211 protein-coding genes, 2 tRNA genes, 1 pseudogene and 1 riboswitch are annotated in these 203,327 nt (G+C 67.3%); of the genes and pseudogenes, 94 read left to right on the top strand and 120 right to left on the bottom strand.

Annotation, left to right across the window (positions count from 1 at the left end; translation table 11 throughout):
- Positions 1 to 123: 123 nt before the first annotated feature.
- The 3 genes from WC597_RS06570 to WC597_RS06560 all read right to left on the bottom strand — a co-directional run bounded on the left by WC597_RS06570 (position 124) and on the right by WC597_RS06560 (position 2,871).
- On the bottom strand, positions 124 to 1,257 hold the full coding sequence (locus WC597_RS06570; protein WP_372692511.1) for a hypothetical protein: 1,134 nt from the start codon (positions 1,255 to 1,257) through the stop codon (positions 124 to 126).
- A 27-nt stretch (positions 1,258 to 1,284) separates the two neighbouring features.
- Positions 1,285 to 2,088: a hypothetical protein gene (locus WC597_RS06565; protein WP_372692510.1), complete on the bottom strand. Its 804-nt coding sequence runs from the start codon at positions 2,086 to 2,088 to the stop codon at positions 1,285 to 1,287.
- A gap of 141 nt (positions 2,089 to 2,229) precedes the next feature.
- Positions 2,230 to 2,871 carry a hypothetical protein gene (locus WC597_RS06560; protein ID WP_372692509.1) on the bottom strand — a complete coding sequence of 214 codons (642 nt, stop codon included), beginning with the start codon at positions 2,869 to 2,871 and terminating at the stop codon, positions 2,230 to 2,232.
- Between the two features lie 320 nt (positions 2,872 to 3,191).
- Here WC597_RS06560 and WC597_RS06555 point away from each other — a divergent pair, with 320 nt between their 5' ends.
- Positions 3,192 to 3,458 carry a hypothetical protein gene (locus WC597_RS06555; protein WP_372692508.1) on the top strand — a complete coding sequence of 89 codons (267 nt, stop codon included), beginning with the start codon at positions 3,192 to 3,194 and terminating at the stop codon, positions 3,456 to 3,458.
- On the opposite strand, the gene WC597_RS06550 is transcribed toward WC597_RS06555, so the two are convergent.
- From WC597_RS06550 to radC, 7 genes and pseudogenes are all read right to left on the bottom strand, one after another.
- Complete coding sequence (locus WC597_RS06550; protein ID WP_372692506.1) at positions 3,455 to 3,862, bottom strand: helix-turn-helix transcriptional regulator; 408 nt, start codon at positions 3,860 to 3,862, stop codon at positions 3,455 to 3,457. The two genes, WC597_RS06555 and WC597_RS06550, sit on opposite strands and share 4 nt — an antisense overlap.
- Positions 3,850 to 4,056, bottom strand: a complete 207-nt coding sequence (locus WC597_RS06545) for a hypothetical protein (RefSeq protein ID WP_372692520.1) — start codon at positions 4,054 to 4,056, stop codon at positions 3,850 to 3,852. The genes WC597_RS06550 and WC597_RS06545 overlap by 13 nt, the downstream gene beginning before the upstream one ends.
- 396 nt (positions 4,057 to 4,452) lie before the next feature.
- Positions 4,453 to 5,714: pseudogene (locus WC597_RS06540) on the bottom strand (methylase); the annotation flags it as partial.
- A gap of 149 nt (positions 5,715 to 5,863) precedes the next feature.
- On the bottom strand, positions 5,864 to 7,924 hold the full coding sequence (locus tag WC597_RS06535) for a ParB/RepB/Spo0J family partition protein (protein ID WP_372692505.1): 2,061 nt from the start codon (positions 7,922 to 7,924) through the stop codon (positions 5,864 to 5,866).
- A gap of 4 nt (positions 7,925 to 7,928) precedes the next feature.
- Positions 7,929 to 8,636, bottom strand: coding sequence for a toprim domain-containing protein (locus WC597_RS06530; protein ID WP_372692504.1), 708 nt, complete (start codon positions 8,634 to 8,636; stop codon positions 7,929 to 7,931).
- On the bottom strand, positions 8,575 to 8,874 hold the full coding sequence (locus tag WC597_RS06525; RefSeq protein WP_372692503.1) for a hypothetical protein: 300 nt from the start codon (positions 8,872 to 8,874) through the stop codon (positions 8,575 to 8,577). Before WC597_RS06525 ends, WC597_RS06530 begins: the two co-directional genes overlap by 62 nt.
- 7 nt (positions 8,875 to 8,881) lie before the next feature.
- A complete protein-coding gene (gene radC / locus WC597_RS06520; RefSeq protein ID WP_372692502.1) occupies positions 8,882 to 9,574 on the bottom strand; it encodes a DNA repair protein RadC in 693 nt (230 codons plus the stop codon).
- A 469-nt stretch (positions 9,575 to 10,043) separates the two neighbouring features.
- Here radC and WC597_RS06515 point away from each other — a divergent pair, with 469 nt between their 5' ends.
- Positions 10,044 to 11,054, top strand: coding sequence for a YeeE/YedE thiosulfate transporter family protein (locus WC597_RS06515; protein WP_372692501.1), 1,011 nt, complete (start codon positions 10,044 to 10,046; stop codon positions 11,052 to 11,054).
- A gap of 105 nt (positions 11,055 to 11,159) precedes the next feature.
- Here the strand turns inward: WC597_RS06515 and WC597_RS06510 are convergent, their stop codons facing one another.
- A complete protein-coding gene (locus WC597_RS06510; protein WP_372692500.1) occupies positions 11,160 to 11,672 on the bottom strand; it encodes a MarR family winged helix-turn-helix transcriptional regulator in 513 nt (170 codons plus the stop codon).
- Positions 11,673 to 12,197: 525 nt separating this feature from the next.
- Between WC597_RS06510 and WC597_RS06505 the strand changes: the two genes are divergently transcribed.
- Positions 12,198 to 12,692, top strand: a complete 495-nt coding sequence (locus WC597_RS06505) for a MarR family winged helix-turn-helix transcriptional regulator (protein WP_372692499.1) — start codon at positions 12,198 to 12,200, stop codon at positions 12,690 to 12,692.
- A gap of 169 nt (positions 12,693 to 12,861) precedes the next feature.
- Here the strand turns inward: WC597_RS06505 and WC597_RS06500 are convergent, their stop codons facing one another.
- A complete protein-coding gene (locus tag WC597_RS06500; RefSeq protein WP_372692498.1) occupies positions 12,862 to 14,088 on the bottom strand; it encodes a bifunctional alpha/beta hydrolase/OsmC family protein in 1,227 nt (408 codons plus the stop codon).
- Positions 14,089 to 14,304: 216 nt separating this feature from the next.
- Between WC597_RS06500 and WC597_RS06495 the strand changes: the two genes are divergently transcribed.
- From WC597_RS06495 to WC597_RS06435, 13 genes are all read left to right on the top strand, one after another.
- Positions 14,305 to 15,180, top strand: coding sequence for a LysR family transcriptional regulator (locus WC597_RS06495; protein ID WP_372692497.1), 876 nt, complete (start codon positions 14,305 to 14,307; stop codon positions 15,178 to 15,180).
- A gap of 146 nt (positions 15,181 to 15,326) precedes the next feature.
- On the top strand, positions 15,327 to 15,770 hold the full coding sequence (gene msrB / locus WC597_RS06490) for a peptide-methionine (R)-S-oxide reductase MsrB (RefSeq protein ID WP_372692496.1): 444 nt from the start codon (positions 15,327 to 15,329) through the stop codon (positions 15,768 to 15,770).
- A 1-nt stretch (position 15,771) separates the two neighbouring features.
- Entirely contained in the window at positions 15,772 to 16,311 is a 540-nt protein-coding gene (msrA, locus tag WC597_RS06485; RefSeq protein ID WP_372692495.1) for a peptide-methionine (S)-S-oxide reductase MsrA, read from the top strand.
- Between the two features lie 121 nt (positions 16,312 to 16,432).
- Positions 16,433 to 17,137: a glutathione S-transferase N-terminal domain-containing protein gene (locus tag WC597_RS06480; RefSeq protein ID WP_372692494.1), complete on the top strand. Its 705-nt coding sequence runs from the start codon at positions 16,433 to 16,435 to the stop codon at positions 17,135 to 17,137.
- Positions 17,134 to 18,102 (top strand): magnesium and cobalt transport protein CorA, encoded by a 969-nt coding sequence (locus WC597_RS06475; RefSeq protein ID WP_372692493.1) that lies wholly within the window; start codon positions 17,134 to 17,136, stop codon positions 18,100 to 18,102. The genes WC597_RS06480 and WC597_RS06475 overlap by 4 nt, the downstream gene beginning before the upstream one ends.
- 94 nt (positions 18,103 to 18,196) lie before the next feature.
- Positions 18,197 to 18,769, top strand: a complete 573-nt coding sequence (locus WC597_RS06470; protein ID WP_372692492.1) for a hypothetical protein — start codon at positions 18,197 to 18,199, stop codon at positions 18,767 to 18,769.
- 68 nt (positions 18,770 to 18,837) lie between these two features.
- Positions 18,838 to 19,110, top strand: coding sequence for a glutaredoxin 3 (grxC, locus tag WC597_RS06465; protein WP_372692491.1), 273 nt, complete (start codon positions 18,838 to 18,840; stop codon positions 19,108 to 19,110).
- A gap of 58 nt (positions 19,111 to 19,168) precedes the next feature.
- Positions 19,169 to 19,450: a DUF427 domain-containing protein gene (locus tag WC597_RS06460; protein WP_372692489.1), complete on the top strand. Its 282-nt coding sequence runs from the start codon at positions 19,169 to 19,171 to the stop codon at positions 19,448 to 19,450.
- Between the two features lie 41 nt (positions 19,451 to 19,491).
- On the top strand, positions 19,492 to 19,758 hold the full coding sequence (locus WC597_RS06455; RefSeq protein WP_372692487.1) for a hypothetical protein: 267 nt from the start codon (positions 19,492 to 19,494) through the stop codon (positions 19,756 to 19,758).
- 272 nt (positions 19,759 to 20,030) lie between these two features.
- Positions 20,031 to 20,531, top strand: a complete 501-nt coding sequence (locus WC597_RS06450; protein WP_372692486.1) for a peptide-methionine (S)-S-oxide reductase — start codon at positions 20,031 to 20,033, stop codon at positions 20,529 to 20,531.
- A gap of 38 nt (positions 20,532 to 20,569) precedes the next feature.
- Complete coding sequence (locus tag WC597_RS06445) at positions 20,570 to 21,556, top strand: MBL fold metallo-hydrolase (protein WP_372692485.1); 987 nt, start codon at positions 20,570 to 20,572, stop codon at positions 21,554 to 21,556.
- 50 nt (positions 21,557 to 21,606) lie between these two features.
- A complete protein-coding gene (locus WC597_RS06440; protein ID WP_372692484.1) occupies positions 21,607 to 22,377 on the top strand; it encodes an epoxide hydrolase family protein in 771 nt (256 codons plus the stop codon).
- A 45-nt stretch (positions 22,378 to 22,422) separates the two neighbouring features.
- Complete coding sequence (locus WC597_RS06435; protein WP_372692482.1) at positions 22,423 to 22,719, top strand: alpha/beta fold hydrolase; 297 nt, start codon at positions 22,423 to 22,425, stop codon at positions 22,717 to 22,719.
- 168 nt (positions 22,720 to 22,887) lie between these two features.
- Here WC597_RS06435 and WC597_RS06430 read toward each other — a convergent pair whose 3' ends face one another.
- From WC597_RS06430 to WC597_RS06395, 8 genes are all read right to left on the bottom strand, one after another.
- A complete protein-coding gene (locus WC597_RS06430) occupies positions 22,888 to 23,280 on the bottom strand; it encodes a RidA family protein (RefSeq protein ID WP_372692481.1) in 393 nt (130 codons plus the stop codon).
- A 54-nt stretch (positions 23,281 to 23,334) separates the two neighbouring features.
- A complete protein-coding gene (locus WC597_RS06425) occupies positions 23,335 to 23,760 on the bottom strand; it encodes a DoxX family protein (protein WP_372692480.1) in 426 nt (141 codons plus the stop codon).
- A gap of 57 nt (positions 23,761 to 23,817) precedes the next feature.
- Positions 23,818 to 24,351: a DUF417 family protein gene (locus tag WC597_RS06420; RefSeq protein WP_372692478.1), complete on the bottom strand. Its 534-nt coding sequence runs from the start codon at positions 24,349 to 24,351 to the stop codon at positions 23,818 to 23,820.
- A gap of 72 nt (positions 24,352 to 24,423) precedes the next feature.
- Positions 24,424 to 25,056: a ZIP family metal transporter gene (locus WC597_RS06415; RefSeq protein ID WP_372692477.1), complete on the bottom strand. Its 633-nt coding sequence runs from the start codon at positions 25,054 to 25,056 to the stop codon at positions 24,424 to 24,426.
- Positions 25,057 to 25,175: 119 nt separating this feature from the next.
- Complete coding sequence (locus WC597_RS06410; protein ID WP_372692518.1) at positions 25,176 to 25,856, bottom strand: cation transporter; 681 nt, start codon at positions 25,854 to 25,856, stop codon at positions 25,176 to 25,178.
- 44 nt (positions 25,857 to 25,900) lie between these two features.
- Positions 25,901 to 26,047 carry a hypothetical protein gene (locus WC597_RS06405; protein ID WP_372692476.1) on the bottom strand — a complete coding sequence of 49 codons (147 nt, stop codon included), beginning with the start codon at positions 26,045 to 26,047 and terminating at the stop codon, positions 25,901 to 25,903.
- A gap of 83 nt (positions 26,048 to 26,130) precedes the next feature.
- Positions 26,131 to 26,826, bottom strand: coding sequence for an FMN-binding negative transcriptional regulator (locus WC597_RS06400; protein ID WP_372692474.1), 696 nt, complete (start codon positions 26,824 to 26,826; stop codon positions 26,131 to 26,133).
- Positions 26,827 to 26,843: 17 nt separating this feature from the next.
- Positions 26,844 to 27,569 carry a TorF family putative porin gene (locus WC597_RS06395; RefSeq protein ID WP_372692473.1) on the bottom strand — a complete coding sequence of 242 codons (726 nt, stop codon included), beginning with the start codon at positions 27,567 to 27,569 and terminating at the stop codon, positions 26,844 to 26,846.
- 222 nt (positions 27,570 to 27,791) lie between these two features.
- Here WC597_RS06395 and WC597_RS06390 point away from each other — a divergent pair, with 222 nt between their 5' ends.
- The gene (locus WC597_RS06390) at positions 27,792 to 28,322 is read left to right on the top strand and encodes a peroxiredoxin family protein (protein ID WP_372692471.1); all 531 of its coding nucleotides are present in this window, start codon (positions 27,792 to 27,794) and stop codon (positions 28,320 to 28,322) included.
- Between the two features lie 23 nt (positions 28,323 to 28,345).
- On the opposite strand, the gene WC597_RS06385 is transcribed toward WC597_RS06390, so the two are convergent.
- Positions 28,346 to 29,086 (bottom strand): TetR/AcrR family transcriptional regulator, encoded by a 741-nt coding sequence (locus WC597_RS06385; RefSeq protein ID WP_372692470.1) that lies wholly within the window; start codon positions 29,084 to 29,086, stop codon positions 28,346 to 28,348.
- 185 nt (positions 29,087 to 29,271) lie between these two features.
- Between WC597_RS06385 and WC597_RS06380 the strand changes: the two genes are divergently transcribed.
- Positions 29,272 to 30,153 (top strand): LysR family transcriptional regulator, encoded by an 882-nt coding sequence (locus WC597_RS06380; protein WP_372692469.1) that lies wholly within the window; start codon positions 29,272 to 29,274, stop codon positions 30,151 to 30,153.
- Positions 30,154 to 30,170: 17 nt separating this feature from the next.
- Here the strand turns inward: WC597_RS06380 and WC597_RS06375 are convergent, their stop codons facing one another.
- Positions 30,171 to 30,809, bottom strand: a complete 639-nt coding sequence (locus WC597_RS06375) for a peroxiredoxin-like family protein (RefSeq protein ID WP_372692468.1) — start codon at positions 30,807 to 30,809, stop codon at positions 30,171 to 30,173.
- 201 nt (positions 30,810 to 31,010) lie between these two features.
- Between WC597_RS06375 and WC597_RS06370 the strand changes: the two genes are divergently transcribed.
- The 4 genes from WC597_RS06370 to WC597_RS06355 all read left to right on the top strand — a co-directional run bounded on the left by WC597_RS06370 (position 31,011) and on the right by WC597_RS06355 (position 33,643).
- On the top strand, positions 31,011 to 31,661 hold the full coding sequence (locus WC597_RS06370) for an RraA family protein (RefSeq protein WP_372692467.1): 651 nt from the start codon (positions 31,011 to 31,013) through the stop codon (positions 31,659 to 31,661).
- Positions 31,662 to 31,695: 34 nt separating this feature from the next.
- A complete protein-coding gene (locus WC597_RS06365) occupies positions 31,696 to 32,103 on the top strand; it encodes a hypothetical protein (RefSeq protein ID WP_372692465.1) in 408 nt (135 codons plus the stop codon).
- Between the two features lie 180 nt (positions 32,104 to 32,283).
- Positions 32,284 to 32,973 (top strand): cytochrome P460 family protein, encoded by a 690-nt coding sequence (locus WC597_RS06360; RefSeq protein WP_372692464.1) that lies wholly within the window; start codon positions 32,284 to 32,286, stop codon positions 32,971 to 32,973.
- A gap of 139 nt (positions 32,974 to 33,112) precedes the next feature.
- Positions 33,113 to 33,643 carry an ester cyclase gene (locus WC597_RS06355; protein ID WP_372692462.1) on the top strand — a complete coding sequence of 177 codons (531 nt, stop codon included), beginning with the start codon at positions 33,113 to 33,115 and terminating at the stop codon, positions 33,641 to 33,643.
- A gap of 10 nt (positions 33,644 to 33,653) precedes the next feature.
- Here WC597_RS06355 and WC597_RS06350 read toward each other — a convergent pair whose 3' ends face one another.
- Together WC597_RS06350 and WC597_RS06345 are read right to left on the bottom strand one after the other, a co-directional pair.
- Complete coding sequence (locus WC597_RS06350; RefSeq protein ID WP_372692461.1) at positions 33,654 to 34,073, bottom strand: DUF3291 domain-containing protein; 420 nt, start codon at positions 34,071 to 34,073, stop codon at positions 33,654 to 33,656.
- A 27-nt stretch (positions 34,074 to 34,100) separates the two neighbouring features.
- The gene (locus WC597_RS06345; protein ID WP_372692459.1) at positions 34,101 to 35,063 is read right to left on the bottom strand and encodes a ketopantoate reductase family protein; all 963 of its coding nucleotides are present in this window, start codon (positions 35,061 to 35,063) and stop codon (positions 34,101 to 34,103) included.
- 101 nt (positions 35,064 to 35,164) lie between these two features.
- Between WC597_RS06345 and WC597_RS06340 the strand changes: the two genes are divergently transcribed.
- Positions 35,165 to 36,130, top strand: a complete 966-nt coding sequence (locus WC597_RS06340) for an AraC family transcriptional regulator (protein ID WP_372692458.1) — start codon at positions 35,165 to 35,167, stop codon at positions 36,128 to 36,130.
- 320 nt (positions 36,131 to 36,450) lie between these two features.
- On the opposite strand, the gene WC597_RS06335 is transcribed toward WC597_RS06340, so the two are convergent.
- A tRNA-Val gene (locus WC597_RS06335) sits at positions 36,451 to 36,525 on the bottom strand.
- 125 nt (positions 36,526 to 36,650) lie between these two features.
- Positions 36,651 to 37,007: a cell cycle two-component system response regulator CpdR gene (cpdR, locus tag WC597_RS06330; protein ID WP_017506825.1), complete on the bottom strand. Its 357-nt coding sequence runs from the start codon at positions 37,005 to 37,007 to the stop codon at positions 36,651 to 36,653.
- A gap of 112 nt (positions 37,008 to 37,119) precedes the next feature.
- Here cpdR and WC597_RS06325 point away from each other — a divergent pair, with 112 nt between their 5' ends.
- Positions 37,120 to 37,947 (top strand): N-formylglutamate amidohydrolase, encoded by an 828-nt coding sequence (locus WC597_RS06325; protein WP_372692457.1) that lies wholly within the window; start codon positions 37,120 to 37,122, stop codon positions 37,945 to 37,947.
- A gap of 258 nt (positions 37,948 to 38,205) precedes the next feature.
- Here the strand turns inward: WC597_RS06325 and WC597_RS06320 are convergent, their stop codons facing one another.
- The gene (locus WC597_RS06320; protein WP_372692456.1) at positions 38,206 to 38,889 is read right to left on the bottom strand and encodes a DUF599 domain-containing protein; all 684 of its coding nucleotides are present in this window, start codon (positions 38,887 to 38,889) and stop codon (positions 38,206 to 38,208) included.
- A gap of 128 nt (positions 38,890 to 39,017) precedes the next feature.
- On the opposite strand from WC597_RS06320, the gene ppa reads away from it, so the two are divergent.
- A complete protein-coding gene (gene ppa, locus WC597_RS06315; protein ID WP_372692455.1) occupies positions 39,018 to 39,578 on the top strand; it encodes an inorganic diphosphatase in 561 nt (186 codons plus the stop codon).
- A 304-nt stretch (positions 39,579 to 39,882) separates the two neighbouring features.
- Entirely contained in the window at positions 39,883 to 41,184 is a 1,302-nt protein-coding gene (gene hslU / locus WC597_RS06310; protein ID WP_372692454.1) for an ATP-dependent protease ATPase subunit HslU, read from the top strand.
- Here hslU and WC597_RS06305 read toward each other — a convergent pair.
- Complete coding sequence (locus WC597_RS06305) at positions 41,174 to 42,475, bottom strand: YihY/virulence factor BrkB family protein (protein WP_372692453.1); 1,302 nt, start codon at positions 42,473 to 42,475, stop codon at positions 41,174 to 41,176. The two genes, hslU and WC597_RS06305, sit on opposite strands and share 11 nt — an antisense overlap.
- 77 nt (positions 42,476 to 42,552) lie before the next feature.
- Here WC597_RS06305 and prmC point away from each other — a divergent pair, with 77 nt between their 5' ends.
- The 3 genes from prmC (at position 42,553) to WC597_RS06290 (ending at position 45,493) form a co-directional block, all read left to right on the top strand.
- A complete protein-coding gene (prmC, locus tag WC597_RS06300; RefSeq protein WP_372692452.1) occupies positions 42,553 to 43,476 on the top strand; it encodes a peptide chain release factor N(5)-glutamine methyltransferase in 924 nt (307 codons plus the stop codon).
- A gap of 266 nt (positions 43,477 to 43,742) precedes the next feature.
- Positions 43,743 to 44,099: an endonuclease domain-containing protein gene (locus WC597_RS06295; RefSeq protein ID WP_372692451.1), complete on the top strand. Its 357-nt coding sequence runs from the start codon at positions 43,743 to 43,745 to the stop codon at positions 44,097 to 44,099.
- Positions 44,100 to 44,356: 257 nt separating this feature from the next.
- A complete protein-coding gene (locus WC597_RS06290) occupies positions 44,357 to 45,493 on the top strand; it encodes a hypothetical protein (RefSeq protein WP_372692450.1) in 1,137 nt (378 codons plus the stop codon).
- Positions 45,494 to 45,505: 12 nt separating this feature from the next.
- Here the strand turns inward: WC597_RS06290 and clpB are convergent, their stop codons facing one another.
- The 4 genes from clpB to WC597_RS06270 form a co-directional block, all read right to left on the bottom strand.
- Positions 45,506 to 48,109 (bottom strand): ATP-dependent chaperone ClpB, encoded by a 2,604-nt coding sequence (gene clpB / locus WC597_RS06285; RefSeq protein WP_372692449.1) that lies wholly within the window; start codon positions 48,107 to 48,109, stop codon positions 45,506 to 45,508.
- Between the two features lie 169 nt (positions 48,110 to 48,278).
- Positions 48,279 to 50,585, bottom strand: a complete 2,307-nt coding sequence (locus tag WC597_RS06280) for a TonB-dependent receptor domain-containing protein (protein WP_372692447.1) — start codon at positions 50,583 to 50,585, stop codon at positions 48,279 to 48,281.
- A gap of 168 nt (positions 50,586 to 50,753) precedes the next feature.
- Positions 50,754 to 52,097: a S41 family peptidase gene (locus WC597_RS06275; protein WP_372692446.1), complete on the bottom strand. Its 1,344-nt coding sequence runs from the start codon at positions 52,095 to 52,097 to the stop codon at positions 50,754 to 50,756.
- A 27-nt stretch (positions 52,098 to 52,124) separates the two neighbouring features.
- A complete protein-coding gene (locus WC597_RS06270) occupies positions 52,125 to 52,568 on the bottom strand; it encodes a MarR family transcriptional regulator (protein WP_372692445.1) in 444 nt (147 codons plus the stop codon).
- Positions 52,569 to 52,714: 146 nt separating this feature from the next.
- Here WC597_RS06270 and WC597_RS06265 point away from each other — a divergent pair, with 146 nt between their 5' ends.
- On the top strand, positions 52,715 to 54,370 hold the full coding sequence (locus WC597_RS06265; RefSeq protein WP_372692444.1) for a serine hydrolase: 1,656 nt from the start codon (positions 52,715 to 52,717) through the stop codon (positions 54,368 to 54,370).
- Between the two features lie 140 nt (positions 54,371 to 54,510).
- On the opposite strand, the gene WC597_RS06260 is transcribed toward WC597_RS06265, so the two are convergent.
- From WC597_RS06260 to WC597_RS06250, 3 genes are all read right to left on the bottom strand, one after another.
- A complete protein-coding gene (locus WC597_RS06260; RefSeq protein WP_372692443.1) occupies positions 54,511 to 55,200 on the bottom strand; it encodes a DUF4893 domain-containing protein in 690 nt (229 codons plus the stop codon).
- Between the two features lie 43 nt (positions 55,201 to 55,243).
- Positions 55,244 to 56,554, bottom strand: coding sequence for a response regulator (locus WC597_RS06255; RefSeq protein WP_372692442.1), 1,311 nt, complete (start codon positions 56,552 to 56,554; stop codon positions 55,244 to 55,246).
- A 69-nt stretch (positions 56,555 to 56,623) separates the two neighbouring features.
- Positions 56,624 to 57,646, bottom strand: a complete 1,023-nt coding sequence (locus WC597_RS06250) for a DUF4167 domain-containing protein (protein ID WP_372692441.1) — start codon at positions 57,644 to 57,646, stop codon at positions 56,624 to 56,626.
- A 353-nt stretch (positions 57,647 to 57,999) separates the two neighbouring features.
- Between WC597_RS06250 and WC597_RS06245 the strand changes: the two genes are divergently transcribed.
- A complete protein-coding gene (locus WC597_RS06245) occupies positions 58,000 to 59,232 on the top strand; it encodes an NAD-dependent epimerase/dehydratase family protein (protein ID WP_372692440.1) in 1,233 nt (410 codons plus the stop codon).
- An 8-nt stretch (positions 59,233 to 59,240) separates the two neighbouring features.
- Positions 59,241 to 60,134 carry an SDR family oxidoreductase gene (locus WC597_RS06240; RefSeq protein ID WP_372692439.1) on the top strand — a complete coding sequence of 298 codons (894 nt, stop codon included), beginning with the start codon at positions 59,241 to 59,243 and terminating at the stop codon, positions 60,132 to 60,134.
- Between the two features lie 50 nt (positions 60,135 to 60,184).
- Here the strand turns inward: WC597_RS06240 and WC597_RS06235 are convergent, their stop codons facing one another.
- The 5 genes from WC597_RS06235 to pheS all read right to left on the bottom strand — a co-directional run bounded on the left by WC597_RS06235 (position 60,185) and on the right by pheS (position 65,381).
- Positions 60,185 to 60,796 carry a DUF1134 domain-containing protein gene (locus WC597_RS06235; protein ID WP_372692438.1) on the bottom strand — a complete coding sequence of 204 codons (612 nt, stop codon included), beginning with the start codon at positions 60,794 to 60,796 and terminating at the stop codon, positions 60,185 to 60,187.
- Positions 60,797 to 61,078: 282 nt separating this feature from the next.
- Complete coding sequence (gene pheT / locus WC597_RS06230; RefSeq protein WP_372692437.1) at positions 61,079 to 63,502, bottom strand: phenylalanine--tRNA ligase subunit beta; 2,424 nt, start codon at positions 63,500 to 63,502, stop codon at positions 61,079 to 61,081.
- Positions 63,499 to 63,894 (bottom strand): hypothetical protein, encoded by a 396-nt coding sequence (locus WC597_RS06225; protein WP_372692436.1) that lies wholly within the window; start codon positions 63,892 to 63,894, stop codon positions 63,499 to 63,501. Before WC597_RS06225 ends, pheT begins: the two co-directional genes overlap by 4 nt.
- Positions 63,895 to 63,899: 5 nt before the next feature.
- The gene (locus WC597_RS06220) at positions 63,900 to 64,301 is read right to left on the bottom strand and encodes a hypothetical protein (protein ID WP_372692435.1); all 402 of its coding nucleotides are present in this window, start codon (positions 64,299 to 64,301) and stop codon (positions 63,900 to 63,902) included.
- A gap of 3 nt (positions 64,302 to 64,304) precedes the next feature.
- Positions 64,305 to 65,381, bottom strand: coding sequence for a phenylalanine--tRNA ligase subunit alpha (pheS, locus tag WC597_RS06215; protein WP_372692433.1), 1,077 nt, complete (start codon positions 65,379 to 65,381; stop codon positions 64,305 to 64,307).
- A 201-nt stretch (positions 65,382 to 65,582) separates the two neighbouring features.
- On the opposite strand from pheS, the gene WC597_RS06210 reads away from it, so the two are divergent.
- The gene (locus WC597_RS06210) at positions 65,583 to 67,178 is read left to right on the top strand and encodes an ATP-binding protein (protein ID WP_372692432.1); all 1,596 of its coding nucleotides are present in this window, start codon (positions 65,583 to 65,585) and stop codon (positions 67,176 to 67,178) included.
- A gap of 106 nt (positions 67,179 to 67,284) precedes the next feature.
- Here the strand turns inward: WC597_RS06210 and rplT are convergent, their stop codons facing one another.
- The 6 genes from rplT to WC597_RS06180 form a co-directional block, all read right to left on the bottom strand.
- Positions 67,285 to 67,638, bottom strand: coding sequence for a 50S ribosomal protein L20 (gene rplT, locus WC597_RS06205; protein WP_159848990.1), 354 nt, complete (start codon positions 67,636 to 67,638; stop codon positions 67,285 to 67,287).
- A gap of 55 nt (positions 67,639 to 67,693) precedes the next feature.
- Complete coding sequence (rpmI, locus tag WC597_RS06200; RefSeq protein WP_135193772.1) at positions 67,694 to 67,891, bottom strand: 50S ribosomal protein L35; 198 nt, start codon at positions 67,889 to 67,891, stop codon at positions 67,694 to 67,696.
- 162 nt (positions 67,892 to 68,053) lie between these two features.
- Complete coding sequence (locus WC597_RS06195; protein ID WP_372692517.1) at positions 68,054 to 69,367, bottom strand: MFS transporter; 1,314 nt, start codon at positions 69,365 to 69,367, stop codon at positions 68,054 to 68,056.
- A 39-nt stretch (positions 69,368 to 69,406) separates the two neighbouring features.
- Positions 69,407 to 70,240, bottom strand: coding sequence for an NYN domain-containing protein (locus WC597_RS06190; protein WP_372692431.1), 834 nt, complete (start codon positions 70,238 to 70,240; stop codon positions 69,407 to 69,409).
- Between the two features lie 130 nt (positions 70,241 to 70,370).
- Entirely contained in the window at positions 70,371 to 70,892 is a 522-nt protein-coding gene (gene infC / locus WC597_RS06185; protein ID WP_372692430.1) for a translation initiation factor IF-3, read from the bottom strand.
- A 124-nt stretch (positions 70,893 to 71,016) separates the two neighbouring features.
- The gene (locus tag WC597_RS06180) at positions 71,017 to 71,979 is read right to left on the bottom strand and encodes a glycosyltransferase family 9 protein (RefSeq protein ID WP_372692429.1); all 963 of its coding nucleotides are present in this window, start codon (positions 71,977 to 71,979) and stop codon (positions 71,017 to 71,019) included.
- A 71-nt stretch (positions 71,980 to 72,050) separates the two neighbouring features.
- Here WC597_RS06180 and WC597_RS06175 point away from each other — a divergent pair, with 71 nt between their 5' ends.
- A complete protein-coding gene (locus WC597_RS06175; RefSeq protein ID WP_372692428.1) occupies positions 72,051 to 72,791 on the top strand; it encodes an alpha/beta fold hydrolase in 741 nt (246 codons plus the stop codon).
- 187 nt (positions 72,792 to 72,978) lie between these two features.
- On the opposite strand, the gene aguB is transcribed toward WC597_RS06175, so the two are convergent.
- The 6 genes from aguB to WC597_RS06145 all read right to left on the bottom strand — a co-directional run bounded on the left by aguB (position 72,979) and on the right by WC597_RS06145 (position 80,700).
- Complete coding sequence (gene aguB / locus WC597_RS06170) at positions 72,979 to 73,842, bottom strand: N-carbamoylputrescine amidase (RefSeq protein ID WP_372692427.1); 864 nt, start codon at positions 73,840 to 73,842, stop codon at positions 72,979 to 72,981.
- Positions 73,839 to 74,858 (bottom strand): agmatine deiminase family protein, encoded by a 1,020-nt coding sequence (locus WC597_RS06165; protein ID WP_372692426.1) that lies wholly within the window; start codon positions 74,856 to 74,858, stop codon positions 73,839 to 73,841. The genes aguB and WC597_RS06165 overlap by 4 nt, the downstream gene beginning before the upstream one ends.
- A gap of 161 nt (positions 74,859 to 75,019) precedes the next feature.
- Positions 75,020 to 77,698, bottom strand: a complete 2,679-nt coding sequence (locus WC597_RS06160) for a TonB-dependent receptor (protein ID WP_372692424.1) — start codon at positions 77,696 to 77,698, stop codon at positions 75,020 to 75,022.
- Positions 77,699 to 77,886: 188 nt separating this feature from the next.
- Complete coding sequence (locus WC597_RS06155) at positions 77,887 to 78,975, bottom strand: capsular biosynthesis protein (protein WP_372692423.1); 1,089 nt, start codon at positions 78,973 to 78,975, stop codon at positions 77,887 to 77,889.
- 272 nt (positions 78,976 to 79,247) lie between these two features.
- Positions 79,248 to 79,538, bottom strand: a complete 291-nt coding sequence (locus tag WC597_RS06150; RefSeq protein WP_372692422.1) for a hypothetical protein — start codon at positions 79,536 to 79,538, stop codon at positions 79,248 to 79,250.
- Between the two features lie 7 nt (positions 79,539 to 79,545).
- Positions 79,546 to 80,700 carry an outer membrane beta-barrel protein gene (locus WC597_RS06145; protein WP_372692421.1) on the bottom strand — a complete coding sequence of 385 codons (1,155 nt, stop codon included), beginning with the start codon at positions 80,698 to 80,700 and terminating at the stop codon, positions 79,546 to 79,548.
- A 154-nt stretch (positions 80,701 to 80,854) separates the two neighbouring features.
- On the opposite strand from WC597_RS06145, the gene WC597_RS06140 reads away from it, so the two are divergent.
- Both WC597_RS06140 and WC597_RS06135 read left to right on the top strand, forming a co-directional pair.
- The gene (locus WC597_RS06140) at positions 80,855 to 81,763 is read left to right on the top strand and encodes an SDR family NAD(P)-dependent oxidoreductase (protein ID WP_372692419.1); all 909 of its coding nucleotides are present in this window, start codon (positions 80,855 to 80,857) and stop codon (positions 81,761 to 81,763) included.
- A 295-nt stretch (positions 81,764 to 82,058) separates the two neighbouring features.
- A complete protein-coding gene (locus WC597_RS06135; protein ID WP_372692418.1) occupies positions 82,059 to 83,261 on the top strand; it encodes an acetyl-CoA C-acyltransferase in 1,203 nt (400 codons plus the stop codon).
- Between the two features lie 175 nt (positions 83,262 to 83,436).
- On the opposite strand, the gene WC597_RS06130 is transcribed toward WC597_RS06135, so the two are convergent.
- Genes WC597_RS06130 through WC597_RS06120 form a run of 3 tightly spaced genes read right to left on the bottom strand, consistent with a single transcriptional unit; the run spans position 83,437 to position 85,167 of the window.
- Positions 83,437 to 84,000: a demethoxyubiquinone hydroxylase family protein gene (locus WC597_RS06130; RefSeq protein WP_372692417.1), complete on the bottom strand. Its 564-nt coding sequence runs from the start codon at positions 83,998 to 84,000 to the stop codon at positions 83,437 to 83,439.
- Between the two features lie 6 nt (positions 84,001 to 84,006).
- Entirely contained in the window at positions 84,007 to 84,552 is a 546-nt protein-coding gene (locus WC597_RS06125; RefSeq protein WP_372692416.1) for a disulfide bond formation protein B, read from the bottom strand.
- A gap of 39 nt (positions 84,553 to 84,591) precedes the next feature.
- Positions 84,592 to 85,167 carry a YqaA family protein gene (locus WC597_RS06120; protein WP_372692414.1) on the bottom strand — a complete coding sequence of 192 codons (576 nt, stop codon included), beginning with the start codon at positions 85,165 to 85,167 and terminating at the stop codon, positions 84,592 to 84,594.
- Positions 85,168 to 85,360: 193 nt separating this feature from the next.
- On the opposite strand from WC597_RS06120, the gene WC597_RS06115 reads away from it, so the two are divergent.
- The 10 genes from WC597_RS06115 to WC597_RS06070 all read left to right on the top strand — a co-directional run bounded on the left by WC597_RS06115 (position 85,361) and on the right by WC597_RS06070 (position 93,207).
- Positions 85,361 to 85,996 carry an exopolysaccharide biosynthesis protein gene (locus WC597_RS06115; protein ID WP_372692413.1) on the top strand — a complete coding sequence of 212 codons (636 nt, stop codon included), beginning with the start codon at positions 85,361 to 85,363 and terminating at the stop codon, positions 85,994 to 85,996.
- 82 nt (positions 85,997 to 86,078) lie between these two features.
- Complete coding sequence (locus tag WC597_RS06110; protein WP_372692412.1) at positions 86,079 to 87,671, top strand: hypothetical protein; 1,593 nt, start codon at positions 86,079 to 86,081, stop codon at positions 87,669 to 87,671.
- 116 nt (positions 87,672 to 87,787) lie between these two features.
- Positions 87,788 to 88,903, top strand: a complete 1,116-nt coding sequence (locus tag WC597_RS06105; protein ID WP_372692411.1) for a DUF5694 domain-containing protein — start codon at positions 87,788 to 87,790, stop codon at positions 88,901 to 88,903.
- Between the two features lie 142 nt (positions 88,904 to 89,045).
- Positions 89,046 to 90,158, top strand: coding sequence for a 4-hydroxyphenylpyruvate dioxygenase (gene hppD / locus WC597_RS06100; RefSeq protein WP_372692409.1), 1,113 nt, complete (start codon positions 89,046 to 89,048; stop codon positions 90,156 to 90,158).
- On the top strand, positions 90,159 to 90,344 hold the full coding sequence (locus WC597_RS06095; protein ID WP_346497806.1) for a hypothetical protein: 186 nt from the start codon (positions 90,159 to 90,161) through the stop codon (positions 90,342 to 90,344).
- Positions 90,345 to 90,395: 51 nt separating this feature from the next.
- A complete protein-coding gene (locus WC597_RS06090) occupies positions 90,396 to 90,662 on the top strand; it encodes a hypothetical protein (protein ID WP_372692408.1) in 267 nt (88 codons plus the stop codon).
- 44 nt (positions 90,663 to 90,706) lie between these two features.
- Positions 90,707 to 91,726: a fumarylacetoacetate hydrolase family protein gene (locus tag WC597_RS06085; RefSeq protein WP_372692407.1), complete on the top strand. Its 1,020-nt coding sequence runs from the start codon at positions 90,707 to 90,709 to the stop codon at positions 91,724 to 91,726.
- Positions 91,727 to 91,786: 60 nt separating this feature from the next.
- Positions 91,787 to 92,323, top strand: coding sequence for a DUF1453 domain-containing protein (locus WC597_RS06080; protein WP_372692406.1), 537 nt, complete (start codon positions 91,787 to 91,789; stop codon positions 92,321 to 92,323).
- Positions 92,320 to 93,075 carry a hypothetical protein gene (locus WC597_RS06075; protein WP_372692405.1) on the top strand — a complete coding sequence of 252 codons (756 nt, stop codon included), beginning with the start codon at positions 92,320 to 92,322 and terminating at the stop codon, positions 93,073 to 93,075. Before WC597_RS06080 ends, WC597_RS06075 begins: the two co-directional genes overlap by 4 nt.
- Before the next feature lie 47 nt (positions 93,076 to 93,122).
- Positions 93,123 to 93,207 (top strand) — tRNA-Leu (locus WC597_RS06070).
- Between the two features lie 50 nt (positions 93,208 to 93,257).
- On the opposite strand, the gene WC597_RS06065 is transcribed toward WC597_RS06070, so the two are convergent.
- From WC597_RS06065 to WC597_RS06055, 3 genes are all read right to left on the bottom strand, one after another.
- On the bottom strand, positions 93,258 to 93,605 hold the full coding sequence (locus WC597_RS06065) for a hypothetical protein (RefSeq protein WP_372692404.1): 348 nt from the start codon (positions 93,603 to 93,605) through the stop codon (positions 93,258 to 93,260).
- Between the two features lie 83 nt (positions 93,606 to 93,688).
- Positions 93,689 to 94,540 carry an alpha/beta hydrolase gene (locus WC597_RS06060; protein WP_372692403.1) on the bottom strand — a complete coding sequence of 284 codons (852 nt, stop codon included), beginning with the start codon at positions 94,538 to 94,540 and terminating at the stop codon, positions 93,689 to 93,691.
- Positions 94,541 to 94,603: 63 nt separating this feature from the next.
- Positions 94,604 to 96,580 (bottom strand): AsmA family protein, encoded by a 1,977-nt coding sequence (locus WC597_RS06055; protein ID WP_372692402.1) that lies wholly within the window; start codon positions 96,578 to 96,580, stop codon positions 94,604 to 94,606.
- A 247-nt stretch (positions 96,581 to 96,827) separates the two neighbouring features.
- Between WC597_RS06055 and WC597_RS06050 the strand changes: the two genes are divergently transcribed.
- Entirely contained in the window at positions 96,828 to 97,136 is a 309-nt protein-coding gene (locus tag WC597_RS06050) for a hypothetical protein (protein ID WP_372692401.1), read from the top strand.
- A 75-nt stretch (positions 97,137 to 97,211) separates the two neighbouring features.
- Here the strand turns inward: WC597_RS06050 and WC597_RS06045 are convergent, their stop codons facing one another.
- Positions 97,212 to 99,323 (bottom strand): prolyl oligopeptidase family serine peptidase, encoded by a 2,112-nt coding sequence (locus WC597_RS06045; protein WP_372692400.1) that lies wholly within the window; start codon positions 99,321 to 99,323, stop codon positions 97,212 to 97,214.
- A 112-nt stretch (positions 99,324 to 99,435) separates the two neighbouring features.
- Here WC597_RS06045 and WC597_RS06040 point away from each other — a divergent pair, with 112 nt between their 5' ends.
- Both WC597_RS06040 and WC597_RS06035 read left to right on the top strand, forming a co-directional pair.
- The gene (locus WC597_RS06040) at positions 99,436 to 99,681 is read left to right on the top strand and encodes a type II toxin-antitoxin system Phd/YefM family antitoxin (protein WP_372692399.1); all 246 of its coding nucleotides are present in this window, start codon (positions 99,436 to 99,438) and stop codon (positions 99,679 to 99,681) included.
- Complete coding sequence (locus WC597_RS06035) at positions 99,678 to 100,061, top strand: type II toxin-antitoxin system VapC family toxin (protein WP_372692398.1); 384 nt, start codon at positions 99,678 to 99,680, stop codon at positions 100,059 to 100,061. The genes WC597_RS06040 and WC597_RS06035 overlap by 4 nt, the downstream gene beginning before the upstream one ends.
- A 13-nt stretch (positions 100,062 to 100,074) precedes the next feature.
- On the opposite strand, the gene WC597_RS06030 is transcribed toward WC597_RS06035, so the two are convergent.
- Positions 100,075 to 102,159 carry a prolyl oligopeptidase family serine peptidase gene (locus tag WC597_RS06030; protein WP_372692397.1) on the bottom strand — a complete coding sequence of 695 codons (2,085 nt, stop codon included), beginning with the start codon at positions 102,157 to 102,159 and terminating at the stop codon, positions 100,075 to 100,077.
- Positions 102,160 to 102,274: 115 nt separating this feature from the next.
- On the opposite strand from WC597_RS06030, the gene WC597_RS06025 reads away from it, so the two are divergent.
- The 8 genes from WC597_RS06025 to WC597_RS05990 all read left to right on the top strand — a co-directional run bounded on the left by WC597_RS06025 (position 102,275) and on the right by WC597_RS05990 (position 112,677).
- Positions 102,275 to 103,129, top strand: coding sequence for a GNAT family N-acetyltransferase (locus WC597_RS06025; protein ID WP_372692396.1), 855 nt, complete (start codon positions 102,275 to 102,277; stop codon positions 103,127 to 103,129).
- Entirely contained in the window at positions 103,126 to 103,584 is a 459-nt protein-coding gene (tsaE, locus tag WC597_RS06020) for a tRNA (adenosine(37)-N6)-threonylcarbamoyltransferase complex ATPase subunit type 1 TsaE (protein ID WP_372692395.1), read from the top strand. Before WC597_RS06025 ends, tsaE begins: the two co-directional genes overlap by 4 nt.
- Positions 103,571 to 104,668, top strand: coding sequence for an N-acetylmuramate/N-acetylglucosamine kinase AmgK (gene amgK, locus WC597_RS06015; RefSeq protein WP_372692394.1), 1,098 nt, complete (start codon positions 103,571 to 103,573; stop codon positions 104,666 to 104,668). The genes tsaE and amgK overlap by 14 nt, the downstream gene beginning before the upstream one ends.
- A gap of 26 nt (positions 104,669 to 104,694) precedes the next feature.
- Positions 104,695 to 105,405 carry an N-acetylmuramate alpha-1-phosphate uridylyltransferase MurU gene (gene murU, locus WC597_RS06010; RefSeq protein WP_372692516.1) on the top strand — a complete coding sequence of 237 codons (711 nt, stop codon included), beginning with the start codon at positions 104,695 to 104,697 and terminating at the stop codon, positions 105,403 to 105,405.
- A gap of 71 nt (positions 105,406 to 105,476) precedes the next feature.
- Entirely contained in the window at positions 105,477 to 108,515 is a 3,039-nt protein-coding gene (gene addB, locus WC597_RS06005; protein WP_372692393.1) for a double-strand break repair protein AddB, read from the top strand.
- Positions 108,512 to 111,946: a double-strand break repair helicase AddA gene (gene addA, locus WC597_RS06000; protein ID WP_372692392.1), complete on the top strand. Its 3,435-nt coding sequence runs from the start codon at positions 108,512 to 108,514 to the stop codon at positions 111,944 to 111,946. The genes addB and addA overlap by 4 nt, the downstream gene beginning before the upstream one ends.
- A gap of 125 nt (positions 111,947 to 112,071) precedes the next feature.
- The gene (gene trxA / locus WC597_RS05995) at positions 112,072 to 112,407 is read left to right on the top strand and encodes a thioredoxin (RefSeq protein WP_135193854.1); all 336 of its coding nucleotides are present in this window, start codon (positions 112,072 to 112,074) and stop codon (positions 112,405 to 112,407) included.
- Between the two features lie 72 nt (positions 112,408 to 112,479).
- Positions 112,480 to 112,677 (top strand): hypothetical protein, encoded by a 198-nt coding sequence (locus WC597_RS05990; RefSeq protein WP_372692391.1) that lies wholly within the window; start codon positions 112,480 to 112,482, stop codon positions 112,675 to 112,677.
- Between the two features lie 143 nt (positions 112,678 to 112,820).
- Here the strand turns inward: WC597_RS05990 and WC597_RS05985 are convergent, their stop codons facing one another.
- On the bottom strand, positions 112,821 to 114,107 hold the full coding sequence (locus WC597_RS05985; protein WP_372692390.1) for a folylpolyglutamate synthase/dihydrofolate synthase family protein: 1,287 nt from the start codon (positions 114,105 to 114,107) through the stop codon (positions 112,821 to 112,823).
- 36 nt (positions 114,108 to 114,143) lie between these two features.
- Here WC597_RS05985 and WC597_RS05980 point away from each other — a divergent pair, with 36 nt between their 5' ends.
- On the top strand, positions 114,144 to 114,587 hold the full coding sequence (locus WC597_RS05980) for a DoxX family protein (RefSeq protein WP_372692389.1): 444 nt from the start codon (positions 114,144 to 114,146) through the stop codon (positions 114,585 to 114,587).
- On the opposite strand, the gene accD is transcribed toward WC597_RS05980, so the two are convergent.
- The 10 genes from accD to WC597_RS05930 are packed head-to-tail and all read right to left on the bottom strand — an operon-like array spanning position 114,542 to position 121,897.
- A complete protein-coding gene (gene accD, locus WC597_RS05975) occupies positions 114,542 to 115,432 on the bottom strand; it encodes an acetyl-CoA carboxylase, carboxyltransferase subunit beta (protein WP_372692388.1) in 891 nt (296 codons plus the stop codon). The genes WC597_RS05980 and accD overlap by 46 nt on opposite strands.
- Before the next feature lie 10 nt (positions 115,433 to 115,442).
- On the bottom strand, positions 115,443 to 116,285 hold the full coding sequence (gene trpA / locus WC597_RS05970; protein WP_372692387.1) for a tryptophan synthase subunit alpha: 843 nt from the start codon (positions 116,283 to 116,285) through the stop codon (positions 115,443 to 115,445).
- A complete protein-coding gene (locus tag WC597_RS05965; protein ID WP_372692386.1) occupies positions 116,282 to 116,758 on the bottom strand; it encodes a hypothetical protein in 477 nt (158 codons plus the stop codon). Before WC597_RS05965 ends, trpA begins: the two co-directional genes overlap by 4 nt.
- Positions 116,755 to 117,984 carry a tryptophan synthase subunit beta gene (gene trpB, locus WC597_RS05960; RefSeq protein ID WP_372692514.1) on the bottom strand — a complete coding sequence of 410 codons (1,230 nt, stop codon included), beginning with the start codon at positions 117,982 to 117,984 and terminating at the stop codon, positions 116,755 to 116,757. The genes WC597_RS05965 and trpB overlap by 4 nt, the downstream gene beginning before the upstream one ends.
- Positions 117,985 to 118,034: 50 nt before the next feature.
- Positions 118,035 to 118,676 (bottom strand): phosphoribosylanthranilate isomerase, encoded by a 642-nt coding sequence (locus tag WC597_RS05955; protein ID WP_372692385.1) that lies wholly within the window; start codon positions 118,674 to 118,676, stop codon positions 118,035 to 118,037.
- A complete protein-coding gene (locus WC597_RS05950) occupies positions 118,673 to 119,086 on the bottom strand; it encodes a type II toxin-antitoxin system VapC family toxin (RefSeq protein WP_372692384.1) in 414 nt (137 codons plus the stop codon). The genes WC597_RS05955 and WC597_RS05950 overlap by 4 nt, the downstream gene beginning before the upstream one ends.
- Positions 119,083 to 119,346, bottom strand: coding sequence for a type II toxin-antitoxin system Phd/YefM family antitoxin (locus WC597_RS05945; protein WP_372692383.1), 264 nt, complete (start codon positions 119,344 to 119,346; stop codon positions 119,083 to 119,085). Before WC597_RS05945 ends, WC597_RS05950 begins: the two co-directional genes overlap by 4 nt.
- 18 nt (positions 119,347 to 119,364) lie before the next feature.
- Positions 119,365 to 120,114 (bottom strand): pseudouridine synthase, encoded by a 750-nt coding sequence (locus WC597_RS05940; protein ID WP_372692382.1) that lies wholly within the window; start codon positions 120,112 to 120,114, stop codon positions 119,365 to 119,367.
- A gap of 32 nt (positions 120,115 to 120,146) precedes the next feature.
- Entirely contained in the window at positions 120,147 to 121,058 is a 912-nt protein-coding gene (locus WC597_RS05935; RefSeq protein ID WP_372692381.1) for a class I SAM-dependent methyltransferase, read from the bottom strand.
- A gap of 38 nt (positions 121,059 to 121,096) precedes the next feature.
- Positions 121,097 to 121,897 (bottom strand): undecaprenyl-diphosphate phosphatase, encoded by an 801-nt coding sequence (locus tag WC597_RS05930; protein ID WP_372692380.1) that lies wholly within the window; start codon positions 121,895 to 121,897, stop codon positions 121,097 to 121,099.
- A 131-nt stretch (positions 121,898 to 122,028) separates the two neighbouring features.
- Here WC597_RS05930 and WC597_RS05925 point away from each other — a divergent pair, with 131 nt between their 5' ends.
- Positions 122,029 to 123,024 (top strand): cation diffusion facilitator family transporter, encoded by a 996-nt coding sequence (locus WC597_RS05925; RefSeq protein ID WP_372692379.1) that lies wholly within the window; start codon positions 122,029 to 122,031, stop codon positions 123,022 to 123,024.
- A gap of 61 nt (positions 123,025 to 123,085) precedes the next feature.
- A complete protein-coding gene (locus WC597_RS05920) occupies positions 123,086 to 123,772 on the top strand; it encodes a glutathione S-transferase family protein (protein WP_372692378.1) in 687 nt (228 codons plus the stop codon).
- On the opposite strand, the gene WC597_RS05915 is transcribed toward WC597_RS05920, so the two are convergent.
- Complete coding sequence (locus WC597_RS05915) at positions 123,769 to 124,101, bottom strand: GIY-YIG nuclease family protein (RefSeq protein WP_372692377.1); 333 nt, start codon at positions 124,099 to 124,101, stop codon at positions 123,769 to 123,771. The genes WC597_RS05920 and WC597_RS05915 overlap by 4 nt on opposite strands.
- A 59-nt stretch (positions 124,102 to 124,160) precedes the next feature.
- On the opposite strand from WC597_RS05915, the gene WC597_RS05910 reads away from it, so the two are divergent.
- Both WC597_RS05910 and queG read left to right on the top strand, forming a co-directional pair.
- Positions 124,161 to 124,679 (top strand): DUF2239 family protein, encoded by a 519-nt coding sequence (locus WC597_RS05910; RefSeq protein WP_372692376.1) that lies wholly within the window; start codon positions 124,161 to 124,163, stop codon positions 124,677 to 124,679.
- 167 nt (positions 124,680 to 124,846) lie between these two features.
- The gene (gene queG, locus WC597_RS05905) at positions 124,847 to 125,965 is read left to right on the top strand and encodes a tRNA epoxyqueuosine(34) reductase QueG (RefSeq protein ID WP_372692375.1); all 1,119 of its coding nucleotides are present in this window, start codon (positions 124,847 to 124,849) and stop codon (positions 125,963 to 125,965) included.
- 346 nt (positions 125,966 to 126,311) lie between these two features.
- On the opposite strand, the gene WC597_RS05900 is transcribed toward queG, so the two are convergent.
- Positions 126,312 to 126,827 carry an FKBP-type peptidyl-prolyl cis-trans isomerase gene (locus WC597_RS05900; RefSeq protein WP_372692374.1) on the bottom strand — a complete coding sequence of 172 codons (516 nt, stop codon included), beginning with the start codon at positions 126,825 to 126,827 and terminating at the stop codon, positions 126,312 to 126,314.
- A complete protein-coding gene (locus WC597_RS05895; RefSeq protein WP_372692373.1) occupies positions 126,808 to 128,010 on the bottom strand; it encodes a threonine ammonia-lyase in 1,203 nt (400 codons plus the stop codon). The genes WC597_RS05900 and WC597_RS05895 overlap by 20 nt, the downstream gene beginning before the upstream one ends.
- A gap of 177 nt (positions 128,011 to 128,187) precedes the next feature.
- Here WC597_RS05895 and WC597_RS05890 point away from each other — a divergent pair, with 177 nt between their 5' ends.
- Together WC597_RS05890 and WC597_RS05885 are read left to right on the top strand one after the other, a co-directional pair.
- Entirely contained in the window at positions 128,188 to 128,703 is a 516-nt protein-coding gene (locus tag WC597_RS05890; protein WP_372692372.1) for a hypothetical protein, read from the top strand.
- Between the two features lie 115 nt (positions 128,704 to 128,818).
- Entirely contained in the window at positions 128,819 to 129,016 is a 198-nt protein-coding gene (locus tag WC597_RS05885; protein ID WP_372692371.1) for a hypothetical protein, read from the top strand.
- A gap of 14 nt (positions 129,017 to 129,030) precedes the next feature.
- Here WC597_RS05885 and WC597_RS05880 read toward each other — a convergent pair whose 3' ends face one another.
- The 5 genes from WC597_RS05880 to WC597_RS05860 all read right to left on the bottom strand — a co-directional run bounded on the left by WC597_RS05880 (position 129,031) and on the right by WC597_RS05860 (position 132,328).
- Complete coding sequence (locus WC597_RS05880) at positions 129,031 to 129,564, bottom strand: GNAT family N-acetyltransferase (protein ID WP_372692370.1); 534 nt, start codon at positions 129,562 to 129,564, stop codon at positions 129,031 to 129,033.
- Positions 129,565 to 129,732: 168 nt separating this feature from the next.
- Positions 129,733 to 130,020 carry a 50S ribosomal protein L27 gene (gene rpmA / locus WC597_RS05875; RefSeq protein WP_159848772.1) on the bottom strand — a complete coding sequence of 96 codons (288 nt, stop codon included), beginning with the start codon at positions 130,018 to 130,020 and terminating at the stop codon, positions 129,733 to 129,735.
- A 97-nt stretch (positions 130,021 to 130,117) separates the two neighbouring features.
- A complete protein-coding gene (rplU, locus tag WC597_RS05870; protein ID WP_372692369.1) occupies positions 130,118 to 130,684 on the bottom strand; it encodes a 50S ribosomal protein L21 in 567 nt (188 codons plus the stop codon).
- Between the two features lie 176 nt (positions 130,685 to 130,860).
- Positions 130,861 to 131,394, bottom strand: coding sequence for a phosphoribosyltransferase (locus WC597_RS05865; RefSeq protein ID WP_372692368.1), 534 nt, complete (start codon positions 131,392 to 131,394; stop codon positions 130,861 to 130,863).
- Positions 131,387 to 132,328, bottom strand: a complete 942-nt coding sequence (locus tag WC597_RS05860) for an MJ0042-type zinc finger domain-containing protein (RefSeq protein ID WP_372692367.1) — start codon at positions 132,326 to 132,328, stop codon at positions 131,387 to 131,389. Before WC597_RS05860 ends, WC597_RS05865 begins: the two co-directional genes overlap by 8 nt.
- Before the next feature lie 71 nt (positions 132,329 to 132,399).
- Between WC597_RS05860 and WC597_RS05855 the strand changes: the two genes are divergently transcribed.
- From WC597_RS05855 to WC597_RS05835, 5 genes are read left to right on the top strand one after another with little or no spacing between them, the layout of a single operon-like run.
- Positions 132,400 to 133,110 carry a cell division ATP-binding protein FtsE gene (locus WC597_RS05855; RefSeq protein WP_372692366.1) on the top strand — a complete coding sequence of 237 codons (711 nt, stop codon included), beginning with the start codon at positions 132,400 to 132,402 and terminating at the stop codon, positions 133,108 to 133,110.
- Positions 133,107 to 134,036, top strand: a complete 930-nt coding sequence (locus WC597_RS05850) for a cell division protein FtsX (protein WP_372692365.1) — start codon at positions 133,107 to 133,109, stop codon at positions 134,034 to 134,036. The genes WC597_RS05855 and WC597_RS05850 overlap by 4 nt, the downstream gene beginning before the upstream one ends.
- On the top strand, positions 134,033 to 134,677 hold the full coding sequence (locus tag WC597_RS05845; RefSeq protein WP_372692364.1) for a YdcF family protein: 645 nt from the start codon (positions 134,033 to 134,035) through the stop codon (positions 134,675 to 134,677). Before WC597_RS05850 ends, WC597_RS05845 begins: the two co-directional genes overlap by 4 nt.
- Positions 134,678 to 135,391 carry a lysophospholipid acyltransferase family protein gene (locus WC597_RS05840; RefSeq protein ID WP_372692363.1) on the top strand — a complete coding sequence of 238 codons (714 nt, stop codon included), beginning with the start codon at positions 134,678 to 134,680 and terminating at the stop codon, positions 135,389 to 135,391.
- A 50-nt stretch (positions 135,392 to 135,441) separates the two neighbouring features.
- Positions 135,442 to 136,227, top strand: coding sequence for a MipA/OmpV family protein (locus tag WC597_RS05835; protein WP_372692361.1), 786 nt, complete (start codon positions 135,442 to 135,444; stop codon positions 136,225 to 136,227).
- A gap of 45 nt (positions 136,228 to 136,272) precedes the next feature.
- Here WC597_RS05835 and hisC read toward each other — a convergent pair whose 3' ends face one another.
- Genes hisC through WC597_RS05810 form a run of 5 tightly spaced genes read right to left on the bottom strand, consistent with a single transcriptional unit; the run spans position 136,273 to position 142,480 of the window.
- Positions 136,273 to 137,361 (bottom strand): histidinol-phosphate transaminase, encoded by a 1,089-nt coding sequence (hisC, locus tag WC597_RS05830; RefSeq protein ID WP_372692359.1) that lies wholly within the window; start codon positions 137,359 to 137,361, stop codon positions 136,273 to 136,275.
- A 13-nt stretch (positions 137,362 to 137,374) separates the two neighbouring features.
- Entirely contained in the window at positions 137,375 to 138,061 is a 687-nt protein-coding gene (locus WC597_RS05825; RefSeq protein ID WP_372692358.1) for a hypothetical protein, read from the bottom strand.
- Positions 138,061 to 139,116, bottom strand: a complete 1,056-nt coding sequence (locus WC597_RS05820) for a DUF2125 domain-containing protein (RefSeq protein WP_372692357.1) — start codon at positions 139,114 to 139,116, stop codon at positions 138,061 to 138,063. The genes WC597_RS05825 and WC597_RS05820 overlap by 1 nt, the downstream gene beginning before the upstream one ends.
- 33 nt (positions 139,117 to 139,149) lie before the next feature.
- Complete coding sequence (gene ybaK / locus WC597_RS05815; RefSeq protein WP_372692356.1) at positions 139,150 to 139,623, bottom strand: Cys-tRNA(Pro) deacylase; 474 nt, start codon at positions 139,621 to 139,623, stop codon at positions 139,150 to 139,152.
- A 1-nt stretch (position 139,624) separates the two neighbouring features.
- Complete coding sequence (locus tag WC597_RS05810) at positions 139,625 to 142,480, bottom strand: ATP-dependent DNA helicase (RefSeq protein WP_372692355.1); 2,856 nt, start codon at positions 142,478 to 142,480, stop codon at positions 139,625 to 139,627.
- 229 nt (positions 142,481 to 142,709) lie between these two features.
- Between WC597_RS05810 and WC597_RS05805 the strand changes: the two genes are divergently transcribed.
- The 3 genes from WC597_RS05805 to WC597_RS05795 all read left to right on the top strand — a co-directional run bounded on the left by WC597_RS05805 (position 142,710) and on the right by WC597_RS05795 (position 146,666).
- A complete protein-coding gene (locus WC597_RS05805; protein ID WP_372692354.1) occupies positions 142,710 to 145,358 on the top strand; it encodes a ligase-associated DNA damage response DEXH box helicase in 2,649 nt (882 codons plus the stop codon).
- Positions 145,355 to 146,107: a ligase-associated DNA damage response endonuclease PdeM gene (pdeM, locus tag WC597_RS05800; protein WP_372692352.1), complete on the top strand. Its 753-nt coding sequence runs from the start codon at positions 145,355 to 145,357 to the stop codon at positions 146,105 to 146,107. The genes WC597_RS05805 and pdeM overlap by 4 nt, the downstream gene beginning before the upstream one ends.
- Positions 146,108 to 146,201: 94 nt before the next feature.
- Positions 146,202 to 146,666 (top strand): hypothetical protein, encoded by a 465-nt coding sequence (locus WC597_RS05795; RefSeq protein ID WP_372692350.1) that lies wholly within the window; start codon positions 146,202 to 146,204, stop codon positions 146,664 to 146,666.
- On the opposite strand, the gene WC597_RS05790 is transcribed toward WC597_RS05795, so the two are convergent.
- The 4 genes from WC597_RS05790 to WC597_RS05775 all read right to left on the bottom strand — a co-directional run bounded on the left by WC597_RS05790 (position 146,663) and on the right by WC597_RS05775 (position 149,071).
- Positions 146,663 to 147,223 (bottom strand): HNH endonuclease, encoded by a 561-nt coding sequence (locus tag WC597_RS05790; RefSeq protein ID WP_372692349.1) that lies wholly within the window; start codon positions 147,221 to 147,223, stop codon positions 146,663 to 146,665. The genes WC597_RS05795 and WC597_RS05790 overlap by 4 nt on opposite strands.
- A gap of 139 nt (positions 147,224 to 147,362) precedes the next feature.
- Positions 147,363 to 147,761, bottom strand: a complete 399-nt coding sequence (locus WC597_RS05785; RefSeq protein ID WP_372692348.1) for an ASCH domain-containing protein — start codon at positions 147,759 to 147,761, stop codon at positions 147,363 to 147,365.
- A gap of 3 nt (positions 147,762 to 147,764) precedes the next feature.
- On the bottom strand, positions 147,765 to 148,424 hold the full coding sequence (locus WC597_RS05780; RefSeq protein ID WP_372692347.1) for a trimeric intracellular cation channel family protein: 660 nt from the start codon (positions 148,422 to 148,424) through the stop codon (positions 147,765 to 147,767).
- Positions 148,421 to 149,071, bottom strand: a complete 651-nt coding sequence (locus WC597_RS05775; RefSeq protein ID WP_372692346.1) for a DNA-3-methyladenine glycosylase — start codon at positions 149,069 to 149,071, stop codon at positions 148,421 to 148,423. Before WC597_RS05775 ends, WC597_RS05780 begins: the two co-directional genes overlap by 4 nt.
- A 112-nt stretch (positions 149,072 to 149,183) precedes the next feature.
- On the opposite strand from WC597_RS05775, the gene WC597_RS05770 reads away from it, so the two are divergent.
- From WC597_RS05770 to gluQRS, 3 genes are read left to right on the top strand one after another with little or no spacing between them, the layout of a single operon-like run.
- Complete coding sequence (locus WC597_RS05770; protein WP_372692345.1) at positions 149,184 to 149,432, top strand: type II toxin-antitoxin system ParD family antitoxin; 249 nt, start codon at positions 149,184 to 149,186, stop codon at positions 149,430 to 149,432.
- Positions 149,429 to 149,719, top strand: a complete 291-nt coding sequence (locus WC597_RS05765; protein ID WP_372692344.1) for a type II toxin-antitoxin system RelE/ParE family toxin — start codon at positions 149,429 to 149,431, stop codon at positions 149,717 to 149,719. Before WC597_RS05770 ends, WC597_RS05765 begins: the two co-directional genes overlap by 4 nt.
- Before the next feature lie 3 nt (positions 149,720 to 149,722).
- Positions 149,723 to 150,583: a tRNA glutamyl-Q(34) synthetase GluQRS gene (gluQRS, locus tag WC597_RS05760; protein ID WP_372692343.1), complete on the top strand. Its 861-nt coding sequence runs from the start codon at positions 149,723 to 149,725 to the stop codon at positions 150,581 to 150,583.
- On the opposite strand, the gene WC597_RS05755 is transcribed toward gluQRS, so the two are convergent.
- From WC597_RS05755 to WC597_RS05745, 3 genes are all read right to left on the bottom strand, one after another.
- On the bottom strand, positions 150,567 to 151,382 hold the full coding sequence (locus WC597_RS05755; protein ID WP_372692342.1) for a TIGR02186 family protein: 816 nt from the start codon (positions 151,380 to 151,382) through the stop codon (positions 150,567 to 150,569). The two genes, gluQRS and WC597_RS05755, sit on opposite strands and share 17 nt — an antisense overlap.
- Entirely contained in the window at positions 151,382 to 152,305 is a 924-nt protein-coding gene (locus WC597_RS05750) for a sulfite exporter TauE/SafE family protein (protein ID WP_372692341.1), read from the bottom strand. The genes WC597_RS05755 and WC597_RS05750 overlap by 1 nt, the downstream gene beginning before the upstream one ends.
- A gap of 98 nt (positions 152,306 to 152,403) precedes the next feature.
- On the bottom strand, positions 152,404 to 155,256 hold the full coding sequence (locus WC597_RS05745) for a hypothetical protein (RefSeq protein ID WP_372692339.1): 2,853 nt from the start codon (positions 155,254 to 155,256) through the stop codon (positions 152,404 to 152,406).
- Between the two features lie 216 nt (positions 155,257 to 155,472).
- Here WC597_RS05745 and WC597_RS05740 point away from each other — a divergent pair, with 216 nt between their 5' ends.
- Together WC597_RS05740 and WC597_RS05735 are read left to right on the top strand one after the other, a co-directional pair.
- Positions 155,473 to 155,691: a hypothetical protein gene (locus WC597_RS05740; RefSeq protein WP_372692338.1), complete on the top strand. Its 219-nt coding sequence runs from the start codon at positions 155,473 to 155,475 to the stop codon at positions 155,689 to 155,691.
- A 61-nt stretch (positions 155,692 to 155,752) separates the two neighbouring features.
- Positions 155,753 to 156,250, top strand: a complete 498-nt coding sequence (locus tag WC597_RS05735) for a pyridoxamine 5'-phosphate oxidase family protein (protein ID WP_372692337.1) — start codon at positions 155,753 to 155,755, stop codon at positions 156,248 to 156,250.
- A gap of 63 nt (positions 156,251 to 156,313) precedes the next feature.
- On the opposite strand, the gene WC597_RS05730 is transcribed toward WC597_RS05735, so the two are convergent.
- The 6 genes from WC597_RS05730 to WC597_RS05705 all read right to left on the bottom strand — a co-directional run bounded on the left by WC597_RS05730 (position 156,314) and on the right by WC597_RS05705 (position 161,399).
- The gene (locus tag WC597_RS05730) at positions 156,314 to 156,790 is read right to left on the bottom strand and encodes a hypothetical protein (protein WP_372692336.1); all 477 of its coding nucleotides are present in this window, start codon (positions 156,788 to 156,790) and stop codon (positions 156,314 to 156,316) included.
- Positions 156,787 to 157,701, bottom strand: coding sequence for an ornithine carbamoyltransferase (argF, locus tag WC597_RS05725; RefSeq protein WP_372692335.1), 915 nt, complete (start codon positions 157,699 to 157,701; stop codon positions 156,787 to 156,789). The genes WC597_RS05730 and argF overlap by 4 nt, the downstream gene beginning before the upstream one ends.
- Before the next feature lie 85 nt (positions 157,702 to 157,786).
- The gene (locus WC597_RS05720) at positions 157,787 to 158,194 is read right to left on the bottom strand and encodes a GxxExxY protein (protein ID WP_372692334.1); all 408 of its coding nucleotides are present in this window, start codon (positions 158,192 to 158,194) and stop codon (positions 157,787 to 157,789) included.
- Between the two features lie 27 nt (positions 158,195 to 158,221).
- On the bottom strand, positions 158,222 to 159,475 hold the full coding sequence (locus tag WC597_RS05715) for an aspartate aminotransferase family protein (RefSeq protein ID WP_372692513.1): 1,254 nt from the start codon (positions 159,473 to 159,475) through the stop codon (positions 158,222 to 158,224).
- Between the two features lie 60 nt (positions 159,476 to 159,535).
- Positions 159,536 to 160,528: a M28 family metallopeptidase gene (locus tag WC597_RS05710; RefSeq protein ID WP_372692333.1), complete on the bottom strand. Its 993-nt coding sequence runs from the start codon at positions 160,526 to 160,528 to the stop codon at positions 159,536 to 159,538.
- A gap of 40 nt (positions 160,529 to 160,568) precedes the next feature.
- On the bottom strand, positions 160,569 to 161,399 hold the full coding sequence (locus WC597_RS05705) for an ABC transporter permease (protein WP_372692512.1): 831 nt from the start codon (positions 161,397 to 161,399) through the stop codon (positions 160,569 to 160,571).
- A 279-nt stretch (positions 161,400 to 161,678) separates the two neighbouring features.
- Between WC597_RS05705 and WC597_RS05700 the strand changes: the two genes are divergently transcribed.
- Positions 161,679 to 162,218 (top strand): GcrA family cell cycle regulator, encoded by a 540-nt coding sequence (locus WC597_RS05700; RefSeq protein WP_372692331.1) that lies wholly within the window; start codon positions 161,679 to 161,681, stop codon positions 162,216 to 162,218.
- 610 nt (positions 162,219 to 162,828) lie between these two features.
- Here the strand turns inward: WC597_RS05700 and apaG are convergent.
- Positions 162,829 to 163,236: a Co2+/Mg2+ efflux protein ApaG gene (gene apaG / locus WC597_RS05695; RefSeq protein ID WP_372692330.1), complete on the bottom strand. Its 408-nt coding sequence runs from the start codon at positions 163,234 to 163,236 to the stop codon at positions 162,829 to 162,831.
- 81 nt (positions 163,237 to 163,317) lie between these two features.
- Here apaG and WC597_RS05690 point away from each other — a divergent pair, with 81 nt between their 5' ends.
- Entirely contained in the window at positions 163,318 to 164,343 is a 1,026-nt protein-coding gene (locus tag WC597_RS05690; protein WP_372692329.1) for a 2'-deoxycytidine 5'-triphosphate deaminase, read from the top strand.
- A gap of 67 nt (positions 164,344 to 164,410) precedes the next feature.
- On the opposite strand, the gene WC597_RS05685 is transcribed toward WC597_RS05690, so the two are convergent.
- On the bottom strand, positions 164,411 to 165,703 hold the full coding sequence (locus WC597_RS05685) for an MFS transporter (protein ID WP_372692328.1): 1,293 nt from the start codon (positions 165,701 to 165,703) through the stop codon (positions 164,411 to 164,413).
- Complete coding sequence (locus WC597_RS05680; RefSeq protein ID WP_372692327.1) at positions 165,700 to 166,176, bottom strand: cupin domain-containing protein; 477 nt, start codon at positions 166,174 to 166,176, stop codon at positions 165,700 to 165,702. The genes WC597_RS05685 and WC597_RS05680 overlap by 4 nt, the downstream gene beginning before the upstream one ends.
- Positions 166,177 to 166,218: 42 nt before the next feature.
- On the opposite strand from WC597_RS05680, the gene dapE reads away from it, so the two are divergent.
- Both dapE and WC597_RS05670 read left to right on the top strand, forming a co-directional pair.
- Positions 166,219 to 167,406: a succinyl-diaminopimelate desuccinylase gene (gene dapE / locus WC597_RS05675; protein WP_372692326.1), complete on the top strand. Its 1,188-nt coding sequence runs from the start codon at positions 166,219 to 166,221 to the stop codon at positions 167,404 to 167,406.
- A 142-nt stretch (positions 167,407 to 167,548) separates the two neighbouring features.
- Positions 167,549 to 168,088, top strand: a complete 540-nt coding sequence (locus WC597_RS05670) for a hypothetical protein (RefSeq protein WP_372692324.1) — start codon at positions 167,549 to 167,551, stop codon at positions 168,086 to 168,088.
- 137 nt (positions 168,089 to 168,225) lie between these two features.
- Here WC597_RS05670 and WC597_RS05665 read toward each other — a convergent pair whose 3' ends face one another.
- Positions 168,226 to 169,530 (bottom strand): amidohydrolase, encoded by a 1,305-nt coding sequence (locus tag WC597_RS05665; RefSeq protein ID WP_372692323.1) that lies wholly within the window; start codon positions 169,528 to 169,530, stop codon positions 168,226 to 168,228.
- Between the two features lie 90 nt (positions 169,531 to 169,620).
- Here WC597_RS05665 and WC597_RS05660 point away from each other — a divergent pair, with 90 nt between their 5' ends.
- Positions 169,621 to 169,974 (top strand): hypothetical protein, encoded by a 354-nt coding sequence (locus WC597_RS05660; protein WP_372692322.1) that lies wholly within the window; start codon positions 169,621 to 169,623, stop codon positions 169,972 to 169,974.
- Between the two features lie 55 nt (positions 169,975 to 170,029).
- Positions 170,030 to 170,464, top strand: coding sequence for an SRPBCC family protein (locus WC597_RS05655; protein ID WP_372692321.1), 435 nt, complete (start codon positions 170,030 to 170,032; stop codon positions 170,462 to 170,464).
- On the opposite strand, the gene WC597_RS05650 is transcribed toward WC597_RS05655, so the two are convergent.
- The 9 genes from WC597_RS05650 to WC597_RS05610 all read right to left on the bottom strand — a co-directional run bounded on the left by WC597_RS05650 (position 170,461) and on the right by WC597_RS05610 (position 179,772).
- A complete protein-coding gene (locus tag WC597_RS05650; RefSeq protein ID WP_372692319.1) occupies positions 170,461 to 171,441 on the bottom strand; it encodes a type II secretion system F family protein in 981 nt (326 codons plus the stop codon). The two genes, WC597_RS05655 and WC597_RS05650, sit on opposite strands and share 4 nt — an antisense overlap.
- A 10-nt stretch (positions 171,442 to 171,451) precedes the next feature.
- The gene (locus WC597_RS05645; RefSeq protein ID WP_372692318.1) at positions 171,452 to 172,429 is read right to left on the bottom strand and encodes a type II secretion system F family protein; all 978 of its coding nucleotides are present in this window, start codon (positions 172,427 to 172,429) and stop codon (positions 171,452 to 171,454) included.
- 4 nt (positions 172,430 to 172,433) lie between these two features.
- The gene (locus WC597_RS05640) at positions 172,434 to 174,095 is read right to left on the bottom strand and encodes a CpaF family protein (RefSeq protein ID WP_372692316.1); all 1,662 of its coding nucleotides are present in this window, start codon (positions 174,093 to 174,095) and stop codon (positions 172,434 to 172,436) included.
- Positions 174,096 to 174,098: 3 nt separating this feature from the next.
- Positions 174,099 to 175,700 carry a CpaE family protein gene (locus WC597_RS05635; RefSeq protein ID WP_372692315.1) on the bottom strand — a complete coding sequence of 534 codons (1,602 nt, stop codon included), beginning with the start codon at positions 175,698 to 175,700 and terminating at the stop codon, positions 174,099 to 174,101.
- A gap of 4 nt (positions 175,701 to 175,704) precedes the next feature.
- A complete protein-coding gene (locus WC597_RS05630) occupies positions 175,705 to 176,394 on the bottom strand; it encodes a CpaD family pilus assembly protein (RefSeq protein ID WP_372692314.1) in 690 nt (229 codons plus the stop codon).
- Between the two features lie 7 nt (positions 176,395 to 176,401).
- On the bottom strand, positions 176,402 to 177,916 hold the full coding sequence (locus WC597_RS05625) for a type II and III secretion system protein family protein (protein ID WP_372692313.1): 1,515 nt from the start codon (positions 177,914 to 177,916) through the stop codon (positions 176,402 to 176,404).
- A 26-nt stretch (positions 177,917 to 177,942) separates the two neighbouring features.
- Positions 177,943 to 178,860, bottom strand: coding sequence for a Flp pilus assembly protein CpaB (gene cpaB / locus WC597_RS05620; RefSeq protein ID WP_372692312.1), 918 nt, complete (start codon positions 178,858 to 178,860; stop codon positions 177,943 to 177,945).
- Between the two features lie 117 nt (positions 178,861 to 178,977).
- Positions 178,978 to 179,496, bottom strand: coding sequence for a prepilin peptidase (locus tag WC597_RS05615; protein ID WP_372692311.1), 519 nt, complete (start codon positions 179,494 to 179,496; stop codon positions 178,978 to 178,980).
- Positions 179,497 to 179,595: 99 nt separating this feature from the next.
- A complete protein-coding gene (locus WC597_RS05610) occupies positions 179,596 to 179,772 on the bottom strand; it encodes a Flp family type IVb pilin (RefSeq protein WP_372692310.1) in 177 nt (58 codons plus the stop codon).
- 237 nt (positions 179,773 to 180,009) lie between these two features.
- On the opposite strand from WC597_RS05610, the gene WC597_RS05605 reads away from it, so the two are divergent.
- The 3 genes from WC597_RS05605 to WC597_RS05595 are packed head-to-tail and all read left to right on the top strand — an operon-like array spanning position 180,010 to position 181,521.
- Positions 180,010 to 180,423, top strand: coding sequence for a pilus assembly protein N-terminal domain-containing protein (locus WC597_RS05605; RefSeq protein ID WP_372692309.1), 414 nt, complete (start codon positions 180,010 to 180,012; stop codon positions 180,421 to 180,423).
- 8 nt (positions 180,424 to 180,431) lie between these two features.
- Entirely contained in the window at positions 180,432 to 180,980 is a 549-nt protein-coding gene (locus WC597_RS05600; RefSeq protein ID WP_372692307.1) for a TadE/TadG family type IV pilus assembly protein, read from the top strand.
- Entirely contained in the window at positions 180,973 to 181,521 is a 549-nt protein-coding gene (locus tag WC597_RS05595) for a TadE/TadG family type IV pilus assembly protein (RefSeq protein WP_372692306.1), read from the top strand. Before WC597_RS05600 ends, WC597_RS05595 begins: the two co-directional genes overlap by 8 nt.
- A gap of 1 nt (position 181,522) precedes the next feature.
- On the opposite strand, the gene WC597_RS05590 is transcribed toward WC597_RS05595, so the two are convergent.
- The 7 genes from WC597_RS05590 to WC597_RS05560 all read right to left on the bottom strand — a co-directional run bounded on the left by WC597_RS05590 (position 181,523) and on the right by WC597_RS05560 (position 185,739).
- Positions 181,523 to 182,830: an anthranilate synthase component I family protein gene (locus WC597_RS05590; RefSeq protein ID WP_372692305.1), complete on the bottom strand. Its 1,308-nt coding sequence runs from the start codon at positions 182,828 to 182,830 to the stop codon at positions 181,523 to 181,525.
- Positions 182,827 to 183,606, bottom strand: a complete 780-nt coding sequence (locus tag WC597_RS05585) for a tyrosine-protein phosphatase (protein ID WP_372692304.1) — start codon at positions 183,604 to 183,606, stop codon at positions 182,827 to 182,829. Before WC597_RS05585 ends, WC597_RS05590 begins: the two co-directional genes overlap by 4 nt.
- Before the next feature lie 21 nt (positions 183,607 to 183,627).
- Positions 183,628 to 183,930 carry a transcriptional regulator gene (locus WC597_RS05580; RefSeq protein WP_159848628.1) on the bottom strand — a complete coding sequence of 101 codons (303 nt, stop codon included), beginning with the start codon at positions 183,928 to 183,930 and terminating at the stop codon, positions 183,628 to 183,630.
- A 2-nt stretch (positions 183,931 to 183,932) separates the two neighbouring features.
- Entirely contained in the window at positions 183,933 to 184,556 is a 624-nt protein-coding gene (locus tag WC597_RS05575) for a hypothetical protein (RefSeq protein ID WP_372692303.1), read from the bottom strand.
- Positions 184,557 to 184,695: 139 nt separating this feature from the next.
- Entirely contained in the window at positions 184,696 to 184,878 is a 183-nt protein-coding gene (locus WC597_RS05570; protein ID WP_291538791.1) for a DUF1328 domain-containing protein, read from the bottom strand.
- A gap of 106 nt (positions 184,879 to 184,984) precedes the next feature.
- Positions 184,985 to 185,395, bottom strand: a complete 411-nt coding sequence (locus WC597_RS05565) for a hypothetical protein (protein ID WP_372692301.1) — start codon at positions 185,393 to 185,395, stop codon at positions 184,985 to 184,987.
- Positions 185,395 to 185,739, bottom strand: a complete 345-nt coding sequence (locus tag WC597_RS05560; RefSeq protein WP_159848619.1) for a YqjD family protein — start codon at positions 185,737 to 185,739, stop codon at positions 185,395 to 185,397. Before WC597_RS05560 ends, WC597_RS05565 begins: the two co-directional genes overlap by 1 nt.
- Positions 185,740 to 185,875: 136 nt before the next feature.
- Here WC597_RS05560 and WC597_RS05555 point away from each other — a divergent pair, with 136 nt between their 5' ends.
- The 3 genes from WC597_RS05555 (at position 185,876) to WC597_RS05545 (ending at position 188,191) form a co-directional block, all read left to right on the top strand.
- Entirely contained in the window at positions 185,876 to 186,544 is a 669-nt protein-coding gene (locus WC597_RS05555) for a fumarylacetoacetate hydrolase family protein (protein ID WP_372692300.1), read from the top strand.
- Entirely contained in the window at positions 186,541 to 187,176 is a 636-nt protein-coding gene (gene maiA / locus WC597_RS05550) for a maleylacetoacetate isomerase (protein ID WP_372692299.1), read from the top strand. Before WC597_RS05555 ends, maiA begins: the two co-directional genes overlap by 4 nt.
- 94 nt (positions 187,177 to 187,270) lie before the next feature.
- Entirely contained in the window at positions 187,271 to 188,191 is a 921-nt protein-coding gene (locus WC597_RS05545; protein ID WP_372692297.1) for an aldo/keto reductase, read from the top strand.
- Here the strand turns inward: WC597_RS05545 and WC597_RS05540 are convergent.
- On the bottom strand, positions 188,175 to 189,998 hold the full coding sequence (locus WC597_RS05540) for a TonB-dependent receptor plug domain-containing protein (RefSeq protein WP_372692296.1): 1,824 nt from the start codon (positions 189,996 to 189,998) through the stop codon (positions 188,175 to 188,177). The two genes, WC597_RS05545 and WC597_RS05540, sit on opposite strands and share 17 nt — an antisense overlap.
- 144 nt (positions 189,999 to 190,142) lie before the next feature.
- A riboswitch (cobalamin riboswitch) is annotated at positions 190,143 to 190,353 on the bottom strand.
- A 50-nt stretch (positions 190,354 to 190,403) separates the two neighbouring features.
- Here WC597_RS05540 and mutS point away from each other — a divergent pair.
- The gene (gene mutS, locus WC597_RS05535; protein ID WP_372692295.1) at positions 190,404 to 193,097 is read left to right on the top strand and encodes a DNA mismatch repair protein MutS; all 2,694 of its coding nucleotides are present in this window, start codon (positions 190,404 to 190,406) and stop codon (positions 193,095 to 193,097) included.
- A 99-nt stretch (positions 193,098 to 193,196) separates the two neighbouring features.
- A complete protein-coding gene (locus WC597_RS05530; RefSeq protein ID WP_372692294.1) occupies positions 193,197 to 195,014 on the top strand; it encodes a methyl-accepting chemotaxis protein in 1,818 nt (605 codons plus the stop codon).
- 92 nt (positions 195,015 to 195,106) lie between these two features.
- On the opposite strand, the gene lpdA is transcribed toward WC597_RS05530, so the two are convergent.
- Both lpdA and WC597_RS05520 read right to left on the bottom strand, forming a co-directional pair.
- On the bottom strand, positions 195,107 to 196,528 hold the full coding sequence (lpdA, locus tag WC597_RS05525) for a dihydrolipoyl dehydrogenase (protein ID WP_372692292.1): 1,422 nt from the start codon (positions 196,526 to 196,528) through the stop codon (positions 195,107 to 195,109).
- Between the two features lie 262 nt (positions 196,529 to 196,790).
- Positions 196,791 to 199,679 (bottom strand): TonB-dependent receptor, encoded by a 2,889-nt coding sequence (locus tag WC597_RS05520; protein WP_372692291.1) that lies wholly within the window; start codon positions 199,677 to 199,679, stop codon positions 196,791 to 196,793.
- Positions 199,680 to 199,923: 244 nt separating this feature from the next.
- On the opposite strand from WC597_RS05520, the gene WC597_RS05515 reads away from it, so the two are divergent.
- The 3 genes from WC597_RS05515 (at position 199,924) to WC597_RS05505 (ending at position 203,076) form a co-directional block, all read left to right on the top strand.
- Positions 199,924 to 201,024 carry a phytase gene (locus WC597_RS05515; RefSeq protein WP_372692290.1) on the top strand — a complete coding sequence of 367 codons (1,101 nt, stop codon included), beginning with the start codon at positions 199,924 to 199,926 and terminating at the stop codon, positions 201,022 to 201,024.
- Between the two features lie 207 nt (positions 201,025 to 201,231).
- Positions 201,232 to 202,092: a helix-turn-helix domain-containing protein gene (locus tag WC597_RS05510; protein WP_372692288.1), complete on the top strand. Its 861-nt coding sequence runs from the start codon at positions 201,232 to 201,234 to the stop codon at positions 202,090 to 202,092.
- A 51-nt stretch (positions 202,093 to 202,143) separates the two neighbouring features.
- Complete coding sequence (locus WC597_RS05505; protein WP_372692286.1) at positions 202,144 to 203,076, top strand: CPBP family intramembrane glutamic endopeptidase; 933 nt, start codon at positions 202,144 to 202,146, stop codon at positions 203,074 to 203,076.
- Positions 203,077 to 203,327: the final 251 nt, after the last annotated feature.

Below are 203,327 nucleotides of genomic sequence, written 5' to 3'. Positions count from 1 at the left end.
GCTTTAACAAGCTCAAGCACTTCCGACGCTTCGCCACACGGTTCGACAGGCTGGCGCGTCACTACCTCTCCTTCGTCCACATCGCCGCCTCCATGCTCTGGATGCGGTGAATGTCGATTCGTCCTAGTCCTCGTCACCATCCTCGATGGAGGCGTGGAGCTTCTCGCCATCGGCGTGCCAAAGCGACCCCTTCCAGACGCCCTCATCGCGCCACCACAGGGCGCACCAGGTCTGGCGTTCGAATTGGCCGTAGCGTGCGCTGAAGCCCGGGCCGGACCCCATGCCCCCGTCCTTCTCACCCCAGTAGGTCCAGGCAGCCACATAGCCATGGGCCCGCAGGTAGGGCTCCAGCATCTCAGCGTTGATCATTGATGCCGCCTCGCCACGGTCGAGGCCCTCGGGATCGACGAGGCCCGGTCGGTCGGCGGCATCGACAAACCAGCATGCCCAGGGCCCGGCGGGCTTGAGGCCGAGCCCGTCGAGGATCCAAGCGCGGGGGATCTCGAAGGACGGATGCTCCTTCAGGCCACCGTGGTCGTATTCTCCCCGGTGAGGACTGAAGCGTCGCGAGACCCGACCGTCTTCGATCTCATCGGCATCGCTGTTCAGGCCGGGCCCGCCGTCGGCCAGTTCAGCCCGGTATTGGCCGAACATCCGGTCGTGAAACCAGCCACCGTCTCCCATCTCGACGTTGTTGACCCGCTCGGCGCTCTGGCGATCATGGAGGCGCTGGATGTCGTCGGCCCGCAGGATAACGAGTTGGATTGCGCCTTGGCTGGTCCGCAACGGTCCATCGCCCTGAAGCTTGTCCATGTAGCCATCGTCCTGGCGATAGGTGTGCACGACCCACCAACGCTCGCCGTTGTCGGCGAGGCCCTCGACCAGGTCCGGCACATGAGGAATATCCGACCGCTCGAAGGTCCAGGCCTGACCGGCCTCCACGGACGCAGGTGAGGCCATGTCTGTCCGCGGCAGCCCCAGCGACGGAAGGCCTTTCGGCCACCGGTCGGCATCAACGCCGGTGAAGGACAGGTCGATATCAAGTCCCCTGACCAGGAGAAGGTCCATCAGGACCTCCGGCGCCCGGTTGCGGCCTTCATGCCAATAGTGATCCTGCAGCACGCCGATCAACTCGTGGAAGGCGATCCACTGGTACTTCTTGCCGATGCGCTCGGTCTCGTGCTTGTCGCGGCCGCCCCAATAGCCTGTCAGTTCCTCGACCGCCCCGTGGAGGGCCTGGGTCCAGCCTAGCTGCACGGCCCGCAGGCCGACCCAGCGCTGGCCCTACCTTCGATCGAAACTCGGCCAGTTCTTGTCGCCATGGCCGGGATAGGAAAGCCTGTCATCGGGCCCCAGCCCCAGGGCAAGCTTTACCGCCCCATCGGCCGCATCCCTCAGCGCTTCCAGGGTCTCGATCTCCGCCTCATCCGCCGGTTTCGGCGCGTGAGAGGTCGCCGGGGTGTCTAGGAAGCCGAAATAGAGGTCAGTCACCCTTCGGGATTCGGCCTCGGCGTGGACGCGGTGGGCGTCAAGCGCCTGTTCGGCCAATCGAGCCACCTCGCCGCCCATGGCCCTCACACCCTCCCAATAGGCCCCAACGATCTGGCCCCGTGTTCTCGGCGGCGTCGGCCCGCGCGGCTCCCGGTAGAAATGGCTTAGGCCCGACATCGTCTTGCTGCCGAAGTCCCCCTGCATCGTGAAACGTCCTTCGGCCTCGCTGTAGAAGCCGACTGCCGAGGAGATGATGGCGCGCGCCTCATCGACCAAGGGGAGAAAGTCCGCCTCCGAAGGCCAACTCAGGACCGGGGTCGACGCATAGGGCGGACGGGCGCGGCCGATGTCCACCACGGGGTCGAGGACGCCCCGCGCGGCCGCTAGTTCAACGATGCCGCGCGCGTAGTGTCGAACGAAGGCGTGCCATTCGACCACGGGGCGGTCGAAGACCGCACGCCAGACCTCGACCGCGGCCTCCCGCAGCACGTCGGGCTCCGTATCGAGGTGCGTCGCCGCGGCGAGGACCGCTGCGAGCACCCGTTCTCGGACATAGGCGTCGTCCACCCCGGCGAACGTCCGGATCAAAATCGGCATGAAGCTGCATCGCGCCATCGAACTGGAGTTGTTCGGTCATCGGAACTGGAGGTCCCCGGCAGGTGCTGGAGGCCCACACTGATCGTTGCCGTTTTCCTTCTGGCGTTCATTCGAGCGAGAGCGACCGAGCGACAGAGCTCTTTAACCAAGCGCCGTCGCTCGGTCGCGGACCCGCGCCGCATCTCCTCGGATTTCGCAACTTCTGAGCGCTTCGGCGCATCGGCCAGATTGACGGCCGCCCGAGTTGCGATGATAGGCCGTGCCGCCCGACAGCACGCACGATCGGACCCAGGCAAGGATCTCCGCCTGCCCGGCCGCTGGGCGGGCGTTAAAGTCGTCGGGCAGGTGCCAGGCGAGCCGCCGTCGCTCGGCTGCGCCGATGTCGGGTAGGCTATGCCCGGATACGGCCCGGCCGTGCGTGATGCGGGACCTGAGGTATCCAGGTGAAAGGCGATACCGGGCTTCGATCAGATCGACGACCTTCAGGGTGTCGGGCGTCTGCGGCCCCTTGGTGCCGCGCTGCCAGGCGCCGAGCGTCGTCCGGTCGATTAGCCCGCCCTTCGCCTCCACCGCCTTGTGCAGGCCCCAGACGCTGTCGCCGTGCCGCCGGATCTCCTCGTCGAGCGCCGATGCGAAATCCTGGGCGGCCTGTGCCGGCTCCCAAAGCGCCTCGGGATACTCGACGATCGGTTTGGGCGGTCGGCCTGGCCCGCGCCGGCCGGGGCCATCCACCACATCGTCGGCGCCGATCTTGGGTGATCTCAGGGTGGGTGTTCGTGACATGCACTCTCCAGAAGCAAGCATCGCCATAACGACGACCGGAGAGAGACGACTGGGATATGGGATAACCCTGATCCCTCTCCCAAGAGACCTGTGGACATCCCGCCGGCGGCTCGACAAAGCGTGCGCGGCAGGGAGGCCGGCTCCCTACCGGTCGCGGTCCGAAAAATCGGCGGTCGCTGCTGTCCGCAAGTGGGTCGACGACGGGACCGGCGGCGCCACGAAGCCGAGCAGGACGCCGATCGCAGACGCGTCGCCAGTCCGGCGGCGTCGAGCGCAACCGCGCCTTTCAAGGCCAGCGCCCGCCGGATAGACTGTCAGGGATGGCCAAATACGATCCTCTCCGCGACTACCTGCGCAAACAGAAACTCGACGAGTTCGAACTCACCTTCGCCGAGATGGAGCGCAAGATCGGCTACATGCTGCCCAAGAGCGCGGGGCGCCCCCAGTGGTGGGCCAACACCGCCGATTCCGATACGACCCATGTGCAGCGCAGGGCCTGGGGCGACGCCGGCTTCGACGCCTTTCTGATCGTTGGCGCAGATCGCGTGCGCTTCCGACGCCTTCCGTCCAAAGAGGCGGTTTCCTAGCTCCCGAAGTCGAAGGCGATCTGACCAGGCGAGGTCTTGGAGCCCCGGCGTCCGACGGATGCCGCGCTCTCCTGCACCGGCTCACCGGCAGGGGTCGTCGTCGCAGGGGCCTTACTCGCGGGGGCGACGGGGCGGCTGCCGCCTTGCCGTTCCGGGTCGGCTGAGGCCTCAAACAGCCGGGGCTCGGCCGGACGGCGCGGGGCCCGCGCCAGCTTCCATGCGGCCAATTCGCTCTCCCACCATCCCACCCGTCCCCGCGACACCAGGACCGGCAAGGGGAAATCCCCCGCCTTCTGCATACGCCAGGCGGTGGTGCGGCTGAGGCCAGTCACGGCGTGAACAGCCGGCCAAGCGAGCAGGCGATCGTCAGCGCCGCCCGGGCGCCCGTCGGTCACGGCGCCCATGACACAGCCTCGTCCGCCCGGCGCTCGAGAAGATCGGCGAGGATGCGGGCGTCCAGCGCCGCGTCGACTGGATCGCGCATCTCCCAGGCCCTCAGCACGTCCTTCAGGGCGAAGCTGACCGCCGCATCCACCAGCAAGTCGGCCACCGTCGGCATGCTGCGATCGGACACCGGCTGTGATTGCGGATCAGCCATGGCGACGCCCCCGTGCTGCGGGCGGGGCTGATGCGCGCAGGTCGCTGACCTGGGCCAGGGCCCAGGTCCTGAGCACGCCCCTCGGATAGTAGGGCTTGTGCCGAACGTGCCGGCAGGGCGGACCATTGCCCCCGTCGACCACAGTCGGGCGAGCGTCTCCGGCTTCATGCGAATGCCGAACTGGACTAGGAAGGCTGAGGCTTCCTTGCGTGTCAGGAGGTCGTCATCGCCGGCCTCCGGTTGCGTGTGCCCGGCGTCCATCCCGGCGATCACAGCCCGCCCTCCGGCGGCCGGCAATCCCGGGAGTTCCGAGCCCCGCGCCCGGCGGAGAGCGCCAGGTAGCATTCGACAACACTGACGACATAGGCGCGGGTCTCGGCAATCTCGGGGATGCGGCCGAGCCGGGCGACGCATCGTCGGCGGCAAGACCGGACGATAGGTCGGCGCCGGGGGTGCGACCGACGCCATCGGCCCGGACTCCACCAGAGGGGACGGATGCGGCCTCGGGTCCGGCAGGTCGATCCGCGCCAGGGCGTGGGCCTGGTAGAGGCCGACGTCGCGGCCTTCCCCGCTCCACGCCTTGACCGCATAGGCGAGCGGAGCCGCGCCCGCTAGGAAGCCAAGCCGGCCGGAGGGCAAAGCCAGGCCACGGTCCCTGGGCGCGAGAAGCGAGGTCGCGGCGATCTCGACCCGAAGGCGCGGTCTGGCCGAAGAGCGCGGAGACAAGCTGCGGATCAAGCCCGTCATCGCGTCCCAGTCGTCCGGCTGGTGCAAGAGCCCATCCCAGGTCCGCGCCGGCGCGCGATCAACGACCAACAACCCGGTTTCGACGGAGGTGCCATGTTTGGCGAAGGCGCGGCCCGGAAAGGCGATCGTCCCGACGACGGCGCCATGCGCCTCGAACGCGCGGCGCATCGCCGTGTCCGCCAAGGCCGTCAGTGGCACGATGGCCGCCATCCTCCCCCGTCCGCCAGAGCCTTGAGACCGGCGACGAGGTGAGCCGCCAGGTCGGAGAAGGGCGGATTGACGAGAACAACATCGAACCCGCCGGCCTCGGGCAGCAGGTCGGCGAGGTGGCGACCATCGTGGCGCGTCCGCGCGGCCTGAGGAAACAGGCCGTCGAGAAGGCCGGCGCGGCCCAGCGCCCTCTCGTTCAAGGTCAGTGCGCCTCCGCAGACCTCGGCCACCACCGCGAGCAGCCCTATGCCCGCCGAGGGCTCCAACACACGGTCGCCGGGCCGCACCTGGGCGGCCAGGACCGCCATGGCCGCGAGCGGCGGCGGGGTCGAGAACTGGTCGAGCGCGACCTGTTCCTCGCTGCGACGGCTGTGGGTGAGGCCCAGGGCGGACACGCCGGCGAGGAGGGCCGCGATCTCGGCCGGCGCGTCTTCCAGCCTGGCAACCTGGGGCGCCAGGCGCCGAATCTGCATCACGGTCCCGGCCTCGATGGCGTCATAGGCGTCGCGCCAGGTCCAGGCCCCTTCCGCATCCGACGCGCCGAAGGCGGTTGTCATGACATCGGCGACGAGGCGCCGGTCGAGCGGCCTGGACCGCGCAAGGGCGATGGCGAGCGCCCGCGCCGCGGCGAGGACATTGGCCGATCGGTCGGACCGCGAAGGCGTGGCGAACAGGGACGGGGTGATCGAGGCGGCAGGCATGGCGGGCATCCGGATCACCTGGAGCGGAGGGCGCCTCCCTCACGGTCCTCCAGGCTCGCCTCGCCCCGCCCTTCCCCCGCCTTTCCGGGTCCGCACGACAACGCCGCCCCGACCGAGGTCGAGGCGGCGCGTCCGTCGTCGGCGAAGGTTCAGGCTGCGGCGGGGTCGAGCGCGGCTTCGCCCTCCGGAGTGACGGCGAAGGCTCCGACGCCATCGTCATCGGCCTCGTCGTTCAGCGCATCGGCAGGACCGTCCTCTGGGTCCTGACCATCCTCCGCAACCGCGCCTCCATCATCGACGGAGGACCGCCAGGACACGCTTGCGGGGGCCCAGGTCCGCGCGGCGGCCTGTTCGACCACCCAGTCGACCAGTTCCGTCTTCTTCAAGGTTCGGGCGCGCTCGTCCTCGGAGCCCATGGTCTCGAGCATGCCCAGCAGGAGGCCCTTGGAATGGGACTGCAGGAAGGGCGCATCGGGCGTCCAGTGCAGGCTGATGTCCGCATCGCTCAGCGCGGCGAGTTCCGTCGCCTCGGCCCGGGCAGCCCGGCGGATCTGAAAGGTCTTCTCCTCCCGGACGTCGAGGCTGACGGCGGTGAGTTCGGCCAGCAGTCCCATCTTTTCGCCATGCGGCAGTCCATGGATCCAGGCGATCACGGTCTCGCCCGAGGCCTGCCAGGCGGCGCGACGATCGTCGAGGCGCTGGCGGACGTCGCCGTCGAGGGTCTCGATGATCCTCCCGGCCGAAGGGTTGAACCCCGTGGCCAGGATCGCCAGGGCCGCCTCCGACCGGGCTACGCGGCTGCGCAGGACGATCACCGTGAACAGGCGCGAGATCAGCGCCGTCAGGGCGGCGGACGGATCATCGGCCAGGGCCCGGATCAGGCCTCGCGTGGCGACGTCGGTGCGCACCGCATGGAGGGCGTGGTTGACCCCTTCTGTCTCAGGTTCGGGCGCCTCGACCTCGGGCGAGATGTAGGCGGGTGGGGCGGCCGCACGCGGGACTGGATCGCCTACGCCTCTCTCATGGTCGTCGGTCTCAGGCTCCTCCGGCGTGTAGCAGCGCACCTCCACGCCCGTCTCCGCCGCCGGCCACATCACCATTGTCGTCACGACGCGACCGCCGCAGCCGGTCTGGTCGGAGGCGATCCGCGCGCGGATCATGTCCATGATGGCGAGATCGGCGACGTCCGGCCGGGCCGGGTCGGCCAAGGCCAGGCGCGCAGCCTCGACACGATCGTTGAAGACCTCGCGCTGGGCGCGATATCGCGCCATCTCCTCGGCCGGGAGGGAGCCGCCATAGACATAGCCGAGCGACTCCAGGTCCTCGGGCAGATCCGGCTCCGGGCCAGCCGTGACGTGGACGGCGACGCCTTCCGCCTCGAACACGGCTGCGATGCCACGGGCGCGCTTCAGCCAGAGATCGGTCAGGATGTCAGGGTCGAGCAGGACGGGGACGAGTTCGCCGAAGAGATCGGTCTCGGTGCGGCCCCCGGCCTCGCCGTAGGTAGTCGGGTCGACGAGGGCGCAACGACGGTCGCGTACGGTGACGCGGGCGTCGTCGAGCCGTTCTAGAACGCGCCAGTCCTGGAAGCCGTGACCGTCTAAGGCCGCCTCGGCGAGTTCCTCCTGCTCGGCCTTGTCCGGCAACCGCGCCAGCAGCCGCGCCTGCTTCAGGCTCATGCGTCCGCTCTTCAGGGCGACGAGCGCTGCGGACGGCAGGCCGGCGAGCGCCGCCAGACGCTTGATCTCGATCTCCGCATAGCCCAGCGCCCTGGCGATCACCGCGACCGTCAGCTTCGACTTCAGCATCCTGCCGATCGCCGCGATGATGTCGGCGACATGGACGGGAACGGCGGTGTTGGTGAGGAGCACCGCCGCGGCCTGACGGGCTGGCTCGGTCTCGACGAAGACATCGACGGGATGGTCCTCGCCGATCTCGCCGGCCTCGAGGAGGAGGCCGAGCGCGAGCCGGCGACGGCGCCCGTCGAGCGCCATCCACGGCTCTTCCTTCCTGCCGCGACCGGGGCGGACGGTCAGGGGCTGAAGCTGGCCGGCGGCCCGCATCGTCGCGGCGAGCGTGGGGATGTCGTCGTCCGGCGGCTCGTCGTGAAGAAGGTTTTCCCGGGCGATGCCCAGATCGCCGAGACGGACTGTGCGTCGGTCGCGCTCGACGACAACGACAGGGGTGATAACGGGAGCGAGGTCGGTCATGGGATCATCTCCGCAGGGCGACGGGGCCCATCCACGCCGCTCCGGCACCCCCGAGCGCCCTCGCTCCTCCTTTCGCGACGCCGCCTGCGATCGCGTTCCAGTCCTCAAACGGCGGGTTGGGGCAGCAGACCCGAACCTGGATTCCCAGCGTCCTGAGGCGATGGCCCAGGCGGGCGGCGGCGTCCTCGCCGACCGCGCCCCGGTCCGCGGCGACCAGCACGCGCCGGACGTCCGGCGGCGGGGTCCAGGCCGCGAGATTGTTCGCCGACATCAGGGCCCAGCCGGGAAGGCGGAAACGGTCGATAGCGGACAGGGTGGTGACCACCCCTTCGCCGACCAGCATCTCCTCGGCCGCCGCCGACAGGCGAACCGCCGCGCCAGGCGGCACGACGCCCACCGTTTTGCGCGGCACGGCGAGGCCGACGGCGCCCAGGCCGTTCGGCTCGAGATAGGTCACCTCGACGGCCGTCAGCCCCCCGTCCGCCGTGACAATTCGCGCGACGAGGGCCAGAAGCGTGCGCCCGCCGGGCCGATAGATGGAGACGGGGACGGCGGGATGGAAGCGCAGGTCGAGCGCCCCATCGCCGCCGTGGACGGCGCGGCGCCGCAGGTAGAGGGATGCGGGATCGGCGGGACTTAACGGTCGAGCGTCATGCCACAGACGCGAGGCGGTCTCGATGCGCCGCCGGCGGTCCGGCGCCGGGGCCGACACCGGGGGGCGCCCCGCCCCCGTGAGACGCCCGGTATCGTCGATAAAACCCGAGCGGCGCAGGTGGTCGCGGATGGCCCCAGTCCGCCGCGCCGAACCCGTGGATGATGACCCGACCCTGGGAAAGGAGGAGCGAGACCGATCGATCGGCCGGGCTGTGGCCCGGCGCGGGCACATTGGCGCGCAGCCCGCTCTGATAGAGGTCGCCGCCCAGGGCGGCGACGATGGCGTGAAGGGTCATGACGGCCTCAGAACAGGCCGAGATGCTTGAAGCTCGCCGTCCCCTGACGCCCCAGGACCAGATGGTCGTGGACCTGGATGCCGAACAGTCTCGCCGCGTCCACGATCTGGCGGGTGACGACGATGTCCGCCTGGGACGGGGTCGGATCGCCGGAAGGGTGGTTGTGGACCAAGATCAGGGACGAGGCGGACAGTTCGAGCGCCCGTCGGATGATTTCCCGTGGATAGACGGGCGCGTGATCGACCGTGCCGTCGGCGACCAGTTCGTCGCGCAAGAGATGATTGCGGCGGTCGAGAAAGAGGGTTCGGAACTGTTTCTGGGGCAGATGGGCCAGGGTCGTCCGGGCATAGGCTGTGAGCGCGTGCCAGGACGACAGGACCGGGCGGGCGCACGCCGCGGTCCGCGACAGCCGCACGCTCAGTTCTCGCAACAGCTTGAGATCCAGAATGGCCGCCGGACCCATCCCGGGCAGCCGGCCGAGTTCGGCGACCTCGGCCGCGGCGATATCGCCGAGCGACCCGAACCGATCGACGAGGGCCTCAGCGGCGGCGCCGACCATAGGCGCCGGCAGGCATCGCCCAAGCAGCAGGCCGAGCAGGGCCAAGTCGTCCATATTCGAGAGCGTTGACGGCTCGGCGGCGAAGGGGGGTGTAGCCGCAAGGGCCGGAGATGCCGGTGCGCGGTCGGGAAGCGATCTCATGGCGACCTCCTGGTCCGCGCTCCCTGATCGGAGCGCCCGCCGCCGCCCTCGCTTTCCCTTTCGATCGACGGCGTCTTGGCGAAGCGGCAGACGCGCTTCACCCTGCACCACATTCGATGTTCGCCGGTGAGGTGTAACAGCGGTCCCAACTATCGATCTGGCGCTCTGGTTTACCGGGTCGCTGGATCATATCCCTCCCAGTCAGCCATCCTTCTCAACATCATCTGAGAGCTACGGGATACGCGCGTCTGTGTCTTGACCGAGGAAGTAGTCTAGGATGTTGGCGCGGTGCGCGATCGCAAGACGACAACCACGCCCTTTCATCGCACGGTGAGACCTGCCTATTCAGTGAAAGTGCTGGCGCAGCATAAGACGCGGCCAGCCGCCCGTCTCCGGCAATGACCAGGAACGCTGAAGGCGGCCGGTGCTGTCCTACAAAGGCGTCAAGAACGCTGGTTTGGAGTTACGGATGTTCGATCCCCTCTTCGCCGTCGCGATCTGCGGGCTCGCCTTCTGGATGGGATACTCCGTCAACCAGGGCGGCACCTGCGCCGTCGCGACCGCACACGAGATCCTGCATCACCGACGGCCTCTAAGGTTCATCGGCCTCCTTGCCGCCTCCGCGACCGCCGCCCTGGTCGCGACCGCTCTCGTCTGGTCGGGTATCGCCGCCGCGATGCATGCGGGGACCGTCGGGGTGACGCCGACCCTGTTGTTGGGCGCGGTGGTGTTCGGCTGCGGAGCCCTGGTCAACGACGCCTGCCTGCTCGGGTCCCTGGGTCGTCTGGGAGACGGCGAGTTGCGCCTCATGCTCCTGCCGGCGGGCCTGGCGGCAGGCTTCCTTCTCGCCGGTCACATCCTCGGAGAGGCCACGGCTTCGGGATCGAGCCTTCTCTCGACACCGGGGCAGGCGGCGATCGTCGGCCTGACGGTCTGGGCCGTCGTCTTGGTTCTGTCGCTGGCCGTCATCGCCCGCAGGGGGGGCCGAAGGCAGGTCTCCGATCAGGGTCCGCTCCGGGGCCACGAGCGCTGGCCCCTCGCGTTGACCATGGTGGTGCTGGGCCTGACTGGGGGAGCCCTGTTCGTCACCGCGCCGGCCTGGACCTTCACGGATCTCGTCCGCGACTCTCTTCCGCTCGCCATGGCGATGGCCAGGCCCGACGGCATCGCGGCTCTGGCCGTCGCCGCGACGGTCTGCGGGGCCATCGCCTCCTCGCTGCGAAGACGCGCCTGGCGGGTCCGGCGCATCACGGCGCGGGGTGCGGCCAAGACACTTGCAGGCGGCGCTTTGATGGGGGTGGGCGTCGCGGCGATCCCGGGCGGAAACGACGGCTTGGTGCTGGCCGCCATTCCGGCCCTGTCTCCCGGCGGCATCGCCGCCTATCTGGTGATCACGATGACGATCATCGTCGGTCTCTGGTTCAAACGCCTGCGTTCGGCCCGGGACGGCCAGATCGAGGCGGACCGGCAGTTCGACTGAGCGTAGGGTCTTCCCCCGGCCGGTTCATCGGATCAGGCGCAGCCTGCATCCCAAAGACGTCGAACCAGGTCATCCAGGGGAGGGCGGCGGCCTGCGCTTTGAGCCTCACAGGGGACGATGTCTATCGACCGGGCAGTCGCGGCAGCGTGCGCGATCGCAGAGGCGGCATGTCGCCCAGCCGCCGTCGCGATCGCGGAACACGGACGACAGGACGGCGTCCGCAGCCCGCTCGAGGGCGACACGGTCGTCGGGGGAAACCTTGTCGAGCAGCGCCGCGATGGCCGTCCTGCGAAGGTCGAGAAGCTTGGTTCGCTCGTCCTGCCCCCGGAGCGTCAGGATGACGCGAACCACACGCCGGTCAGACGGCGACAGGGATTTTGCGACCAGGCCCTGATGGCCGAGCCGCTCGACGACCCGCACGGCGCCGGCGTGGGACAGCCGGAGAATCTGCCGGATCTGGCCGATCGACATGCCGGGCTCGTGGCCGATGGCGATCAGGGCGGCCGCTGTCTCACCTCCGGCGCCGAAGGCCTCCGCGATCGCCATCCGGACCCGGTCGGACACGGCCTGCGACAGTGCGCCGAAGGTGTTAATCAAGCGATCTGAAGGGTCGTCCATCCCGAGGACTCCGGAGTATATGCGTGATGCATATACCTCGCGTTGGAATACGTCGAGTAGCTGCCTGGTATCCGAGGCTGTCCGTGATGCGGATCACAACACGTCGCGAAGAACGCTGCGACTTTGCGCAGCCGACTTTTCCCGCCGCTGCAGTCTGGCCCGTGGCCCGCCTTGTCGGTTCCGCTGAACCACGCGCCGTTGCGAGAGCAGTTTCGGGACCCGCGCAAGCCCTCCCGCATCCGGCCGAGCGGCTCCGCGTGAAGGTCGGCGGATCGCAGAAGTGTCGCACGTCTGCGTCCATAGCAGCGAGGTATCGATACGAGCCGATACCTCGGACGGGGACAAACTTTTTCTCGCTCGCATGGCTGGAAGAGCGCCGGAAATATGCAGTGAAACTATAGACTTGATGCGAGCCCGCCGCGAGGGCTGAAACCCGGCCGTGACTTGCTGTCTATGCCCCGCGCACATATAGCTTCGGCCATGAATGGACCTCGAGAACGCAATGTCTTCGGGGCGTTCGCACTGATGATCAGCGACGATATCGTTCGCGCCAGTTCATCGCGAGCGCCGGAAGCCGGACCCACCGCCTCGGCGCTGGCCTTGCTCGCGCACGAGCCCGGGCTCTCGATCCGCATGCTGGCGATCGGCGTGGGTCTGTCCCATGCCGGCGCCGTTCGCCTCGTGGATCGACTGGCGGCCGACGGCCTGATCGAGCGCCGCGACCATCTCACGGACGGCCGTACACGGTCGCTGCACCTCACCCCGACGGGCGAGATCGCCAGCAACGAGGTCCTGGCCGCGCGCGACCAGGTGATCGCCGAAGGGCTTTCGATCCTCGATCCCGACGAGCTGAAGATCCTCAGCGGTATCGCGGAACGCGTGCTGCGCGACCGGCTGCAGAATCTGGGGCACGCCTACCGCATCTGCCGCCTGTGCTGCTATGCGGGCTGCACGGAATGCCCCATCGACGCCGAACTGCTCGAGCGCGGCGTGGATCCTCGACAGGCGGGTGACGTCTAGGCGGAGACGTCACGACCCCGTCGATAGATCGCGGAGTTCGGATCTGCGCTCTGTCGCTGCGGCGCCTCCAGAGCACTGGGAAGATGGGCGGAAGGGCATCCGGATCATGGGTCTGGCCCACGACCGGTCGTTCGCCGGTCCACGCGGCTATCGACGTCTGGCCCCGGCGTCAGACCGGAGGTTCGGAAGCCCCGACAGGTCCGCGCCCTAGGAGGTCCGTCTGCACGTCCGACCCGCGAACGAGCGTCAGGTCGACGGGGCATCGATCTGCGATCTCGAGAATCCGGGCCCTCTGCTCATCCGTCAACGGGCCCTCGATAATGACGGTGCGGGTGAAGCGGTCGGACGGCGTCATGTCCCTGATCTTCTCGTGCTGCACCTTCGTGCTCGCCCGTTCGAGCGGGAAGCCCTTGCGGTCCGCATAGAGCCGCATAGTCATCACCGTGCAGGCGGCCAGGCCTGCCGACACCAGTTCGAAAGGGGACAGGCCGGTGCCAAGACCGCCGACCGATTCCGCCTCGTCGGCCAGAAGGACGTGCTCGCCGCTGCGGATATTGAGCTGGAACTTTCCCGCCAGGGTCTCGGTGGCGACGACGCCGTCGGCGACCTCGACCTGCGGAAGATCGGCCATGAGCAGAGGAAGGAAGCGGCTGGCCCAGGCCGAAACCATGGCCGCAGCGTAGGTCGAATCCTCCATGTCCGTGAGGAGGTGATCCCCCATATCGAGCGAGATGAAGCTCTTGGGGTGACTGGATGCGACGAAGAGGCGCGAGGCGTGCTCGATGCCGACCACCTGATCGATCGGCGAATGGAGGATCAGAACCGGACGACGCAAGGACGCGATGCAGGTCTCGACGTCGAACCTCTCGACCGCCTCCAGGAAGCTTTGGCGAATGACGAAGGATCTGCCGGCAATCTCGACGGACGCCTCGCCCTCGCGTCTGACGGTGTCCAGATCGTCTGGCCGGAACTCGCGCAGGATATGCTGGAGGTCTGCCGGGGCGCCGATGGTCGCCACGGCTGCGACGTCGGGCAGGTCTGTCGCGGCGATGAGCGCGGCGGCGCCGCCCAGGCTGTGTCCGATAAGCAGGGACGGCGACATCCCGGCTTCCGCCATGGCTTTCGCGGCGGCGCGAATGTCCTCGACGTCCGCCGCGAAGTTCAGGGCTTCCTCCATCCCGCCGCTGAGCCCGGTTCCGGCGAAATCGAACCGAAGGACGCCGATGCCGGCCCGCGACAGCGCGCGAGAAATTCGGACGGCGGCGTGGCTGTCCTTCCCGCAGGTGAAGCAGTGGGCGAAGATCGCCCAGCCCCGCGGCGTTCCCTCAGGCCTCTCGAGGCGCCCGGAAAGCGGGACGCCGGCCCCATCGACAAACGTGAACACCGTTCCGGCCATATGCCTCAACCTTCAGCGTGCGGACAGCGGCAGCGCTTCCGGTCCTTTCGGACGAGACGCGCAGTCGCCGATGTGAACGTCTCTCGACGACCCTCTATTATATGCGGCGCGCATATAGACAAGCCCTCGTCTGCATATTATATGCGCCGCGCATACTTATATGTTTTGTACGGCGGCGTGGCGGTAGAGCGTCTGTCAGGGATGGGCCGAACGGCTATGGAACTCACTCAGGTCGGCTACTTCATCAACCTCGCCGAGACGCTAAACTTCACGGCGGCGGCCCGCTTGAGCGGCGTGTCTCAACCCAGCCTGACCCGCGCCATCCGCCGCCTGGAGGAGGAGCTCGGCGGACCGCTGATCCATCGCGACGGCAAGAACAGCCGCCTGACCGGCCTCGGCCAGGATGTCGAGGCGGAGTTCAGGCGCATGATGGCGGCGATGAAGAGCGTCCGCGATCACTCTGAGAACTGGGCGACGGGACGGCGTCGCGTGCTGGACGTCGCCGTAGCGCACAGCATCGGACCGGAGAGGTTTGCGGCCTTCTTCGACAGCATCCTGCTCGAGGCGCCCTCGATCGAGATCCGGCTGCATGCCCTGCAGTCGGGTGAGGACACCTCGGAAATCCTGTCGGGAAAGTACCACGCCTGCATCCTGGCGTGCGAGACGCGGCCGGACCGCAAGGTGGACCTCCACCCCCTATTTCGTGAGCGCTTCGTCCTCGGCTGCGCCGAGCGTCACCCCTTGGCGAGGATGGAGATCGTGCGCGGGGAGGATCTTCTGGCCTTTCCCTTCGTCGATCGGCTGAACTGCGAATTTCGCGACCGGATCCTCGATCACTTCCGGCGCGGAGACAGGCTCATGCGACCCCGGTTCCGGTCGGATCGGGAGGACTGGGTCCAGCGGGTCGTCACCGTCAGCGACGCCGTCTGCATCCTCCCGGAACGGTCCGCCACGGCGCGGGGCATGGTCACCCGACCGATCGAAGGCTTCGTCCTGGAGCGGGAGGTGGTGATGGCGACGGTGTCCGGCTCCACGGCGGCGGTCGAAATCCGAAAGATCGCCCAGTTGGCGTCGGGCTACGCATGGGGCTGAACGGGGCGGGTGCTTCACGGCTATGGAAACTATAGGCGCCGCGCATTGGCCATGCCCGTGAGGCGCTGCGATATTCAACTTCAAGACGGGCACCATCAGCTGATGGCTCAGTAAATCCGGACCTCTAACCAGTATTGGAGACGAGCGTGAAGTTCGAAAAGTCCCAGGACGCAATAGATCGACTGACGCCGGAGCAAAGGCGGGTCACGCAGCAGTCGGGCACCGAGAGGCCCTTCACCGGCGAATACAACGACAACAAGGCGCCGGGCATCTACGTCGACATCGTGTCCGGCGAGCCCCTGTTCGCCTCGACCGACAAGTTCGATTCCGGCACCGGCTGGCCGAGCTTCACCAAGCCCATCGTGCCGGCGAACGTAAACGAAGTGCGCGACGGCACGCACGGCATGGTCAGGACCGAGGTCAGGTCGGCGCACGCCGACAGCCACCTCGGCCATGTTTTCCCGGACGGACCGCCCGACAAGGGCGGCCTGCGCTACTGCATCAACTCAGCCTGCCTCCGCTTCATCCCCCGAGATGCACTCGAGGTCGAGGGGTACGGCGACTATCTCGACCAGGTGAAGGAGGCCTGACATGCACGAGCGCGCAGTTCTCGCGGGCGGCTGTTTCTGGGGCATGCAGGATCTGATCCGCAAGCAGCCCGGCATCGTCTCGACCCGCGTCGGCTACACCGGCGGCGATGTTTCGAACGCCACCTACCGCAATCACGGAACCCATGCCGAGGGTATCGAGATCGTCTTCGACCCGACGGTGACGAGCTACAGGAACGTCCTTGAATACTTCTTCAAGATCCACGACCCGACGACGATGAACCGCCAGGGCAATGATGTCGGGCTCTCCTACCGGTCGGGCATCTGGTACGTCGATGACGCCCAGAAGCGCATTGCCGAGGAGACGATCGCCGACGTCGACGCCTCGGGCCTGTGGGGCGCCAAGGTGGTTACCGAGGTCCAGCCGGTCGGCGATTTCTGGGAGGCCGAACCGGATCACCAGGACTATCTGGACAAGCGACCGGGCGGCTACACCTGTCACTTCCCCCGTCCCGACTGGGTGATCCCGAGGCGCCAGGCCGCAGACGCGGTCCCGTCCGCATCCGGAACCGCAGCGGACTAGGTCTTCCGGCCGCCGCCTCCGTTCCGATCCCTGATGGCCGCGTCGCCCGGCGATGCGGCCATCGTGCCGGCCTCGTGGAGGCAGGTCGTCTCCGTCAAACGCCGCATCAGGATCGCATACCATGCCGGACCTCTCGTCCTTTTCCGTCACGCAGCGCTGGCCGGCCGCTCATCCCGACCGTCTGCAGCTGTACGCCGCGCCCACGCCCAACGGCGTCAAGATCTCGGTCATGCTTGAGGAGACCGGCCTGGCGTACGAGTCCCACTTCATCGACATCGCGAACAACGAGTCCAGGGACCCCGCCTTCCTCTCGCTGAATCCGAATGGGCGCATCCCGGCCATCCTCGACCCGTCGGGCCCTGACGGCAGACCCGTCGCCGTCTGGGAATCCGGCGCGATCCTCGTCTATCTGGCCGAGAAGACGGGCCGGCTTATGCCGAGTGCGCCCGCCCTACGCTACGAGACCCTGGCTTGGGTGTTCTTCCAGGTCTCGGCTATCGGGCCGATGTTCGGTCAGCTCGGCGTCTACCTCCGGGGACCCGGGAAGGACTTCGAGGACAAGCGGCCCCTGCAGCGGTTCGTCGATGAATCGAAGCGGCTCCTGGGCATTCTCGATCGCCGGCTCGAAGGCCGGGACTGGATCGTCGATGACTATTCGATCGCGGACATCGCCACCCTCGGCTGGGTAAATGCGCTGGTCGAGCGATACGACGCCGGCGACATACTCGATCTCGGCGCACTCGCGAACGTGCAGGCCTGGCTGGACCGCGGCCACGCTCGACCCGCGGTCCAGCGTGGCCTGCGCATCCCCGAGAGACCGGCATGACTGTCCTCGCCGCCTACTACTACAACGAGGGGGAGCGGGTCCGCGAAGTGGCTCTCGACGAGATCGTCGAGCTGGACAAGGGGCGAACGGGCTTCTGCTGGATCGCGCTTCACGACCCCACCGCCGACGAACTTCGCGCGCTTCAGACGACCTATGGTCTTCATCCGCTGGCGGTCGACAACGCCATGCATCCGGTGTGTCCGCCTAAGCTGGAGGTCTATAACGACGAGCTCTACGTCGTCACTCAGACGGCCGAACTCGTCGACGACCGGATCGTCTACGGCAAGACCGCGATCTTCACCGGTCACAACCACCTGATCACCGTGAGGCATGGAGACGGCGGGGCGCTCGGGACGCTTCGAGCCCAACTCGAAGTGTCGCCCAAGCTCCTCGGCAAGGGGGTAGATTACGTCCTTCACGCCATCCTGCACCGGATCGTCGATCAGTACCTGCCGATCTTCGAGATGATCGAGGATGACGTCCTGGCGATGGAGAAACGGTCGCTGGACGACTTCCTCGGCCGAGACGAGATCGCCCGCATCTTCGCGCTGAGAGGCGAACTCACGCGTTTCCAGCGCACGCTCGGCGCCATGGCCGAGGTGGTCAGGAAACTCGTCCGCGGGCATTTCCCCTGCATCAGCGCTCAGGTGCAGCCCTACTTCAACGACGTCGCCGATCACGTTGATCGCGTGCAGTCGATGGTTGACGGCCTGCTGCAAAACCTGGCCTCGGTCTTCGAGTTCAGCAGCCTTCTGGAGGCGCAGAGGACGGGGATGAGCACCCGCCGGCTTGCGGCCTGGGCGGCGATCCTGGCGGTCCCGTCGGCGATCGCAGGCTTCTACGGCATGAACTTCGAGCACCTGCCGGGACTGAAGACGCCGTATGGCTACGTCGTCGTCTTCGGGCTGATGATGGCGATTTGCCTCTTCCTGTTCCTGCGCTTCAAGAAGGCCAGATGGCTGTGAGCGCAGCCACTCTCGACCTTCGCCGTCACTCGACGGGTCACAGCACGCCTTCTGCCGACGCGAGCTCGAACCAACGCCAGGCAGAGGATCCGTCATGACCAAACAGGCAACCGACGTTGTAAACGCCGTGAAGTCCTTCGTCGCCCGGGGATATGACCGCGAGTTCCGCGTCCGGGACGGTCACCTCGTCGATCTCGGACTTGGATCGACGCTGGATGCCTGCAGCGTGAGGGTCGATGCAGCCCTGCGCCTCGAAAGCGGGAATGACGCAGAGGACGTGTCCAACATCTATGCGATCACCGATCCCGCGACCGGTCACAAGGGCCTGCTGATCGATGCATTCGACGTGTTCGACACGCTCTGTCACTCGGACCTCTCCGAACGGCTCGTCGCGCAGCGGGAAACGGCGCAGGCCGGTGACCTCGACGTGCCGATGAAGTTCGGCCTGCGCAAGATCTACAAGGCCGAGTTCGAGCAGGACACCGCGCGATACGTGTTGCGAGAGGGTTTTCCAGACGTCCCCCCATGCCCGTGGGGCGAACACTTCAGCATCCTCGGCTTCGACACCACCGAACAGACCTATGTCTGGCTGGTCACGAGCATCATGCGGGACCCCCGGCTGATCCGGATTCCCTACCATGGCGAAGACGTCATCAGCGACGAATAGCCAAGCCGGCAGCGCCGTGGAGGCCCGCCGAGGCGGACCCTTTCCTCATCAACATCTGGAGACGAGACATGACCGCCGGCGTCCTGATGTACACCACGAGTTGGTGTCCGTTCTGCAGCCGGGCCAGGGCGCTCCTCAAGTCGAAGGGCGTGTCTTGGACCGAGCTCGACATCGAGGCTGACCCGCTGACCCGCCAGACCATGGTAGAGGCGTCGGGCCGGACCTCCGTACCGCAAATCTTCATCAACGGCGCGCTGGTCGGCGGCTCCGAGGAGCTGTTCGCTCTCCATGTCAGGGGCGAGCTCGACGCGCTTCTCGGGCGCACCCCGCGCGCCACCTGAAGGACAGGGGTCGGCGGTTCGCCCGCCGCTCCACGCCACAGAACCAAAGGAGGGACCGTTGGTCTCAGCGATCTGGAACGAAGCTGTCATCGCCACGAGCGACGAGACGATCGTCGTCGAGGGAAATCATTACTTTCCGCCCGCAGCGGTCGAGTTCGGCCTACTCGAGATGAGCCCGCACACGTCGGTCTGCCCGATCAAGGGATCCGCGCGTTATTACCACGTTCGCATGGGCGAGGCCATCAACGCCAATGCGGCCTGGACCTATCCCGAGCCCAGCGCGGGTTACGAAGGCATCCGGGATCATGTCGCCTTCTGGAAGGGCGTGGCGGTCGCATAGCGTCCCGGACGGGTCGGAGCGGACTGGAACGGAGGAAAGCCTTGGAACCTGCCGAGTTCGACGCCGCCTTCGCCAGACTTGCAAACGGGTATGGCGAAGGGGACTACGACGGCCGCCGGTTCGGCCTGACGGTCCGACGATCCGGTGACGGACGACGCAACAGCCTGTTCGCCAGAGAGCTGGCCGGGACCGACATCGTAAGCTTCAACCTCTATCGCACCGGATCGGACCGGACCCTGCTGAAGCCCTGCGAGATGTCGGTCGAGAAGGTCGTGGCGTTCGTGCTGGGCTTCCGAGCGGATCCCTGACGAGCGCTTAGCGACGCCGGCGCGATTACGCCTGCGAGGCCCGTCCCGGACGCTCCAACAGTCGCTCGAAGGTATCGAAACCATAGCTCCCGGTCATTGGACTTGGCCGGGCGACGAACCCATTCTCTGTCCGTCGCCTCCGTGCAGGACGCGGCGGGAGTCTCCGTACGAGCGAAGGTCGAAAGCCCGGGCGATGACGGACACCAGCGCGCCGATGCTTCCGTTTCATCCGACAGACCCGTGCGAGGACCGACGTGCAGACAGAAGAGGCGATGAGGGCCAGGGCCGGCTTTGGAGGCGGATGCCACTGGTGCACCGAAGGCGTGTTCCAGGCCCTGCGCGGCGTCGCCCAGGTCGACCAGGGGTTCGTCCGGTCGGATGCGCCGGCCGACACCTGGTCAGAAGGGGTGATCGTTACCTTCGACCCCTCGGTCATTCCGCTGGCCGCCCTCTCCGAAGTGCACCTGAGGACCCATTCCGCCACCCGGGCCCGATCCCCTCGCAGCAAGTACCGCAGCGCGATCTACCTCTTCGACGAGAGCCAGCGGCCCGAGGTCGAACAGGCGGTCGCCCGCTTCGCCGAGGCTTCCGACAAGGCCGTCCATACGCTGGTCCTCCCGTTCAGCGACTTTAGGGCGTCCGACGAACGCTACCGCAACTACTATCGAACCGACCCAAGCCGACCCTTCTGCCGCCGATACATCGATCCCAAGCTGGATCACATCCGACGGCATTTCTCGGACCTGGCGCTTCCCGAAGCGCGTCCGGCCTGACCCGTTTCTCACCACCAAAACCAACCAAGGACATCACCATGACCGCCTCGAAACGCGCCGCCTTCGTCCCTCTGGCCCTGGCTCTGCTGGGTCCGTTCTCCTTCTCGGCCGCGATGGCCGCCTCACCGCCGGCCGCAGCCCAGCAGGTCGTCTCGCAGGGCGCCGACGTCTACCGGCTGCGCATAGGCTCCGTCCCCGTCTTCGCCCTGTCCGACGGCTCGGTGCCCATGGATCTGCACCAGCTCCTGCAGCACACGACGCCCGCCCGGACGGACGCCCTGCTCCAGCGCAACTTCCAGGCCAATCCGGCCGAGGCGTCGATCAACGCCTATCTGGTCCAACTGCCCGGCAGGCTGGTGCTGATCGACACGGGCTCGGGCGAGTTGTTCGGCCCCGGAGCCGGTGGCGGCCTGATCGCCAGTCTCGAGCGGGCCGGCTTCGAGCCAGGTCAGGTGACGGACATCCTGATCACCCATGCCCACTCGGACCACTCGGGAGGTCTGGTCAGGGGCGGCCGGAGGGTCTTCGAGAACGCCATGGTCCACGTCGGAAAGCCGGATCTGGATTTCTTCTTCGACGCCACGGCCCAGCAACGGACCGGCTATGACCAGCAGTATTTCGACGTCGCGGCCACGACCCTCAAGCCCTATCTCGACGCGGGCAAGGTGAGCCCCATCGCAGCCGACGGCGAGGTGGTCCCGGGGATCTCCGCGACGCTCCACGCCGGCCACACGCCGGGCAGCGCCTTCTTCACCCTGAGCGACGGCGGCGAGAACCTCGTGTTCGTGGGCGACCTCGTCCACTCCACGGCCGTGCAGTTCCCGGAACCCGCTGTGACCATCGCCTATGACCAGGATTCGGCCGGCGCGGCGCGCGTTCGCGCCGAGGCCTTCGACGTCTTCGCGCGTGAGGGAACCCTGGTCGCGGTCCCCCACGCCGCCTTCCCGGGCATCGGACACGTACGTCGCGAAGCGGACGGATACGCCTGGGTTGGCGTCACCTACACCAATCGCGGTCCAAACTGATATCAAGGGGGGACGCTCGTCAGAGCGTCCCTCACATCCGCGGAGCAACGATGGCCCTGGAGCCCTTTTCCATCCCGTTCGCGCCTGAGATGGTCACCGACCTGCATCGCCGGCTGGACGCCACGCGCTGGAACGACGCCGTCACCGGCAACTGGATGATGGGGACCGAGCGGGGCTTTCTCGAACGGCTCGTCCGCTTCTGGCGGGAGAGCTACGACTGGAAGGCGCGGGTCGCCTCGCTCAATGCGCTGCCGCATTTCCGGGGGTCCTTCGACGGTCTCGGGGTGCATTTCCTACACTTCCGCAGCGGCGGAGGCGGTCTACCCCTTCTTCTTATGAACGGTTGGCCCTCCAGCTTCATCGAGTTCCAGCGACTGGCGCCTCTGCTGACGTCCGGCTCGCCCGGCTTCGACGTCGTGGTCCCGACCATGCCCGGCTTCGGCTTTTCCGATCGACCCTCCCGCCCCTACCAGGTCGAGCTCTCCGACCTCTATCCGGCGCTGATGTCGGACCTGGGATACGACCGCTTCATGGTCGCCGGGACCGACATCGGGTCCGGGGTGGCCACGCGCATCGCTCTGCGCCATCCCCACAGGGTGCTCGGCCTCCACGTCTCGTCGGTGGCCCCGAAGCCGGGAAACCCGGAGGGGGGACCGGTGACGCCTGCGGAGATCGACTACGAGGCGCGCGTGGCCCTCTGGAGCCGCGAGGAGGGAGCCTATCAGGCCCTTCAGTCCACCCGCCCCCAGACCCTGGCGTTCGGCCTCGCCGACAGCCCCGTCGGCCTGGCGTCCTGGATCATCGAGAAGATGCGCGGATAGTCGGACTGCGACGGCGACGTCCTGTCCGTCTGGCCGATGGAGACCTTGGTCGACAACCTGATGATCTACTGGTCGACCGAGACCATCGGATCATCGGTGCGCTTCTACTACGAGGCCGCCAACCTCAGGCCGCCCCTGAGGGTCGACGACTTCGTGGCGGCGCCGACGGCGATCGCGATGTGGCCTCACGATCTGCTCACGGCCCCGCGCGAGGCGGCCGATCGTCTCTACAACGTCGAACGCTACACCCTCTTTCCCAGGGGCGGGCATTTCCCGGCCTGGGAGGCGCCTGACCTCTATGCAGAGGACCTTCGACAGCTGGCGCGCGCAGTGCGGACCTGACGCCGGCGCCGAGCCCCGGCCCTCTGAAGGGGCGTCCGGCCGTTGGGCGCCGGTCCGGATCCGGTTCTTCGCGCCTGCTCACGGCCTGTCCTGCGGAGGGGCGGCTCCGCGCAGGCCAATGCGGGTGGCCTGCTAGTCTCACGGAGCCGCCACTCGCATGGCGATGACCTATCCCGCGTAGGCGACGACGCGGATCTCGAGGCGTTGCCCTGGGAAGGCCAGGCCGGCGACGCCGATCATGGTGACGGCGGGGCGATGATCTCCGACGTAGGCGCGCCACGACCGGGTCAGCCCCTCGAAGTCGTCGACGGAGTGGGTCATGTAGATGAGAGCCTCGGCGATGTTGTCGCGGCCCAGGCCGAACCCGGCCAGCACGACGTCCAGGTTCGCGGCCGTCTGGCTGAACTGGGCGTCGAAATCACCGACGCCGACGAGTTCGCCCTTCGCATCGTGTGCGAACTGCCCCGAGATGTGGACGCGGCCGTCGACGCTGTAGCCCTGGGACATGCCCAGTCCGTCTTCCCAGGGGACATTGTGAAAGAAGGTCTTGATCTCGGCCATGGGGGTCTTCCTCTGTGGGTAGTGGGTTGGTGGTTCCGGAATGCGGGGGGGGCGTCAGCGCCGTTCCCGGGCGCGCGACCAGAAGACGAAGGCAGTGAGCGCGAGGAGATTGAGGTTCACCGCTACGTGGCTCCAGTCCTGGCCCAGGAGGTGAACCAGCAGCATCACCATCTCGAGGACGGCCAGAGCAGCGGCCGCGACGAGCAGCAGGGGCCGGCCCAGTCTCCAGGAGATCAGGGGGGCGAGCAGCATCACGGCCAGCACGACCTCGGCCACGCCCAGGCCCTGGACCAGGGCCAGGGAGGCGTGGGCGGGCCATCCCAGCAGGATCACGAGCATGTCCAGCGGCTCGGTGAGCTTGGCGTATCCGGCGGCGATGAAGAACATCGCGATCCAGCCCTGCAGCGTCCAGAGCATCAGGTTGTGCTTGTGGGCGCAGAGGCCGGTGCAGGGCGTAGGGGGGGCGAAGATCGCGGACATGGTCATGTTCCTTCTTGTGGGAGCGACGCGTCCGCGCCGCATCCGGTGCGTGTCGGTTCAGCCGGCGGCGCGGGCGGCGCGCCAGCGCGTCAGGCTCTCCTGGAGAATTAGCAGGCTGACGCCGAGCAGGGCGACGTCCTTGATTAGGAACTGGCCGGTGGGGTTGAGCCATGGGAAGCCGCCGATATCGTCGAGCCAGATCGGCATGGCCAGAAGGGTGGAGACCGTCACCGTGAAGATGGCGGAGCCGAGCAGTCCGGCGAAGATCCCGGCGCGCGCCGACCACAGGGACGCGATGAAGAGCGCTGCGGTGATCAGTTCGGCGACGCCCAGCAGGTAGGAGGTCATCGCCGGCCCGAAGACCGGGTAGAGCCAGGCCAGCCAGGGCGTGCCGGAGATCAGAGGCTTGAGCGCCTCGATCTCGAACTGGGTGAACTTCAGCGCGCCGATCAGGGCGAGCGGCAGCACGACGCCGGCCAGAGCGATTGGGCGGCCGAGCGCAGCCGCCGTCTCCAGGGCGCTGTCGATGGCGGGGCCGAGCGCACGAGCGTCGTTGGCCGGGCGGGGTGCGGTCGGGGTCTTCATCTTCATGGGGATTTCCTCGAAACTCATGCTGACTGGATAGGCCCTGACCCCTGCGAAAACCTATTGCCGCAGGGCATGCTATCGATGCCCAACATGCATGCGGGCCCCACAGACCGTCGTCCGTCGTTTGGCCGGGCGAGGAGGAGACGCCTCGGCGAGCATGGCCAGAACGGCCCCGGCCGCGAAGGCGAGGATCGCCGCCGGTGCCTGGGCCGACACCGATCCGAGGATGAGGGCGCCCGTCGCCGCCGCGGCGGCGGTGATCACCGGGATGCCGATCCAGACCGCGAAGATGTAGCGCCTCGAGCGACCCGCCAGCTTCATGCCGGACGCGCTCGACAGCCCTTGGGGAATGTTGGCCAGGAAGAAGCCAGCGACCACGCCGGCGGCGAGCTTGCCCCCGCCGAGCAGCGACAGGCCGATGACGAGGGCCTCCGGGATGCCGTCGAGTACGGCCCCCACCGCGATCGCGAGACCGCTTCCCTCGCGCTCCGTCTCGCTCGGCTGGGCGACGCACTCTCCGCACCGGTTGCGGTTCTTCGCCCCGAGCCGGGAGAGACGCCAGTTGATGAAGCTGAAGACCCCGCCGCCGGCCAGAAGTCCGATCACGGCGGAGACGGGCTCGCCCCCCGAGTAGGCCTCCGTCATCAGTTCCACCGACACCACGGCGATCAGGACGCCTCCGCCGAACCCCATCACACCGGCGATCACGCGATGCGACAGGCTTTTGTAGGGAGTGACAGCGAGCAGGGCGCCGATCGTGAGGCCGCTGGACGCGAAAAGTCCCCAGAGGCCGGCCTCGATGAACAGGGGGATGGTTGTGTCTCGCTCTAGAGCCAGCGGGGATCGGCGGTGAAGTGGATGGTCAGCCAGGTCTCTGGCGCATCGCCTCCAAGAGCCTGTTCGACCTCCTCGCGGATCGTGTCCAGCGCTCCCAGGGTACGCGCCGGTCCGTCCGGCGACGCCACGAAACCGACCTCGACGACGCTGACCCGACCGATGCGGGTGACGTAGGACCTGTGATCGATGAAACTATGTCTTGCAGCCGCCGCAGCCGCGATGCGCCGGACCCGGGCGTCGAGCGCCGGCGGCGCGATCTGCAGGATCTGACGGCCGGCCGAAACCAGGGTCGCCAGCGGGAACGGCGCCATCCCCACCGACAGGATCACGAGCACCAGCGGGTCGACCAGGGCGGCGAAGCGGGCTGCCGGCGTGCCGGACAGGGCGGCCGCGGCGGCGAACGAGAGGCAGAGGCCGCCGCTGAGGGTCGCGCCGAGCAGCCAGGCCCGGGCGTCCAGGTCCAGCAGGGCCGAGCCGAGATGTCGGCCGCCGCGATGGATCCAGAGGCCGACCGCGCCACTGAGCAGGGCGACGGTCCCGGCATAGCCGACCCCTGCGCCGAAATGGACCGTCCGTCCCCCCTCGAGCAGGGCCCCGACCCCGTCGACGAGGCCGTAGAGGCAGGCGAACAGGAGAAGGGCGCCGTTCACGAAACCCAGCAGGGTCTCCAGATGCCAGTAGCCGAACTGGAAGCGTCGGTCCGCGCCGCGCGCGATCAGCCGGGCCGCCCGACGGCGGTCAGGGTCATGGCGGCGTCGACCACGTTGAACATGCCGTCGAAGACGATGGCCCGGGCGCCGGACCACAGGCCGACCGCCACGCCGGCGATCGCCAGGATCACGGTGGCGGCGGTCGACAGCAACAGAAGTCGTTGTTCGATCTTCGCCGCCGGAGGACCGCCGGCCGGCGTCCTGTCGCCCGAAGGAGGAGGCGGGCTGGAGCGGGTCACCAGGCGGGCGGGTAGCGCAGCGCCCGCAGCCGGGTCCTGAGCGCCTCGGCGCTCCCGTCGGCGCCGTCCATGAAATGGGCGACCATGACGTCATGGCGACTGGCGCGCCGGCGAAGACCCTCGACCACGCCCGGGCGGTCGGCGGGGATTTCGCCCGGGGTGAACTTCGCGGTGAGCTCGAAGTCGTCGATCTCGATCCGGTACAGCTGGATCACGCCGCGCCAGGCCGTCCACAGGTCGGGGGCCAACTCGTCCAGCGACCAGCCGTTGTCCTTCGGCTCGTTCGCCGTCACCAGATCGGCGATCTGGCTCTGCAGAGCGTCGTCCCCAAGCAACTGCAGGCGGCCGCGCAGCACCAGGCTGAGGTAGTTGTAGGTGGGCGCCGCGCGGCTGCGGTCCGGGGCCTCGCCCTGGAAGCTGCCGGTGAACCAGCTCGGCGACACCGCGGCGTCGGGGCCCCGGAACAGGAGGCTGACCGGTGCCCCTTCCGCCAGCGAGGCGCCGACGGGGTTGACGCGGGCCAGATGGAACTCGACCGCCCCGGCGGGTCGGGGGCCGGAGCGAAACGTGACCGGAGCTTCGGCGACCAGAGGGCCGTTCTCGCCATTGGCCAGGATGGCGGCGAAGGGAAACGTCTCGATCATCTCCCTGACGAGCGAGGGATCCCGCTGCTTGTATTCGGCGTAATGCATGGTCGGTCCCGGCGATCTCAGAAGGCGGTGCGGAGGCTGGCGACGAGCCGGTCTTCGTAGATCTCGCCGAGGGCGAGCGCGTCGGTGGCGTGATAGCGCAGGCCCAGGGCTAGCCTGTCGGTGAAGGCGTAGGCGGCCCCAACATTCCAGTTGCTGTAGTCGAGATCGGACGAGAGGACCTGGGTCCCGAAGGCCGTCGACACGGTCCAGCGTTCGCCGGCCGAGAGCGCGACCTGACCCTCGACATAGGTCGCCTCGTCCTCGGTCGCCCCGAGGAAATCCGGCGAATGGAGGACCACCGCGCCGATCGAGACCGGCCCGAACGCGCGACTGACCGCCGCCTTGAGCTCCACGAAGTCGTAGTCGAACCCGTCCGGGTCGTCATAGAGATAAGCAACGACGCCGACATCGATGTCGAAGCCGCCGACCGCGTGTCGAACGCCCGCGTAGACATCAACCTCGACGCGGGTGCCGGGATCGCCCGGGAAGGCCACATTGCCGGCGAAGGCGCCCGCATAGAGGCCGCCCGAAACGACATCGACGGTGGCCAGGACGGCGGCCCCTTCCTTGGTCTGGCTGACCCCGCGGACGAGGTAGTCGCTCGCCACCGTGAGACTGCCCGAGACCTTCGGGCCTTGGGCGTCCTGGGCCCTGGCCGATCCGGCGGTCAGCAGGATCGCGGCCGCCGCGACGCCGGTCGCGACCGGTGCGAGACGCGGGAGTTGCGGAAGGGGAATCCTCATGGCCTGTCCTCGAAGCGTGGGCCAGGATGTTCGACCCGCGACCATCCTGTGCGCGGCGGACGAGGAAGGGCAGTCAGGGCCGGCTATCGATTCGATGCGCGCCAGCTATTGGGAGACGGAGCCGGGCGAGCCCATTCTCATGGCTTCGGAAGACAGCGCTCGCACCCCTCCCGACCCCCGACGACCTGCGCGGCGGTCGGCCCGCACACTGGAGACCAGACCGTGAACCCTGGAAGATTGAACGCCGAGGCGCCCGAGTTGCGGACGGCGCTCTGGATCGATGAACGCGGCGATCCGATGGACCGACCGCTGCGGCTGGCCGATCTCGGATCAGGCGCCAAGGTTCTGTTCGCCTTCCAGCACTGGTGCCCAGGATGCCATTCGCGCGGGTTTCCGGCGCTTCGACGGCTTCACGACGCCCTGTCGCCGCATGGCGTCGGCTTCGCGGCCATCCAGACGGTCTTCGAGGGCGAGGATGTCAACACCTTCGACAAGCTTCGGCTCAATCAGTCGAGCTATGGCCTGCCGATCCCCTTCGGTCACGACGCCGCGACACCGTCCGATCCCCTGCCCACGTTCATGCGCGACTACCAGACGGGCGGAACGCCCTGGTTCACGATTATCGACACCGAGGGCCGCATCGTCTTCGCCGGCTTTCATATCGACGCCGACCGCGTGCTGGAGGCCCTTCTGCCGGCCGGAGCGAAGCCGCGCGTCGCGGATCTCGCCCTGCCGCCTCGCGTCGGCGGGTGACGGTCTCCACCAGCCGCGGCTCTTCAGAGGGCTGAAGGTTTAGCCGTGTCCGGCGCACGCAGAAAGCCGATGGCCTCGCCGCGCTCAGCGGCCGTGCGAACCCAGTCGCGGGGCTCCACGCGTTCGGGCAGGAAAAGGCGGCAGTAGACGCGATGAGCTTCCAGCGCGTCCTGTCGGCACTCTTCGGTGATCCGTCCGTCCTGGAGGTAAGCCTGGGTCCAGACCGCCTCCATCACGGCATGGGCGATGCCGAAGCGGCGCTGGGGATCCGCGACGTGAGGCATGTGGAACAGCCGGTCCAGCGCGTCGAAGACCCCCGTGGTCATCTCCGTGTTAAACCGGGCGCCGAAGTTCCGGACCGCCGCGCCGGCATAGCCCAGGAAAATCCTGAGGGCGGGCGGGCTGTCGTTGAAGGCCGCGCTGACGCGCGCCTGCTCGATCTCGAAATAATCCTGCCAGCTTTTCAGGCGGGACGCCTCGGCAGGCTGCTCGCCCAGACGTCGGAACTCAGCCAGATACCGCTGCGCCAGCGCGACGAAGGCGGCCTCCCGGGTCGGAAAGAAGTGATAGACCGAGGCCGGCGCGACCTTGGCCCGCTCGGCGATCTGGTAGATCCCCACGTCCTCCGGGTCGGCCGACCTCAGCAGGTCGTCCACCGCGTCAAGCAGCAGGGCCTGACGCTGGATTCCACGTTCACGGACCGGCTGTCTCGCCGCTCTGCGCGGTGATCTGCTGGCGTCAGTGTCGGGCCGAGCCGTCGTCATGTCCGTTCCTGTTCCGGACCCGCTAGGTAGGCGCTCCGGGGCGATGCCGCAAACGCCGCGGGGCGATCGGGCGCCCGCGCGCCCCCCTGAACCGGCTGCGGATCGGCGAGATAGACGATAAATATCGAAAACCTCTGATACTCGCTCTTGCCGGTGGCGCCCGCATCGTGACAGGAAACAGACAGATGGAAATGCATCAGGTCCGCTACTTCCTGGCCGTCGTTCGTGAACTGAACTTCACGCGCGCTGCGGACGAGTGCGACGTCACTCAGCCCTCGCTCACGCGCGCCATCCAGAAGCTTGAGGAGGAGTTAGGCGGGCCGCTCTTCCGGCGCGAACGGAGTCGCACCCACCTGACCGATCTGGGCCGACTGATGCTGCCTCATCTCGAGAGGACCTACGAGGCAGCGGAGGCGGCGAAGCACCTCGCCAGGGGCGTCGGACGCGCCGAGGTCGCGCCCCTGGCGCTCGGCGTGCAGTCGGCCATCGCGTCGGACACGCTGAACCTCATTCTGAAGGAGCTTGCGCAGGGACTGCCCGGCTTCGAGCTCACTCTGACGGCGGGTACCGGCGATGACCTGATGGAAAGGGCCATGAACGGCGGGCTGGATCTGCTCATCACCGAACGGCTCGACGATCCGCCGGAGCGAGTGGATCACTGGCCGCTCTACGAACATGCCTACGCCGTGATGACCCGAGCGGATCATCCTTTCGCGCTCGGCGACCATCCGTCTCTGTCGAGCCTTCGGGAGGAACACTGGATCGATCACGAGGGCGACGGTTGCGCACGACTCAGGGCGGCCGGAGCCGGGATGGCGTTCGAGCCCCTGGTCCGGCACCGGGTCAACGACATGCAGCAGATTCGCCAGATGGTGGCGTCGGGACTGGGAAGCGCCTTTGTGCCCGCCCCTCGGTCCGCCGACGGTCTGGCCGTGGTCTTCGCGCAGGATGCCCACGTGACGCGGGAGGTGGTGCTAGGCGCGGTGGCCGGTCGACGGCGCGGGCTGGCGGCCGAGGCCTTCATCCGGGCCTCGCGTGCACGCGACTGGTCCGAAGCGGTCGGCTGACCCTGCCGGATGCAACCTCAGCCCATCGCGCCCAGAAAGCGGACGACATCGTGCGGTGAGGCCCGGTAGCGGAAGTCCGGATCAACGAAGGCGTAGCGGATCACCCGGTCCTGATCGATGACAAAGGTCGCCGGGATCGGCAGGAAGGTCCCGCCCGACCCGTAGATCGTGGCGAGGTCCAGCCCGGCCTTCAGATAGAGGGCGTTGAGGTCGGCGCTTAGGTGGAACGCCAGGCCCGAGGCTAGCGCGACGCCGTGGTCGACGTCGCACAGCACCACGGCGTCATCGCCGGTCATGCCCTTGAGTGCGGAGGCGCGTTCGCCCAGTTCACCCGAGACGACCACCAGTCTGCCGCCGGCTGCTTTCAGGACGGACGCCTCCTCGCCCCAGGCGGCCAGTTCATGGGAGCAGTAGGGGCACCAGCCGCCTCGATTGAAGCTGAGCACCAGCGGCCCCTCGCTCACCAGGTCGCCGAGCGAGCGGTGGACCCCTCGCGGGTCGGGCAGCGAGAAGTCCGGGAAGGGATCGCCGATGCGGGGCGCGGACGCGCCCACATCCAGCGCCACCAGCCGCTTGACGAAGGCGTCGTAGACCGGTTCCCAGGCCAGTTCCTCGGGATCGGCCGCAGGACGTGAAACAGTTCGTACGAGGGTCATGCGACAGCAATACCCCGGAAGGCTCGGGAAGGAAGAGTTTCCAGCGGCTATCGATTCAATAGTCCCGGAACATTGGGAATACGGATCGCGCGACGCCACCTTATGGGCTCACTCCGCGGAGCCGGCCATGCAGCAAACATTCACACGGGGAGGGATCGTCGGCCTGGCGCCGGACGTCCGGCCAGGGACGAGGCGTCCATGATGAGCGATCTCAGACCGAGAGCGGCCGCGCTCAACTCTGCGGCGCTCAGTGACGCGGTCGGCCGGCTGTTCGGACACGTCTCGACCATTTCCGATCTCGTCTCCCCGACGCCCGGCCGCGTGCTGTTCGGGCGCGCCGCCACGGTGCGGTTCGCGGCCCTGCGCGAGGATGTCTTCGAGCCCCGGGCCCACAGTTTCGCGCGGTTCTTTCACGAGGCCGTAGGCCGGTCTCCGTCGGACAAGGTTCTCGTCCTTTCGACCGGCGGACGAAGCGACCTCTCCGTGGGCGGGGGCGTCAAGCTGTCCCGCCTGGACAACCACAGCCTCGCCGGATTGCTGACGGATGGTCGACTGCGCGACTTCCGCGAGCTGTCCGCGTACGCCCCCGCCTTCTACTGCCGGGGCGAGACCCATCGCGCCGGGACCGGCGACATCATGCCGGTGGAGGCCAACGGGCTCGTCACCCTGGGCGACGCCACGATAATTCCGGGCGACTATCTGTTCGCGGACGCCGCAGGAGCCGTCGTGGTGCCGGTGTCGGCCATCGAAGACGCCCTGACGCTGGCGCTGGAAATCCAGGCCGACGACGCCCGTTACCTTGAGGCCATCCGGCTGGAGGACCCCCACGCGCCGGGCGGGGCAGAGCCCTGAGACGACCCCGAGACCTTCCCGAGATGAGGCGGCCATGATCCTGAAGACCTATTCCAGACTCTTTTCCCACGACTGTGATGAGACGCTCGCAACGCTTGAGCGCCTGCACGGTCGAAAACCGCATCTGCGCTTCCGGTTCGGGGAGTGGGACCTGGCAGGAATAGGCGACATGTTCGTCGTCGCCGGGACGGATGAATCGCTGGCCCCGATCCGTGACAGCCATGGCCCTGTCATCGTCCGCGACATCGAGGCGGTCGAGGCCGAACTTCTGGCCAGCGGCGCCACGATCACCCAGGCCATCGTGACGGTCCCGACGGGACGGATGCTCTACGCCCGGTATGCCGACGGATTGCATATCGAATATGTCGAGTGGACTGACGAATTGGTCGAGATGTTCATCCGTGCGCCCCAGCGCGAAGGCCGTCTGGCTTCGGAGCTCTGACAGTGTGAGCGGCCGTTGAAGCGGGGGCGCCGAGCCGCCCGTCGCTCGAACCTGGAGATCAGGATGTGCAGACACCCGACAACTCGGCCTTGACGGACAGCATGTAGAGGGCCAGCGTAACCGATATATATCGGTTAGAACTTTCTGGTCTGTTATCGCTCGCCGACGGAAGGATCCTTGATGCGGTCACCACATTGCGTAATCGTCGTTGCCGCAGCCACCGCGATGGCGGCGTGCTCGCCCGTGAGCGGGCACGAGCGCCAGTCCGCCGATGCCGGACTTCCACCGCCGAAAATCCAGCTCGTCTTCAATGCGGAGGGGCAGGCCGCGCTTCCGAAGGGATACCGGAGCTGGGTGCACACCAACACGTCGTGGGAGACCATCGCCATCACGATCCTCGACGGCACGGTGACGAAGACGCCCGAGATGCACAGCGTCTACGTCGAGCCCAACACCTACCGGATCTTCATGCGGACGGGCCGGTGGCCCGAGGGGGCGCTGATGGTCAAGGAATTCAGCACGACAAGCACCGACCCGGCGGAATGCAGCGGGCCTCCGGCGTTCACATGCCGGTTCGGAACCACCACGGTCATCTTCCCGCAGGAGCGGACGGGCGTCGGCGTGATGCTGAAGGACACCCGGCGCTTTCCCGATGAGCCGGGCGGCTGGGCGTATTTCAGCTTCGGTCACCAGACGCCGCCCTATCAGGCCTTCTCTCCGGCACGCAGGCGCGAGCAGTGCGCCCAGTGTCATATCGACAACGTCGGGCCGGACCACGACTACGTCTGGTCGGTGAAGCTTAACCAGCCCGGCTTCCGCCGGGACGGCGACAACGCCAGGTTCAACCTAGAAGCCGCCCTTGGGGAGTGATCGGCCCAATGTCGCGGCGGGGAATGGCCTCGTTGTCTCACAGGCTGCAAGCTCATCCCTGTAGCCATCCCTTTGATCGTTCGACGACAGGTTTTCCGACCCACTGGGTCGATGCCTGAAACCCTGAATGGAGAAACCCATGCACACCCATCGTCGCGGCGTCCTCGGCGTCTTCGCAACGGCCGGCGCCGCTCCATGGCTCGGCGCTGTCCCAGCCATGGCCAGCGCTCGGCCGAGCGTCGATATCGCGTCGGTCATGCGGCAGTTTCACGAGAACTATAATCGCAACGAGATCGACAGGAGCGGCGAGCTGGTCGTCGACGACGTGGTGGCCGACATCAACGGCGGCGCCGGCAACGGATCGAACGGCGCCACGCACAGAGGGCGGGAAGCCTTCATCGCCTGGCTGAAGAACGACAAGGTGCTGTTCGGAGCCAACAGGCTCGTGCATCAGGATCTCATAACACAGGGCAACATGGGCGCCGTGCGCTTCTATATGGAGGGGACGCACGTGGGTCCGATCCCGACGCCCGACGGCGTCATCGAGCCGACTGGCCGTCGTGTCACTCTGGAGGTCACCGAGTTCGCGACCTTCAATGACGAAGGCAAGCTGGTCCACGTCCACACCCTCTACAACACCCTGGGCCTGCTCATGCAGCTCAAGGCCTGATGCAGGCGCTCTAGAGGCGCATGCCGAACACCTCGGAGGCATTCGGATAGGCCAAGGCGACGTGGTCCGGCCCGGGGCGTCTGAGCCTTGATGGCCGCCCCGCGGTGCGCATCCGCTTCACGGCTTCGGACCAGGCGGGGAGGACGGGACTGTCCGTGCTCCACCGGACCACGCTCGCCTCGACGGCCATGTCTGCGAGGCGGGGCATGGCCGCGCCGTGGGCGCCGCCGCTGACATAGGCGAGCATGCTTTCCTCGTCCTTCCAGACCGTCATCGTCCAGAAGGCATGGTCGGCGTCCCGCTTGACCGCGCCGTCGATCCATCCCTCGGCCCGACGGATCTGGTCTATCGCTCGTGACGCATGGAAGGCAAAACTCGGCAGTTGTAGAAGGGAGCGCGGCTTGAACCGGGTGACGCTGATGATGGGCATAGGACTCTCCTTGGGCCGTCGCTGAGGTCAGGCTGGAGGATGACGACCCGGCGCGCCCCGATCCCGGCCCTGGCTGCGGGGCGCCATGCGGGACGGGCTCATGGCCAGGATCCGGGACACGTCTACGAGCTGTCCGGCTGTTCGGCTGGAGGCGACAAGCTCTGCGACGAGCGCTTCGCACTCAGCTTCGCCTGTCGCCAGAACCTCGCGGAACCCCGCGATCCGCGATAGCGACCAGAGCATCCCGGCCATGACGAAGACCGGGCTGCGATCCAGCCAGCGTTTGGAGCCGGGATGGACTTTCTGTCCCAGGCTCCTGATCAGGCCGAAACCCGCCTTGACGCCGCGCGCCAGGATCATGGCCTCGTCCCACGAAGCGCCGCCGCCCCGTCTCATCGCCGCGATGGAGACGCTCTCGAAGGCAATACAGAGCGGCGCGTGACAGCGAAGCCAGAGCTTCATGTCGGGCTCGATGGCGGCGGGCAGTCCGGCTGTCTTGAAGACCTCGACCCAGCGACGGTCGCTCATAAGCGTCTTCTGACCACCCGCGCCAATCGTCACATCGAGCCGCCCGTCGGCGTCCAGTCGAGACTGGATGAAAGGCATGCCGAAGGCACAGCGGTCGATCCCGATCGCGGTCTCAACGTGCTCGGGATCGAAGGTGTTGAACATGAACTGGATGCACCTCGCCGCGCTCCGTTGCAGGGCCGGCAGGATCGCATCGGCCTGGTGAGCCAGCAGGGTGACGATCACGAGGTCATAGGGCGTGGCTTCATCGAGGACGTCGCAGACGGTGACCGACGCGCGCTCGCCGTGCACATTGATTATGGCCTGGTCGCGCCGGAGCGTCCGCAGACGATCCGACCCGGATCGGGCGACGACCGTGATCTCGTGACCGCCCGACTGCACGAGTTGGAAGGCGAAGGCGGATCCAATGCGTCCGGCGCCGACGACGGCGATGCGGAGACGGGCGGGCTTTATGTGGGTCATTGTTTGTTTCCGGCGATTTGTAGTCGGAAGACTATGCGCCGACCTCTGGACGGGCCATGCTCCAGGGTCCGCCGTCTCGTCGGGATCGTCCAGGATTGACCATGGATCCGCTGTCCGAAGTCCTCTCCCTCCTCAAACCCGCCAGCTACGGCTTTCGAGGACTGGACGCTGGCAGGGATTGGGCCCTGGCCTTCCCTTCAGGCGAAGGCCTCAAATGCTTCGCGATCCTCGAAGGGGAATGCCGGGTCTCTGTGGAGAGCGCGCCAGCCGTCAGGCTGGGTCCAGGCGATGTCGTCCTGCTCCCGACCGGCAAGGCCGTCCATCTCTCCGGCGCGGCGGACGTCGCGCCCGTGGACGCCATGGCGCTCTTTCTCTCGGTGCCCCCGGGCGAAAGCGTGATGTTGAACGGCGGGGGCGACTGCTGGGGGTTCGGGGGCTATTTTGGTTTTGGGGGTGCGAACGCGAGCCTGCTGCTGGCCAGGCTGCCCGCCATCGTCCACATCACGGGCGAAGGCGACAGGAGCGCGCTGCGCTTCGCCATGGAGCGGTTGATGCGGGAGCTCCGCGAGCCGGCGCCCGGGAGCGCCCTGCTGGCCGAGCATCTGGCGCAAGCGCTTTTGATCGAGGCCCTCCGACACCACCTCGCAGACCCGTCCGCGGACGGAAGAGGCTGGCTGTTCGCCTTATCGGACACGCGGTTGCATGCCGCGATCACCGCCCTCCACGGCGATCCCGCCCGAAGATGGACGCTGGAGGCTCTGGCGCGTGAGGCCGGAATGTCCAGGTCGAGCTTTGCAGCGAGTTTTCGGGAAACCGTTGGTGAGCCAGCAATGGAATATCTGACTCGCTGGCGGATGGTGATTGCTGCTGATCGTCTGGCAGGCGGTAGGCTATCGATCGCGGAGGTCGCGCCTTCAGTCGGCTATCTGTCCGAAAGCGCGTTCGGTGCGACTTTCAAACGGGTAATCGGGCGGCCGCCCCGTCAGTATGTCAGGGACGCTGGAGCAAACGCTCAGTTCGTTTCGAACTCAAATCGTCCGACCAGCGCCGAGGGGCCTCCGGGATAGTGTCGAAATAACAATCCTTCGCGAGATCTGAAAGATCTTCAGCTTCCCTGCAGGCTCTCAAGCGAAGGCTCCGTGATCCGAAGCGGCCGTGAGAATAAGGGGTGAGTGACAGTTATCGACGGCTGACCGTTCAGATCGCTGCGCCATTTTTCATCACAACGCGGATCTTGCGAATGGCCGCTGAGAGAAGGGGCCTCGGGGTCAATCGCTCTGGCAAGTTTCAGAGCGGCTTGATCTACAATCAGTATCCGACAGCAGAGTTTCTGGCCAGTTTCTGGCCACCGCCTGCCAGTCAAGATCGACTAAGCTATTGAAGAGAATGGTGGACGCGACAGGGATTGAACCTGTGACCCCCTCGATGTCAACGAGGTGCTCTCCCGCTGAGCTACGCATCCGCCGTAGGGCTCCGAAAAAGCTGTTCGGAGCGGGAAGAGCGGTCGTATAGCGGCGAGGTCGGCCCGCATCAAGCCGATTTCACGGCAAGATCAAGATTTCTCGCCAAACGCCGCTCGGCGTCTTCTTACGCGGCGACCATCCGCTCGACCTCATTGACCAGGTCGCGAAGGTGGACGGGCTTGGACAGGACCTTGGCGTCCGGCGTGGCCTGAGCGGCGGTCAGGGCCACAGCGGCGAAACCGGTGATGAACATGATGCGCAGGCCGGGCTGACGAGCGGCGGCGACGCGCGCCACCTCGATCCCGTCCGCGCCCGGCATGACGATGTCGGTCAGCAGCAGGTCGTAGGGGCCGTGTTCCAGGGCGTCGATGGCGTCGTCGCCGTTCTCGCAGTCGATGACCTGATGGCCCGCCCGCTCCAGCGCGCGCGTCAGAAATCCGCGCAACGAACCGTCGTCTTCGGCCAGGAGGATACGCGCCATTCGAGAAACACCTTTGAAACAGGGAGCCAGCCTAGGCCCGCAACGGTAAACCGCCGATGAAATTCACCGATCAGCCGACTTCCTTCCACAGCGAAACCCGCTATGCGGGGGCATGACCGACGGCGGGGCCAGTTTTTCGATCACCGCGCCGGCGGCGGATGCGCCCGCGACGGCGCTGGTCTTCGCCTCGCCCCACTCGGGCGACCGCTATCCCGACGACATGGACGCCGCGCCGGGCCTGCCGCTCGCCAGCCTGAAAAGCGCGGAGGACGCCCTGGTCGGGCGACTGGTCGCGGACGGCCCGCGACTGGGCGCCGCCCTGATCGAGGGGCGGATCGGCCGGGCCTATGTCGATCTGAACCGCGACCCCGGCGAACTGGATCCCGCCCTGATCGAGGGGCTGGACGGGCCGGTGGGGGCCAAGACCGCGGCCGGTTACGGCGTCGTGCCGCGCCTGGCCGGCGACGGGACGCCCCTCTATGCGCGCCGGCTGAGCCTGGCCGAGGCGCAGGGCCGCATCGACAGGGTTCACCGCCCCTATCACCAGGCGCTGGGCGACCTGATGGAGACGACGCGGGCGCGCCAGGGGCGGGCGGTGCTGATCGACTGGCATTCGATGCCGGCGCGGGCGGTGGGGGCCGAGGTGGTGCTGGGCGACCGTTACGGCTCGGCGTGCAATGCGCGGCTCAGCCGGCGACTGCGCGAGCTTTTCGAGGGGCTGGGCTGGCGGGTGGCGCAGAACCATCCCTATGCCGGGGGCTGGTCCACCCAGCGCTGGGGCCGACCGGACGACGGCTATGAGGCGATCCAGATCGAGCTGAGCCGGCGGCTATATCTGGACGAGGTGACACTTCAGCCTGGGGCGACCTACGCCACGACACAGAAGGCCCTTACCCGCGTGATCGCGGCCCTGTGCGCGGAACCGTGGTCCACCGCCTGACTAATCGCTGATCAGATCAAAAAAAGCCGCACCCGAGGGTGCGGCATTAAAGTCTATAGGGAGGAAACGCCCAGGAAGGGCAAGACGCCCGGAGGCGTCAGAGGTCAACTTAGGTTGCGATGCACAATGGGTCAAGGCCGATATGCGCTTTCACGGTCACGCCGTGTTACGCAAATGCGGCGATGTAACCGGTATATGGCCCGTATTCGACCAAAGTCTGACCTTCAGCCCCATCTCGCACTTGCGAAATAGCCGACCTCAATGCTCCAGCAGACGACGCGCATTGCGAATGGCGCGCGCGGCCGGCGACGCTTCCTGACGATAGATCAGCAGGCCGAACGACGAGGCCACACCCAGCGCCAGCCACAGCGGCCCGAACAGCCACGCCGCCGCCGCCAGGGCGAAATAATAGCCCCTCACCCCCTGGCTGAACGCACTGAGCGCGGGATTCAGAAGCTGCCCCGCCGCCTCGCTGAACGCCTTGCGGTCGGTGTTGGAATGCAGTTCGGGCGCCGAGCCGATCAGGGCCAGGGTGTAGTTCATCTGGCGCAACGCCCAGATGAAATCCAGGAAGCCCCGCGCCAGGCAGACCAGCACCAGGGCCAGCTTGGCCTCCAGGATCTTGAGCGGCACGTTCTCGGCGCCGACGGCCGCGAACCCCTGCAGCGCGCTCTCGCCGCCGAACAATATGCCCCCCACCGCCGCGATCAGCAGCAGGTTGGTCGAGGCGAAGAACGAGGCCGAATTGATCGAATGGCCCATCAACTGGCTGTCGATCAGCTTCATCTCGCGGTGAGTCATGGACTGCATCCACACCGCGCGGACATGCTCCATGTCCTTGTTCAGCGAGCCGCCCTTACGGCTGATGAAGGCCAGGATGGGGCTGTATCCCAGCCAGCAGATGAAAAAGAGCGCCAGGGCGGCCCAGTCGGTCAAGGTCATGCGCCAGATGTCCGCGATGACGCGCCCGGACGCAAGCCTGTCCGCCGCATGTCGCGCTTGCCGTTGCGGGCTGGTAGGCTTATCACGCCTCGCCTTTTCGAATTTCGCAGTCGCAGCAAAGATCCGCCATGAACCTTGACGCCATTCCGGTCGGTCCCAACGCCCCCTGGGACATCAACGTCATCATCGAGATCCCGCAGGGCGGCCTGCCGGTGAAATACGAGATGGACAAGGCCTCGGGCGCCCTGTTCGTCGACCGCTTCCTGCACACGGCCATGTACTATCCGGGCAACTACGGCTTCATCCCGCACACCCTGTCGGACGACGGCGACCCCTGCGACGTGATCGTGCTGAACCCAACGCCGGTCGTGCCCGGCTGCGTCATTCGCTCGCGCCCCATCGGCGTGCTGAAGATGACGGACGAAGCCGGCGGCGACGAGAAGATCCTGGCCGTGCCGGTCGACAAGCTGAACCCCTATTACACCGAGATCGCCAGCTATCGTCAGCTGCCGGCCATCCTGATCGAGCAGATCGAGCACTTCTTCACCCGCTACAAGGACCTGGAAAAGGGCAAGTCGGTCACGGTCCAGGGCTGGGGCGACGCCGGCGAAGCCGCCGACCTGATCGCGACAGGCATGAAGGCCCACCAGGACAAGCTGGCCAAGACCAAGGCCGCCAACGCCGCCTGATCGGGCGACATCGGCAGAGACATCAAAGGCGCCCTCCGGCTGGAGGGCGCCTTTTTGCCGCGCGATCTGCTGTCTCCTCCCCGCTTTGCGGGGAGGTGGCGCGGCGCGTCTTGCGCCGTGACGGAGGGGTTCTGCGCCGCATCACAGGCGCCTGTGGGACTTCAAGAGCCCCTCCACCGCTTCGCGGTCCCCTCCCCGCTTCGCAGGGAGGAGACGCGAGGTCGAAGCCTGACTTCAGGTCGTGCAGCGCGACATTGCGCGCGCCCCTCTCCCGCTCCGCTTCGCGACCTCCTATCTGCACCGCATGACTGAACTGACCCCCCGCGAGATCGTCTCCGAACTGGATCGCTATATCGTCGGCCAGAATGACGCCAAGCGCGCCGTGGCCGTGGCGTTGAGGAACCGCTGGCGCAGGAAGCGCGTGCCGGCGGATTTGCGCGACGAGGTGACGCCCAAGAACATCCTGATGATCGGCCCCACCGGCGTCGGCAAGACCGAGATCGCGCGGCGTCTGGCCAAGCTGGCGGGGTCGCCCTTCCTCAAGGTCGAGGCGACCAAGTTCACCGAGGTCGGCTATGTCGGCCGCGACGTGGACCAGATCGTGCGCGACCTGGTCGAGAGCGCCCTGATCATGGTGCGCGAGCGCAGGCGCGGCGATGTGCGGGCCAAGGCGGAAGCCGCCGCTGAGGACCGGATCCTGGACGCCCTGGTCGGACCGGGCGCGGGGCCGGCGACGCGTGACAGTTTCAGGAAGAAGCTGCGGGCCGGAGAGCTGGACGACAAGGAGATCGAGATCACGCTGGCGGATGCCGCCTCGCCGATCCAGGGCCTGGACATTCCGGGCGGCGGCAACGTCGGTCTGCTTAACCTGTCGGAGATGCTGGGCAAGATGGGCGGCGGGCGCACCAAGACCGTCAAGCTGACCGTGCGCGAAGCTGTCACGCCCCTGATCGCCGAAGAGGGCGACAAACTGCTGGATCAGGACAGCCTGACCCAGGAGGCGCTGATGCTGGCCGAGAACGAGGGCATCGTCTTCCTGGACGAGATCGACAAGGTCGCCGCGCGGCAAGGCGCCTCCGGCGCGGACGTGTCGCGCGAGGGGGTCCAGCGCGACCTGCTGCCGCTGATCGAGGGCACCACCGTCTCGACCAAATACGGGCCGGTGAAGACCGACCATGTGCTGTTCATCGCCTCGGGCGCCTTCCACGTCGCCAAGCCCAGCGACCTGCTGCCCGAGCTGCAGGGCCGGCTGCCGATCCGGGTCGAACTGAAGGCCCTGACGCGCGACGACTTCAAGCGCATCCTGACCGAGCCCGAGGCCAATCTGATCCGTCAGAACCAGGCCCTGCTGGCGACCGAAGACGTGACTTTGACCTTCACCGACGATGCGGTCGAGGCCATGGCCGATGCGGCGGTGGCGGCCAACACCGCCATCGAGAACATCGGCGCGCGCCGGCTTCAGACCGTGATGGAGCGGGTGCTGGAGGAGACCAGCTTCAAGGCCTCGGACCTGTCGGGCCAGACCGTGGCCTTCGACGGCGACGCGGTACGCGAGAAGATGGACGCCCTGACCAAGGACGTCGATCTGAGCCGCTTCATTCTCTAGAGGCGGCCTCGACGGCCTTGCGGTTCTGGCGGCCGCGCAACCGGTCCGCCACCCGCTCGGCCTGGCGTTGGGTGAAGGCCAGGGCAGCGGGGTTGCCGCGTCGGGCGCCGATGCTGTCGGCGACCTTGGCGCCCCGCTCGCCGATCGGCAGCGGCTTGCCGGTGGTGGTGTCGACGGCGGTTTGGTGCTCGATCTCGGCGTTCAGCTCGGCCCCCATCAGGATCACCTGCACCGACAGCCAGGTCCACAAGAGGAAGCCCATCATGGCCGCCAGCGGGCCATAGCTATCTGTCCGCACGAAGTTGTTCAGATACCAGCTGAACAGGAAGGACACCGTCAGGCTGAGCACCGCCGCGAAGATGGCCCCCGGCGTGACCCAGCGCCAGCGCGCCCTCTGACGGCAGGGACCGAAGCGGTAAATGATGGTCAGGGCGGCGATATAGCCCGCCAGCAGCAGCGGCCAGCGCAACGGCGCGAACAGGCCCCACTCCTCCTCCAGCCCGAACAGGCGCACCACCACCGGCACGCCGACGACCAGCACCGAGGTCAGCAGCACCGCGAAGATGGCCCCGACGGTGAAGGCCATGCACAACAGGTTGTAGCGAACGAGGCTGCGCCGCTCGACCTCGTGGTAGGCGACGTTCAGCCCATAGAACAGCACCTTGACCGCCCCGTTGGCGGTCCACAGCGACAGGGCCAGGGTCCACATCAGGGTGAACGTCAGCTGGCCATTCGAGTTCTGGGCCAGGCGCTGCATCTCGCCGCCCAGGAAGACGGCGATGCTGTCAGGCAGGACGGCGTAGAGGAAGTTCAGCCGCCCCCAGGCGTCGGACGGATCGGCGAACAGGCCGTATAGCGTCACGAACGTACCCAGCAGGGGGAACAGCGACAGCAGGGTGAAGAAGGTCACGCCCCCCGCCAGGAAGCCGACCCGGTCCCCGAAATAGGAGCCGCCGGTGCGCCAGACGATGTCGGACCAGCCCCTGTGCGGGATGTGCTCGGGCCGTTTCGCCATGCGGCCGCGGCCTGGTTCCTTGGCCTCATAGTCCTCGGGCGTCGGGGGCTTGGGCGGCAGGGGCTCGGGGCGTTCGGGACGCAGCTCGACCCCGACCTTGTGGCCCTGGCTGTAGAGCAGGTGGGCGGCGCCCGCCCCGGCCGTCAGGCCGCCGGCCACGGCCGCGACATAGCGCCAGATCCCGCCGCCGCCCTTGCCGCCCCGTCGTGCAGGACTGGGGGAGGACGACAGGCGTGACAGGACGGACGGGCGGCGGGGGGACTTGCGGTCGGACATGGTCTGGCGAACGGTATAGCTGCTCGCCCGTTCCGCAAATGCTTGAAATCGGCGCCCGCGCGGGCCAATCAACGCCCATGACCGACCCGATCACGCCCAAGCCCGCCCCCGACCAGGCCAACGACGCCACCACCCTGCTGACCGCCTGGAAGGCGGCGCAGGCCAAGCTGAAGACCGGCCGCATCGACAGCCCCGCCATCGACGCCCGCCTGCTGCTGGAGGCCGCATCGGGCGCCAGCCGCATGGACATCCTGACCGACCCCTACCGCGTCATCACCGACGACCAGCTGAGCGCCTATGAGGCGATGGTCGAGCGCCGGCTGAAGCGCGAGCCCGTCTCGCGCATCGTCGGCAAGAAGGGCTTCTGGAAGATCATGCTGAACGTCACCCCCGACGTCCTCAGCCCCCGCCCCGACACCGAGACCCTGATGGACGTGTCCATGTTGGCCTTTTCCCGGAACGAGGCGTTCGAGGCCATCGACCTGGGCACCGGCTCGGGCGCGATCCTGCTGGCGCTGCTGGCCGAGCGGCCGGCCGCCAAGGGCGTCGGCACCGACATCTCGTCAGAAGCGCTGGCCGTGGCCAAGGAGAATGCGGCCAACCTGGACCTGAATGACCGCGCCGTCTTCCTGCGCACCGAATGGGCGGCGGGCTTCGGCGACGCCAGCTTCGATCTGGTCCTGTCCAACCCGCCCTACATCCCCACCGACCATATCGCCACCCTGGACCCCGAGGTCCGCGACCACGACCCGCACCTGGCCCTGGACGGCGGCCCCGACGGCTTGCAGGCCTATCGCGACCTGGCGCCCGAGGTGAAACGCATCCTGAAGCCCCTGGGCGTCTTCGCCGTCGAGATCGGCTGGGACCAGGGCCCCCAGGTCAAGGCGCTGTTCGAGGCCGCCGGCTTCACCGACGTCAAGATCATCAAGGACTTGGGCGAACGCGACCGCGTCATCACCAACGGCCCCGACCCGAGGACCAATCCGATCCCCAAGGACTGAGGGATTTCAGACTGCCGGCTGCGAAAAACACCGTCTGAATAGTGCAATTCGTCTCAAATCCGCCCTCCCCGGCTGTGCGACGCGTCCAGTGCGGACGAGCGGAGACAGGATCGCACGGTTTTGAGGGATGGGCAGGAAGAAGACGCTGGTGGGCGGTAGGGGGTTGATATTGTTCGTCCCCTTGGTCGCAGATACGCGGGCTGGTCGGTTTCGCTTGCCGAAAGCCGGCGACGGATGTGGGATGGGCTTCTAACGGGGACCCGCGCATGACGACCAGCCGCCTGACGCCGCGCTCACGCGGGCTTCGCCAGAGTAGCGGCCTGGCCGAAGACCGCATCTGGGCGCGACTGCGCGGCGGCGCGGTCGATGGCTGGAAGGTGCGGCGCCAGCACCCGGTCGGCCGGTTCGTGGTCGATTTTGCCTGTGTGCCGCTGCGGCTTGTGATCGAGATCGACGGCGGGGTGCATGGGCGCGACGCGGTCGTGTTGAACGATCACTACCGCCAGCAGGAGATCGAGGCGCTGGGCTGGACCGTGATCCGCTTCACCAACGCCGAAGCCCTGACCGACCCCGCCCGCATCGACGCCGTCATCCGCGCCCACGCCAGGACGCTAGGCTTATAACCCTCTCCCATTGGGAGAGGGCTTGAGCGCACGACGGCGCAGCCGTCGTCCTTGCGCGAAAGGGTGAGGGTCGCCCGCCACCCGCCATCCGCTGTGGCCCGACCGCTGCGACGGCTCACGCCGACTTCGACACCCGACCCTCATCCGTCCGCTTCGCGGCCACCTTCTCCCAACGGGAGAAGGGTTAGGAGAGCAATCAGTCTTGAGTTGATTCCAGACCGATGCTGCGCAACCTGTAGGCACACAAAGGAAACGTTATGAAGATCACGCCAGAGCAGCGAAGCAACTGGGCTGAAAAAACGGCGCAAAGCCCGTTTAATCAATGGCTAGCGGACAAGACGCGGGGTGCAGACGGCCGATTCGATGTCGAGAAGATGCATGAGCTTGCAGCTGAGTATGGCCTCGACAAGCACGAGGAGTACGACGGACTCAATCCCGGCCAACAACGTATGAATCTTGGCAATCTTCTAAGAACGCGGGTGCCAGAGGAGCGTTACTCGTCCTACCAATTTGAAATCAGAAATCCGAAAATCTTCGGCACCTGGTTTTGGGGTTTCGATCCCTTCTTGCACCCCTTTGCGGGTTTCACTCACAAAGGCAGCCGTGACACGTTGCTGGCTCGGGCCAAACCTGGCGACCTAATTTTAGTGGTGGGAACACAGAGCGAGCCCACCACTGCGGAACAGCGTGGCCGTGCGTTGGGGCTAATCGAATTTCTTCATGCTCCGATGCAGGCAGAAGACCTAATCCCTCCGGGCGCGGTCTTGCCAGAGCGGCTTTTTGACAAAGGCCAGTTCAAGTGGCCCTACGCGGTCCCTGCTGCTCGTGCTTGGGTGTTCAACGAACCACCTCTTATCCGAGAAGCAATTGGTCGGCAGCTGACCAGCGCCGCGATTACTGGAACCGATCCTCTGTCTCCCGACGAATGCACCGCAATTCTCAACCTCGATATGGTGGAGGTCGAACTGCCTCCTTCGGCTGCTCAGTTAAAGACGCAACGATTGGGCGCGGCCTCTTCAAAGCTCGAAACCTCAAAGCCAGGTCAACCGGGACCGCCTCCACGGGAATGGTCCGCAGTTACGGCTAGATCCGATGGCCCAACGGCAACCTACCTGATGCGCTTTGGCGATGAGAACATCTGGAAGATCGGCATCAGCCAGAATGTGAAAGAGCGATGCGACAGCTTGAATTTCTCAGTGCCAAGCGAGGCGCTAGAGGGTCGGTGCTGGAAAGTTGTGCTCACCAAAGTCTGGCCGGACGGCGCTCCAGCTTACGCTATGGAGCAAGCGTTGCTTTCTCACCTCAAGGATTATGCAACTCGAAATGAGCGGGTACGCGTTGGAGAAGCGACAGTTAGTCGGGCGTGGCAGGACTATTTGCTAGGCCGTCTTTAGATGGAGCGGGTGCTAATGCACCCGCATCTTCCCGATCTCCAACCCGCCCTCGCCCGCGCTAACGCCGATCACCCCGCCGTCCTCGATCTCGCCGGCTAGCAGCTTTCTCGCGATCGGGTCGACCAGGTCCTTCTGAATGACCCGTTTCAGCGGCCGCGCCCCATAGGCCGGGTCGTAGCCGCGGTCGGCGAGCCAGTTCAGGGCCGCGTCGTCGAGGTCGAGGGACAGGCGGCGGTCGGCGAGCAGTTTCTCTAACCGTGACAGCTGGATGCGGACGATGCCGCCCATCTGGTCGCGGCCCAGGCGGTGGAACAGGATGATCTCGTCGATCCGGTTCAGAAACTCGGGCCGGAAGTGGGCGCGGACGGCGTCCATGACGAAGGGGCGCACGGCCTCGACGTCATCACCCTCGCCCTGATCGGCCAGATACTGGCTGCCCAGGTTGGAGGTCATGATGATCAGGGTGTTGCGGAAGTCGATGGTGCGGCCCTGGCCGTCGGTCAGGCGGCCGTCGTCGAGCACCTGGAGCAGCACGTTGAAGACGTCGGGGTGGGCCTTTTCGACCTCGTCGAACAGGACGACCTGATAGGGGCGTCGGCGCACGGCCTCGGTCAGGGCGCCGCCCTCGTCATAGCCGACATAGCCGGGAGGGGCGCCGATCAGGCGGGAGACGCTGTGTTTCTCCATATATTCCGACATATCCAGGCGGGTGATGGCCGCCTCGTCGGTGAACAGGAACTCGGCTAACGCCTTGGTCAGTTCGGTCTTGCCCACGCCGGTCGGGCCCAGGAACAGGAAGCTGCCCAGCGGACGGTTGGGGTCGTTCAGGCCGGCGCGGGCGCGGCGCACGGCGTCGGAGACGGCGGCCAGGGCCTCGTCCTGACCCACGACGCGGCCGCCCAGGGCGGTCTCCATCGACAGCAGTTTTTCGCGCTCGCCCTCCAGCATCTTGTCGACAGGGACGCCGGTCCAGCGGCTGACGACGGCGGCGATCTGTTCGGCGTCGACGACCTCGGGCGTCAGGGGGCCCTTGCCGGAGGTTTCCTCAGCCTCGGCCTCTTCAAGCTGTTTCTCGATCTGGGGGATCTGGCCGTAGGCGATCTCGGACGCACGGCCCAGGTCGCCGGCGCGCTGGGCGTTGGCCAGTTCCAGTCGCAGGCGATCCAGGGTTTCACGCAGTTGCGCGCCCTGGCCGACCTTGTCCTTTTCGGCCTTCCATTGGGCGGTCAGGTCGTCGGACTGGCCTTCCAGATCGGCGATCTCGTCCTCCAGCTTTTCCAGCCGGGCCTTGGACGCGGTGTCCGTCTCCTTCTTCAGGGCCTCGCGTTCGATCTTGAGCTGGACCAGGCGGCGGTCGATCTCGTCCAGGGCCTCGGGCTTGGAATCGACGGCCATGCGCACGCGGCTGGCGGCCTCGTCGATCAGGTCGATGGCCTTGTCCGGCAGGAAGCGGTCGGTGATGTAGCGGTTCGACAGGGTGGCGGCGGCGACGATGGCGCTGTCGGAAATGCGCACGCCGTGGTGGACCTCATACTTCTCCTTCAGGCCGCGCAGGATGGAGACGGTATCCTCCACCGTCGGTTCGGCGACGAAGACCGGCTGGAAGCGACGGGCCAGCGCGGCGTCCTTTTCGACATGCTTGCGATACTCGTCCAGCGTGGTCGCGCCGACGCAGTGCAGTTCGCCGCGCGCCAGGGCGGGTTTGAGCAGGTTGGAGGCGTCCATGGCGCCGTCGCCTTTGCCGGCGCCGACCAAGGTGTGCATCTCGTCGATGAACAGGACGATGCCGCCCTCGGCCGCAGAGACCTCGGACAGAACCGATTTCAGCCGCTCCTCGAACTCGCCGCGGTATTTGGCGCCGGCGATCAGACTGCCCATGTCCAGCGCCATGACGGTCTTGTCGCGCAGGCTCTCGGGCACGTCGCCGTTGACGATGCGCAGGGCCAGGCCTTCGACGATGGCGGTCTTGCCGACGCCGGGTTCGCCGATCAGGACCGGGTTGTTCTTGGTGCGGCGGGCCAGGACCTGGATGGTGCGACGGATCTCCTCGTCGCGGCCGATGACGGGGTCGATCTTGCCGTCGCGGGCGGCCAGGGTCAGGTCGCGGGCGTAGCGTTTCAGGGCGTCATAGCCGTCCTCGGCCCCGGCGCTGTCGGCGGTCTTGCCCTTCCTGACCTCGGCGATGGCGCTCTCCAGCTTGTCGGCCGTGACGCCCGAGGCCTTCAGCACCTCGGCGGCGACCCCGCCCTCCTTGGCCAGGGCGGCCAGCAGGCGTTCGGTGGTGACGAAGGCGTCGCCGGCCTTTTTCGAGGCGTCCTCGGCGGCGGCGAAGACGCGGGCGGTGTCGCCGTCCAGATAGAGCTGGCCCGAACCGCCCGAGACCTGGGCGCGCTTCTTCAGCGCCGTCTCAGTATCGGCCTCGGCGCGGCGGGCGTCGCCGCCTGCGGCCGTGATCAGATTGCGGGCCAATCCTGCTGAAGAATGGCCGTCGCGTTCCTCCAACAGCACCTTGAGCAGATGCTCGGGTGCGAACTGCTGGTGACGGCGGGCGAGCGCCAGCGACTGGGCCGACTGGACGGCCTGTTTGGCGCGGTCGGAATAGAGTTCGAGATTCATCGGTATCCCTTCGAGAAGCGGATGGACCGGGACACCCTCTGCTGAGCGATGTCCCGGACCGTCTGGAGCCTGATTCACGGCATCGGAAAATCGCGAAGCGATTCCTCCTCAGCCGATCAGGCTCTTGCCGTTTCAGGTGGGCGCGACCGAAAGCCTCTGCAAGGGCGGATCAGCCGCCCGTCGTCGGCCCCTGGAAGTCGAACTGTTCGGGACGCCGCTGACCGCCGCCGAAGTTCCAGGTCAGGCCGATATAGGCCGCCCGGCCGCCGAAGGTCTGGTCCGTGCGGTCGCGGAAGGTCGGGGTCGTCAGGGTGGTGGTCGAGCCGAAGTCGTCGAACACGTCGCGAATCGTCGCCTGCAACGACCACGCATCGTTCAGCTTGCGGCGATAGCCCAGGTTGACCAGGGTCGACTGCTCGCGCACGCCCTGGGCCAGCAACTGATCGCCGGCCCAGATGCCGGAGACCTGGACAAAGTCCTTGGGCGTCGGCTGCCAGTTCAGCGACAAACGACCCGAGACGGCGTCACCCGACCGATTCTGAGCCCCGACGATGCCGGCGGCGTCGATCTCTTGCCGATAGACGTTCAGGCTGGCGCTGTAGCGCAGGGTCGGGATCAGCGGCCCGTTGGCGACCAGTTCCAGCCCGGTCGAGGTGCTGGCGCCCAAGTTCTCGGGCCGGGTCAGGAAGATCCCATTGCCCAGGTCGCGGGTCGTCTGGGTGAAGGCCTTGTTCGTGTCGCGGTAATAGAGGGTGGCCTGATAGAAGGTCTGTTGCACCCGGCGTTGCCAGTTCAGCTCATACGAATCCGTTTCCTGCGGCTGCAGGTCCGGGTTGCCGGAACGGAAGTTCTGCGGGTCGCCATAGGTCAGGAAGGGGTTCAGGTCGGCCGGGCCGGGCCGCTGGATGCGGCGGCTGTAGCTGGCGCGCACCGTGTCCTTGTCGTTCAGCTTGTAGGACAGGTGGCCGGTCGGATAGGCGCGGAAATAGTCCTGGGACGTCTTCACGCCGCTGGTGACCTGATCCAGGTCCAGGTTCGCCTGTTCCAGACGGAGGCCGAACTGGGCCGACAGTTTCTCGCTGAACGGCTTCTCGTAGGTGACATAGAGGGCGTGGACGACCTGATCGACGTCGAAGCGGTTGGACACCAGCGGGTCGGGGGTCAGAGCCGCCTGCGACGGGCCGCGCGCGACGCCGTTGTTCAGCTCCAGCAGAGTGGCCTGCAGCTCATAGCCGAGGCGCAGCTTGCCGCCGTCCGACAGGGGACGGACATAGGCGCTGGTGACGCCCCACTGGTCCTGACGGTTCTCGTTGGCGGTCGTCTCGATGAAGTTCGACGCCGCCGGGATCTGCTGATCGACGAAGCTGTCAGAGCTGAAATTGAAGGTGTTGCGGTCGAAGCGGACCTCGTTGGTCCATTCGTGGCCCTGGTCGTCGAAGCGGCGCAGCACGCGGGCCGTGGCGCCCGAGAACTGGCCCTTGAAGCGACCGTCTCCGCTGCGGCGATAGGCCGAGCCGATGCCGCCGGCCGCATTGTCAGCCTCGTACAGGGTGACGCCGTCGCCGCCCGCATCGACCTCTGTGTGGCGCAGTTCGCCGACCAGCTGTGTCCTGGCGTCCAGATTGTATTCGGCGGACAGGCGGACGTAGGCGCTGTCGGACGACCCGTCGATGTCCTGGCTCTGGCGCGACTGGAGGAAGCGGCCCGAGCCGACATCCAGCCGATCGCGGACGCGACTGGCTTCGGACAGATAGCCGTCGTGGCGAACGCCGACATCGGCCGTCAGGGTCGTCTTGCCGTTCACATGGGCGACGCTGCCGCCGATGTTGTAGCGACCGCCGTCGCCGACATTGGCGCGGATCGAGCCGGTCGTGGTCTGGGTGGGGCGGACCGTCGTCGGCTTGGTGATCAGGTTGATGACGCCGCCCGAACCCTCGGGGCTGTAGGCCGCCGAGGGGTTGGTCATGACCTCGATGCGGGCATACTGGGCCGCCGGAATCTGCTGGACCATCTGGCCGCGGCTGGGGCCGTTGAACTGGGTCGAGGGACGGCCATCGACCAGGATGGTGACGTTGGAATCGCCGCGCAGGCTGACGTTGCCGTCAGGATCGACCTCGACCGAGGGCACATTGCGCAGGGCGTCGGCCAGGGTTCCGGTCGTGGCCTGAAGATCGTTGGCCAGGCTGTAGCTGGTGGAATCGATCGAGGTGCGCACATCGGCGGCGCGGGCATTGACCACCACGTCGGCGACGGCGGCGGCGGGCGGCTCTTGCGCGGCCTGACCCGATTGCGGCGCGGTCTGACCCTGGGTCTGGGCGGGCGGAGCAGCGGTCTGGTTCTGGGGCTGAGCCGAGGGGCGAGCCGCAGAGGCGGCGGGCGTGGTCGGTGTCGCGGGGGCTTGCGTTTGCGCCAGGGCGACGCCGGGCAGAACGGCCGCAGCCACGCCCAGCATGAGAACGAGTTTGGAGGAGGTCATGGCCCCGGAAATCCTGAGAACAGCGGAGGCATCCCCTGACACCCCATGAGGCCTGATTATCGATCCGACTTTGAAATGCAAAGTTACATCTTGGACAGGTGGATTACAGCTTCGTCATAAATCCCGAAGCGACGGCGGGCGGCTGAGAGTCCGCCGTCTTTCGCAGGATCAGGTCTTCGGAATGACGCGCGGCGCGATTTCGTCCTTCCACCAGAGCTGCATAGCGCCGTCCGTGAAGCCGATCCGCAGGATGTCCAGGCCCTCGACGGCGAACAGGCCGTCGGCGGTCAGGGGCTGGAGCTTGCGCGGCGCGGGCCACAGCGGGTGTCCGGGGCGGGCGACGACCAGGGCGCCGTCCTCCATCGTGACCACATAGTTGCGATAGGCGCCGGGTGCGGATTGCAGGATGTCGGCGTCGATTGCGGGTGGATTCAGCCGCGCCTCGACGGCGGTCAGCGCCCAGGCGTAGTCGGCCTTGGCGGCGTTCGAGGTCGCCTTCGACAGCAACGCACGCAGCGCCTCGGCATGGGCGGCGTCCAGCGCCTGGGCCGACGGGGTCGCGATGTCGGGTGCGACGCCGACGCCTTCCCAGTTGCCGCCGCTGACGGAGTGGACAGGGCGGCCGACCGACAGGCTGAGCATGAAGCCGGGGGCGATGGGGAAGAAGTCGTTGTTGTTGGCTGCGCCCGCCGTGCCGGCCCCGATCAGCCGACCCAGTTTGAACTGCTGCACGTCATAGGCGAAGGATTCCGCCGCCGACGCAGAGGCTTGGTCGATCAGGACATACAGGGGCGTGTTCGTCAGGCGTCCGGCGGGCAGGTAGTCCAGGGCCCGCGTCTGCACCGGCTCCTGCCCGGCCTTCAGGAAGGTGATCTCCAGCGTGCCGGCTTTCAGGAAATGGCTGACCAGATACTGGACCGCCTCGGGCGATCCGCCGCCGTTGCCGCGCAGGTCGATGATAACGGCGTCGCCGCCTTTCAGGAAGCGCATGGCGTCGTCATAAGCCTGGCCCGTCTCGTCGGAGACCCAGTGGAAGGCGCCGATCTTCAGATAACGGACATTGCCGGGCAGGATTTCTATGGCGGTCAGGCCGTGGTTGTCGCGACGGGCGGCGGCGGCGTCGATCCGGGACAGGGCCTGGGGCGCCGCAGACCCCGCCGAGGCGGCGGCGAAGCGGTCGGGCGCATATTCCAGATAGACGTGGCCGTCCTGACTGGACTCGCGCAGGTCGCCGCTGAGCAGGCCGGCCAGTTCGTTCGGCGAAGACACATCATAGCGACCAGCGGCCTGGGCGGTGTCAAGGCGGGCGAGGATCGCCGGCGCGCGGTCGGGGAAGACATAGGATGACTGAACCGCCTGGCGGATGGCGGTCAGGACCGCAGCCCGCTGGGTCGCGGACAGTTCGGGTTGGGCCGTGGCCGCGACGGGCGGACGGGCCTGGGCATAGGCTACGCCTTGGCCGCCCATAAGGGCGAGCGCCATCGCAGCGGCGGAAAGCAGCTTGGAACGCATGATAGACTCCGGGGAAGAGGTTTGGGGTTAGGGAGCGGACTGCGCCTTTGCAGCCGCCTGTATTCGCTGGCCGAACGGTTCGTCGGTCAGGGCGGCGATGGCCTCCCTGACCACGTCGGACAGGGGGGCCGACAGCTCCTGATCCAGCGCAGCGGCCGCCTGGTTCACGGCCGCCCACTGACGTTGCAGGCTCGGGATCATCCGCTCTGTCTTGTCGGTCAGGATCACGATCCGCTCGCGCGCGTCGGCGCCGGGTTTCAGCATGACCAGCTCGTCCTTGACCATCTGGGTCACGGTCTGGCTGACGGCCGAATGGCTGATGCCGATCTCGCCGGCGATGGCCTTGATCGATTGGGCGCCCCGGTTCATCAGGACACGGAGGACAGGCGTGTAGCGCGGCCGCCAGGCCAGGTCGGCGGCCTCGTAAGCGGCCTCGACCTCACCGTCCAGAAGATCGATGAGATGGCGCAAGAGCGTACCTAGGGTGGGAGATGCAGAAGACATGAGGGCTTATATATAAGTGCTTATATGTATCGTCAATGGCCTTTTTGGGTGGGCTCTTGGCCCGAGGCTTTCCGGGCGCTAGCGTCGCGGTGGTCGTTTCCCGGAGCCTGCCCATGTCCCTTCGTGTGTCGCGCCGTTCCCTGTTCGCATCCGGGGGCGCCGCGGCCTTGGCGGCCCAGCCGGTGTTTGCTCAGACGGGGGCCCAAACAGCGCCGACGAACGACGGTGCGTCGCTGGCCCAGGCGGTGGACGCCTATGTGGCGAAATGCATGGCGGCGTGGCCGGATCAGCCGGCGCTGGGCGTGGCGGTGGTCAAGGACGGGACGACCGTTCTGGCGCGCGGATACGGCGTCAAGGTTCAGGGCAAGCCGGCGCGGGCCGACGAGCACACCCTGTTCGCCATCGCGTCCAACACCAAGAACGTCACCGCCGCCGCCCTGGCCATCCTGGTCGACGAGGGCAAGGTGAAGTGGGACGCGCCGGTTCGGACCTACCTGCCCGGCTTCACCCTGTCGGACCCCTATATCGGCGAGCACATCACGGTGCGCGATACGCTGAGCCACCGGGCCGGGTTCGGCCTGGGCGCCGGCGACCTGCTGTTCTGGCCCAATTCGGACCGCACCCGGGCCGAGGTGCTGGCCCAGGCCGCCTTCGTGCCGATCGAGGACGGGTTCAGGGCGCGCTATCACTACTGCAACCTGATGTTCGTAGTCGCAGGCGCGGTGCTGGAGGCGGTGTCCGGCCTGACCTGGGAGGCCTTCATCCAGACCCGCATCCTGGACAAGGTCGGCATGACGGAGACCGTGCCGCTGGCGCGGCTGGCGGACCCTGCCAAATCCGCCCTGCCCCATGGCCGGGTCGGGCCGCCGCTGCGTTATCAGGGGGCGATGACGCCCATCGCCAAGTCCATCGTCGAGGTGTGGAACTGGGATTCGGCGGCCGCGGCGGGCGGCATCTGCACCACCCCGACCGACTGGGCCAAATGGATCGCCGTGCGGCTGAACGACGGCAAGCTGGCGGACGGGACGCGGCTCTATTCCGAGGATGCGGCGCGCGAGATGGTGCGCCCCAACATCATCGTCGGTTCGTCGTCGGGACCGACGGCGGAACTGCCCAACCGGGCCATCGCCTCGACCTATGCGATGGGGCTGCAGGTTCAGGACTATCGCGGCGAGCGGATCGCCAGCCACGGCGGGGGCTCGCCCGGCGGCATCTCGGCGACGGTGCTGATCCCCGGCCGCAAGACCGGCTTCTGCATCTTCTCCAACGCCGAGGAGAGCTTCCTGCTGCGCGCGCTTCGTTCGGGGATTTCGGACATCTGCATGGGCAAGGTGGATGTCGACTGGATCGCGGAGTCCAAGCGGATGGAGACCGAGGGCAATGCGAAATCCATCGCCGCCGCCGCCGAGATCGACGCCAAACAGGCGGCCGGCGCGGCGCCCTCCATGCCGCTGGAGTCCTATGCCGGAACCTGGCGCGACCCCTGGTACGGCGACATCGTCATCGCGCCCAAGACCGAGGGGCGCGGGCGCAACAGGAAGAGCGGACTGTGGCTGACCTTCACCCACACGCCCGCCCTGCAAGGCTGGCTGGAGCCGTATGACGGCGAGACCTTCCGCACCCGGTTCCCGGACAAGCGCGAGGAGGACGCTTTCGTCACCTTCGCCATCCTGACGGCCAAGCCTGCGACGGCGACGATGAAGGGGGTCAGCCCCGACATCGACTTCAGCTACGACTATCAGGATCTCAAACTGACGCGAGTGGACTAAACCGTCCGCCTGATCCCGGGCCTGTCCCTGGCGTCGCAGGCCGCGAGGGCCGTCGTGGTCATCAGGGCCAGAGAGGCCAGAGGGGTGCGGCGCATGGGCGTCTCCTTCAGTTACCGAGACGCAAACGGCTCAGCCTGACTTCAGCTTCGCGGCGCCGGGACCAGTTCGATCAGGTCGAGGTTGGACTCGTACTGGGGCCAGGGCAGGACCAGGCGCCACCGGGCCTCGCCGATGCGTTCCAGAACGGCGACCAGGTCGCGGTCGGCGTTGCGGCCGTAGGAGTTGGCGGCGGGTTCCTGGGCCAGAGCCATGGAGCCGAGCAGGACCATGTGGCGGTCGTCCTCGGGGAACAGCAGGCCCGAGGGGCGCTGGGAGCCAGTCAGTTTGGAGAACTTCAGCCCGCGCGGCGTCTGTTCGATGCGGCAGGCGAACCAGCCATAGACGACATAGCCCAGGCCGTCCTCGCCACCCTGGGAGCCCAGTTTGACGGTGCGGCAGCGATAGTCGCCGGGCGGCGGCGCGACGCCGGGGCGGGCGGCCTTGGGCGAGATCAGATCGCCCAGCCCGTTCAGGTCGCCCGAGCCGCGCTGGCGGTTCGCCTGCTGCAGGGCCAGGGTCCAGGCGGCGTCGACGCGGCGATAGCGGTCCCGGTCGCCCGAGGTGATGACGCCGCGCCAGTCCATCAGGGCGGCGCCCGTGCCCGCGCTGGAGGGCGGCGGAGGCGGGGGCGGCGGGGTCGCGGCGCAAGCGGCGACGGCGCAGAAGGCGACAAGGGGCGCCAGACGGCGGACGAGCAGACGGGACGAAACGAACCGGGCGAACTGACGCATCAACGCTTCCCTTGGGGGCGACCTTGCGGGCGAAGTGGCCCCCTTAGGCCCTCTGGCGCCGGTCGGCGTCAAGGCCGTCGGACGCGGGCGCGCTGCCCAGCACGTCGTTCAGCGCAGCCGCCAGGGCGGTCAGGTCCAGCGGCTTGGCCAGCCAGGCGTCGAAGCCGGCGGCGGCGCCGCGCGTGCGGTCCTGGGGCGAGACGGCGGCGGTCAGGGCCAGGACCGGCACGTGGCGCGTCATCGGATCGGCGTCCAGCCGCGCCTTGACCTCATAGCCGTCCATGTCCGGCAGGCCGATATCCAGCAGGATCACGTCGGGCTGAAGCGCGCGGGCCAGCTCCAGCCCCTCCGGCCCCGTGGTCGCGGCGTGCAGGGTCAGGCCCAAGCCCGCAGCCGCCTGGCGCATCAGGGCGATGTTGGCGGGGTTGTCCTCGACATAGAGCACCACCGCCTGTTTCGGGGTCGAGGCGGACCGCGCGCCGACGGCCGGCAGGCTGAGCGAAAAGATCGTCCCGCCCCAGGGCTCGCGTTGCTGGGTGATGGCGCCGCCCATCCGCTCGGCCAGCCGCTGGATCGAGGCGACGCCCAGGGCGGTGCCGCCGCGCGCGTCCTGGCCGTCCAGGGGGTGGAACAGGCGATCCGATCCCTCGCCCGTCGGCGCCGCGCCCGCGTCATGGATGGCGACGATGACCTGTGAATCGTCGCGCCTCATCTCCATGCGGACGGTCCCGCCGCCCGGCGAATGACGCAGGGCGTTCTCGACCAGGCGGCGCAGGATGCGGCGGACCTGGCCGGGGTCGGCCATGACGCACAGGCCCGACGCCGGCGGCGGACAGTCCAGGGTCACGCCCGCCTCGCGCGCCTGGGGCTCGATCCCGTCGCAGACCTGACGCAGGGCCAGGCGCAGATCGACGCGGTGGATGGAGGGCGAGGCGCCGGCGTCGCCGCAGGCCACGAAGGCGTCCGCCTCTTCGATCAAGGCCAGCAGCACCGCTCCCGCCGCCTCGATCTGGCGCACGGCCTGGGCCTGGCGGGCGGTCAAGGGATCGGCTTCGGCGTTGACGCGCAGCAGTTGAGAGAAGCCCATGACGGTGGTCAGGGGGGTGCGCAGTTCGCGGCCCAGGGCCTGCATCACCTCGCCACGGGTGCGATCTTCGGCTGTCAGGCGTTCGACTTCGCCCTCGGCGGTCGTCAGGGCGCGGCGCAGGGCCTGGGTCTGTTGCACGATGCGGGTTTCGAGCCGGTCGTTCTCACGCCGCAAACGCGCTGCGACCGCGTGCGCCTGAAGCCAGAGCCATATTCCGGCGCAGGTCCCGGCCAAAGCCAGGGACAAGACAAGCAAGACGATATCCATGACGCCCTCCTACGCGCCAGAATGGCACGCAGGAGTTGCGTTCAGGTAAACACACCCGCGTAAGTTGTTTTAGTCTTCGGAAGCTGCGGCGGCTTCCGGCTTACGGCGCGGGGCGCGACGACGCGGGGCCGCCTCGCCTTCGGCTTCTGGAGCAGCGGCCGCCGAAGCCGGCGCGCGGGTCAGGAAGCCCGGCAGGGCGGTCGGGGCGTCGCCGTCGTCCGCAGCGATGGCGGCGGCGGTGCGACGCGGACGGCGGGCGGGACGGTCCTCGACGGCGGGCGTTTCGGCTTGGCTCTGGACAACAGGCGTCTCGACGACGGGCGTCTCTGCGACGGTCTCGGCCTCGGCGTGAGCGGCGGTGTCGGCGCCTTCGCCTTCCTGGCCGTCGAAGCGGCGGTTGCGTTCCTCGCGGCGACGCTCCCAGCGTTCGCGACGGCTTTCGCGACGACCGCCCTCGCCCTCGGCGCGGACCTCGTCCCCCTCGCGCGGCTCGCGGAGTTCACGCGGTTCGCGAGGCGGTTGGGCGTCGCGGTTCTGGGCCTGGTCGCGGTTTTGATCGCGGTCGCGATTCTGGTCGCGGTCACGATCACGATCACGGTTTTGGGTCTGATCCCGATCGCGATTGTAGTCGCGGTCGCGGTCGCGGTCGCGATTTTGGTCGCGGTTCTGGTTCTGCTCGGTGCGGTCGGACGCTTCCTGCGCCTGGCGGTCGGCCGCCTGCTGGGCGGCGACGAAGGCGGCGGCCTGGGCGCCGGATTCATCCTCGAAATCGATGTCGAAGCCCTGGTTAGACTGTTCGCGCGCGGCGATGTCGGAGAAGGACCGCTGCGGCTGGAGCGCGCGCAGGACGCGGTAATAGTGTTCGGCGTGCTGCTGATAGTTTTCGGCCAGCACCCGGTCGCCGCCGGACGAGGCGTCGCGGGCGAGCTGCTGATAGCGCTCATACACGGTCTGGGCGTTGCCCCGGACCTTGATGTTCTCGGGGCCTTGCGAGTCCCACGAACGATTCGGATTGGCGCTGTTGGCGTTCGACGCGCCCGCCTTGTTCCGATTGCGTCCGCGCTGACGCTTCATGCCCTTGAAATCTCTCATTCGCGCTACCGTGTGCAGGGATGGAGCCCAGGCCGTCGGCCGGTTCCGTCCGTTTCGTGGTTCCGTTTCGCTCGGGGCCGATCCCCGATTGTCGAACTGTCGGAATGCCTTGTCGCCCGCATGGTGCGCCGGTCCTTTCGGGACCGACCGTCATGATCGGCTCAAGTCGCGAACAACCGGGTTGAGGCCCGTAAAGCTGCGTTTGAGTGGGAGACGAGCGAGACTTACCCCGTGCGCCGTCCCTTTCCAAGAGTTTTCGTCAAAGCGTCGCACGGGCTCGTTAACAGCCCCGCTTTGCCGATGGCAGCCTGCTGGGCTAGGCATGACCTTTGAGACGACGACGAGGCTATCCCATGCGTGTTCTGGTTCTGGGCGGCGACGGTTTCTGCGGCTGGCCCACGGCCCTGCATCTGTCGGCCGCAGGGTGGGACGTGACCATCGTCGACAATCTGAGCCGCCGAAACATCGACAACGAGCTGGAGGTCCAGTCGCTGACGCCGATCCGCACGATGGGCGAGCGGATCAATGCGTGGAAGGACGTCTCCGGCCGCGACATCGGCTTCGTCAACATGACGGTCGGCAAGGAATTCGACCGGCTGGTCGCCCTGATCCGCGACTACGCGCCCGACAGCGTGGTGCATTTCGCCGAACAGCGGGCCGCCCCCTATTCGATGAAGTCGGCGCGGCACAAACTCTACACCGTCGACAACAACATCAACGCCACCAACCACCTGCTGGCCGCCATCGTCGAGAGCGGACTGGACGTGCATCTGGCCCATCTGGGGACCATGGGGGTCTATGGCTACGGCACCGCCGGCCTGCGCATCCCCGAGGGCTATCTGAAGGTGACGGTGGACACCGACCATGGCCCCGCCGAGCAGGAAATCCTGTTCCCGCCCAATCCGGGCAGCATCTATCACATGACCAAGACGCAGGACGCCCTGCTGTTCCAGTTCTACGCCCGCAACGACGCCTTGCGGATCACCGACCTGCACCAGGGCATCGTCTGGGGCACTCAGACGACCGAGACCAAGCAAGACGAACGGCTGATCAACCGCTTCGACTATGACGGCGATTACGGCACGGTTCTGAACCGCTTCCTGATGCAGGCGGCGGTGGGCTATCCGTTGACGGTCCACGGATCGGGCGGTCAGACCCGGGCCTTCATCCATATCCAGGACACGGTGCGCTGCGTCGAGCTGGCGCTGAAGAACCCGCCCAGGCGTGGCGAGCGGGTCAAGATCCTGAACCAGATGACCGAGAGCCGGCGCGTGCGCGACCTGGCCGCCATGATCGCCGACAAGACCGGCGCCGAAATCCACAACGTCGCCAACCCCCGCCAGGAGGCCGACGAGAACGATCTGGTCGTCGCCAACGACCAGTTCCGCGATCTGGGGCTGAAGCCGATCACCCTGGCCCAGGGCCTGATGGACGAGGTGACCGAGATCGCCCGCCGCTATGCCGACCGGGCCGATTTGACGCGGGTGCCGTGCGTGTCCGCCTGGAACCAACGCCGGGCGGAGGCGCTGGAAAATGAGGCGCGCCCGCCAGTCGCCGCGCCGCTTTCCAAAGTTCTGACGGCCTGAGTAACGTGATGTCCGACGTCCCTTCTTCCCTCAACCTGCTGATCTTCGGCGGCGGCTATCTGGGACGGGCGGCGGCGCTGGAGGCGATCCGGCGCGGCGGACGGGCCAGCGCCACCTCGCGCAATCCCGAACGACGTCGCGCCCTGGCGGCCGAGGGCGTCACGGCCATCGACCCGACAGACACGGCCGCACTGAAAACGGCGCTGGAGGCGGCCACCGCCGTGCTGATCACCGCCGCGCCGGACGCCCATGGCTGCCCCGGTCTGCGCGCGCTGGGACCGCTGGCCGGCGACGCCTGGCCCGACTGGATCGGCTACGTCTCCTCCACCTCCGTCTATGGCGACCGGGCCGGCGGCTGGGTGTTCGAGACCGGCCCCCTGAACGCCGCCACCCTGGAGGGCGCGCGCCGGGTGCGGGCCGAACGCGACTGGCTGGACGGGGCGCAGGGGATGGGACTGACGGTGCAGATCTTCCGCCTGCCCGGCTTCTATGGGCCGGGGCGCAGCGTGGTCGAGCGGCTGCGGGACGGCACGGCGAAACTGGTGCGCAAGCCCGGTCAGGTCTTCAACCGCATCCATGTGGACGACATCGTCTCGGGCCTGTTCGCCTCAATGGCACGGCCGCGTCCGGGGGCGGCCTATAATCTGACCGACGACGAACCCTCGCCGGCCGATGTGGTGATGGAATGGGCCGCCGACCGGATGCGCCTGCCCCGCCCGCCCCAGGTCGACTGGACCGACGACAGCGTCAGCGAAGCGATGCGGCGCTTCTACCTGGATTCCAAACGCGTCTCGAACGCGCTGGCCAAGGCCGAGTTGAGCTGGCGACCCGCCTATCCGACCTGGCGCGAAGGGCTGGCGACGCTGCTGGATGCGCCGCCGCCGTTGCGACTTGTAAGCTGACTTTCGTCATCCTCCGGCGCGCAGCGACCGGGGGATGACGAAAGAGAAGATCAGAACGGCAGCAGATTCCGCTGACGGCTGTAGCTCATGGTCCCAACATTGGCGCCCAGGCGCAGGCCGACACCGGTGCGGATGGGGGCCAGGACGATGCCGTCGGCGCGCTGATAGTTCACGCCCAGGCCGGCGACCAGATAGGCCGATCCCTCGATGCCCGGATAGCGGCGATAGATCATGTCGGGGTGGTACAGGCCGTAGACCAGGGTGAAGACCCGGCTGGCGTTGCCGCCCCAGTCCCAACCCACGGACGCGCCCTGCCAGAACACCTCCTGCGAGGCCGACAGATCCTTCATGTGCAGGGCGCCGCGGCCATAACGCGCGCCGACGACCACGGCGCCGGAACCCTCTTCGCCCGCGATATAGGCGGTGGGACGGTCGCCCTGGTCGGCGAAGACGCGCTCGATGGCGCCGCCCACGACCTCGGCCGCGATGCCCAGTTCGCGCGAGCCGGCCGAGACCAGTTCGTCGAAGCTGTAGGCCTGGGCCGTCTGGTCCGAGCGGATCGGATAGTTGGGATCGCGCGCCGGGGCCGAGGCGCAGGCGCCCAGCGACGACGCGCCGGCGGCTGTGGCGAGGCCGGACAGGATCAGTTGGCGACGATGCATGGGGGACGCTCCGAGAGGCGGCGAGAGGACGGCCGGCTGGCGCGCCGGTCTTGGCCTCACCGTCCCCGACCTTTGCGGCAGCCTTGCGGCTTCAAGGTTAACGAGGGCTTACGGACGGTTGGGAAGTCGTCTCCTCACCACCTTGTGGGGAGGGGGACCGCGAAGCGGTGGAGGGCTCTTGAAGTCACGCGGTTGTCCGTGCGGCGTCGCAGAACCCCTCCGTCTCTCCGCTTCGCTTCGAGCCACCTCCCCATGAATGGGGAGGAGACTTTGATCGTAATCCTACCCCCGCAACCTACCGCCCTGCTTTTCCACCGCCGCCACGACCTTGGCGGTCAGGGCTTCGATTTCGGCTTCGGTCAGGGTGGCGTCGCGGGGTTGGATGACGACTTCCAGGGCGACGGACTTGAAGCCCTCGTCCACGCCCTTGCCGCGATAGATGTCGAAGACGCGGACCTCGGCGATCAGGGCCTTGTCGGCGCCGGTCGCGGCCCGGACCAGGTCGCCGACGGGCTTGGCGTCCTCGACCACGAAGGCGAAGTCGCGGGTCAGGGGCATGAAGGCCGACAGGTCGGCCGATCCGCGCGCCTTGCCGGATTTGCCGCGCGGCTCGGGAACGTTGTCGAGCACGATCTCGAAGGCCAGGATCGGGCCGTCGGCGTCCAGGCTTTTAAGCACACGCGGATGCAGTTCGCCGAACTCGACCATGACGTTCTTGGGGCCCAGTTGCAGCCGGGCCGAACGGCCGGGGCGCCACCAGTCGCGGTTCTGGCCTTGGACCAGTTGCAGCGAGGCGACCGGGGCGCCGATCTCTTCCAGCAGGGTGGTCAGGTCGGCCTTGAGCGCGAACAGGGCGTCCTCACCGGCGCCGGCCCAGTGACGGGCGGCGTGGGGGGCGACCAGGGCGGCGATGACCGTGCGCTGATCGCCTGGACCGTCGCCCAGATAGATGGGGCCGATCTCGAACAGGGCGGCGTCGGCGAAGCCGCGCGCGGCGTTCCTCGCCGCCGCCTGAATCAGGTTCGGCAGGGCCGAGGGTCGCATGCAATCCAGATCGGCCGCGATGGGGTTCTCCAGCACCAGCTTTTCGTCGCCGCCGCCGAACAGGACGGCCGTCGATTGCTTGGTGAAGGACCAGGTGACGGCCTCCGCATACCCCAGGGCGGCCAGGGCCCGGCGCGCCGTGCGGACGCGGGCCTGACGCGGGTTCAGCACGCCGCCGGCGGGGCGAGCGACTTCGGGCAGGGGCGTGTCGGGCAGGCTGTCGAAGCCCTCGATTCGCGCGACCTCTTCGACCAGATCGGCGCGGCCCTCGACGTCGCGACGCCACGACGGCGGGGTCACGGTCCAGGGCTCGGCCTGATCGGCGGGGCCGGCGGTGACCTTGAAGCCGAGCTGGCCCAGGATGGTGCCGATGCGGTCGTCGGCCAAGTCCATGCCGGTCAGGCGCTTCACATAGGCCGGGTCGAAGGCGAAGGGCGCCGGGCTGGCCGGCGGCTCGCCGACGAAGACGATCTCGGACGGCTCGCCGCCGCACAGGTCCAGGATCAGGCGGGTGGCCAGCTCCAGCCCCGGCGTGACCGAGACCGGATCGACGCCGCGCGCGAACCGATACTGGGCGTCGGAATGGATGCCCAGCGCACGGCCCGTCTGGGCGACGACCAGCGGATCGAACCAGGCGCTTTCAACGAAGACGTCGGTCGTGGTCTCGTCGCAGCCGGTCGACTCGCCGCCCATGACGCCGCCCAGGCCGATGGGGCGCTCACCTCCGGCATCGGCGATGATGCAGTCGGTCGCGGCCGACGCATAGGTCTTGCCGTCAAGCGCGATCAGATGTTCCGCCGCCCCTGTCTCGGCCGAGGTCAGGCCGCCGCGCACCACGATCTCGGTCCCCGACAGCTTGGCCACGTCATAGACGTGCAGCGGCCGGGCGCGGTCGTAGGCGATCAGATTGGTCACATCGACCAGCCGGTTTATCGAGCGCAGGCCGATGGCCGTCAGCCGTTTTTGCAACCAGGCTGGCGACGGGCCGTTCTTGACGCCGCGAATGACGCGACCGGCGAAGACCGGGCACATTTCGGGCACGTCCAGCCGCACCGTGATCGGCGAGGGGAAGGCCCCGCGCACCACCGCGATGTCGAAATGCTTCAGCTTGCCGACGCTGGCGGCGGCCAGATCGCGCGCGATGCCGGCGACGCCCAGCCAGTCGGGGCGGTTCGGCGTCACCTCGAAATCGATGACGGGTTCCGCGCCGAACAGGCCGGCGACGGGCGTCCCTACCGGAATCTCGGGCGGCAGTTCCTGGATGCCGTCGCTCTCGTCGGACAGCTCAAGCTCGGAGGCCGAACACAACATGCCGTTCGACACCACGCCGCGCACCGGCTTCTCGACCAGGGTCACGCCGAGACCCGGCACATAGGCGCCGATGGGGGCATAGATGGTGGTCAGGCCGGCCCGCGCGTTCGGGGCGCCGCAGACGATCTCTTTCAGCCCATCGACGGTCTCGACCTGGCAGACCTGCAGCCGGTCGGCGTTCGGGTGACGCTCGGCCGACAGGATTTTGGCCACGGTGAAGGGCGCCAGCTTGGCAGCGGGGTCGATGACCTCCTCGACCTCCAGCCCAGCCATCGTCATGGCCTCGGCGATCCGATGAACATCCGCCTCGGTCTCGAGGTGGTCCTTCAGCCAGGACAGGGTGAACTTCATTGTTGCGGCGCCGTGAGAGTGGGTATGGCGGCCAGTTGATCGAGAATGTCTCCCGAGCCCGTGAAGCCGATGTTGTAGAATTCGCAGCCGAAGAACCGGCAGTCGCGCATGGGAATCGTGCCGATGGCTTTATCTCCGACGGGACGCAGCAGCAGGTTCTGGATGCCGCCGCGGCTGTCGCCGAAGTTGGTGTCGTCGAAGGTGACGCCCTCCGACACCAGGATGATCGCCGGCCCCTGGAAGCGGCAGCCTGTGAAGGTGCGACCCTGAATCAGGCCGGCACCGTTCTTCGACGCCGCAACATATAGTTCGTAGAGGACGATATCCACGTCCTTGAACGCGGCGGCGTTCAGGTCGGGCGCGTCCGTCACGGCGCGGTTGATCGGCAGCATCGATGTCATCCGCCAGCCCTTCCGTCCAGCATGTCGACGAGACCGTTCAGGAAGGTCGCATCGCCGGTGAAGCCGACGCGCAGGAAGCGGCAGTTGACGAAGGTGCAGTCCTTGAACGGAACCGCCCCCGTGACCTTTTGCGGCCCCATCGGCGTCAGCATCAGATTGCGCGCGTCGCCCATGGTGTCGCCCATGTTGCACCCGTCGAAACTGCAGCCCGAGATCGGCAGGAACACCGCCGGGCCTTCAAAGAAGCAGTCGGTGAAGGTGCGGCCCTCGATCAGAGCCTCACCGCGCTGTGCGGCCTCGATGACCAGTTGCGGCAACCAGATGTGACGAGACACATACTGCGGTCCCGGCCCGATGATCGGCAGACCCAGCGTGTCGTCGGTGAAGGTCATGGTCATGGATCAGCTCAGGCCCGAGGCCGGATTGGGGGCCGCGAAGGCCGAGAAGCCGTAGTGCGACAGCCAGCGGGTGTCGGCGTCGAACATGGGGCGCAGGTCGGGCACGCCGTATTTCAGCATGGCCAGGCGGTCCACGCCCATGCCGAAGGCGAAGCCCTGATACTCGTCCGGGTCGATGCCGCAGTTCCGCAGCACATTGGGATGCACCATGCCGCAGCCCAGGATCTCCAGCCAGTCGTCGCCGGTGTTGAACACCAGTTTGCCGCCCGAACGGTCGCAGCGGATGTCCATCTCGGCCGAAGGCTCGGTGAAGGGGAAGTGGTGCGGACGGAACCGCGCCTGAACCGCATCCAGCTCGAAGAAGCGGGCGATGAAGGTCTGCAGCGTCGTCTTCAGATGGCCCATGTGGATGTCGCGATCGATCACCAGGCCTTCGATCTGGTGGAACATCGGCGTGTGGGTGGCGTCCGAATCCTTACGGAAGGTGCGGCCCGGCGCGATGATGCGGATCGGCGGCTTCTGGGACATCATGGTGCGGACCTGCACCGGCGAGGTGTGGGTCCGCAGCACCTTGCGCTCGCCCGTTTCGGGGTCCGGCTTCAGGAAGAAGGTGTCGTGCATTTCCCGCGCCGGGTGTTTGGGCGGGAAGTTCAGGGCGGTGAAGTTGTGGAAGTCGTCCTCAATGTCGGGACCCTCCGCCACGGCAAAACCCATCTCGGCGAACAGGGCGATCATCTCGTCCATCACCTGCATGGTAGGGTGAACGCCGCCCTTCCTGCGTGGCCGGGCCGGCAGGGTCAGGTCGATGCGCTCGGACAGCAGCCGTGCGTCCAGTTCTGCGGCCTCCAGTTCGGCCTTCCTGGCGGCGATGGCGGCAGACACCCTGTCACGGAGCCCGTTGATCATCGGCCCCTGTTCGCGGCGTTCGTCCGGGCTCATCGCGCCCATGCCCTTCAGCAGGCCGGAGACGGAGCCGGACTTGCCCAGGGCGGCGACACGCACCTCTTCCAGGGCGGCGACGGTTTCCGCGCCGCCGATGGCGTTGATCAGTTCGAGTTCGAGTGTGGCGAGATCGGTCATTTGACCCGTGCCTTAACGGGTGGAACGGCTTTCGTCACCCTTCAAGGCGATGCAGCGAACGTCCGACGGCTTGCGCGGGACCAGCCATTTTCATCCGTCAACGGATCGACTGTCGAAAACCCGCCGCGAAAGGTTCATGAACGGCAAAGCTGGCGTTAAATCTCATACTCTAAGCCGTGGGCCGAACGGGTGAGGATCTTGATGCCGCGTATCGGTGACTTCGTTGATTTGATCGCGCCGGTGGCTCCGTCGACGCCGGGCGCCGAGGTGTTCGAGCGGTTCCAGACCGAGCCCAACACCCTGGCCCTGGCCGTGGTGGACGACGACGGCCGCCCGGTAGGCATCATCGAGCGCAACGCCTTCACCCTGAGGATGGCGGCCGAGTTCGGACGCGCCCTCTATGCCCGTAAACCCGCCGAAAGCCTGATGGACCGCAACCCGCCTCTAGCGGAAGCGGCGACCAGCGCGCAGGCCTTCTTTCAGGCCTTTGGGACGGCGGAGTTGGGAGCCCTGCTTAGCGGCTTCGTCGTGGTGGCGGACGGTCGCTACGTCGGTGTCGGCACGGCGCTTCAGATCGTTCAGGCGGGCGCGGCGCTTCACCGCCAGCGCGCCGAGGAGATGGGCGCCCTGGCCCGTGACCTGGCCATCGCAGAGGCCGAGGCCGTCGCCTCCAGCCGCGCCAAGTCCGAGTTCCTGGCGGTGATGAGCCACGAGATCCGCACGCCCCTGAACGGGGTGCTGGGCGTCGCCGCCCTGATGGACAAGAAGCTGGAGCAGGAAGAGCTGCGCCCCTATGTCCGCACCGTCATCGATTCGGGCCAGAGCCTGCTGCGGCTGCTGACCGATGCGCTGGATATGTCGCGCGCCTCGGCGGGCATGCTGACGCTGGAAGAAGAGCCGCTGGACCTGTCGGCTGTCGCCTTCGACATCGACGCCCTGTGGCGCGCGCGGGCTGAGGAGAAGGCCCTGGCCCTGACGATCCGCACCGACCTGGCTGTCCCTTGGGTTCAGGCCGACGGCATGCGGTTGAAGCAACTGCTGAACAACCTGATCGGCAACGCCCTGAAATTCACCCTGACGGGCGAGGTCGTCGCCCTGATCGAAAGCCGCCCCGACGGCGAGGTGATCTTCACCGTGGACGACAGCGGCCCCGGCGTGCCCGAGGCGGCGGCGGCGACCATCTTCGACCCCTTCAACACCGGCAAGGCCGGGCGCGAGGGCGCGGGCGCGGGCCTGGGTCTGGCCATTTGTCGTCAGATCGCCGAGCGGATGGGCGGCGTCATCTCCCTGGCGACCTCGCCCCAGGGCGGCGCCCGGTTCCAGGTGCGGCTGCCGCTGCGCGTCGCGGTCGAACGGGCGGCGGCTGTCCCCGTCATGGCCGAGCCGACGCCGCACGACACCCTGCATGTGCTGGTGGTGGACGACAATGCGACCAACCGCTTCGTCGCCGGCAAGCTGCTGGAGCTGTTCGGCTGCACCTGCGAGATGGCCGAGAACGGACGCGAGGCGGTGGACGCCGTCAGCGCGCGTCCATTCGACCTGGCCCTGATGGACATCAAGATGCCGGTGATGGATGGGGTCGCTGCGACGCGAGCCATTCGCGCCCTGCCCGGCTCGGCCGGCGGCCTGCCGATCCTGGCCCTGACGGCCAACGCCGACGAACGCGACGAGCTGGACTACATCGCCGCGGGCATGAACGGGGTGGCCCAAAAGCCGATCCAGCCCGACGCCCTGCTGAACGCCATCCGCATGGTGCTGGCGCAAAGCCGTATGGCGGAGGTCGCCGAGGCGGCCTGAAACGAAGAACGCCCGCCCCGGAAAACCGGAGCGGGCGTCATTTTTCTTGCGCTACGCTCGCGACGCGGTCGCTCGCGTCTTGAGCGCGGCCGTTACGCCAAGGCCCTTAAGCCAGAGCGGCGCGGACCTTGTCGGCGACGGCCTTGAAACCGGTCGCGTCAGCGGCGATCGAGGCCAGAACCTTGCGGTCCAGTTCGATGCCGGCCTTGTTCAGGCCGTTGATGAACTGGCTGTAGGTGAAGCCTTCCAGACGAGCGGCAGCGTTGATGCGCTGGATCCACAGGGCGCGGAAGTTGCGCTTCTTGGTGCGACGGTCGCGATAGGCGTATTGCCCGGCGCGGTCGACGGCGGCCTTGGCCGTACGGATGGTGTTCTTGCGGCGGCCGGAGAAGCCCTTGGCCTGCTCCAGAACCTTCTTGTGCTTGGCGTGCGAGGTTACGCCACGTTTAACGCGAGCCATGTCGCTATTCCTTCAAATTCTTTGGGATGGAGATCAGTCGTACAGCGCGCGCCGATCAGGCGTACGGCATGTAGGATTTGATCTTCTTGGCGTCGGCGTCGGCCATGACCTTGGTGCCACGGTTTTGACGGATGTATTTCGAGTTGTGGCTGATCAAGCGGTGACGCTTGCCCGCAACGCCCGACTTCACCTTGCCCGTGGCCGTGAATTTGAAGCGCTTTTTGGCGCCCGACTTCGTCTTCAGTTTCGGCATTTCAATCTCCTATTTGAGGGGCTGCCGCCTTCGGGCTGCTTGAGCCGTGGGGTGGTGCTTCCTCAGAGTTTAAGAACCGCCCAGGCATGCCTGTTCGCCCGGCGGTTCGGTACGCGAAGGCGCGGCTTGTAGGCGAAGACGCCGACCGACGCAAGACGTGAGTCAGGTCAAGGACTTGGCGGGCGCTTCGGCCGCGACCTGACCCCGCCGGATGGCCCGCCCGGCGTTGATCGCCATGACCGCCGCCGGGATGGTCAGCAGCGCCCCGACCAGGAAGGGCCAGTCGTGCCCCAGGCCCGAGAACAGCGCGCCCGCGATCATCGGGCCGAAGATGCGCGCCACCGAACTGGAGGCCATGTTCAGCCCCAGCATGGCCCCCTGCCGATCAGGCGGCGAGGCGCGGCTGATCATGGCCGAGATATTGGGCATGGCCAGCGACATGCCGCACGCGCCCAGCGCCATGACGATGGGAATGCTCCACCCCTGCACCACCGGGATCGACAGGGCGCCCAGGTCCAGCCGCGTCGCCGGGAACCATTCGACGGGCGCCAGCACCTGCAGCACCAGCGAGCTTCCGAACAACAGCATGCCGACCGCCAGCACGCGTGATTCGCCGAACCGCCGCGCCAGCTTTCCGGCGAAGAACCCCTGGTTCAGCGTCGAGACGATGCCCACGATCATGAAGCTGAGGCCCACTTCGCGCGCATCCCATTGATAGCGGCTCTCGGCCCACAGGCCGAACACGCTCTCCATCGCCGAAAACCCGGCCATATAGATCAGGGTCACAATCAGCACCCGCGACACCACATCGTTGTCGCGTGCGTCTTTCAGCCCCGCCAAAAAGGCCGGGCGCGGCGCGGCGGGATCGGCCTTGGCCCGGCTCTCGCGCAGGAAGACCACCACGCCGACCGCCGCCAGGGCCGCCAGCGCCGCCGCAAGAAAGATCGGCAGCTGATAGCCGATGTGGCCCAGCTGCGGCTGGGTCAGCAGGCCGCCAAGCCCCGGCCCGACGATGAAGCCCAGGCCGAAGGCCGCCCCGATCAGCCCCATCCGCCCCGCCCTCTGCTCCGGCGGGGTGACGTCGGCGACATAGCCCTGGACCGTCGAGATATTGCCCGCGCCCAGGCCGGTGAACAGCCGCACCGCGATCGCCAGCCAGATGTTCGGCACGAAGGCCAGCATCAGATAGCCCAGCGCATTGGCGATCAGGGTGATCAGCAGCACGGGCTTGCGCCCGATCCGATCCGACAACCGCCCCCAGAAGGGTTCGGCGAAGAACTGGCCCAGCGAATAGGCCGAGAACATCAGGGTGATCTGCCACGCCTCGGCCTGCAGGCTCTGGGCGAAGAAGGGCAGCAGCGGCACCACCAGCCCGAACCCGACCAGATTGATGAACACCGTGGCAAACAACACGGCCAGCGCCGGGGTCTTCAGCTTGGGCGGGGGCGAAGCTCGCGGACCGTTGCTTTCATCGATCACTGCGCGAACCTTTGGTCCGACATCAACGGCACCACCCTATGCCTTCTGGATCATCTGCCGCACACGCACTTCAAAGGCATGTCGCGCCTGCCTTAACTCTGCTTTCTCCAACATACGGCCGGTCGCCTCCTTCAGTTTGCCCAAGAAGGGGCGATCAAACTCGCCCGGCAAGCCGACCTGCGCCGATCCCCAATAGGTTTCGAAGGCCGACAATGCGTCGCTGTCGAACGTCACGGTCATTTCTTTGATGACTGCATCAATCGCGGCATTCAGATTCATTGAAGTTGACGCATTCGGCGTCGAAACAACCGACGGCGCAGCTTGAATGGGCGCAGTCGCAGTCAAAAATCGCCCGACCGTCTCCTTGTCCCACTCCGTCGTAGTATCGGCCTCTTGACGTAAAGCCACCGACTGAGAACCGCGCGCCGGATGAATGCCGATCAAGTGGACGACTACGCCATAGTTTTGCGCAATCTGAACGCCGATCCGAACGTCCTCGTCACCCGACAGAAGCACAGCGTCGCAAATGGAGCGGTTACGCGCCAACTCGATCATGTCGGTGACGATCAGCGAATCGACGCCTTTCTGCTGACCTTGGCCATTCATCGCGCCCAGCCTCAGCTTTACGCGGTCCATATTCGCCAAACCGATATGCTGAGCTGTCAGACCGGAAGACGGCGCCGCATCGTACCAATAGGTCCGAAGAGCCCTCACGCCATCGCATTTTGATTTCGCGACATCCATCAACTCGGCGACGATGGCGGACTCGTTCAGCTTCAGCTCGGTTCGTCGACGCTGTTCACCTGTGAGCGCCATGCCGCCTTGTGCGAACAGGTATCCTGCATCCACAAAAAGGGCGACCCGCGACATGGCTTAACCCCAGATGTAGGAAAGGGCCCCCGCAGGGACCCTTTGTAGGCTGTTCGCTCAAATATGTAGGTCCGAGCGCTCAGCAGCGACGATAGATAGCTCAAAACGCCTGATTGTCAAGATGCCGCGATCAGCGCGGGGCCAGGATCATGATCATCTGGCGGCCTTCCATCTTGGGCGAGAACTCGACCTTGGCGACTTCCTCGAAGTCGGCCTGGACCTTGTTCAGCAGCTTCATGCCCAGTTCCGGGTGCGCCATTTCACGACCGCGGAAGCGCAGGGTGACCTTGACCTTGTCGCCCTCGTCGAAGAAGCGGTGCATGGCCTTGGCCTTCACCTCGTAGTCGTGGGTGTCGATGTTCGGACGGAGTTTGATCTCCTTCAGCTCGACGACCTTCTGGCGCTTGCGCTGCTCGGCCTTCTTCTTCTGTTCCTGGAAACGGTGCTTGCCGTAATCGAGGATCTTGACCACCGGCGGTTCGGAGGTGGAGACGATCTCGACCAGGTCCATCCCGGCTTCTTCGGCGGCTTCGAGCGCGGAAGAGGTGGGCATGACGCCCTGTTTCTCGCCGTTCTGGTCGATGAGCAGAACGCGAGGGGCGCGGATATCCTGGTTCATACGCGGCCCGTCTTTCACGGGTGGCGCTTGCATGGGACGGCGAATGGGCGTCGTTTCCTTATGTGGTCAGAGAAGGCGTGTGTCTTGATAAGCGGAATGGCGCAGCTTGCGCCACGTTCCCCTCAAGGCCGCAATATGCGCCCGGAAGGCCGGTTTTTCAAGGCTTCGCGGGCGGGGCGCTGATATAGGCGTCATGCAGCGCCAGCACCGCCTCAAAGACGTGATCCACGCTCAGATCCTCGATGGGCGCGAACTGGCCGCGCGTCTCGTTCGACGCCGCCGTGCGCGTCTTTGGACCCCAGGGACCATACAGCCACCACTCGGTCGGACCGAACAGACCCAGCGTCGGACGGCCCAGCGCCGCAGACACGTGCATCAGGCCTGAGTCGTTGCCGACGAACAGATCGGCCCGGTCGATGGCCGCGGCCGAGGCCAGGATGTCACCCTTGCCCACGAAGTCGATGCCACGCTGCCCTGCGGCCTTCAGCGCCGGCGCCGCCGGCGGCCGGTCACCCGGCCCGCCCACGGGCATGAAGCGCCAGCCGTCGAAGCGCGGCTCGGCCTTCAGCTTCTCGACCAGGGCGCCCCAGCGGTCGGCGGGCCAGCTCTTGCCCGGCTGGTGCGCGATGGGCGCCAGAGCGATGATCGGTCCCGGTCCGGCGCCGCCCGCCAGCTGGGGATTGATGACGGCGGCCGCCTCGTCGCGCGCCTGGTCGTCCAGGAAGATTTCGGGATCCAGCGGCGTCGGCGAACCCATCAGTCGCGACACCATCTCGACCTTGCGCAGGCCGGTCTCCCAAGACCGATTATAGACGATGCGGCGTTTGGCCGGGACCAGATAGCTGAGCGCCGAACCCCGGATGTCGATCACCAGATCCCAGCGCGTGCCGACCACCTGTTTCCACAGGTCGAGCCAGTGGCCGGACATCTTCTTCTTGTCGAGCACGATGGTGCGCACCACGCCCGGCGCATTGCGGAAGAAGGGCGCGGGCGGGCGGCCGCAGGCGACGGTGATCTGCGCCCCCGGAACCTGGCGCGCGATCTCGCGGATCACCCCCGACGAGATGACGCAGTCGCCGATGCGATTGGAGGTGACGAACAGGACTTGGGGTGCGGACATGGGTCTGTGTTCCGCCATCCCGCGTCGCGGTCAAGGGTGACGGAGCCTCAAAGTCGCGGCACAAAGGGACTATGACCGACATCCAGCACCTGTCCCGCCCCGACGGCGAAACCCTGGCCTTCCGCCACACTAAGGGCGACGGCCCGACCGTGATCTGGGTCGGCGGCTTCCGCTCGGACATGGAGGGGACCAAGGCCCTGGCGCTGGAGGCGGCCGCACGCGAGCGCGGCTGGAACTTCGTCCGCTACGACCATTTCGCCCACGGCCAGTCCTCCGGCGACTGGCGCCAGGCCACCATCGGCCGCTGGCGCGAGGACGCCATCGCCCTGATCGACAGCCTGTCCGGCCCGGTCATCCCGGTCGGCTCATCGATGGGCGGCTGGGTCTCGCTGCTGGCGACCCTGGCGCGGCCGGAACGGATCAAGGGGCTGGTCCTGATCAATCCGGCCCAGGATTTCACCGAACGCCTGATGTGGCCCGGCCTGGCCGACCACGAGCGCCAGGCTATCCTGCGCGAAGGCGAGACCCTGATCGTCGAGGACGGCCTGGGCGAATACGTCCTGACGCGGCGCATGTTCGAAGAGGCGCGCGACTGGCTGCTGCTGGACGGCGTGATCGACATCGCCGCGCCGGTCCATGTGCTCCAGGGCCGCGCCGACGACGTCGTGCCCTGGCGCCATCAGATCGAACTGGTCGAACGCCTGACCGGCGGCGACGCGCGCCTGGACCTGATCGAAGGCGGCGATCACCGGCTTTCGACCCCTGTCGACCTCGACCGGCTGGTCGCGGCGGTGGAGGCGATGCGCGCCTAACCAACCAACCCTTTCGTCATCCTCCGGCAAGCCGCGCCTTCACGGCGCAGACCGGAGGACCCAGCGGCGCCGAAGGCGATGCGTCCGCCGCACCACTGCAAAAACCTCGTTCGCGACAGGTTCGCGCTGTCGCGCGCCGCTGGGTTCCGCGGTCTCGCTACGCTCGCCGGAGAATGACAAAGGGGACCTATCTCCCGCCCGTCAGCGCCCCATACAGATCTGTCCGCCGATCCCGGAAGAACCCCCAGGCCGCGCGATACTTGTCCAGCGCATCCAGGTCGAAGCGGTGGACCAGCACCCCCTCCTCCTCGGCGCCCAGGCTCTCGACCAGATCGCCACGCTGATCGGCGATGAAGGAATGGCCGTAGAAAGTTTGGCCCACGTCCGTCACCGTCTCGTGCCCGATCCGGTTGGCGCCGACGACAGGCACGGCGTTGGACACGGCGTGTCCCTGCATCGCGCGCCGCCACGGTTCGGCGGTCTGCAGGTCCGCATCATGCGGCTCGGTGCCGATGGCGGTCGGATACATCAGGACGTCTGCGCCCATCAGCATCATCGCCCGCGCCGCTTCCGGGAACCACTGGTCCCAACAGATGCCGACCCCGACCTTTCCGAATCGGGTGTTCCAGACCTTGAAGCCCGTATCGCCCGGCCGGAAATAATACTTCTCCTGATAGCCGGGGCCGTCGGGGATGTGGCTCTTGCGATAGATCCCCAGCGCCTCGCCGTCCGCATCCAGCATGACCAGCGAGTTGTAATACTGCGGCCCGTCCTTCTCGAAGATCGAGACCGGAATGGCCACGCCCAGTTCCTTGGCCACCGGCGACAGGGCGGTGACGCACGGATGCTCGCGCCACGCATAGGCCTGGGTGAACCAGTGCTCTTCCTGCGAGACGCAGAAATACGGCCCCTGGAACAGTTCCGACGGCAGGATCACCTGCGCGCCCTTGCCCGCCGCCTCGCGCACGAAGTCGATGGTCTTCTTGATGTTGGCCTGCATGTCCTCGCCATACGAGGTCTGGATGCCGGCGACGGTGATGTTGCGGGTCATGCGGGCTCCTGCTGGGAGATGCAGTGGAACGAGCCGCCGCCGGTCAGGATGGCCATCGACGGCAGCGGGATGATCTCGCGATCGGGAAAGGCGGTCGCCAGGGCTTCACAGGCGAAACGCGCGGCCTCGTCGTCGCCATAGGTCGGCACCACGACGGCGCCGTTGGCGATCAGGAAGTTCATGTGGCTGGCCGGGATCGGCCGTTCGTCCTCGTCCAGGACCAGGCCCGGCGACGGGATCCTCAGCACACGGAGCGTTCGCCCAGCAGCGTCGGTCATGGCCGACAGATCGCGCGCGGTGGCATCATAGACCTCGGCGTTCGGGTCGTTGCGGCCCCAGGCGACCGGGCAGGCCACCACGCCCGGCGCGACGAACCGCGCCAGGTTGTCGACATGGCCGTCGGTGTGGTCGTTCAGCAAACCGTCGCCCAGCCACAGCACGGCTTTGGCCGCTATGGCCTTTTCCAGTTCAGCGGTCGCGACCGCTTCGTCCTGGTTCCAGGCCGGGTTGCGGTTCGGGTTCAACAGGCATTGGCGCGTCGTCAGGACCGTCCCTTCCCCGTCATGATCCAGAGACCCGCCCTCCATGACGAAGTCGTTCCAGGTCAGGGCCACGCCCGAATGTTCGCCGATCTGGCCCGCGACCAGATCGTCGCCCGGCATGTCGTATTTCCCGCCCCAGCCGTTGAACTTGAACGCCGCCGCCGTCTTCGATCCCGCGCCGAAGATCGGGCCTGTATCGCGCAGCCAGATGTCGCCGAACTCGCCGGCCACGACCTCGACATTCTCCACGTCCTCAAAGCGCGACTGGGCGTCCGCCAGCACATCGGCCTTGCCGACCATCAGCTTGACCTGCTCACGCCCAGGCCCCGCCAGCGCCCGTACCAGCCCCTCGACCTCGTCCTGCGCCTGCTCCAGCGCCTCGAACCAGTATTCCGCATGGCTGGGCCAGCCCACCCACATGGCGCGGTGCGGAGCCCATTCGGCAGGGATGGGAGCGGAGATGGCGGCGGTCATCGGCGAACTGATCCTGTCTGGAGTTCCGGCGGATATCCGGGACGAAACGCGAGCCGCGCCATATGGCCCCTCCCGCCCCCGACTTCAACGCCGCGACTTTTCGGCAAAGAAAAAGGGCGGCCCGCGAACGGACCGCCCTTCGTCGTCAGCCTGTCGTTCGCTTAGAACTTCAAACCAACCGTCATCTGCACGGTGCGCGGCGAACCGAGCGAGTAGGTGCGAGCCACTCCTCCGCGCAGCGGCACGCGGGGATCACTGCTGACGCTGGCGGCCAGACCGTTGTTCCCTTGGGAGATGTTGCCCAGATAGTCTTCGTCGAACAGGTTAGTCACGTTCAACTGAACGTAGGCGCCTTGGATGGAGATGTTCGGCAGGTCGTAGCGAACATACAGATCGGCGACGATATACGACGGCGCCACTTCATCGTTGACGTCGGTGGCGAAACGGTCGCCGACATATTTTGCTTGAAGGCCGACGTGGAAGTTTTCGGTCGGATCCCAATCGACGCGGGTCGAGAAGGTCCAATCCGGCGTCTCGACGACCTTCTTGCCCTGGGTTTGCAGGAACTGCGGGATCAGCAGAGCCGCAGCCGGAGCCGTCGGGCAGGCAGGCGTCGATCCGGCGACCTGGTTGGCGCTGGTGCAAGCGAAGTTGCCGATGAACAGGTTATCCTGCAACTCGCTGTCGTTGTACGAGGCGGACGCGTTGATCGTCCATTGCTCGTTCAGGACATAGCCGATCTGCGCATCGATACCTTTTTGCTTCACGGCGCCGACGTTGCGGTCAACGCTGAAGCCGAAGGTCGGCGAGGTGATGTCGTTGTCCAGCGACGAAACGATGCGGTTCTCGAACTCGGTGTACCATACGGCGACCGAACCGATGACCCGGTCCGAACGATAGCGATAACCGAGATCGTAGGTCTTGGTCGTTTCGGGTTGAACTGTCGAGAAGTCGATGGCGTTCGTCGTCGGGTTACGGACCGGCTGATACAGGTTATCGGTGCGCGGCACCGAGATGCCTTCGGCATAGCTGGCGTAGACACTGTTGCCGCCGCCAAAGCGATAGACGGCGCCGACATTCGGCAGGACGTCGTCGAACTTGACCGTAGCGGCGTAAGGCGGGATCCAGGGGGTCGTGCCGGTCGAGGCGAAGGTGACGTTGCCGTTGGTAAGGGTGCTTGCCGGCGCTTCGGTCGTGCAGCGCACGGTCGAGCTGCCGTTCTGCGAGTAGCAGTACTGGTTCAGCTGACGTTCGAAGAACGGCGCACGGACGCCGAGGTTGACCGTCAGAGCACGATCGAAGAACTCGCCCACATACTCGACTGCGACCTGGTTCAGCTGAGCGATCGAGAAGCGATCGCGGCTGCGCAGAATGGATCCGTCACGACCGATGATGCGTGCATCCTTGTCACCCCAACGCTCTTGGCCCGCGAACGGATTGCTCGGCTCGCTGTCGCGGCCAAAACGGATCGCTTCGCCGGTCTGGCGGTGACGTCCGTAATCCAAGGTGTAAGCGACGCGCAGACGCTGGGTGTCCGTGATGTTCCAGATCAGCGAGCTGGTCAGGCCATAACGGTGAGTGTTCGTGTTGCTGGGCGTATACAGGCCCACGTTGTCGCAGCTGTCGCCGTCGCCGTTCAGGTCCACGCCGGTCGCATTGAAGGTGGCATTGGCGCACTGAGCGTTGGTGATGGCCGACAGGCCGGTGGCGCTGTTGTTGTTGGCGGAGTTGCGATCCAAACGGTCGTCACGCTCTTGGAAGAGCGTATAACCGCCGCCGTTGGCGATCGTATATTGGAACGAGGGGTCGATCGTCAGGCGGATCTTGTCCGTCAGACCGTAGCTGAACTGACCGCGGATGTTGCCCGTGTTGGACGGATTGATGCGCAGGCCGTGGTAGTTGGAGCAGCTTCCCAGCGCGGTGGAACCGTCGCTCAAAACGCGCTGGCTCTGGGTGTTTTCATCCTGAACCGTTCCGCCGACGCCGACCGGAGTGACGCAGGCGGCGTCGTTTTCGAGGAACGAGTTGTTCTCGAACTGCGCCTTTGTGATGAGGTTATTGTACTGGTTGTTGCGGTTGATGTTCCAGTGAGCAGCGATGCTGGCGAAGTTTCCCTCGCCCAGATCCTGATAGAGCTTTCCGTTGAACTGAGTCTTCTCAAGTTCGCCCGACCCCTTGAACTTGTCGTAGTTCGTATAGGAAGCCGTAAGATAGGCCGTCGTGCCCCAGGGACCGAACTCACCGGAATCAACCCGTGCGAACATGCGCTTGTAGTTGAACGATCCGATTGCCGTATTGATCTGCAGACGCCGGACATCCAGAGGCGTCGAAGAACGATAGGCGATGGTGCCGCCCGTCGCCGAAGCCGTCGGGCTATCGACGTCCGCAGTGCCCTGATTAACCGTCGCACGCTCGATCAGTTCTGAATCAAGCAGCTGGTTCGTGTAGGAGGCGTAGTTGCCGGTGTCGTTCAGTGGCATGCCGTCGAACGTGACCGACACGCGATTGCCGTCGAAGCCGCGCAGACGAATATTACCGCCCGAGTTGCCGTACGGGTCGGAGTTCACGAAGTTCAAGCCGGGCACTAGGTTCAGGCTTTGAAGGATCGTCTGACCCGACGCCTGGGTGCCGATGAATTCCTGGTTGATGCTTGAGCGGGTCTTGGGGGCGGTTTCAGCGGTGACGCCGGAAATAGCGCGTGGAGCGCGCGTGCCAGTAACGACGACTTCCTGAACCTCGGTCGCTTCCGTGCCGGTCGATTGGGCGGAGGCGGCGCCGACGAAGGCGAGCGAGCCCACGAGGGCGGTGGTCGCCCAGATCAGGCTTTTGCGGTTGTTCATTACATCTATCCCCAGATGGACGGCGCCAATGGCCTGGGCGGCAGACGGCCATCGCCTGTCGCAATCCAGCCCCCTCTAGGACTCATGTTGAACCCTGGGACGACAGTTATGTGACAGGGAAATGACAGCGGCAGAGGAGTGGTGTTGGCGCCACACCCCTCTGACAGGCGGAGCATATCAGTGAGCCGTCAGCCCGATACGCGCTCGAACACGTCCGCAATTCCACGCGCCGTGGGCAGGATGGCGTGGGGCTCGTGGAAGTTGCCGTTCACCTGGCTCTGGGCGATCACATGGGCGCGGAAGCGGGTGAACAGCGCGGTGTCGGGCGCCTGGGGCGCAGACCAGAAGGCGTCGATCGGCTGCTGGTCGGTCAGGCCGTCGAAATCGAAGAAGGCGTCGCCCATGACCTTGACGGGCGTGTGGAAGCCCAGCGCGGACAGGGCGGCGCTGGAGTTGTTGACCACCATGCCCTGCGATGCGCGACACAGGGCGGCCAGATTGCCGCCATCGATGAAATCGACACGGCCAGCCAACCCGTGCGCCTCGGCCAGACGAAGCGTCACGGCCCGCAGGTTCACAAGACCCGGATCCAGCGGATGGTTCTTGACCACAAGCCGCGCGCCAGCGGGCGCCTTGGCGGCGAAGCTGGCGATGACCGCCGTCAGGAAGGCGCGGTTGTCGGCGTAGCGCGAATACTGCAGAAGCTGGGCGTCGCCCTCGCGCTGCAGGCAGGCGATGAAGAAGTCTCCCCGCGCCTTTATGACATCGGCGTCGCAGTTCTCGGCCCTGCGGAAGGCCAGACTGACATAGCGACGGATATGGCCGACGCACTGTTTCAGCGGCGAGAAGACATAGGGCGCGGCATAATGGGGGAACAGCGCGCCGCCGATGATCTGGGCGGCGTGATAAGCGCTGATGTTGGCCACGTGGTGAGGCAGTATCTTGCCGACCGCCACAGGCTCTGGCAGGCGGGGCGCAGGCTCGGGATAGCCGTCGCGGAACCGCGGCAAGGCGCTGGAGCCATTGACGCCGTTACGCTCCACCGTCACCCAGTCGGGTCGGAAATAGCCGTTTTCCAGGACCCACACGCGTGAGGACAGGGTCTCTGCAGCTGTCAGGACGGCCTTGTTGTACGGTCCGGCTTCGCCGAACACGATGATGTCGGTGAAACGCGAAGCAAGCTCGGACAACCCATCGGCCCAAGCCTGGGGATCAGCCTTGAACACCAGACGGCCGGGCCGTCGCCAATTCATGGCGTCGCCGGCGTTGAAGATCATGCGGCTGACGGTCGCCCCTCGCCCCTCAAGAACAGAAGCCAGCGCCGTACCGAAGGATCCGAACGGAGCGGAAACGATCAGAAAGCTTCGGCCTGCCAAGCCCACGTCACTGCGCCGGACGGATGTCGGAAATGAAGAAACAACCGCAGATGTCGCGGTTTGCGGACCGCGCGAACGCACATGCGCATCCGGGCGGGTCAGCTCGGCGCGAAGCCGATAGCGGCGGCGACGGCGGGCCGAAAGCAATCGGGAAGAAGAGCGCAACTCAACCATTACGCCGCCCCTATCGGGCGCGACCCAATAGCTGGAAACCGCAGCACCAGAAACTCGGCACAATCAGGGCGTTTACGGACGAGCATCATTATCGCTCTTTTGTCGCGGCAATCGGAGACGATCAACCGAAATCGGCGGCGATGTAGCGGTTTACCGACACCGATCGTGAAGCGAGGCTTTTTAACATCAAAGCCGCCGCCACCTTGATGGCGACGACGGCTCGATACTTCGAAATCAATGGTTTCCATGAACCACAGGTCGCCGGTCTGGAAATCCAGACCGGCTTCCACGCAGGTCTTAGAAGTTGATGTCGATGGTCGCGCGGCGGTTGAGCGGTTCACGCACACCGTCGGCGGTCGGCTTGGCCAGGTTGGTTTCGCCCTTGCCGTCGAGGGCGATGACGCCGCCGTTGACGCCTGCAGCAACCAGCGAGTCCGCGACGGTGCGCGAACGGCGGTTGGACAGACCCAGGTTATAGGCGGCCGAACCCGAGGTGTCGGTGTAGCCGACGATCACGACGCGCGTCGGACGACCCGACTTGGCGTAGTTGGCAGCCTGCGTCACCACCGAACGGGCTTCTGCGGTCAGGTCCGAGCGATCCCAGTCGAAGTAAACCACGAACTGGCGAGCGACCGGGGTCTGAGCGACCGGCGGCGGGGGCGGCGGGGGCGGAGGAGGCGGCGGGGGCGGAGGAGGCGGGGGAGGCGGCGGCGGCGGTGCATCTTCCGCACCGAAGCTGTAGCGCAGACCCAGGGTCACGGTGTGCGACTGATCGTAGTCGCCGTCCCATTCGCCGAACTGCGTGGCGCCGACGCCCGTGCCGACCGTCGTCGAGGCGAAACCAGCGTCGCCCGTCAGATAGCGGTAGGTCAGGTCGATATTGGTGCGGTCGCCCACAGCCCAGGCCAGACCAGCGATCGCCTGAGCGGCGAACTTGGTCGAGTCGTCATCGGCCGTGAAGGTCGCGCCACGGTTGGCGCGCAGGTTGCCCGTCAAGTCCGTCTTGACGCGGTTCACACCAGCGCCGAGGCCGACGAAGGGACGGATGCCCCAGGCTTCGTAACCGAAATCATAGATGACGTTCGCCATCAGGGTGACGGATTCGATGTCGCCTTCAGGAGAGAAGCAACCGCCCGTCGCCGGGGTGAAGTTGCAAAGGCCCTGCGTGCCCGAAACGGCGCGAACGGTGCCGACATCGCCCGAGCGATAGCCGCCTTCGAGTTCCGCACGCCAGTTGGGATTGAAGCGGTAGCCGAGACGGGCAAACGCCGCCCAGCCGTCGTTGACTTCATAGTTCCACGACGCGCCGGTCGTGGACGACTCGGCGTTGATGTCGTCGATCCATTGATAACCGGCGTCGACCGCCCCGTACCAACCATTGGGTTCTGCCGATGCGGCTCCGGCTGCGAACAGCCCGGCTGCGGCGACAGAGGCGAGAAGTTTGAGCTTCATAGCTTCCTCACTGTGTGAATTGCGCGAAGCTGCGCATTGGCACAGCGTTCCCGAGCCGAACGGCATGGCTGGCGTCCGGTTCCGCTCTCGGATTAGGATTGTGTCGACTGTGGCGCCGTTTCAACACATTGGGCGCCTGCGAAAGGAATAGATTATGGCGATGCGGTTCGACGGACAGGTGGCGATCGTGACGGGGGCCGGCGGCGGGCTGGGGCGCGAGCACGCTTTGGCGCTGGCGGCGCGGGGGGCCAAGGTGGTGGTCAACGACCTGGGCGGCGCGCGCGACGGCTCAGGCGGATCAGCCAGCGCCGCCGAGGCGGTCGTGGCCGAAATCGAGGCGGCGGGCGGCGAGGCCATCGCCAATGCGGCGTCCGTCACCGACTTCGCGGCGGTCCAGGCCATGGTCGGTCAGGCGATGGCGAAATGGGGCCGGATCGACATTCTGGTCAACAACGCCGGCGTCCTGCGCGACAAGACCTTCGCCAAGATGGAGATCGAGGATTTCCGCTTCGTCGTCGATGTCCACCTGATGGGGGCGGTCAACTGCACCAAGGCGGTGTGGGAGATCATGCGGGGGCAGAACTACGGCCGCATCGTGATGACCACCTCGTCGTCGGGCCTGTACGGCAACTTCGGCCAGTCGAACTATGGCGCAGCCAAGATGGCCCTGGTCGGTCTGATGCAGACGCTGTCCATCGAGGGGGCCAAGAACGACATCCGCGTCAACTGCCTGGCGCCCACCGCCCACACCCGCATGACCGAGGACCTAGGCGCCGCCCTGCCGCTGGAGGCCCTGTCCCCTGCCCTGGTGACGCCGAGCCTTCTGTATCTGGTCAGTCAGGACGCCCCCAGCCGCGCCATCCTGGCCGCCGGCGCCGGCGGTTTCGAACGCGCCTATGTCACCCTGACCAAAGGCGACTTCATCACCGGCGAGGATGCGCCCGAACAGGTCGCCGCCCGCTTCGACGCCATATCGGACCGCGCCGGAGAGATCGTCCCCGAGATGGGCGCGGCCCAAGGCATGATCGAACTGACCAAGGCCCAAAAAGCGCACGGAGGCTGACGATCTGATCCTGCCCCTTCTCCCATGGGGAGAAGGTGGCCCGTAGCGCCGGATGAGGGGGGGGTACGTGTCAATCGCGTCGCACAGCCTAACCCCTCACCCTTTCGCACAAGGACGACGGCTGACGCTGCCGTGTGCTCAAGCCCTCTCCCGCCGGGAGAGGGTTGCGTTGACGTGGGGTCAGGCACCTAACTTCCTTCCAGAGGAAACCGGCCTCAAGCAGCGCAAAGCGCGATAGGCCAAACACAAATGGGCTCAAGTAGCCCGAAGGGCGATAGCCCCAGGAGGAAAGCTCATGCGCGAAGCCGTCATCGTCTCCACCGCCCGCACCCCGATCGGCCGGGCCTATCGCGGGGCCTTCAACGACACCCAGGCCCAGCAGCTGGGCGCCCATGCGGTGAAACACGCCGTGGCCCGTGCCGGCGTCGATCCGGCCGAGATCGAGGATGTCGTCATGGGCGCGGCCCTGCAACAGGGCTCCACCGGCACGAACGTGGCGCGCCAGATCGCCCTGGCCGCCGGCCTGCCCTCGACCGTCCCCGGCATGAGCCTGGACCGCCAGTGCGCCTCGGGCCTGATGGGCATCGCCACGGCGGCCAAACAGGTGGTCTTCGACCAGCAGAAGATGGCGGTCGGCGGCGGGCTGGAAAGCATCTCCCTGGTCCAGAACCAGCACATGAACCTGTACCGCGGCAAGGACGAGGCCCTGCTGAAGCTGGCGCCCCACATGTATATGTCGATGTTGGAGACGGCCGAGGTCGTGGCCCGGCGCTATGGCATCGACCGCGACCGCCAGGACGAATATGCGCTGCAGTCCCAGCAGCGGACGGCGGCAGCGCAGGAGGCGGGCCGGTTCGACGCCGAGATCGTGCCGATGACCACCTCCATGCTGGTCACGGACAAGGCGACCGGCGAGACCTCATCCAAAGAGGTGACACTGTCGAAGGACGAGGGCAACCGGCCCGAAACCACCCTGGAGGGCCTGAAGTCGCTGAAGCCCGTGTTCGGCGCCGGCGAGGAAATCCAGCAGGGCGAATTCATCACCGCCGGCAACGCCTCACAGCTGTCGGACGGCGCCTCGGCCTGCGTGATCATGGAGGCCGGCGAGGCGGTGAAGCGCAACCTTCAGCCGCTGGGCGTCTATCGCGGCATGGCCGTCGCGGGCTGCGAGCCGGACGAGATGGGCATCGGCCCGGTCTATGCGGTGCCCAAACTGCTGAAACGCCACGGCCTGACGGTCGACGACATCGGCATCTGGGAGCTTAACGAGGCCTTCGCGGTCCAGGTGCTCCATTGCCGCGACACGCTGGGCATCCCCGACGAACTGCTGAACGTGTCGGGCGGCGCCATCTCCATCGGCCACCCCTATGGCATGTCCGGCGCCCGCATGACCGGCCACGTCCTGATCGAGGGCAAGCGCCGCGGCGCCAAATACGGCGTCGTCACCATGTGCATCGGCGGCGGCATGGGCGCGGCGGGCCTGTTCGAGATTTACTGATTTTCGTCATCCTCCGGGCCGCGAAGCGGAACCGGGGGACCCAGCGGCGCCGAAGGCGATGCGTCCGCCGCACGATGCGGCAAGATTCGTTCTCGCGACAGGTTCGCGCTCTCGCGCGCCGCTAGGTCCCCCGGTCTGCGCCGCAAGCGGCTTGCCGGAGGATGACGAAAGAAAGCTAAACCCGTTCGCTGACCTTGATCGCCGCCTTGCATCCCGCCCTGATCACCCCGCTCAGCAGCCGATAGGCCGGCGCCTCGCGGCTGCCGTGCTCGATGGCGTGGTCGTGGTGCGCGAGTTCCTCGTCGCGGAACTGTTTCAGTTCAGCCGCCAGGGCCGGGTCGCGGTCGCCAATTTCGGCGATCTGGTCGGCATAGTGTTTCTCGATGACGCTCTCGACCGCCTCGGTGCAGGCGTGCGCCGCCTTCTCGCCCATCAGGGCCGTGCCGGCGCCCAGGGCCGAGGCGGCGATCCGCCACAGGGGCGTCATCACCGTGGGACGCACCCGCCGCTCGTTCAGCAGCCGGTCGAAGCGCGCCAGATGCACCGCCTCCTGGTCTTGCATCTCGCCCAGGTCATGGACGATCTCGCCCTTGCCCTTGCGGCCTTCGAACACCGCCTTCTGTGCGCGATAGATCAGGACTGCGGCGTATTCCCCTGCGTGATCGACCCGCAGGATCTCGTCCATCCGCGCCTTGTCGGCGCCGCGTCCAGGACGAGGAAGAGGAATGGAGCCGCTCATGTCAGGTCAGGCCTTTTCGATACGGGGCGCGCGGGCGTCCTTGGGGCGTTTGGCGGCCAGCAGGCTGAACACCGCAAGCGCCGAGGCGACGATGGCGTTCCATCCGGCCATCGACAGGCCCAGCCAGCTCCAGGCCACATCGCCGCAACCGATCACCTTGACCACCGGCCCTGTGCCCATGGCCAGGGCCGTCAGACTGTCCATATCGACCGATCCGCCGACCGACGAACAGGTCGCGGGCAAGGCCCACCACCTGTATTCGCCCCCCATGTGGAAGATGGCCGTCACGGCCCCGGTGGCGAAGATCGCCGCCAGCAGGAAGGCGGCGATGCGTGGCGTGCCGCGTCGGCTGCCGCTGATCAGGGTCCAGGCCGTTGCGACCGCCGCCACCACGACCGCGCCCCAATAGGCCTCACGCTGTTTCAGGCAAAGGTTGCAGGGCTCAAGCCCGCCGAACCGCTGAAACGCATGGGCCGCGCCCAGCATGGCCAACGACGCGGCCAGGGCGAAGGCGGTCCACCAACGGGTCAGAAGGCGATAGACATCGATCATCTTGAAACGGTCTTAGCCCGCTCCTGCGGCCGCGTCGACTTACAGAAGCTTTAGGACGACGATCAGCCCCACCAGGGCGACCACGCCGATCACGCTCCACAGGGCCAGCCGCTTTTCCACCTGCGCCAGCATGGCCGGACCCCAGCGTTTCAGGATCCACGCCTCCAGGAAGAACCGCCCGCCCCGCGTCGCTAACGACGCGGCCATGAAGACCGGAAAGCTGAACGCCGCCAGGCCCGAGGCGATGGTCACCAGCTTGTAGGGGATCGGCGTCAGACCCTTGATCAATATGACCCACAGACCCCACTGATCGAACCAGGCGCGGAACTGCGCCAGCCCGTCCGAATGGCCCAGCAGCCGCATCATCGCCAGGCCCACGTCGGTCAGGAAATAGCCGATCGCATAGCCCAGTATTCCGCCCAGCACCGAGGCGACGGTGCAGACGGCGGCATAGAAATAGGCCCGCTCCGGCCGCGCCAGGATCATCGGCGCCAGCATCACGTCGGGCGGAATGGGAAAGAACGAGCTCTCGGCGAACGACACGACGGCCAGGGCCTTCGTCGCATGGCGGCTGCGCGCCAGATCGAAGACGCGGTCGTAAAGCTGGCGAAGCATGAAAATCCCCGAGACGAACGTCGTCCCTAGCAACGCCGGGCGGCGCCGTCACGGTCTCGCGGCGCGCCGCGAGCACGACAAGTCCCCAAAACAAGCCTGGGCGGCAAGGTCGACGGGAACATCCGCCGTCATGCGGGGATTGTGCGACATCGCACCGCTCGCAGTCTGTGCTTCAACCCCCTAATCGGATCGCATGACGCCCACCCTCTCCCCCGGAAAACAGGACGATGTCAGCCATAACGTCACCCGCCTCTTGCGGCGGCTGGCGGACGACGGCGGCGACGCGGGCCTGACCCTGCACGAGATCCGCGACCGGCTGGACGAGCGCGCCTATGGGCTGCTGATCCTGCTCCTCTCCATCCCGTGCCTGGTGCCCGGCCTCTACGGCGTGCCGCAAGTCGTCGGACTGATCGTCATCCTGCTGGCGGGCCAGATGCTGGTCGGGCGCGAGGAGCCGTGGCTGCCGCGCTGGTTCCTGAACCTGCGCTGCAAGGGCGTCTGGCTGAAGGCCATGGCCGATTTCGCCGAGACGAAGCTGGGCTGGATCGACCGGCTGTCGCGCCCCCGCCTGCGCCGCTTCGCCGACGGGCCGGGCGAGAAGCTGGCGGCCGTCTTCATGATCCTGGCCACCCTGACCATCGTCATGCCCCTGACCAACACCATCCCGTCGGTCGCCCTGGCCCTGTTGTCTGTCGGCCTGATCCAGCGCGACGGCCTGTTCGTCCTGGCCGGAACCGCCGTCACGACCGTATGGGTGACCATTTTGGGCGTGCTGGCGACCGGCCTGCTGATGGGCGCCGAATGGGCGACGCGCTGGCTGCCGGGCTGACGCAACCTTGAAAGATTCGCCGTCAAATCGCCCTAGTTGTTCTGGCCAGTATGCTCACGCTTGATCGTGGGAGCCTGAACATTTGAACTCGAATCTGATCGGCCTTGTCGCCGCCCTCGGCCTCGCTTTCGGAGCCGCCGCCCCGGCCTATGCCCAGCAGGCCGCGACGATCGAGGCCCGCACCGCGCCGGGCGGCGTTCTGGTGACCTGGAAGCTTGCCCAGCTGACGAACGAGGTCGCCTTCCTGGATCAGGAAATCGTCCGCACCCTCTGGACGGTCAGAACACCGGGCCTGTCGCTCTCGGACGGCGTCGTGAGGTCCGACAGGCCGTTCGATGCTTTCGACATCCTTATCGCCCCTGACGCGGCCGAGGTGGACCGCGTCTATATTGGGCTGGTGCGGGTCGGATCGGGCCAGAGCCTTTACGGACCCGCGCTGGCGCTGAAGGACATGGACGCCGAACTGACCGTGAGGGCCGCCGACGGTGAAACCGTCACGCCTCAAACCAACGCGATCCAAAGCTACGTCTATGTCGGACCGACGTCGGCCGTGACACAGGATGACGGCGGCGTGGTCGTCGTCGGGGATACCGTTCCTGCGTCCCTACGGACTGCGATGAGAGATGGATTTCTAGCGGCCCAGGGATTCTATGGCGCTCGTCTCGGCCGCGATCTGCCCTATGCGCCGACCCTGATCGTCACTACCGACAGCCCCGGCCCGACGACGTTTCGGGGCGTTGTGACCGACAATGGCGTCATCTCCCTGCGCTTTCACGGCTCGGACTGGTCCGCGCCCCCGCTCGATGTGACCGAACAGCTCTCGACCTTCGTGTGGCACGAGACGCTGCACCTGTGGAACAGCCATGCGGTGACGACCAAGGACGGCGCCAGCGCGCCGTGGCTGCATGAGGGCGGAGCCGAATACGGCGCATTGATCGCCGCCCTGTCCACGGGAACGATCGACGAGGCCCAGTTGAAGACCTCGCTGGCGCGACGGCTGAACGGCTGCCGCGCCGCCCTGAGCGACCGCGCTGACGCCGAGCAGCGCTTGCGCACTGCAAACGCCATCTACAACTGCGGCGTTGTCGTGCAGTGGATCGCGGACCTGGAGACCCGCCGCGCCTCCGATGACCGCACAGACATCTTCGACACCTGGAAAGCCATCCTTCAGTCCGGTCGCGCGGGAGACGGCTATGGGGTGGCGGACTTCCGCAACCGCCTGACGCCAGACACCGCCGTAGCCGTCCTGCTGGACGGTCCGGGTCCGGAACGCTGGGCTGGCATCCAGACGCGCCTGGCCGCCCTCGGCGTCACCCTGGTCGATAGGCCCAGCCCGCGTGACCTTCGCCAGGCCGCCCTTTTCCACATGGTCGATCAGAACTGTGGCGGCCAGGGCGGCTTTTCAATCGATAACGGCCGGATCAAGCTGGACTCCGGCGATCGATGCGGCGCCCTGTCTGGCGATCCCGTCGTCGTCGCGATCGAAGATCTGGACCCCATGTCGAACAGTCAGGGCGTCTTCCAGGCCGTCCAGGCCCGATGCGCCGAAAACCTGCCGGTCCGTTACCGACTGTCGGACGGCAAGACCGTCGAGGCCGTCTGCAAGGCCCCGCTTCAAGCCCCGGACGTCTGGGCCGTGGATGCGATGCCGGATATGAAGGCGCGACCCGTCTGACGGTGCAAGCGCCGCCATAAATGTCCAAGATTTAACGGGTGCCAGGCCGACATCCGTTGAAAGGTGAAATGGTCGACCGGCGGTCGATCTTTCTCAGGTTTCTTTCACGGCGTGTCATGGCTTTGCATCTTCGTTCCTCGCGCACCCTACTCGCCGCACTTGGCGTCGGCGTCCTGCTGACGGCCGCGCTGCCAGCCGCCGCTCAGGATTATCGCCAGTCCTTCCATCCCGATCAGTTGAAGGGGCCGCCCGCCGGCGCGCTGAACGAGGTGTTGGTGCTGGGCACGCCCCACCTGTCGAACCTCGGCGACGGCTTCAAGGCCGAGAGCTTGTCGCCCCTGTTGGACCGGCTGGCGGCCTGGAAACCCACCGCTATTGCGACGGAAGACCTGTCGGGTCTGCAGTGCGACAGCCTGCGTCGCTATCCGGCGCGCTATGCCGAGACAGTCGAGACCTATTGCTGGGATCCCGCCCCCGCCGCCTTGGCGACCGGCTTGGACGTGCCCGCCGCCAACGCCGAGGCCGAACGGCTTCTGGCGGCATGGCCCGTCCAACCCACAGCGGCCCAGCGGCGTCATCTGGCGGGTGTTTTCCTGGCGGCCGGCGAGCGCGGATCGGCCCTGGTCCAGTGGCTTCGACTTTCCCCCGAGGACCGGATCGCGAGCGATGGGCTAAACGAGGCCCTTGTCGCAATGCTGAACCGGATCAAGGATCGGTCGAACGAAACCTATCTCATCTCCGCCCCTCTGGCGGCGCGGCTGGGACTGGAGCGGCTGTGGAGCGTCGACGATCACTCCGCCGACACGCCGGACCCGACGGACCCGGTGGAGAAGAAGGCCAACGAGGACGCCATCATGGGCGCCTGGGACAATCCCGCCAGCACAGCCCGTCGGGCGCAGGACGTCCGTCTCAGCGCCGGCCTGGACCAGCCCGACGGCGTCCTTCAGATGTACCGCGCCTATAATGCGCCGGACGCTCCGGCGATGGCCTATCGATCCGATTTCGGGGCCACGTTGGTGGAACCCTCGCCACAAGCCTTTGGCCGCATTTATCTCGGCTTCTGGGAAACGCGGAATCTGCGGATGGTGGCGAACATACGCGATGTGCTGGGTCGCTATCCCGGCACGCGGATGCTGACCATCGTGGGCGCGGCGCACAAGGGCTACTACGAGGCCTATCTGGACCAGATGCACGACGTCCGGCTGGTCGATCCCGAACCCGTCCTGCGCTGATCGCATGCGGCGCTGCGGGGCGCTGTTCATCACGTCCCCGTGGCTTCGTCTTGGCTCCGTCGTCTTCCGCGACTAGGTTCCGCGCCAATCGGCGGCCCCTTTCGGTTAAGCCCGCCTCAAAAATCTGTGCGGGAGACGCGCCATGAACGACATGACCCAGGCTCAGGTCGAAAAGCTCGACCAGGAAAACCCCCTCGGCGTCGACGGTTTCGAATTCGTCGAATTCACCGGCCCCGAACCGAGGGCTATGATCTCGCGCCTGGAGCTGATGGGCTTCACCCAGACGCATGTGAACCCCAGGACCGACGTGGTCCGCCTGAAGCAGGGCGACATCAGCTTCCTGGTTCACCGCAAGCCCCAGGATCGTCCGGAGAGCCAGGCCGCGACCTTCGCCAAGGATCACGGTCCGTCCGCCAACGGCATGGCCTTCCGCACCAACGACGCCAAGGCCGCCTATGAGGGCGCGGTCGAACGCGGCGCCAAGCCGGCGCAAGGCGTGTCGGGCGGCGCTCTGGGCGGGGACTATCCCTATATTCTGGAAGGCATAGGCGGCAGCCTGCTCTACGTCATCGACCAGTATGGCGACGCCGGTTCGCTGTATGACACCTGGGACGAGATCGAGGGCTGGGAGGAATCCGAGCGCAAGAATTCGATGGGCCTCGAAATCCTGGATCACCTGACCCACAACGTGCGTCGCGGCGAGATGCGCACCTGGTCCGGCTTCTACGGCTCGGTCTTCAACTTCGAAGAGCAGAAGTATTTCGATATCAAGGGCAAGGCCACCGGCCTGTTCTCACAGGCCATGATCGCGCCCGACCGCGCCATCCGCATCCCCCTGAACGAGAGCCAGGACGACAATTCCCAGATCGAGGAATTCCTGCGTCGCTACAACGGCGAAGGCATCCAGCACATCGCCCTGACCACCGAGAACATCTTCGAGACGGTCGAGGCCATGCGCGAACGCGGCGTCGATTTCCAGGACACCATCGAGACCTATTTCGAACTGATCGACAAACGCCTGCCCAACCACGGGCACGACGTGGCGCGGATGCGCAAGAACCGCATCCTGATCGACGGCTCGGACGAGGACGGCCTGCTGCTGCAGATCTTCACCCAGGACACCTTCGGCCCGATCTTCTTCGAGATCATTCAGAGGAAGGGCAACGAGGGCTTTGGCAACGGCAACTTCCAGGCCCTGTTCGACTCCATCGAGCTGGACCAGATTCGTCGCGGCGTCATCAAGGTCGACGCCTGAATGCAGATGCGGCCGCCCGCCTGGCTGCCCTGGCTCGGCCCGGTCCTCGCGGCCGGCGCCGGGGCCCTGGCCGGCGAATACTGGCTGGGCGGCGGCTTCTGGATGGTCCTGATCGCCGCCCTCCTCTGCGGCTTCGCCCCCATCGTCGGCTATCAGGTGTGGAAGCGGCTGCACCACCGGGGGTGACGCGGTCGCGCCGCATCTCTCCTCACTCCCTTCGTTCAGACTGACACGCCCATGCCTGCAACCGACGACGAACTGACCGTGATGGCCCAGGAGGAGCTGGACGCCGCCTGCGCCATGCCCTTCGTCGAACTGAAGAAGATCACCCCCTGGGGCGACAGCTACGAAGGCTTCGCCCCCTCCGGCCGCACGGTCGAGGTCGAGCGCCGCTACATATGGGCGGTCGATCCCAAGGGCGGCGTCATTGTCGAGGTCGAGGTTCGCGACGCGGCCGCCCGCACCGGCGCCGAGGCCCGCGCCTTGTTGACGCCAAACGGGTGATCGCTCGGTTTCCAACCCCGTGAATTCGGTTTAGGCCTTTGTCCATGAAACTCGCCTCGCTCAAGCACGGCCGCGATGGCCGCCTCGTCGTCGTCTCGCAGGACCTGAACTGGTTCACCGACGCCTTCCTGATCGCTCCGACGCTGCAGGCGGCGCTCGACGACTGGGACCAGTGCGGGCCCCGGCTGGAGGCCCTGGCTGAGAGCCTTGAGCATGAGGGCGTGCCGCGCGGTCGCTTCCGCGAACACGAGGCCGCTTCGCCCCTGCCCCGCGCCTATCAGTGGGCCGACGGCTCGGCATATGTGAACCACGTCGAGTTGGTGCGTAAGGCGCGCGGCGCCGAAATGCCCGAGACCTTCTGGACCGATCCGCTGATGTATCAGGGCGGCTCCGACAGCTTCCTGGCGCCGCGTGATCCCATCCCCCTGGCCGACGAAGCCTGGGGCTGCGACCTCGAAGCCGAGATCGTCGTGGTCGTCGGCGACGTGCCGCAGGGCGCGACGCGGGAACAGGCCCTGGCCGCCATCCGCCTGGTCGGCCTGGTCAACGACGTGAGCCTGCGCAACCTGATCCCCGCCGAACTGGCCAAGGGGTTCGGCTTCGTCCAGTCCAAGCCCGCCAGCGCCCTGTCGCCGGTTCTGGTCACGCCGCAGGCCCTGGGCGACCGATGGAAAGACGGCAAGCTGCACGGCGCGCTGACCGTCCAGTTGAACGGCTCCGACTTCGGCAAAGCCGACGCCGGCGTCGACATGACCTTCGACTTCGGAACCCTGATCGCCCACCTGGCCAAGACCCGGTCGCTGGGCGCCGGGACCATCATCGGATCGGGCACTGTGTCCAACAAGGACGCCGACGGCGGCCCCGGCAAGCCGGTATCTGAAGGCGGCCTGGGCTATAGCTGCATCGCCGAGGTCCGCACGGTCGAGACGATCCTGCGCGGCGCCGCCGAGACCCCCTTCCTCAAGCACGGCGACACGGTGCGGATCGAGATGCTGGACGACCGTCACCACTCGATCTTCGGCGCCATCGAACAGACGGTCGGCCCGCTTTCCAGCGCAGAATGACAGCGCTAGATTGATGGCGTCGGCCTCGGGGGAGGCCGCAAAGTCTTGGGGAGAGACGACGTGCCGCCTGAAAAACTGATCCCGCTGCTGATGATTCCGATCATGCTGGTGGTCGTGCTGCTGAAAAATCGCAGGAAGCGGGTGCTGAAGCCGCATCTGTTGTGGGTCATGCCGGCCATCGTCCTGCCGCTGATCGGCCTGGGTCTGTGGGGCACGGCTCAGAACCCCAATATGGCCCACGCCCCGTTCGGCCCCGACGCCTGGGCGGTGCTGGCCATCGGCGGCGTCTTGGGCGGGATCGCCGGCTGGTATCGCGGCAAGACCGTCACCATCGAAAAGGAGCCGAACGGTTCGCTGATGGCCCAGGCCTCGCCTCTGGGCCTGATCCTGCTGGTCGTTCTGTTCGCGGGCCGGTCGCTGCTGCGCGACCTGATCGAGAGCCACGCCGCCGAATGGCATCTGAACGCCATGGCCGTGACCGACGCCTTCCTGGTCTTCGCCATGGGCCTGATCGTCATGCAGCGCGTCGAAATGTACATCCGCGCCCGCCGCATCCAGGCCGGCGGCACGGACAGCCATGTCGAGGTCGTGGCGTGATCGCGGGCCTGCTGCTGGCGCTCGCGCAAGAGGCCGTCGCACCGGATCTGGCGTGGACGGCGACCAAAAGGGACGGCCTGGAAGCTGCGTCTATTGAATACGATGTCGGGGTGACCCTCTCGGCGGCTTGCCGAAATGGGCGGTTCGTGTTCGCGTTGGGAGGACTGCCGACGACTGGCGCCTCCGAAGGAACCCGGAAACTCGACGTCAGTCTCCGCGACCCGGTGCTGGTATCCTCGGTCTGGTCGGTCGCGCCGAACAGCAACGGCTCGGTCGTTTTGGCTCCAGCCCCCTCAATCTACGCACGCCACCTTCGTTCGTCAGAGAGCTTCACCGTGCGCATTCCTGCGGAGGGTGACCGTCGAGCACAACGCTACCAACTCGCCCTTCCCCGCGATCATGCGGCGCTCGACGCGGTAATGACGGCTTGCGACGTCGCGTTGGAGAACGCTGCCGACGCAATCTATGATCCCCGCCCCCTGGATGTCGTCTGGGCCGTCCCACCAAGGATAACCCCGCCGCCGACGTTGCCCTCAGCCAACTATGCGGAAGCTTTGATTCAGTGCTCCGTTGATGAACGCGGCAAACCCAAAGATTGCGCCCTTCTGGACGAAAACCCCGCACGCTCGGGCTTTGGCCGCCATGCCTTGCGAATGATCACAAGCGGGCGAGTGGAACGCATCGACGGGGCGCCTATACAGTCGGGCGGCGTCTTCACGACAAGAATGACCTTCAGCATGACGGAACGCTGAACGAACACTAGACCCGCCTCACCGCTCTGTGGCATGAGGCGGCCTCTGCGGGCGTGGTGGAATTGGTAGACGCGCTGGATTCAAAATCCTGTTCCGAAAGGAGTGCCGGTTCGACCCCGGCCGCCCGCACCACCTTCTTCACATGATAAGCGTTTTCACCCGCCGGCCCGGCGCGGCGGACGTCAGGATACGGCGAACTGCCGTGCGATCGCCAAGGCGCCGATCACGATCGCAAGCACGACGACCAGGCCGATGACGACGGCGATCCCGGCCTTGGCCTGATCCCGGTTTGAACGCGCGTTGGCTTCGAGGTCCAGATAGAACAACCCTTCCCCGACCGGCACGATCACCTTGTGCTTGATCAGGGCGTCGACGGTGTGGCGTGGGGACTTGGGCGGCAAGGCGATGGCGGTGTCGGCGGTCAGCGCCCCGGCCTTCTGGAAATGCTCCACGACCCGGTTGCGGACGCGCGCGGCGTTGATCGCGGCATTTGCGGCAATATTGGCGGCGGCGTTCGTGGCGGCGTTCATCGCAAACTCTCGGCTGGGGAAGCGATCAGCCGCATCCGCTTCACCTCAGTTCAAACCGCGACGCTTGAAAGCGCAAGAGCCGATCAGCCCAACTGGCGGTGGAAGAACCCCGCCACGTCGGCGAGCACCGTCGCCTTCTTGCGGAACAGGGGCGAGAAGGTCGCGATCAGGTCGGCGTGGTCCAGGCCCGGATAGAGCTTGGCCTCCGAGCGGCCGCCCGCCGCCCGCATCCGTTCATCCAGAATGATGGTGTCCTCGTCGTGGACCACCGTGTCCGCCGTGCCGTGGCCCAGCCACAGCGGCGGGGCGTCGGCGCGCACGAAGGTGACGGGCTGGGTCAGGGTCGGGTCCGGCGCGCGACCGAAGGCATTCTGCGACGCCGCCACGTCGAAAGGCAGGAAGTCGTAAGGCCCCGCCAGCCCCGCCGCCGCCTTGATCAGACCGGGCCGACCGACAGCGGCCATGTAGCGCCGGTCCAGCGCGATCATCATCGCCAGGTGCGCGCCCGCCGAATGGCCCAGCACGCCCAGGCGCGCGGGATCGCCGCCATACTGAGCCGCCACATCCGCCGCCTTGGCCGTGGCGGCGGCGGCGTCCTCGATGAAGGCCGGGAAGATGACCTGGGGCACGACGCGGTAGTCCGGCAGGGCCACGACGAACCCTTGCGCCGCCAGCGCTTGCGCCGCCCAGCCGTACTGGCTGCGCGACCCTGAATCCCAGCCGCCGCCGTAGAAGAAGACCAAGGTCGGATAGGATCCCGGCGCGGTCGGGGCGTAAATATCCATCTGCTGGCGCGGATCGTCGCCATAGGCGATGTCGCGCGCGACGCGGCGCACGCCTCCGTCCCTTGGCCCAAGGGTGTTGAGCAGGCCCAGCGGCGAGCAGGCGGCGGCGAGAAGCCCCAGGGCGGGCGCGAAAAGTCCACGGCGGGTCATGCGGAGTGCTCCATCGCGCTCAATACGTTCGCGCCGCCGATTCGGTCTTCGTCGCCCCGATGATTACCGTGCTCCCGTAATCAGTCGACCGCAGTCGGCGTCCTCGGCCAGGCCCGGATCGACGAAGGCGAACAGGGCCGTCACCGGCGCCACCACCGCGCCCAGCAGGCCTGCCAGCCCGCCCTGCGACACCACATCGCCCAGATCGACCCCGACCTTGGGCGCCGTCAGCGGGCCGGAGACGGTGATCGGCGCCCACAGACGCAGCAGGCGCGGCTTCTTGGATTCGCCCTCGATGCGCAGGTTCATCGTCTCGGCGCCCAGATTTATCGTGCCCTTGCCCTGGGCCAGGACCACATCCGTATCGATGACGAAGGTGCGGGCGGTCGCCGTGCCCCCGCTGACGCTGAAATCGGCGACGGCGCAGCGGATCTGGCTTTCGGACTGATCGCCGCTGAGCAGTTTCAGCAGGCCCGCGCTGGCGTTGATGCCCAGCAGTTCGGCAAAGGCCGCCCGCATCCGACCGTTCGGCACCACCAGGCTGAGCGAGCCTTTCGACGCCCCCGCGAAATCATGGATCGAGGCGCCCGGCCCTTCCAGCCTGGCGCGGCCCAAGGCGCGACCGCTTAACGGGACGGAGCCGTTACGGGCGGGAATGATCGATTCCAGCGGATAGCCGGCCAGCCGCAGATCCACCGTGCTGTAGGGCGTGTCCCGGGTCGCATTGATCCGCGCCGTGCCGTTCATCTCGCCGCGGTTGAAGTTGAAGCTGATCGGGTCGAGCTTGAGGATGCCGTCCTTCAGGTCCGCGCCCAGGTTCACGGCGCGCACATCGAACGCGTTCGCCTTCACCGCCGCCGCCCGGTAGGTCAGCGTTCCGTCCATGGTGCGCAGGCGTTCGGTCTGCAGCTTGGCGTCGGGCAGCAGCTTGCCGCCGACCACGACCGGCGCCTCGGTGTCGGTGCCGGCCGCATTGGTCCGGGTCCGCGCACCCAGCACGGCGGCCAAATCGTCGATGTCCAGGCGGCGCGAGGTCAGTTGCGCATCCACCCTCAGGCGCTGGGCGGAATCGACCCGCACCTCGCCCGACAGGTCGGACGCACCGACGCGCCCGTCGAAATCCTTGAAGGTCCAGATCCGCTCGTTACGGTTCAGCGCGCCCGACAGCCGATAGGGCGGCGTGTTGGGCAGGGTGACGCCGGTCAGCAGATAGAGGTCCGACATATTGCGCCCCTGCATCGTCAGGGTCGCATCGAACCGACCCAGGTCGAACGGGCGGGTGATCGCGCCCTTTGCGACCAGGGAAGATCCCGCCCCGCTGACCTCGGCCTCGAACCGATAGGGCCGGTTGCGCCGAATGTTCATGAAGGGACCGCCCTCGATCTTCAGCGTCAGAGGCGCGCCGTTCACCGTGCCTCGCCCGTCCAGCAGGAAGCCGGCGGCGCCGCTGGCGGCCTCGCGCGCGTTGACGGCGGCCTGCAGCGTCAGGCCCCGCCGCTGTTCGTCGAAGGACAGCTGACCGTCGGTGATGATCAATTGCTGGATCACCGGCAGTTTCAGCCCCTCGCCGGTGTCGGGCTTGTTGGGGTTCAGCTCCCAGCTCTTGCGACCGTCCTTGGTCGAGATCAGCACGACCCTGGGCCGGGTGAAGCTGAGCAGCGGCATCTCGATCTGGCCGGCCAGCAGTTTCCTGAGCCTGACCGAGGCGCGGACCTCGTCGACGTCGGCCGTGTCGCGATCCCGCGCCCAGTCCGGCCCGCCGACCTTGAGCCCCCGCACCACGGCGGACGGCGTCCAGCTGAACAGGTTGACGTCCAGGTCCCCTGTCAGGGCGATCTGGCGATCGTATTTGACCGAGGCCCAACGGCCGATAGGTCCACGCAGCATGTTCCAATCGAACAGGGCCAAAAACAGCAACACCACCGCGACGAGGACCAGCACGACCCCCGCCGCCCATTTTTCTGCGGATCCGGGCCGCCGCGCCGCCGCATAGACGGGGTCGTTGTCGCGAACCCAGTCGCGCCAGGACCGCAGGCGCACGCCCGCCGGAACCAGCGCCCTTTGATGCACGCCAGCCCGAAAAGTCCGCCAATTCCGTGGGTTCGACAATCGCTCGTCTCCGTCAGCCACAGAGAACGCATCAGCCCCCGTTTGGCGCCGCAACGTCAACCTCTCGTCAGTCGTCGTCTATTTGACGTGAACTTGTCGCATATTCTTTACAAACAGAAATATCGGCGCATATTTCGTCAGAGTCCTGATCTTAATTCAGGCCATGGAGGATGACCCGATGACCCGTTTTCTCACCCCTGCCCTGATCGTCGCCGCCCTGGCGGCCGCCGCGTCGCCCAGTCTGGCCCAAAGCTCGACGCCGCGCGCCGAACGCGCAGCCGTTCTCCAGTCCGTCATGGTTTGTGGAACCGATGCGGCCTCGCGCCTCGCCTATCAGCGCGACAACGGCGTGACCCCCACCTTCGTCACCGCACAACAGGCGGTCGCCGCCCGCCAATCGGGCCAGCGCTGGGCCGCCCCGCGCTGCATGACCGCACACCAGTATGACCGCCTCGCCGGCGCACCCCAGATGCGCGCCTCGCTCTGATCCTGCGGCCCGACGCATGAAAAAGGGGCGCGGTCTGACGACCGCGCCCCTTTTGTCATTTCAAGCTGACGCGGCTTACTGCGCCGGCGTCAGATATTTGTTCAGCCAGCCGAACACTTCATTGTGCCATTGCAGGCTGTTGGCCGGTTTCAGCACCCAGTGGTTCTCGTTGGGGAAGACGATCAGGCGGCTGTCGATGCCGCGACGTTGCAGCGCCGTGAAGGTCGACAACCCTTGCGCGGTCGGAATGCGGAAGTCGCGGTCGCCCTGAACCACCAGCATCGGCGTCTTCCAGTTCTCGACATGGTTGGCCGGGTTGAACTTCTGATAGCCCTCCGGCTTGTCCCACGGGGTGCCGCCGTATTCCCACTCGGTGAACCACAGCTCTTCGCTGGAATAGCCCATGCCAAAGGTGTCGAAGACGCCGTCGTGGTTGACCAGGCACTTGAACTCGTTGGACCAGTTACCGGCGATCCAGTTGATCATATAGCCACCGTACGACGCGCCGAGCGCGCAGGCGTTGTCGCCGTCCAGGAAGCTGTATTTCTGCTGCGCCGCCGCCCAGCCCTTCTGCAGGTCTTCCAGCGGGCGATCGCCCCAGTGCTGGCTGATCGCGTCGGTGAAGGCCTGACCGTAGCCGGTCGAGCCGTGGAAGTCGATCATCACCACCGCATAGCCGGCGCCGGCGTAGGTCTCGGGATTCCAGCGATAGGACCAGCCGTCGCCGAACGAGCCCTGCGGCCCGCCGTGGATCAGGAAGGCGACCGGATATTTGCGGCCCTCAACATAGCCGGCCGGCTTGATGACATAGCCGTGGACCGTCTCGTTGTTCCAGCCGGGGAAGCTGAACTGCTCATACTCGCCGAACTGTTTGGCGTCGAAGGCCGGGTTGGCGTTGGTCAGGCGCAACGGCATTTCGCGACCCAGGAAGGTCTTGAAATAGAGGTCGCTGGGGGCCTTCAGACTGTCCTGAGCCAGGACAAAACCCGACGGCGTCTGCTGGAAGGCCGAGACGTGGCCCGCGCCCGTGATCGGCGTCACCACGCCGTTGCGCGTATCCACCGAGAACAGTTTGGTCGAACCGACGTCGCCCGCCGTCGTGTACAGCGTCTGGCCGTCGCGCGACCATTGCAGGGTGTCCGCCGACCGGTCCCAGTTCGAGGCGATCTCGCGCTTCTGGCCGGTTTCGACATCCATCAGCACGATCTGATAGCGATCCGCCTCGAAGCCCGGCCGCGCCATGGCGCGATAGGCCAGGGTCCGTCCGTCCGGCGAGAAGACCGGGCCGGTGTCCCAGGCGTCGTTGTCGTCGGTCAGGTTGGTGAAGGTGCCGTCGCCGGTCAGGCCGTTGGTCTTCCATAGGTCGAAGTTGGTGCTCCACGGCTCGGTCTGACCCGCCAGACGCGCCGAGAAGACCACGGCGTCACCCGCCGGCGTGAAGACGAACTCGCTCTCGTCGCCGAACGGCTTGGACGGCGTGTCGCCATCGAAGCCCTTGGTGATCCAAGAAGGCGTTCCCGTCGCCTTGCCGTCGCGGCCGATGGACTGGACGAACAGGTGGTTCTGGGTGTGGTCGTTCCAGGTGTCCCAGTGACGCACGAACATGCGGTCATAGACTTGGCCCGTCGTCTTCTGATCGGCGATGGCCTTGCCCTGTTCGACCGAGGCGTTCAGGTCGGCCGCGTTCGGATAGACCGCCAGAGACACCGCCACCTTGTCGCCCGTCGGGCTGATCCGATAGGCGTTCACGTCGGTCGGCAGGTTGGTCACCTGCACCGGCGCCGACGTGGGCGAGGCCACACGCCAGACCTGGCTCGCGCCCGACTTGCCCGACAGGAAATACAGATTGCCGTCCCCGCCCCAGCGCGCGGTGTTGGCGCCCTGATCCGAGATCGCCAGGCGACGCGGCGCAGTGTCCGGCGCGTTCAGGTCCAGGATCCACAGGCTGCCCGCGCGGCGGTTGGCGTCCACGTCCGTGGTGGTGACCGAATAGACGACATAACGGCCGTCCGGCGACACCTGCGGATCGCCCAGCCGGTTGGCGGTGATCATGTCCTTATAGGTGAAGGCGTCGGGCGTCGCGGGCGCTGCGGGAACCGGGGCGGGCGGAACCTGGGCCAGGGCAGGAACGGCGCTCATCAGGGCGACAGCCGCGCAGGCGGCGGACAGAAGGGAACGGTGACGCATCAAGCTCTTCCTCGGAAATCTTGCTGCGCCAAGGCGTAGCACCGCCGTTCGCCAGGCGGAAGTTGTCGCGAACGACTGGCTTAGCTAAGATAGTGGGTCCAAGGAGCGCGACATGACCACCGTCACCGTCCACCACGCCAAGACCCATCTTTCCAAACTGATCGCCGCCGCCGAACGCGGCGAAGAGGTCGTCATCGCCCGCGGCGACAAGCCGGCCGTGCGGATCGTGCCTTTCGAACCAGCCGCAAAGCCTGATCGCAAGCCGGGCCGGCTGAAGGGCGTGGGCAAGTTCGACGAAAGCTTCTTCGATCCGCTTCCTGAGGAAGAACTTCGGCTGTGGGAAGGACGCGGCGATTGAATGTCTTGCTCGATACCCACGCCCTCATGTGGTGGGTCTGGGATGACGAGCGCCTGACGCAACCGGCGAGACAGGCCATTCGATCGGCCGAAACCATATTCGTGAGCAGCGTCTCGGCCATCGAGATCGCCATCAAATACCGGATCGGCAAACTGCCGAACGGCGAGATGCTGGCTGAGCACTTTCTTCAGGTCATGCAGAACGAAGCGTTCACAGAGCTTCCCGTAACCTGGCGCGACGCGAGCCTCGCCGGCCGCATGGAAGGCGATCACCGCGATCCGTTCGACCGGTTGCTGATCGCTCAGGGCCTGCTTAACGAACTGACGCTCGTGTCCAACGAGCGCCTGTTCGACAGTTTCGGGGTCGCCCGGATCTGGTGACCTGCTTGGCGACCTATTGGGCCGCCGTGTAACGGCCGACCCAGTCCAAAATCTCCTGCTGCCAGTCGACCCAGGTGCGGGGCTTCAGCACCCAGTGATTCTCGTCCGGCACATGGATGAAGCGGCTGGGGATCCCCTCACGCTGCAGGGCCGAGAAGGTCGCCAACCCCTGCTCCATCGGCACGCGGAAATCCTTGGACCCGTGCAGCACCAGCATCGGCTTCTTCCAGTCTCCGACGAAGGTCTCCGGGTTGAAGGCGTCGTACACCTCCTTGCGCTCCCAGCTCGGCCCGCCGAACTCGTGGATGAAGTTGCCGATATCCATGGCGTTCATCAGCTGGGGCACGTCGAACACCCCGGCGTGGTTGACCAGGCAACGCCACGGCCCGTTCCACTTGCCTGCGATCATATTGACCATATAGCCGCCGTAGGAGGCGCCCAGGGCGCAGGCCCGGTCGCCGTCGATCCACGGATTGCTGGACAGGGCCGCCGCCCAGCCCTTCTCCAGATCCTCCAGCGGCCGGTCGCCCCAGTGGTCGTTGATGGCGTCGGTGAAGGCCTGGCCGTAACCGGGCGAGCCGTGGAAGTTGATCATCACCACCGCATAGCCGGCGGCCGTATAGGTCTGCGGGTTCCAGCGGTAGGAGAAGCTCTCGGTCCAGGGCGACTTGGGCCCGCCATGGATCAGATAGACGGCCGGATAGCGCCGCCCCTCGACCGCACCGGCGGGTTTGAACACCCAGCCCTGCACCGGCTCGTTGTTCCAGCCGGCGAAGGTGAAGGCCTCGCCCTTGGGCAGGTCCAGTTGCGCCAGCACCTCGGCGTTCTGGCGGCTGATCTGGCGCGGTTCGCTATTGGTGTGGACGAAGATCTGCGCCGGAGCGACGAAGCTTTCGTGGGCATAGGCCAGGACGCCCGCCACCTCTTCATACGACCCGACCGTGCCGGTCCCGGTCAGGGGCGTGACCCTGCCGTTGCGTGAATCGACCGAGAACAGCCGGTTCTGGCCCTCGTCCGCCGCCGAGACCAGCAGCGACCGCCCGTCGGTGCGCCATTGCAGGCCGCCCGCGCCGCGATCCCAGTCGGTCAGCTTCTTCGCGCCCGAGCCGTCGGCGTTGGCGACCCAGACTGCCGCCTGATCCCCGCCGACATTCTCGCGCGGCGCCGACAGCCAGGCCAGTTGGCGACCGTTCGGCGAAAAGACAGGATTGCCGTCGGGTCCCTTGTTCGCCTCGGTCAGGTTGATCGGCGCGCCGCCATCCAGCGCCACGCGAAAGACATCGCTGTTGCTGGTGAAAGGCTCGCCCGCCCCTTGCGTCTGGGTGCCATAAACCAGGGTCCGGCCGTCCGGCGAAATGTCGAAGCTGGAATCGCCCGCCGACACATCGGCGTCCAGGCCCATCAGCAAGTCGCGCGGTTCGCCGCCGCCCAAACCAGACCCGTTCAGGGGCTGGACGAACAGATGGGTGCGGCGCGTATCGACCCAGTGATCGAAGTCGCGCAACGGCAGACGGTCGTAGGACTGGATCGTCGATTTCCCTCGCGCATCCAGCCGCGTCTTGGTGCAGGCCAGGGCGTCGCAATCGACGAAGACCGAGACCGCCAGCACCAGCGACCTGCCGTCCGGTGCGATGCGGAAACCCGACACATCGAACGGCAGGGTCGTCACCTGGGCCGCCGCCATCCCGGCCGCATCGGTGCGCCAGACCTGGTTCGACCCGCCCCGCGACGACAGGAAATAGATCGCCCCGCCGTCCGGCGCCCAGCGCGCGCCCGAGGCGCCGCCTTCGGAAATCGCCAGCCTGCGCGGCTCTCCCCCCGCGACATCCGCCAGCCACAGGCCGTTGACGCCCTTGTTGCCGTCCCAGTCGGTGGTGCGCACGGCGTAGACGATCTGGCGACCGTCAGGCGAGACGCGCGGCTCGCTGACCCGCTCCATCATCGCCAAGTCCTTCAGCGACAAACCGCGCGGTTGGGCCTGGGATGGAGGCGCCGCGGCCTCGACCGGCGCAGGCGCCGCCTGCTGAGCGAACGCCGGCGCGGCGGCCAGCATCAGACTTCCAAAGGCGGCGGCCGCCATCCAGCGCGAACGCGTCATGTCTCAACTCCCCACAGGTTTTCGCCAGTGATAGGGGTCGCCTGACGGATCGCCAAGCTCACAGGACGCCGCGCATCTTGCCCCCTCCGACCGAACCGGCGACAAGCGTTCATCCATGACCGCATCCTCCACACCCGCACGGCGCAGGCCTCACATCGTCGATGTGCTGATCGCCGAACGCGCGCCGCGCCTGACCGCCTCGCACCTATGGCCCGTGGTGCGCCCGGCCCTGTATGGCGTGCTGGGCTATGGGGCGGCGGTGCGGATGGCCGACGCTATCCAGCCCCTGTCGGGGACGCAGACCTTCGACTACGTGTCCGACCTGCTGAAGCTGAAGGTCACGACGACCAACCTTGATCGCCTGCCCGCGACCGGCCGCTGCATCGTCGTCTGCAACCACCCCACCGGCATCGCCGACGGGGTCGCCGTGTTCGACGCGATCAAACGGCGACGCAGCGACATGATCTTCTTCGCCAACGCCGACGCCATCCGCGTCTCGCCCCGGCTGGACGAGACCATCATCCCCGTCGAATGGGTCCACGACAAACGCACCCGTGAAAAGACCCGCGCCACCCTGACCGCCGCCAAGGAAGCCTTCGAGGCCGAACGCTGCGTCGTCATGTTCCCCGCCGGTCGTCTGGCGCGCGAGAGGAACGGCGTCCTGACCGACCCCGAATGGGCGCCGACCGCCGCCTCGATGGCGCGCAAATACGATGCGCCGGTGATCCCCATGCACGTCACCGGCCCCTACAGCCGCCTGTTCCACCTGTTCGACAAGGTCTCGCAGGAGCTGCGCGACGTGACCCTGTTCCACGAACTGCTGAACAAGGCGAACAAGCCGTTCGGCGTCGATGTCGGCCTGCCCATCCCCGCCGACCGGCTGGACGTGGACGCCGCCAGGGCCACCGAGGCGCTGAAACATTTCACCGAACGCACCCTGGCCGCCGATCCAGACGCGGTGTTCGCATGAAGATCGAACTGCCCGACGCCGAGGCCACCACCGCCCTGGGCCAGGCCATCGCCCCCCTGCTGGCGGCGGGCGACAGCCTGCTGCTCTACGGTCCGCTGGGCATGGGCAAGTCCACCTTGGCGCGCGGCCTGATCCGCGCCCTGACCACGCCCGACGAGGACGTGCCGTCGCCGACTTTCACCCTGGTCCAGTTCTATGAGAGCGACCCGCCCGTCGCCCATTTCGACCTCTATCGCCTGACCCGGCCGGAAGAGGCGTTCGAGATCGGTCTGGACGAGGCGCTGGACGAGGGATGCGCCGTCATCGAATGGCCCGAGCGTCTGGGCGACGAGCCCGGCCGATTCCTGGGGCCAGACCAACTCACCGTTACGATCTCGGAGCAGGGCGAAGGCCGCCTTGCGACCGTTTCCGGCGTAGGCCGATGGAAAGAACTGATCGACCATGTCCGTTTCTGACCGCGAACAGCTTTGTCTCGACTTCCTGGCGTCCGCCGGTCTGGCCGACGCCGTGCGCGCCCCCCTGCCCGGCGACGCCTCGACGCGGCGCTACGAGCGGCTGACCCCGGCTGACGGTCCGACCCTGATGCTGATGGACCAGGCCCCCGCCGCCGAAAGCCCGCCCGCCGATCCGGCCTGGACGCCTGAGCAGCGCCACGCCGCCGGCTGGAACGCCGTCGCCCGCCTGTCCGCCGGCCGGATCGAGGCCTTCGCCGCCGTCGCCGCCCACCTGAAGTCGCTGGGCCTGTCCGCCCCCGACATCCCGGCCCTGGACGCCCCCAACGGTCTGGCGGTGCTGGAGGATTTCGGCGACGCCCTGTTCGCCCGCGTGATCGAGGAAGGCGCCGACGAGACGCCGCTGTATCTGGCCGCCATTGAGGCCCTGGCTGTCCTGCACGAGGCCGAAACCCCGCCGCAGACCCTGCACGGCCCCGGCGGCGACTGGCCGCTGCTGACCTATGACGAGGCGGCGCTTCAGGGGGGAGCGGATCTGTTCGTCGACTGGCTGCCGAAGCTGGACGAGCGCGTCGCCTTCGACGACGACGCCATCGCCGACTGGCGCGCGGCCTGGGCGCCCATCGTCGCCTCGGGCGCGGCCGGGGCCTCGGTCATGGCCCACCGCGACTATCACGCCGAGAACCTGATCTGGCTGCCCGAGCGTGAAGGCCCCGCCCGCGTCGGCATGATCGACTTCCAGGACGCCGTCCGCGCCCACCCGTCCTGGGACCTGCATTCCCTGTTGCAGGACGCCCGCCGCGACGTCTCCCCCGCGCTGGAAGCCGAGGCCCTCGACCGCTATTTTGCCCTGCGTCCCGGCGTGGACCGCGCCGCCTTCATGGCCGACTACGCCGGGCTCGCCGCCCTGAACGAGGCGCGCATCATCGGCATCTTCGCCCGTCTGATCGCCCGCGACGGCAAGCCGCGCTACGCCCGCTTCCTGCCGCGCATGTGGCGGCATCTCAACGCCAATCTGGAACAGCCGGCCCTGGCGCCCGTCGCCCGCTGGTTCGACCGCCATGTCCCTGCCGAGGTTCGCGCATGACCCACAAGATCGCGCCCAGGACGGCGATGGTGCTGGCCGCCGGCCTGGGCACCCGGATGCGCCCCCTGACCGACGACCGCCCCAAGGCCCTGATCGAGGTCCAGGGCCGCGCCCTGATCGACCATGTGCTGGACCGACTGGCAGAGGCGGGGGTCGAAACGGCGGTGGTCAACGTCCACTGGTTCGCGGACCGTCTGGAAAGCCATCTGGCCGCGCGCGAACGCGGCCCGCAGATCGTCATCTCCGACGAACGCGCCGAACTGCTGGAGACCGGCGGCGGGCTGAAGAAGGCCCATCCCCTGTTGGGCGAGGATCCCGTCTTCGTCGCCAATATCGACAGCGTCTGGATCGACCGGGGCGATGCGCTAGGCGATCTGGTCCGCCTGTGGAACCCCGAGACGATGGACGCCGCGCTGCTGCTGGCCCGCCGCGAAGGCTCCATCGGCTTCGAAGGCGACGGCGACTTCTTCGTGCGCGACTCCATTTCTGGAGAGGGGGGCCGCTTGGCCTTCCGGGGCGCGGCCGCATCGGCGCCTTACGCCTATATGGGCGTCCACATCACCCGGCCCGGCTATGCCGACAACGGCTGCGAAGGCCCCTTCTCCCTCAGCCCCCTGTGGCGCAAGTCCGCCACCCAGGGCCGTCTGTTCGGCTGCGTCCTCGACGGCGACTGGATGCACGTCGGCGATCCCCAGGCGCGGGATCAGGCCGAGGCGAAACTGGCGGGAGACGCGTGAGCGCCTTCGACCCATTCGCGGATCTCCCTCAAGCAGCCGACCGCCGCGCGGGCGGCGCTAGGGAAACAGGAATGTGCCCCCGCTGGTACGCCATCCCCGCGCACCGGCCGTTCCTCGAAGACCTGGCTGCCGGCGTCCTGGCCTGGCTGGGCGAACTGCCGCCCGAGACCCTGTCGGACGCCACCATCCTCCTGCCCAACCGCCGGGCTGCGCGCGCCTTCACCGGCGCCCTGTCGAAACTGTCGGGCGACCGACCGATTCTGCTGCCCCAGGTCCGGCCGCTGGGCGACCTGGAGGAGGACGAGCCACCCTTCACGCCCGGCGCCTTGGGCCTCGATCTGCCGCCCGCCATTCCCGCCCTGACGCGCCGGTTCGAGATGGCGCGGATGATCGTCGAACAGTTCGACCCCAGCCTGAGCCCGATGCGTGCGCTGGATTTGGCCGACGCCCTGGGCGGCTTCCTCGATTCCTGCCAGCTGGAGGAAATCCCCAACCCCGAACGTATCGCAACCCTGGTCGACGGTGAGATGGCCGAACACTGGGAGCGGTCGGCCGAGTTCCTGGGCCTCGCCGTCACCGCCTGGCCCAAACGCCTGGCCGAACTGGGCCTGGTCGATCCGGCCTGGCGCCGCGCGACCCTGCTGCGCCGCCTCGCGGAACTGTGGGACGCCCACCCCCCGACCCAGGCCGTCATCGCCGCCGGCTCGACCGGCACCGTCCCCGCCGCCGGCGACGTGCTGAAGGCCGTGGCCAAGGCCCCGCTGGGCTGCGTCGTCCTGCCCGGACTCGACCTCGATCTGGACGCCGGGGTCTGGGACCGGCTGGACGAACAGCATCCGCAGAGCGCGATGAAACGGCTGCTGGATCGCTGCGAGATCGCACGCGAGACCGTCCGTCCCTGGTTCCGCCCCGCCGTTTCTCCGGCCGTCCAAGCGCGTGGCCTGGCGCGTCAGCGGCTGGTCAACGAGGCCCTGCGTCCGGCAGAGGCCACCGACGACTGGCGCGGCGCCATTCGCGACATCCGTTCGGCTGCGGTCGCGCGCGGCGAGGCCCGCGATCCCATCGCCGAGGGCTTGCAGGGCCTGTCCCTGTTGACCGTCCGCGCCGAGGAGGAGGCCGCCGCCGCCATCGCCCTGATGATGCGCGAGACGCTGGAAACCCCCGGAAAAACCTGCGCCCTGGTGACGCCGGATCAGGCCCTGGGCCGCCGCGTCGCCGCCCGGCTGGAACGCTGGGGCGTGATCCCGGATTCCTCGGCGGGCAGCCCCCTGTCGCGCCTGCCCGCCGGCGCCCTGGTCGACCTGTGCGCCCGCTGGATCGCCGATCCGGTCCAGCCCCATCTGCTGCTGGCCGTCGTCAAACATCCGCTGGCCCGGTTCGACCTGGGCGACGCCTCTCAAGCCGCCGCGGTCGCCGCACTGGAGGAGCACGCCCTGCGCGGCCCCCGCCCGCGCGACTTCGCCGCCATCCATCGCCGCCTGCTGGAGGCGGTCCAGCCCGACCGGCGCGGCAAGGCGCCGCCCGAATGGAAGCGTGAACGCCTGTCGGCCGCGACCCGGCTGGTCGAGCATCTGCAGGCCGCCGTCGAGGCCGCCACAGCCGCCTTCACACCCGACGCCGACCTGAACCTCGCCGCCTCGGCCCTGACCCGGCTGATCGAGACCCTCGCGGGCCAGAACGCCTGGGCCGGTCCCGACGGCGAGGCGGCCGCCGCCCTCCTGTCCGGTTTGATCGAGGGCGGGGCGTCGCTGGGCCGAATCCGCCGCGCCGAACTGGCCGAACTGGTCACGTCTTTGGTCAAGGAAAACGTCGTGCGGACCGGCGGGGCGACCCATCCGTCGCTGCGGATTCTCGGGGCCATCGAGGCCCGTCTGGTGCGCGCCGACCGGATGATCCTGGCCGGGCTGGAGGAAGGCGTCTGGCCCCAGGCCGCCCCGACCGACCCCTTCCTGTCGCGCCCGATGCGCAAAGCCTTGGGTCTGCCCCCGCCTGAACGCCGCCTGGGCCAGACGGCGCAGGACTTCGTCCAGGCCGCCTGCGCCGACGAGGTCATCCTGATCCACAGCGAGCGGCGCGGCGGCCAGCCCGCCGTCCGCTCGCGCTGGCTGTGGCGGCTGGAGATGCTGACGCGCGGCGCCGACGCGGCCGAGACGCCCGTCGCCATCGCCCGCCCTGCCGCCGTCATCGACTGGGCCCGCGCTCTGGACGCACCCCCGGCAGGCCCGCCCCAGTTCGCCAAACGGCCCGAGCCCCGCCCGCCGGTGCATCGCCGCCCGCGCAGCCTCTATGTCACCCGGATCGAACGCTGGGTGCGCGACCCCTACGCCATCTACGCCCTGTGGGTGCTGGGGCTTGAGGCGCTTGATCGGCCCGGCGCTTCTGCCGAAGCGCTCGCGCGCGGCAACGCCGTCCACGCCGCCGTCGAGCGGCTGACGCTGGACTGGCCCGACGTCCTGCCCGACGACGCCGAGGCCCTGCTGCACGGCCATCTGCTGCGCGAACTGGGCGCGCGCGGGTTCGAGGACGCGGCCATGGCCCGCGAAGGCCCCCTGGCCCGCAACGCCGCCCGCTGGCTGACCGACTTCGAGCGGCGCCGGCGCGCGCGCGGCATCGACATCCTGGTCGAGCAGCAGGGGACCATGACCTTCGACGCCCCCGCCGGCCCCTTCACCGTCAAGGCCTTCGCCGACCGGATCGAGCTGGCGTCCGACGGGGCGGCGGTGATGGACTTCAAGACCGGGGCGGCGCCATCCGCCAAACAGGTCAAGTCCGGCTTCGCCCCGCAACTGACCCTGACCGCCGCCATCCTGGCCGACGGCGGGTTCGCGCGCACCAACGGCCCGGTCACGCCCGACGAACTGACCTATGTCCGGGTGGTCGGGCGAAAGACGGCGGGCGAGGTCATCACCCGCGCCTCGGGGCTTGAGGCCGCCGACCTGGCCCAGGCCGCGCTGGACGGGCTGAAGCGTCGCGTCGCCCGCTTCGACGACGAGAACACCCCTTACGTCTCCTGGGCCGCGCCCCAGTTCATGGGCAACCAGGGCGGCAACTACGACCATCTTGCCCGCGTCTGGGAATGGTCGGTCATCGGCGACGGGGACGAAGAATGAGTCTGTCGCCCCAGATCGTCTCCCCCCAGATCGTCGCCGCCGATCCGCGCCTGACCGTCTTCGTCACCGCCAACGCCGGTTCGGGCAAGACCACTACCCTGGTCAACCGGGTGGCGCGGCTGCTGCTGGACCAGGTCGATCCCGGCGCCATCCTGTGCGTCACCTACACCAAGGCCGCCGCCGCCGAGATGCAGGCGCGCCTGTTCGACCAGCTGGGTGGCTGGGCCGTGCTGGACGACGCCGCCCTGTCGCGCGAACTGGCCCGGCTGGACGACGGCGACCCGCAGGCGATGGATCACGCCGCCCTGTCGCGCGCCCGCAAACTGTTCGCCCGCGCGCTGGAGACGCCAGGCGGGTTGAAAATCCAGACCATCCACGCCTTCTGCGAGAAGTTGCTGCGTCGCTTCCCGCTGGAGGCCGGGGTCTCGCCCCGCTTCATCGTGCTGGAAGACCAAGCCGCCACCGCCCTCAGCCATTCCGCGCGCGAGGACCTGGCCCGCGCCGCCGTCGCCGACCCGGACGGTCCCATCGGCCAGGCCTACAGCCATTTCGCCGTCGAACTGGACTGGCAGAGGTTCCAGGCCCTGCTGTCGATGATCGAGGCCAAACGCGCCGACCTGCTGGACTATGTGGACCGCGCCGAGGCCGGGACCGCGCCCGATCCCTGGTCCCTGACCGGCGCCGAGCGCGACCGCACGCCTGAGGATCTGGAGCGGGACTTCGTCGCCTTCATCGATCCCGGCGAATGGAACCGCATGGCCGAGGCCATGGAGACCGGCTCGACCAACGACAGGAAGATCGCCGACGCCATGAGCGTCGCCGCGCCCCCCTACGCCGGCTTCGCGGCGCTGGCCGGGGTCTTTTGCACCCAGGCGGGCGAGCCGCGAAAGAGCATGGGCACCAAGTCGGCGCCGCAGGGGGCGGTCGGCTGGCTGGTCGATCTCCAGACGAAATTCCTCGCGACGCGCGAGGCCCTGCGCAAGACGCGGATCGCCGACGACACGGTCAAGGTCCTGACCCTGGCCCGCGCCCACGCCGCCTTCTACGAAAACGCCAAACGGTCGAAGGGCGCGCTCGACTTCCCCGATCTGGTCGCCCGCGCCGCCGCCCTGCTGACCGAGAGCGGAGCCGCCGCCTGGGTGCTGTACAAGCTGGACGGCGGGGTCGATCACGTCCTGATCGACGAAGCCCAAGACACCGCCCCCGAACAATGGGCCATCGTCCGCGCCCTGACCGGAGAGTTCTATTCTGGCCAGACATCCGGCCGCACGGTCTTCGCCGTCGGGGACGAAAAACAGTCGATCTATTCCTTCCAGGGCGCCCGGCCCGAACGGCTGCGTCAGGAACGCGGCGCGTTTCTCGCCCTGGCCGAGGGCGCCGGCGAACCCTTCGCCGGGCCGGAGCTGAACACCTCCTACCGCTCGACCGAAGAGGTGCTGGCCTTAGTCGACGCCGTCTTCGCCGATCCCGATCGCACCCGCGCCCTGACCGGTCCGCAAGGCGACATCGCCCGCCACATCCCCGCCCGCATCGGCCAGCACGGCGCCATCGACCTGTGGCCCCTGTTCCTCGACGAACCTGCGCCGGAGACCGACGCCTGGGACGATCCTGTCGATCAGGAAAGCGCCGGCAGCGCGCGTAAACGTCTGGCCCGCGACCTGGCCCGCGAAATCCGCCGCCAGGTCGAAAGCGGCGTCGCCGTCTTCGACCGCAGCACGCGCGACCTGCGCCCCGCAGGATACGGCGACTACATCGTCCTGGTCCGCCGCCGTGACGCGACGTTCGAGGAGATCATCCGGGCGCTGAAGACCGAGGGCGTGCCCGTCGCCGGGGCCGACCGGCTGAAACTGTCCAGCCATATCGTGTTCGACGACCTGATCTCGCTGGCCCGGTTCGCCCTCTTCCCCGACGACGACCTGTCCCTGGCTGAGGTGCTGCGCAGCCCCCTGTGCGACGTGGACGAGGACGGCCTCTATGCGCTGGCCGGCCGCGAGAACCGCAAGGCCGGCCAGCTGTGGCGCGACCTGCGTGACCGGGCCCACGAACGCCCCGAATGGACCCGCGCCCGCGATGCGCTGCAAGCCGCCATCGGCGCGCGCGGCGGCGATCCCTTCACCTTCTTCTCCCAGGCCCTGAACCGCGTGGACGACACCGGCCGCTCCGGCCGCGCCCGCATCCTGGCCCGGCTGGGCCGCGAGGCGGAAGAGGCCATCGACGAAACCTTGAACCAGGTGCTGGCCGCCGAGAACCGGGGCGCGGTCGATCTGGAAACCTGCCTGGCCCAGCTGGAGGCCGCCGACGTCGAGGTGAAGCGCGAACTGGAGGGGGCGCGCGGCGAGGTCCGCGTGATGACCGTGCACGGCGCCAAGGGGCTTGAGGCGCCCATCGTCATCCTGCCCGACACCACCATGAAGGCCAAGGCGCAAGGCCCGTCCCTGATGCCCGCCGTCACGCCGGAAGGCGAAGGCGAGGCCTGGCTGATGGCCCCCGGTTCGGCCCGTGACGACTGTCCCGCCTCGGCCGACGCCCGCGCCGCGCGCCAGGCCCGCACCGACGACGAGACCCTGCGCCTGCTCTATGTCGCCCTGACCCGCGCCCGCGACCGCGTCATCGTCATGGGCCGCGCCTCCAGCCGGGGCGCCGAGGCCGGCAGCTGGTGGTCGATCATCGAAGAGACCTTCGACCGGTTGGGCGATCAGGCGCGCGAGGTCGATAATGGCGTGCGCCGCTACGGCGTCGATCCCGAATGCCGCCCGGTCGCCGACGCCGAAATCCGTTCCGCCGCTACCCTTCCCGCCTGGGCCGCCGCCTTGCCTCCGGCCGACGCCGCCGCCCGCTTCGCCTCGCCGTCGCGGATGGAGGGATCGATCCGCATCCCCGCCCCCTCGCCCCTGGCCCGCAGCGCGGCTGGCGGCGCGGCCCTGGGCCGGTTCCGGCGCGGCGACCTGATCCACCGACTGCTGGAGCGCCTGCCAGAGATCACGCCCGCCGACCGTCCCGACGCGGCGCGCCGCCTGCTGGCCCGCGAGACTGATCTGGACGAGGCCCAGCGCGCCGAGATGATCGCCGCCGCCTTTTCGGTGCTGGACGACGCCCGTTTCGCCCCCGTTTTCGGCCCCGGCTCCCGCGCCGAGGTCGCGCTGACCGGCGCCCTGCCTGGCCCGTCGAGCGTGGCGATCAATGGCCGCATCGACCGGCTGGTGGTCACGCCCGAACGGGTGCTGGTCGTCGACTACAAGACCAACCGCCCCGCCCCGGACGCCATCGCGGCCGTTGATCCCGCCTATGTCCTGCAAGCCGCCGTCTATGTCGCCGTGCTCAAACGCCTCTATCCCGACCGCCCGATCGAGGCCGCCCTGGTCTGGACCGACGGCCCGAAACTCATGCCCATCCCGCAGGCCATGCTGGACGCGGCGTTGGCGAACAGTTGAATTGCCCGCGATTCGCTCCCACATCTGCGACTGAACGCTGGGCAGCCGTCCAGCGCGCCACAATTCGGCGCTCAAGCAGCGAGGCCCTGCGGGCCAAGCGTTAGCGCCACAAAGGGAGACCATTTATGGCGACGGTAAAAGTCACCGACGAAAGCTTCGACGCCGACGTCCTGAAGTCGTCCACCCCCGTGCTGGTGGATTTCTGGGCCGAATGGTGCGGCCCCTGCAAACAGATCGGCCCGGCGCTGGAGCAGATCGCCGACGAACTGGGCGGCAAGGTCACCGTGGCCAAGATCAACATTGACGACAGCCCCATGACCCCGTCCAAGCTGGGCGTGAAGGGCATCCCGACGCTGATGTTGTTCAAGGACGGCCAGATGACCTCGATGAAGGTCGGCGCCATGCCCAAGGGCAAGATCGTCGAATGGCTGGCAGAAGCCGGCGTCAAGGCCGACGCCTGATCCTTATCTACCTGTGAAGATCAAACGCCCGCCGGTCCCGACCGGCGGGCGTTTTCATGCTAGGATGCCATCATGAGCGACGAAGACCCCCCGACCCCCGCCCCGATTTCCGACGAGGAGATTCCCGGGGAAACCTCCGTCCAGCGCGCCCTGCGCCTGAAGAACGCGGCGCTCGACGGCAGACCCAAGGCCCCTCGCGGCGGCCGGTTCCAGCGCGAACAGAACGCCCGGATCGCAGCCGGCAAATCGCGGCCCTGGATGAGCAAATAGAACGACTCTCCCTCCCCTTCATGGGGAGGGACGATCGCGCAGCGATCAGGGTGGGGCCCGAAAGGGCATGAGTGCGGTCCTGACTGCCCCACCCCGGCTGCGCTTCGCTTCGCCGCCCCTCCCCATGAAGGGGAGGGAGAGGTTCATTCCGGCCAGGTCTCTCGACTGGCCCCCAGCACCTCGCCCGCCAGATACAGCGACCCACAGATCGCCACGCGGCCGGCGCCGAGACGCAGCGCCAGGTCCAGCGCATCGCTCACCGATCCCGCCGGCGTCGCCGCCAGTCCATGCCCGCGCGCTACAGCCGCAAGAGCGACGGGATCGGCCGCCGCCCCGTCGAAGCCGACAGTGAAGACCGTCGCCTGACCGTCCTTCAAGGCGGCGAAGAACCCGCCTGCATCCTTGTTCGACAGCATGCCGCAGATCAGGGCCAGGGGACGCGGGGCCCTCGCCTGACGCTCGGCCAGAAACGCCGCCAGTGCCTTTGCGGCGTGGGGATTGTGCCCCCCGTCCAGCCAAAGTTCGGCCTCGGCCGCCCGCGCCGCCTCGCCGTAAGGTCCGGCCGAAATCCGTTGCAGCCGTGCGGGCCAGCGCACGGCCTTCAGCCCTTCGGCGATCGCGGTTTCAGGCAGGTCCAGCTCGACCGCCGCCGCCACGGCCAGGGCCGCATTGTCGATCTGGTGCGCGCCCGCCAGCGCCGGCGCCGGCAGGTCCATGAACAGTTCGGCCGTCTGGAAAGCCAAGCCGCCCCGCTCGGCCCAGGCGTCGAAATCGACTCCCAGCACGGTCAGCCGCGCATGGACGTCGGCGGCGCGGCGCTCGATGGCCGCCATCGCCTCTTCCTTCTGGCGCGCGATCACGGCCGGCGCCCCGGCTTTCAGCACCCCCGCCTTTTCCGAGGCGATCCCCGCCAGATCCGTGCCGAGGAACTCCGCATGGTCATAATCCACCGGGGCGATGACGCTGAGCAGCGGCCGCTCAATGACGTTTGTCGCGTCCAGCACTCCGCCCAGACCCACCTCGATGATGGCAAGGTCGGCGGGCGTCTCGGACATGGCCAGGAAGGCAGCGGCGGTGGTGCTTTCGAACACCGTGGCCTCGCTGTTCGTCTCGGCCATGACCGCCTCGATCCGGTCCAGGATGGCGTTCAGCGCCTCGTCCTCGATCAGCTTTCCCGCCAGACGAATCCGCTCGTTGAACCGCACCAGATGGGGCGAAGTATAGGCGTGAACCTTCAAGCCCGCCGCCTCGGCGATGGCGCGGATCAGGGCGACAGTCGAGCCCTTGCCGTTGGTGCCCGCCACATGGATGACCGGCGGCAGCTTGTGTTGCGGATCGCCCAGGGCGGCGCACAGCACGCGCATTCTTTCCAGCGACAGGTCGATCCGCTGGGGGTGGCGCGCACGTAGACGTTCGGAGACGGGATCCATCCGCCTCCTTTAGCCCCTGATTTCGAGAACCGCGACATGACTTCCAGGCCGGACATCAGAACGGCGGTCCGCATCGTCCTGGCGGCGGTCTTCCTGGGCGCCGGCGTGCTGCATCTGATGGTTCCCGGCCCCTTCATGCGGATCACGCCGCACTGGGTCGCCGACCCCGCTCTGGTCGTGGCGCTGACGGGGATCGCCGAACTGCTGGGCGCGGCGGGGCTGATGATCCCGCGCCTGCGCGTCGTCGCGGGATGGGCGCTGGCCCTCTATGCGGTCTGCGTTTACCCCGCCAACGTCCAGCACGCCGTCGATGGCCTGACCTCAGGCACGGGGCTTGGATGGGCCTATCACGGCCCGCGCCTGCTGCTTCAGCCGGTCATCGTCTGGTGGTGCCTGTGGGCCTCGACCGCGATCGACTGGCCCTTCAGACGGCCTCAGGCGGCGACGCGCGTGCCGCCCATCAGCATCGAGAGAATCTGACCCAGGGTGCGCGGCAGGTCGGCGCGGGTCACGACCCGGTCCACCATGCCCTTTTCCTGCAGATATTCCGCACGCTGGAACCCCGGCGGCAGTTTCTCGCGGATGGTGGCCTCGATCACGCGCGGACCGGCGAAGCCGATCAGAGCGCCCGGTTCCGCCAGATGCACGTCGCCCAGCATGGCGTAGGAGGCCGTCACCCCCCCCGTCGTCGGGTCCGTCAGGACCACGGCATAGGGGAGTTTGGCATCCTTCAGCTCTTCGATGGCCAGGGTGGTGCGCGCCATCTGCATCAGCGACAGGGCGCCTTCCTGCATCCGCGCGCCGCCGGCGGCGGTGAAACAGATCATCGGAACCTTGCGCGACACGGCCTCGCGCGCGGCCTTGATGAAGGCCTCGCCCGCCGCCATGCCCAGCGATCCACCCATGAAGGTGAAGTCCTGAACGATCACGACCGCGTCCTGACCGCCGACCTTGCCATAGCCGATGGCCATGGTGTCCTTGCGGCCCGACGCCTTGCGCGCCGCGCTCAGGCGATCCTTGTAGGACTTGCCGTCCGAGAATTTCAGCGGATCTTCCGGCACGTCCGGCGTATCGATGGCCTGGAAAACGCCGCCGTCGAAGGTGGCCTTCAGGCGCGTCGGCGCATCGATCCGCATGTGACGGCCCGACGGCGTCACCCACAGCGACGCCTCCAGATCCGAGCGATACAGCATCTCGCCGCTGTCTGGATCCTTGACCCACAGATTGTCCGGCGTGTCGCGGCGCGACACGATCTTGCGGACACCGGGCGCGAAACGGCTCAGCCAGCCGCCGCGCTTTTCCTGAGGTTTGTTCTTGTCGACCATGGGCGGGCTCTTAGACGGTTTCCGCCAGGGATGCACCAGTGCGCACGGACCGAACCGCGTCGCCCAGCGCCTTGACCCTGGCCAGAACGCGCGGCGCGGCCGGTTCGTTCGCCGCCAGCGCCGCCGCCACCTCGTCCACCAGGGCCGAGCCAACCACCACCGCGTCCGCCACGCGGGCGATCTCGGCGGCCCGTTCCGGCGTCTTGACCCCGAACCCGACCGCGACCGGCAAGCCCGAGGCCTTGCGCACCCGCTCGACCGCCGGCGCCACGACATCGGCCTGGGCTTCCTTGACGCCCGTCACGCCCGCCACGGCGACGTAATAGACGAAGCCCGACGTGCCCTGGACCACGATCTTCAGCCGCGCATCGTCAGATGTCGGCGTCGCCAGGCGGATCAGCGAGATCGCTGTCTTGTCCAGCGCCTCGATCAGCGGACCGGCCTCTTCCGGCGGGCAGTCCACGACGATCAGCCCGTCGATGCCGCAGTCAGCCGCATAGGCGGCGAAGGCGTCATAGCCCAGGCTCTCGATCGGATTCAGATAGCCCATCAGCACGATGGGCGTGGCGTCGTCGCCTTTGCGGAATTCCTTGGCCAGATCCATCGTCGAACGCAGGCCGAACCCGGCCGCCAGACCCCGGATCGCCGCCTTCTGGATCGGGGGCCCCTCGGCCATTGGGTCGCTGAACGGAAAGCCCAGTTCGATGATGTCGGCCCCGGCGGCGGGCAGGCCTTTCAGGATCGCCAGCGCCTCTTCGCGCGACGGATCGCCCCCCATCACATAGGGAATGAAGGCCGCACGGCCCTCAGCCTTCAGCGCCGCAAAGCGCGCGTCGATACGGGCGGTGGTCATTGCTGCGGCGATCCGGCGGGAGCGGCAGGCGGCGTCGCAGCAGCAGCAGCCGCGCAGACGTCGCCTGGAATGGTGGCGAAGCCCAGATAGGCGGGCAGTTCGGCGACGGCGGTCTTGGACGTGTCGTAGAAGGCGACCATCTGCATGCCGTCGCAGCCGCCGCCCTCGCGGCGCTTGATGAAGACCACGCGGTTCTCGTCGCCGCCCGCCGCCAGCCAATTCTTGGACGCGAGGTCGGCGATATAGGCGTCGGCCAGCGCGCCTACCTGTCCCAATTGCGCCGTCACGCAATACGCCCGGCCCGTCAGATTGTTCAGCCCGCCGCAATCGGCCGACAGCTCTGCACCGGGCAGCAGACCGACATCGGCTGGGCCGCCTTGCGGCGCAGCCGGAGCCGGAGCCGGCGTCTGGGCCTGAACGGCGGCGGTGGACAGGGCGAGCGCGGCGGTCGCCGCCAGAAGGCTACGGATCACAGTTCCACTCCCAGATGTTTGGCGACCTGGAAGATGTCCTTGTCGCCCCGGCCCGACATCAGCAGCACGACATCCCCGCCCTTGCCGACTTCGCGCGCCACTTCGCCGGTCCGTGCAAGCGCATGGGCCGGTTCCAGCGCCGGAATGATGCCTTCCAGCTTCGAGCACAGCTGGAAGGCCTCCAGCGCCTCATTGTCCGTCGCCGAACGATATTCCGCCCGACCGATGTCATGCAGCCACGCGTGCTCCGGCCCGATGCCCGGATAGTCCAGCCCGGCCGAGATCGAATGCCCCTCGACGATGTTGCCGTCTTCGTCCTGCAGCAGATAGGTGCGGTTGCCGTGCAGGACGCCCGAGCGGCCGCCCTTCAGCGACGCCGCGTGGTCCGGCGTATCCAGCCCGTGGCCTGCCGCCTCGACGCCGATCAGGCGCACGGCCTCGTCCTCGATGAAGGGGTGGAAGGCGCCGATGGCGTTCGATCCCCCGCCGATACAGGCCACCACCGCCTCGGGCAGCTTGCCCATCTGGGCCATCGACTGGCTCTTGATCTCCTTGCCGATCACCGACTGGAAATCGCGCACCATGGCTGGATAGGGGTGCGGACCCGCCGCCGTGCCGATGATGTAATAGGTGTCCGAGACGTTGGTGACCCAGTCGCGCATCGCCTCGTTCATCGCGTCCTTCAGGGTCGCGGCCCCGGCCGTGACGGAGAAGACTTCCGAACCCAGCAGGCGCATGCGGAACACGTTCGGCTGCTGCCGCTCCACGTCCACCGCGCCCATATAGACGGTGCAGGGCAAACCGAACCGCGCCGAGACGGTCGCCGAGGCCACGCCATGCTGACCCGCGCCGGTCTCGGCGATGATCCGCGTCTTGCCCATGCGCCGCGCCAGCAGGATCTGGCCCATGCAGTTGTTGATCTTGTGCGCGCCCGTGTGGTTCAGGTCCTCGCGCTTCAGCCAGATGTTGGCCCCGCCGAAATGCTCGGTCAGCCGCTCGGCGAAATACAGCGGGCTCTCGCGACCGACATAGTGGGTCAGGAAGCTGTCCAGCTCCGCCTGGAAACTGGGGTCCGCCTTGGCCGCCTTATAGGCCGCGTCCAGTTCGTGGATCAGCGGCATCAGGGTCTCGGCGACGAACTGCCCGCCATAGGGACCGAACCGCCCCTGCGCATCCGGCCAGGCGTAGGTGTTCGACAACGGCTGGGCGGGATCGGGGGCTTGGATGGGGGTCTGGGCGTTCACGGGTTCGACTTTCACGCGGAGAGGCGTCGTAATTACGACCGGCGCGCGTTTTGGATGAAGGCCGCGATCCGGTCGGCGTCCTTAACACCCGGCGCGCTTTCCACGCCAGAGGACACGTCCACCATCGGCGCGCCTGTGATCCTCAGCGCCTCGGCCACATTGTCCGGATTCAGCCCGCCCGCCAGGAACCACGGATGGCGAAACGCCCGGTCCGCCAGCAGGGTCCAGTCGAAACTATGCCCTACCCCGCCGGGCAGCACCGACCCCTCAGGTGGCCTAGCGTCGAACATCAGATGATCGGCGTGATAGTCCCACTCGCTGGCGGCGGCGAAGTCGTCGCCGTGCCGGATCGGCAGGGCCTTGATCACCCCCGCACCCGTCAGGGCCCGCACCCGTTCCGCCCGTGCCGGCGTCTCGGCCCCGTGCAGCTGAATGAAGTCGGGCCTCAACACCCGCGCGATCTCGTCCAGCAGGGCGTCGTCGGGATCGACCGTCACCGCCACGATCTTCGCCCGCCCCCGCGCCCGCTCGAAAAGGGCAGCGGCGGCTTCGGGCGCGAGATGGCGCGGGCTTTTCGCAAACACCACCGCCCCCACGAAGTCCGCCCCGCCCTCCAGCGCGACATCGAGCGTGTCCGGCGTGGTCAGCCCACAGATCTTGATCTTGGCCGTCATGGCGCGATCACCGTCAGACCGATGTCGGTCGCGACCTTGGCCATGTCCTCGTCCAGTGTCGCGAGGCTATAGCCATGCCTCGCCGCCAGCGCGAGATGAAGCGCATCGGGCGCGCGCAATCTCACGTCGTTCTTCACCAGGCGCCGCGCTTCCACCATGTCACCGTCAACCACAGAAAGGACGACCCTGCCTCTCAACCATTGGTCCAGTTGCAGTTCGAACTCGCGCCGATCCCTGTCGCGCAAATTGCGCATACGCGTCTTCACCGCCAAGGCGGAGGAAAACTCTGTGAGAGTCCAACTGCTCATGACGAACGCATCGACACCCGCGATCCAGGCCGAAGCGCGCTCAGTGTGCTTGTCGGTCTGAAACAGGGACATCAGGACGCTGGTGTCCAGATAGACGGTCAAATCTCTTCGTCCCGCATCCGGCGCAAAAGCGTCACCGAGTCCATCGACGCTTCCGATTTGATCCGCACCCGTTTCAGCCAGTCCATGTCCATCGGCCCTGACGTCGGTTCAACCTCCTGCGTCGGTTCAAGCCGCGCCACGGGCACGCCGCGCCGCGTGATGGTCACGGCCTCTCCCGCCAGCATGCGATCCAGCAGCTTGGGCAGGTTGTTCTTGGCTTCGGCGACGGAATAGCTGGACATGGCCATCAAGATAGCCATCTGCCGCCAAATGTCCAATCAGGCCCCGGTCGGCTCCTCGAAGATCGACGCGATCTCATCCGGCGCCAGAAGCCGCCACTGTCCAAGCGCCAGATCAGCCGGCAGGGCCAGCCCGCCCATACGCTCGCGGTGCAGGGTCTCGACGTGGTTGCCGGCGGCGGCGAACATGCGCCGCACCTGGTGATAGCGCCCCTCCGTCACCGTCAGCAGGGCCTCGGTCGGCGTCACGACTTCCAGCACCGCCGGCGCCAGCGGCTTGTCCTCGCCCTCCAGGATCAACTCCCCGGCGGCGAACAGATCGCCTTCCGTCCCGACCAGCGGCCGCGCCAGCCCGGCGCGATAGACCTTGGTCACATGGCGTTTTGGCGAAATCACCCGGTGCAGCAGGTCGCCGTCGTCGGTCAGCAGCAGCAGGCCCGTCGTCTGCTTGTCCAGTCGCCCGATGGTCGAAATGGCCGGATCGCGCGCCCGCCACCGCCCCGGCAGGATGTCATAGACCAGCGCGCCCTCCTCCTTGTGCGAACAGGTCATGCCCAGCGGCTTGTTCAGCATGATCACCAGCCCCTGCACGGGGTCCAGCGGCTGGCCGTCGATCTCCATCCGGGTCGGCAGGTCGCGGGTCACAGGGATGCGTTTTGACACATCCGTCAGATCCGCCCCGTCCAGCACGATCCCGCCCGCCTTGGCCATCCGCGCCATCTCGGCCCGCGAGCCGTAACCCATCGAACCCAGCAGACGGTCGACGCGGGATGTGGAAGTTTTCGTCATGCGCTACCGCCCTTCGGCCTGCTTGAGCGCGGTCACTTCACCGCCTCGAACAGCTTGTAGCCACCCGCCTCGGCGACCAGCCGCACCCGCTTGAACGCCGCGTTCAATTCCGCCTCATAGGGCAGGTGCCGGTTGGCGACGACCCAGGCGACGCCGCCCTTTTTCAACAGTTCCGCCGCCTTGCGGATGAAGGCCTGGCCCAGCCGCCGGTCCTCGGCGCCGCCGTCGTGGAAGGGCGGATTGCTGACCACGAAATCCTTGTCGCCCTTGGCCTCCAGGGTGCGGGCGTCCGACCACCAGACCTTGGCGCGCTCGTCGGTGATGTTCTCGCGCGCGGCGCGGATGGCGCGGCGGTCCAGATCGACCAGCTTCAGCCTGGTCACCGCCGGAGAACGCAGCACCACCGTCGCCAGCGCCCCATAGCCGCAGCCCAGATCGACTCCCTCGCCCTTCATCGGCGGCAGGTGTTCAGCCAGCAGCGCCGACCCCGGATCGATCCGGTCCCAGGCGAACACGCCCGGCTGCGACCAGGCCTCCAGTCCCGGAACGAACTGCGGCCCACCTGCCGCGATGGCGGCCTCGACGGCCGCGTCCAGCCCCCCGGCCGTATCGGGCTTGATGACGATGCAGCGCCGGTGGTGGGCCTTGGCCGTTTCGGCGACCTCGACGCCGAACGCCTTCAGCTCCTTGCCCAGGCGAGAGCCGCCCTTGTCCTTGGGCGCCATCACGTCCAGCCGTCCGCCGACCTTCAGAGCCCTCAGCGCCAAGGCCAGGACATAGCGCCGCTCCAGCACGCCGGGCGGGGCGTAGATCATGATCGTATCGGCAGAGCCGGGGTCCTGCGCCTCCAGCGCAGCGGAATTGGGGATCAGGGGCGAGGTCTGGGTCGCATCGCCAGGAGGATCGAAGACGACCGGCGGACGGCCATAGATAAGCGTGGTCATGCCCCGCCCTTAGAGGGTGAAGGCGTCGGGGACCAGCCTCAGAACCCCGCCTGCAGCAGGGCCAGCCCCACGACCCCGACCACGATCCGCCACCAGGCGAAGACGCCGAAGCCGCGACGCGACACAAAATCCAGCAGGAACCGCACCACCGCCAGGGCCGAAACGAAGGCCACGACGAAGCCCACAACGATCAGGCCCACGTCGCTGAAATCCAGCGTCTTGTGGTTCTTCAGCAGGTCATAGGCCACCGCCGCCCCCATGGTCGGCAGGGCCAGAAAGAAGCTGAACTCGGCCGCCGACCGCTTGTCGGTCTTCAACAGCAGGCCGCCGGCGATGGTGGCGCCGGACCGCGACACGCCGGGGATCATGGCCAGACACTGGGCCAGGCCGATCAGGAAATAGATCCGCATCGGATAGGCCTCGGCGTCCAGCCATTTCGGCCGCTTGTCCATCCGGTCCAGCGCCAGCAGGATCACCCCGCCGACGATCAGGGCGATGCACACCACCTGCGGCGTTTCGAACAGCACCGTCTTGATGAAGTCATAGGCGAAGAAGCCGATCACCGCCGCCGGCGCGAATGCGACCAACAGGCCGATCAGGAACCGCCGCGCCTCCGGGTCGAACGGCCACCGCGTCGCCAGGGTCCACAGCTTCCTGAAATACACGCTGATGATGGCCAGCAGCGCGCCCAGCTGGATCACGATCTCGAACGTTTTGCCCGAACTCTCGAAGCCCATGAAATGGCCCAGCAGCAGCATATGGCCCGTGGACGAGACCGGAATGAACTCGGTCAGCCCCTCGACCAGACCCAGGATGATGGCCGCCAGCCAGTCCGACATGAAAACCCCGAAACAGGTCCGGGATCACGACGCGCCCGGTTCGCCTCACCCTTAGACCAACCGTCCCCGATTAGGCGAGAGGATGGCGAGCGGTTGGCTTTCCGCCATGATTGCGCGAGAAGAGGCCGCATATGACGACGCCCGCCCCCGCACCCCTGGAAGACGCCCACCTGGCCACGCGGCGCATCACTCGCCTGTCGGTCGGGGTCGCGGTGGTGCTGATCGCCATGAAGGCGTTTGCGCTCGGCGCCTCCGGCTCTGTCTCCATCCTGGCGACACTGGCGGATTCGGTGCTGGATCTGGCGGCGTCCCTGACGACCTTCTTCGCCGTGCGCTGGGCCGCCGCCCCGCCGGACGAGGATCATCGCTACGGCCACGGCAAGGGCGAGGCCCTGTCCGCCCTGGTCCAGGCCGGGCTGGTGTTCGCCTCGGCCCTGTTCATCGGCTGGGAGGGGCTGCAGCGCATCTTCGACCCGCGTCCCGTGACCTCGGGCGTCTGGGCGACCGGGATCATGGTCGTCGCCATCGCCGTCACCGCCTGGTTGGTGTGGATGCAGACCCAGGCTCTAAAGAAGACCGGCTCCCTCGCCGTCGCCGGCGACCGCGCCCACTATACGGCCGATCTGGCGGCGAACGTCGTGGTGCTGATCGGCGTGATCTCGGGCGCCTTCCTGGGCGCGCCGGGGCTTGATGCGGCGGCCGGCATCGTCGTCGCCGTCTGGCTGTTCTGGGGCGCCACCGGCATGCTGAAGGCCGCCGCCGATCACCTGCTGGACCGCGCCGTGCCCGAGGCCGACCGCGCCGCCATCACCCAGGCCGTCCTGGCCGACCCCCGCGTCTCGGGCGTGCATCAGCTGCGCACCCGCATGGCCGGCCAAGTGATGATGATTCAGATGCACGTCGACCTGGACGGCGCCCAGACGCTGGACGCCGCCCACGCCATCGTTGTCGCCGCCGAGAACCGGGTGCTGAGCCACTATCCCGCCGCCGACATCCTGATCCACGCCGACCCGCGCGGCCGTGCCCGTCCGCAGGTGGAAACGCCCGTCATCCCTGCGGCGGCGCCGGCCGAAACCAAAGCCGTCGAGACCCCTACCGGCCCCGCGCCAAAGGGCCCCTGGTCCTGACCTTGCGTCCAATTTCAATGCAGTAAACGCGCATTAACGGGTCCGGGCGCATCAACCCCTGATGGCCGACCCCTGCGTTCTCTTCCACTTCGCCTTCCAGCCCGCCTCGCGCGCCGCGCGCCTGGCCCTGGGCGAGGCGCGGATCGAATGGACCGACACCCCGGTCCGTCCGTGGGAGGCCGACTGCCCGGTCAACGACTTCAATCCGTCGGGCCTGCCGCCGGTGATCCAGACGATGGATCGCGGCCGTCCCCTGGTCCTGTGCGAACTGCCCGCCGTCCTGGGCTGGATCGAGGATCAGCAGAAGGGGCCGCTGCTGCTGCCCGCCGACCTCGCCGAACGCGCCGAGGCGCGCCGCCTGACCGGCTGGTTCGAGCGTCGCTTCACCGACGAGGTGGACTCGGTCCTGCTGCACGAGCGGATGGAGAAACCCCTGCTCAAGCTCGGCCCACCCGAGGCGCGCGCCCTGCGCGAGGGTCGCGACGCCCTGAAAGCCCATCTCGCCATGCTGGAGGACCTGGTCGCCGCCCGCGACTGGCTGGCCGGCCGCCGCCTCAGCCAGGCCGACCTGATCGCCGCCGCCCACCTGTCGGTGCTCGACTATTTCGGCGAGATCCAGTGGAAGACCTGGCCCGGTCTGAAGACCTGGTATTCCAAGCTCAAATCCCGCCCCTGCTTCCGCCCCCTGCTCGCCGACCGCTTCGTCGGCGTGCCGCCGTCGGGATGGTATGCGGACCTGGACTTTTAAAGCGCCTCGGCGCCCAGCCGTGCGATCCACAGCTTGGCGCGACTGACCAACTCATCCTTGCGCCGCAGATCGGAGATGTCCTCCGGCAGGCGGTCCAGCTGTTCGAAGCGGAAATCCTCGGGCGCGTGCGCCTTCCACGCCGCCTGAAGCGACCGATACGGACTGCCGCCGTGGCGCAGCGCGAACCACAGGCCGTTCTGTTCGGTGTCGATGTGGCGGCTCTTGCCAACCCAGGCCTGGCCCGTCGCGCTGCAGATCACGGCATAGACGCCGGCGATGGTCACCCGCTCCTTGTATTCGGCGATCAGGCTCTTGCGGCTTGCGGTCATGATGGCTTTCCTTATTATCCGGGTATTATCCTATCCGCTAATTTTATCCGGGTAAATATATGGACGACGAGATTCGCCGACTGGTGCTGTTCGACGGCCCCGACCGGATCGCCAAGGGGTCCGAAGCCGTGGTGTCGGCCGCCTTCCAAACCGCCCTGTCGGCCTCGCCACAGGCCGCGCTTCGCGTCTTCGACCTTCAAACCGGGCGCGCCGTCGATCTCGATCTGCGACCGGCGCCCCCGCCCCGGCGTGGCCGGCCGCGCCTGGGCGTCGCCGCGCGCGAGGTCACGCTTCTGCCCCGTCACTGGGACTGGCTGGCGGCCCAGCCCGGCGGCGCCTCGGCCGCCCTGCGCCGTCTGGTGGAGCAGGCCCGCAAGACCGGTGTCGACGACGATGCGCGCCGCCGCCGCACCGACGCCGCCTATGGCTTCATGGTCGAGATGGCCGGCGACGCCCCCGGCTTCGAAGAGGCCAGCCGCGCCCTCTTTTCAGGCGACCGCGACCGGCTCGCCGCCCTGATCACGCCTTGGCCCAGCGACATCCAGGCCCAGATCCTTGAACTGTTCGACGGCGAATGACCGTCTCCTCCCCACTTGTGGGGAGGGGGACCGCGAAGCGGTGGAGGGGCTCTTGAAGTCCCACTGGCGCCTGGGATGCGTTGAAGAACCCCTCCGTCACGGCGCGAAGACGCGCCGCGCCACCTCCCCGCTCCGCAGGGAGGAGACTTCATGCTATCCCCCGCCCCGTGTCCGAACGCCTGAAAACCTTCATCCGCCAGCGCGCGGCCGAGCTCGGCTTCGATGTCTGCCGTTTCGCCTCGGCGGCCGATGCCTGGCCGGCGGGCGAGCGGCTGCGGCATTTCGTGGACGAAGGCCGGCATGGCGACATGGAATGGATGGAAACGACGCTGGATCGCCGCCAGCACCCCACCGCCATGTGGGACGAGGCCAGGACCGCCATCGTCCTGGGCATGAACTACGGCCCCGAGGAGAACCCGCTGGACCAACTGGCCGACCGTTCGGCCGGATACATCTCGGTCTATGCGCGCGGCGACGACTATCATGAGGTCATCAAGGGCCGGCTGAAACAGCTGGCGGGCCAGATCGCGGCCCGTAACGGCGCCGACATCAAGGTCTTCGTCGACACCGCCCCCCTGATGGAAAAGCCGCTGGCCCAGCGCGCCGGCCTGGGCTGGCAGGGCAAACACACCAATCTTCTCAGCCGCACCCACGGCAACTGGCTGTTCCTGGGGACCATCCTGACCGCCGCCGAGATCGAGCCGGACGCGGCCGAGACCGAACACTGCGGCCGTTGCACCGCCTGTCTGGACGCCTGCCCGACCAAGGCCTTCCCCGCCCCGTTCCAGCTCGACGCCCGGCGCTGCCTGTCCTATCTGACCATCGAGTTCGCCGACCCCTGGCCGGTCGAGTTCCGCACCCTGACCGGATCGCGCATCTATGGCTGCGACGACTGTCTGGCGGTCTGCCCGTGGAACAAGTTCGCGCAGGAAGCGCGCGAGATCCGGCTCATGCCGCGCGAAGTCTTCGAAAGCCCACGCCTGCATGACCTGCTGGCGCTCGACGACGCCGCCTTCCGCGTCCTGTTCACCAAGAGCCCGGTCAAGCGCATCGGTCGCGACCGCTTCCTCAGGAACGTCCTCTACGCCGTCGGCAACTCGGGCGACGCGAGCCTGATCGGCCCGACGAAAGCCCTGCTGGCCGACCCCTCGCCCCTGGTGCGCGGCGCCGCCGTCTGGGCCCTGTCGCGACTGACATCCCCCGGCGAATTCGCGGCTCTGGCCAGCGCGACGGACGAGATCGATCCGCAGGTATTGGTGGAATGGCGGCGGCTCGAAACCACCTAGCCAGCGTATTTGCCGCACCAAACATAAGCAATTTCAATACTCTGAAGCGGACCAGCGACCGCTACCTTATCGCCCATGCGCGCTGGGTTATGATGCTGCCTTGGTCTTTGACATCCGCCCAACGACAGGACTGCAAGTCGCTCGCAAAAATCTGCACTAAAGTGAACTCAAAAAATTTGCAGTGCACTTTCCGTCTCCTCCCCGCTTCGCGGGGAGGGGGACCGCGAAGCGGTGGAGGGGCTCTTGAAGCCCCACAGACGCCTGCGATGCATCGCAGAACCCCTCCGTCACGTCGCCAAGCGGCGCCGCGCCACCTCCCCGCTTCGCAGGGAGGAGACAGTGGTCCTCACCCCATCGCCGTCGCAGCACCCGAACCTCCGCCCGGCACCTTGGCCACGTCCAGCAGTTTCAGCCGGAAGATCAGCACCGAGTTCGCCGGGATCTTGGGGCTGCTGCGTTCGCCATAGCCCAGCTCGGGCGGCACATAGAGCAGCCATTCGTCGCCGACGCGCATCTTCTGCAGCGCCTCGGTCCAGCCCTTGACCACTTCCTCGGGCGTGAAAACGGCCGGCGCGCCGCGCGCGAACGAGCTGTCGAACACGCTGTTGTCGACCAGCTTGCCCTCGTAATCGACCTTGACCAGGTCGTTGCGGTCCGGGCTGACGCCGCTCGCCGGCCCCGCCTGCACCACCTTGTATTGCAGGCCGCTGGGCAGGGTCACGACGCCCTCGGCCTTGGCGTTCTCGGCCATGAAGGCGACTGCCTCGGCCTTGCCCGCGTTCGGATCGACCGGCTCGGCCTGGCCGCAGCCCGCCAGCAAGAAGGCCGCGACGATTGCCGCCTTACCCCATCCGAAGTTCATAGCCGCGTTCCTTCAAGGCCTCGCCGATCTCGTCGGCGTGGGCGCTATCGCGCGTTTCGACCATGATGTCGAACTCGGCGCCCTTGGCCGGCACGTCCAGCGCCAGGCGGTTGTGGACCACGTCGATGATGTTGCCGCCTAGCCCCCCGATCACCGCCGCCATGGCCGAAAGCATGCCCGGCCGATCGTCGCCCAGGATGCGGTAAACCAGCAACCTCCGTTCACGGACCATCTCGCGGTTCAGCACCACGGCCAGCATCCGCGCGTCGATGTTTCCGCCGCACAGCTCCAGCCCGACCTTCATCCCCTTGAACCGCTCGGGATAGGCCAGCAGGGCCGCCAGGCCGCCGGCGCCCGCGCCCTCGGACACCGTCTTCTCATAGGTGACGTAGTGGGCGACGGCCCGTTCGAAGTCCGCCTCCTCGCAGACGAAGACCTCGTCCACCAGCGGGTCGGCGAGGGCGAAGGGGATGTCGCCCACCGCCTTGATGGCGATGCCCTCGGCGATGGTCTGGCCGGTGCAGACCGGCGGCAGACCGGCCCGGCGCGCAGTGAAGGACGGATAGCGCGCGGCCTCGACCCCAAACACCTTGATGTCCGGCTTCATCGCCTTGGCCGCAATGGCGCAGCCGGCGATCAGCCCGCCGCCGCCGATGGGGATGATCAGGGCCTCGACCTCGGGCGCATCCTCCAGGAACTCGATCGCGCAGACCCCCTGGCCCGCCACGATGCCCGCGTCGTCGAAGGCCGAGACGAAGACATAGCCCTTTTCCGCCTCCAGCCGCTTGGCCTCCTCGGTCGAGCCGGTGAAGTCCAGCCCCTCGATCACCACGGTCGCCCCATGCGAGCGCGTGCCGTTGATCTTGGCGAAGGGCGTGCCCTCGGGCATCACGATGGTGACCGGCACGCCCAGTCGTCCCCCGTGATAGGCCAGGGCCTGGGCGTGGTTGCCGGCGCTGGCCGCCACCACCCCGCGCCTGCGCTCGTCCGGCGTCAGCATCAGCAGCCGGTTCAGGGCGCCCCGCTCCTTGAAGCTGCCGGTGAATTGCAGGTTGTCGAACTTGACCCAGACCTCGGCCCCGGTCAGCTGCGACAGCTTGCGGGAATAGCGGGTCGGGGTGTGGTCGACCTGGCCTGCGATACGGGCGCGGGCGGCTTGGATGTCGGCGAAGGTGACGGTCATGCGGGCGTTTCCGAGCTGTCGCGCCTCGACGAATGGGCGCGTTGTCGGGCCTGTTTCGCGCGTTGTCGGGCCGGGGTCCAGAGGCGGGCATGTTGACCGTGGAAGTCGAGTGCCGGGTCGTGCGATAGTGGGCTTGGTCGTCCCCCGCGACCGTGACGATCATCGGAGAAGCCCCCTATGTCGATCCGCCCCTTCGCCGCGCCCGGCCTCGCACTGGCCCTCGCCGCCGCAGCCCTTTCGGCCTGTGCGCCCACGACCGGCGGCGGCCTGCCGAACGGTGGCCCCGCCGCCTTCAACGAGAGCGATTTCGGCTGGTCCCAGATGCCCGGCCGCAACAGTATCCAGGGCCAGGTCGCCTTCGCCCAGGATGGCAAGACCTTCTCCTGCGTCGGCTCGGCCGGCCTGACGCCGGACACCCCCTACACCCGCGCCCGCTTCCGCACCCTGTACGGCTCCACCGAGCGCGCCGCCGTCCCAGCCGCCGTGGTCCGCGCCCGCACCGTGCCGGACGCCAACGCCAACTACAGCAGCTATGTCCGCTCGGAACGCTGCGAGAACGGGCGGGTCCGCTTTGACGGCCTGCCCGACGGCGGCTGGTTCCTGATCGTGCCCGTGACGTCGGGCGATGCGCCCCTGGTGCTGATGCGGTCGGTTCAGACGCGCGGCGGCCGGGTCGTCACCGTCACCCTGTGACCCGATAGAGCCATGTCACGAAGATGCGACCGCGGTAACGCGGATCGCCATCTTCTGACCACGAGCGCCCCGGACTGATCGCCGCTTCTGTGCGAGAGTTCGGGGAGCGCTTTTCATGTCCCAACACAACATCATAGGGTCCGAGGCCTTTACGCGAGGGCCGTCGGTCATCATCCGCAAATATAAGGCCGGCGGCATGCGTCGCCGCCGTTCCAAGACCATCGCGACCTTCATCGCCGGCGCGGGCGCCATGCTGGTGGTCGGCCTGATCACCGCCGCCGCCGTCTATGGACCGACCATGGCCGGCGGCTGACGCCCGGCTGGCCCTCAAGCCAGCCAGACCATCATGCGGGTGTCCGCCTCGGCCCGACGCGCCTTGCTCCACGCCCGGCGCGTCTCGCCGGTGTAGAGGAAGCCCGCCTTCTCCAGCACGCGACCGGACGCCGGGTTGTCGGCGAAATGCCCGGCGACCAGCGCCCGACGCTTCCACTTGCGGCTGGCCCAGACCAGGGCGGCGTCCAGCGCCTCGGTAGCGAAGCCCCGGCCCCAATACTCCCGCCCGATCCAGTAACCCGCCTCCGGCACGCGATCCTCGCCCTCGAACAGGCCGATCACCCCGATCGGGCCGACGTCCTCGTGGTCGATGACGAAGGTGTTGGCCCGTCGTGGATCCTGAGACGCCACCTGCAGCACGAAGTCGTCGGCATGGCCGATGTGGAAGGGGTGGGGCATGCGCTTGGTCATGCGCGCGATGTCCAGGTCGTTGGCCAGGGCCGCGATGCGCGGCGCGTCCTGGGGCGCGGGCGCACGCAACACCAGGCGCCGGGTCTCGACGACGGGAGAGGTTTCGATGACGCACATGGGCGTTGCCTCGGATCTTCAACCGTCTCCTTGAAGGGCTCGGACGGTCTTCGAGGCGGGGAAACGCAAACGGGGAGCCTGGTGATCCAGACTCCCCGCGGAATATAATCCCTGGTCCGGACCGGCTGCTTTCAGAAGCAACGCCGATCCAGGAAGGTCCAGATCGCGTTACTCGGCGGCCATCGCCACTTGGGCGTCGTCATTGGCCGCGAGGATCGACACGTAACAACGGCCGCCCGCTTTCTTGGTGAATTTCACCGCGCCGTGCGTCAGGGCGAACAGGGTGTGGTCGCGGCCCATGCCGATGTTCTCACCCGGGTGGAAGGTGGTGCCGCGTTGGCGCACGATGATGTTGCCGGCCAGCACGCGCTCGCCGCCATACTTCTTCACGCCAAGGCGCTTCGACTCGGAGTCGCGACCGTTACGCGACGAACCACCGGATTTCTTGTGAGCCATCTTGCCGCTCCGTCTTTCTTGAGTGTCCTACCGGCCTTTCGGCCTACTGAGGACGTCACTCTGAACTGTCTGGCGCCGTGAGGCGCCGGTGAATGTCTTAGGCTTCGTCGCCGGCGGCTTCAGCCTTGGGCGCGGCCTTCTTCTTGGCCGGGGCCTTCTTGCCAGAGTCTTGGGCGGGAGCCGAGCTCTCGACCACGACGCCCTTGACCTCGGCGCCGTCAACGTCGGTCACGACCGTCGAGGTCGAACCCAGCGAAGACGAAGCGTCGCGCGTGGCCAGGTTGCGGGCCCGCAGGTTGATCTCGGCCTTGGTGGTCAGATCGACCGTGCCGTCCCACGTGGCGGTCTCGCCGGCGCCGTCGATGCCGGTGATGCGCAGGACCGATTCCATCTGGCGGTGGCCGTTCGTACGGCGATAGCCCTGGCGACGGGTCTTCTTGAAGATCTTGATCTTCTCACCCTTGCGGGTCTCGACCAGGGTCGCACCGACGAAGGCGCCGTCGATCAGGGGGGCGCCCAGGGTCACGCCCTTGTCGCCGCCCAGCATCAGGACGCTGTCGAACTTCAGCTCCGAGCCGGCGTCGCCGTCGAGCTTTTCGACGACGATGGTGTCGCCCGGTTGGACCCGGTACTGCTTGCCGCCGGTCTTGATCACCGCGTACATGTTGAAGCCTCAGCGCAAACGCAAAAAAAGATACGCCGTCCGAGGGCACCCCGGGCGGCGAAGAGCGGCGACATATACGGAAGGGTGTCTGAGAGTCAACGCCGAACCCGGCGGAAATTCAGCCCCGGACGGATTATCCCCCGTCGTCGCGGCCTCTGACGCCTCAGTCCCCGGACTCAATCCAGGGCGCAGATGTCGGGCAGGCCGCGCAGGGTTCCAGCGTGGTCCAGGCCATAGCCGACCAGGAAGCGGTTCGGCGCCTCCCAGCCGACGAAGTCCGGTTCCGGCGCACGGGGCGCGGGCCAGGGCTTCCTGGCGAAGACGCAGGTCAGGACCTCGGACGCGCCGGCCTCTTTGGCGATGCGGACCGCCTCGGCCAGCGACAGGCCGGTGTCGAACACGTCGTCCAGTATAAGGACGCGACGCCCGGCTATCGGGCGCTGGAACGGGGCATAGACGTCGATGCGGCCCCGGCTGGTCTGTTCGTCGCCGTAAGAGGCCAGCCACAGGGCGTCGAAGCGGACGTTACGGCCGACACGCGACAGGGCGCGGGTCAGGTCGGCGGCGAACCACAGGCCGCCGGTCAGCAGCACGGCGGCGACGGTCTCGTCGTCGATCACCGGGGCGATACGCTGGGCGAGGTCGGCAACGATGCGCGCCACCTCGGCCTCGGGCAAAAGAACGGTCGGCGTCGGGGAGGGATCAGCCATGATGCGAGGCCGATACCGCCTCACCCTGCCCCTTGTCCACCGCCCCCACGGGTCGCGCATCGATCGGCGCCGCAGTGTTCGGCGCATCGGCGCCGGGGGCCGTCGCCGAACGCAGACCCTGGGACGACGCCGAACCCGCCGGCGCATGGTCGTCGGCAAGCGGGGCGGCGTGAGCGGGCGTCGCCGCCTTCTCATGTTCGTCATTGCCGGCCGCAGGCTTGGCCGGGGCGGCTTTCGCGGGCGCGAAGTCCACGCCGATGCCGGCGCCGTGTCCGCCCGGATCGGGGATCAGGGCGGCGAATCCCTGGACCTTGCCCGGCAAGACCGGCGCGGCGTCGATCTGAACGATCTTGAAGCCCACCTCGGCGCCGTTGGCGTCCACCAGGGCGACGCGGACGGGCGGCGACACGATCTCGACGTCGCGCACATTGCGAATGGCGCCGGACACCACCACCATGCCGGGATGGCCGGGCGCCGCCTTGGCGGTCAGGGCCTCAAAGTCCAGCCCGACCGGGTTCACCGTCGCGCCGAAGAATTTGTAGGCCGAGGCCGCCTTGGGGAAGGCCTGGACGATCTCGATCCGGAACAGGAAGGCCGCCACGATCAGACCGATGAAGATGCTGGCCAGGCCCGCCCAGACGACGCCGTGGGCGGCGGCGCGACGCAGCTTCTTCTGGCGGTCGGCGCGAGCGCGGAAGGCGCGGGGCAGTTCGGGAGCGGGCGTCTCGGCCAGACTGGCGGTGGGCGCAGGCTCCGGTTCGGGAGCGGCGGGGGCGACGACCGGCTCGGGCGTCAGGGTCAGTTCCAGCGGCTCGTCGGGCGTGGCGCGCCACACTTCGCCGCACGACTGGCACCGGACCTTGCGGCCGTCCGGCCCGACCGCGTCGTCACGAATGAAATAGCTGGTGGCGCAGGCCGGGCAGGTCAGTATCATGTGGCTGACTGCGAGGCTGTCGCCCCCTCCCGTAAGGCGCGACGCCGCGCCCTGTTCCTGAAACACATACCATGCCGCCCTCGCCCGCCGAACCCGCCCCCGTGACTGAGACCGTTCGCCTGTCGGGCGTCGGTTTCGGCTATGCGGGTGCGCCCGACGTGCTTCGGGACATTAACCTCATTCTGCCGCGTGGCTCTTTCCACTTCCTTACCGGGCCGTCCGGGGCCGGAAAGTCTTCGCTGCTGCGTCTGCTGACGCTGGCGGACCGGCCCAGGACGGGAACCCTCCGCCTGTTCGGATCGGATGTCACCCATATCGACCGGCGCGACATCCCCGCCTTTCGACGGCGCATGGGAGTGGTGTTCCAGGATTTCCGCCTGCTGGACCACCTGTCCGCCTTCGACAATGTCGCCCTGCCCCTGCGCCTGGCCGGCGGGTCGGAGGCCGACTACGCCGCCGATGTGCAGGAGATGTTGAAATGGGTCGGCCTGGGTCGCAGGATGGATGCGCGGCCTCCCGCCCTGTCCGGCGGCGAGAAACAGCGGCTGGCCATCGCCCGCGCCGTCATCACCCGGCCCGGCCTGATCGTGGCGGACGAACCGACGGGCAGCGTGGACGCCGTCATGGCCGACAAGCTGTTGCGGCTGTTCCAGTCGCTGAACAAGCTGGGGGCCACCGTCCTGATCGCCAGCCATGACGAGGCCCTGGCCCAGAGGTCGGGCGCACGCGTCCTGCGTCTGGACGCCGGGCGTCTGAGCGAACCGTCGCGGGTCGCCGCATGATCCGCCAACCCCGAATAAGATTGGCCGATTTCAGCCTGTCCAGCCGCCGGCCCGGCCTGCTGCCGCCCGCCGCAGCCGGTGAGCCGTGGCTGATGACCGTCATCGCGGTCCTGTGTTTCCTTGCGTGTTTAGCCGCCGTCGCCGCATCGGCCGCCGACCGCGCCGCCCACGGCTGGGCCCGGCAACTGGGCGCCGAGGCTACGGTGCAGGTGCGCTCCAGCGTCGGCGAGACCGGCGACACCGCCGCCGCCCGCGCAGCCGAAACCCTGTCGGGTGTCGACGGGGTCGAGGAGGCCGCCGCCCTGAGCCGCAAGGCGGCAGAGGACCTGCTGCGCCCCTGGCTGGGCGACGCGGTCCTGCCCGACCTGCCCGTGCCGCATCTGGTGACGGTGCGGCTGAACGCCCAGGCGCCGGCCAGCGCCGTGACCCTGAGCCGCGCCCTGGCCGAAGCCGGGCTGGACGCGACCGTGGACGACCACAGCCTGTGGCGCAGCGAGGTCGAGCGGTCCGCCGCCCTGATCACGGCCCTGGCCGGCGCCGCCTTCCTGGCCATCGCCTTCGCCGCCGCCGCCGCCATCGCCTATGCGACCCGCGCGGGTCTGGCGGCCGGGCAAGGCGTGATCGAGACCCTGAGCCTGAACGGGGCGACCGACGGCGCCATCGCCTGGCTGTTCCAGCGGCGATTCGGCCTGATGGCGGCGGGCGCGGGCGCGATTGGGGCCGGGCTGGCGGCGATCCTGCTGGCCTTGCTGAGGTTCCTGGGAGGATCGGACGGGCTGTCGGCGGCCTTGCCGATCACCTGGAGCGACCTGGCGCTGCTCTCGCCATGCCCGCTGCTCGCGGCTACGGTTGCGGTTCTCGCGGCGAGATTCGCCGCCATGCGGGTGCTGGCGTCAGGCAGGCCGACAGAACGGGGAGGCGCATGAGACTGTTGAGCGTCATCGCCATCGCGGCCCTGATCTGGCTGGTCGGCCTGTTCGCCTTTGCGCATCGGGTGCGCGAGCTGACGCCCGCCGACGATCCCGCGCGCGCCGACGCCATCGTCGCCCTGACCGGCCCGTCGTCCGAACGGGTCAACACCGCCATCCGCCTGCTGGAACAGGGCAAGGGCGAGCGGGTGCTGATCTCGGGCGTCAACCGCGAGGTCCGCCGCCAGGAGCTGCGTGAGCTGACGCCCGGCTCCAGCCGTCTGTTCAACTGCTGCGTCGATCTGGGCTTCGAGGCCGAGGACACCGTCGGCAACGCCCAGGAGATCGCCGCCTGGACCCGCGCCAAGGGCTATCGCAGCCTGATCGTGGTCACCTCCGACTATCACATGCCGCGTTCGCTGGTCGAAATCCGGGGCCAGTTGCCGGGCGTGAAACTGACGCCCTACGCCATCTCCACCCCGTCGCTGGACAATGCGCGCTGGTGGCGGGCGGCGGTGACGGCGCGGCGCATGACGCTGGAATATATGAAATATCTCGCCGTTCTGGGCCGCGAGGGCGTGCGTCGCATCACCCGCGACCGACCCGCCGCCGTGACGACCCCCACCGACACGTCTCCTGACGAAAAGGCCCCTGCCTAAGTGAACACCCTGCGTTCCCTGCTCTTCACCGCCTGGCTCTATCTGTCGATGCCGGTCGTCGCCGTCGGCCTGTCGCCTGCCTTGCTGCTGTCTCACCGCTATGCCCAGGGGGTGTGCCGGCTGTGGGCCAAGATCGTCCTGTTCGGCCTGCGCTGGATCGCCGGGATCAAGGTCGAGGTGCGCGGGCTGGAACACGCGCCGTCGGGCGCCGCCCTGATCGCGTCGAAACACCAGGGGATGCTGGACATCGTGGCCCTGCTGGCCGTGCTGCCCGACGCCTGTTTCGTGATGAAGAAGGAGCTGATGCCCCTGCCCTTCTTCGGCTGGTTCGCCTGGAAGGCCAAGATGATCGCGGTGGACCGCGCCGGCCACGCCAAGGCCCTGAAGGACATGACCCGCCAGGCGCGCGAGCGCCTGTCCGAAGGCCGCCAGATCGTCATCTTCCCCGAGGGCACGCGCAACGATCCGGGCGTGCCCGGCGACTACAAGCCCGGCGTCGCCGCCATCTATCGCGATCTGGAGGGCTCCTGCTGGCCCGTCGCCACCAACTCCGGCGTTTACTGGCCGGCCCACGGCTGGCGGCGCTATCCCGGCGTGGTCGTATTTGAATTCCTTGAGCCCATACCGGCCCAGCTGAAGCGGGGCGCCATGATGGCGTTGCTGGAAAGTCGCATCGAGACGGCTTCGTTGGCGCTGCTGGAGCCAAAGGCATAGCTCAGGCGTATTGGCACTTCCGATTTCGTCCTTTTAGGAAACCTCCCCGTATGTTCCTGCGTTCCTTCGCCCTGACGACAGCCGCTGCCTGCGCCTTTGCCGGCTCCGCCCTCGCCCAGTCGCAACCCTATGGGCAGCTTCGTCCCGCGCCCCAGGGCTGGACCGTCGATCTGGGCGCGGGCGTCCTCTATCGCAACGACAGCAACGGCGACACGGGCTCGAAGACGACCGTCGCTCCGTGGGTCTCGGCCAACTATCGCGATCTGGTCTATCTCAGCCCTATGGACGGCCTGGGCTGGAACGCGATCAAGACCGACGACTTCCGCGCCGGCCTGCAACTGCGCCCGCGCTTCTCGGCCGACGACATCGAAGGCCTGACGCTGGACCGCCCCGACTTCGGCGCCGATGTCGCCGCCTATGCCTACAAACGCCTGCCCGGCAACATCGTGGTCGGCGGCCGGGTCAGCCGCGGCGTGACGGGCGTCAGCGAGGGCACCGAATACTACGCCTCTGTCGGCCATCAGCGCGTGACGTCGGTCGGCCTGCTGAACGCCTCGGTCTATGTGCGAGGCGGCGACGCCAAACTGGCCGATGCCTATTATGGCGTCAGCACCGCCGAGGCGACGGCGAACGGCATCAGCGCCTATTCCCCCGGCGGCGGCCTGCAAGGCGCGGGCGCCAGCCTGTTCCTGCTGGTTCCGATCGGCGACAAATGGGGCGCCGGCGCTCTGGTCAACTACGAACGCCGTTTGGGCGACGTCGCCGACAGCCCCCTGTCCCAGGAAGACGACACGATCCGCACGGGCGTCTTCGTCGCCCGCCGCTTCGGCGGCTGACGACAGAACGGCGGCGGTGGATGCGGCCGCCGTCCCTTGCTTCGATCAGGTCGCCGCGAACTCGCTCAGCGCGTCGATCACGGCGCGGTTCTGGTCTTCGGTGCCGATGGTGATGCGCAGGGCCTGGGGCAGGCCGTAACCGCCGACCGGGCGCACGATGATGCCCTTGGTGTTTAGATACTCGTTGGCGGCGGCGGCGCGTTCGGCGCCTTCGAACATCACCAGCACGAAGTTGCCGGCGCTGGGCAGCACCTCCAGGCCGAAGCCACGCAGGGCCTGGGTCAGGCGCGGCTTCCAGTTCGACACCAGTTCGCGCGACGCCGTCTGGTGCGCCTCGTCGAACAGGGCGGCGGTCGCGGCGTCGACGCCCGGAACCGAGACGTTGAACGGCAGGCGGATGCGGTCGATAGCCTCGGCGACCTTCAGCGGCGCATAGCCGAAGCCGATGCGCAAACCGCCCAGGCCATGGATCTTGGAGAAGGTGCGTGTGACCACGATGTTCTGTGCGTCGCGGGCCAGCGGGAATGCGGTCTCCCAGTCGGCCTCGGTCACATATTCCGCATAGGCCTCGTCCACGACCAGAATGATGTGGGGCGCCAGCGCGGCGTGCAGGCGGCGGATTTCCTCGCCCGTGTTGTAGCTGCCGGTCGGATTCGACGGGTTGGAGACATAGACGATCCTGGTCCGGTCATCGACCTGGGCCAGCAGCGCATCGACCTCGGCCTTGAAGTTCGGCTCGGGCGCCAGCTTGACCTGGGCCTCGCAGCCCAGGGCGCTGATCCGGTAGGCCAGGAAACCGTACTGGCCGCAGACGATGTTGTCGCCGGCCGTCAGATAGGTCTGGTTCAGCAGGGCGAAGACCTCGTCCGAGCCGTTGCCGAAGATCAGGCGTTCGGGCTCCAGGCCGTGGATCTCGGCCGCCGCGTCGCGCAACTTGGTTGCGCGGCCGTCGGGATAGACGTGGATGTTCTTGATCGCGGCCTCATAGGCGGCGCGCGCCTTCTCGCCCGCGCCCAACATGTTCTCGTTCGAGGACAGTTTCAGCGGCTCGGCGACGCCGGCGATGGACGACTTGCCGCCGACATAGGGGGCGATGTCGAGGATGCCGGGCTTGGGGGCGGGCGCGTCGGTCATGGGAAACCTTGAACTAATAGATGGGGGCGGCGCCGATGACGCCGTTCAGGCGGCCGGGCGCGGTCTTCAGCCGCCCGTCCTCGGCCTGCACATAGCCCGTCAGCATGAACAGCTTCAAGCCGCCCGCCGCCGCCAACGGATCGGCGACCAGACCGGCCTCGCCCAGGGCCTCGACGATCTTGGTCTCGGACCAGCCGCTGTCGGTGACCCAGAAGCTGCGGTCGTCGCCGGTCGGGCCAGACATGTCCGTGGACACCACGAAGGCCTGGGGTCGGCCGCGTCGGTCGTCCGGCAGGGCGGCGACGATCTTCAGTTCGGGCCGGGCCAGCAGCCGCCCCCACCACGGCCGGTCGGGCGACAGGTCGATCACCGCGCGCGACCCGGCCTCGACCGCCTTCAAGGCGTCGTCCGCCGACATCGGTCGCGCGCCCAGACCATAGCGGTCGGTCGCCAGAGCCTGAGCCACGCCGCCGCAGACGACGACGGCCGCGCCGGTCGCGACCTCCAGCCGGCCCCACACCGCCTTGACCGCCCCCGCTTCGGCGGGCGACGCGTCGTCCAGCAATTGGCGCAGGGCGATGGCCGAGGCGTCGACCCGGTCGCGCGTCCCAGCCGCGACCCGCGCGCGCACTGCGTCGACCAGGGCGCGATCCAGCGCCAGCAGGGCCTCGTTCGTTTCGGGTTCGTCCAGCAGGGCCATCAGAACAGCTTGGGCGCCGGGGCCAGGGGGAAGGGACCGAGCCAGGTGCGGCCGTCGCGGAACACCAGCGTCAGAGGCAGTTGCTCCTGACCCGTCGCCTCGGCGGCGCCCGCCGCAGCGGCGGCCCCGGCCGCGCCGATCCGGTTGACCGGCCCCTGTCGCGTCGCCATCAGGCCGGCCAGCGCGGGCAGAGGTTTCTGCGCCTGCAGCTCGACCTGGCCTGTCAGCCGACCGTTCGCGTCGGCCCTCAGCACGGCGCTGGTCAAGGTGGCGCGGCTGTCGCCCGCCTGAAGGTCGCCGCGCACATTGCGGAACGTCCCGCCCGCCTTCGTCCAGGCCGAGAAGACCCCGGCCGCATCGCCGCCCGTCTTCAACAGGCTGGCCTGGCCGATCACGGCCTCAAGCTGGGTGGTCAGGCGGCCGTCCTGGGCGAAGCCTTCGACCGGGCCATCGGCACGCCCTTGGCCGTCCACCAGACGGAACATGACATCGACGTCGTCGGTCGGCGTGGTCGAACCTTCCAGATGCGGCCGGGCGTAGAATTCGATCCGCGCGGCGCGGGCGATGGGGAAGGGTTCGGCGCCGGTCTGGGTCGTGAAGACCGGATTGACCATCTCCAGCGCCAGATTGGGCCAGCGCTGGTCTATGCCGCTGGCGCTCATGCGGATGGCGTCGCCCTTGACCGCGACCTCGCCCTTGCCGGCGCGGGTCAGCATCAGCCCCTGCGGCGCCACCACCACCCATTTGGTCGGCTGATAGGCGTTGGCCTCGGCGTTCAGTTCGGCCGCATTGATCGCATGCCCCGACGGCGTCTCGACCACCAGCTGGGTCAGGCCGACACGGGTGCGGAAGGGCCAGCCGGAGATCGTCTTGCCCGCGAACCGCACGTCCCAGCCGTCCTGACGCAGGGTCTGGACCTGGGCCTCAAGCCGCGTGTCGATCTGGCGCGTCAGAAAGACCCACCAGCCGGTCCAGGCCGCCAAGGCGATCAGCACGAGGATAAAGGGCGCATAAAGGCCCTTGCGGCTGGGTCGCTTGGTCGTGGCTTCGGTCATGCCGGAGCCTATAGCGCGCCGCTCCATGGCGTTCTAGGCGGTCAGGTCAGCCAGCACCGCATCCGCGACGCTGCGCGCATCCTCCGGCGCGATGCCAAGCAACAGCCCGCGCTGGCCTGCATTGATCAGCACCTGATCGAACAGAATGGCCGTCTCGTCCATCGCGGTCGGCACGGCCTTCTTCTGGCCGAAGGGGCTGACCCCGCCGACCTTGTAGCTCGTCAGCCGTTCGGCGTCGGCGGGCTTCATCATCTGGGCCGACTTGCCCCCCAGCACCGCCGCCAGCTTCTTCATGCTGACCTCGCAGTCGGAGGGCACGATGACGCACGCGGGCGCGCCATCGACCAGAACCATCAGCGTCTTGAACACCTGTTCCGGCGCAATCCCCAAAGCTTCGGCCGCTTGCAATCCCACGCGCGGCGCATCGGGATCGTAATCGTAGGGATACAGATCGAAGGCGACCCCGGCCTTGGTCAGGGCGACGGTCGCGGGCGTGGTCTTGGACATCCTAAGTCGTCTCGGGGTTCAGGAAGCTGCGGGTCAGTTCCACCGCATCGGCCAGGCCCATGCGCTGGACCTCGGTTCCCGGCGGCAGGCTGGCGAACAGGCGTGTCGGCGTGGCGGCGTCCAGCATCAGGAACACCCCCTTGTCGTCGCCGCGCCGGATCAACCGCCCGAAGGCCTGGGCGATGCGGGCGCGAGCGAGCGCATCATCATAGCCCTTGCCGCCCAGCCGTTCGCGCCGCGCCTTGTGCAGCAGATCCGGGCGCGGCCACGGCACGCGGTCGAAGGCCAGGACACGCAGCGACCGTCCCGGCACGTCCACCCCGTCACGCACGGCGTCGGTGCCCAAGAGGCACGAGTTCTCCTCGACCCGGAACATGTCCACCAGCGCCCCGACCTCCAGCGGATCGACGTGTTGGGCGTAAAGCGGCACGCCGGATTTCGCCAGGTCCGGCCCCAACCGTTCATAGACCGCCTTCAGCCGGCGAATGGCGGTGAACAGGCCCAAGCCCCCGCCCCCCGCCGCCAGGAACAGTTCGCGCATCGCCGCCGCCGTCTGTCGCGGATCGTCCTTGACCAGATCGTTGACGACGATGACCCGGCTGTTGGCCGCATAGTCGAACGGGCTTTCGACCTTGAGGGTGCGGGGCGGATCGATCAGACGGGCCGATCCGGTCCGCATCCGCGCCAGATCGAACGGATCTTCCTGCATCGGATCGGACAGGGTCGCCGAGGTCACCAGCACCCCGTGCGACGGCACGATCACGGCGGCCTCCAGCGGCACGGTCGGGTCGATCCAGTGGCGACGCAGGGCCACGTCGTGGATGCGGCCGAACGCCGTCTCGGCCGATAGCCAGTCGACGAAATCGGGATCCGGCTGATCTCCCCCGTCCTCCAGCGCGGCCAGCATCGACCGCCACCCCGGCAAGGTCATGCGCGCGCGTCGGTCCAGACCGCGCAGCGCCCCCTCGATCCGCGACCGCTGAGAGCCGTCCAGCTCGGCCGCCTCGTCATCCAGAATGTCCTCCAGATGCCGCGACAGGGCCAACAGTGGCGCCTCAATGGCGGCCAAAGCCTGGGCCGCCGCACGGGCGGTCTCGGCGACCGAATCGGTCACGGGCTTCAGCGCGCACTCCATGCCGAACTCGGGCCCGCCGTAAGTATTGGTCTCGGCGGTGCGTGCCCGAAGTTGATCCAACGCGGCAGCCAGGAAGGCCTCGATCGGGCCGATCGGATTGACCTCGCCAGACGCAGGCGCGACCCGGCCCGACACGCCTTCGCCCGGCAACGCCGCCGAGGCGCGGATGGCGTCCTGAAGCGCCTTCAACGCCGCGTCATTGTCGCCGACCATGTCGCCCAGCCGCTGCTCCAACCCGCGCCCGCGACGCCCCCGCCCCTCCGGTCCGCGGATCCAGCGGCGCAGCTCGGCCGCCTCCTGGCCCGACAGACAGGCGGAAAAGGCGCTGTCGGCGGCATCGAACAGATGGTGGCCCTCGTCGAAGACGATCCGCTTCAGGGCCGCCGTCTCGCCGTCCTGCTTCTGGCCCCGCGCCGAGCGCGCGCCGTCGAACGCCGCCTGGGTCAGAACCAGGGCGTGGTTGGCGATGACCAGGTCCGCGCGGCGGCTGGCGCGAATGGTCTTCTCCACGAAACAGGTGCGGTAGTGCGGACAGGCCGCATGGACGCATTCGCCGCGCCGATCCACCAGGTTCGCCGCGCCCGCCGCATGGGCCGCCGGCATGGCGAACAGGCCGGGCAGCCAGCCGGGAAAGTCCCCGCCCGTCATGTCGCCGTCGCGCGTATGCAGCGCCCATCGCCCGGCCAGCGCCAGACCGATCAGGTCGCCGTTCCCCAGCTGGGCCGCCTGCACCATGTCCTGCAGGTTCAGGACGCACAGATAGTTCTCGCGCCCCTTGCGGATCACCGCCTTCTTCTTGCGTTCGGCCGGATCGGGCCACAGCGAATGGCTCTCGCGGTCGATCTGGCGCTGCAGGGCGCGGGTATAGGTCGAGATCCAGGCCGCCCCCTGGTTCCGCTCGGCCCACAGGGAAGCGGGCGCCAGATAGCCCAGGGTCTTGCCCGTGCCGGTCCCCGCCTCGGCCAGCAGCACGCGGGGCCGGCCCTCCTCGTTGCGAGGCGAAAAGGCGAAGGCGACCTCGGCGGCGTAATCCGATTGGGTCGGTCGCGTCTCGTCCAGACCAGACGCCTGAAGCAGTTTCTCCAGCCGGATACGCGCACTCTCGCTGTCGACCGGTGCCGATCCCGCCTCGCCGCGCGGGGCCTCGTCCTCCCATTCGGTCAGGCGCGACCAGACATCCAGACCAGACCCGCGATGCTGGCGCGCCCGCACCCCGCCGGCCTCCAGCGCCTGCACCACCCGCTCGCCCCAGGCCCAGCCCGCGCGCTGCATCGTCAGCGCCAGGACATAGGCCGCCTCGCGCTCGGGATAAGCCGCTTGAGCCAGTTCGCGCAGCAACAGGCCCGCCGCCTCGCGCAGGGCCTCCGCCTGTTCCTCCGCCGATTTCGGCTCGGCCAGGCCCAGCGACAGGGCCAGCCCCGTCGGCGACGGCGCACAAAACCGCGCCGGCCGCACGAAGGCGTAAAGCTCCAGCACATCCATCAGTTCGGGTGACCTCGGCGGCGGCGTCAGCCCCAGCCGCCGCGCCGTCAGCGACGCATGCGCCACCATCACCGGCCCGGTCGTGAACACCCCCTCGGCCGCTCCTCGCCCGATCTTCCTCGCCCCCGCCTCGTCGCACACCGCACCCGAGCCGGGCGGCGTGGCGAGCGCAGGCGGCAGCCCCGCCCACGGCTCGGCGCCGGTCAGGCGGGTTTCAGCGATGACGGATTCGTCGGACACGAGCGATAGATAGCGACGTCGGGACTGAAACGGAACGGGAACATCTGGCGACTGACGCTCTGACACGCTAATTGTAAGTCATGGCTCGAAAGATGAAGCTTTTTACTCCGATGGGTCTGTCAGCCGTGATCCTACTGATGACGGGGCTCATCGTCCTGATGGGGCTAATCGCTGGACCTAAACTCAGCAGCTTCATCGCACAGGATTCATGCCTCGACGCGGGCGGTGCATGGAACGGTCACGCCTGCACGGGCGCTCGGTCGGGGTGACGCCCCTTCCCCCTCTCTTCGCCGACTGGTTTGCGCAGCGCGGCTGGTCGCCTCGGCGGCATCAGTTGGAGATGATCGCGGCGGGTGAAGCGGGCCGACACGCGCTGCTGGTCGCGCCGACCGGCGGGGGCAAGACGCTGGCGGGTTTTCTGCCCAGCCTGATCGAACTGGCGGAGCGCGGGCCGAGGCCGGCGACCGGGCCGGGGTCGGGGGTGCACACGCTGTATCTGTCGCCGCTGAAGGCGCTGACCACCGACGTCGAGCGTAATCTGATGACTCCGATCCGGGAGATCGGGCTGAACATCCACGTCGAGACACGGACCGGCGATACGAAGCAATCCAAGCGCCAGCGCCAGCGCGACTTCCCGCCCGACATCCTGCTGACCACGCCCGAGCAGTTGGCTCTGTTCTGCGCCTGGGAGGGGGCGCGGTCCTATTTCGCCGATCTGAAATGCGTGGTGCTGGACGAAGTCCATGCGATCTGGAGCGGCAAGCGCGGGGATCTGCTGTCGCTGGGCTTGGGGCGGTTGCAGAGCTTTTCGCCGGGGATGCGGCGGGTGGGGCTGAGCGCGACCATCGAAGATCCCGATCTGATCCGGGGGTGGCTGGCGCCGGGTGATGCGGACACAAAGAACCCCTCCACCGCTTCGCGGTCCCCCTCCCCACAAAGCGGGGAGGCGACGCAGGCCGAGCCGTCTCCTCCCCATGAAATGGGGAGGGGGACCGCCGAAGGTGGTGGAGGGGCTCTCAACGCAGTCAAGCTGGTCCGTGGCGACCCCGGCGCCCCCGCCGTCATCGACGTCCTGATCTCCGAGGGCAAGGTCCCCTGGGCGGGCCACACCGGCCAGCACGCCATCCCGGAAGTCTACGCCGCCATCCAGCGTTCGACCCTGGCGCTGATCTTCGTCAACACCCGCTGGCAGTCGGAGTTCGTCTTTCAGCAGCTCTGGGCCATCAACGACGAGAACCTGCCCATCGGCCTGCACCACGGCTCGCTGGCGGCGGAGCAACGGCGCAAGATCGAGGCGGCGATGGCGCGGGGTGACCTGCGGGCGGTGGTCTGCACCTCGACACTGGATCTGGGCATCGACTGGGGCGATGTGGACCTGGTCATTCAGATGGCGGCGCCGAAGGGATCGAGCCGCCTGGTCCAGCGGATCGGCCGCGCCAACCACCGGCTGGACGAGCCGTCGCGCGCCCTGCTGGTGCCCGCCAGCCGGTTCGAGATGCTGGAGTGCCAGGCGGCGCGCGAGGCGGTGGCCGACAACGCCTTCGACTGGGAGCCGGTCCACATCGGCACGCTCGACACCCTGGCGCAGCACATCATGGGCGTGGCCTGTTCAGAGGCCTTCGACATGCAGGCCCTGTACGACGAGATCGTAGGCTGCGGTCCCTATCGCGACCTGACGTGGGAGCAGTTCGAGGAGGTGGTCGATTTCGTCGCCACCGGCGGATATGCGCTGCGGACCTATGACCGGTTCGCCCGCATCGTCAGGACCCAGGATGGCCGCTGGAAAGTCCGCAACCAGCATATCGCCCAGCGCCACCGCATGAACGTCGGCGCCATCGTCTCGGCCGGAACACTGAACGTGCGCGTCGCCAGCCGTCGCGGCGGGGCGTCGCGCCAGCTGATCGGCGGCCGCAAGGTGGGCGAGGCCGAGGAGTGGTATTTCGAACAGCTGACGCCCGGCGACACCTTCCTGTTCGCGGGCCAGGTCTGGGCGTTCCAGGGCATCACGGGGACCGACGCCCTGGTCACTCACGCCAACGACAAGGACCCCAAGATCCCGTCCTGGGGCGGGTCGAAGTTCCCTCTGTCGACCTCGTTGGCCGACCGGGTGCGGACCATGATCCACGATCGCGACCACTGGCGCGTCCTGCCGCCCGACGTCCAGGAATGGCTGGAGCTTCAGGAGAACCGCTCGGTCATTCCCAATGCGGAATCCATGCTGGTCGAGACCTTCCCGCGCGGCAGCCGGCATTTCCTGGTCGCCTATCCGTTCGAAGGCAATCTGGCCCACACCACCTTGTGCATGCTGCTGACGCGGCGGCTGGACCGGATGGGCGTCGGGCCGCTGGGCTTCGTGGTGACGGACTATTCGCTGGCCATCTGGTCGATCAAGCCGATGGATGGGATCGACCTGGATGCCCTGTTCCAGTCCGACATGCTGGGCGACGATCTGGAAGACTGGCTGGAGGAAAGCTTCATGATGAAGCGGTCCTTCCGCAATTGCGCCCTGATCTCGGGCTTGATCGAGCGACGCCTGCCCGGCGCCGAGAAGACTGGGCGGCAAGTGACCTTTTCCACCGACCTGATCTACGACGTGCTGCGCCGCCACCAACCCGACCATCTGCTGCTCAAGACTGCCCGCGCCGACGCGGCGTCCGGCCTGCTGGACGTGGCGCGCCTGGGCCAGATGCTGGCGCGGATCGAGGGGCGCATCCGTCACCAGCCCCTGACGCGCCCCTCGCCCTTCTGCGTGCCGGTTCTGGTCCAGATCGGGCGCGAGCGGGTCGGCGGGGACGCCGCCGAAATGATCCTGGACGAAAGCGCCGACCTGCTGATCGCAGAGGTCATGGACGACGCCGAACCCGGCGAGGCCGCATGAACGCCGTCCTGCGCCAGACCCTGTCGCCCGCCCGCAAGACCTGCGGGTCGCTGAGCGTGCGGATCGCGGGCGAGGCGTGCGTGCTTCGTTGCTCCGGGGCGTTGTGGCTTCCGGCCCACGGCGCCCTGATCGTCGCGGACCTGCACCTGGAAAAGGGTTCGGCCTTCGCCGTGCGGGGTCAGCTGCTGCCGCCCTATGACAGCCGCGCCACGCTGGACAAGCTTGAGGCCGAGATCGACGATCTGGACCCGGCCATGGTCGTGCTGCTGGGCGACAGTTTCCATGACACTAAGGCCATTCCCCGCATGGCGGCCGAAGACCGCGCGCGTCTGGACCGGCTGGCGTCGGGGCGCGACTGGCTGTGGCTGGAGGGCAATCACGACCGCGAGGCGCTCGCTCGCGATGCCGACGCCGCGACCCGCCTGCCCGGCCGGATCGTCGGCGACATGACCCTGGGCGCGCTTCGCCTGACGCATGAGCCCGAACCGCTGACCGCCGACGACGACCGTCGTGGCGAGGTCGCGGGCCACCTGCACCCCGCCGCCAAGGTCGCCGCCTATGGGCGCGGCGTGCGGCGGCCGTGTTTCGTCACGGACGGATCGCGCCTCATCCTGCCGGCCTTCGGCGCCTTCACTGGCGGATTGAACGTGCGCGATCCCGCGATCGCCGATCTGTTCGCCGCCCCGCCCCTAGCCGCCGCCCTGGGACGGGACCGGGTCCACGCCCTGGCCTGGGACGTACTGCGATAGGGCGTTCGTAAACCGTTCAGCACGTCGCTTCACCGCATCTTGGCGGACGGTGATGCAGGATGACGGCGGATCAAGGATCACGGACGCCCGCCTCATGCTCACGCCACGCCGCATCGTCATGGCCGCCCGCCTCGGCTTCGCCCTGGCGGCGCTGGGCATGGCCGTCCTGATGCTGGGGCCGTTCCAGGGGCTGGAGCAGGTGTTCGGCCTGAATGACAAGGCCGCGCACGTCATCGCCTTCTACGGCGTGGCCAGCGGCCTGTTCCTGATCGCGCCAAGTCAGCGCCGCGACGACCTGGCCCTCTATGTCATCGCCGCCGCCTTCGGCGTCGAACTGCTGCAAGCCCTGACCGGCCGCAGCGTCTCCATCGTCGACTTCCTGGCCGGCGCCGCCGGTGTGACGGCCGCCTGGGCGCCCGGCCGTATCGAGCAACTTCGCCAGTCGTTCCGACGCCACCCCGACCTGACCCTGACCGAGATCGACCGCCTGGACCGCCGCCTGCGTCGCCGCCGCGCCTCGACCGGGCCGTCGCCTGTGAGCGCCGTCCAGCGCCCCTAGGGTTCGAGTTCGATGTCCCAATAGAGATAGTCGAGCCAGCTCTGGTGCAGATAGTGGGGCGGGAAGCGGCGGCCGGCGTCCTGAAGCTGCCAGGCGTTGGGGCGATAGGGTTCGCGGCGGATCGGCATCATGGCCTGGCGCGGTGTTCGCCCGCCCTTGGCCAGGTTGCAGGGACTGCAGGCGGCGACGATGTTCTCCCAGGTCGTGCGGCCGCCGTGCGAGCGGGGGATGACGTGGTCGAAGGTCAGCTCCTTGGATTCCCCGCAGTACTGACAGGCGAAACCGTCTCGCAGGAAGACGTTGAAGCGGGTGAAGGCGGGGTTGCGGTCCTGGTCCACGTAGCTGCGCAGCGCGATCACGCTGGGAAGCTGCATCTCCATCGAGGGCGAGCGGACGACCTTGTCATACAGGGACACCACATCCACGCGGTCCTGATAGACCGCCTTGACCGCCTCCTCCCACGGCCAGAGCGACAGCGGATAATAGGACAGCGGCCGGAAGTCGGCGTTCAGCACCAGGGCCGGAAAACCGGAGGGCGGTCGATGGAGAACCTGCATCAGGCCCTCCCGCGCGGACGGGGGGATATGGAGGCGACAGAGGTGAGGACACGTCTCCTTCCCTAGTCTTGTGAGATCAGCCTACGCGTGATTCCCGCTCATCGCCATGACCAGTGTGCAGCGTTTTCGTGACGCGGCGTCAGAAGACCTCGACCAGTTCGAAACGCTCGCAGACGACCTTCATGCCCGGCGCCCAGCTGCCTTCGCGACGGTAATAAGCCTCGTGCGCGTCCCGCCACCATTCATAGCTCAGGTCGCCTTCCCCCTCGGCGCGGGCGAAGTCCTCGCTGACGTCCTCGAAAGCCATGATCTCGACATGGGTCGTGCGGATGGCGCAGCAGGGCGTTCCCGCGCCGTCCAGGATCACGCTGACCTCGCCGACGGTCGGCATGATGTCGGCCTCGCACGCCGCCAGCGACGAACAGGTCGCGCGCTTGACGCCGGCCAGCACCAGGGCCAGCAATTCGTCGGCCAGTTCAGGGCTGTCGCCGAAAGGCCAGCGGGGAGAGTCGCGATAGGCGGCGGGGATTTCGCTCATAACCTAGGCGCGGCTGGCGTGCGTCGGGAAGCCCGGCAGGGTCCAGCCCCAGCGCAGGGCGGCGGCGCGCAGCAGGAAACCGCACAGGGCCGCGACGATGGCGGCGGGCCAGATCGGCGTGCCGGGCGCCCGCAGCGCGATATAGACGGTCGCAGCCACTATGGCCGCCGTGACGTTGATCTCTCGCCGCAGCAGGATCGACGGCTGACCCGCCAATGTGTCGCGCACCACCCCGCCGAAACAGGCCGTCAGCGTGCCCATGACGATGCAGATCAGGGCCGGAGCGCCCGCCGCCTCGGCCTTGGCCGCGCCCATGACGCCATAGGCCGCCAGGCCTACTGCATCCAGCCACAGCAGGGCGCGGAACCGCCAGTCGCGCTGACCCACCAGCCACAGGGCCGTCGAGGCGAACAGACAGACCGCGAGATAGCGCCAGTCCTGCACCCAGAAGACGGGTAGACCCAGCAACAGGTCGCGCAAGGTGCCGCCGCCCACGCCGGTGATGGCGCCGAAAAAGGCGAAGGTGACCACATCGTGCTTCTCGCGTGCGGCGGCCAGGGCGCCGGTGGCGGCGAAGACGGCGACGCCGGCGAAGTCCAGCGCCGTCAGCACGGTTTGGGGGTTGCGCAGAGGTTCGGTCAGGACGGGATCGAGCGGGGTCATGCCGGTGCGTCCAATACGATCTCGCCGCGTTTTACGCCGGTGTACCAGGCCCACAGCAGATGGGTCGCCACCGCGCGATAGGGCCGCCAGACCTCGGCGCGGGCATAGGCACCCTTCTGATCGGGCCGCACCTCGGCGCCGTCGGCCCAGCGGATCGCCTCTTGCAGCGCCACGTCGCCGCCGGGAAACACATCCAGCCGCCCCTCGCACATCAGCAGATAGGCCTCGGCCGTCCACAGCCCCACGCCCTTCAGCGCCGTCAGGGAGGCGATCGCCGCCTCGTCGTCGAGATTGGCCAGATGCTCCAGATCGATTTCGCCCGCCATCTGGGCCCGCGCGATGCCCTGGCCATAGGTCGCCTTCTGCCGCGACAGGCCCATGCCACGCAGTTGGTCCAGGTCGTGCGTCAGCAACAGTTCGGGCGTGATCCCGCCCATCCCTTCGCGCAGCCGCGCCCAGACCGAAGCGGCCGAGGCCACCGAAACCTGCTGCTCCACGATCATGCGAAACAGCCCCTCGAACCCACCGACCCGCAGCCGCCATTCGAAGGCCGGCGTCTGCGCGTGAACCCGCGCCAACGCCGGATCGGCGGCGACCAGCGCCTCGCGCGCGGCGGCGATGTCCTGGGGCGTGGGTTGAAGCGGCATGGCCTACCTATGACCTGCGCGGGCGCTCAAGGAAATGGAGGCGTTGGCGGATTTCGGCTGGCGACAGCATAGCCTAATAACTATTATTGGCCTGTGGATTGAGGATGTCGTCATGACCATGACCGTCGAACTGGGCGCGCTGGAACAGGTGGTGGACCGTTTGGTCCGCGACGGCCGATACGGCTCCAAGAGCGAGGTGCTGCGCACCGGCGTGCGACTGGTGCAGGAGCATGAAGCCCGACTGGCGGCCTTGCTGGGCAAGCTGGAAGAAGGGATCGCCGACGCCGACGCCGGTCGGTTGACGCCACTCGAAGACGCCCGCGCTGCGTTCGAGGCCCGCTGGGCCGCCGAAGGCGAATGAGGGTTCGGCTCGCCGACGCCGCCTTGCAGGATCTGGCTGTGATCGAAGACCATGTGGCGCTGGACAGCCCAAACGCGGCCCGTCGGCTGGTCAGGACGCTTTTCGAACGGTGCGAAACCCTCGCTCAAAATCCGCGACGCTATCCGGAAGCTGGCGTCGCCGACCTGCGTAAACGTGCCGAAGGCAGCTATCTGATTTTCTACAGAGTGACGGGCGATGTCGAGGTCGTCCGCATCCTTCATGCCGCGCGCGATTGGACGCATCTGCTCGCTGGGGACGAAGACTGAGCCGTGTTCGTCACCCGCTTCGCCCCCTCCCCCACCGGCCGTCTGCACAAGGGTCATGCCTTCTCAGCCCTGACCGCCTGGTCGGCGGTGAATGTGACGGGTGGGCGGTTCGTGCTGAGAATCGAGGACATCGACCCGACGCGGTGCCGAGCAGAATACGAGGCGGGCATTCTGGAAGACATGGCCTGGCTGGGTCTGGACTGGGAGACCCCGGTCCGGCGGCAGTCCGATCATCTGGACGACTACGGTGCCGTGATCGAAAGCCTGACGGCGCGCGGTCTGCTCTATCGGTGTTTCCGCACGCGCAAGGACATCTTGGCCAGCATCGGCGACGCGCCGCACGGGGCGATGGAGGCGGCAAGACCCGGCCCACATCCGGCGGATGAAGAGGCGCGTCTGCTGGCCTCGGGCGCGCCCTTCGCCTGGCGGCTGTCGCTGGATCGGGCGCGAGAGGCTTTGGGCGACGCGGTCTGGAACGGCCTGAGCTTCGTGGAGGAAGGCGAAGGTCCGAACGGCGAGACGGGCCTCGTCGCTGTCGACCCCGAGGCGGCGGGCGATGTGGTGCTGGCGCGCAAGGATACCGGCGTCGCCTATCATCTGGCCGTGACGCACGACGACGCGCTGCAGGGCGTGAGCCATGTGATCCGGGGCCAGGATCTTTTCGAGGCGACCCATGTGCAGCGGCTGATCCAGACGCTGATGGGCTGGCCGGCGCCGACCTATCGCCATCACCGGCTGCTGGCGGGACCGGACGGGCGGCGCTACGCCAAGCGGGATCGCTCGGTTACCCTGGCCGAACTGAGGGCCGGCGGATTGACGCCGCAAGCCCTGCGCGCCGAACTGGGCTTCAGCTTCGACGACTGAAGATGCGCGAGGCGCCGTAGCCGGTCAGGGCGGCCAGAACGACGCACAGCACGCCGTAAAGCCACGGACGACGGTGCGCGAACTCGTAGATGTCGCGCTCCAATCCGACCTTCTCGACCGTGAGCGTCAGGTTGGACACCGACTGCGGCTCGCCATTCTGGAACAGCCAGACTTCGGCGTAGTATTTGCCGGTCGGGGCGACGGTGGGCAGTTCGACCTCGGCGCGGAACAGGCCCCGGTCCACGAACTCGACGCCTTGGGAATCGGTGTCGTAGAGGGCGGCGGCCTCCTTCAGCCGGATCACGGCGCGGCGCCAGTCCAGATAGTCGTCGCCCAGTCGGCTGACGACCACGTCACGCACGCCATAGCGGGTGACGGTGCGGCTCTCCTCCGGCGCGTCGATGCGCAGGTGATCGACCCCGACGCCGAGACGCCGCAGCTGGCCGAAGTCGGCGATGTCGCTGAGCGGACGGGTCGAGGCGGTCATATAGAAGCCGGGCGCGCCCTCGAACAGCACAGGCCGGCTGTTCAGCCAGACGCCCGAGGTGCGGGTCTTCTTGACCAGGCGGATCGGCGCATCCGGTCCCCGCACCACCACCACGACATCGGCCGGCTCGGGCGTCGGATTGAACACCGCGCCGTACAGGACGATGGACGCGCCCGTGAAGCTGGAATCGACCCGAACCTGGGCGTCGGTCAGGGCGGCGGCGACGCGCAGGTCGCCGGTCGTCGCCTCGGAACGATCCGGGGCCGGAGCCGGCGCTGTGATCGCTGGCGGAGGGGGAGGAAGCGCCTGCATCAGTCCGCGATCCCTGGGGCGATCATGAAGATGTCGTTGGGGCGCACGAACAGGTCCAGCCCCATCTGGATTCCGACCAGTAGAACGATCAGCCCCAGCGCCGCCCGCAGCTCCTCGGCGCGGAACCGCCCGGCGAACCGCGCGCCGACTTGCGCGCCGACCACCCCGCCCAGCAGCAGGATGGTGGACAGGACGATGTCGACCGTCTGGTTGCGCCCGGCCTGAAGTATGGTGGTGATCGCAGTCGTGATGATGATCTGGAACAGGCTGGTCCCCACCACCGCGCCCGCCCGCATCCGCAGGATATACAGCATGGCCGGTACCAGGATGAAGCCGCCGCCCACTCCCATGATGGCCGACAGGACGCCCGCGAAGACGCCCAGGCCGAACGGCGGCAGGGCGCTGATGTACAGACCCGACTTGGGGAACTTCATCTTCAGCGGCAGGCCATACAGCCACATCGGCCGCCGATGCTGCTTGTGCGGCGCGGGCAGGCCCCGACGACGGCGCAGGATTTCGGTCAGGCTCTCGTTCAGCATCAGGACGCCGATGGCGCCCAGGAAGACGAGATAGGAGACGGCGACGACCAGGTCGGCCTGGCCCAGCAGGCGCAGGTATCGGAACAGTTCGACCCCCGCCAGAGCGCCGACCGCGCCCCCGGCCGCCATCACCGATCCCATCTTGAAATCGACAGAACCCGCCCCGGCATAGCGGATGACGCCCGAGGTCGAGGAGGCGACGACGTGGCTGGCCTGGCTGGCGACGGCGACGGTCGGGGGAATGCCCAGGAAGACCAGGATCGGGGCCATCAGGAAGCCGCCGCCGATGCCGAACAGGCCGGACACGAACCCGACCACCGCCCCCAGGATCACCAGGGTCGGCCAGTTCACCGAAACCTCGGCGATCGGCAGATAGATGTCCAAAGGACGCGCCTTCGGCTGGAGCGGTTAAAGGATCGCCGTCAGGCGGGGACGAGGTCGTGACGACACGGGCGACCGATAGCCGCCCGATGCGTGTGAATCTAGCCCGTCGCCTGCGAAGCGGGTTGCGACTGGGGCTGGGACTGGGCGACGAAGGCGTCTGCGGCGGTTCGGGCGGCGCGTTGGGCGGTGGCGCTGGCCGTCGGACGCAGGCGCGTCACGGCGGCCTGGGCCTCGGAGTCGCCGCCGCGCGCGGCGATCATGTACCACTTCAGGGCTTCGGTCGGATTCTTGGCCACGCCGTCGGCGCCGGTCTCGTAGATGCGCGCGACATTGTACTGGCTGTCCGGCAGGCCGCGCTCGGCCGCGTTCAGCAGCCAGGTCAGGGCTTCGGCCTGATTGGTCGCGCCGCCGTCGCCTTCATAGAGTTGCATCCCATAGAGATGCATGCCGCGCGGATCGCCGCCCTCGGCCGCACGACGGCCCCACTGACGGCTTTGCGCCGGGTCGGCGGGCACGCCGTTGGCGCCATCCAGATAGAGCTGACCCAGATAGGTCTGGGCCGGGGCGTAGCCCAGATTGGCGGCGCGCTTCATGCCGTCCAGACCCGTGCTGTCGCCGGCCTCCAGCTTGCCGATGGCCGTTTCGTAGTCGGCCGCGCCGGGACCGGCGAGGTCGAAGGTCGGTCGCACGCCCGTCGGCGTCACGGCCGAGGCGGCGATAGGCATGGCGGGGTCAGCGGCGGGGGCGCCGCCGAAGCTCGGCAGGTCGAAGTCGGGCGCGCCGCCGTCGGTCAGGGACAGATAGCCATAGACGCCGCCTGTCAGGGCGACCGCCGTGACCGAGGCCAGAAAGGTCTTCTTGACGGTCGAGCCGTCCTTGGCCGCCTGTCTGTCCAGCCGCTCCTGCAGCTTGGACTTGCCGCCGCGCTTGAGGCCAAAGCCCGAACGCGGCGCCGGTTCCGGCTCGGGCGGCGTGGTGATGGCGGCGCGGGCGGCGTCGATGGTGCTGCGGGTCGCCGAGGCGCGACCGGCGGCGGCCGCGGCGCCCATGGTGGCGCGAAGCTGGCGCGGATCGACGAACTCGGTCTCGCCGCCGAAATCGTCGTCGTCGGCGGCGTCCAGAACGGGGGCGTCGCGCTTCTCGGTCGAGAAGCCGGGCGAGGTCGCTTCCAGCGCATCCTCGACATCGGCGCCGCCGAAGCCGCTGAAGGGCTGGATGATGGGTTCGACGCCGTCGGGATCGACCTGGTGCGCCAGCGTTTCGTCCGCATCGGCCGTGACCGTGTCGGCTTCAGGCTCGGCGAAGTTGGTCGAGGGGAAAGGCGAGGCTGCGGCGACTTCGGGCGTGACCGGATCGCTGGACCAGGCGTCCTGGTCGGTGAAGGTCTCGTCGGGGAAGGCGGCGGCGCGCCAGTCGCCATCAACGGATGTGGACTGGATGGGCGCAGGCGCGGCGCGTTCCAGAACAGGGCGCGACGGCGTCCAGGACGGCTCACTGTCCAGCGGCTTGTCGCGGATCGGCGTGGGGCCGCGCGCATCGATGCTGTCGCGGGCCTCGGCCAGCAGGCGGGCGGTGCGCTCCTCGCTCATCCGCATCCGCTCGGCCAGTTCGCCCGAGGCGCGGTCGTAGCGTTGCTCGATCTTGTCCGAGCTTTCCGACAGGCGTCGGCCGATGTCTTCCAGCGCCTGCTGCGAGCGGCGCTCCGACTGGGCGATGCGGTCGCTCAGCTGGTCCGAGATGCGGGTGATCTCGCCGCCCAGCTTCTCCAGCGCGATGGCGTGGCGGTCATCGCTAGCGGTCAGGCGTTGATCGACGCGGTCGACGTGACGTGCGAACTCCTGATCCAGGCGACCGGCGCGCCGCGCGACCTCGGTCTCGATGGTCTGGCCGACGGCCTCGGTCACAGCGCGAGCGACGGCCTCGGTGCGGCCGGCGCCCTCGGTTTCGACCTTCTGGACGCGGGCGTTCAGGTTGCGGGCGATGCGCAGGACTTCGCGCCCCATGGCTTCCAGGCCCACGGCGCCCTTCTGCTCGGACGTCTTGATCTGGTCGCCGACGGCCTGGACCGCGCGTTCGATGCGGTCGATGCGTGCGCCGGTCTCGGCGGCGTCGAGACGCTGCATCATTTCGGCGCGGTTGTTCTCGATCTGGCGCGACAGGCTTTCGGCCAGCTTTTCAAAGCGCGCGAGATCCCGCGCGCTTTCCGGCTCGACCCGGCTTTCGGCCGACCGCATCCGCTGGTCTAGTTCGGCGAACGAGCGTTCCAGCGTCTTCAAGGCTTCGGTCGTGCGGTTCTGGGCCTCGTCCAGACGCGCGCCGACCTGGGTCAGCATCTCGGTGCCGACGCCGGGGCCGGCGGCCTTTTCGACCGCCTCCATCCGCTCGCGCAGATCGTTGACGCCCAGACGCTGGCGTTCCTCGATGTCGTAGAGACGGCCGCTCAGCGCGCCCAGCGAGGTCTCGACCTTGGCGAAGGTTTCCTGCGTCAGCGGGCCGGTGTCGCGCTCGAAGGCGCGCAGGCGGCGATGGCCCTCGCGCAGTTCCTCGGCGATGTCGTCGATGCGGCGGGCGGCGCCTTGAGCTTCGGCCTCCTGGCCATCGAGACGACGCATCAGGCCGGAAACCGCCTGATCCACGCCTTGAATGGCGACGGTCGAGCGGCGCTCGGCGGCTTCCAGCCGCGCGGCGATCACGTCGATGGAGGCGCTGATCCGGTGGCTGCTGTCCTCGACGTCATAGGCGTCGTCCAGCCGGCGACTGCGGTTGCGGCGTTCATATTCGGACATCTGGGACCGGCGCGGCAGGGTGGCGTAACCCTCGTCCTCGTCTTCCATGATCATGGAATTGAGCCATTCGCCCAGCGTCATGCCGGAACGACGCGCAAGATCCTTGGCGACCTCGCGTGCCTTCGGATCGATTCCCTTAACGCTCCACGGCGCTGCAGCGCTCACTGATTCGTCTCCCGGCCCATATGGCGAAGGCTATACCGTCAATATCGAGGGTGTAAACTGATGGTTAACCGCAATATCTAGCGGCGGTCTCCCAATCCTGTGGACATCCCTTCAGACGCCCGGATTAGTGAATCATCTCGGTTAACGCGGCATGAAGATTAACCTCCCGGCAAGGGTTCGCTTGCCAAGCGGCGCAGGCTTCGCCACCTGCGGCGCATGAACCTGACCACCACCCTCGTCCTGCTGGGCGTCGCCCTCGCCGTCATGGTCTTCTGCGGATGGCGCGGCGCGCGGCCGCCCGATCCGTTCAAGGGGCCGCGCATGATGCCGTGGCGGTTCCTGATGATCGGGGCGGCGGCGGTGGCTATGCTGCTGCTGATCCACCTGACCACCCTGTTCGGCGCCGAACGCGCGCCGTGGATTCCCGGAGCCTAGCCTTAAGGAACCTGAACCCGGCCGGTCGGTTGATCCTGCAACCCCTGCAAGGAGATGCCGCATGACCGACAAGTTGACGCCCGCCGAGGCGGAAAAAGAATTCTGGAAGAGCCTGAAGGACTCCAACACCGGGATGCTGGGCCTCGACCGTCCCGGCTATCACCACCAGCCGATGACCGGCTTCGGCGAGGAAGAGACCGGGACCATCTGGTTCTTCACCCGTGACGACACGGACTTCGCCCGCGACGTGGCCGGCGGCGGCCAGGACGGCATGTTCTGCTACCAGGCCAAGGATCAGAAGGTTCAGGCCTGCATCCACGGTCGCCTGGCCGTCGACCAGGACCGCGCCCGCATCGAGAAATACTGGAACCCCATCGTCGCCGCTTGGTATCCCGACGGCAAGGACGACGCCCACCTGACCCTGGTTCGCTTCGACGCCGACGACGGTCGCGTCTGGGTCTCCGACAAGGGCGCGCTGGGCTTCGGCTACGAAGTCCTCAAGGCCAATCTCACCAAAAGCGTGCCCGACGTCGGCGGCGTGTCGGACGTGAAACTGTAGCAGACTGATCACCCAATCCGTGGGGATCTGAAAGTCCGGGGAGCGATCCCCGGCTTTTGACTGTCAGCAGTCAGCGATACGCTCGATCCCTGATATTCGCGTGCGGGCCACTCCCAAGGCATCGAGCCGGTCGGCACACTCCAAAAAGACGTGATCGTTCGAGGCTAGGTAGATGATCGCGTCATCAGCCAACGGCCAGAGCTTCGCCCTTATAAGCCCGACTTTGACCTGCTGGCCTTTGTGCAATCCCCTGACCAATGCCAAATCAACGCAGGCCTGTTCACGGTCATAAGGGTTGCATCGCGACGCATGATTACGGCCCTCTTCGTCAGTGATCATGAGCACCGGCTGCCCTTTGTAGGATGATATGCCGACGCGCCCTTCAAGGATGACGGCTTCATATGAGAACTTGCCGGGATCAAGCGTCGGCGCCGCCACGGTGAAGAGCGCAAAAGCACCGACCGAGACTGCTAGAAGCATTACCAAGACAAACCAGAAGCGCGATGCCATCGACATCGCCTTCCATTCGTCCAGAGTCATCCCCCGAAGCACCAGGCCAGGACGGCCTTCTGGGCATGGATGCGGTTTTCGGCCTCGTCCCAGACCAGCGACTGCGGCCCGTCGATGACGGCGTCGGTGACTTCCTCTCCGCGATGGGCGGGCAGGCAGTGCAGGAAGACGGCGTCGGGATCGGCCAGGGCCATCAGGGCCTCGTCAACGGAATAGGATTCGAAGGCGGCCAGGCGCGCCTCATAATCCTGATCGCCCATCGAGACCCAGGTGTCGGTGACCACCACGTCGGCGCCCTTGACCGCCTCGCGTGGGTCGCTGGTCAGGGTGACGGCGTCGCCGCCCTTGGCCAGGTCGCGCAGATCGGGATGGTATTCCGCCGGGCAGGCGACGTTCAGGTGGAAGCCGAACTTGGGCGCCGCGTGCATAAAGCTGTGGCAGACGTTGTTGCCGTCACCGATCCAGGCGATCGTCTTGCCGGCGATGGGGCCGGAATGTTCCTCGATCGTCTGCAGGTCGGCCAGGATCTGACAGGGGTGCGAGCGGTCGGTCAGGCCGTTGATCACCGGCACGGTCGAGACGCGGGCGAAACGCTCGACATCCTCGTGGTCGTTGGCGCGGATCATCACCGCATCCACCATGCGCGACAGGACGCGGGCGGTGTCCTCCACCGGCTCGCCGCGACCCAACTGCATGTCTGCGGCGGTGGCGATGATGGACGACCCGCCCAGCTGCCGGATGGCCGCGTCGAAGCTGAAGCGGGTGCGGGTCGAGTTTTTTTCGAAGATCATGGCCAGAACGCGGTCCTCGCCCGGCGCATCGGCGTCGGCGCGACCCTGGGGCCAACCCTTGCGGGCGGCCTTGCGGGCATGGGCGTCGTCCAGAATGGCGCGCAGTTCGGCGGCGTCGAGCCGGTGGATGTCGAGGAAGTGGCGGGTCATAGGCGATCCGGTCGAGACGAAAAGAGGTTCATCACAAAGAGCACAACGATGTCACGACGAACACGACGCAAGGCGGCCGACGGGATCATAAAACCAGACGGCGAAAGCCGTCCTTCAGTCTGGGGGTGTTAAAGTTGATCAGATAGCCCAATCGAACTTGCGAGAACCTCAGATAGGTGAGGATCTGGGCGGTATGGATCGACGCCAGGGCGTCGATGGCTTTGACCTCGACGATCACCTGACGCTCTACGAGCAGATCGAGGCGGAAGCCGACGTCCAATCGGTCATCACGATAACGGACGGGAATGGCGACCTGCCGTTCCACGGCGAGGCCGGCGCGGATCAGATCGCTGGCGAGGCAATGCTCGTAAACCGACTCCAGCAAACCCGGTCCAAGTTCCCGATGCACGGCAAAGGCCGCGTCCATGACGGCGCGGCCGATCTGGTTCACTTCCGGTGAAACAGCCTCCCTGCCGTCGTGTCCGTCGTGCATTCGCCGTGCCCGTTGTGATGAACCCGATCAGGCCGCCAGCTTCTCGCGCGCCACCTCGCAGGCGCCCTCGAAGCGGGCGATGGCCTCGCGGGCCTCTTCCAGCGTCAGGTTCAGCGGCGGCAGCAGGCGCACACAGTTGTCGCCGCCGCCAGCGATCAGCAGCTGTTGCGTGTCGCGCGCCAAGGCCATGAACTCGCGATTGTTCGGGACCAGCTTGACCCCGATCAGCAAGCCCTTACCGCGCACGTCCACGATCACGTCGGGGAAGCGTGCTTGAAGACCCGCCAGCTGCTGCTTCAGATAACCGGCGATCTCGGCGACGTTGTTCAGCGTCTCGGGCGTATTGATCAGGCTCAACGCCTTCTGACCCACGGCCATCGCCAGGGGGTTGCCGCCGAAGGTCGAGCCGTGGGCGCCGACCGTCATGCCCGAGGCCGCCTTGGCCGAGGCCAGGCAAGCGCCGATGGGGAAGCCGCCGCCCAAAGCCTTGGCCACCGCCATGATGTCGGGCACCATTCCCGCCCATTCGTGCGCCCACAGCTTGCCCGAGCGACCCATGCCGCACTGGACCTCGTCGAAGATCAGCAGCACGCCATTGTCGTCGGCCATCTGACGCATCCAGCGCAGTTCCTCGACCGGCGTCTCGCGGCAGCCGCCCTCGCCCTGAACGGGTTCGAGGATGATCGCCGCCGTGGTCGGGTTCTTGAAGGCGGCCTCCAGCGCGGGCTTGTCGCCCCAGGTCAGCTGATGGAACCCCTGCATCGGCGGGCCGAAGCCCTCGGTGTAGCTGGGGTTGGCGGCGGCGTTGATGGCGCCATAGGTGCGGCCGTGAAACGAGCCGTCGAAGCCGTAGATGTCGATCCGCTCGGGCGCGCCGTTGGCCGAATGATATTTGCGCGCAGTCTTCAGCGCGCACTCGACGGCCTCGGTGCCCGAGTTGGTGAAGAAGACCACGTCGGCGAAACTCGACTCGCACAGGGCGTCGGCCAGCGCTTCCTGGCCCGGAATGCGGAAGATGTTGGACACGTGCCACAGCTTCTCGGCCTGATCCTTGACCGCCTGGACCAGTTCGGGATGGGCGTGGCCCAGGCCGTTGGTCGAGATGCCGGCGACGCAGTCCAGATACTCGGTCCCGTCCGTCGACCACAGGCGTGCGCCTCGGCCGCGTTCCACTTCCAGCGGCGCGCGATTGTAGACACCCATCAGATGGTTCGTGGACACGGGACTAAGACCTCCAAAAGCGAGACGGCCCCGACGCGAGCGCGACGGAGCCGGATTGATACGGACAGGCGTTGTCGGATTAGTGACGGTGTTAGTCAACACCGGCGCCGAGCAAGCCTTTTACTCCTCGCCCGGCGCGGGCGCGGCAGGCGCGGTCTCGGCGGCGACGGCGGCGTCCTTGGCCTGGATCTCGACCAGCCGCTTGTCCAGGGCCAGGCCAAGGTCGGCGATGAACAGGCCGAAGCGGGCGACGTCCACGCCCTTGATGTAGGACAGCCTGTCCTCGGCCGAATGGATACGCTGGAACACGGGCGGGACGAAGCCTTCCTTCAGGCCGTTGTTCTCGCCGCCGTTGAAGGCCAGCCACATCTGGTGGGCGCCGACGGCGTCCTGGGTGCCCATCGACACCACCGGCACGCCGGCCGCGGAGAAGGCGCGGTCGTCGCTGGGCGGATAGACCGGATAGGGCATGCAGTCGAAGCCGCGCTCGGCGCACAGGCTGCGCAGCGTCTCAAGCACGAAGCCCGATTGGTCGCCGTTGTTCTCGCCATACATGACCGTCTGGCCATAGGCGGCGACGTCGGCGTTGATCACGGCGGCGATCCTGTCCTTGCCGTGCTTTTCGAGGAAGGCCTTGGCGCCCAGCAGGCCCAGCTCTTCCTGGTCGGTGAAGACGAAGACGAAGCGGTGGGCGACCGGTTGGCCCTCCAGCCCCATCTCCAGGGTCTTGGCCGCCTCCATCATCGCCATGACCGAGCCGACATTGTCGACGATGCCTTGCGACAGGGTGCCGTCGCGCAGCTTCACCGCATCATAGTGGGCGGTCAGAACGATGTCCTTGACGCCCTCGCCGACCGTGACGACGACGTTCGCGCCTTCCATCGGGCCGGTGGCCTGATTGCCGCCGGCGAAGACCTGGATCTCGGGCGTGAAGCCCAGTGTGGTCAGCATGCCGACCAGGACCTGGGTCCGTTCGGCGTTGGTGGGCTTGACGAATTGGGCGGCGCCGGCGGCGATGTCGGGGCGGTCGCCGGCCTGGGGCGTCGCCTCTTGGGAAAAGGCGGGCGTGGCGGCGAACAGCGCCGTGGCGGCGACGAGCGAACGGAACAGCATGGCGGACCTCTCGGGGGAGCGATCCGCAAAAGGTAGCGATCTAGCTCTTAAGGCGCCACCCCGAGCGGAACACCAGCCAGCAGACGACGCCCATGACGACCATCAGCACGGCCGAACCGACAACCCCGACCGTCACATTGCTCTCGGCATGGCCGATGAAGCCGTAACGGAACCCGTCGATCAGATAGAAGAAGGGGTTGTAGTGGCTGATCGACCGGAACGGTTCGGGCAGGTTCTCGACCAGATAGAAGGTGCCCGACAGGAAGGTCATGGGCATGACGATGAAGTTTTGGACCGCCGACAGATGGTCGAACTTCTCGCTCCACAGCCCCGCCAGCACGCCCGTCATCCCCATGACGAAACAGGCGGCCAGGGCGAACCAGACGATGGCCAGAACATTGGCGATGCCCAGCGGTGCGAACGGCAGGACGCAGATCGCCGTCACCAGACCCACCACCAGGCCACGCGTCGCGGCGCCCAGCGTAAAGCCCAGCGTCAGCTCCAGCGGGCTGAGCGGCGGTGTCAGGAAGTCTGTCGCCGTGCCCATGATCTTGGCCTGGATCAGGCTGGACGAGGCGTTGGCGAAGGCGTTGTTCAGCATGGCCATCATGATCAGCCCCGGCGCGACGAACAGGGCGAACGGCGTGCCGTGCAGCGGCGGCCGCGCGTTCTGAAGCGCCACCACGAACACCAGCATATAGAGAAGAGTCGTCACCACCGGCGCCGCCACCGTCTGGGCGCCCACCTTCCAGAAGCGCCGCACCTCGCGAAGGTACAGCGTCTGCACCCCGATCCAGTTGACCCCCGGATAGCGACGCGGCTGCGGCAAACCGGCGGGACGGGTGGAGATCAGGTCGGGGGTCTCGGTCATGGCCCGCCAGATGCGCTCGACGGCCTCGCTTCGCAAGGCCGGGGTGACTGGTGATTGGTGAATCGTGACGGTCTTTACGCAGTCGCCTGACTCACGATTCACGCGTCACCCCTCACCAATCCGCCTTAACCTTAACGATGATTCAATATCTGGTTTCTGTGGACGGTTGATTCGCACATCTTGCGTCTCTTAACGGCTGGTTTACGATTAGTTGTAGGTCAAGACCCCGGAGGGGGAGCCTGGACCTAGATATTGAATCCAAACTCGCTGGAGGGTGGCATGACCGCAGGCTGGACTGACGACCGCGTAGGCGCGCTGAAGAAGCTCTGGCTTGAGGGCCAATCCGCGAGCCAGATCGCCAAACAACTGGGCGGCGGGGTCACCCGCAACGCCGTGATCGGCAAGGTGCACCGCCTGGGCCTGTCGGGCCGGGCCGCGCCGTCGCAACCGGCGCGCACCGTCGCCGCGACCTTCCGCACCGCCCGTCCGCGCCCCGCGCCGGCCGCCCCGGCCCAACCCTCGGCCCCGCGCCGTCTTGAGGCCGTCCAGCCCAAGCCGGTCCAGGCCGCCGCCCCCGTCCCCGTCCCCGCCCCGATCCCGGACCTGCCGGGCACGGCGACCGTGATGACCCTGGGCGCGCACATGTGCAAATGGCCGATCGGCGACCCGTCGTCGCGCGAGTTCAGCTTCTGCGGCCGCCGCTCCTCGGAAGGCGTCTATTGCGTCGAACACGCCCGCGTCGCCTACCAGCCGCAAGTTCGTCGCGGCAGCAAGGAAAGCGGTTCCGACCTGGCCCGCAGCCTGCGTCGTTATATCTAAGGGCGCTATCGCGCTTCGCGCTACTTGAGCGCGGCGCTTCGCGCGGGTCATTTCCGCGTCACAGATGCTCTCTAGGGAGCCGACTTCCCCCTCGCCGGCTCGCGCAAGCAAGCCGGCGAGACTTCAGGGGCGGGGCTGCGGTTCATCCGGGTTGACGCAGCCCCATCCATCTTCCGCAATCTCCACGCGGGTGGTAGAAACTGGACGCGTCCTCGGTCACAATCGACACATGGTCGCCAGCCCTACGCTTTTCCCCGCCCTCGCCGCTGTCGTTACTTCGGTCAGCCTGAGTGCGTGCGTTGCGGCGCCAGGAGCGTATTCGAGCGATCCCTCGTCACCGACAAAGTGCGAAGTCGCACTTCAACGGCCGGGTGTGGACCCTATCCATTTGAGGCCAATAAATCCTCTGATGGCTAGCCGCTATCCGCTTTGCAAAGACGCAGCCTGGTGCGCAGCAATCGCGAGAGAAGAAGAACACAGCGTCGATGGGTCAATCGCAGAAACCTACAAGGATGGCTCTTGCCGCATCACACCTATTCCGATGGGTTATTAGAACCGTTTTGGGGTCAGATAGCGCCCTAGCCGCGACTACGCCGCGCGAGGCAAAGACCTAATTTAGCACCCGCCGCGCATCGGGCGTATCCAGCGAAAACGCCGGGATTTCCGCCTCGAAACTGCGGCCCTCGGCGTCTGTCATATAATAGGCGCCGACCATCGACCCACTGTCGGTGCCCAGCGGACAGCCCGAGGCGTAGGCGTAGCTGCCGCCTGGTTCGATCACCGGCTGTTCGCCCACCACCCCCGGCCCCCGCACCTCCTCGACATGGCCGTGGCCGTCGGTGATGGTCCAGCGGCGCGCCATCAGCTGCACCGTCGATCCCGTCAGGTTCACGATCTCGATCTGATAGGCCCAGACCCAGCGCCCTTCGTCGGGATCGGACTGGCCCGCCAGATAGCTGGGCCTCACCCGGATCAGGATGCCGTTCGTTTCGGCGGTATAGGCAGGACCATCGTGCATGGGCTATATGCTCGCCCCGCCGCGCGCGGGCCGCAAGCGCGACTTGAAGACAAGTCGCGAAAACCGTGTGAGACAGATGGCATGAGCATATTCCAGGCGCCCCGCCCCGGCATTCTTCCGGCCCAGTCCATCGAGACGCTGATCGCCACGGGCGCCATTACGTCCGACACCGAATTCGACCACGACCAGGTCCAGCCCGCCAGCCTGGACCTGCGCCTGTCGGGCCAGGCCTGGCGCGTCCGCGCCTCCTTCCTGCCTGGCAAGCGCAAGGTCGAGGACCGGATCGCCGACGTCGAGATGCACGCCATCGAGATCACCGACGCCGGCGTCGTGCTGGAAAAGGGTTGCGTCTATATCGTGCGCCTGCAGGAGCGGCTCAGCCTGCCCCAGGGCCTGATCGCCCGCGCCAACCCGAAAAGCTCGACCGGCCGCGTCGATGTCTTCGTGCGCCTGCTGACCGATCAGGGCGCCCGTTTCGACGACGTGGCCGAAGGCTATGACGGGCCGCTCTATATGGAGGTCGCGCCCCAGACCTTCTCGATCCTGGTCCGTCCCGGCACCCGGCTGAACCAGTTGCGCCTCAAGGCCGGCGATCCGCCCAAGCTGGAGACCCGCTCGGTCGGCGTCGACCTGCAGGGCGGCGACATCGTCGGCTTCCGCGGGCGCCGCCACGCCGGCGTGGTCGATCTGGACCATATCGACGGCCATGACCCGCGCGACTTCTGGGAACCGCTGAGCTTGCGTCGTGGCGAACTGCTGCTGGATCCGGGCGAGTTCTACATCCTGGCCTCGTCCGACGACGTGGAGATCCCCGTCGATCAGGCCGCAGAGATGACCCCCATCGATCCGTCGGTCGGCGAGTTCCGCGTCCACTACGCCGGCTTCTTCGACCCCGGCTTCGGCACGGACGAGGCGCACGGCGCGGGATCGAAAGGCGTGCTGGAAGTCCGCACCCACGACACCCCCTTCCTGCTGGAACACGGCCAGATCGTCGCCCGCCTGGTCTACGAACCCCTGACGGAGCGCCCCAGCCGCCTGTATGGCGAGAGCGGCAGCCACTACCAGAGCCAGGGCCTGAAGCTGTCGAAGCATTTCAAGGTGTGGTGAAACGTGAGGGGTGACTCGTGATTGGTGAGTGTTCGCCTCACGATTCACCAATCACCCCTCACCCACCTCACGTCAGCTTGTCGGCCTTCCTCAGCCCCGGGAACATCGTCGCCCAGGCCCCGGTCGCCGCCAGCGCGCCGAACCCGCCGAACACCGCCGCCCCGACCGCGCCCAGCAGCCGGACCATCACGCCGGAATAGGCCTCGCCCAGCTCGTTCGACGCGCCGATGAACAGCATCGACACCGACGACACCCGCCCGCGCATGTGATCGGGCGTCGCCAGCTGGATCAGGGTCTGGCGGATATTGACGCTGATCATGTCCGCCCCGCCGCCAATCAACAGGGCCAGGGCGCTGATCCAGACGATCTTGGACAGGCCGAACGTCACCGTGCAGATCCCGAACACCGCCACCGCCGCAAACATCCAGCGACCGCCGTGCCGCACGATGGGGTAACGGCTCAGATAGATGGCCACCGCCATCGCCCCGACCCCGAACGATGCCCGCAACAGGCCGAACCCTTGCGGCCCCACATGCAGGATGTCGCGCGCGAAGATCGGCGTCAGCAGGGCCACGCCCGCCAGCAGCACCACCACCAGGTCCAGCGAAATGGCGCCCAGCACGATCTTGGTCTTGTAGACATAGGCCAGCCCCTCCTTGACGGATTCGATGGGCGACAGGGGGTTGGCCTGGGGCGCAGGCTTGCCGCTGGTGCGGATCAGGATGAAGGCGGCGACCGCCAGCAGGAACATCCCCAACGACACCGCATAGGCCAGCGGCACGTTCACCCCCACGATCACCCCGCCCAGGGCCGGGCCGGCGATGGCTCCGGTCTGGAAGGCGATGGATTGCGCCGCGATGGCGGGCGGCAGGGCCTTGCGCCCCACCACCATCGGCAGGAAGGCCTGGCTGGCCGGAGCCAGAAACGCCCGCGCAGCGCCGAACAGGGCGGCGACCGCCAGCAATCCCCACAAGGGCGGGTTCCCATGCAGCGCCATGGCCAGGAACGACCCCGCACAGGCCGCCTCGACCAGGATCGATATCCACACCGTGCGCTTGCGATCGCGCTGGTCGGCCATGGCCCCGGCGGGCAGTGTAAAGGCCAGAAGCGGCAGGAACTGACACAGGCCGACCAGGCCCAGATACAGGCTGGCCTCCTCGATCGGATGGTCGCGCCGTGCGATCTCATAGACCTGCCACAACAGGGCCGAGGACTGGATCTGGATCGCCAGCACGGCGACCACCCGCCCGAACCACAGCAGGCGGAAGTCGCGGATCCCCCACGGACTGGACGGCCCTTCTGGCGGAGCGGGAGGAACGGGCGGGGCGGCGGGGCCGGTGTCGATGGTTTCTGTGGTCACGTTCTTCGGGACTGTTTCGGATAGGGCGAGCCGTCGCGGTGGAAATAGCCGTCGACGCCCGCGTGAAGCACCATGTCGATGTCGGGATAGTCGGCGGGGGTGATGGTCGGGCTGCGCGTCCCGACCTCAAGCAGCACCGCCTCGCTGCCGGATCGATTCTCGATCTTGTGGCCATTGGCGACGCCCGCCTTGAACCCGGCGCAGTCGCCGGCGCGCAGGATGGTCTCGCCGTCCTCCTCGACCAGCACCACCTCGCCTTCGACCACCATGACGAACTCGTCCTCGGACGCGTGCCAATGGCGCTGGCTGGACCAGGCGCCGTCGGGCAGGCGCAGCAGGTTGACGCCGAAATGGGTCAGCCCCGCCGCATCGCCCAGCTTCCAGCGGCGACGCGGCTTGCACGGGCCGGCGTATTCCTCGGGATAGGTTGTGCCTTTCGTCGTCGGCGCGCTGTCGATATCGATCTTGGGCATGGCTCTTCTCGCCTCCGCACGATTTCCCTAAAGCATAGAGCCATGAGCCGCGCATCAACTCCCGTAATCGATCCTGTCGAACTGACCCGCGACCTGATCCGCATTCCGTCCGTCACCCCCGCCGACGAGGGGGCCATGGATGTGCTGGAACGGCACCTGACGGCCCTGGGCTTCACCTGCCGCCGTCTGGCCTTCGAAGGCCCCAGCGGCGTCGGCGTCGATGCGCGGATCGAGAACCTGTATGCGCGGCGCGGGACCGCCTCGCCCAACCTGTGTTTCGCCGGCCATACTGATGTGGTCCCGACCGGCCCCTCGGACCAGTGGTCGTCGCAACCCTTCGCCGGCGACGTGCGCGACGGCGTCCTCTATGGGCGCGGCGCGGTGGACATGAAGGGCGGGATCGCCGCCTGGGTCGCCGCCGTGTCCCAGGTGCTGGCGCACGGCGAACCCGAAGGCTCCCTCTCCTTCCTGATCACCGGCGACGAGGAGGGCCCGGCCCTGCACGGCACCAAACGGGTGGTCGAGGCCCTGGCCGCCGAGGGCGAGGTCATCGACGCCTGCGTCGTCGGCGAACCCTCGTCGTCACAGCAGCTGGGCGACATGATCAAGATCGGGCGGCGCGGCTCGCTGAACACCTGGATCACCGTCCACGGCAAACAAGGCCACGTCGCCTATCCCGAGCGCGCCGCCAACCCGGCCCCGGTGATCGCGAAGCTGATGGCCCGCCTGAACGACCACGTGCTGGATGAAGGCTACGAGAACTTCCCCCCGTCCAACCTCGAAATCACCACCATCGACATCGGCAATCCGGCGACCAACATCATCCCGGCCCAGGCGACGGCGCGGCTGAACATCCGCTTCAACCCCAGCCATACCGGCGACGCCCTGATCGATTGGCTGAACCGCGAGGCCGGCGACGTCCAGGCCGAGACCGGACTTCAGATCACGCTGGAGCACCTGTGCTCGGGCGAGGCCTTCCTGACCGAGCCGGGCGCCTTCGTCGCGGCGGTGCAGGACGCGGTCGAGGCCGTACTGGGACGCCGCCCCGAAGCCTCCACCACCGGCGGCACCTCCGACGCCCGCTTCATCCGCACACTGTGCCCTGTGCTGGAACTGGGCCTGGTCGGCCAGACCATGCACCAGATCGACGAACGGGTGCCGACGGCGGAGTTGGAGACGCTGACGGCGGTCTACCGCCGGGTGATCGAGACGGTGTTCGAGCGGCTGTAGGCGGCCGACGGCATTTGGCATGAAAGCAACGCAGCATCTTCACCCATCACGCAGGCAATGATCGTTCTCGACTGAGCGTGCGAGCGCTACAAAGATCAGAAAAATGAGAGCAAGCCATTGGATCGCGAGCACGCAGCCTGTGATGGCGCAAGCTATCGCTTCGATCGTGATGAATTTTGGAGCGCTCGAACGCCAATTGACCGACCTCTTGAATCGTCTTCAGGACTGCCCGGCCAATAGCCGAACTGCGCCAAAAGCATCCCTCTCCGAAACCGTCAAAGCTATCGACTTCGCTTCCCACAACGCGTTCGGCTCGTCACGCCTAGCTGATCGGATATGCGCTTTTACCGATTCTGCTCGAAGGCTGTCAGCTCGCCGCAATATCCTAATCCACGGTGAGATGCTTCAGACCACAGCCGGTGGCCTTGTCGTGGCGCATCTTCGATTACGTCCTCGGCAGCGCGTGGTCTATCAAATAACCGCTGCTGACGTCATCAAGCTCGACAATGATATCACCGTCGCGAACATCAATCTTGAGCTTTTCATGCTTGGTGTTGTTGATCCCCGCTTTCAAGAATCGCGAAACAATCCAGAATTGGCTAGCCAACTGCGGAATGCGACGGCGCGAGTTGGTCCGCCTACGTTCGTGCCGTTGAAGAAAGAGGCCTTCCCTCAGCTCTAACATTTGGACCGCGAGCAACCTCAGAACGACCCTGAAGTGAACTGGGTGAAAGCAGTCAACGTGACGTTCGAGGCCTTCGCCTCGACCCACGAACGACGCTAGCTGAGGCACACGCCAGACGCGACCAACCCACACCCCTAACTCCGCTCCAGAAACCGCAACGCCGTCAGGACATGCGTCTTCACCCCCAGCGGCAAGACCTTCTCGTTCGGTGAAAACTCCGGCGAATGGTTGGGCGCGGAGGTCGCGGGGTCGACGCCGTCGGGACTGGCCCCCAAGTGGTAGAAAACGCCGGGGATGACCTGCTGGAAATAGCTGAAGTCCTCGGCCACCGTGGTCGGGGGCGTGGCGGGGTTGACGTTGCCCGCTCCGGCCGCCTCGGTCAGGACAGGGGCCAGCCAGGCCGACAGGCCCGGGTCGTTGAACACCAGGGCGGCGTTCTGTCTGACGCCGAATTCGGCGGTGGCGCCATAAGCCTCGGCCACATGGTCGATGGCGGTCTCGGCGCGGGCGACCAAGGCGTCGCGCTGGGCCGTATCGAAGGTGCGCAGCGTACCCGACAGCGTCGCACTGTCGGGGATGATGTTGTAGCGGATGCCGGCGTTGATCGTGGCGATGGTGAAGACGGTCGGGGTCGTGGTCGGATCGACCGTGCGCGCCGTCAGGGTGTTGACCGTCTCGACCACCTGGCCCGCCACCGCGATCACGTCGATGCCGCGCCAGGGCCAGGCCCCATGTGTCTGTTTGCCCTTCAGGCTGATGTCCACGCGGTCGGACGCGGCCATGAAGCCTTCGGGCCGATAGAAGACGCTGCCCGCACGGCCCGGCACGACGTGCAGGCCGAAGATGGCCTCGGGCTTGGGATCGTTCAGCGCCCCTTCGGCGATCATCAGGGCCGCCCCGCCCTTGGGCTCGCCCGGAGGCGCCCCTTCTTCGGCGGGCTGGAACACGAAGACCACCGTGCCGGCGATCCGGTCCTTCATCCCCGCCAGCACCTCTGCCGCCCCCATCAGCATGGCCATATGCATGTCGTGGCCGCAGGCGTGGGCGACCGGCACCGTATTGCCCATATAGGTCCCGGTCGCGGTCGAGGCGAAGGCCAGACCCGTCGCCTCCTGCACCGGCAGGGCGTCCATGTCGGCGCGCAGGGCCACGACCCGGCCCGGACGGGCGCCGCGCAGAATGCCGATCACGCCCGTCTTGCCGACCCCGGTGCGGACCTCAAGCCCCAGAGACCGCAGATGTTCGGCGATCACCCCGGCCGAGCGGGTCTCGGCGAAGCCCAGTTCGGGATGCTGGTGGAAGTCGCGACGCCAAGCCGTCACCTCGGGCATCACGCGCTGGACGGCGGCGTCCACGCTCGCCGTATCGACCTGCTGAGCATGAACGCTCCCGGCCGCGAGCAGCAGCGCCAGGGTGGAGGCGGCGAACAGTCGGCGCATGTGAAGGTCCCGTGAAATTTTCTTACCTGTCGCAGGTGACGGCGCCGCGAGCGCTTGTGCAAGCCGTCGCGAACGGCGATTTCTGTCGGCATGGCCGAGAAGGACTTCAAGACCGCGAAGACGGAATGGCGGGACGTGGTCCTGGTGTGCCGCAAATGCTCCAAGAAGCTGGACGGCGGCTTCGGCCCCGGCGGCGACCTGACGCTGAAGAAGGCGCTGCGCAAATACCTGCACCTGAAGAAGGGCAAGCAGGGGCGAAAGGGCGGGCTGATCGTCACCGGCGCCGACTGTTTCGACATCTGCCCCAAGGGCGGGGTGGTCGCCGTCAACACGGCCCAGCCCAAGAAGCTGCTGATCATTCCCGCCGGCGCCGACCTGTTCGAGGTCAAGACGCGGCTGGGGCTGGACGACGGGCGTCGGTTGAAGTTGATCGAACCGGACTGAAGACAGCGGCCGGTTGCGCCTTCCTTCCGGCGACAAGCCGTGCCAGAGCGAAACCATGGATGACACTCGTATCGAAAAACGCGTCGGCGTTCAGGCGACCTCGGACCGGATTTGGGAACTGGTCGCCGATCTGTCGGGCTGGAGCGCCTGGAACCCGGTCGACACCGATGTCGAAGGTGCCATCGCCTATGGCGGCCGGCTGACGATGAACGAGGCCTGGCCCGACATGGCCGAGCGTCAGGCCCTGGCCGAGGTCGTCGAATGGCAGCCGCGCGTGCGTCTGGTCTGGGCGGAACGGCGCGGCTTCCTGTCCCAGAGCCTGCGCTACATCCAGATCGAGGAGCTGGGCCCCGGCAACTGCATCCTGACGGCGGGCATCCGATTCTCGGGCCTGCGTGGCGAGCTGTTCCACGACAAGCACCGCCCGGCGATCCGCCAGGCCCAGGAAGCCATCGTCGAAGGCCTGAAGGCGGCGGCGGAAGCGGGCTAGCCGCCCTCTTTCATCATGTCGATGACGTTCAGGATCGCCGGTCCCAGGATGACGATGAACAGCACCGGCAGGAAGAACAGGATCATCGGCACGGTCAACTGCGCCGGCAAGGCCGAAGCCTTCTTCTCGGCGGCGGACAGACGCAGATCGCGGTTTTCCTTGGCCATGACGCGCAGGGCTGTCGCCAACGGCGTGCCATAGGTCTCGGCCTGGGTCATGGCGGTGGCCACCGACTTCACGCCCGGATGGTTGGTGCGCTTGCCCAGGTTCTCATAGGCCATGCGACGATCGGGCAGATAGGACAGCTCGGCCGACAGCAGCGACAGCTCCTCGGCCAGGTCGATCGACGACGGCCCCATTTCCTGGCTGACCTTGGTGATCGCCGCCTCGATGGACATGCCGGCCTCGACACAGATCAGCAGCAGGTCCAGCGCGTCGGGAAACGCCTGCATGATCGAGGTGCGGCGCTTGGTGATGCGGTTCTTCAGATAGAGGTTGGGCGCATAGAAGCCCGCCACCGCCGCACCCATCACCAGCGTCAGCTTGTTCATCGTGGGCCAGTCCACGATCTTCATCACGAACATGTAGAAGGCCGCCACGATCATGAAGACGAAGGGCGAGGCGAAGCGGAAGAAGTAGAAGGTCGTCAGCGGACGCGGGCCGCGATAGCCGGCCTGGGCCATCTGTCCGGCGACCTTGGGGTCCTCCAGCAGCTTGGTCAGGTTCAGCCGATCCACGATCCGCTTCTTGAACCCGTCGTCGGTGTGACGCAGCGCGCCTTGGCCAGCGGCCATATTGGCCCGCGAGCGGCGTTTCAGGTCGTCGCGCCGTTCGGCGACGGCCTTCATCCGCTTGTCCAGCGCAACGCCCCCGGTCATCGACGACATCAGGGTCAGGACGGTGGCGAAGACCAGCACCCCAACGCCGATGCTGAGCAGGTTCTGTGGATCGGTGATGAAGCGGATGAAGCTTTCCATGATCCCCGCCTCAGAACTTGAACGAGATCATGCGCTTCATCACGAAGATGCCGGTCGCCATCAGGCAGACCGCCATCAACAGCATGAAGTTGCCGCGGAAGTCGGTGAACAGGGGCATCATGTAGGACGGCGTCGTCATCATGACCATCGTCATGACCGCCGGCGGCAGGGACGCAATGATGCCGGCCGAGGCCAGGGCCTCGGACGACAAGGCCTTGATCTTCTCGCCCATCATCCGCCGCGCGCGCAGCACGCCCGACAGGTTGCCCAGCGCCTCGGCCAGGTTGCCGCCGGTCTTCTGCTGAATGGCGATGACGATGGTGAAGAAGCGCAGTTCCGGCGTCGGCATCCGCTCGAACATCTTCTCCAGCGCCTGCTCCAGCGTCAGGCCGACGCCCAGTCCCTCGACCAGCTTCTGGAACTCCGGCCCCAAGGGCGCAGGACTTTCGCGAGCGATGATCTTGAAACATTCGTGGACCGGCAGGCCCGACTTGATGCCCCGCACGATCACGTCCACGGCGTTGGGAAACTCCAGCGAGAATTTCTTCATTCGCCCCTTGGCCAAGAAGCCGACGACCCAGCGCGGCAAGCCCAGGCCGAAGACCACGGCGACGCCCAGGACCGCCAGGATCGGCAGGCCCAGCACCAGGGCGACCAGCGCCGCAACCACCCCGACCACGGCGGAGATGATGTAGAAGGTCGTCACTTTCAGGCTGAGGCCCGCCTGTTTCAAACGTGACGCCAGGGTGGTGCGCGCCTTGCGCTCGCGACGATCCGCTTCCTGAAGCTGGACCAGGATCTGCTTGCGGCGCGCCTCGGGCGTATTGGCGGCGGCGGCCTTGCGGGCGATCGCGGGGTTCTTCTTGGCTTCGCCCAGGCTCTGGGCGCGCTTGACCGCCTGGGCGGACGAATCGTCGCCCCCGACGAAGACCCAGCCCAGGCCGCCGATGGTGATGAAGGCCAGAACGGCGGCGAGAATCGGCAGCATCGTCCTACTCCGCCGCGTCCAGGGCGTCGGCCAGCTCGCGCTCCAGCCCGTAGTAGCGGGCGCGGTCCCAGAAGCGGGGACGGGCGATGCCGGTCGAACGGTGACGGCCGATGATCTTGCCGTTCTCGTCCTCGCCGGTGATGTCGTAGACGAACAGGTCCTGGGTCACGATCACGTCGCCTTCCAGGCCGACGACCTCGGTGATGTGGGTGATGCGACGCGACCCGTCGCGCAGGCGGGCGGCCTGGATGATGACGTCGACCGAGCCCACGATCATCTCGCGGATGGTGCGCGAGGGCAGGCCATAGCCGCCCATGGTGATCATCGATTCCATCCGACTGATGGCTTCGCGCGGGCTGTTGGCGTGCAGCGTGCCCATCGAGCCGTCGTGGCCCGTGTTCATGGCCTGCAACAAGTCGAAGGCCTCGGGTCCGCGCACCTCGCCGACGATGATCCGCTCGGGGCGCATCCGCAGGCAGTTCTTCACCAGATCACGCATGGTGATCGTGCCCTGGCCTTCCAGGTTTGGCGGGCGGGTTTCCAGACGCACCACATGCGGCTGCTGCAGTTGCAGTTCGGCGGCGTCCTCGCAGGTGATGACGCGCTCGGTCGGGTCGATGAAGGCCGTCAGGGTGTTGAGCAGGGTCGTCTTGCCCGACCCGGTGCCGCCCGAGATGACCAGATTGCATCGCGAGGCGCCGATGACGCCCAAGACGCGCGCGCCTTCGGGACTGATGGAGGCGTACTCCACCAGGTTCTTCATCGTCAGCTTGTCCTTCTTGAACTTCCGGATCGTCAGCGTCGGACCGTCGATCGCCAGCGGCGGGGCGATGACGTTGACGCGCGACCCATCGGGCAGACGGGCGTCGCAGATGGGGCTGCTCTCGTCCACGCGGCGGCCGACCTGCGACACGATCCGCTGGCAGATGTTCATCAGCTGGGTATTGTCGCGAAAGCGGACGTTGGTCAGCTGGACCTTGCCGGCGACCTCGATGAAGACCCGCCCGGCGCCGTTGACCATGATGTCGGCGATGTCGTCGCGCGCCAGCAGCGGCTCCAGCGGACCATAGCCCAGGACGTCGTTGACGATGTCCTGAACCAGATGCTCCTGCTCGGCGACCGACATGGAGACGTTCTTGATCGCCACCAGTTCGGCGACGATGTCGCGAATCTCTTCCGACGCCGCCTTCTGGTCCAGATGCGCCAGCTGGGCCAGATCGATGGTGTTCATCAACGCGTTGAAGATCGTCGTCTTCGTGGCGTGATAGTAGTCGCTCTGTTCACGGACGATCTCGGCGACCGCCTGGGCCTTCTTCAGCTGCTCCAGGCCGGCCGTGGCCTTGGGGCCGGTTCCGGCGACGTTGCCGGTCGGGCGCGGCGCTTCCGGCTTGGGTTTGGGGCGCGATGCCAAGGCGTCGAGACGGTCGGCGGGCGCGGGCTGCGTCGGCGCCGATGCGCGTTCGAAGGCTTCCGCCGCCGGCTCCAGGTCCTCGTCGGCGAAGGCGTAGGCCTCGGCCCTGGCTTGAGCTTGGGCCTGGGCGGCCATCCCCGGCGGGGGCGCGGCGGCGTCGACCTTGAAGACGGACACAGGCTCGCCGGCCGGCGCAGGCGCCGGACGCATCGGCGCCGTCGTGACGCCGGGCTGACCTGTGCGCTTGCCGAACATGCGTCAGCGCTTCTTGAACATGTTGGCGAACAGGGACTTGGACGCGCCGTCGGCAGGCTTGGACGCCTTTTCCGACTTGGCGGGCTTGCTCGGCTTGCTCTTCGGACCCGTGATCATCGGCAGTTCGCGACGCGACACGATCTGCGCCAAGGTCTGGAAGGCCTCGGCCGCCTTGGTCTTGGCCCCGGCGTCCAGGATCATCTGGCCGTTGTTCGCGGCTGCGCCGAAGGTCTTGGCGTCGAAGGGGATCAGCAGGCTGGGATGCACGCCAAGCGCAGCGCCAAAGTCCTTGGCCGGAATCTCGGGACGGCCCGGCACCCCGACCTGGTTCAGCACCAGGCGCGGCGGCGCATCGTTGGGTCGGCCCTGACGGATCAGGTCGATCATGTTCTTGGCGTTGCGCAGGGACGCCAGGTCGGGCGTGGCCACCACCACCACCTCGTCGGCGCTGATCAGGGTGCGGCGCATCCACGGCGACCACAGGTGCGGCAGGTCCAGCACCACGAACGGCGCCGTGGCTCGAATCTGGTTCGTCACCTCCTCGAACGCCTCGGTCGAGATGTCCCAGTCCGTCTCCAGGCTGGCGGGCGCAGCGAATAGGCTCAGCTTGTCGGTGCAGCGGACCATCATTCGGTCCAGCAGGGTCGCGTCCAGCCGGTCGGGCTGGCCCAGGGCGTCGGCGACGCCGCTCAACGGGTCCTGGTTGAAGTCCAGGCCGGCGGTGCCGAACGGCAGGTCATAATCCACGATGACGGTATTGGCGCCGATCCGCTCGGAGATCGCATAGGCTGTGTTGTGCGCCACGGCCGACGCCCCCGCCCCGCCCCGTGCGCCGACGAAGGCGATGGTGCGCCCGACGAAGGGCTGGGCCGGATCGTTGAACAGGCCGCCGATGGCCGCGATCAGTTGCAGCGGCTGCAACGGCGCGACCAGATATTCGCTGACGCCGCGACGCATCAGTTCGCGGAACAGGATGATGTCGTTGGTGGCGCCGATGACCACGACCTTGGTGCCCGCGTCGCAGACTTCGGCCAGTTGATCGACCTCCCAAAGCAGCGTCTGGGGGTCTTTCAGGCATTCGACGATGATCAGCGGCGGCGTGGGTTCGTGATGATAGGTCTCGACCGCAGCCGCCACGCCGCCGACGCGGATCTGGGTCGTGGCGCGCGACAGGCGGCGATCCTGAGCGGCGCGCTCGGCGGCGGCCAAAGTATCCTGGCGCTCGGCGAAGACATGGATGGCGATGCGCGGCACCGACACTTCGCCGATATTGCTGGACGGCGCCAGGCCCGTGGAGCCCAGGCCTGTCGACGCCAGACCCGTCGACCCGAAATCGGTCGCGTCCAGTCCGGTTTCCATCAGGCTGGCCTGCGCCTGGGCCACCACGTCGCCGACCGGATTGAAGCCGGCGGCCTCAGGAAGGTAGGCGGGGGCGGCTGGAACCGGAGCGAACGGGGTGGCCGGAACACCCGGAGCAGCCGTGAACTGCAGCGGGGCGCGCGGCGTATCGGTCTCGAAATCGACGACCGGCTCGGCGAACGGCATGTCGACGTCGAAGGCGTCGTCGAACGTATCGAACTCGCGGGGTACGGGCGCTGTGCTCATGGGTCTAGTTCACCGCACGGGAGACGGCGGTCTCCCGGATCAGGGTTTCCGGCTCGGCGGATGTCGGCTTGCCGCCGCGATACAGATCGAAGACCACGGTGCGGCGCCCGACGTCGGCAGGCGTCATGGCGCGCGGCCGCTGGATGTCGCGCGGATCCTCGATCTGGGCGGCGAGGTTGGCCGTGACCGCGCAGCCGAAGTTGGAGGCGGATTGATTGTCGCCCGAACGGCCCAGATTGCCCCATGTCGTCCCGCATTGCGGCACGGCGGCGCGGACGGTCTGATAGCCGACCACGACCGGCGCCCTCGGATCCGGCGCCGCATAGCTGACAAGGGTGATGCGATCCGGCGACACGCCCGACGCCGCCAGTATGGACTTGATGTCATAGGCGGTCTTCAGCGCCACCGGATCGTTTCCGGCGGGCGCCTCGATCACCATCGGCACGGCGTCGACGTAGCGATAACGTCCGACCAAAGCCTGCAGGGCGTCGCCCTGGGCCGGCGACAGGCCGGTGTCATGAACCGCCAGGGCGATCCGGTCCAGATCGGGCTCGACCTGAAGCTGATAGCGCGAGGTCGGCGTCAGCGGCGGCTCGCCGCCCAGGCTGGCCGGGCCGCCGACGCAGGCGCCCAGCGCCAGGACGGTCGTGGTGAGAAGGGCGATGATCGGGGTGCGGATCACACTGCAAGTCATGGGGCGCTCACTCGATCACATAGCCGACCGAACCGGCCGGGGGCGCATTGGGCAGGCCATAGACCTGGTTCAGCTGTCCAAAGAGGATGGTCTGGCTGTCTTCGGCGATCCGCAGGCCGTCGGCCGGCGTCTGCATCCGGCCGGGCGAGGTCGGGCTGACGATATAGGGCTCGACGATGACCACCAGTTCGGTCTCGCCCATAAGATAGTCGCGCGAACGGAACAGCTGACCCAGCACCGGCAGATTGGTCACGCCGGGCAGCGAGTCCACCGCCTGGCGGCTGCTTTCCCGCAGCAGGCCCGCGATCATCATCGAACCGCCCGAGGGGATTTCTATGGTGTTCTCGCTGCGACGCACCGTCAGGCCCGGCAGGGTGATCGACGACGGCGTCCCCGCCCCGATGGTCAGGCCGCCTTGCGACGACAGTTCCGACACCTCGACCTTGACCTGAAGGCTGATGCGCCCGCCCGACAGCACCACCGGCCGGAAGGCCAGGCCCACGCCGTAGGGTTTGTACTGGACGGTGATCTGGCCCTGGGCGTCACGGCTGGCCGGCACGGGGAATTCGCCGCCCGCCAGGAAGCTGGCCGCCTCGCCGTTGACGGAGGTCAGATTCGGCTCGGCCAGGGTGCGCAACAGACCGACGCGTTCGAAGGCCTTCAACATGGCCTCGCCCTTGTTAAGACCGTCAGAGCCGGGTCCGGCGCCCTGCGGCGCCGTATCCCAGTTCGCGGCGTCTTGGGGGCCGTTCACAGTGTAGTTGCAGAGGACGCCGGGCGCGAAGGCGCCGCCGCACGGCCGTTGAAGCTGATAGTTCTTCGTCGTATCGATCGACGAGCCGGCGCTGATGCCGCCCAGCAAGGCGCCGTTGACGCCCCAGGTCGCTGCATTGCCCAACAGCCATTGCGTATCGCCCAGGCGGCCGATGACCGCAGACGTATTGAAACCAAGCTGCTTGATGACGTTGCGCTGAACCTCGACCACGCGAACCTTCAGCGTCACCTGGTCCGAACCCGGCACGGTGATCAGGTTCAGCACCTTTTCGGGCGCCGAGACGAAGGCGGCGGCGATGCGCGCGGCCTGGGTCGAGGAGGCGGGGTTTTCCGCCACGCCGGTCAGGATGATGCTGTCGTTGACCGCCTCGGCGCGGACCTGTCCGCCGGGGATCATCCGGTTCAGCGTGTCCTGCAGCGCGCTGGTGCCCGCATCCACCCGCACCTTAAGGCTCAGGATCGTGCGTCCGGCCCCGTCCAGGAAGACGGCGTCGGTCTCGCCCGGCGCGATGCCGATCACGGTGATGCGGCGCGGCGAGTGCAGCATGGCCTCGGCCACCTGCGGATTGGACACGATCACGTCGCGCGCGTCGGCCGGCAGATCGACGGCGAAGGATGTGCCGCGCGGAAGGTTGATCATCTGCGGCGCGGCGCCCATCGCCACGGCGGCGCGGGTCTGGGCGACGCCGGCGGGCGCGGCGGTCAGGCTGGCCAGAAGGGCGCAGGCGACGGCGGCGGTCTTTTTCATCGCGGATCGGCGCATCGGAACGACTTTCATGGGACGGCCACGATTTCGGGCGCGCCGCCGCGATAGATGCGAACGGCCTGGGGTTGGGCCGTCGCCGCAGCACGACGGTGCGTGGCGCCGGACGGGCCGGCCGTATCGGCATAGGAGCGCAGCGACAGCGACAGCTCGCCCTCGGCCTTGGCCTGGGCCAGCATTTCGGCGTCCTGCGGACGGACTTCCAGGGTGGCGGTCGCGCCGACCACGGCCTGTTCGTCGTCGCCGGCGCGCGTCGATTGGTCGATGGCAAGAACCTTGATGTTCTGCAACACGGTGCCGGAAATGAACTTGGACTTGGAGGCGCCTTCGACCGCGCCGTTGCGGTTGGTTTCTGCGGTCAGGACCACGTCCACTCTGTCGCCCGGCAGGATGAAACCGCCGGCGGCGGATTCCACGGTGACGGCGATCGCCATCGCGCGCATCCCCGGTTCGAGATAGGCGGCCAGATAGCCGCTGTCGCCGGCGCGCACGATCTTGCGCGCCACGATCGGCTCACCGGCGAGAATGGGTTCGCGCACGACCGAACCGATATAGTCGGATTTGGCGCCGGGTCCGGCCAGTTCGTTTGCTGCATGGGCCACACGCTCGACCGCGCCGGAGGCCTTCTCGGCCGCGTTCTCGGCGACGGGCTTTGCGGGAACAGGCGTGGAGCCGTCGGTGATGAAGACCGGATTGACCTCGTCCGCCGGCCAGTCTTTCCAGGCCAGATCGCCTTCGACCAGACGCTTGCCCGGCTCCAGATCCTTGGCGGCGACCAGCACCTTGGCCATCGGGCGGACCTCGACCGGGGCGGCGGCTGCGGGCGCGGCGGGTTCGTTCGAGGAGGATCCCATGGCCCTGACCACCAGGGCCAGGCCGATGGCCGAGACGGCGGCGATGCAGATGACGACGATGCGGGCGGGCTTCATCCAGAATGTCTCCAGCAGGCGCTGTGTTCGGATTCAGTTCCCGAGCCCTACCGTTAACGATCATGACCCTTACGGGTTAACGCTTCCTAAGCGGCGCGAACGCTGGTCCGTGTAGCCTCAGCGACCCGAGGCGAAGGTCAGCATCAAGCCGCTTTCCGGCAGAGCCAACAGGGCGCCGGCGGCGATGGCGACGCCATAGGGGATGTCGCCCTTGGGCTGCATCAGATTGACGACCCACCCTTGCGACACCGACGGTGCTACCATCGGGAAATACTGGCGGGCGGTCATCAGGAACAGGCAGAAGACGCCGCCAGCGATGCCGGTCCACAGCAGGAAGGGCGCGACGCCGCTCAATCCCATCCATAGACAGCTGGACGCCAGCAGCTTGGCGTCGCCGCCGCCGACCCATCCGGCCGCGAACATTCCCATTCCGACCACAAGCGCAGCCACGCCGATCCCGACGTGAATGGCGATATCCATCGGCGCGGCGCCGATCAGCAGGGCGACGGGAAAGAAGGCGCCGACCAGAGCCAGCGAGATCCAGTTGGGGATTTTCATCGTGATCAGGTCGTGCAGACCGCCGACGATCACGAGGGCCGGAAAGACGCCGAGCACGATGAGCAGCAGAATATCCATGGCGGCACTCTTCTCCGGCAGGGCTTAAGTTTGGGTTTCCGACACGTGAAAAGGGCCGGAGCTTGCGCCCCGGCCCTTCCCTCAAGACTTTTGCAGGTCTTACTTGTTGGCGGTGTCGAGCGAGCCCGCAACCTTCGTGAAGGTCGCCTTCAGGCTGGTGCTCATCGTGCCGAGAACCGTAATCAGGGCGACGGCGATCAGAGCGGCGATCAGGCCGTATTCGATGGCGGTAGCGCCCGATTCGTCTTTGGCGAAGCGCGAGATGAACTTGGTCATGGGTAGTTCCTTTTTCAAATGGTCTAGCGAGCAACTTGGCGGGGGGAGCCGGTAGCCCGCTTGACCCCCAAACGCAGGATCAAAATGCCAGACCCCCGTTAAATCTGAGTCACGAGGTTTGGTTACGCGCGGATTTACCAAAGAAAATTCTCATGGCGTCGCTTCAGGCTTTATTGAGGATCACGGCTGCATCATGCGTGCGTCCGCGTCCGCACGCGCCGTCATTCAGAGCCGCCGATGTCTCGCATCTCCGCCCCCGTCCTGGCGCAAGTCCTCGCCTTCGCCCTCGTCGCGTCTCCCATTGTCGCCCACGCCCAGAACGGCCCGCTCAACGTCGAGATCGATCGCTCGACCCGGGTCCAGCTGCGCGGCGCGGCCGCCTCGGTCATCGTCGGCAATCCGCAGATCGCGGACGTATCGATGGTCGACGCCAACACCCTGTTCATCGTCGGCAAGGGCTATGGCGTCACCGAGGTCGCCGTGGTCGACGGCGTCGGCCGCACCCTGTTCCAGCGCGAGATCGTCGTGTCGGGCGGCTCGACCGGCTCGGTCCGCGTCTGGCGCGGCGCCCAGGCGACGGAAATGGCCTGCGGTTCCTCCTGCGCCCCCAGCGTCCGCGTCGCGCCGACCAGCGCGCCGACCGCCCCCTGATCCCGGACATGAGCGCCCCGGACCCATCGGCCGCCCGTCAGCGTCGTTCGCGGCGCAGAAGAACGCGTGAAGGCGCGGCGGCCGTCGAGTTCGCCATGGTCGCCCTTCCTTTCTTCCTGATGATCTTCTCGATCCTGGAACTGGGCATCGTCTTCGTTCTGGATTCCGTGATGGAGACGGCGACCACGGAAGCCGGCCGCCTGGTCCGGACCGGCCAGGCCGATCAGCAGAAGTTCACCGCCGCCCGCTTCAAGACCGAATTCTGCAGCCGCATGATGCTGTTCGAGAGCGACTGCGCCAATCGCGCGACCGTGGATGTCCGCGTGATCCCCAAATTCACCGAGCCCAATCCTCCCGATCCGATCACCAACGGCGCGATGGACGAGAAAAAAACCATCTACGACGGCGGCAAGCCCGGCGACCTCATTCTGGTCAGCGTCTGGTATGTGCACCCGCTCGCCACCCCGATGCTGAGCCAGGCCACCTCGCCGCTCGGGATCGGCAAGATCATACTGCGCTCCACGACCGCCTTCCGAAACGAGCCATGGAATGCGTAGGTCCGGCCTGATCTCATGCTTCAGGGCCCTGGCGCGCGACACGCGCGGGCTGGCGGCGGTGGAGTTCGCCTTCCTCGCTCCGATCCTGATCATATTCTATTTCGGCATGGTCGAATTCTGTCAGGGCTATATGGCGCTGAAACGCACGGGCCATGTCGCCGCGATGACGGCGGACCTGGTGTCCCAATCCGATTCCGTCACCAAGACAGAGGTCCAGGATCTGCTCGCTTTCGGCGATCTGACCATGAAGCCGTTTGCTGCGAGCGGCCTGACCCAGCGGGTCTCAAGCGTCACTCGGGTCAATGAAACAACCTATCGGATCGACTGGAGCGTCGGAAAGGGCATCGCCGCGAAACTGACCGTTGCCGACGCCAATATTCCCGCCGACATGCTGGCCAACGGCGAATCCGTCATCGTGGCCGAGGCGAACTACGACTACAGGTCGCCGTTCGATCGTGTCGCCCCCTATGTCACCCAGTTCAAGCGGATGGCCTATCTGCGTCCCCGCACGGCCGACGTCATCGCCTGCAAGACCTGCTGACCTAAGGCCCGATCAAGGCGTCGCGCATCGCTGAAATCTTGACGTCGGTCTCAGCTTCCTCGGCAGCCGGATCGCTGTCGGCGACGATGCCGGCGCCGGCCAGGGTTCGGAAGCGCCAGACGCCGTCCGATCGTTCGAAACCGGCCGTTCGGATCAGGACCGAGGCCGTCAGGGCGCCGCTCTCCCCGATCAGGAACAGCGATCCGCACCACGGGCCGCGCGGCGGCTCATGCGTCGCGATCACCTTCATGGCCTGATGCTTGGGCGCGCCGGTGATCGAACCCGGCGGGAAGGTCGCCTCCAGCAGGTCGGCGGGGCCGACGCCGGCCGCTGCCCGTGCGGTCACCGTCGAGACGAGGTGATGCACGGTTGGATGGCGCTCGATCTCGAACAGGGTCTCGACGCGCACGGATCCCGGCTGTGACACCCGCGCCAGGTCGTTGCGCATCAGGTCGACGATCATCAGGTTCTCGGCGCGGTCCTTGGCGCTGGCCTGCAACTCATCCGCCAAGGCTTTGTCTTGAGCCGGATCGACGGCGCGCGGGCGAGTGCCCTTGATCGGGCGCGCCTCGATGCGGCGGCTGGCGGCGTCGAAGGCGATGAACAGCTCGGGCGAGTTGGACACCAGCGCCCGCTCCCCGATCCGCCAATAGGCCCCGAACGCCGAGGCCCGATCCTGTTGCAGATGCAAAAAGACGTCGAAAGGATCGGCGTCCGCCTTCAACGCGCCGGCCCAGGCCCGCGCGATATTGGCCTGGAACAGCTCGCCCGCCGCGATCCGCTGAACCACGTCCGATACGGCGGCGCGATAGGCCTCGGCCGGCGCTTCGGCGTCGAAGGTTTCGGCCGGCGCAGACGGCGGCGCGACCACGCGAGCCTCAGCCAGCCAACTCATCGCCAGATCCGCCGCCGCCCCTGCCGCCTCGACCGTCGTTCCTCGCCCGACGGCTTGCACCGACAGTCTATGGTGGTCGAAGGTCAGCAGGGCCGGATAGCGGGCCAGCATCAGGTCCGGCCAGGTCGTCTCCCGCCGCCCGGTCGCCGGGCGCGCGCCGGCGTCATAGGCCGCCAGCCCCACCACGCCCGCGCCGAACGCCGGATCTCTCAGCGCCTGAAACGGCGCTCCGTCATCCACAGGACCGACCAGGACGCGATCCGGCGCCGTGGCGACGTGGGACCAGCGCCCGCCCGGCCCGCCGTCCGACAACAGGGCCAGCGCGCCGTCACCGCCGCCCAGTCCCGCCGCGACCGCGACCGGCTGCGTCCACGGCGCATCGCGCACCACGACGTGGTTGAAAACCTCGCTCACGCCGACAGCTGCTCCACGATCCGGTCGCGCCGGGCCGCATCGACGCCCAGGGCGTCGCTCAGATAGGCGTCAACCGACCCATGCCGCGCCTCGACCTCGGCGAACGCGGCCTCCAGATAGGCGGCCTCGACGCCCAGGAAGGCGACGACGGCGTCGTCGGACGCGATACGCCCCGTCATCTTGTGCAACTGCCTGGCGATGCCGGGCGCGCGTCCGGCCAGATCGACCGCCGTATTGGTCAGCAGATAGTCCTCGATCATGTCGTCGCGGGACACGCCCAACAGGTTATGGGTCAGGGCGGCGAGGAAACCCGTCCGATCCTTGCCCGCCGCGCAATGGATCACCACCGCCCGGTCCTGATCGGCCAGAGCTTGGAAATAGCGGGCGAAGACATCCTGATGCGACGAATCGAACGGCAGGGTCCGATAGGTGGCTTCCATGAACCGACGCCCCGAATCCGGCGTCAAATCCGCAGTCTTCAGGAAGGCGATATGCGGCGCCTCGGCCCCGTCGTCGACGCCGCCTTCGATCACCAGGCCGGTGAAACCCTCCGGCCGACGCGACGGCTGATCGCGCCGCTCGCCGGGGCGACGCAGATCGACCACGGCCCCGATGTCCAGCCGCCGCAGCCGCTCCAGATCCGCATCGCTGGCCCGCGCATGGTGGGCGGAGCGCAACAGACGGCCGGGCTGCACGCGCCGCCCGGCCGTCGTGGCGTAGTCGCCATAGTCACGGAAGTTGTCGATGGCCTCGAAGGCGTGAAGACGGGTGGTCATGCCCGCGCTTCTAGCTTGATTTCACCGATCTGGCAGCAGGCCCGCCATCGCGTCGAGATAGGCGACGAAGGCGTCGCGCCCCTGGTCGGTCAGGCTGGCCTCGGTCAGGGGCTTTCGGCCCTTGAAACTCTTGGTCACGGCGACGAAACCCGCCTCTTCCAGCTTGCGCAGATGGACCGACAGATTGCCGTCCGTGGTCTGCAATCGGGCTTTCAGGCTGGTGAAATCAGCCGTCCCCGCGCCCGACAGATAGGCCATGATCCCCAGCCGAATGCGCCCATGGATGACATCGTCGATCCGGCTGATGTCGAAATCATCGGCCATGTTCAGACCACCTCCGACGGTTCCTGGCGCATCAGGATGACCCCTGGAACCAGGGCGACGGCCATCAGGACGGCCGTGAACACCAGATAGATCGCCGGGCTTTCGATGAACCAGGCCACCGCGACCGCGCCGGCATAGGCCGCCAGGGCCGTGAACGACATCCAGCGCGTCTTCGTCATCGCCGCACCGATCATCCAAGCCGAGCCATAGGCGACCAGCACGGTCGTGGGCATCACCGCCATCCACGACCAATTCCCGGTCTTGAACGATAGAGCCATCAGCGCCAGCCAGGTGACGAAGATGCCATAGCCAACGCCGGACCAAGCCGCGCTGACCGCCTTGTTGCCAGCCGAGTTGATACCCGGCTTGCCCTTCATGCGTCCGATCAACACCGTCAACCCGATGGCGAAGACGACGCCAGAGGCGATCCAGAGCCACAGCTGCACCCATGGATTGACCTGGATTATTCCCGCCTGAATGGCCCACTGGCCAATGTTGGCGGCGCCGAAAACGATGGCGGCCGTAACCAGGATCGGTCCCGCCAGCAGCGGCGCATGGCGGCCCTCGTGCGCGAGGCTGCGCATATAGGCGATGTCGTCCTGAATGGCCTGGGTCTCGCGGGTCATGGGTCTCTCCTCCTCAAATCCGATGGCGGAAGCATCGTCCACAAACTTTGTGTTGTAAAGTTCTTTCTCGACATCGCCTTGGTGCATAGAAAAAGGGGCGGAACCGAAGTCCCGCCCCTCAATCTGATTGTCTCGCCCGTTATAGTCGGGGGGCGCCGCCGCGTCCGCGAAGTCCGCCGGCCACGAGGGCGATGACGAACAGGATGATGGCGACAACGGCGACGAATTTGGCGATTTCGAACGAGAAGTTCGCAATGCCGCCGAAGCCGAGAACGGCCGCGACCAAGGCCACGACCAGGAAGATAATTGCCCAACGCATCATGGGTTTAGCTCTCCTGAGTTGATGTTGCCGTCGGCGACCCTAGAGCCGTTCGTCGGTCCGTTGCATCAACGTCGTGGCGGCTTGGCCGTTCCCTCGTTCGGGCGCCTTATCGACGGCGACGGCTCTTGTAGCCGCCCTGGTCCATCTTGCGGTCCGCGACCATGCTGGCGACGATGGCCGCCAGAGCCGGATTGCGCAGCAGGAGGAAGGCCGCACCCAGACCGCCCACGGCGCCAACGATGGGCCGCTCGCGCACGATATGGATCACCTTGCCCAGCAAGCCTTCCGGCTCTTCCTCTTCGTCGTCCTCGTCGTGCTTGTCGCCCTTCAGGAAGACGACGGCGACAATCAGGGCGACCAGGGCGAACAGGCCGAAGGTCACGGCCGCGGCGCCCAACGGCGTCAGCTTGAGGCTGAGCGCATAGAAGATGGATACGCCAAGAAAGACGACGGCCAGAAACACGCTGGCGGCGACGACGGCCGTCGCCACCAGCTTTTTGACGATGCCCTTGAACATCAGCGGCGACGGCCGGCCAGTAGCATGCCCAGGATGACACCAACGCCCAGAGCCACCGCGGTGGACTGAAGCGGACGCTCCTGCACGCGCTCGACGACATAGCGTTGCGCCTCGTCGAAGCGTTCGGCGGCGTCGTCGTAATATTCGCGGCCCTTTACGCGGGCTTCGTCGTAGTAGCCGCGAGCCTGGTCGCGGACTTCGTCGCTCTTGGCGCGCAGCTTGGCTTCGGCCTCGGCGGCCTTCTCGCGCAGGCGCTGAGTTTCCTCGCGGGCGCCGGTCTTCAGATCCTCCTTGAGGGTCTTCAGGTCGGCCTTGATGTCTTCTCGGGCCTTGGTGGTGGCCATGATGCGCGCTCCGTTGAAAGCTTGGCGGTAGAATAGAGAACCCCGTCTGGCAACGCCACACTCCGAACGAGGTTCCAACAGATGGGCGCCCGCCTGCGCCCTCGCCACGGGCTTTTCGCCGCACTAGAACGGTCGCATGACCCAATGGCTGTTCCCGCCCCGTCCCGCCCCTTCGCTGCCGATCGTCGGATCGGACCAGCGGTTTCCCGTCCGTCGCATCCTGTGCGTGGGCCAGAACTACGCCGCCCATGCGCGCGAGATGGGGTCGGACCCCGACAAGCAGACGCCCTTCTTCTTCGCCAAGCCCGGCGACGCCGTAGTGTCGGACGGGGCGAACCCCGCCTATCCGTCGGCGACGGCGAACCTGCATTACGAAGCCGAACTGGTCGCGGCTATCGGGCCGGACGGTAAAGGCGGGGTCGCCATCATCGGCTGGGCCGTCGGCTGCGACCTGACTCGCCGCGATCTCCAGGCCGAGGCCAAGACCGCCGGCCGGCCGTGGGACGCCGCCAAGGGGTTCGACCAGTCCGCGCCGTGCGGCCCCATAACCTTGGGCGCCCTGCCCCATCCCGCCGGCGCCATCGGCCTCAGCGTCAACGGCGAGGTCAAGCAGGCGGGCGCGCTGGACGACATGATCCTGAACCCCGACCGCATCGTCGAGGCGGCGCAGGCTCTGTGGTCGCTTCAGCCCGGCGACCTGATCTTCACCGGCACGCCTTCCGGCGTCGGTCCGGTAAGCCCCGGCGACCGTGTGGTCGTGACCGTCGAGGGTCTGGAGACGCTCAGCTTCGAGATCCAGCCATGATCCTGCACGGCTATTGGCGTTCGGGCGCCAGCTACCGCGTCCGCATCGCCCTGTATCTGAAAGGGCTGGGGTACGACCTCTCCGCCCACGACCTGCGCAAGGGCGAGCAGAAGACGGCCGACTATCTGGCGCTGAACCCGCAGGGCATGGTCCCCGCTCTGCAAGACGGCGACCTGATCGTCACCCAGAGCCCGGCCATCCTGGAATGGCTGGAGGAAACCCACCCCGAGCCCTCCCTGTTGCCCACAGGCGCAAATGACCGCGCGGCCGTGCGCGCCATGGCCGCCCTGATCGGCTGCGACATTCACCCGCTGAACAACCTGCGGGTGCTGAAGGCCTTGCGGTCGAATTTCGACGCCGATCAGGCGACCGTGGACGCCTGGGCCGCCGGGTGGATCGCGCCGGGGTTCGACGCGCTGGAGGCTTTGATCGCCCGCCACGGCGGCGCCTGGTGCTTCGGCGATGCGCCGACGCTGGCCGATTGCTATTTGATTCCACAGCTTTATTCGGCACGGCGGTTCAACATGGACCTGTCGCCTTGGCCCCGCCTTCTGGCCATCGAGGCGACCGCCGAGGCGCACCCCGCCTTCGTCTCGGCCCACCCGGATCGTCAGCCCGACGCGGATGCCTGATTTTCGCCTGATTGCGCATATCAGCGGTGGATAAGTAGGGTTCGCTTAAGGTCTCGCTCAGCGTCCCTTAAGCATTGCGGCTCATATTGCGGGCGTGTCGTATTCCCCCGCCACACCTTCGGCGTCGTCGCCCATCCATCGCCTGGCCCTCGCCGTGGTGACAGAGCCCGAACGCGCGCCCGGCGCCTTCATGAGCGCGCCGTCCGGCGCCCGCGAAGAGGCCATGCGTTTTCTGCTGCAAACGGGGGCCGACGCCGGCGTCAAACTGATCGCCACCCGCCCCGAGGGCGACGGCGAGCGCCTGCTGGGTCAGGCCTGGCCCTTCCCGTCGCCCTTCCAGGTGACGGTGCGGACCGTGCCGATCAGCGAAGGTGTGGACCGGGTCGAGGCCCGCGCCCGCCGCTCATTGGAACGTATGGGTCTGCCGCGCGGCGACGTGCTGCTGATTTCCAACGCCGCTGACTTGGCCGGCGCCGAGGGTCGCGCCCTGTGGGATCGCGCCCGCAGCCTCAAGGATCGCGGTCTTTATCGCCGCATCGGTTTCTGCGCCACGCTGGAGGACGGTCCCGCCCTGCTGGCGCGCCGTCTCGAAGCCGATGTGGTTCAGGTGCCGTGCAGCCTGCTGGACCAACGCGCCGCCCAGGACGGCGTGCTGGAAGCCATCGCCGATACGGGTGCATCCGTTCATCTGTCTTCGGTCTTCGCCGGCGGCCTGCTGTTCGCGGGCGGCGACGATCTGCCGGTCGAACTGGCCAGCCACGCCCAGGCCCTTTCGCGCACGCGCCGTCGTCTGGCCGAACAACGTTGTGACCCGATGCAGGCGGCCCTGGGCTACGCCCTGGCGCTGAAAGGCGTGGACAAGGTGGTGGCCAGCGTCGCTTCCGCCGCCGAACTGCGCGCCATCCTGGCCGCCGCCCACGCCCCCTGTCCGAACCTGGACTGGGCGTCTCTGGCGCTCGAAGCGCCGGCGGCCTTCACCGCCGGCGCCCGCGCCCGGATCAGTAGCGCAGCCTGATCCCGACATAGCCGGAACGTCCCGGCTCTCCGTAACCGAACACCTGCTGATAGTGTTCGTCGGCCAGGTTCTCGATCCGGGCCGTCAGGGTGACCTGGTCGGTCAGTTCATAGGCTGCGTTCAAGTTGGCCGTGACGAAGCCCTCGCGGGCCACAGTCGAGAAGCCGCCGCTGTCGTCCTGGTCGCCCTCGGCCCGCACCGTCAGCGCGCCCGAGACCCGGTCGCCGGTCCAGCCCAGGGTCGCCGAACCGGCGTGTTCCGGCACGCGCAACAGGCGAGCGCCCGTCGTACGGTCCTCGGCGTCGGTCCAGGCATAGGCCAGCGTCAGGTCGAAACCGGCGCCAAGCAGGGCGCGGCCTTCCAGCTCGAACCCGTCCGAACGGGTCTTGGCGACGTTGATGTAACGGCCGGCCGTATAGGTGATCTGGTCCTCGACGTTCAGGCGATACAGGGTCGCGCGGCCATCGAACCGGCCGTCGGCCGAGGCCCAGCCCAGGGCGATCTCGACGCTGTCGGCCGTTTCCGGCTTCAGTTCGGGATAGGGCAGCGGTGCGAAGCAGAAGTCGCACACCGCCTGGCTGACGGTCGGCGACTTGAAGCCGGTGCCGTATGCGCCCGACAGGATGAAACCACCGGCCAGATCATAGGCGGCCGAAACCCGGCCCGTCGTCTTGGAGCCGAAATCGTCGGTGTCATCGTAACGCAGGCCGCCGGTCAGGTTCAGCGCCCCGACATCATACTGGGCCACGCCGAACACCGAGGTGATCGACAGGTCGCGCGACAGGCCCGACGACAGAGCCGCCGACGCCTCGTTGCGTTCGACGCCGAACGCATAGTCGATGTCCTGCGTCGCGCCGTTGGCCTGCCAGCGATAGGCCTGGCGGTCGCCGGTAAAGGTCGAGCCGAAGCCGCCGCTGACCGAGCTGCGGTCGATGTCCGACGCCGAGACGCTGAACTGATGGTTCAGGCCGAACGCCTTGGCGGTCACCCGGCCAAAGCCCGACCACTGCTCGCTTTCCTGCGTGTCGTCGGTGTCGGCCAGCGAGAAGTTCGGCGCCGGGAAACCGTCCAGGTCGGCCTTGCTTTTATTCCAGCGCACCGAGCCATCGACCTTGACCAGGTCCGAGAAGGCGTAACGGCCCTTGGCGCCCAGGGTCGTGCTGCGGAAGCCGTCGGCCTCGGGATTGCCGTCGGCCTCATCGGCGGCGGAGATGCCGTCGGTGTCGAAGCGCGAAACATAGGCGCTGAAGGCGTAGGTCTCGTTGGCGACGCCGGCCGACACACGGCCACGCACCGTGTCGAAGCTTCCGGCTTCGGCTTCGGCGCGCAGGCCGTCGATCTCCTTGGTCGTGAAGGAAATCACGCCGCCGATGGCGTCGGAGCCCCACAGCGACGACTGCGGGCCGCTGAGCACTTCGATGCGCTCGATGTCGGCCAGCTCGAAACTGGAGAAGTCATAGGCGCCGTTGGGCTCGGCCGCATCGTTGACCGGCGCCCCGTCCACCAGGACCAGGGTCTTGCCGGGCGTCGCGCCGCGCATACGCACCTGAGCCACGCCGCCGAAAGCGCCCGAGCGGGTGACCGACAGGCCCGGCACGTCGGCCAGGATGTCGGCGGCGAAGATCGCGCCGCGCTTTTCGATGGTCGCGCCGTCGATGACGCGGGCGCCGGGCGTGTCGGCGACAATGGCCGGGATGCGGGTGGCGGTGACGACGACTTCGTCAAGCTGGGTCGTGTCGTCAGCAAATGCGGGTGCGGCGAAGGCGGCCGCGATCGCGGCCGTCGAGAGAAGAATGGAACGCTTCATTGAGCGAGATCCCCGTTTCCGGTCCCGCGAATGCGCGCGAGAGACCGTTCAAAGCGAGCCGACCCGCCAGACCGAGGGTCTGGACGGCGCAAGGTCGGGTCGCTGCGACGAGATAGTCCCGCGCCTCTGCCTGGTCCCGGACAGCGACGAGCGACGTTGGCGGCCAGGTTTCCTGGCTTGCGGGTCAAAAAACGCCGTCCTCGCCTTCCCAGTTTCCCAGTGGCGCCGAGGTGATCAGACCCCGGACGGACGACGCTCTCGCCGCCTACAGTTGCGGGCACAGCCACGGTGTCTCACCGTGTTCCCTAAACCGCCTGGCGCGGCCTATCGCAGGGGCGACAAGCCTGTGCAAGGGCCGTTCAACGGCCTTGAGCCGCCGGGCGCGATCCGTCACCCTGTCGCCACATGAACGCGCCCGTCACCCACCCGCCCGAAATCGCCGCTTCGCTGGAGGGTGCCACGCCGTTCATGGCGCAATATCTGACGGCCAAGGCGGGTCAGCCGGACGCCATCCTCTTCTTCCGCATGGGCGACTTCTACGAGCTGTTCTTCAAGGACGCCGAGGTCGCGGCCGCCGCCCTGGGCATCGCCCTAACCAAGCGAGGCAAGCACCAGGGCGAGGACATCCCCATGGCCGGGGTGCCGGTCAATTCGATGGAGGGCTACCTCGCCCGCCTGATCCGCAAGGGCCATAAGGTCGCCATCTGCGAACAGCTGGAAGACCCCGCCGAGGCCAAAAAGCGCGGCGGCAAGGCCGTGGTCCATCGCGGCGTAGTCCGGGTGGTGACGCCCGGCACCCTGACCGAGGACAGCCTGCTGGACGCGCGCGGCGCCAATCGCCTGGCGGCGGTCGCGGTGCGCAAAGGTCGGGCGGCGGTCGCCGTGGTCGAACTGTCGTCCGGCGCTGTGGATTCCGTCGCCTGTTCGCTAGAGGACCTGGGCGCGGCCCTCGCCGCGTTCCGCCCGTCGGAGGTCCTGGTCACCGACCGGATGTATTCGGACGAGGCGACGCGCGACGCGCTGGACGGTTCGGGCGGCGTGGTCCAGGCGCTGGCCAGCGCCATCGCCGAGCCGCAGGCCGCACGCGTGCGGGTCGAACGGCTTTACGGCGTCTCCGCGCTGGACGGTTTCGGCGCCTTCGAGGAGGCGGAGATCTCCGCGCTCGGCCTGATCGCCGCTTATCTGGAGACGACCCAGGCCGGCAAGGTCCCCGCCCTGGCCCCGCCGCGCCGTCTGGGCGAGAGCGGCTTTCTCGCCATCGACCCGGCGACGCGAACCAGTCTGGAGATCGACCGCACACAGCGCGGCGAGCGCGAGGGCTCGCTGCTCGCCTGCATCGATCGCACCGTCACCTCGGGCGGCGCCCGCGCCCTGGCCGAACGGATATCCCGCCCCCTGCGCGATCCGCTCGCGATCAACGAACAGCTCGACGCCGTCGAATGGCTGCTGGAGCGGCGCGAGCTCAGGCGCGACCTGCGCGAGGCGCTGAAGGCGTCGTCGGACATCGCCCGCGCCGTCGGGCGGCTGGCCCTGGGTCGGGGCGGCCCGCGCGACCTGGCGGCCGTGCGCATCGGCCTGTCGATCGCGGAGGGCGTCGCCGGCCTGTTTGTCGGCCAGTCGGGGGGCCAGCTCGATCCCCTGACCGGCCAGCCGCGTCGCATCGCCTCGGCGCTCGACCGGCTGACCCTGTCTGCCGACGTGTCGCGGCTGAAGGCCGATCTGATCGACGGCCTCGTGGACGAGCCCTCGCACCTGGCGCGCGACGGCGGCTATGTGCGCCCCGACTATCGCCCCGAACTGGACGCCGCCCGCACCCTGCGCGACGACAGCCGCCGCGTCGTCGCCGATCTGGAAGCGCGCGCCGTCGCCGAATCCGGCGTGCCCTTCAAGGTCAAGCACAACGCCGTCCTCGGCTATTTCCTGGAAACCTCGGCCAAGGCGGCGGAACCCTTGTTCCGCGCCGGTCCCGACAGCCCTTTCATCCACCGCCAGACCCTGGCCAATCAGGTGCGCTTCACCACCGTCGAACTGTCGGAACTGGACGCCAGGATCAGCCAGGCCGGTCACCGCGCCCTGGCCATAGAAGGCGAGACCTTCGAGGGCTGGCGCCGCGAGGCCGCCCGCCTGGCCCAGCCGCTGCAGGCGGTGGCAGAGGCTTTAGCCGAACTGGACGCCCACGCCGCCCTGTCCGAATGGGCGCAGGAGGTCGGCGCGACCCGGCCCGTGGTGGACGACACACTGACATTCTGCGTCGAGGCCGGCCGCCACCCCGTCGTCGAGGCGGCGGTCAAGGCGCAAGGATCGCCCTACACACCCAACAACGCCCGGCTGGACGGATCGGGACAGGACGGATCGCGCCTCGCCATCGTCACCGGCCCGAACATGGCGGGTAAATCGACCTTCCTGCGCCAGAACGCGCTTCTGGTGATCCTGGCCCAGGCCGGCGCCTTCGTGCCCGCCCGGTCGATGCGGCTGGGCGTCGTGGATCGGCTGTTCAGTCGCGTCGGCGCCGGCGACGACCTGGCGCGCGGCCGCTCCACCTTCATGATGGAGATGGTCGAGACCGCCGCCATCCTAACCCAGGCGACGCACAAAAGCTTCGTCGTTCTGGACGAGATCGGGCGCGGCACCGCCACCTACGACGGCCTGGCCATCGCCTGGGCCACGGCCGAGGCTCTGCACGAGACCAATCGCGCCCGCACCCTGTTCGCCACCCATTATCACGAGCTGGCTCAGCTGGAGACGCGGCTGGACCACGTCTGCAACCTGTCCATGGTCGCGCGCGAGTGGAACGGCGAACTGGTCTTCCTGCACGAGGCTGCGCCCGGCGCGGCCGACCGTTCGTATGGCGTCCAGGTCGCCAAACTGGCCGGCGTCCCCGCCTCCGTCGTCGCGCGCGCCCGCTCGGTGTTGAACCGGCTGGAAGGTGAAAAGGCCGCCGCCGCCCGCCTGGACGACCTGCCCCTGTTCGCCGTCGCCGAGCCGGAGCCGATGCGCGGCCCTTCGCCTCTGGAGAAGGCCATGCAGGACGTCGATCCCGACGCCCTCAGCCCCCGCGAAGCGCTGGAAGCCTTGTATCGCCTGAAGGGTCTGGCCTGAGCCGACTACGCATCAACCCTTATAGGGTGAGAATTTTAACCTCGTTCCGGCAAGTCAGAAGCTCGGCCCCTCCACCGGCCTTTCTACTCGGACCAGACGATGAAGCTCAGCGCCCTTTCCCTGTCGGCCAAGACGGCCTTGATGGTTATCGCCGCCCTCGGCGCCCTGACCCTGGCCGTGATGGCGGTCGCCGCCGTCCTGTTGACCCGCGACGCCGAGGCCAGAGCGGCCGAGCGTCAGGAAACCAATATGCGGGTCGCCTGGGACGTGCTGGCCGACTATGGCGACGGCTTCACCGCGCGCGATGGCAAGCTCTACGTCGGCTCGACCCCGATGAACGATTTCACCGCCCCTGTTGATCGGGTGAAGACCCTGGTCGGCGGCACCGCGACGGTCTTCATGGGCGACCTTCGCGTCACGACCAATGTGGTCAAGGACGACGGCGCGCGCGCGGTCGGCACCCGGCTGAAACCCGGCCCGGTCTTCGACGCCGTGCTCAAGGACGGCAAAGCGTATCGCGGCCAGGCCGACATCCTCGGCAAACCCTATTTCGTCGCCTACGACCCGATCAAGACGGCGGCCGGCGAGACGATCGGCGTCCTGTATGTCGGCATTCCCAAGGCCGACTTCATGGCCTCGGTGAACCATGTGATGATCGCCCTGTTCGCCTGCGGCCTGGTCGTGGCCCTGCTGACCGTGGGCGCCTGCCTCTATGTGTCGCGCCGGATGTTCTCGCCGCTGAAGGGCCTGTGCGACCGGATGGAATCCCTGCGTCAGGGCCGCACCGACTTCGACGCCCCCTGGGTCGCGCGCGGCGACGACATCGGCCAGATCTCGCGCGCCGTCATCGCCTTCCGCGACGCCGCCGTGCGCCAGAAGGAAACAGAGACCGAGGCCGAAACCATGCGCGAGACCGCCCGCGCCACCCGTGTCGCCAGCGAGGCGGATCGCGAACGCCTGGCCGCCGAGGACGCCGTCGTGGTGGAGGCCCTGGGCGACGGCCTGGCCGCCCTCGCGCGCGGCGACCTGACCTACCGCATCACCACCACCTTCGCCGAGCGCAGCCGTAAGCTGAAGGACGACTACAACGCCGCCGCCGACACCCTGACGGCGACCATGGGCGAGATCATCGAACTGGTCGGGGCCATGCGCGCCGGCACGGCCGAGGTCACCACCGCCACCAACGACCTGTCGCGCCGCACCGAGCAGCAGGCCGCCGCCCTGGAAGAGACCGCCGCCGCCCTGGATCAGATCACCGTCACGGTGAAGAAGACCGCCGAGGGCGCCCAGTCCGCCGCCGGCATCACCGCCAAGGCCCGCAGCGGCGCCGAGGAGCGCGAGCGGATCATCGCCGACACCACCGCGGCCATGGGCCAGATCGAGAGCACCTCGGGCCGTATCGGCGAGATCATCGGCGTCATCGACGAGATCGCCTTCCAGACCAACCTCCTGGCCCTGAACGCCGGGGTCGAGGCGGCCCGTGCGGGCGAGGCCGGTCGCGGTTTCGCCGTCGTCGCCTCCGAGGTCCGCGCCCTGGCCCAGCGTTCGGCCGACGCCGCGCGCGAGATCAAGGGCCTGATCGCCGCCTCCAGCGCCAGCGTCGGCGACGGCGCCCGCCTGGTGGCCCAGACCGGCGGCGCCCTGACCGCCCTGATCGGCCAGGTGGCGGAGATCAATCTGCTGGCCGCCGAGATCGCCGCCTCCGCCCGCGAACAGGCGGTGGGCCTGGCCGAGGTCAATGTCGCGGTGAACCAGATGGACCAGACCACTCAACAAAATGCTGCGATGGTCGAACAGACCACCGCCGCCAACCAGGCCCTCAGCCACGAGGCCGAGACCCTGGCAGAACTGGTGTCGCGCTTCCGCATCGAGGCCGGCCGCCAAACCCACGACCGCGAGAACGCCTGGGCCGCCTGACGCACCACTGAAAGACAAAAGGCCCGGCCGCTGCGAAGCGACCGGGCCTTTTTCTTGACCTGAAGCCCCGCGCCTTTCGGCGCGGCGCCGGATCAGGCCTGCATCATCCAGCCTTCGACATCCATGGCAGCCTGGCGCACGGCTTCCGAACGGGTCGGGTGGGCGTGGCAGGTGCGGGCGATGTCTTCCGACGCGCCGCCGAAGCTCATGGTGATGGCGGCTTCATGAATCATCTCCCCGGCCTGCGGGCCCATGATGTGGACGCCCAGCACCTTGTCGGTCGCGGCGTCGGCCAGCACCTTCACGAAGCCGTCGGTCTCGTGGTTGATCTTGGCGCGGCTGTTGGCGGCGAACGGGAACTTGCCCTTCTTGTAGGCGACGCCCGCGGCCTTGAGCTGATCCTCGGTCTGACCGACCCAGGCCACTTCGGGGAAGGTGTAGACCACGCTGGGCACCAGGGCGTAATTCACGTGGCCGTATTTGCCGGCGATGGTTTCGATCACGGCGACAGCGTCCTCTTCCGCCTTGTGCGCCAGCATCGGGCCGTGGGTCACGTCGCCGATCACCCAGACGCCGCCCTCGTTGACCTGGCCCGCCACCTTGAAGTTGTCATGGTCGATGAAGCCGCGCTTGCCCGGCGTCACGCCGACGCTCTCCAGGCCCAGGCCGTCCGTGTAAGGACGGCGGCCGATGGCGACCAGGACCACGTCGCCCTTGATCGTTTCCGCCGCACCGCCGGCCGACGGTTCGACCGTCAGTTCCACCCCGTCCTTGACCGACTTTGCGGCCGTGACCTTGGCGCCCAGTTTGAACGTCATGCCCTGTTTGGTCAGGGTGCGCTGAAAGGCGGTGGCGACCTCGGCGTCCATGCCCGGCGTGATCCGGTCCAGGAACTCGACCACCGTGACCTCGGCGCCCAGCCGGCGCCAGACCGAACCCAGCTCCAGGCCGATGATGCCGGCGCCGACCACGATCAGCTTCTTGGGCACGGCCGGCAGCGACAGGGCGCCGGTGGAATCGATCACCTTGCCGTCCTCGAAGGCGACGCCCGGCAGCGGGGTCGGCTCGGAGCCGGTGGCGATGACGATGTTCCTGGCGTCCAGCGTCTGGACCGATCCGTCGGCGGCGGTGACTTCCACCTTGCCGGTTCCGACGATCTTGCCCCTGCCCTTGATCCAGTCGGCCTTGTTCTTCTTGAACAGGAACTCGATCCCCTTGGTCAGGGCGGTGACGCTCTCGTCCTTGGCCGTGTGCATCTGGTCCAGGTTCAGCTTGGGCTGGACCTCGATGCCGATCTTGGCGAACTCGGTATTGGCGGCGTTCCACAGTTCCGACGCGTGCAGCAAGGCCTTGGACGGCATGCAGCCGACGTTCAGGCAGGTGCCGCCCAGGGTCTCGCGCATCTCCACGCAGGCGACCTTCAGGCCCAGCTGGCCCGCACGGATTGCGGCGTTATAGCCGCCAGGGCCTCCGCCGATGATGACGACGTCGTAGGCGGCGGTGGCTTCGGCCATGGTATCCTCTGGTCTTCTGGCGCGCGGGGAAAGGCGCGCGGACACTAGAGCATGATCGTTTCTGGTGGAACCGCTTCGCGGTTCCGACAGAGGCGTGAATCATGCTCTCGATTAAAAATAGAGCCTGATCGGCGTTGGCCCCGCACGGGTCAACCGCTGCCCGCCATATGGGGCCGCGTTTCGACCAATTGCAGGGGGTCAGACGACGAAAAAGGGCCGGGCGTCGCCGCCCGGCCCCTTCAATCACGTTCGGTCGGCGCGCTTACAGCTTGAAGCGCACGCCCATGAAGACGTTGTAACCGAACTTCTCGTACTCGTAGGTCCGCTCCTTGACGCCGTAATAGCGCACGCCGGCCGAGTCCGTCAGGTTCTTGGCCTCGCCGAACACTTCCACGCCGTTGCCGAAGTCGTAGCTGGCGGTGAAGTCTAGCTGACCCCGGCCCTCGACGTACAGATCCTTGCCAGGGTTGTTCGCGTCGATCGCCTCCAGGAAGTCGCCACGTCGCGTGTAGGAGATGCGGGCGCTGAAGCCGTAGCGCTCGTAGAACAGGGCGGCGTTATAGGTCTTGTCCGATTGACCCGGCAGGGCGAACGTGTCGCGGAAGCTCCCTGGAACGGCCGTGCTGCCGAAGGCGCGGCGCGTTTTCATCTCCGCGTCCGTCAGGGTGTAGTTGGCGAAGACGCCGAAGCCCGAAGCCCAGCCCGGCAGGAAGTCGAACGTCTGCTGCCAGTTGAATTCGATGCCCGCCAGATGGCCTTCATAGGCGTTGCGCGCCTCGGTGAAATCGGCCAACCCGTTCGGCGACGGCGTATAGGGCGCACCCTGCGTCACCAGCACGAAGCGATAGTTCGACAGGTCCTTATAGAAGGCGTTGGCCGAGATCACGCCCAGCGGCCGCAGATAATATTCCAGACCGGCGTCGAAGTTGTTCGACAAGGTCGGCTTCAGATCGGGATTGCCGCGCGTCACCGTCGTGCGGCCGCTGTCCGTCGTGTCCAGAACGCGCGGCACGATGTCGGTGTAATCAGGACGCGAAATGGCGCGGGTCAGGGCGAAACGCCCGACCAGTTGGTCGCTGAAGTTGTGGCGCAGAGTCAGGTTCGGGAAGAAATCGGTCTGGTCGCGGTCCACAGTCACCGGCGTCTGCACGCCCGACAGGGCCACGCTGACGGCCGAACCTTCAAAGTTCGTCTTCTCGACCCGCAGCCCGATCAGGACGTTGGTCGCCCCGATGTCGAACCTGGCCTGACCATAACCCGACAGGATGTCCTCGTTGGCGGTGTAGTCGGCCGTGATCGACTGCGGGATGCGGCGCACGCCGGCGGCCGGGTCAGGGTTGGTCGAGCCGGCCCGGACGCGGTCGAAGTAGTCGGTGGCCAGACCCGCGTCGAACTTGAAGCCGAGATTGTAGTCGTAGTTTTCAGAGCGACGGTCGCTCAGAAGCGGCGCCAGGGCGCCCGAGTTGGCCGCCGCGGTCCGGTCGCGGAACCGTTCCTCGTCCGCCGTCACGTCGCGGGTGCTGTATTTGGCGCCGAACTTCAGCGTGACTTCACGGCCGCCGATGACCGTCGGCAGTTCGAAGTTTGTCTTGAACGCGACGTCGTCCTGCTCGGTCGTGTTGGAACGGAAGGTGTTCTCGCGGAAGGCGTAGTTGTTGGCGTTCAGATAGAAGCCCGTCGGCTCGGTGAAGACCGAATAGGTCGGCTGGTAGTGGTCGGCCGTGTTGTAGGACATCGTCGGCACTGCGGTGGAGCGATAGACCAGCTCGTCGCGGTTCGGATAGGTCTGTTCGCTATTGGCGAATGACAGGGTCGCATCCAGAACGGCGCCGTTGCCGAACGTGTGTTCGCCGCCCAGCGACACCGTGGAGATGGTGTTCTCCTGGGTCCGGTGACGCAGTTGCTTGAAGATTCGGGCGCCGGTGAAGGTGGCGCTGGTGTCGGTCGAGCCGGGCTGCAGAACGCCGTCGCTATAGGTCAGGTTCAGCGTGTTGCGGAACTCTTCGTCGCGGAACTGGGCATAGGAGCCGCGCAGCCAGAATCGCGTGGCGTCCGTAGGGCGCCACTCCAGGGCGCCGGTCACGGCCTTGCGGGTCCGCTCGGTCTCGTAATCCTTGAAGAGGGTGTTCTCCAGGCCCCAGATCTGGCCGCCGCCCTGCGCCGGCGTGCGGTTGATCAGCAACCAGCCGTTCTCGACGTTGTCCGGCCGGCGGTTGGTCTCGGAATAGCTGACCGACACCAGGGCGCCGAAGGTCTCGTTCGGGCCGAAGACGTTGGCCGCCGTCGCGCCCGCGCGGGTGTCCGAACCGCCGTAGTCGTTGTAGCTGCCGCCGGCGTAGCCGTTGAGCGTCAGGCGGCGCTTGTCGAACGGCGAGCGGGTCTTGATGTCCACGGCGCCGGCGATGGAATCGGCGTCCTGGGCCGGCGTCAGGGTCTTGGACACCTCGACGCTGGAGACGATATCCGAAGGCAGGGTGTCCAGGTCGACCGCGCGGGTCGTCGGCGACACGGCCGGGATGGCGACCCCGTCCACCGACACGGCGGTGAAGGACGACGGCGCGCCGCGCACGTTGATGTAGCGGCCTTCGCCCTGGTCGCGCTGGATGGCGATGCCCTGGACGCGTTGCAGGGACTCGGCGACGTTGGGGTCGGGATAACGACCGATGGCGTCGGCCGACAGGACGTTGACTGTGCCTTGCGCATTCTTCTGCTGGTTCAGCGAGCGGGCGACGCCGTCGGTGATGACGCCCGTCACGACCACGTCGGCCACGTCGGTGGCCGCCATATCGGTCGAGGAACGGGCGCCCAGGACGATGGCGACATTGGCGCTTTCGCCCGGCGTGGTCATGACCGTCTGGCTGGTCGAGGGCAGACCCAGATAGTTCACGTCCAGAACCACTTGGCCGCCGGCGGCCGGCAGGGTGAACTCGCCCTGGTTATTGGTGACGGCCCGCTGGCCGGCGCCGCGCACCAGGATCTCGGCGCCCGGCAGGGGCGCGCCGGCCGCGTTGGTCACGCGGCCATAGATCACGTCGCCCGAGACGGCGGCGGACGCCGAAGCCGCGATGGCGACATCGGCATGCGCAGGCAGGGCCAGCGGCGCCAGGATCATCGGCGCAAAGGCTGCGCCCATCAGCAGATTCAGTTTCATCTCATAGGTCCCCTTCGGCGAGCGACGTTTCGCTTCAGCCGATGGGAGGCCCGATTAACGTTTGGCGACGACGCGTAAGCGACGGTTCCACGACGTGGAGTTCGCGAATTTCGGACAAGACGGCGACGATTGATCCTTTGACGGATCATTGGTCGTCGAAATGACGCTCAAGCGTCACGCTTGCGCCGTTGACCGGGGCGGCGGCTTCACGACAGGACGCCATCAGACCATTTCGGGGACCAGAATGCGCCGCTCGACCACCCGCCTGCTGTCCGCCTGCGCCATAATGTCGCTTCTGGCCGCCTGCGCCACGACGGAAGTCGATTTCCAGGGCGAGGGCGAAGGCTTCGTCGGCCCCGGCGCCCCGGTCCAGGCCGTTATCGAAACCCCGTCGGTCGGTACGGCCGGTCAGGACGCCGCCGACGACCCCGCCGTCTGGGCCGGCGCAACGCCGGTCACGGTGATGGGACAACAGACCCCCGGCTTCGTCGCCGGCACGGACAAGAAGTCCGGCCTCTATATCTATGGCTTCGACGGCCAGATCCTGCAGTTCCTGCCCGAGGGCCTGCTGAACAATGTCGATGTGGTCGAGGGCCTGTCGGTCAGCGGCCGCCCGCAGGTGGTGCTGGGCGCCAGCGACCGCACGCCGGGCAAGACGGGCATCTCGCTCTATACCTTCGACCCGGCCGGGACCGGCCAGAACGGCGTGCGCTATTGGGGCGCCGTCGCCACCGACGTGATCGAACCCTATGGCTTCTGCTTTGCGCGTCGCGGGGCCGAGGTCCACGCCATCCTGGTCGGGCACGAGGGCGAACTGCGCCAGTTCGTCCTGGGCGTGGACGCCGCCGGCAAGCCCACGGCCCGCGAGGTCCGCCGCGCCGAGATCGGAACCATCTCCGAAGGCTGCGCCGCCGACGAGGCGACCGACGCCCTCTATATCAACGAGGAGAACGTCGGCCTGTGGCGCTATGGCCTGAACCCGGCGTCGGGCGCGGCCCGCACCCTGATCCAGCCCATCGCCAAGGATATCCTGGTCGCCGACGCCGAGGGCCTGACGACCATCACCGACGCCTCGGGCCGCTACCTGATCGCCTCCAGCCAGGGCGATTCCACCTTCCCCGTCTGGCGCATCGACGGCGCGGCGCCGCAATATAAAGGCCGGTTCAAGGTCGTGGACGGTGCGGTCGACGGCGTCACCGGCACCGACGGCCTCGCCGCCGCCAGCGGCCCGGCCGGCCCCTTCCCCGAAGGCGTCGTCGTGATCCAGGACGACGTCAACGATGTGGGAACGCAGAACTTCAAATACGTGGACTGGCGCGACATCCGCAGGGCGTTGGGGTTGTAACGGCCGCTAGGCGCTTCTTCAGCAGCCACAGGCAAGGCTGACCCAGATCTGTCAACCTAAGCGCAATATCCAAAAGTCGGCAATGGGTCAGTGTTGGCTTTCGACCCAATGCGGACTCTGATCAGCTTGGCCGCTGCGGGCCGTGCGTTTTGCCTTATGATCTTCGCCAACACCCATCGACTCACGTCGTCAGGAGGTTGGAGCAGCATGTCGTTTGACGAACCTAGCTGGATCGTGCGGGCGCCGGGTGATTTCGAGCGGTTTGAAGCGTCCCTCAACGGGGCGGCCTACGGTCCACACCGGCACGACACATACGCCATCGCCATAACCGTCGCGGGGGTGCAGAGCTTCTCCTACCGCGGATCGCGGCGCCATTCGCTGCCCGGTCAGATCGTCGTTCTCCATCCGGATGAGCTTCATGACGGCCACGCCGGGGACGGACGACACTTCCAGTACCGGAGCGCCAGCGTCGCACCATCCGCGCTGCAGGAGGCTCTCGGCGGACGCGCCCTTCCTTTCCTTGCCGGGGGCGTGTCTGACGACGCGCGGCTGCACGCGGCCGCCACGGCCCTTGTTGGTGATCTCAATCAGGCCCTCGGTGGCCTGGAGTATGATCAGGCCATGCTCGACCTCGCGGACGCGCTGTCAGACCTTGGGAGTGAACAGACGTATCACCGACGCGTGGATCTCCAGGCGGTGGCGCTGGCGCGCGCGTTCATAGACGCTCACCCGGACAGCAATGTCCGACTTGATGATCTCGAACGCGTCAGCGGGCAGGATCGTTGGCAGCTCTCGCGCGGATTCCGGGCGCTGCTGGGCGTCAGTCCATATCGCTATCTGATCTTCCGCCGCCTCGACACAGCGCGAACCATGATGAACGGCAGGACCCCGCTTGCAGAAGTCGCCGCTGCCAGCGGGTTCTCTGACCAGAGCCACCTGACGCGACACTTTCGGAGCGCCTACGGCCTGACGCCGGCGCAATGGCAACGGCTCAATCGTCCTAGACCTGTAAGAGGCGCGCCCAACAGCGGCGACCCCGAAACCGACGCCCTGCGTCAGTGGGAGTGAACGCACACGATCGTTCTATAACTGGACCGCGACCCGCTTCAGTCTGCGGGTATGAACCTCAGAACCATTTACAGCACATCACCGGCGCGCGGCTGGCTTCCATGGGCGCTTCTCACCCCCGTCATCTGCATCGCCCTCGCGATCGCCACCGAGATTCCGTCCACTCTTTTTCTTGAGCGGTTCGGCTTTGTGGATGCACAAGGCGAATTCGTCGGCGCCCAGGGCCTCACGGCGATGCTGGTTGTATCCTTCATCACCTGGTTGCTCGCCGTCGCCGCATGGATAGCCGTCGTCGAGCGGCGGAATGCCGGCACAATCGGTCTTACGAGACACGGTGCGGCGCAAGGATTCTATGGCGGCCTGGTTGTTGGCGTCGTCATGCCGTCGGCAATGATAGCCTGTATCTGGTTGGCTGGCGCCTACGAGCCTGGCGAACTGTTCCCGGCCGCTCAGTTCTCTGGCGCAATCATCGCAATGGCTGGCCTCTTCGTAGGCTTCCTCGTTCAAGCCAGCATCGAAGAAATCATTTTTCGCGGATGGCTCATCTCAGTCATCACACGCCGCGCGAACCTTGTCGTTGCCGTCCTGTTATCGTCGCTTACCTTTACGCTGCTCCATTTCTCCCGAGGTCAGCCTTGGCTCGTCACCGGCAACATCCTGCTTTTCGCTCTCTTCGCGAGCGCGTGGTCCATCTCATCCAACAACATCTGGGGTGTGATGGGGTGGCACGTGGGATGGAACTGGATAATCGCCAGCGGCTTCGACGTGCCGGTCACCGGCCTCGACGCGGGCGTGCCCGCGCTCATCGTCTCGCTGGCCCCAGCCGGAACGGACTTTCTCACCGGTGGCGCGGATGGCCCGGAGGGAAGCATCTTCTGCACGCTGTTCCTTGTCTGCGGCATCATCTTCTTTATATGGCGCATCGCACGAAAAGGCAGAGACGTCGGACCGGATCACAACAAACCTGCGGGCGCGCAGATTTGACGATGCGGCCAAGCGCATCCCCGACACTCGCCCCCACCCCATGATCCTCGATTAGAATAGGCCTCGCCTTCAGGGGTTCGGCGCTCTCCAGCACCCTGACCTTGCCCGTGATGGTGCTGACAGCTTGACGTGACCCCCTGAAACTCCTCCAGGAATAGCTAGAGTCCGCCCCTCGAAAGGACGGACAGAATGAAGCGATCAAGATTCACGGAAGAGCAGATCATCGGGATCCTGCGCGAGCAGGAGGCCGG

This window comes from Brevundimonas sp., assembly GCF_041648115.1.
Taxonomy (GTDB): Bacteria; Pseudomonadota; Alphaproteobacteria; order Caulobacterales; family Caulobacteraceae; genus Brevundimonas.
This window is presented reverse-complemented; position numbering and strand designations above follow the sequence as displayed.

Excerpts from the sequence above, each read along its gene's own strand:
- WC597_RS06545 (WP_372692520.1), bottom strand. The coding sequence starts at position 4,056 with ATGGCTGATCCGCAATCACAGCCGGTGTCCGATCGCAGCATGCCGACG.
- WC597_RS05985 (WP_372692390.1), bottom strand. The coding sequence starts at position 114,107 with ATGGATCCCGTCTCCGAACGTCTACGTGCGCGCCACCCCCAGCGGATC.
- WC597_RS06565 (WP_372692510.1), bottom strand. The coding sequence starts at position 2,088 with ATGCCGATTTTGATCCGGACGTTCGCCGGGGTGGACGACGCCTATGTC.
- WC597_RS06025 (WP_372692396.1), top strand. The coding sequence starts at position 102,275 with ATGACCGCATCCTCCACACCCGCACGGCGCAGGCCTCACATCGTCGAT.
- rpmI (WP_135193772.1), bottom strand. The coding sequence starts at position 67,891 with ATGCCGAAACTGAAGACGAAGTCGGGCGCCAAAAAGCGCTTCAAATTC.
- WC597_RS06140 (WP_372692419.1), top strand. The coding sequence starts at position 80,855 with ATGGCGATGCGGTTCGACGGACAGGTGGCGATCGTGACGGGGGCCGGC.
- WC597_RS06240 (WP_372692439.1), top strand. The coding sequence starts at position 59,241 with ATGTCCGACGTCCCTTCTTCCCTCAACCTGCTGATCTTCGGCGGCGGC.
- cpaB (WP_372692312.1), bottom strand. The coding sequence starts at position 178,860 with ATGAAGCCCGCCCGCATCGTCGTCATCTGCATCGCCGCCGTCTCGGCC.
- WC597_RS06245 (WP_372692440.1), top strand. The coding sequence starts at position 58,000 with ATGCGTGTTCTGGTTCTGGGCGGCGACGGTTTCTGCGGCTGGCCCACG.
- WC597_RS06290 (WP_372692450.1), top strand. The coding sequence starts at position 44,357 with ATGAAGATCACGCCAGAGCAGCGAAGCAACTGGGCTGAAAAAACGGCG.
- rpmA (WP_159848772.1), bottom strand. The coding sequence starts at position 130,020 with ATGGCTCACAAGAAATCCGGTGGTTCGTCGCGTAACGGTCGCGACTCC.
- WC597_RS05670 (WP_372692324.1), top strand. The coding sequence starts at position 167,549 with ATGGCGCAAGCTATCGCTTCGATCGTGATGAATTTTGGAGCGCTCGAA.
- WC597_RS05655 (WP_372692321.1), top strand. The coding sequence starts at position 170,030 with ATGGATGACACTCGTATCGAAAAACGCGTCGGCGTTCAGGCGACCTCG.
- WC597_RS06095 (WP_346497806.1), top strand. The coding sequence starts at position 90,159 with ATGCAGATGCGGCCGCCCGCCTGGCTGCCCTGGCTCGGCCCGGTCCTC.
- pheT (WP_372692437.1), bottom strand. The coding sequence starts at position 63,502 with ATGAAGTTCACCCTGTCCTGGCTGAAGGACCACCTCGAGACCGAGGCG.
- WC597_RS05515 (WP_372692290.1), top strand. The coding sequence starts at position 199,924 with ATGCGCCGCTCGACCACCCGCCTGCTGTCCGCCTGCGCCATAATGTCG.
- ybaK (WP_372692356.1), bottom strand. The coding sequence starts at position 139,623 with ATGTCCAAGACCACGCCCGCGACCGTCGCCCTGACCAAGGCCGGGGTC.
- WC597_RS05530 (WP_372692294.1), top strand. The coding sequence starts at position 193,197 with ATGAAGCTCAGCGCCCTTTCCCTGTCGGCCAAGACGGCCTTGATGGTT.
- msrA (WP_372692495.1), top strand. The coding sequence starts at position 15,772 with ATGCACGAGCGCGCAGTTCTCGCGGGCGGCTGTTTCTGGGGCATGCAG.
- hisC (WP_372692359.1), bottom strand. The coding sequence starts at position 137,361 with ATGACCGACGCGCCCGCCCCCAAGCCCGGCATCCTCGACATCGCCCCC.
- WC597_RS06155 (WP_372692423.1), bottom strand. The coding sequence starts at position 78,975 with ATGATCTTCAACGCCGGCGACGCCATGAATTGGCGACGGCCCGGCCGT.
- WC597_RS05540 (WP_372692296.1), bottom strand. The coding sequence starts at position 189,998 with ATGAAGCGTTCCATTCTTCTCTCGACGGCCGCGATCGCGGCCGCCTTC.
- WC597_RS06355 (WP_372692462.1), top strand. The coding sequence starts at position 33,113 with ATGCACACCCATCGTCGCGGCGTCCTCGGCGTCTTCGCAACGGCCGGC.
- WC597_RS05505 (WP_372692286.1), top strand. The coding sequence starts at position 202,144 with ATGAACCTCAGAACCATTTACAGCACATCACCGGCGCGCGGCTGGCTT.
- WC597_RS06145 (WP_372692421.1), bottom strand. The coding sequence starts at position 80,700 with ATGAAGCTCAAACTTCTCGCCTCTGTCGCCGCAGCCGGGCTGTTCGCA.
- WC597_RS05680 (WP_372692327.1), bottom strand. The coding sequence starts at position 166,176 with ATGCCCAAGATCGATATCGACAGCGCGCCGACGACGAAAGGCACAACC.
- hslU (WP_372692454.1), top strand. The coding sequence starts at position 39,883 with ATGACTGAACTGACCCCCCGCGAGATCGTCTCCGAACTGGATCGCTAT.
- WC597_RS06550 (WP_372692506.1), bottom strand. The coding sequence starts at position 3,862 with ATGGGCGCCGTGACCGACGGGCGCCCGGGCGGCGCTGACGATCGCCTG.
- WC597_RS06220 (WP_372692435.1), bottom strand. The coding sequence starts at position 64,301 with ATGACCATGACCTTCACCGACGACACGCTGGGTCTGCCGATCATCGGG.
- WC597_RS05710 (WP_372692333.1), bottom strand. The coding sequence starts at position 160,528 with ATGCTGTTCCGTTCGCTCGTCGCCGCCACGGCGCTGTTCGCCGCCACG.
- WC597_RS05910 (WP_372692376.1), top strand. The coding sequence starts at position 124,161 with ATGGACGACGAGATTCGCCGACTGGTGCTGTTCGACGGCCCCGACCGG.
- prmC (WP_372692452.1), top strand. The coding sequence starts at position 42,553 with ATGACCGACCCGATCACGCCCAAGCCCGCCCCCGACCAGGCCAACGAC.
- pheS (WP_372692433.1), bottom strand. The coding sequence starts at position 65,381 with ATGACCGATCTCGCCACACTCGAACTCGAACTGATCAACGCCATCGGC.
- WC597_RS05615 (WP_372692311.1), bottom strand. The coding sequence starts at position 179,496 with ATGGATATTCTGCTGCTCATCGTGCTCGGCGTCTTTCCGGCCCTCGTG.
- WC597_RS06470 (WP_372692492.1), top strand. The coding sequence starts at position 18,197 with ATGACCAAACAGGCAACCGACGTTGTAAACGCCGTGAAGTCCTTCGTC.
- infC (WP_372692430.1), bottom strand. The coding sequence starts at position 70,892 with ATGCAAGCGCCACCCGTGAAAGACGGGCCGCGTATGAACCAGGATATC.
- WC597_RS06345 (WP_372692459.1), bottom strand. The coding sequence starts at position 35,063 with ATGACCCACATAAAGCCCGCCCGTCTCCGCATCGCCGTCGTCGGCGCC.
- trpA (WP_372692387.1), bottom strand. The coding sequence starts at position 116,285 with ATGACCACCGCCCGTATCGACGCGCGCTTTGCGGCGCTGAAGGCTGAG.
- WC597_RS06295 (WP_372692451.1), top strand. The coding sequence starts at position 43,743 with ATGACGACCAGCCGCCTGACGCCGCGCTCACGCGGGCTTCGCCAGAGT.
- WC597_RS05930 (WP_372692380.1), bottom strand. The coding sequence starts at position 121,897 with ATGTCGGACTGGCTGGCGGCCATCATCCTGGGTCTGGTCGAGGGGCTG.
- WC597_RS05640 (WP_372692316.1), bottom strand. The coding sequence starts at position 174,095 with ATGTTCGGCAAGCGCACAGGTCAGCCCGGCGTCACGACGGCGCCGATG.
- WC597_RS05585 (WP_372692304.1), bottom strand. The coding sequence starts at position 183,606 with ATGACCACCCGTCTTCACGCCTTCGAGGCCATCGACAACTTCCGTGAC.
- WC597_RS05790 (WP_372692349.1), bottom strand. The coding sequence starts at position 147,223 with ATGCAGGTTCTCCATCGACCGCCCTCCGGTTTTCCGGCCCTGGTGCTG.
- WC597_RS05925 (WP_372692379.1), top strand. The coding sequence starts at position 122,029 with ATGACGACGCCCGCCCCCGCACCCCTGGAAGACGCCCACCTGGCCACG.
- WC597_RS06120 (WP_372692414.1), bottom strand. The coding sequence starts at position 85,167 with ATGCTTCGCCAGCTTTACGACCGCGTCTTCGATCTGGCGCGCAGCCGC.
- cpdR (WP_017506825.1), bottom strand. The coding sequence starts at position 37,007 with ATGGCGCGTATCCTCCTGGCCGAAGACGACGGTTCGTTGCGCGGATTT.
- WC597_RS06350 (WP_372692461.1), bottom strand. The coding sequence starts at position 34,073 with ATGCCCATCATCAGCGTCACCCGGTTCAAGCCGCGCTCCCTTCTACAA.
- WC597_RS06360 (WP_372692464.1), top strand. The coding sequence starts at position 32,284 with ATGCGGTCACCACATTGCGTAATCGTCGTTGCCGCAGCCACCGCGATG.
- WC597_RS05900 (WP_372692374.1), bottom strand. The coding sequence starts at position 126,827 with ATGAACTTCGGATGGGGTAAGGCGGCAATCGTCGCGGCCTTCTTGCTG.
- WC597_RS06400 (WP_372692474.1), bottom strand. The coding sequence starts at position 26,826 with ATGCATTACGCCGAATACAAGCAGCGGGATCCCTCGCTCGTCAGGGAG.
- rplT (WP_159848990.1), bottom strand. The coding sequence starts at position 67,638 with ATGGCTCGCGTTAAACGTGGCGTAACCTCGCACGCCAAGCACAAGAAG.
- WC597_RS05665 (WP_372692323.1), bottom strand. The coding sequence starts at position 169,530 with ATGCGCCGACTGTTCGCCGCCTCCACCCTGGCGCTGCTGCTCGCGGCC.
- WC597_RS05645 (WP_372692318.1), bottom strand. The coding sequence starts at position 172,429 with ATGCTGCCGATTCTCGCCGCCGTTCTGGCCTTCATCACCATCGGCGGC.
- WC597_RS06160 (WP_372692424.1), bottom strand. The coding sequence starts at position 77,698 with ATGAACAACCGCAAAAGCCTGATCTGGGCGACCACCGCCCTCGTGGGC.
- WC597_RS06225 (WP_372692436.1), bottom strand. The coding sequence starts at position 63,894 with ATGCTGCCGATCAACCGCGCCGTGACGGACGCGCCCGACCTGAACGCC.
- WC597_RS05625 (WP_372692313.1), bottom strand. The coding sequence starts at position 177,916 with ATGAAAAAGACCGCCGCCGTCGCCTGCGCCCTTCTGGCCAGCCTGACC.
- addB (WP_372692393.1), top strand. The coding sequence starts at position 105,477 with ATGTGCCCCCGCTGGTACGCCATCCCCGCGCACCGGCCGTTCCTCGAA.
- WC597_RS06340 (WP_372692458.1), top strand. The coding sequence starts at position 35,165 with ATGGATCCGCTGTCCGAAGTCCTCTCCCTCCTCAAACCCGCCAGCTAC.
- pdeM (WP_372692352.1), top strand. The coding sequence starts at position 145,355 with ATGAACGCCGTCCTGCGCCAGACCCTGTCGCCCGCCCGCAAGACCTGC.
- WC597_RS05855 (WP_372692366.1), top strand. The coding sequence starts at position 132,400 with ATGCCGCCCTCGCCCGCCGAACCCGCCCCCGTGACTGAGACCGTTCGC.
- WC597_RS06125 (WP_372692416.1), bottom strand. The coding sequence starts at position 84,552 with ATGATCGATGTCTATCGCCTTCTGACCCGTTGGTGGACCGCCTTCGCC.
- WC597_RS05765 (WP_372692344.1), top strand. The coding sequence starts at position 149,429 with ATGAGGGTTCGGCTCGCCGACGCCGCCTTGCAGGATCTGGCTGTGATC.
- WC597_RS05720 (WP_372692334.1), bottom strand. The coding sequence starts at position 158,194 with ATGCACGACGGACACGACGGCAGGGAGGCTGTTTCACCGGAAGTGAAC.
- WC597_RS05805 (WP_372692354.1), top strand. The coding sequence starts at position 142,710 with ATGGAACGGTCACGCCTGCACGGGCGCTCGGTCGGGGTGACGCCCCTT.
- WC597_RS05690 (WP_372692329.1), top strand. The coding sequence starts at position 163,318 with ATGAGCATATTCCAGGCGCCCCGCCCCGGCATTCTTCCGGCCCAGTCC.
- WC597_RS06065 (WP_372692404.1), bottom strand. The coding sequence starts at position 93,605 with ATGAACGCCGCCACGAACGCCGCCGCCAATATTGCCGCAAATGCCGCG.
- WC597_RS06535 (WP_372692505.1), bottom strand. The coding sequence starts at position 7,924 with ATGACCGACCTCGCTCCCGTTATCACCCCTGTCGTTGTCGTCGAGCGC.
- WC597_RS06250 (WP_372692441.1), bottom strand. The coding sequence starts at position 57,646 with ATGAGAGATTTCAAGGGCATGAAGCGTCAGCGCGGACGCAATCGGAAC.
- WC597_RS05895 (WP_372692373.1), bottom strand. The coding sequence starts at position 128,010 with ATGACCGTCACCTTCGCCGACATCCAAGCCGCCCGCGCCCGTATCGCA.
- grxC (WP_372692491.1), top strand. The coding sequence starts at position 18,838 with ATGACCGCCGGCGTCCTGATGTACACCACGAGTTGGTGTCCGTTCTGC.
- WC597_RS05600 (WP_372692307.1), top strand. The coding sequence starts at position 180,432 with ATGAGCGCCCCGGACCCATCGGCCGCCCGTCAGCGTCGTTCGCGGCGC.
- WC597_RS06495 (WP_372692497.1), top strand. The coding sequence starts at position 14,305 with ATGGAACTCACTCAGGTCGGCTACTTCATCAACCTCGCCGAGACGCTA.
- WC597_RS05935 (WP_372692381.1), bottom strand. The coding sequence starts at position 121,058 with ATGACCACGCTTATCTATGGCCGTCCGCCGGTCGTCTTCGATCCTCCT.
- WC597_RS06265 (WP_372692444.1), top strand. The coding sequence starts at position 52,715 with ATGTCCCTTCGTGTGTCGCGCCGTTCCCTGTTCGCATCCGGGGGCGCC.
- WC597_RS06115 (WP_372692413.1), top strand. The coding sequence starts at position 85,361 with ATGACGCCCACCCTCTCCCCCGGAAAACAGGACGATGTCAGCCATAAC.
- tsaE (WP_372692395.1), top strand. The coding sequence starts at position 103,126 with ATGAAGATCGAACTGCCCGACGCCGAGGCCACCACCGCCCTGGGCCAG.
- WC597_RS05940 (WP_372692382.1), bottom strand. The coding sequence starts at position 120,114 with ATGACGAAAACTTCCACATCCCGCGTCGACCGTCTGCTGGGTTCGATG.
- amgK (WP_372692394.1), top strand. The coding sequence starts at position 103,571 with ATGTCCGTTTCTGACCGCGAACAGCTTTGTCTCGACTTCCTGGCGTCC.
- WC597_RS05635 (WP_372692315.1), bottom strand. The coding sequence starts at position 175,700 with ATGAGCACAGCGCCCGTACCCCGCGAGTTCGATACGTTCGACGACGCC.
- WC597_RS05915 (WP_372692377.1), bottom strand. The coding sequence starts at position 124,101 with ATGACCGCAAGCCGCAAGAGCCTGATCGCCGAATACAAGGAGCGGGTG.
- WC597_RS06305 (WP_372692453.1), bottom strand. The coding sequence starts at position 42,475 with ATGTCCGACCGCAAGTCCCCCCGCCGCCCGTCCGTCCTGTCACGCCTG.
- dapE (WP_372692326.1), top strand. The coding sequence starts at position 166,219 with ATGAGCCGCGCATCAACTCCCGTAATCGATCCTGTCGAACTGACCCGC.
- WC597_RS05820 (WP_372692357.1), bottom strand. The coding sequence starts at position 139,116 with ATGACCGAAGCCACGACCAAGCGACCCAGCCGCAAGGGCCTTTATGCG.
- WC597_RS06420 (WP_372692478.1), bottom strand. The coding sequence starts at position 24,351 with ATGAAGATGAAGACCCCGACCGCACCCCGCCCGGCCAACGACGCTCGT.
- lpdA (WP_372692292.1), bottom strand. The coding sequence starts at position 196,528 with ATGGCCGAAGCCACCGCCGCCTACGACGTCGTCATCATCGGCGGAGGC.
- WC597_RS05865 (WP_372692368.1), bottom strand. The coding sequence starts at position 131,394 with ATGGCTGATCCCTCCCCGACGCCGACCGTTCTTTTGCCCGAGGCCGAG.
- murU (WP_372692516.1), top strand. The coding sequence starts at position 104,695 with ATGGTGCTGGCCGCCGGCCTGGGCACCCGGATGCGCCCCCTGACCGAC.
- WC597_RS06515 (WP_372692501.1), top strand. The coding sequence starts at position 10,044 with ATGTTCGATCCCCTCTTCGCCGTCGCGATCTGCGGGCTCGCCTTCTGG.
- WC597_RS05770 (WP_372692345.1), top strand. The coding sequence starts at position 149,184 with ATGACCATGACCGTCGAACTGGGCGCGCTGGAACAGGTGGTGGACCGT.
- apaG (WP_372692330.1), bottom strand. The coding sequence starts at position 163,236 with ATGCACGATGGTCCTGCCTATACCGCCGAAACGAACGGCATCCTGATC.
- WC597_RS05850 (WP_372692365.1), top strand. The coding sequence starts at position 133,107 with ATGATCCGCCAACCCCGAATAAGATTGGCCGATTTCAGCCTGTCCAGC.
- WC597_RS06505 (WP_372692499.1), top strand. The coding sequence starts at position 12,198 with ATGATCAGCGACGATATCGTTCGCGCCAGTTCATCGCGAGCGCCGGAA.
- WC597_RS06050 (WP_372692401.1), top strand. The coding sequence starts at position 96,828 with ATGACCCGTTTTCTCACCCCTGCCCTGATCGTCGCCGCCCTGGCGGCC.
- WC597_RS06440 (WP_372692484.1), top strand. The coding sequence starts at position 21,607 with ATGGCCCTGGAGCCCTTTTCCATCCCGTTCGCGCCTGAGATGGTCACC.
- WC597_RS05575 (WP_372692303.1), bottom strand. The coding sequence starts at position 184,556 with ATGACCCGCGAGACCCAGGCCATTCAGGACGACATCGCCTATATGCGC.
- WC597_RS06425 (WP_372692480.1), bottom strand. The coding sequence starts at position 23,760 with ATGTCCGCGATCTTCGCCCCCCCTACGCCCTGCACCGGCCTCTGCGCC.
- WC597_RS06445 (WP_372692485.1), top strand. The coding sequence starts at position 20,570 with ATGACCGCCTCGAAACGCGCCGCCTTCGTCCCTCTGGCCCTGGCTCTG.
- WC597_RS06175 (WP_372692428.1), top strand. The coding sequence starts at position 72,051 with ATGACCGACATCCAGCACCTGTCCCGCCCCGACGGCGAAACCCTGGCC.
- WC597_RS06060 (WP_372692403.1), bottom strand. The coding sequence starts at position 94,540 with ATGACCCGCCGTGGACTTTTCGCGCCCGCCCTGGGGCTTCTCGCCGCC.
- WC597_RS06320 (WP_372692456.1), bottom strand. The coding sequence starts at position 38,889 with ATGACCTTGACCGACTGGGCCGCCCTGGCGCTCTTTTTCATCTGCTGG.
- WC597_RS05565 (WP_372692301.1), bottom strand. The coding sequence starts at position 185,395 with ATGTTCAAGGGCATCGTCAAAAAGCTGGTGGCGACGGCCGTCGTCGCC.
- WC597_RS05520 (WP_372692291.1), bottom strand. The coding sequence starts at position 199,679 with ATGAAACTGAATCTGCTGATGGGCGCAGCCTTTGCGCCGATGATCCTG.
- WC597_RS05845 (WP_372692364.1), top strand. The coding sequence starts at position 134,033 with ATGAGACTGTTGAGCGTCATCGCCATCGCGGCCCTGATCTGGCTGGTC.
- WC597_RS05825 (WP_372692358.1), bottom strand. The coding sequence starts at position 138,061 with ATGGCCCTGCTGGACGAACCCGAAACGAACGAGGCCCTGCTGGCGCTG.
- WC597_RS05775 (WP_372692346.1), bottom strand. The coding sequence starts at position 149,071 with ATGCCGCTTCAACCCACGCCCCAGGACATCGCCGCCGCGCGCGAGGCG.
- WC597_RS06135 (WP_372692418.1), top strand. The coding sequence starts at position 82,059 with ATGCGCGAAGCCGTCATCGTCTCCACCGCCCGCACCCCGATCGGCCGG.
- WC597_RS05580 (WP_159848628.1), bottom strand. The coding sequence starts at position 183,930 with ATGGCCGATGATTTCGACATCAGCCGGATCGACGATGTCATCCATGGG.
- WC597_RS06280 (WP_372692447.1), bottom strand. The coding sequence starts at position 50,585 with ATGACCTCCTCCAAACTCGTTCTCATGCTGGGCGTGGCTGCGGCCGTT.
- mutS (WP_372692295.1), top strand. The coding sequence starts at position 190,404 with ATGAACGCGCCCGTCACCCACCCGCCCGAAATCGCCGCTTCGCTGGAG.
- WC597_RS05560 (WP_159848619.1), bottom strand. The coding sequence starts at position 185,739 with ATGGCCACCACCAAGGCCCGAGAAGACATCAAGGCCGACCTGAAGACC.
- WC597_RS05605 (WP_372692309.1), top strand. The coding sequence starts at position 180,010 with ATGTCTCGCATCTCCGCCCCCGTCCTGGCGCAAGTCCTCGCCTTCGCC.
- WC597_RS06165 (WP_372692426.1), bottom strand. The coding sequence starts at position 74,858 with ATGACCGCCGCCATCTCCGCTCCCATCCCTGCCGAATGGGCTCCGCAC.
- ppa (WP_372692455.1), top strand. The coding sequence starts at position 39,018 with ATGAACCTTGACGCCATTCCGGTCGGTCCCAACGCCCCCTGGGACATC.
- argF (WP_372692335.1), bottom strand. The coding sequence starts at position 157,701 with ATGACCCGCCACTTCCTCGACATCCACCGGCTCGACGCCGCCGAACTG.
- radC (WP_372692502.1), bottom strand. The coding sequence starts at position 9,574 with ATGAGATCGCTTCCCGACCGCGCACCGGCATCTCCGGCCCTTGCGGCT.
- maiA (WP_372692299.1), top strand. The coding sequence starts at position 186,541 with ATGATCCTGCACGGCTATTGGCGTTCGGGCGCCAGCTACCGCGTCCGC.
- WC597_RS05570 (WP_291538791.1), bottom strand. The coding sequence starts at position 184,878 with ATGATGCGTTGGGCAATTATCTTCCTGGTCGTGGCCTTGGTCGCGGCC.
- WC597_RS05735 (WP_372692337.1), top strand. The coding sequence starts at position 155,753 with ATGACCGACAAGTTGACGCCCGCCGAGGCGGAAAAAGAATTCTGGAAG.
- WC597_RS05860 (WP_372692367.1), bottom strand. The coding sequence starts at position 132,328 with ATGATACTGACCTGCCCGGCCTGCGCCACCAGCTATTTCATTCGTGAC.
- WC597_RS06450 (WP_372692486.1), top strand. The coding sequence starts at position 20,031 with ATGAGGGCCAGGGCCGGCTTTGGAGGCGGATGCCACTGGTGCACCGAA.
- addA (WP_372692392.1), top strand. The coding sequence starts at position 108,512 with ATGAGTCTGTCGCCCCAGATCGTCTCCCCCCAGATCGTCGCCGCCGAT.
- aguB (WP_372692427.1), bottom strand. The coding sequence starts at position 73,842 with ATGACCCGCAACATCACCGTCGCCGGCATCCAGACCTCGTATGGCGAG.
- WC597_RS05955 (WP_372692385.1), bottom strand. The coding sequence starts at position 118,676 with ATGACGGCCAAGATCAAGATCTGTGGGCTGACCACGCCGGACACGCTC.
- WC597_RS06475 (WP_372692493.1), top strand. The coding sequence starts at position 17,134 with ATGACTGTCCTCGCCGCCTACTACTACAACGAGGGGGAGCGGGTCCGC.
- WC597_RS06500 (WP_372692498.1), bottom strand. The coding sequence starts at position 14,088 with ATGGCCGGAACGGTGTTCACGTTTGTCGATGGGGCCGGCGTCCCGCTT.
- WC597_RS05890 (WP_372692372.1), top strand. The coding sequence starts at position 128,188 with ATGTCGATCCGCCCCTTCGCCGCGCCCGGCCTCGCACTGGCCCTCGCC.
- WC597_RS05990 (WP_372692391.1), top strand. The coding sequence starts at position 112,480 with ATGAGCGACGAAGACCCCCCGACCCCCGCCCCGATTTCCGACGAGGAG.
- WC597_RS05755 (WP_372692342.1), bottom strand. The coding sequence starts at position 151,382 with ATGCAGGCGCTTCCTCCCCCTCCGCCAGCGATCACAGCGCCGGCTCCG.
- WC597_RS05595 (WP_372692306.1), top strand. The coding sequence starts at position 180,973 with ATGCGTAGGTCCGGCCTGATCTCATGCTTCAGGGCCCTGGCGCGCGAC.
- WC597_RS06385 (WP_372692470.1), bottom strand. The coding sequence starts at position 29,086 with ATGACGACGGCTCGGCCCGACACTGACGCCAGCAGATCACCGCGCAGA.
- WC597_RS05650 (WP_372692319.1), bottom strand. The coding sequence starts at position 171,441 with ATGGAAAGCTTCATCCGCTTCATCACCGATCCACAGAACCTGCTCAGC.
- WC597_RS05705 (WP_372692512.1), bottom strand. The coding sequence starts at position 161,399 with ATGACCGAGACCCCCGACCTGATCTCCACCCGTCCCGCCGGTTTGCCG.
- accD (WP_372692388.1), bottom strand. The coding sequence starts at position 115,432 with ATGGTCGACAAGAACAAACCTCAGGAAAAGCGCGGCGGCTGGCTGAGC.
- WC597_RS06325 (WP_372692457.1), top strand. The coding sequence starts at position 37,120 with ATGACCGACGGCGGGGCCAGTTTTTCGATCACCGCGCCGGCGGCGGAT.
- WC597_RS06045 (WP_372692400.1), bottom strand. The coding sequence starts at position 99,323 with ATGCGTCACCGTTCCCTTCTGTCCGCCGCCTGCGCGGCTGTCGCCCTG.
- WC597_RS05730 (WP_372692336.1), bottom strand. The coding sequence starts at position 156,790 with ATGACTCTGGACGAATGGAAGGCGATGTCGATGGCATCGCGCTTCTGG.
- WC597_RS05610 (WP_372692310.1), bottom strand. The coding sequence starts at position 179,772 with ATGACCAAGTTCATCTCGCGCTTCGCCAAAGACGAATCGGGCGCTACC.
- WC597_RS06040 (WP_372692399.1), top strand. The coding sequence starts at position 99,436 with ATGACCACCGTCACCGTCCACCACGCCAAGACCCATCTTTCCAAACTG.
- WC597_RS06430 (WP_372692481.1), bottom strand. The coding sequence starts at position 23,280 with ATGGCCGAGATCAAGACCTTCTTTCACAATGTCCCCTGGGAAGACGGA.
- WC597_RS05880 (WP_372692370.1), bottom strand. The coding sequence starts at position 129,564 with ATGTGCGTCATCGAAACCTCTCCCGTCGTCGAGACCCGGCGCCTGGTG.
- WC597_RS05795 (WP_372692350.1), top strand. The coding sequence starts at position 146,202 with ATGCTCACGCCACGCCGCATCGTCATGGCCGCCCGCCTCGGCTTCGCC.
- WC597_RS06555 (WP_372692508.1), top strand. The coding sequence starts at position 3,192 with ATGGCCAAATACGATCCTCTCCGCGACTACCTGCGCAAACAGAAACTC.
- WC597_RS05630 (WP_372692314.1), bottom strand. The coding sequence starts at position 176,394 with ATGACTTGCAGTGTGATCCGCACCCCGATCATCGCCCTTCTCACCACG.
- WC597_RS05700 (WP_372692331.1), top strand. The coding sequence starts at position 161,679 with ATGACCGCAGGCTGGACTGACGACCGCGTAGGCGCGCTGAAGAAGCTC.
- WC597_RS05885 (WP_372692371.1), top strand. The coding sequence starts at position 128,819 with ATGTCCCAACACAACATCATAGGGTCCGAGGCCTTTACGCGAGGGCCG.
- WC597_RS06235 (WP_372692438.1), bottom strand. The coding sequence starts at position 60,796 with ATGCATCGTCGCCAACTGATCCTGTCCGGCCTCGCCACAGCCGCCGGC.
- clpB (WP_372692449.1), bottom strand. The coding sequence starts at position 48,109 with ATGAATCTCGAACTCTATTCCGACCGCGCCAAACAGGCCGTCCAGTCG.
- WC597_RS06480 (WP_372692494.1), top strand. The coding sequence starts at position 16,433 with ATGCCGGACCTCTCGTCCTTTTCCGTCACGCAGCGCTGGCCGGCCGCT.
- WC597_RS06260 (WP_372692443.1), bottom strand. The coding sequence starts at position 55,200 with ATGCGTCAGTTCGCCCGGTTCGTTTCGTCCCGTCTGCTCGTCCGCCGT.
- WC597_RS05920 (WP_372692378.1), top strand. The coding sequence starts at position 123,086 with ATGGCCGACCCCTGCGTTCTCTTCCACTTCGCCTTCCAGCCCGCCTCG.
- WC597_RS05945 (WP_372692383.1), bottom strand. The coding sequence starts at position 119,346 with ATGGCTATCTTGATGGCCATGTCCAGCTATTCCGTCGCCGAAGCCAAG.
- WC597_RS05555 (WP_372692300.1), top strand. The coding sequence starts at position 185,876 with ATGACCCAATGGCTGTTCCCGCCCCGTCCCGCCCCTTCGCTGCCGATC.
- WC597_RS06210 (WP_372692432.1), top strand. The coding sequence starts at position 65,583 with ATGCCGCGTATCGGTGACTTCGTTGATTTGATCGCGCCGGTGGCTCCG.
- WC597_RS06525 (WP_372692503.1), bottom strand. The coding sequence starts at position 8,874 with ATGACCCTTCACGCCATCGTCGCCGCCCTGGGCGGCGACCTCTATCAG.
- WC597_RS05835 (WP_372692361.1), top strand. The coding sequence starts at position 135,442 with ATGTTCCTGCGTTCCTTCGCCCTGACGACAGCCGCTGCCTGCGCCTTT.
- WC597_RS05660 (WP_372692322.1), top strand. The coding sequence starts at position 169,621 with ATGGCCGAGAAGGACTTCAAGACCGCGAAGACGGAATGGCGGGACGTG.
- WC597_RS05980 (WP_372692389.1), top strand. The coding sequence starts at position 114,144 with ATGACTTCCAGGCCGGACATCAGAACGGCGGTCCGCATCGTCCTGGCG.
- WC597_RS06510 (WP_372692500.1), bottom strand. The coding sequence starts at position 11,672 with ATGGACGACCCTTCAGATCGCTTGATTAACACCTTCGGCGCACTGTCG.
- WC597_RS05740 (WP_372692338.1), top strand. The coding sequence starts at position 155,473 with ATGAACCTGACCACCACCCTCGTCCTGCTGGGCGTCGCCCTCGCCGTC.
- WC597_RS05785 (WP_372692348.1), bottom strand. The coding sequence starts at position 147,761 with ATGAGCGAAATCCCCGCCGCCTATCGCGACTCTCCCCGCTGGCCTTTC.
- rplU (WP_372692369.1), bottom strand. The coding sequence starts at position 130,684 with ATGTACGCGGTGATCAAGACCGGCGGCAAGCAGTACCGGGTCCAACCG.
- hppD (WP_372692409.1), top strand. The coding sequence starts at position 89,046 with ATGAACGACATGACCCAGGCTCAGGTCGAAAAGCTCGACCAGGAAAAC.
- WC597_RS06255 (WP_372692442.1), bottom strand. The coding sequence starts at position 56,554 with ATGGATATCGTCTTGCTTGTCTTGTCCCTGGCTTTGGCCGGGACCTGC.
- WC597_RS06560 (WP_372692509.1), bottom strand. The coding sequence starts at position 2,871 with ATGTCACGAACACCCACCCTGAGATCACCCAAGATCGGCGCCGACGAT.
- trxA (WP_135193854.1), top strand. The coding sequence starts at position 112,072 with ATGGCGACGGTAAAAGTCACCGACGAAAGCTTCGACGCCGACGTCCTG.
- WC597_RS06395 (WP_372692473.1), bottom strand. The coding sequence starts at position 27,569 with ATGAGGATTCCCCTTCCGCAACTCCCGCGTCTCGCACCGGTCGCGACC.
- WC597_RS06105 (WP_372692411.1), top strand. The coding sequence starts at position 87,788 with ATGGCTTTGCATCTTCGTTCCTCGCGCACCCTACTCGCCGCACTTGGC.
- WC597_RS06380 (WP_372692469.1), top strand. The coding sequence starts at position 29,272 with ATGGAAATGCATCAGGTCCGCTACTTCCTGGCCGTCGTTCGTGAACTG.
- WC597_RS06275 (WP_372692446.1), bottom strand. The coding sequence starts at position 52,097 with ATGCGTTCCAAGCTGCTTTCCGCCGCTGCGATGGCGCTCGCCCTTATG.
- WC597_RS06370 (WP_372692467.1), top strand. The coding sequence starts at position 31,011 with ATGAGCGATCTCAGACCGAGAGCGGCCGCGCTCAACTCTGCGGCGCTC.
- WC597_RS06365 (WP_372692465.1), top strand. The coding sequence starts at position 31,696 with ATGATCCTGAAGACCTATTCCAGACTCTTTTCCCACGACTGTGATGAG.
- WC597_RS06375 (WP_372692468.1), bottom strand. The coding sequence starts at position 30,809 with ATGACCCTCGTACGAACTGTTTCACGTCCTGCGGCCGATCCCGAGGAA.
- WC597_RS05510 (WP_372692288.1), top strand. The coding sequence starts at position 201,232 with ATGTCGTTTGACGAACCTAGCTGGATCGTGCGGGCGCCGGGTGATTTC.
- WC597_RS06190 (WP_372692431.1), bottom strand. The coding sequence starts at position 70,240 with ATGTCGCGGGTCGCCCTTTTTGTGGATGCAGGATACCTGTTCGCACAA.
- WC597_RS06085 (WP_372692407.1), top strand. The coding sequence starts at position 90,707 with ATGAAACTCGCCTCGCTCAAGCACGGCCGCGATGGCCGCCTCGTCGTC.
- WC597_RS06030 (WP_372692397.1), bottom strand. The coding sequence starts at position 102,159 with ATGACGCGTTCGCGCTGGATGGCGGCCGCCGCCTTTGGAAGTCTGATG.
- WC597_RS06180 (WP_372692429.1), bottom strand. The coding sequence starts at position 71,979 with ATGTCCGCACCCCAAGTCCTGTTCGTCACCTCCAATCGCATCGGCGAC.
- WC597_RS06130 (WP_372692417.1), bottom strand. The coding sequence starts at position 84,000 with ATGAGCGGCTCCATTCCTCTTCCTCGTCCTGGACGCGGCGCCGACAAG.
- WC597_RS06090 (WP_372692408.1), top strand. The coding sequence starts at position 90,396 with ATGCCTGCAACCGACGACGAACTGACCGTGATGGCCCAGGAGGAGCTG.
- WC597_RS05780 (WP_372692347.1), bottom strand. The coding sequence starts at position 148,424 with ATGACCCCGCTCGATCCCGTCCTGACCGAACCTCTGCGCAACCCCCAA.